This is a genomic window from Desulfobacter vibrioformis DSM 8776, from assembly GCF_000745975.1.
GTDB lineage: Bacteria > Desulfobacterota > Desulfobacteria > Desulfobacterales > Desulfobacteraceae > Desulfobacter > Desulfobacter vibrioformis.
Genome location: NZ_JQKJ01000009.1, coordinates 1 through 165397, shown reverse-complemented (window position 1 = coordinate 165397; position 165397 = coordinate 1). Strand labels below are relative to the sequence as shown.

144 protein-coding genes, 3 tRNA genes and 1 pseudogene are annotated in these 165397 nt (G+C 48.0%); 56 read left to right on the top strand and 92 right to left on the bottom strand.

Going from position 1 to position 165397, the window contains the following annotated elements; translation table 11 throughout:
• From Q366_RS07450 to hemL, 9 genes are all read right to left on the bottom strand, one after another.
• A partial coding sequence (locus Q366_RS07450; RefSeq protein WP_051957885.1) for a transposase occupies positions 1-247 on the bottom strand: 247 nt, incomplete at its 3' end.
• A 202-nt stretch (positions 248-449) separates the two neighbouring features.
• Entirely contained in the window at positions 450-1283 is an 834-nt protein-coding gene (gene ccsB, locus Q366_RS07445; RefSeq protein WP_035237711.1) for a c-type cytochrome biogenesis protein CcsB, read from the bottom strand.
• The gene (gene resB, locus Q366_RS07440; RefSeq protein WP_035237709.1) at positions 1280-2650 is read right to left on the bottom strand and encodes a cytochrome c biogenesis protein ResB; all 1371 of its coding nucleotides are present in this window, start codon (positions 2648-2650) and stop codon (positions 1280-1282) included. The genes ccsB and resB overlap by 4 nt, the downstream gene beginning before the upstream one ends.
• 144 nt (positions 2651-2794) lie before the next feature.
• The gene (recD, locus tag Q366_RS07435; protein WP_035237707.1) at positions 2795-4540 is read right to left on the bottom strand and encodes an exodeoxyribonuclease V subunit alpha; all 1746 of its coding nucleotides are present in this window, start codon (positions 4538-4540) and stop codon (positions 2795-2797) included.
• A gap of 97 nt (positions 4541-4637) precedes the next feature.
• Positions 4638-4919, bottom strand: a complete 282-nt coding sequence (locus tag Q366_RS07430) for a hypothetical protein (RefSeq protein WP_035237705.1) — start codon at positions 4917-4919, stop codon at positions 4638-4640.
• Positions 4920-5117: 198 nt separating this feature from the next.
• A complete protein-coding gene (locus Q366_RS07425) occupies positions 5118-5549 on the bottom strand; it encodes a bacteriohemerythrin (protein ID WP_035237703.1) in 432 nt (143 codons plus the stop codon).
• Positions 5550-5552: 3 nt separating this feature from the next.
• Positions 5553-5753, bottom strand: a complete 201-nt coding sequence (locus tag Q366_RS07420) for a hypothetical protein (RefSeq protein ID WP_035237701.1) — start codon at positions 5751-5753, stop codon at positions 5553-5555.
• Complete coding sequence (gene mpl / locus Q366_RS07415) at positions 5750-7183, bottom strand: UDP-N-acetylmuramate:L-alanyl-gamma-D-glutamyl-meso-diaminopimelate ligase (protein WP_035237699.1); 1434 nt, start codon at positions 7181-7183, stop codon at positions 5750-5752. The genes Q366_RS07420 and mpl overlap by 4 nt, the downstream gene beginning before the upstream one ends.
• Positions 7183-8469, bottom strand: coding sequence for a glutamate-1-semialdehyde 2,1-aminomutase (gene hemL, locus Q366_RS07410; RefSeq protein ID WP_035237697.1), 1287 nt, complete (start codon positions 8467-8469; stop codon positions 7183-7185). Before hemL ends, mpl begins: the two co-directional genes overlap by 1 nt.
• Positions 8470-8668: 199 nt before the next feature.
• Here hemL and tadA point away from each other — a divergent pair, with 199 nt between their 5' ends.
• From tadA to Q366_RS07395, 3 genes are all read left to right on the top strand, one after another.
• On the top strand, positions 8669-9160 hold the full coding sequence (tadA, locus tag Q366_RS07405) for a tRNA adenosine(34) deaminase TadA (protein ID WP_035237695.1): 492 nt from the start codon (positions 8669-8671) through the stop codon (positions 9158-9160).
• Positions 9123-10409 (top strand): adenylosuccinate synthase, encoded by a 1287-nt coding sequence (locus Q366_RS07400; RefSeq protein ID WP_035237692.1) that lies wholly within the window; start codon positions 9123-9125, stop codon positions 10407-10409. Before tadA ends, Q366_RS07400 begins: the two co-directional genes overlap by 38 nt.
• 45 nt (positions 10410-10454) lie before the next feature.
• Positions 10455-10531, top strand: a tRNA-Pro gene (locus Q366_RS07395).
• A gap of 128 nt (positions 10532-10659) precedes the next feature.
• Here the strand turns inward: Q366_RS07395 and Q366_RS07390 are convergent.
• Entirely contained in the window at positions 10660-11013 is a 354-nt protein-coding gene (locus Q366_RS07390; protein WP_211251874.1) for a type II toxin-antitoxin system HicB family antitoxin, read from the bottom strand.
• 368 nt (positions 11014-11381) lie between these two features.
• Here Q366_RS07390 and Q366_RS07385 point away from each other — a divergent pair, with 368 nt between their 5' ends.
• Entirely contained in the window at positions 11382-11810 is a 429-nt protein-coding gene (locus Q366_RS07385) for a hypothetical protein (protein WP_211251873.1), read from the top strand.
• Positions 11811-11923: 113 nt separating this feature from the next.
• Here Q366_RS07385 and Q366_RS07380 read toward each other — a convergent pair whose 3' ends face one another.
• The 9 genes from Q366_RS07380 to Q366_RS07340 are packed head-to-tail and all read right to left on the bottom strand — an operon-like array spanning position 11924 to position 21245.
• Complete coding sequence (locus Q366_RS07380; RefSeq protein WP_035237688.1) at positions 11924-13600, bottom strand: B12-binding domain-containing radical SAM protein; 1677 nt, start codon at positions 13598-13600, stop codon at positions 11924-11926.
• An 11-nt stretch (positions 13601-13611) separates the two neighbouring features.
• Positions 13612-14796, bottom strand: a complete 1185-nt coding sequence (locus tag Q366_RS07375; protein WP_035237686.1) for an MFS transporter — start codon at positions 14794-14796, stop codon at positions 13612-13614.
• A 58-nt stretch (positions 14797-14854) separates the two neighbouring features.
• Complete coding sequence (locus Q366_RS07370) at positions 14855-16225, bottom strand: PFL family protein (RefSeq protein WP_035237684.1); 1371 nt, start codon at positions 16223-16225, stop codon at positions 14855-14857.
• Positions 16226-16253: 28 nt separating this feature from the next.
• Positions 16254-16805, bottom strand: coding sequence for a glycine cleavage system transcriptional repressor (locus Q366_RS07365; RefSeq protein WP_035237682.1), 552 nt, complete (start codon positions 16803-16805; stop codon positions 16254-16256).
• Positions 16802-17467, bottom strand: a complete 666-nt coding sequence (rpe, locus tag Q366_RS07360; RefSeq protein WP_035237680.1) for a ribulose-phosphate 3-epimerase — start codon at positions 17465-17467, stop codon at positions 16802-16804. The genes Q366_RS07365 and rpe overlap by 4 nt, the downstream gene beginning before the upstream one ends.
• A gap of 9 nt (positions 17468-17476) precedes the next feature.
• Positions 17477-18844, bottom strand: coding sequence for a 16S rRNA (cytosine(967)-C(5))-methyltransferase RsmB (rsmB, locus tag Q366_RS07355; protein ID WP_035237677.1), 1368 nt, complete (start codon positions 18842-18844; stop codon positions 17477-17479).
• Entirely contained in the window at positions 18841-19788 is a 948-nt protein-coding gene (fmt, locus tag Q366_RS07350; protein WP_035237674.1) for a methionyl-tRNA formyltransferase, read from the bottom strand. The genes rsmB and fmt overlap by 4 nt, the downstream gene beginning before the upstream one ends.
• The gene (def, locus tag Q366_RS07345; RefSeq protein ID WP_035237672.1) at positions 19785-20315 is read right to left on the bottom strand and encodes a peptide deformylase; all 531 of its coding nucleotides are present in this window, start codon (positions 20313-20315) and stop codon (positions 19785-19787) included. The genes fmt and def overlap by 4 nt, the downstream gene beginning before the upstream one ends.
• Positions 20316-21245 (bottom strand): bifunctional riboflavin kinase/FAD synthetase, encoded by a 930-nt coding sequence (locus Q366_RS07340; RefSeq protein ID WP_035237669.1) that lies wholly within the window; start codon positions 21243-21245, stop codon positions 20316-20318.
• Between the two features lie 119 nt (positions 21246-21364).
• Between Q366_RS07340 and Q366_RS07335 the strand changes: the two genes are divergently transcribed.
• The 7 genes from Q366_RS07335 (at position 21365) to Q366_RS07305 (ending at position 28148) form a co-directional block, all read left to right on the top strand.
• Positions 21365-21451: transfer RNA gene (locus Q366_RS07335), tRNA-Leu, on the top strand.
• Between the two features lie 241 nt (positions 21452-21692).
• Complete coding sequence (locus Q366_RS07330) at positions 21693-22670, top strand: sigma-70 family RNA polymerase sigma factor (RefSeq protein ID WP_035237667.1); 978 nt, start codon at positions 21693-21695, stop codon at positions 22668-22670.
• Positions 22671-22708: 38 nt separating this feature from the next.
• On the top strand, positions 22709-24466 hold the full coding sequence (locus Q366_RS07325; protein WP_035237664.1) for a tetratricopeptide repeat protein: 1758 nt from the start codon (positions 22709-22711) through the stop codon (positions 24464-24466).
• A 62-nt stretch (positions 24467-24528) separates the two neighbouring features.
• Positions 24529-25266, top strand: coding sequence for a hypothetical protein (locus Q366_RS07320; protein WP_245619899.1), 738 nt, complete (start codon positions 24529-24531; stop codon positions 25264-25266).
• 62 nt (positions 25267-25328) lie between these two features.
• Positions 25329-26225 (top strand): Mrp/NBP35 family ATP-binding protein, encoded by an 897-nt coding sequence (locus Q366_RS07315; protein ID WP_035237661.1) that lies wholly within the window; start codon positions 25329-25331, stop codon positions 26223-26225.
• Between the two features lie 8 nt (positions 26226-26233).
• A complete protein-coding gene (locus Q366_RS07310; protein ID WP_035237658.1) occupies positions 26234-27400 on the top strand; it encodes a deoxyguanosinetriphosphate triphosphohydrolase family protein in 1167 nt (388 codons plus the stop codon).
• A 22-nt stretch (positions 27401-27422) separates the two neighbouring features.
• On the top strand, positions 27423-28148 hold the full coding sequence (locus tag Q366_RS07305; RefSeq protein ID WP_035237736.1) for a UPF0280 family protein: 726 nt from the start codon (positions 27423-27425) through the stop codon (positions 28146-28148).
• Between the two features lie 94 nt (positions 28149-28242).
• Here Q366_RS07305 and Q366_RS07300 read toward each other — a convergent pair whose 3' ends face one another.
• Genes Q366_RS07300 through Q366_RS07290 form a run of 3 tightly spaced genes read right to left on the bottom strand, consistent with a single transcriptional unit; the run spans position 28243 to position 30242 of the window.
• The gene (locus Q366_RS07300) at positions 28243-28977 is read right to left on the bottom strand and encodes an SDR family oxidoreductase (RefSeq protein ID WP_245619898.1); all 735 of its coding nucleotides are present in this window, start codon (positions 28975-28977) and stop codon (positions 28243-28245) included.
• Entirely contained in the window at positions 28956-29291 is a 336-nt protein-coding gene (locus tag Q366_RS07295) for a phage holin family protein (RefSeq protein ID WP_051957884.1), read from the bottom strand. The genes Q366_RS07300 and Q366_RS07295 overlap by 22 nt, the downstream gene beginning before the upstream one ends.
• A 60-nt stretch (positions 29292-29351) precedes the next feature.
• Positions 29352-30242, bottom strand: a complete 891-nt coding sequence (locus Q366_RS07290; RefSeq protein WP_035237734.1) for a M15 family metallopeptidase — start codon at positions 30240-30242, stop codon at positions 29352-29354.
• Positions 30243-30665: 423 nt separating this feature from the next.
• On the opposite strand from Q366_RS07290, the gene Q366_RS20780 reads away from it, so the two are divergent.
• Both Q366_RS20780 and Q366_RS07275 read left to right on the top strand, forming a co-directional pair.
• Positions 30666-31988, top strand: coding sequence for a (Fe-S)-binding protein (locus Q366_RS20780; RefSeq protein WP_084691744.1), 1323 nt, complete (start codon positions 30666-30668; stop codon positions 31986-31988).
• Between the two features lie 124 nt (positions 31989-32112).
• Positions 32113-33687: an SDR family oxidoreductase gene (locus tag Q366_RS07275; RefSeq protein ID WP_245619897.1), complete on the top strand. Its 1575-nt coding sequence runs from the start codon at positions 32113-32115 to the stop codon at positions 33685-33687.
• An 83-nt stretch (positions 33688-33770) separates the two neighbouring features.
• Here Q366_RS07275 and Q366_RS07270 read toward each other — a convergent pair whose 3' ends face one another.
• The gene (locus tag Q366_RS07270; protein ID WP_035237650.1) at positions 33771-35174 is read right to left on the bottom strand and encodes a sigma-54 interaction domain-containing protein; all 1404 of its coding nucleotides are present in this window, start codon (positions 35172-35174) and stop codon (positions 33771-33773) included.
• Between the two features lie 275 nt (positions 35175-35449).
• On the opposite strand from Q366_RS07270, the gene hybA reads away from it, so the two are divergent.
• Genes hybA through Q366_RS07255 form a run of 3 tightly spaced genes read left to right on the top strand, consistent with a single transcriptional unit; the run spans position 35450 to position 39613 of the window.
• Positions 35450-36379: a hydrogenase 2 operon protein HybA gene (hybA, locus tag Q366_RS07265; RefSeq protein ID WP_035237648.1), complete on the top strand. Its 930-nt coding sequence runs from the start codon at positions 35450-35452 to the stop codon at positions 36377-36379.
• Entirely contained in the window at positions 36372-37574 is a 1203-nt protein-coding gene (gene nrfD, locus Q366_RS07260; protein WP_035237646.1) for an NrfD/PsrC family molybdoenzyme membrane anchor subunit, read from the top strand. Before hybA ends, nrfD begins: the two co-directional genes overlap by 8 nt.
• Complete coding sequence (locus tag Q366_RS07255; protein ID WP_035237645.1) at positions 37571-39613, top strand: tetrathionate reductase family octaheme c-type cytochrome; 2043 nt, start codon at positions 37571-37573, stop codon at positions 39611-39613. The genes nrfD and Q366_RS07255 overlap by 4 nt, the downstream gene beginning before the upstream one ends.
• Positions 39614-39815: 202 nt before the next feature.
• Here Q366_RS07255 and Q366_RS07250 read toward each other — a convergent pair whose 3' ends face one another.
• The 7 genes from Q366_RS07250 to Q366_RS07220 form a co-directional block, all read right to left on the bottom strand.
• Entirely contained in the window at positions 39816-40481 is a 666-nt protein-coding gene (locus tag Q366_RS07250; RefSeq protein ID WP_035237643.1) for a hypothetical protein, read from the bottom strand.
• 12 nt (positions 40482-40493) lie between these two features.
• Positions 40494-43499: an HsdM family class I SAM-dependent methyltransferase gene (locus Q366_RS07245; protein WP_035237642.1), complete on the bottom strand. Its 3006-nt coding sequence runs from the start codon at positions 43497-43499 to the stop codon at positions 40494-40496.
• A 102-nt stretch (positions 43500-43601) separates the two neighbouring features.
• Positions 43602-44255, bottom strand: coding sequence for a LexA family transcriptional regulator (locus tag Q366_RS07240; protein WP_035237640.1), 654 nt, complete (start codon positions 44253-44255; stop codon positions 43602-43604).
• Between the two features lie 389 nt (positions 44256-44644).
• Positions 44645-48421 (bottom strand): hydantoinase B/oxoprolinase family protein, encoded by a 3777-nt coding sequence (locus Q366_RS07235; RefSeq protein WP_035237638.1) that lies wholly within the window; start codon positions 48419-48421, stop codon positions 44645-44647.
• 101 nt (positions 48422-48522) lie between these two features.
• Entirely contained in the window at positions 48523-51369 is a 2847-nt protein-coding gene (locus Q366_RS07230; RefSeq protein ID WP_035237636.1) for an Hsp70 family protein, read from the bottom strand.
• A 19-nt stretch (positions 51370-51388) separates the two neighbouring features.
• The gene (locus Q366_RS07225; RefSeq protein WP_035237635.1) at positions 51389-53212 is read right to left on the bottom strand and encodes an Hsp70 family protein; all 1824 of its coding nucleotides are present in this window, start codon (positions 53210-53212) and stop codon (positions 51389-51391) included.
• 31 nt (positions 53213-53243) lie between these two features.
• The gene (locus Q366_RS07220; protein ID WP_245619896.1) at positions 53244-53972 is read right to left on the bottom strand and encodes a DUF2760 domain-containing protein; all 729 of its coding nucleotides are present in this window, start codon (positions 53970-53972) and stop codon (positions 53244-53246) included.
• A gap of 321 nt (positions 53973-54293) precedes the next feature.
• On the opposite strand from Q366_RS07220, the gene Q366_RS07215 reads away from it, so the two are divergent.
• On the top strand, positions 54294-55688 hold the full coding sequence (locus tag Q366_RS07215) for a sigma-54-dependent transcriptional regulator (protein WP_035237631.1): 1395 nt from the start codon (positions 54294-54296) through the stop codon (positions 55686-55688).
• Between the two features lie 62 nt (positions 55689-55750).
• Here Q366_RS07215 and Q366_RS07210 read toward each other — a convergent pair whose 3' ends face one another.
• The 7 genes from Q366_RS07210 to Q366_RS07180 all read right to left on the bottom strand — a co-directional run bounded on the left by Q366_RS07210 (position 55751) and on the right by Q366_RS07180 (position 65690).
• Complete coding sequence (locus Q366_RS07210; protein WP_035237629.1) at positions 55751-56140, bottom strand: YccF domain-containing protein; 390 nt, start codon at positions 56138-56140, stop codon at positions 55751-55753.
• Positions 56141-56155: 15 nt separating this feature from the next.
• On the bottom strand, positions 56156-59785 hold the full coding sequence (gene recB, locus Q366_RS07205) for an exodeoxyribonuclease V subunit beta (RefSeq protein ID WP_035237627.1): 3630 nt from the start codon (positions 59783-59785) through the stop codon (positions 56156-56158).
• A complete protein-coding gene (recC, locus tag Q366_RS07200; protein ID WP_035237625.1) occupies positions 59782-63171 on the bottom strand; it encodes an exodeoxyribonuclease V subunit gamma in 3390 nt (1129 codons plus the stop codon). Before recC ends, recB begins: the two co-directional genes overlap by 4 nt.
• Before the next feature lie 25 nt (positions 63172-63196).
• The gene (locus tag Q366_RS07195; protein ID WP_035237623.1) at positions 63197-63670 is read right to left on the bottom strand and encodes a hypothetical protein; all 474 of its coding nucleotides are present in this window, start codon (positions 63668-63670) and stop codon (positions 63197-63199) included.
• A 38-nt stretch (positions 63671-63708) separates the two neighbouring features.
• The gene (locus Q366_RS07190; protein ID WP_035237621.1) at positions 63709-64230 is read right to left on the bottom strand and encodes an adenine phosphoribosyltransferase; all 522 of its coding nucleotides are present in this window, start codon (positions 64228-64230) and stop codon (positions 63709-63711) included.
• Positions 64231-64245: 15 nt separating this feature from the next.
• Entirely contained in the window at positions 64246-65007 is a 762-nt protein-coding gene (gene mtnP / locus Q366_RS07185; protein ID WP_035237619.1) for an S-methyl-5'-thioadenosine phosphorylase, read from the bottom strand.
• 128 nt (positions 65008-65135) lie between these two features.
• Positions 65136-65690, bottom strand: coding sequence for a thioredoxin family protein (locus Q366_RS07180; RefSeq protein ID WP_035237617.1), 555 nt, complete (start codon positions 65688-65690; stop codon positions 65136-65138).
• A gap of 677 nt (positions 65691-66367) precedes the next feature.
• On the opposite strand from Q366_RS07180, the gene Q366_RS20150 reads away from it, so the two are divergent.
• From Q366_RS20150 to rd, 5 genes are all read left to right on the top strand, one after another.
• Positions 66368-68266, top strand: coding sequence for a PocR ligand-binding domain-containing protein (locus Q366_RS20150; RefSeq protein ID WP_051957883.1), 1899 nt, complete (start codon positions 66368-66370; stop codon positions 68264-68266).
• A 36-nt stretch (positions 68267-68302) separates the two neighbouring features.
• A complete protein-coding gene (locus Q366_RS20145) occupies positions 68303-69001 on the top strand; it encodes a response regulator (RefSeq protein ID WP_051957882.1) in 699 nt (232 codons plus the stop codon).
• Positions 69002-69360: 359 nt separating this feature from the next.
• Positions 69361-70671 carry a cytochrome ubiquinol oxidase subunit I gene (locus tag Q366_RS07165; protein ID WP_035237615.1) on the top strand — a complete coding sequence of 437 codons (1311 nt, stop codon included), beginning with the start codon at positions 69361-69363 and terminating at the stop codon, positions 70669-70671.
• Between the two features lie 14 nt (positions 70672-70685).
• Complete coding sequence (gene cydB / locus Q366_RS07160) at positions 70686-71714, top strand: cytochrome d ubiquinol oxidase subunit II (protein ID WP_035237613.1); 1029 nt, start codon at positions 70686-70688, stop codon at positions 71712-71714.
• A 76-nt stretch (positions 71715-71790) separates the two neighbouring features.
• The gene (gene rd / locus Q366_RS20775) at positions 71791-71952 is read left to right on the top strand and encodes a rubredoxin (RefSeq protein WP_084691742.1); all 162 of its coding nucleotides are present in this window, start codon (positions 71791-71793) and stop codon (positions 71950-71952) included.
• Positions 71953-72075: 123 nt separating this feature from the next.
• Here rd and Q366_RS07155 read toward each other — a convergent pair whose 3' ends face one another.
• The 5 genes from Q366_RS07155 to Q366_RS07135 form a co-directional block, all read right to left on the bottom strand.
• Positions 72076-73068, bottom strand: a complete 993-nt coding sequence (locus Q366_RS07155; protein WP_035237612.1) for a DHH family phosphoesterase — start codon at positions 73066-73068, stop codon at positions 72076-72078.
• Positions 73058-74161, bottom strand: coding sequence for a hypothetical protein (locus Q366_RS07150; RefSeq protein WP_035237611.1), 1104 nt, complete (start codon positions 74159-74161; stop codon positions 73058-73060). The genes Q366_RS07155 and Q366_RS07150 overlap by 11 nt, the downstream gene beginning before the upstream one ends.
• Complete coding sequence (locus Q366_RS07145) at positions 74162-75565, bottom strand: TIGR01777 family oxidoreductase (RefSeq protein WP_035237610.1); 1404 nt, start codon at positions 75563-75565, stop codon at positions 74162-74164.
• 633 nt (positions 75566-76198) lie between these two features.
• Positions 76199-76579, bottom strand: coding sequence for a desulfoferrodoxin (locus tag Q366_RS07140; RefSeq protein WP_035237609.1), 381 nt, complete (start codon positions 76577-76579; stop codon positions 76199-76201).
• Positions 76580-76649: 70 nt separating this feature from the next.
• Positions 76650-76877: a hypothetical protein gene (locus Q366_RS07135; protein ID WP_035237608.1), complete on the bottom strand. Its 228-nt coding sequence runs from the start codon at positions 76875-76877 to the stop codon at positions 76650-76652.
• Between the two features lie 559 nt (positions 76878-77436).
• Here Q366_RS07135 and Q366_RS07125 point away from each other — a divergent pair.
• A complete protein-coding gene (locus Q366_RS07125; RefSeq protein WP_035237606.1) occupies positions 77437-77700 on the top strand; it encodes a glutaredoxin family protein in 264 nt (87 codons plus the stop codon).
• Positions 77697-78026 carry a ferredoxin-thioredoxin reductase catalytic domain-containing protein gene (locus Q366_RS07120; protein WP_035237605.1) on the top strand — a complete coding sequence of 110 codons (330 nt, stop codon included), beginning with the start codon at positions 77697-77699 and terminating at the stop codon, positions 78024-78026. The genes Q366_RS07125 and Q366_RS07120 overlap by 4 nt, the downstream gene beginning before the upstream one ends.
• 75 nt (positions 78027-78101) lie before the next feature.
• On the opposite strand, the gene Q366_RS07115 is transcribed toward Q366_RS07120, so the two are convergent.
• The 9 genes from Q366_RS07115 to Q366_RS07075 form a co-directional block, all read right to left on the bottom strand.
• On the bottom strand, positions 78102-78893 hold the full coding sequence (locus Q366_RS07115; RefSeq protein WP_035237604.1) for an exodeoxyribonuclease III: 792 nt from the start codon (positions 78891-78893) through the stop codon (positions 78102-78104).
• 36 nt (positions 78894-78929) lie between these two features.
• Positions 78930-79391, bottom strand: a complete 462-nt coding sequence (locus Q366_RS07110) for a ferritin family protein (RefSeq protein WP_035237603.1) — start codon at positions 79389-79391, stop codon at positions 78930-78932.
• A 70-nt stretch (positions 79392-79461) separates the two neighbouring features.
• Positions 79462-79749, bottom strand: a complete 288-nt coding sequence (locus Q366_RS07105) for a hypothetical protein (protein ID WP_035237602.1) — start codon at positions 79747-79749, stop codon at positions 79462-79464.
• 59 nt (positions 79750-79808) lie between these two features.
• Positions 79809-80666, bottom strand: coding sequence for a phosphate ABC transporter ATP-binding protein PstB (gene pstB / locus Q366_RS07100; protein ID WP_035237601.1), 858 nt, complete (start codon positions 80664-80666; stop codon positions 79809-79811).
• Between the two features lie 18 nt (positions 80667-80684).
• The gene (locus Q366_RS07095) at positions 80685-81749 is read right to left on the bottom strand and encodes a substrate-binding domain-containing protein (protein ID WP_035237600.1); all 1065 of its coding nucleotides are present in this window, start codon (positions 81747-81749) and stop codon (positions 80685-80687) included.
• A 53-nt stretch (positions 81750-81802) separates the two neighbouring features.
• A complete protein-coding gene (pstA, locus tag Q366_RS07090; protein WP_035237599.1) occupies positions 81803-83098 on the bottom strand; it encodes a phosphate ABC transporter permease PstA in 1296 nt (431 codons plus the stop codon).
• A complete protein-coding gene (pstC, locus tag Q366_RS07085; protein ID WP_035237598.1) occupies positions 83091-84479 on the bottom strand; it encodes a phosphate ABC transporter permease subunit PstC in 1389 nt (462 codons plus the stop codon). Before pstC ends, pstA begins: the two co-directional genes overlap by 8 nt.
• Before the next feature lie 518 nt (positions 84480-84997).
• The gene (locus Q366_RS07080; protein ID WP_035237597.1) at positions 84998-85627 is read right to left on the bottom strand and encodes an MlaC/ttg2D family ABC transporter substrate-binding protein; all 630 of its coding nucleotides are present in this window, start codon (positions 85625-85627) and stop codon (positions 84998-85000) included.
• Between the two features lie 13 nt (positions 85628-85640).
• On the bottom strand, positions 85641-86204 hold the full coding sequence (locus tag Q366_RS07075; protein WP_035237596.1) for a hypothetical protein: 564 nt from the start codon (positions 86202-86204) through the stop codon (positions 85641-85643).
• Between the two features lie 266 nt (positions 86205-86470).
• On the opposite strand from Q366_RS07075, the gene rnhA reads away from it, so the two are divergent.
• Positions 86471-87196 carry a ribonuclease HI gene (gene rnhA, locus Q366_RS07065; protein ID WP_035237594.1) on the top strand — a complete coding sequence of 242 codons (726 nt, stop codon included), beginning with the start codon at positions 86471-86473 and terminating at the stop codon, positions 87194-87196.
• On the opposite strand, the gene Q366_RS07060 is transcribed toward rnhA, so the two are convergent.
• From Q366_RS07060 to Q366_RS07045, 4 genes are read right to left on the bottom strand one after another with little or no spacing between them, the layout of a single operon-like run.
• The gene (locus Q366_RS07060) at positions 87165-89342 is read right to left on the bottom strand and encodes a flagellar assembly protein A (protein WP_035237593.1); all 2178 of its coding nucleotides are present in this window, start codon (positions 89340-89342) and stop codon (positions 87165-87167) included. The two genes, rnhA and Q366_RS07060, sit on opposite strands and share 32 nt — an antisense overlap.
• Positions 89343-89378: 36 nt before the next feature.
• Positions 89379-91085, bottom strand: a complete 1707-nt coding sequence (ispH, locus tag Q366_RS07055; protein ID WP_035237592.1) for a 4-hydroxy-3-methylbut-2-enyl diphosphate reductase — start codon at positions 91083-91085, stop codon at positions 89379-89381.
• The gene (locus Q366_RS07050; RefSeq protein ID WP_051957881.1) at positions 91082-91951 is read right to left on the bottom strand and encodes a ParB/RepB/Spo0J family partition protein; all 870 of its coding nucleotides are present in this window, start codon (positions 91949-91951) and stop codon (positions 91082-91084) included. Before Q366_RS07050 ends, ispH begins: the two co-directional genes overlap by 4 nt.
• Entirely contained in the window at positions 91948-92706 is a 759-nt protein-coding gene (locus Q366_RS07045; RefSeq protein ID WP_035237591.1) for a ParA family protein, read from the bottom strand. The genes Q366_RS07050 and Q366_RS07045 overlap by 4 nt, the downstream gene beginning before the upstream one ends.
• Positions 92707-92812: 106 nt before the next feature.
• Here Q366_RS07045 and hrpA point away from each other — a divergent pair, with 106 nt between their 5' ends.
• The 3 genes and pseudogenes from hrpA to Q366_RS20140 all read left to right on the top strand — a co-directional run bounded on the left by hrpA (position 92813) and on the right by Q366_RS20140 (position 100632).
• Entirely contained in the window at positions 92813-96838 is a 4026-nt protein-coding gene (gene hrpA / locus Q366_RS07040; RefSeq protein WP_035237729.1) for an ATP-dependent RNA helicase HrpA, read from the top strand.
• 50 nt (positions 96839-96888) lie between these two features.
• Positions 96889-97872 (top strand): annotated as a pseudogene (locus Q366_RS22330) (cache domain-containing protein); the annotation flags it as partial.
• Positions 97873-97989: 117 nt separating this feature from the next.
• On the top strand, positions 97990-100632 hold the full coding sequence (locus tag Q366_RS20140) for a PAS domain-containing protein (RefSeq protein WP_245619894.1): 2643 nt from the start codon (positions 97990-97992) through the stop codon (positions 100630-100632).
• A gap of 84 nt (positions 100633-100716) precedes the next feature.
• Here the strand turns inward: Q366_RS20140 and nhaA are convergent, their stop codons facing one another.
• The gene (nhaA, locus tag Q366_RS07030) at positions 100717-101913 is read right to left on the bottom strand and encodes a Na+/H+ antiporter NhaA (protein WP_035237590.1); all 1197 of its coding nucleotides are present in this window, start codon (positions 101911-101913) and stop codon (positions 100717-100719) included.
• A gap of 301 nt (positions 101914-102214) precedes the next feature.
• On the opposite strand from nhaA, the gene Q366_RS07025 reads away from it, so the two are divergent.
• A complete protein-coding gene (locus Q366_RS07025; RefSeq protein WP_035237589.1) occupies positions 102215-102913 on the top strand; it encodes a DUF2231 domain-containing protein in 699 nt (232 codons plus the stop codon).
• A 38-nt stretch (positions 102914-102951) separates the two neighbouring features.
• On the opposite strand, the gene Q366_RS07020 is transcribed toward Q366_RS07025, so the two are convergent.
• The 9 genes from Q366_RS07020 to Q366_RS06980 all read right to left on the bottom strand — a co-directional run bounded on the left by Q366_RS07020 (position 102952) and on the right by Q366_RS06980 (position 113580).
• On the bottom strand, positions 102952-103494 hold the full coding sequence (locus Q366_RS07020; RefSeq protein WP_035237588.1) for a VOC family protein: 543 nt from the start codon (positions 103492-103494) through the stop codon (positions 102952-102954).
• 14 nt (positions 103495-103508) lie between these two features.
• Entirely contained in the window at positions 103509-104408 is a 900-nt protein-coding gene (locus tag Q366_RS07015; protein WP_035237587.1) for a TIGR01777 family oxidoreductase, read from the bottom strand.
• An 88-nt stretch (positions 104409-104496) separates the two neighbouring features.
• Positions 104497-105885 (bottom strand): sigma-54-dependent transcriptional regulator, encoded by a 1389-nt coding sequence (locus Q366_RS07010; RefSeq protein WP_035237586.1) that lies wholly within the window; start codon positions 105883-105885, stop codon positions 104497-104499.
• Positions 105886-106136: 251 nt separating this feature from the next.
• Entirely contained in the window at positions 106137-107546 is a 1410-nt protein-coding gene (locus Q366_RS07005) for a gamma-aminobutyraldehyde dehydrogenase (protein ID WP_211251871.1), read from the bottom strand.
• Positions 107546-108937 (bottom strand): aminotransferase, encoded by a 1392-nt coding sequence (locus Q366_RS07000; RefSeq protein WP_051957879.1) that lies wholly within the window; start codon positions 108935-108937, stop codon positions 107546-107548. Before Q366_RS07000 ends, Q366_RS07005 begins: the two co-directional genes overlap by 1 nt.
• Positions 108938-108946: 9 nt before the next feature.
• Entirely contained in the window at positions 108947-110167 is a 1221-nt protein-coding gene (locus Q366_RS06995) for a type III PLP-dependent enzyme domain-containing protein (RefSeq protein WP_035237585.1), read from the bottom strand.
• Positions 110164-110640: an SET domain-containing protein-lysine N-methyltransferase gene (locus Q366_RS06990; protein ID WP_035237584.1), complete on the bottom strand. Its 477-nt coding sequence runs from the start codon at positions 110638-110640 to the stop codon at positions 110164-110166. The genes Q366_RS06995 and Q366_RS06990 overlap by 4 nt, the downstream gene beginning before the upstream one ends.
• A gap of 635 nt (positions 110641-111275) precedes the next feature.
• Positions 111276-112193 (bottom strand): DHH family phosphoesterase, encoded by a 918-nt coding sequence (locus Q366_RS06985; protein ID WP_035237583.1) that lies wholly within the window; start codon positions 112191-112193, stop codon positions 111276-111278.
• 52 nt (positions 112194-112245) lie between these two features.
• On the bottom strand, positions 112246-113580 hold the full coding sequence (locus Q366_RS06980) for a UDP-glucose dehydrogenase family protein (RefSeq protein WP_035237582.1): 1335 nt from the start codon (positions 113578-113580) through the stop codon (positions 112246-112248).
• 290 nt (positions 113581-113870) lie between these two features.
• Here Q366_RS06980 and elbB point away from each other — a divergent pair, with 290 nt between their 5' ends.
• From elbB to Q366_RS06960, 4 genes are all read left to right on the top strand, one after another.
• A complete protein-coding gene (gene elbB / locus Q366_RS06975; protein WP_035237581.1) occupies positions 113871-114527 on the top strand; it encodes an isoprenoid biosynthesis glyoxalase ElbB in 657 nt (218 codons plus the stop codon).
• A 61-nt stretch (positions 114528-114588) separates the two neighbouring features.
• Positions 114589-117195 (top strand): aminopeptidase N, encoded by a 2607-nt coding sequence (gene pepN, locus Q366_RS06970; protein ID WP_035237580.1) that lies wholly within the window; start codon positions 114589-114591, stop codon positions 117193-117195.
• 240 nt (positions 117196-117435) lie between these two features.
• Positions 117436-117711, top strand: a complete 276-nt coding sequence (locus Q366_RS06965) for a BrnT family toxin (RefSeq protein ID WP_035237579.1) — start codon at positions 117436-117438, stop codon at positions 117709-117711.
• Complete coding sequence (locus Q366_RS06960) at positions 117674-117976, top strand: BrnA antitoxin family protein (protein ID WP_035237578.1); 303 nt, start codon at positions 117674-117676, stop codon at positions 117974-117976. The genes Q366_RS06965 and Q366_RS06960 overlap by 38 nt, the downstream gene beginning before the upstream one ends.
• A 138-nt stretch (positions 117977-118114) precedes the next feature.
• Here Q366_RS06960 and Q366_RS06955 read toward each other — a convergent pair whose 3' ends face one another.
• Complete coding sequence (locus Q366_RS06955; RefSeq protein WP_035237577.1) at positions 118115-119119, bottom strand: NAD-dependent epimerase; 1005 nt, start codon at positions 119117-119119, stop codon at positions 118115-118117.
• A gap of 331 nt (positions 119120-119450) precedes the next feature.
• On the opposite strand from Q366_RS06955, the gene Q366_RS06950 reads away from it, so the two are divergent.
• Genes Q366_RS06950 through Q366_RS06935 form a run of 4 tightly spaced genes read left to right on the top strand, consistent with a single transcriptional unit; the run spans position 119451 to position 124615 of the window.
• Positions 119451-120896 (top strand): TolC family protein, encoded by a 1446-nt coding sequence (locus tag Q366_RS06950; protein WP_035237575.1) that lies wholly within the window; start codon positions 119451-119453, stop codon positions 120894-120896.
• The gene (locus Q366_RS06945) at positions 120881-122764 is read left to right on the top strand and encodes a PAS domain S-box protein (protein ID WP_035237573.1); all 1884 of its coding nucleotides are present in this window, start codon (positions 120881-120883) and stop codon (positions 122762-122764) included. Before Q366_RS06950 ends, Q366_RS06945 begins: the two co-directional genes overlap by 16 nt.
• Positions 122765-122772: 8 nt before the next feature.
• The gene (locus Q366_RS06940) at positions 122773-123441 is read left to right on the top strand and encodes an ABC transporter ATP-binding protein (RefSeq protein ID WP_035237571.1); all 669 of its coding nucleotides are present in this window, start codon (positions 122773-122775) and stop codon (positions 123439-123441) included.
• The gene (locus Q366_RS06935; RefSeq protein WP_035237569.1) at positions 123431-124615 is read left to right on the top strand and encodes an ABC transporter permease; all 1185 of its coding nucleotides are present in this window, start codon (positions 123431-123433) and stop codon (positions 124613-124615) included. The genes Q366_RS06940 and Q366_RS06935 overlap by 11 nt, the downstream gene beginning before the upstream one ends.
• A 47-nt stretch (positions 124616-124662) precedes the next feature.
• Here the strand turns inward: Q366_RS06935 and Q366_RS06930 are convergent, their stop codons facing one another.
• From Q366_RS06930 to Q366_RS06920, 3 genes are read right to left on the bottom strand one after another with little or no spacing between them, the layout of a single operon-like run.
• Complete coding sequence (locus Q366_RS06930; RefSeq protein WP_035237567.1) at positions 124663-125814, bottom strand: alpha-hydroxy-acid oxidizing protein; 1152 nt, start codon at positions 125812-125814, stop codon at positions 124663-124665.
• Positions 125815-125836: 22 nt separating this feature from the next.
• Positions 125837-126694 carry a 2-oxoacid:ferredoxin oxidoreductase subunit beta gene (locus Q366_RS06925; RefSeq protein WP_035237565.1) on the bottom strand — a complete coding sequence of 286 codons (858 nt, stop codon included), beginning with the start codon at positions 126692-126694 and terminating at the stop codon, positions 125837-125839.
• A complete protein-coding gene (locus Q366_RS06920) occupies positions 126694-128394 on the bottom strand; it encodes a 2-oxoacid:acceptor oxidoreductase subunit alpha (protein ID WP_035237563.1) in 1701 nt (566 codons plus the stop codon). Before Q366_RS06920 ends, Q366_RS06925 begins: the two co-directional genes overlap by 1 nt.
• Positions 128395-128429: 35 nt before the next feature.
• Here Q366_RS06920 and Q366_RS06915 point away from each other — a divergent pair, with 35 nt between their 5' ends.
• Positions 128430-128681, top strand: coding sequence for a hypothetical protein (locus Q366_RS06915; protein ID WP_035237562.1), 252 nt, complete (start codon positions 128430-128432; stop codon positions 128679-128681).
• The gene (locus Q366_RS06910) at positions 128678-129244 is read left to right on the top strand and encodes a flavodoxin family protein (protein ID WP_035237560.1); all 567 of its coding nucleotides are present in this window, start codon (positions 128678-128680) and stop codon (positions 129242-129244) included. The genes Q366_RS06915 and Q366_RS06910 overlap by 4 nt, the downstream gene beginning before the upstream one ends.
• A 15-nt stretch (positions 129245-129259) precedes the next feature.
• Here the strand turns inward: Q366_RS06910 and Q366_RS06905 are convergent, their stop codons facing one another.
• The 4 genes from Q366_RS06905 to Q366_RS06890 are packed head-to-tail and all read right to left on the bottom strand — an operon-like array spanning position 129260 to position 132214.
• A complete protein-coding gene (locus Q366_RS06905) occupies positions 129260-129727 on the bottom strand; it encodes a CYTH domain-containing protein (protein WP_035237558.1) in 468 nt (155 codons plus the stop codon).
• 14 nt (positions 129728-129741) lie between these two features.
• Complete coding sequence (locus Q366_RS06900; protein ID WP_035237556.1) at positions 129742-130476, bottom strand: ParA family protein; 735 nt, start codon at positions 130474-130476, stop codon at positions 129742-129744.
• Between the two features lie 14 nt (positions 130477-130490).
• Complete coding sequence (locus Q366_RS06895) at positions 130491-132056, bottom strand: CHAD domain-containing protein (RefSeq protein WP_035237554.1); 1566 nt, start codon at positions 132054-132056, stop codon at positions 130491-130493.
• Positions 132053-132214 (bottom strand): ribbon-helix-helix protein, CopG family, encoded by a 162-nt coding sequence (locus tag Q366_RS06890; RefSeq protein WP_035237552.1) that lies wholly within the window; start codon positions 132212-132214, stop codon positions 132053-132055. Before Q366_RS06890 ends, Q366_RS06895 begins: the two co-directional genes overlap by 4 nt.
• A gap of 70 nt (positions 132215-132284) precedes the next feature.
• On the opposite strand from Q366_RS06890, the gene Q366_RS06885 reads away from it, so the two are divergent.
• Entirely contained in the window at positions 132285-133241 is a 957-nt protein-coding gene (locus tag Q366_RS06885) for a Ppx/GppA phosphatase family protein (protein WP_051957886.1), read from the top strand.
• Between the two features lie 135 nt (positions 133242-133376).
• On the opposite strand, the gene Q366_RS06880 is transcribed toward Q366_RS06885, so the two are convergent.
• Positions 133377-133688 carry an IscA/HesB family protein gene (locus Q366_RS06880; RefSeq protein ID WP_035237548.1) on the bottom strand — a complete coding sequence of 104 codons (312 nt, stop codon included), beginning with the start codon at positions 133686-133688 and terminating at the stop codon, positions 133377-133379.
• 692 nt (positions 133689-134380) lie between these two features.
• On the opposite strand from Q366_RS06880, the gene Q366_RS06875 reads away from it, so the two are divergent.
• Complete coding sequence (locus Q366_RS06875) at positions 134381-134782, top strand: nucleoside 2-deoxyribosyltransferase (RefSeq protein WP_035237546.1); 402 nt, start codon at positions 134381-134383, stop codon at positions 134780-134782.
• A 175-nt stretch (positions 134783-134957) separates the two neighbouring features.
• Here Q366_RS06875 and Q366_RS21925 read toward each other — a convergent pair whose 3' ends face one another.
• Entirely contained in the window at positions 134958-135266 is a 309-nt protein-coding gene (locus tag Q366_RS21925; RefSeq protein WP_035237544.1) for a DUF6122 family protein, read from the bottom strand.
• A 30-nt stretch (positions 135267-135296) separates the two neighbouring features.
• Entirely contained in the window at positions 135297-135662 is a 366-nt protein-coding gene (locus Q366_RS06865; protein ID WP_035237542.1) for a SpoIIAA family protein, read from the bottom strand.
• A 299-nt stretch (positions 135663-135961) separates the two neighbouring features.
• Between Q366_RS06865 and Q366_RS20770 the strand changes: the two genes are divergently transcribed.
• From Q366_RS20770 to Q366_RS21255, 3 genes are all read left to right on the top strand, one after another.
• Positions 135962-136198 carry a hypothetical protein gene (locus tag Q366_RS20770; RefSeq protein WP_084691740.1) on the top strand — a complete coding sequence of 79 codons (237 nt, stop codon included), beginning with the start codon at positions 135962-135964 and terminating at the stop codon, positions 136196-136198.
• Positions 136199-136410: 212 nt separating this feature from the next.
• Positions 136411-136572: a hypothetical protein gene (locus Q366_RS06855; protein ID WP_245619893.1), complete on the top strand. Its 162-nt coding sequence runs from the start codon at positions 136411-136413 to the stop codon at positions 136570-136572.
• Between the two features lie 506 nt (positions 136573-137078).
• The gene (locus Q366_RS21255) at positions 137079-137222 is read left to right on the top strand and encodes a hypothetical protein (RefSeq protein ID WP_156968132.1); all 144 of its coding nucleotides are present in this window, start codon (positions 137079-137081) and stop codon (positions 137220-137222) included.
• Here the strand turns inward: Q366_RS21255 and Q366_RS06850 are convergent.
• The 3 genes from Q366_RS06850 to Q366_RS06830 all read right to left on the bottom strand — a co-directional run bounded on the left by Q366_RS06850 (position 137216) and on the right by Q366_RS06830 (position 140635).
• Entirely contained in the window at positions 137216-138088 is an 873-nt protein-coding gene (locus Q366_RS06850; protein ID WP_035237537.1) for a hypothetical protein, read from the bottom strand. The genes Q366_RS21255 and Q366_RS06850 overlap by 7 nt on opposite strands.
• Positions 138089-138627: 539 nt before the next feature.
• The gene (locus Q366_RS06840) at positions 138628-139749 is read right to left on the bottom strand and encodes a hemolysin family protein (RefSeq protein WP_051957877.1); all 1122 of its coding nucleotides are present in this window, start codon (positions 139747-139749) and stop codon (positions 138628-138630) included.
• Positions 139750-140425: 676 nt separating this feature from the next.
• On the bottom strand, positions 140426-140635 hold the full coding sequence (locus tag Q366_RS06830) for a hypothetical protein (RefSeq protein WP_035237531.1): 210 nt from the start codon (positions 140633-140635) through the stop codon (positions 140426-140428).
• A gap of 272 nt (positions 140636-140907) precedes the next feature.
• Between Q366_RS06830 and Q366_RS06825 the strand changes: the two genes are divergently transcribed.
• Positions 140908-141597: a site-specific integrase gene (locus Q366_RS06825; protein WP_245619900.1), complete on the top strand. Its 690-nt coding sequence runs from the start codon at positions 140908-140910 to the stop codon at positions 141595-141597.
• 23 nt (positions 141598-141620) lie between these two features.
• Here the strand turns inward: Q366_RS06825 and Q366_RS06820 are convergent.
• Positions 141621-141707: transfer RNA gene (locus Q366_RS06820), tRNA-Leu, on the bottom strand.
• 70 nt (positions 141708-141777) lie between these two features.
• Between Q366_RS06820 and Q366_RS21250 the strand changes: the two genes are divergently transcribed.
• The 5 genes from Q366_RS21250 (at position 141778) to Q366_RS21245 (ending at position 145430) form a co-directional block, all read left to right on the top strand.
• Positions 141778-141975 (top strand): hypothetical protein, encoded by a 198-nt coding sequence (locus Q366_RS21250; RefSeq protein WP_156968131.1) that lies wholly within the window; start codon positions 141778-141780, stop codon positions 141973-141975.
• Between the two features lie 162 nt (positions 141976-142137).
• Complete coding sequence (locus Q366_RS06815) at positions 142138-142578, top strand: FecR family protein (RefSeq protein ID WP_035237529.1); 441 nt, start codon at positions 142138-142140, stop codon at positions 142576-142578.
• Between the two features lie 13 nt (positions 142579-142591).
• The gene (locus Q366_RS06810) at positions 142592-143182 is read left to right on the top strand and encodes an OmpA family protein (RefSeq protein WP_035237527.1); all 591 of its coding nucleotides are present in this window, start codon (positions 142592-142594) and stop codon (positions 143180-143182) included.
• Positions 143183-143206: 24 nt separating this feature from the next.
• The gene (locus Q366_RS06805; protein WP_035237525.1) at positions 143207-145216 is read left to right on the top strand and encodes a CHASE2 domain-containing protein; all 2010 of its coding nucleotides are present in this window, start codon (positions 143207-143209) and stop codon (positions 145214-145216) included.
• A gap of 70 nt (positions 145217-145286) precedes the next feature.
• Complete coding sequence (locus tag Q366_RS21245; protein WP_156968130.1) at positions 145287-145430, top strand: hypothetical protein; 144 nt, start codon at positions 145287-145289, stop codon at positions 145428-145430.
• Positions 145431-145552: 122 nt separating this feature from the next.
• Here Q366_RS21245 and Q366_RS06795 read toward each other — a convergent pair whose 3' ends face one another.
• The 6 genes from Q366_RS06795 to Q366_RS06775 all read right to left on the bottom strand — a co-directional run bounded on the left by Q366_RS06795 (position 145553) and on the right by Q366_RS06775 (position 152004).
• On the bottom strand, positions 145553-145951 hold the full coding sequence (locus Q366_RS06795) for an ATP-binding protein (RefSeq protein WP_051957876.1): 399 nt from the start codon (positions 145949-145951) through the stop codon (positions 145553-145555).
• A 12-nt stretch (positions 145952-145963) separates the two neighbouring features.
• Positions 145964-146134, bottom strand: a complete 171-nt coding sequence (locus Q366_RS21240) for a hypothetical protein (protein WP_156968129.1) — start codon at positions 146132-146134, stop codon at positions 145964-145966.
• Between the two features lie 72 nt (positions 146135-146206).
• Complete coding sequence (locus Q366_RS06790) at positions 146207-147214, bottom strand: electron transfer flavoprotein subunit alpha/FixB family protein (protein ID WP_035237521.1); 1008 nt, start codon at positions 147212-147214, stop codon at positions 146207-146209.
• Between the two features lie 8 nt (positions 147215-147222).
• Positions 147223-148068: an electron transfer flavoprotein subunit beta/FixA family protein gene (locus tag Q366_RS06785; RefSeq protein WP_035237519.1), complete on the bottom strand. Its 846-nt coding sequence runs from the start codon at positions 148066-148068 to the stop codon at positions 147223-147225.
• A gap of 17 nt (positions 148069-148085) precedes the next feature.
• Positions 148086-149234: an acyl-CoA dehydrogenase family protein gene (locus Q366_RS06780; RefSeq protein ID WP_035237517.1), complete on the bottom strand. Its 1149-nt coding sequence runs from the start codon at positions 149232-149234 to the stop codon at positions 148086-148088.
• Between the two features lie 166 nt (positions 149235-149400).
• Positions 149401-152004: a phosphatidylglycerol lysyltransferase domain-containing protein gene (locus tag Q366_RS06775; protein WP_035237515.1), complete on the bottom strand. Its 2604-nt coding sequence runs from the start codon at positions 152002-152004 to the stop codon at positions 149401-149403.
• Positions 152005-152438: 434 nt separating this feature from the next.
• Here Q366_RS06775 and nhaB point away from each other — a divergent pair, with 434 nt between their 5' ends.
• The 3 genes from nhaB (at position 152439) to Q366_RS06755 (ending at position 156399) form a co-directional block, all read left to right on the top strand.
• Positions 152439-154049 carry a sodium/proton antiporter NhaB gene (gene nhaB / locus Q366_RS06770; RefSeq protein WP_035237513.1) on the top strand — a complete coding sequence of 537 codons (1611 nt, stop codon included), beginning with the start codon at positions 152439-152441 and terminating at the stop codon, positions 154047-154049.
• Positions 154050-154330: 281 nt separating this feature from the next.
• Positions 154331-154573: a hypothetical protein gene (locus Q366_RS06760; RefSeq protein WP_035237509.1), complete on the top strand. Its 243-nt coding sequence runs from the start codon at positions 154331-154333 to the stop codon at positions 154571-154573.
• Positions 154573-156399, top strand: a complete 1827-nt coding sequence (locus Q366_RS06755) for an ABC-F family ATP-binding cassette domain-containing protein (RefSeq protein WP_035237507.1) — start codon at positions 154573-154575, stop codon at positions 156397-156399. Before Q366_RS06760 ends, Q366_RS06755 begins: the two co-directional genes overlap by 1 nt.
• A 10-nt stretch (positions 156400-156409) precedes the next feature.
• On the opposite strand, the gene Q366_RS06750 is transcribed toward Q366_RS06755, so the two are convergent.
• Complete coding sequence (locus Q366_RS06750) at positions 156410-156919, bottom strand: AbrB family transcriptional regulator (protein WP_035237505.1); 510 nt, start codon at positions 156917-156919, stop codon at positions 156410-156412.
• Between the two features lie 269 nt (positions 156920-157188).
• Here Q366_RS06750 and Q366_RS06745 point away from each other — a divergent pair, with 269 nt between their 5' ends.
• The 3 genes from Q366_RS06745 to Q366_RS20130 are packed head-to-tail and all read left to right on the top strand — an operon-like array spanning position 157189 to position 160035.
• Positions 157189-157833 carry a histidine kinase dimerization/phospho-acceptor domain-containing protein gene (locus Q366_RS06745; protein WP_051957875.1) on the top strand — a complete coding sequence of 215 codons (645 nt, stop codon included), beginning with the start codon at positions 157189-157191 and terminating at the stop codon, positions 157831-157833.
• Positions 157826-158584 (top strand): PEP/pyruvate-binding domain-containing protein, encoded by a 759-nt coding sequence (locus tag Q366_RS20135; RefSeq protein WP_051957874.1) that lies wholly within the window; start codon positions 157826-157828, stop codon positions 158582-158584. The genes Q366_RS06745 and Q366_RS20135 overlap by 8 nt, the downstream gene beginning before the upstream one ends.
• A gap of 2 nt (positions 158585-158586) precedes the next feature.
• Complete coding sequence (locus tag Q366_RS20130) at positions 158587-160035, top strand: PEP-utilizing enzyme (RefSeq protein ID WP_169742940.1); 1449 nt, start codon at positions 158587-158589, stop codon at positions 160033-160035.
• Positions 160036-160265: 230 nt separating this feature from the next.
• Here Q366_RS20130 and Q366_RS06735 read toward each other — a convergent pair whose 3' ends face one another.
• From Q366_RS06735 to cyoA, 5 genes are all read right to left on the bottom strand, one after another.
• On the bottom strand, positions 160266-161141 hold the full coding sequence (locus Q366_RS06735; protein WP_035237503.1) for a UbiA family prenyltransferase: 876 nt from the start codon (positions 161139-161141) through the stop codon (positions 160266-160268).
• A 66-nt stretch (positions 161142-161207) separates the two neighbouring features.
• Positions 161208-161534 carry a cytochrome o ubiquinol oxidase subunit IV gene (cyoD, locus tag Q366_RS06730; protein WP_051957872.1) on the bottom strand — a complete coding sequence of 109 codons (327 nt, stop codon included), beginning with the start codon at positions 161532-161534 and terminating at the stop codon, positions 161208-161210.
• Positions 161535-161546: 12 nt separating this feature from the next.
• Positions 161547-162146, bottom strand: coding sequence for a cytochrome o ubiquinol oxidase subunit III (gene cyoC / locus Q366_RS06725; protein ID WP_035237502.1), 600 nt, complete (start codon positions 162144-162146; stop codon positions 161547-161549).
• Entirely contained in the window at positions 162143-164119 is a 1977-nt protein-coding gene (locus Q366_RS06720; protein ID WP_035237500.1) for a cbb3-type cytochrome c oxidase subunit I, read from the bottom strand. Before Q366_RS06720 ends, cyoC begins: the two co-directional genes overlap by 4 nt.
• Positions 164120-164121: 2 nt before the next feature.
• Positions 164122-165036, bottom strand: coding sequence for a ubiquinol oxidase subunit II (cyoA, locus tag Q366_RS06715; protein WP_084691736.1), 915 nt, complete (start codon positions 165034-165036; stop codon positions 164122-164124).
• Positions 165037-165397: the final 361 nt, after the last annotated feature.

Sequence of the window (165397 nt, the reverse complement as noted above, 5' to 3'; positions counted from 1 at the left end):
CAACGGTGAGCTGGCCGATCTGTTTGTATAAATCCTCTATCAGGTTTTGTGTGTTGTGACTTTCTTTTCTGTCCTTCTGGGCTGTCGAGAAGAGATTGGGAAGCCCCTCCAGTGCCTCCTTCTTCCACCTGGTCAACATGGACCGGTGGACTTCGTATTTAGATGCCAGCTCAGAAATCGTGTTCTGTTCTTTAATCACCTCAACCGCAACTTTTGCTTTGAACTTTCCGCTGTAATTCTTTCTCATGGACCTCCTTTGTCTGGTGAAAATCGAACCGGGCTTTTAGCACGTCAAGTGTCTCTTCGCAACCGGTTCAGATTTCGGGGTCCATTATAGTCGCGGTCGGGGAACGCTGGGGAAAGAAAAACCACCCATTTTGGGGATGATTCAACGATCTATGACATTCTCAACGAATGGGAACCTTCTTCAATCTGGATACTGGATACATTCAGGCGTAGCTGTGAAGCCCGGATAAAAGGAAATTCACGCCGAAATAAGTGAACATAACCCCTAAAAATCCGATGATGGAGACAATGGCAAGATTTTTTCCGTGCCACCCACGCATCAGTCGCAGATGAAGGAAAATGGCATAAATAAACCAGGTGATCAAAGACCAGGTTTCTTTAGGATCCCAGGACCAGTATTTGCCCCAGGCGGAATTGGCCCAGACAGCGCCTGTGATAATACCGATGGTCAGGAAAAGGAACCCGAAAACGATCATCTGATAGGTTAATTCATCAATAGTATCCCAATCCGGAAGTTTTGCAAACAGACGTCTTGCTTCTGGATCTTTGGGTTTGATGAAATACATGAAGCTGAACCCAAAGGCAAGGGCAAAGCCTGCATACCCCAGAAAGCAGGTGATTACATGGGCAATGAGCCAGTTGGACTTCAGTGCGGGGATCAAAGGCGTAATTTTTGACGTGATGGACGGATCAAAGCTGGCATAGGCAATACCCAGAAAGATCAAGGGAGAGACAAAGACGCCGATGATGCTTTCTGTGTATTTAATTTCCACAAACACATAAAGAGCCGCGACAGTCCATGAAAAAAAGACCAGGGACTCATACATATTGGAAAAGGGTGCATGGCCGTATCCCATGTGGTAGGACTCCACCCACCGCAGCAAAATCCCGCCGGTATTAGCCATAAGCCCGATGACAATCACCCAGAACCCAAGCCGGGCAAACGCCTGTTTTTTGAATGAAAAAGATCCAATATAGAATACCGATGCCAAAGCATAGATAAATGTTGCAGCCGATAGAAGCAGGGATGAATTCATTTGCCTGATACGTCCTTTAATTCCTTTACAAGTTTTTTTACGGTCAGATTGGTGCTCTGGGCGTTGCGGTTGGCCCGACCGGCCACCCACACCCGGGTACTGCCGGACCCGGTTTGTTCAAGACCGATACACACGGACTGATGGGAAACAAAGAAAGTAACCCAGCAGCCGATGATCATAAGCAGAAAGCCTGTGTACACAAAGGGAACGCCCGGGTCCTTTGTCACCTGAAGGCCGGTGTAATAGGCATGGTCCCAGGATTTGACTTCAACCGTGAATCTGCCCTTTCGCATTTTATCAAAGGTGGGAAACTTGGTGGGTAAAGCAATCTGGATATTCCGGCCAGGGGTCGTATCAAGGCGCCCGATAAACGCCTCACCAAGGTCATGACCATTGAAATCATAATGGGGCAAAAATCCTTCAAATGTAAACGTACCAGCACCAGCCGGCAGCTGCACGACACCGCCGTTTTTGATGGTCTGAGTTTCAATGGTTCCGGTTTCACTGTCCGTGATTTCAAACAGGGCCTCATCAGGCGTGCTCGCACCATAGGAAGCCTGGAAGATATTGATACCCTTGTATCTTAGCGGATGATTGACCAGAATATCTTCTGAAAAACTTTCCTGGTTGTTTTCAAGGATAGTCAGACTGGATTTAAATTCGTCCGGCGCCCCTGTATCGTAAAATTTGACCTGAAAATCATTGCACCGGACGGTGAACGGTAGTTTTATGGGCAGCCGTGTGTGGGTATCAAACACGGTATCTGCAGCCTGTCCCTCGTCCAGACGCAAGTTGGCCTTGAATCCCAATGCAGACCCGATCAGGGCACCGGCAAGCAGCATGAGAACACTTGAATGAACCACGTAAACCCCCAGGCGGGACCACCTGCCTTTTTCCGCATACAAAAGCAGACCTTTTTCATCTGTTTTTTCAACAACTTTTCCGGCCCGCCTGGCAATTACCTGCTTTGCCTTGGACGCAATGTGGTCCATGGGAAGCTGACACTCAAACTGCTGTCTGTTTTTAGTTTTTTCAAACCGCTGGGGATTAATCGAGAGTTTTTTGGGAAAAATAATTTTCCAGGTAACAGAAAGCCGGTCAATGGAGCAGACAACAATATTAACGCATAAAACCACCATGAGCAGCAGATACCACCAGGCCTGATACATCCTGTCCAGATCAAGCACCTGGATCATATTATACAACCCCGGGCCGTAAAGCCTGATATAGGCTTCGGGACTTGCGTTCTGCAAAACCACGGTGCCAATGATGGAGGTTAAGACTAAAAGCACCAGGGTATAAATAGTAAGTTTCACCGAGGCAAAAAACATCCAGATCTGATCGGTAAAGCTGTCTTTTTGTTTCAAAACAATTCTTTCACTAAAATTTGTATGAAAGCGCCAAGGTTAGTCAGACGGCTTTCACGTCATATTGCAGGCCATGCCCGGAAAGGTTACAAGGCTAGCCCGTGTCAGAGGTACTCAACATCCCCGCCCACCGGTGTTCGAGCCCTACTCCCTATCCAGAACCGCCTGCAGATTGGACCTGCGTTCAACCGAGGTCATTACGGCCTGCTGGATCATGGGCATACTCCCGAAGATAATCACTTTTTTCCGGGACCTTGTGATACCCGTATAAAGCAACTGCCGGGTAACCACCGGTGATATTTGCTCAGGGATGAGGATCAGCACAGTGTCAAATTCCGATCCCTGGCTTTTATGGACGGTCACAGCAAAGCCACGCTCACACTCAGGCAGATCAGACATCCTGAAATGCCTGATTTCTGATTGCCCCGAATCTGACTGTTCTGGGGAAAACCAGGCCGTTGCACCTTTATTTTCTTCAAGGACCACACAGGTATCACCGTTAAACAGCGACCTTTGGTAATCATTTCGCCGAACCATTAAAAGCGTTTTAAAAACAGGCCACTTTATACCATCTTTCCCCTTAGAGCGTAATATTTTTTCACATAGATGATTAATTTGTAATGTTCCGCTGTTCCCTGAATTGTGGGCACACAGCACACGAAACCCATCAACCGCCGCCATGGCCTGCTTAGGGGATCTAGCATCCCAAAGGGGCTTATACCCTTCCCGGATACAGGTTTCGAGGCGGGCCTGATATCCCCCATCCTTAACAGTATCCACAAATTCAAGATCAGGATAATCCGCTTTGAGGATGTCTGCCACGGTATCCGCATCACTTGCGTTAACGGCCTTTGCAAGGGTTTCAATGCCGGTTTTATCCCCGGACCTGAAATTAAAATCCAAAAACACCCGAAAACCGGCCAACACATCAGCATGGCACAGGTCGGAAAACACAGCCCCAGCCTGAACAGGAGAAAGTTGATTCATATCACCGAGCATGACAACGCGTGCATCAGGGCAGATGGCCTCGAAAAGCCTTGTCATAAGGGCCATGTCAATCATGGACGCCTCATCAATAATCACCAGGTCTGCGGCCAGGGGATTGGCTGCATTGTGACGGAACCCTGTTCCGTTTTTTACAGGTTTAAGCGCACTGTGGATAGTGGTCCCGTTTTTCAACCTGGAGGCAGCCTTGCCAGTGGGTGCCAGACACATCACCCGGGGAGGCGGAAGTTCATTTTCCCGGGTCCAGGTTGTCAAAAGTGTCTGTATCATATCGGTAATATAAGTTTTTCCGGTACCCGGCCCACCGGATATCATGGTAAAACCGGAACAAAGGGCTTTCTTAACAGCCTGCTGCTGTCCAAAGGTTCTGTGAGTATCTTTGCTGCCAAAAAACAAAGTCAGCCTGGAATTGACAAACGTATCATCAGGTCCGGGAACCTGCCTTTTAATCCGTGCCTTGATATTATCTGAAAGACGGCATTGAAAATCATAATACCTGGAAAGATAAAGATTGTTGTCACGGTCAAGGATCAAGGGGGATTTACCAATCCAGAAGCCCTTGTCATTTTCCGTTTTCACGCAATTTGAGGCTTCCATACCCACCATGGCAGAATTTTCAAGGGTATTGCACCAGGATGTAAGTTCGGGAAGCCGGATGAGTTCCCTTCCCTCGGAGGTTTTCAGAACAGTCCCGGCTGCGGCTGCAAGATCCAGACAGATGCAGCCTTTGGAAAGCGCCCGGCAGGTCAGGCCTGCGGAAAAAATTTCCAAGGGTCCGGCATATTTAAAGATATTGGCCATGGTTGTGCAAAAATAGTAGTCCAGATGGGAAAGTATTCCCGATTCATGGAGAATGCCAAGATCATCAAAGGAAAAGTCACTCATGCCCTTGTTTTACCAGCAGGGGATAAAAAAGAAAAGTATGTGAAAAAAATATAAAATCCGTCCCCTAGGAGACGGATTCATAAAACTTCAGACGCCATTATGCAATGATATCATAAACAGATTTTCCGGAATCGTTTGTGAGTATGGGCCTGCCTGATTTCTGAAAACGGCGGTCAGGGCTTTTCCTGCGATCTTTATTAAAGGATAATGTGACGATCACACCGTCTCTAATGCCTTTTCTTCGGTCATACGGTGCCTTGCGCCTGTCTTTTTTACGATTCGGAACATTAGACCGGTATCCTCCGCCCAAAAAGGATCTCCTGTCTGTAATCCCCATAATCTTTTTGGCCGCTGGTATTATTTTATTTTCTGCAACCATAGCAATCACCTATCTTTAATATTTTCAAAATTGTTTCCAACTCTTTAATTAAAGATATCGTCCATGATTACAGGATTCTTTAATATTTACAGAACAATGCGGTCTTAAACAATGCTGTCCTGCATCAAGACTAAAGCAAAGATAGAGCGATGAACTTTAAGGCCTGGTATCAACTGCAACGGCCTGCAATCAGTGTCCTTATTTCTTATTGTCACATTCCTCCACATACCTGTGAATTCTTAAAAACGGAATAAACAACGTGTCCACAGATTGAAAATGTGCAATTAAACAGTCCCGCAATTCCACAACATCCTCAATAGATAAATTATCAACGTCCTCAGCAATTTCACGGCGCAGGCCAATGGCCTTTTTTATAAACCGGCGATGGGCCTTTGAGTGGATTTCAAGATCCGGATATCCTTTCCGGCCCAGAATTTTTTCTTCTTTGGAAAAAAAGATTTTGCTGAAATCATTGATTTCGGTGACTAAATTGGCCACATCCTTAGCGTCGCCCTTATTCGTCTTCATTTCAATGAGGGTATTAAACATATCCATAAGCTGTTTCTGGCATTCATCAAGTTCAGGCACATCAACGCTGTATTTTTTGTCCCACGCAATAATATTGGTCATGGGTTAATCTCCTTTATTCTTTTTTTTGTTTTTCCCCACCCACAAGGTGGCCATTATACCGATGGATATCAGTATGGCAAGAATTACGGCAAAGGTAATCCCATGCTTTCCAAACCGCGGGTAAATGACAAAAGGAACCAGATAACCGTACAAAAATGAATGCAGCAATCCGATGCCAACGATTCTGATTGCGATTCTTGTCACCCCAGCCGCTCCAAAAGCCGCTGGTGTATATTTCCGAACCCGCCATTGGACATGATTAGAACGAGATCTTTGGGTCTAAGTTCCAAGGCAAGAAAATCAATCACCTGGCCAGGGTCATGGAAATGATAGGCAGCCTTGCCCCTTTTGCAAATATCTTCGGTGAGACGTTCGGGTGAAAACCGCTGGTCTTCAGGAATATTTTTTTTAACCCCGGGTGAACAGATGCACACCAGGTCTGCCAGGTCAAAGCACGCCGGATAGATCGTTTGAAAAATATTTCTCATGCTGGTATTGGTTCTTGGCTCAAACACTGCAACGATACGGCCCTGGGGATAAAACGGTTTAACTGCGGCAATGGTTTCCCTGACAGCGGTCGGATGATGGGCAAAATCATCCATCACCGTAATACCGCCAACCTGCCCCCTTATTTCCTGGCGTCTTTTAACACCGCTGAAGGTTGACAGCCCGCGGGCAATGTCAGCCTCCTTTATCCCTAAACTGCGGGCTGCGGCAATACAGGCGGTTGCATTGAGAAGGTTATGCTGCCCGGGAAGATCCGTTTGTATATTGAGGTCCGTACCAGGGCCTGTGATACGGGCAAGGGTGTGCAAGCGGCCCGTACCCGGATCGGGCTCACTGCCCAGGCGATGGTCATGCACCTGCCACATGGCGTTGGGGCCGTAAGTCTGAAGGTCAACAACACCAGCCTGTTCCAGAACCTGCATCAGATTGACGTTCTCCTTGCAGGCAATAATGCGGCTTTTATCTTTGATCTTTAAAACCAGGCCATCAAAGGCCCGGCAAATATGATTCAGGTCCGTAAAAATATCGGCATGATCAAATTCAATACCGGTCATAATGGTTATAAAGGGATCATAATGCATGAACTTGGGCCCTTTATCAAAAAAGGCCGTGTCATATTCATCCCCTTCTATCACCATGTATTCCCCGTCACCGATTTTAAATGAAGAGTTATAATCCTTTAAAATTCCCCCGATCATAAAAGAGGGGGAAAGACCGGCCGTTTCAAGCAAATGGGCCATGATGGAAGAGGTGGTTGTTTTGCCGTGGGTACCGGTGACAAGAATGATCTTCTTGTCATGGGCAATAAACCGGTTCACAGCCTGGGGCATGGACATATAGGCAAGCCCCCTTTCCATTACGGCAACCGCTTCCGGATTATCACGCGTCACGGCATTGCCGATAATAACAAGGTCCGGAACCTGGTTGGGATCGTCGCTGATATTGGCCGGGGTAAATCCGGAAAAAAGTGTAATCCCGTTATCTTCAAGAAAATCGCTCATGGGCGGATAAACATTCCGGTCTGATCCTGTGACAATATAACCCATTTTTTTAAGGATACAGGCCAAAGTGCCCATACCGGTACCACAGGCGGCAACCAGATGAATCCGCTTAATTGAATCAGCCATTAAATTTCTGCCATGACCTGCCGTGCGGCGTCCAGGGTGATTTCAATATCTTCATCCGTGTGGGCCGACGAAATAAAACAGGCCTCAAACTGAGATGGCGCAAGATAAATGCCTTTGGCCAGCATGCCCCGGTAGAATTTTGCAAACCGGTCCAGATCACAGGTTTTGGCATCATTGAAATTACACACCTTTTGTCCTGTGAAAAAGAACCCGGCCATGGAACCGAAATGCCCGGCACTGAAAGGAATACCTGCATCATCGGCTGCGGCCTGAAGGCCTTTGACCAGCATATCTGCCCGCCGGTCCATGTCAGCGTAAATCTGATCATCTTCAAGAACCTTTAACGTGGCGACCCCTGCGGCCATGGCCAGGGGATTGCCGGACAGGGTCCCGGCTTGGTAAACAGATCCCACAGGCGCAATCTGCGCCATTATTTCCCGTTTTCCGCCATATGCACCCACGGGCAGTCCGCCACCAATCACTTTACCAAAACAGGTCAAATCCGGATCAATATCAAAATAGCCCTGGGCGCACGCCCTGCCCCCGACCCGGAATCCGGTCATGACTTCATCAAAAATCAGCAGGGCGCCATAGGCGGCAGTCTCCCGGCGCAATGTTTTTAAAAACATCGGATCAGGAGCGACCATCCCCATATTCCCTGCCACAGGTTCAAGAATCACACAGGCAATTTCCTTGCCTTTTTCAGCCATGAGACGTTCAAAACTTTCAATGTCATTGTATGGCAGGGACAAGGTATTTCGGATCACATCAGCAGGGACCCCCGGGCTTCCGGGAATGCCTAGGGTGGCGACACCGGATCCGGCGGCTACAAGAAGGGTGTCTGCATGGCCATGGTAACATCCGTCAAACTTGACAATAAGGTCCCGGCCAGTAGTCCCCCTTGCCAGACGGATGGCACTCATGGTGGCCTCGGTGCCGGAGTTGACCATTCTGACCATATCCACGGAAGCCACGGAATCCACAACAAGCCGGGCCAGTTCATTTTCAAGCGCCGTGGGCGCACCAAAACTTGTGCCTGAATCCAGCACCTTTTTCAACGCGTCAACCACAGGCCCCGGGCAATGGCCAAGGATAAGCGGTCCCCAGGACAGGACATAATCAATGTAAGCGTTCCCGTCGGCATCGAAAAGCCTGGCACCTTTTCCTTTTTCAATGAAAACCGGTTCTCCGCCCACTGAACCGCAGGCCCTTACCGGAGAATTAACCCCGCCCGGTATCAAATTTCTGGCCGATGAAAATAAAGCGGCTGATTTAGTACGTTCCATATTTAATCCTTATTTATTTGCAGGTAGTCTCACAGTTAACATTAATGATTCGTGGAAAATGGAATATACCAAACTGAGTTGAAATGGGTCAACCGCTTTGATTTTTACCCGGCATTCAAAATAATGATTTTATTTTCAGCTCAATGCCCCATAACATTTGACCTGATGGGAAAAGGCTTATATAAGTCAGGGTTGGATTATGGATGATGAATATTACATGTTGCTTGCCTTGGATGAGGCAAAAAAAGCCGAGAAACAGGACGAGGTACCGGTTGGGGCCATCGTGGTGGACCAGGCCGGAAAGCTAATCGGACAGGGATATAACTGCCCGATATCCGACAGCGACCCGACAAGCCATGCTGAAATCAAGGCCATTCGTTCGGCCTGCAGGCTCATGAATAACTATCGCCTGCCCCAGACAACACTTTATGTAACCATAGAACCATGCATCATGTGCATGGGGGCAATTATCCATGCCAGAATCCAGCGCCTGGTATTCGGGGCACTGGATTCCAAATGGGGGGCTGCGGCCTCCCTTTACCAAATGGGGTCGGATTCACGATTGAACCATCAACCTGAAATTATTCAGGGAATATGTGAAGAACAAACAAGACAGATTATTAAAAGTTTTTTTGAGGAAAAAAGGAGAAACCGTGACAAACACAGTTGTTGTGGGAACCCAGTGGGGTGATGAAGGAAAAGGAAAAATTGTCGATCTGCTCAGCGAACATGCTGATTATGTAGTCAGGTTCCAGGGCGGGAACAATGCAGGGCATACCATGGTGGTCAACGGAAAAGAAATTATCAGCCACCTGATCCCCTCCGGGATACTTCAGCAGAAAAAATGTTTTATCGGCAATGGTGTGGTGGTTGATCCTTTTGTATTGCTGGATGAACTTGATTATCTGGCAGGCAATAACATTGATGTGTCTCCCAAAATGCTGGAAATCAGTAACCGTGCCCACATCATCATGCCTTATCACCAGGAGATCGACAAAGCCCGGGAGAAAAAAAAAGGAAAGGATAAAATCGGCACCACAGGGCGCGGGATCGGCCCCTGTTATGAAGATAAGGCAACCCGCGTGGGTATCCGATTTTGTGATCTTCTTGATTTTGATCTGTTCAAGGAAAAAGTTCTGACGGTCATGGCGGAAAAAAATTTTTACCTGAAAGAATATTTCAAAACAGATCCCATGGATCCGGCACTTGTTATTGATCAGTTTGAAACGATCCGTGCCCGGCTTCTTCCCTATATTTCAGATGTTTCTGTCTCCCTTGACCATGGCATCCGGGAAGGTATGCAGATTTTATTTGAAGGGGCCCAGGGCACACACCTTGACATTGAACATGGTACCTACCCCTTTGTCACCTCCTCTACAACCGTTTCAGCTAACGCGGCAAGCGGCAGCGGCGTGGGTCCAGGACTGCTGAATGAAATCATCGGCATTGTCAAGGCATACACCACCCGGGTGGGCGCAGGCCCCTTCCCAACGGAACTATTTGATGAAACCGGTGACAAGATCCAGAAAACCGGCGCTGAATTTGGTGCCACCACCGGACGCAAACGGCGCTGTGGATGGCTGGACATGGTGGTCTTAAAAAATGCCGCCCGCCTGAACAGCCTGACCGGACTTGCCATCACCAAACTTGATGTTCTGGATGACCTGGATGAGATTAAAATCTGCACAGGATATGAATATTCGGGCAAAATCATGGCAGATTTCCCGGCACAAATTGATGTTCTGGCACAGTGTTCGCCTGTTTATGAAACACATCCCGGCTGGAAAACATCTACATCAGATATGACCAACTTTGATGATCTGCCGGAAAAAGCCAAAGCCTATCTTGCACGGATAGAAGAATTGTCAGAAGTTAAAATTAAAATTGTATCCGTAGGACCGGGGCGCGAGGCCACAATTATCAAAGAAAACATTTTCTAAATTGACTTTTGATTAATTCTGGTATATTAAATAACGTCTTTGCGTCGGGATGTGGCTCAGCCTGGTAGAGCACCTCGTTCGGGACGAGGGGGTCGGAGGTTCAAATCCTCTCATCCCGACCAACTAATGACAAGGGGTTTCAGCTTTATTTAGAAGTTGACGCCCTTTTTTTATTCCCACATTCAATGTGGGAATTTCTATTTGATTCTTTTCTAAAATTTCGATCAAAAAATATTATTTCCGAAAATGTCTATTCTGTGGGAGCATTTTCTCTTTGAATGGTTTCTTCAAGCAGATCAATGACAAACTGATTTAAACTCTTTCCTTCTGATGCGGCCCTTAAAGCAATCTCAGCGTGAAGGTCTGGTGGCACCCTTAGATTAAATCTTCCGGAGTATTCTTTATATGGGTGTATTCCCTCTTCCCGGCATATATCAAGATAGGTTTTCAGGGAAATCCGCCCCTCTTTTTTTAACTCTTCAATGTTGCCGGCGTAAAAGTCGGCACCGCCGTTTAAATCAAGAAACTCCCCCCTGAAGCTGTCAATCTCAGGGTCATATTTGATAATGGCTTTGTGCCCGTCTATTTTTAGAATGTTCATCATGGCGTTACCCCGTTTCTTTCAAACCACTTTCGTATGTTTGTCACAGCTCCTTTATCTGTATGAGGTGAGGGGTGTGGCCTGTGCAATACCTGGACCTCCCCAAAAAGGACTACGCCTATTCTGGAGCCTTCACACTCACTGATGTTTGCTCCAAGCGCAATGAAAAGGGCTTCGATTGCGGACCATTTAATGCTCCCGCTAACCGGTCTGGCAAAGATCTGTTCAAGTGTTTTTTGATGTTTACGTTTCACGATTTAATGGTACTACTTTTTAATGCCAAGTCAATAAGAATATACCCGGTCTGAATTTCCCTTTAAAGTCAAACAGCCTGGTATAAGAATATTGGAATCATCCTTGATTGGTATCATTTGGAAAAGAAATGCAAAGAACAATTGAGCTTGGCATTGAAAGGAAGTATCATCCGCAACGAGACGCTTGATGAGCTTAAGCCGTTATTGTGGTATGGCCTGACCGATGGAGCTGTGGTCCATCTGGAATCAATTGGTAAAGATTCTATAAAGAAAATAGAGTCGTTGAATAAGCTGCTTGAATATTTGAAAAGGAAGAAATCGTACATTCCTTGCTATGCAGTAAGGAAAGAACAGAATTTATGTAATTCCAGTGCTATCGGTGAAAAAATGAATGATCTTGTAGTCTCAAGCCGTCAGAAGCATAATGGAATGAGTTGGTCAAAAAAGGGCTCTTTGGGCCTGGCAACAATCACAGCAATAAAACGTAACAAAGAAAATGATAAATGGTTTGAAACGAAGTGCTTGGATTTTAAATTAGTTGCTTGAGGCCACCCGCACAGGTCGCAATTTTTTCACAGATGACAGGGGCGCATATGAATGTCATATCTTTTTGAAAAGCAGAATAGTAGAAAAGGACCGTACCCGGGACAGGCTGAAATTCAGACACCTGCTGGAAGCAGATCAAGCCCTTCAAGCCCTTGAACGAACTTTTTACATAAATCAATACGGTGGGGATGATGGTAAACCCAGCCGTCATGATCCATTCCCCTGGGAATGGCGTCGGTTAAAAACATTCGGATTAAAAGGGTGCTGGCCTTGTATCTGTCCATCTTCCCATGGCAGCTGTTTTCAATTTCCAAGACATCGTTTGTACGCAGCGCCTTGGGCAAAACACCATTTTGATCCACACAGGATTTAAGAAAATTCAAGATTCTTGCCAGACGTAACAGTGTTACCGCTTCAAGCCTGGATGTGGTATCTGCCACGGGAAAAGCTGTGGAACGCATTAACATAAAATCATGGGGCAGCAACTGCTGTTGTTCACACAGGGCATAATCGGCACTGCCCGGGGCTGGATAGTAAATGGACAGGCCGGCAATGGTTCTTTGGGACGCAAGTATCAAAAGATCATTTAAGGTGGTGGCGGCTGTCTGACCGGGAGCGGCCCCAAGAAGATAAGAGACACAATCCATATCCAGATCTTTGGCCATGTCCAGGACCCTGTCATGGGCATCTCTGACATCAGGGCGTTTAAATCGCTTTAACTGGGTGGCACTGAAAGAGCCCACGGACAGGTTCAGGGTTTTGAAACCGGCGGCTTTCATGGCTGTCAGGACCTCTGCGTCAAGGGACGGGGGAAAAAGCCCGTTCATGGCCCGCAGTTCAATGTCCTGTCCCTTGAATATCTGCCGGATGCCGTCCAGCAGTTCCAGTACCCATGATTTTTTAAGGGTTAAATTTTCATCCTCAAAATCAATGAACCCAATCTGTTTAGCCCTTGCCTGCAATTTGATTTCATCAAGAACATCTTTAACCGGGCGCATCCGAAAATCCGCATAATTGCCGGATGCAGACACCGCGCAATAGGAACACCGAAAAGGACACCCCCTGGAAGCCACAACGGTGATGGCTACTTTTTGATTGCGCTGGTAAAAGTGCCAGTCGATTTTATCCACCGCCTCTTGGCTCAGCCCATGCGGCGAATCTGCCCAGAAAGGCGGATTAAGAACAATATCATTGCCCTGCCTGAACCCGATGCCGCTGATTTGTCTTAAATCCTCTGGTTCGGGCAATGCCGGTCGCCGACCGGGCGTTTGGCCCTTTAGCAGCCGTGCAAGCTGTACCATGGGTGCCTCGCCCTCGCCCTGGATTACAAAATCAATTTCTTTGTTTTCAAGGCAGGTTTCGGGAAACTGGGTGGCATGGTGCCCGCCCAGGACAATAAAAGCGTGGGGCCAGAACCGTTTCACTGCCTTTGCCGTGTCCAGGGCCTGGCCCCAATAGGGGGTGAACAAGGCGGATATGCCCACTAAAAAAGGTTTTTCCTGCCTGACCAGATTGGCAATATGCTCAAAACTATAGCCAAAGTGTCTGTAATGGTGGAACAAAGAGAAAAACGTAAGATCGGTTTTCCCGTAATGGGGAACCAGGTGACCAAATTCTTCCGGGTATTCAATGATCTTTGATTTATCCCTGGCAAGCGCATCAATGATGGTGCACGAAAATCCGGCCTGTTCAAGCTGTGTGGCAATGCAGGCAAGCCCGTAGGGAATGGTGCGCTTTTTTGTCAGGTAAAATTCCCGGATGGGCGGGGCAATTAAAACAACATCCGGCACGGCGCGTATGCCTACTCTATTTTGGGAAACAGGGCTATGGGGATAAGGCAGACCAGCGGAATAAATGCGGTGCATTTAAGGACAATAGTCAGTCCGAAAATATCTGCCAGCCAGCCGATTCCCGGGGCAACCACCCCGCCAAGCCCGTAGGCCAGTCCCATCATCAGGCTGGCTGCCATGGCCCTGGAGCCGGGCGCAAGTTTCTGGGCCATGACCACGCCCAGAGGCATGGGGGCAAGCACAAAAAAACCGGAAAGAAACGATCCTGCGTAGGCCCCCAATCCCGGCATGTATAAAAACATCAACAGGGTTGGCGGCATGAGCAGGTATGACAGAAAAAAAACCGGCTTGAACCCGAACCGGTCTGCGCAATAGCCTGCAGTCAGCCCGGACAGGGTCCCGGCAATGGTGAACAGCGCAATGGTCACACCCACAGAGGGCAGAGCATGGCCGTGAAGGGTCAGATAAATGGGCATGAAGGTCAGAAAGGTCTGGCCCACAACAGCCCGCAGCACCATGACCAGCCAGATTAAAAAAATGGTTTTATACACCTTTCCAAAGGTGTGTTTTAAACTGTTGATAAATCCTAATCCCGCCATATTCTCGGATACGGGTTTGGGCATATATTTCAGGCAGAAAATAAAGGAAACAAGGCCCAAAAGCATGGTCCAGGGCATGGCAGACAGGCCAAACCGGCTCACATACCAGGTGATGAACACAGGCCCCAAAGCAAAGGCCAGGGTTCCGCCGGTATTGAAAATAGACTGGGCAAAGCCTGCCCGGTTTCCGGCATACACGTTCACCATGCCCGAGGTGGACGGATGAAACATGGAGGACCCAAAGGACCCCAGACACAGAAGAGTAAGCAACATCCAGTAATTGGGGGCAATCCCGGAAAAGGGAATGACAAAAAAGACCAGAAACAGTCCGGTGAGCACAAACCAGCGGGTTTCGTACCGGTCAGCCATATACCCCACCACCGGCTGCACCACAAAGGATAAGAAGCGCACGGCGCCGGTAATCAGGCCCACCTGGGTCAGGGTAAGACACAGCTTGGCCTGGAATGCGGGCAGCAAAGGGGTGAAAAAGGCAGAATAGAAATCTCCGGTAAAATGAACCAGGCTTAGGACCAGGACGATTTTATAATCAATCCTATTTCCTTGGGGTGACCGGCCTGGTGCGTGGGTGGTGCTCATAAGCGATGTCCTAATCTGTGCAAGAACGACGGTGTTTGAATGAGGTTTGGTCCAAACACTAATTTTTCAGGCTGTGAATGGGTGCCGGAATATGCCCGCCGTACTCCACAAAAATATCTTCAAGGTAAAGGTGGGGCACATCCATGATGGTGGCCTTGCCAAGAAGCCCGCCAAACATGACGCTGTCCCCGGCTTTTTTACCGGGCACCGGGATAATGCGCGTGGCCGTGGTTTTGGCATTGATCATGCCGATGGCCATTTCATCGGCAATCATGCCGGCTAAAACCTGTTCTGTAATGTCGCCCGGCACCGGCACCATATCCAGCCCCACGGAACATACACAGGTCATGGCTTCCAGCTTTTCCACAGAGAGAAATCCCTTCCGGGCAGCTTCGGCAATGTGAAGGTCTTCGCTGACAGGAATAAAGGCACCGGACAGGCCGCCCACATGGGACGAGGCAAAGGCCCCGCCTTTTTTCACGGCATCATTGAGCATGGCCAAAGCCGCGGTGGAGCCGGGCACACCAATATGGGAAAGGCCCAGGGCCTGGAAGATTTCGCCCACACTGTCACCCACCGTGGGGGTGGGTGCAAGGGAAAGATCCACCACGCCGAACCGGATATCAAGGATGTCTGCCACCTCCCTGCCAATGAGTTCTCCCACCCGGGTAACCTTGCAGGCAGTGCGTTTGATGATTTCGGCAATGCGGCCAAGGCTCAATCGCTGCTGGGACAGATTTCTTTCAATGGCGCGTTTGACCACGCCAGGCCCGGACACCCCGACATTGATCACGGCATCTGCCTGGCCCACCCCGAGATAGGCGCCTGCCATAAACGGCATGTCCTGGGGAATATTTGAAAACACACACAGTTTGGCACAGGCCAGGCCGTCTTCATCCGCCGTAAGGGCTGCGGCTTTTTTAATGGCCCTGGACATGGAAAGCACGGCATCCATATTAATGCCGGCCTTGGTCGTGGCCACATTCACGGACGCGCAGATCCGCTGGGTGGTGGCCAAAGCTTGGGGGATGGCGTCAATCAAGGCCTGGTCTCCTCTGGCAATGCCTTTTTCCACCAGGGCTGAAAATCCGCCGATGAAATCCACGCCCACGGTTTTGGCAATGTCATTGAGTTCATGGGCAATTTCCACCATCTGCTCAGATGAAAAACATGCGCCCACCAGGGCAATGGGGGAGATGGAGATCCGCTTGTTGACCACCTTGATGCCGTACTTGTCACCCACCTGGTCACAGGTGTCCACAAGCTGTGCTGCATGGCCGATGATCTTTTTGCGTATATTTTTTTTGAATACATTCAGGTCGTGGGAAATACAGTCAAACAGGCTGATCCCCAGGGTAACCGCCCGCACGTCCAGTTTTTCATTTTTTACCATCTCTATGGTGGAAATTATTTCCTGATCTTCAAACACCGTAAAATATCCTTATATTTTAATCTCTTTAGATTTTGTTGGTCACGTCAAAAATATTTTTGTGCTGGATACGGATGTCCAGGTCCAGGTCCTTTGCTTTTTTCTTAAGGGCGGCAAACAGGGCCGGGGCATCAATCTCGTTTGTTATCGGAACCTGGTAGGACATGACATTGTCATTGGGATTGGAACCGCCCATGAACACGGCTTTCAGGTTGATAATATTGGCACCAAAACTTGAAATAATACCGGACAATTGCGCCACAAGCCCTTTCTGGTCAGGGCCGGAGGTGGTGATCAGAAAAATTTCCTTTTCCACCACAGGCGGTTCCAAGTCTTCCTCAAGGGATCTGACATGGATGGTCAGGCCATGTTCTTCCTCTTTCAAGGTCAGATCCTGTCTGATGGTGTCTGCGGCTACGCCTTCGGGGGCCTGGATAACAAAGAAACCGGCAAACTGGTTTTGCAGGATCATCTGGTTGACGTTTTCAAGATTGCACCCCAGATCACACAGATCTGACGTTACACTTGCGATAATGCCCGGCCGGTCTTTGGCCAGGACAGATATTATCATTTTGTTCATACGTTGCCTTTTTCAGAAAGCTTGCGAAGTTCGTCTATGGTTTTTTTATAGTCAGGCGTGTTAAAAATGGCAGAACCCGCCACAAAACAACAGGCACCTGCCCGGGTAACGGCTTCCATGGTATCTGTGTTTACGCCGCCGTCCACCTGGATGATCGCAGTGGAGCCTGCATCAGACAACATTTTGGACAAGGCAGTGATTTTATTTAAGCTGGAATTGATGAAGGTCTGGCCGCCGAAACCGGGATTGACACTCATGATCAGGACAAAATCCAGCAGATCAATGACATATTCAATGGATGACAGCGGCGTGGCCGGATTCAGGGCAACCCCGGCCTTAACGTCAAAACTTTTTATCAGCTGCAAACTCCGGTGCAGATGGGGGCATGCTTCGGCATGGACGCTGATGTAATCGGCCCCTGCTTTGGCAAAATCCGGAATCCTGGCATCCGGGGTCTCAATCATCAGGTGTACGTCCAGCACCATATCTGTGGCGCGTTTGCAGGCCTCAACAACAATGGGACCGTAGGAAATGTTGGGCACAAACTGTCCGTCCATGACATCAATGTGAATCCAGTCTGCGCCTGCGTGTTCAACCGCTTTGACCTCTTCTCCCAAACGGGTGAAATCAGCAGACAGGATGGAAGGGGCGATCAGTGTCATAATTAACTCCTATGTGTTGCGTCTCATCCTGGCCATGAAAAAGCCGTCCATTTCAAGAAGGTCAGGAAAGGTTGTTTTCTTAAATGTCTCACCCCCGGATTCGCAGAAAAACGGCAGGCATGCTTCAAACCCTGAAGGATCCGGGGTAAAATCTTTTCTTTTGTCCAGGAACCGCTCGATCACCTGGGTTGTCTCTTCGGGTTCGCAGGAACAGACCGCGTATACCAGCACACCACCGGGTTCCACCACATTGGCTGCGCCATTAAGGATTTTCTTCTGAAGCGCTGCCATGCGGGATATATCTTTTAAATTTCTCTTCCAACGGGTGTCCGGGTTTCTGGCAAGGACACCTAAACCGGAACATGGAGCATCCACAAGCACCCGGTCAAAATAGGATGAAAAATCATTGACCCCGGCCTTTGTCATGTCCACACAGGTGGTGCGAATAATATCAATGTTCAGGCGGAGGGCTTCACTGACAAGGCGGTCGGCTTTTCTTTCGCCGGTATCATTGGCAGTGATGTTACCTTTGTTTTCCATTTCAAGGGCCATGTGGCAGGTTTTGGTGCCCAGTCCGGCACAGGCGTCCAGAATTTTATCGCAGGGTTCAGGGCCTAAAAGTTGTACGGCAAGCTGGGCAGCTTCTCCCTGAATCTGGAACAGGCCGTCATTAAATCCGGGCAGGTCAGGTATGGCAATGCCGGATGTCCGGATCTGAAGACCCAGGGGACTGAACCGTGTTGGTTTTGCGTTGATTCCTTCGCGTTCAAAAGTTGCAATCAGGTCTTCCCGGCTGGCTTTGCGCGGATTAACCCTGAGTGTAAACGGAGGCAGCTCCATCAAAGCGCCGGCAAGTGCCAGTGTCTTTTCTTTACCATATCGGGCTGCCCAGCGTTTACCAAGCCAGGGGGGGATGGAAAAGGCAGCAGCAAGATGCCCTGGTAAATCATTATCGGAACAAGGCAGGGCAATATCTTTGTGCGACCTGGATATATTGCGCAAAACCGCATTGATGAACCCTGATGCCTTTTTGCCGCAGATCGGTTTTGCAAGTTCAATGCTGGTATTAATGGCTGCAAAATCCGGAACCCTGTCCAGGAAAACAATCTGGAATACCCCAAGCCGCAATATGGTTTTAACCTTGGGATCAATCCGGTCAAAGGCAAGTTTGGCGCATCGGCCAATCAATTGATCAATGCGTCCCCTGTGTCTGAACACCCCGAATACAATGGCATGGCAAAGCCCTTTATCCTTTTGGCTCAAGTGTTCAAGCGGCAACGCCGCATCTTCAATGGCACGGTCAAGGGGAAGGGTTGGCTTTTGCCCGGCTTGAATCAGGGTAAAGGCGATATGGCGTGGATCAGCTGTTCTGCTCATTTGAATTGGGCCGGCAGATCAATTTTATTCCCACAAAGAAATGAGGCTGCATCAAGACGTTTTCCTGAACTTCCCATCAGTTCCAGCACCTGGACAACCCCGTTTCCCGCAGCCACAAACAGACCCGTATCATCGCAGCAGACAATGGTGCCGGGCAAAGCGGATGGCGGAATGGATAAGGATGACGGAACCGCCTTAAAAATTTTAAGGCGTTTTCCGCAAAATTCTGTAAAGGCTCCGGGCCAGGGTGTCATGGCATTGATGTGGGCGCAGACAGCCTTGTTTGAACCTTGCCAGTCAATGCGGCCGTCCGACTTTTTAAGCATGGACACATAGGTGGCTTTGGAATGATCCTGGGGAACCGGGGTGATTTTTCCCTGTTCAATGCCCTGGATGGTTTTAATAATAAGCTGGGCCCCCATCTGCGATAACCTGTCATGGAGCATTGACGCAGTATCCTCGGGATCCACAGGCGTTGTTTCCATCAACAGCACATCCCCTGCATCCATTTTTTCAGCCATGACCATGGTGGTCACCCCGGTCTGTTCATCCATGTTTAGAACCGCCGCCTGGATGGGGGCCGCCCCCCTGTATTTGGGCAAAAGGGAGGCATGGATATTTATGGGATAGGTTTTGGGGATATCCAGCATCTGCCGTGAAAGGATCTGTCCAAAGGCAACCACGACAAAATAGTCCGGTTCAAGACCGGAAATCAGCGCGATCCCTTCCGGGGTGTTTATTTTTTCCGGCTGAAACACCTCAATGCCAAGGTCCAGTGCAGCCTGCTTGACTGCGGACGGGCTGAGTTTTTTTCCGCGGCCCTTGGGCCGGTCCGGCTGGGTCACTGCCAGTAACACGTCAAACCCCGGCTCTTTTGCCAGGGCCTCCAGGGCCGGGACAGAGAATTCCGGGGTTCCCATGAAAACGATGCGGGTATTTTTCATTTTTCGTTTTTCAATTGTTTTAACCGTTTTTTCGTATACATGGCCCGTTTCAATGCAGAAATCCTGTCAATAAACAGGATCCCGTCAAGATGATCAATTTCATGCTGCATGATAACGGACATAAGCCCGTGGGCGTCAAATTCAATGGTTTCGCCATCTATATTCATGGCCCGTACAGTGACACTTGTATGCCGCCTGACATCGGCCCTGTAGTCAATGACACTTAAGCATCCCTCGCTTTCAGAGATAAAGGTCTCTTTGGATTTGGACAGGATTTCAGGATTAATCAATGCGGTAAATATTTTGTCTTCAGGATCTTTTTGTTCCTCTCCTGCATGGGGATCATAAACGATAACCCGGCGGTTCATCCCGACCTGGGGGGCGGCAAGGCCTACGCCCGCATCATGGAACATGGTCTGGCCCATATCCTCAATAAAGGCTTTCAGCTCGTCATCAATGGTTTCAACCGGTGCTGATGCCTTTTTTAAGGAGGGTTCGGGAAACGTGACAATATCAAGAATAGCCATTTATTTTAAAATTTCCTTTACCTTTTCAATGTCCGTTCTGATCTGGTCGGACAATTGCGCAATACTTGAAAATTTAATCTCATCCCGAAGTCGTTCCACCATATTAACGCGTATCCGGGAGTCATAAATATTTTCCTTAAAATCAAGAATATGAACTTCAATGGTGAATATATGATCCCCGAAAGTCGGGGAAAAGCCAATATTGGCAACGCCCTTGAATTTGCCATGGATGGTTTCAACCGTTACCGCATAAACCCCGAACTTGGGGCATAGTTCATCATGAAGTTTTATATTGGCCGTGGGAAAACCAAGCTGACTGCCGCCGCGCTTGCGGCCCGTTATAACCTTTCCCCGGATCTGGTAAAACCGCCCAAGATAGTGCTTTGCACGGTCCACATGGCCGTCCATGACAAGTTGTCTGATTACTGTGCTGGAAATGCGCGCCTTGCCGGTTTCAACATCCCGTATCCAGTCGGGTACAATGGTCTCATATCCAAGTTCTTCACCCTTTGCCTTGAGCAGCTCAATATTGCCGACCCTGTTCTTTCCAAAGGTATAATCAGGACCAATAACAATGGTTTTCATACCGATCTTTTTGACAAGAATATCTTCAATGAATTCCTGGGCTGTGATCTGCGCAAAGGCTTTATCAAAGGGCAGACAGAGCAGCACGTCTATGCCCGAGGATTCTATCAGTTCGATTTTCTGGTCCCGCCTGGTGATTAAGGGGGGGCTGGAAAGCCCCAGGGCTCTTAACGGATGCGGTTCAAATGTCATGGCGATGCCGGTTCCGCCAATTTGTTTCCCCTTTTTAATCACCTGGTGCAACAGGGCCTGGTGACCTTTATGAACACCGTCAAAATTACCAATAGTAACAACGGCGTTGTTAAAGGGGGCTTTAATCTGATTTAAATCTTCAATTAATTCCATGTTGTCCTTTAAAATTCAAACAAAATACTATTGACAAATAAAAAAAACAAATATATATATCTCACCCATCGCGTTTAAGCAATCTTTAAATGGGTTGCCAACAAACCGATTCACAGTGTGCCGAAGTGGCGGAATTGGTAGACGCACTAGTTTCAGGGACTAGCGAGCGTACGCTTGTGGGAGTTCGAATCTCCCCTTCGGCACCAAAAAAATAAGAGCCCTTGTTAATCAAGGGCTTTTGTATTTTTAACCCCCTTTTTATCGGTACACGCCAATTTTGGCAGACCGCTCAAATGCCGTGCCGGAAGCGGTATCCCGCCGATGTATTTACGTATACTTTCCAAACGCAAGCGCAAGATAACCAAGTGGTAATATACAACTATATAGTTTTCAGGCAAAGTATGATAATACTTAGGTTCAATTTAATTCAGTATTAAAGGTTCCTAAATGGAAAATATTGTGGACCCAAAGAATCCTAGCGTTCCCGGAAAACCAGTTGCCAGAAAACTGACCAAGAAGGACTTTTTGGTACCTGCCGGAAAAAACAGGGTCAGCACCTCAAAAGCCCTGGTCAAATCCGATCCCATTCAAAGCTATCTTAATGAAATCAATCGATATAAACTTTTGACCCGGGAGCAGGAAGTAGAGTTGGGCCGGCGGATTCAGGAGGATAACGACCAGGAAGCCGCTTACATAATGACCACTTCCAACCTGCGGCTGGTGGTAAAAATTGCTTTGGAATTTCAACGCATCTGGATGCAGAACCTTCTTGATCTCATCCAGGAGGGAAATATCGGTCTTGTCCGGGCCGTGAAAAAATTTGACCCGTATAAAAATGTCAAATTTTCCTATTATGCATCATTTTGGATTAAGGCATATATTCTCAAATTCATCATGGACAACTGGAGAATGGTCAAAATCGGGACCACCCAGGGGCAGCGCAAGCTTTTTTTCAGATTAAAAAAAGAGAAACAGCTGCTTATTGAGCAGGGCTTTGATCCCAAACCCAAGCTGTTATCCGAACGCCTGGGCGTGTCTGAACAGGAGGTGGTGGATATGGACCAGCGCCTGGCCAACTGGGATCTTTCCCTGGACGAACCGCTTAAAGATGATTCCAATACCGAGCGCATTGAATTTATTAACGTTGATTCGGATTCCTCCGAAGACCGCCTTGCCAAAAAAGAGATTGAAGATATCCTGTACACCAAGGTGGATACGTTTAAAGGGATCCTTAACGAACGGGAACTGGATATTTTTGAACGCAGAATCTTTTCCGATTCTCCCGAAACCCTGCAGGAAATCGGTGAAGCCTACAACATCTCAAGGGAACGGGTCCGGCAGATTGAAAATAACATCATAAAAAAAATGAAGGCATATTTTAAAAAGGATATGCCGGATTTTGACATGTATGACCATTCCCAGTAATGGGTCGTATTCAAAGCGTTTAAAAAGGCATGCCGTAAATGAAATCCCTTATTATATGTACCCTGACCCTGGTGTCGGTCCTAGGTCTTTTTTCCGTTTCAGGCTGTATCAGGGAAACGGGAAAGCCCGGCCCAGGACAATCCAGCCGCCCAATTCCGGATCAGGACCTTAGTTTGAACCAGGGCAGTGATGCCCAGGCTTCGTACTACTATCTTATGGCCCGGCGCTACGATAGTAAAAATGAAGCCGATCAGGAACAAAAAGCCCTGGAAAAAGCCATTGCAAAGGATCCGGAATCTTGTTTTCTGCAGCGCGAATACATCATCTGCCTGCAGAAACAAAAAAAATCAGGTCAGGCCATGGCACTTGCCCAACATCTGGCTGAAAAATATCCGGATAATGTGGAAAATCTGCTCCTGCTTGCCCGGCTGAAAAAAGGGGATGAAAAGGACATGACCGTCCTTCTGGAACGGATACTGAAACTGGCCCTCGAGGATAAAGAGACCTTTTTACGGTTGGGTAAGGTGTATATGGATGAGGGCATGACCCTGAAAGCCCTGAACCTGTTTTCCCGGATGGCAAGCATATTTCCCGACTATTATGTTGCGCACTTCTACCTGGGAGAAACCCGGCGGATGACTGACCAGCCTGCAGCAGCCAGGGACGCTTACCTTAAAACCTTAGAACTTGAACCCGGTCTTCTGGAACCCCGATTCCGGCTGGTAGACGTGTATAAAACCATGGGGGAAGAAGAAAACAAGGCAGAAATCATAAAGAATCTTGAAGAGATTCTGGATTTTGACCCCAAAGAGGAACGGGCATTGATAGAGCTTGCTCTGTTATATTTTGACACCAGGGATTTTCAAAACGCGGATGACATGTTTTCCAAACTTAGCCGGGAAATCTGGAAAAATCCGGACCTGGTGGTAGATATTGCCCAGATTCTGATACCGGAGCGTAGATACCAGGATGCTGTTACGGTATTGTCCCAGATCCGGAGAGCTGTCCCCGGAAATGCCAACATCAATTTTTTTCTGGGCATGGCTTATGAAGGCTTAAAAAAACCGGACAAAGCCATTGAGTGTTATCTTAAAGTGACGCCCGATCACCCCCAGTATAAAAGAACAATTCTAAGTATTGCGTTTCTCTACAAGGACATGAACCGCACAGAAGAGGCAATCCGATTTCTGGAACAGCACCACAGGCAAAGTCCGGCAGACATTGATATTACCTCATACCTGGCCTCATTTTACCAGGAGGAAAACCGCCACGACATCGCCATCACCATGCTGCAGCAGGCATTGAAAGAGACCCCGAAAAATACGGCCCTGCTGTTCAAGCTTGGTGCTGTCCTGGATACGTCAGGACAGCGTCAGGAGAGCATTGAAACCATGAAAACCATTATCAGACTGGATCCCAAACATGCATCGGCCCTTAATTACCTGGGATATACCTATGCGGAAATGGGCATTCATCTGGATCAAGCTCTGGAACTGGTACAACGAGCCTTTAATATCCGGCCTGAAGACGGTTATATCACAGACAGTCTGGGATGGGTTTATTTTAAAAAACAGGACTATGACAAGGCTATTTTCTATCTTGAGAAAGCGGTTGAACTGTCTGAATATGAAACCGTTATTACCATCCATCTGGCAGATGCCTACCTTAAAACAGGACAGCAGATAAAAGCGGTTGACATGTATAAAAAAGCCCTTGAGAACGCCCGGCAGGATCAGGGAAAAGAGATCCGGGAAATTGAGGAAAAACTTAAAAGCTTAAAAACGCCCGGGCAATGACGGCAACATATCTGAATTCTCGACAACCCGCCCTCCCCTGCCTCTGGCATCCAGGCCGTTGCATGATTGCCGTACTCCTTTGCGCTGTCATGCTGACAGGACCGGGATGCGCCATGCTTGGGCTTCAATTCGGGAAACAGACAGACCGCCATGCCGAAGATATCATAAATCGCATTCAGACGTTCAATGCACAAATTTCCACATCCAGGGGAACAGGCGAGCTGACCCTGACCCGGGGATTTCGAAGGGAAACGTATAAAATCGCCTGGGCTGCCCAGTGGCCCAACCGGCTGCGCATGACCCTGCTCATGTCAGGTCATCCGGTTGAAACCATTGCCTCTACCGGCCAGTGGGTTACCTTTGTCTCCCATACCGGTGCCCACAAGCCCCATTCAGCCGTATCTGCAGACCCGGACCTTGATCCTTATATCAATATCCCGCTGCGCCTGTCTGAACTGGTCAGCCTTCTTCTTGGAAAGGTGCCGGAACGTCCTTTTACGCGGGCCTGGATTGTTCCTGAAAAACCGGATATCGTTTTTGCCTCACAGTCATTTTCTCCAAGAATCCAGGAATTTTTGACGGACAAAACCGGAATACCGATCAGGTATCGGGTACTCGATAAAAAAATGAATGTCATTTTCGGAATATGGTATTCCCAATTTTTCATCCGCGATAATTTCATTCTGCCCGGGATGATCACCATAAAAGACGCAGATCAAAGGACCATGGAGATCTCTTTAAAAAAACTTATGCCCAATATTCCTGTAAAAGAATCCATATTCCAGTTGACAGGCTCATGAAGATGAACATAATTTAGAAGGTTTTATTATTACCATACCTCATAAGGAGATAACTATAGATCATGATTCACAAAAGCGTTGACCAGGCCAAAAAATCAAGTAGCTGTTCCCAGCAGAGCTGCCCATCCCAGAAACCCCAGAATGACGCGGCAAAACAGCAGGTGGAAATGGAAGCAATGATCAAGTCCAATCTGGCCCAAATTAAAAACAAAATATTTGTTCTGTCCGGCAAAGGCGGCGTTGGCAAAAGCTCCGTATCAGCAAACCTTGCGACAAGCCTTGCAAAAAAAGGGTATAAAACAGGTCTTATGGATGTGGATGTCCATGGTCCTTCCATTGCCCAGATGTTCGGCATGAAAGATCTTTTAGATATTGATCCCGACACCAAACTGCTCTTACCCAAACAGATCAACGAAAATCTCAAAGTGGTCACTGTCCAGGCCTTGATGCAGGACAAGGACCAGGCCATCATATGGAGAGGGCCTGCCAAAACCGGCATCATCAAGCAGTTTGTGGGTTCGGTTTGCTGGGGAGAATTGGATTATCTGGTTATTGACGCCCCTCCGGGCACAGGCGATGAACCGCTCACTGTTATACAAACCATTCCGGACGCCAAGGGTATCATCGTGACCACCCCCCAGGAAGTCGCCCTTGCAGACATCCGCAAATCCATTTCCTTTTGTAAAACCGTTAAAATGGAAACCCTTGGTGTACTGGAAAACATGGCCGGATATACCTGCCCGCACTGCAATCAGTTTATTGATCTTTTCAAAAGCGGCGGCGGAGAAAAAACCGCCAAGGCACAGGGCTTAAATTTCCTGGGCTCCATCCCCTTTGACACCCGTGTCGTGGCATCAGGCGATGATGGTGTGCCCCTGATGACGTATGAGGCAGACGGCCCCTTTAAACAGGCATTTACAAAGGTGGTTGATAATATCCTCAAGCAGATTGAAGGATAATTCATTCATTGAATCCGGATAAAACACCCCGGGCACTGAAAGCCCGCCTTGAACAAAGGGAAGCCCAAATCCTTGGCGCCCGGGCCTGTTTTTCCAGAAATGCTGTCCGGCGGTATTCGGAAAAAAGATCTGACACCGAATACCGCCTTGCTTTTTCTGCAGACGCTGACCGCATCCTCAACTCCCTGGCCTACACGCGTTACAGTGATAAAACCCAGGTTTTTTCCCTGATCAACAATGACCATCTCACCCACCGGGTCCTGCATGTGCAGATGCTTTCCCGGGTGGCAAGAACCATTGGCCGGTACCTTGGACTGAACACCGATCTGATTGAAGCGGCAGCCATGGGCCATGATATCGGGCATACGCCCTTTGGCCATGACGGCGAGCGTTTTTTGTCCCGCCTTACCCAGTCAGCCGGGGCAGGACGTTTCCTTCACAACCTTCAAAGCATACAGTTTTTAGATGTCATTGAAAGAAAGGGCAAAGGCTGGAACCTGACCCTTCAGACCCTGGACGCCATTGTCTGCCACAACGGAGAAGCCCATGCAAGGGCGCTTACCCCGGCACCGCCACGGGATTTTGCGGATCTGGATGCAATCGTCCGGCAGATCCGGGCCGGCGCCATGGATGATGTGCTGCCCATGACCATGGAAGGGTGTGTGGTCCGCATGGCGGACACCGTATCATATATCGGAAGGGATTTGGAGGACGCTGTACGCCTGAATATTGTGTTCCGGAACCAGATCCCCGGCACCTGCCGCAGGCTTTTGGGGACCACCCAGGGCACCATTGTTTTTAACCTGGTCACGAACCTGATCAACACAAGCATAGACCAGGATTTTCTTGGATTTTCCCCTGAAATGGCTGATGCCCTAAAAGAATTAAAGCAGTTCAATTACCAATTTATTTACAAAAACCCCTCAATAAAACGACACCTGGCAGGCATTGAAGATATTTTCAAATGTTTGTTTGACAGATACATGAACGACCTGGCCAAAGTAAATGGATCTTCCGTCATTTATTCCCGGTTTCTCAACGGCATGGATGACACCTACCGTTTAAACCACAGCCATGCCGAGATCACCCGGGATTTCATTGCCGGGATGACTGACTCCTATTTTATCCGCCAGGCCCCGGACCATTTGCGTCCTGTTCCCATTGACTGGGTATAAAGGCAGGACACCGGAAATGCCCATGTTTGAAAACCGCAAAGTTTACCGTGTTTGCCACCAAAAACAGGGGCTGGTCTCCTTTAATGTGACTGTAAAGGAGACCAACCTCAATATCCAGGCCGATTCGGATCTCAGTGAACAGGCTGTGCGGTCCATCCTGACCCACCGCCAGTACATTGAAAATCACATTTCCCGGGTTCCCGGGTTTGCCGACAGCCTCACACCGTTACCAGATCCCGGATTAGCCCCTAAAATCATTTGTGAAATGACCATGGCGGCAAAAATCGCAGGTGTCGGCCCCATGGCAGCGGTGGCCGGCGCTGTGGCCCAGAGTGTGGGAAGAGATCTGCGTCAATGGTCCTCCAATGTCCTGGTGGAAAATGGTGGGGATATTTTCGTAAAATCAGATACCTCGACCACATTCACCATATATGCCGGGTCATCACCCTTGAGCATGAAAACCGGTATTAAAGTGGCCCGGCGCCTTGATTCGTTTGCCATGTGTACCTCCTCGGGCACCGTGGGGCATTCCAGAAGTTTTGGCAAGGCAGATGCCGTATCTGTGCTGGCGCAGAGCTGTGCCCTGGCCGATGCTGCGGCCACAGCCCTTTGCAATCAGGTCCAGACCCCCAAAGACATTGAAAATGCCATTGCCGCAGGCAGGCGCATGACCGGTGTCCAGGGTATTGTTATCATTTCAGGTAAACAGATTGGGTTGTGGGGTGCCCTGGAACTGGTCAGATTGTAAAACAGGAGCAAATCATGAAAAGGAAGAGTGTGGTCAGGTTCACCCATGAACCCTGCAGCAAATAATCTACCCAGTGCTAGTCAGGAAATTTATATCATATCAATCTAGCCCCGCCATCAATCACGACAGATATTCCAGTTGTATACGGGTTTGCCATCAAATAAACATATGCGTCCGCGACTTCTTCAGGTAAAGCAATTTTGCCGGAAGGAAATTGTTGGGCATATTTCTCGACCGCCTGGGATTTAGGCGCAACAAAACCGGGACTTACTATATTAACGCGTATTGGTGCCAATTCCATGGCCAATTGCCGGCACAATACCTCGGTGGCACTGTTGATAATAGCCATGGTTGAAAAATTCTTGAAAATCTTTTCACCGGCAATGCCTGTGGTCATAACAATGCTGCCATGTTGACTTATGTGCCCTTGGGCCTTCTGGATAAGCTGGTACTGGCCCCAGAATTTTGTTTCAAACGCCTGTTTTGCCTGTTTGAAGTCGGTTTCGACAAAAAGTGCCGGGGTTATCTCCGGCCTTGCGGTAATCACAAGGTGATCGATATTTCCGATTTTTTTTAATGCGGTTGCTGTTTCATTCTCGGATGTCATATCAAAAGAATATGTTTCAATATCATGACCAACCGCGGCGACTAAATCATTATGTTTTTCTGCCGCATTCCTGGAGGCTATAATCAGCTTTCCCCCTGCTGTGCATGCTTGTTTTGCAACAGCAAGCCCAATGCCGGAACTGCCTCCAACTATGAGTATTCTTTTATTTTGTAATATGTTGTTCATGGCTTTTTCAAGCATCACATGGATGACATGACCCATTTGATCCCGGAATCAACAAGGGTGATGCACAGGGCCGCGATAAACGTTGTAAAAAAATCTTTGATTTGAAAGTCATCAAGCATTTTATCGGTGAGCCAGAGCAGCACGGCATTGATCACCAGTTTGAACAGCCCGAATGTGATGAGCATAAAAGGAAGGGATAAAACAATCAGGAGCCAGCCAAAGAAAAAATTGACCAGGCTGTAAACAATGGCCACCATAATAGCCGTCCCGAAATGTTTAACCCGGATCCCGGGTAAAAAATTGGCCACCAGAAATACCGCAACACTTAAAATCAGAATATTGATCAACATTGACATTTTTTCCTTTTTTATAAATTATCGCCCTTTGGGCGGGTTGTTACGTTTTACGTTTTAGCCCCCAACCTCAACATGCCAGGGCTCATACCTGACGCCCAGATGATTTCCAGGACCGTACCTGAACTGGATATAACCCAGGCTGGACAGCTGGCTGTACACCCGGGTCCGGGTAAACTTTTCTGTAAAGTTATCCGGGCCGAACCCCTTTTCCCCCATATCAAAATCCCCGGTGGCGTGAAAGGAATAGCCCGGCGGGGCAAGGGATCTGGAGGCCATGGACAAATTCCCCCGGCTTTGCGCAGCCTTGTTTAAGAAGAGCAGAAACTGCTTGGACACGCCCCGGATGCCTGAGGTCAGCACCGCCTCGGTTCCGACTTTTCTCCGGATATCCTGGTACAATGCTTTGGACCCGCCCTTGTACAGATAGTTGCCCGTGCCCCGGATTTTTACTGTTTTTCCCGCCGGCACCTGCCAGGTCAGCCGGGGAATTGTTTTTTTTCCCATAAATCCGTAATCGCTGGCCGGCCGTTGAAATAATTTTTCAAGGAAATCAAGTTCCCGGCGGGGAAACGGTCCTATGGCGTCATAGGACCGGGAACAGGATAACGCATCATCAAAGCCTGCCAGGCAGAAGTTGCCGTGGCCGATCAGGTTCCGAATACGCTTAAAACGCATAAGGCTTGATAAAAGAAGGGGAATTTCATTGTCAGGCAGAAAAACATCATCTTTGAAATCACGATTAAAAAAACGAATTTTTAAAAGCTTTGGAGCCCTGGCGGATACCCCGGCTTCTGCAAGGGCGTCCTTGACACCATGATCACCAGCATATGCTTGGCCATGTGAATCATCCAGTGCCCATGCTGTTTTAAGCCCGCTGAACAACGGCAGGCAAGTTCCTGCAAAGGCTGCTGATCCTGCAAGTTTTAAAAATGTTCTCCGATCCACTGATGTGTATCCGTTTATAATTATGGGTCTGCTTTTGGCACGCAGCCCGTGGCAACAATAATATAAAGGCGGCAAAAAAACCTGTCCGGATTTTTTAAATCTCAAAAACCCGGGCATTGTACCCCATACATTCAGGCCATGGAAAGAATTTTTTATGGGTTTTCTTCGCTGCCGGCTTAAGCATAACAAAAATACAGAACCAAAGAATTCACCTGGGCCACCAATTTTTGATCATTCAATTGAATTCAGTATTAATATTTGCTATAGTTTTTCGCCTGCAGGAGAGGTTTTTTCTTTAGTAATGATTATATTAAATATAATCAAGATGTTATACAGACACCTCTCTTAAAGGAATTGGGAACCCACGACGACCATTAACATGCTGAGTGTTCACCTTTAACTGTATTTAAGAAAGGAAACGACATGGCAGAAACTGTCATCAAACTGGGCCGGAAGGAAAAGCCCTCAACTTTTATCGACAAGGTTAAGCAGATTCTGCCCGAGGGCGGAAATCTTAATGCCTGCCTGACATGTGGGGCCTGCTCATCAGGCTGCCCGGCCACCGGGCTGGCAGACATGGACCCCAGAAAATTTCTGCGCATGGCTGCCCTGGGCATGGATGAGGAAATTGCCGCATCAGACTGGCCCTGGATGTGTACCATGTGCATGCGCTGCATCTATGTATGCCCCATGAAAATTGATATTCCCCAGCTTGTTTTCAACGCCCGGACATTACGTCCCAGAGAAGAGCGCCCCAGGGGCATCCTAGGCTCCTGTGACATGGCATTGAAAAATGAAACCACCTCTGCCATGGGCACCAACGCAGAAGATTTTGAATTCGTTGTGGGAGACGTTCTGGAAGAATACCAGGAAAACCAGCCCGAATTCGCTGACATGGAAGCCCCCATTGACAAGGAAGGTGCGGAATTTTTCCTGAATCAGAACTCCAGGGAACCCAACACAGAACCCGACGAAATGGTGCCTTTGTGGAAAATCCTTCATCTTGTAGGTGCCAACTGGACTTATGGTTCCAAAGGCTGGGCCGGAGAAAACTACTGCATGTTCCTGGCTGATGACGAATCCTGGAAAAAAGTGACTAAAACCTCAGCCGACCAGGCCAACACACTGGGGGTTAAAACGTTTCTAAACACCGAGTGAGGGCACGTAACATTCTCAGTCCGGGCCGGACTGAAAAAATTCAACCTGGAACACAAGTTTGATGTAAAAAATATTTACGAATACTATGCCAAATGGATACGTGAAGGCAAACTCAAGGTGAACTCCGACTGGAACAAAGACCTGAAAATCAAATTTACGGTTCAGGATCCCTGCCAGATTGTAAGGAAAAGCTATGGCGATCCCATTGCCGACGACCTGAGGTTTGTGGTGAAATCCATTGTCGGTGAAGAAAACTTCATCGACATGCAACCCAACCGTTCCAACAACTATTGCTGCGGCGGCGGCGGCGGATTCCTTCAGTCCGGATTCAAGGATGAACGCCTGACTTACGGGAAGATCAAAGACGATCAGATCCAGGCCACCGGCGCAGATTACTGCATTGCCGGCTGTCACAACTGCCACGCCCAGATCCATGAGCTCAGCGAGCATTATGGCGGCAACTACGGCGTGGTTCACCTGTGGACCCTGATTTGCCTGTCTTTGGGCATTCTGGGGCCCAATGAAAGGGAGTATTTAGGTGAAGACCTTCAAGAAGTAAACGTCTTCCATCCTGAAACCGCCATGTAGTACGATCCTGTTTAAGCAGATATGGGGCCGGCAGCCACTGCCGGCCCTTTTTAAAAAGTTGACAAATTGGCTAATCAGCTATAATAATTGCCATTTTTTATGCTTATAAAAGGAAGCCGATATCGTGGAAACCCATTCCCTGGAGCAAACTGCCCCGGAACCGGAAGATGAAAAACAGATACTTGCAGACATTGACCGCTGCATCCGGGTGCTGGAAACCCTGGCAGACCAGTCTGAGCTTTTGGCAAAGATTTCCGAAGCAGACCGTATTGCCCTGATAACGGCGGCCGGCAAAATATCCCGGCCGGACAGGGCTGAAATAAAAAAGCGCAACAAGGATAAAAAGCGGCAGATGCGCCTTGCCATTGTGGCAAAAGAACGGCAAATGAGAGCGCAAACAGGGATCAGAAAGGCCAGGGAGGCATCTGTGTTCACGGTGCCGGCCAGGCTTGAAGGGCCCGCAGTTGAAAGCCCTCGGGCCGCGGAGTCCCTTGATTCCCCCCGCAACTGCTATGTGTGCAAGGCAGCGTTTACATTGCTTCACCATTTTTATGACAGCATGTGTCCTGAATGTGCGCAACTCAACTACCAAAAGCGGTTCCAGACCGCATCCCTTGAGGGGCAGCTTGCCGTGATCACAGGCTCCAGGCTTAAAATCGGGTACCAGGCCACGTTGATGATGCTCAAAGCCGGTGCCCGGGTAATTGCCACCACACGCTTTCCCAAGGATTCCGCTTCAAGATTTTCCAAAGAACCCGATTTTGACCAATGGGGACACAGGCTCCACATTTACGGACTGGATCTGCGTCACATCCCCAGCGTGGAGCTGTTCTGTGATCATGTCAAACAGACATACCAGCGTCTTGATATTTTAATCAATAATGCGGCCCAGACCGTTCGGCGTCCGCCCGGATTTTATGCGCATTTGATGGGTACCGAACAAAAAGATATCTCATCGTTGTCCCCAAAGGCGGCAATGCTTTTGGGCCATTACCGGGACTGCGTGGCCCAGCTTTCAACAGACCGGCCCCGTGATGTGGAGGGTGACGGTGTCTTGCCGGTCTCCTGGAACGGCACAACTCCCGGCATCGGGTTGCGGCAATCTGCCCGGCTCTCCCAGATTCCCTATTCCTACGACCATAGCATAGATGCGCCCCAGGTATTTCCGGAAAAGGCCCTGGACGCCGATCTCCAGCAGGTGGATCTTCGGAAAACCAACTCCTGGCGGCTGAAACTGGGAGAAATTGAAACCGCAGAGATGCTGGAAATTCAGCTGGTCAACAATGTGGCCCCCTTTGTTCTGTGCAACCGGCTGGCCCAGATGATGAAAGCAGATTTCACCGGTCAAAAACACATTGTCAATGTCTCGGCCATGGAGGGCAAATTTCTGCGCTTTAAAAAGGGCAGCCGCCATCCCCATACCAATATGGCCAAGGCCGCGTTGAACATGCTCACGCACACGGCTGCCGAGGATCTTGCAGGGTACGGCATTTACATGAATGCCGTGGATACCGGCTGGGTTACAGATGAAGATCCGGCACGTCTTGCCCAATTAAAACAGGATCGCCACGATTTTCAGCCCCCGTTGGATATTGTGGACGGGGCCGCCCGGATCTGCGATCCTTTTTTCCACGGTATTTTAACCGGAAAACATTGGTGTGGAAAATTTTTAAAGGATTATTTTCCCATAGACTGGTAGCATTTAAACGGGTCATTCAATGTCATGAACTTAGCGCGCTAATGCGCGGGCTTTTTAATATTGATGATCCCAGTAATTTTAAATCACTTGCATGTCAACGTTTTCTGCAAATCGATCTGATACTTCTTCATTCGGTTCCATACCGTGACACGGTTGATATTGAGAAGTTTTGCTGCACAGGTCTGGTTTCCGTTTGCCTTTCTCAAGGCATCAATTAGTTGCTGTTTTTCATCGGTTGTGTCATCTGGCCGCTCTGTATTTGATGGCCTGGTCGATATCGCGGCATCTGCACCAATGCGCTTGGGAATATGATTGAGCTGGATTATCGGGCCGTCAGCCGTCACAAATGCGTAATCCATGGCATTTTTGAGTTCACGGATATTGCCGGGCCATTGGTATGACATGAACAAGTCCATCACGTCCCGGCTGACGCCGGAGATGGTTTTGCCGGTGCTTTGATTGCACTGCCGAATAAAGGTGTTTACAAGCAACGGGATGTCTTCGGTGCGCTGCCTGAGCGGCGGCAGGTAAATGGGAATAACGTTGATTCGAAAAAACAGGTCCTGACGGAATTCATTTTTTTCAATCAGTGCTTCAAGATTTTTGTTAGTGGCTGTGATAATTCTGACATCCACCCGGACGGGGGTGATCTCGCCCACGCGTTCAAACTGCCCGGACTCAAGCACCCGCAACAGTTTGGTTTGCAGTGGCAGGGGCATGTCGCCGATTTCGTCCAAAAAGAAACTGCCCTGGTGTGCCGCCTCAAATCGGCCAACGCGGTTGCTGTGGGCCCCGGTGAATGCCCCTTTAACATGACCGAACATCTCGCTTTCCAGGACCGCCGGGTTTAAGGCCGCGCAATTGAGCCGGATAAACGGTCCTTGTTTTCTGGCACCATTCAGATGAATGGCATCGGCAACCAACTCCTTGCCGGCCCCGCTTTCTCCCAGAATTATGACAGGGGCATTGGAATCCGAAGCCTTTCGGATCATGTCAAACACGGTTTCCATTTGCTGTGATTTGCCTGTCATGCCAAAAAAATCATTGTCATGGCTGCGCTGTCTGGCAAGCATATTCACCTGTTTATCCAGGCGCTCAAGTTCCGAGATGTCGGTCAAGGTTTCAACCACCCCTACCACATTCTGGTGTTCATTTCTAAATGCCGCGGCATTTTTTAAAACCGGCAGATAGCTGCCGTCTCTGCGCTTGATCAGGCATCGGCACTTCTGCATTTCCGCCTCCCGGGGGGCAAACAGACGACACCAGACTGACTTATCTAAGGGAGTCAGGGTCTGCTCACAGGCGTCACATTCTAACATACGGCAGGACATACCCACAGCCTGGGCCGATGTATAGCCGGTCAGATTTTCAAAAGCCTTATTAACCATCTGAATGGTCCCGTCCGGCCCAATAAACATCAACCCATCGTTGATCGTGTTGACTATCTTTTCCCAGAATACATCCATTTCGTGTTCATGTATCTGCATATATCCCCTGCTATTCTATTTAAGCGTTAAACATGTGTTTAAGCTTTCCACTAAATCTTTTAACACATGTTTAAACAAATTTAACACCTTGGGCGCTTGTCTGCCAGTATAAATTTCAAAAAATATCGTAAAAATAGCAGGTTGTGATTTTCATAGGAATTCGGCATGACCGTTGCAATATTCCATCAAATTCGAAATAGGCAAAGAAAAGAAAAAACCAAGCGTTTGCATGACCCATTTATGCAGTATGACGCTTAAATTTTTGTGGAGGATCAATGCAGCTGAGCAGAAGGCATTTTTTTAAAATCATGGGCGTGGCTACGGCTACGGCAACCGTTGCGCCGGCAGCCGCCGACACCTGGCAGTCTAAATCCCCGCCGGATCCGTTCGGGTGTCTGGTGGACCTGACCCGGTGTGTGGGGTGCCGCAAATGCGAAGAGGCCTGCGCCGAAGTCAACCATTTGCCAACACCGGAACGGGCTGCCTGTCAATGTACTATTTTTGAAAAGAAGCGGCGTCCGGACGATAAGGCCTACACGGTGGTCAACCGATATTTTACCGGAACAGTGGATGAAAATGATACCCCGGTTCCCACCTTTGCCAAGGTCCAGTGCATGCACTGCCAGGATCCGGCCTGTGTGTCAGCCTGCATTGTGGGTGCGCTAACCAAGGACGAGACCGGTGCGGTGCGGTACAATGTGGACAAATGCATCGGCTGCCGCTACTGCATGGTGGCCTGTCCCTTTGAGATTCCGGCATACGAGTATTTTGATCCTGTCACCCCCCGGGTGATGAAATGCACGTTCTGCTACGACAGGATATCAAAGGATGGCGGACTGCCCGGATGCGCCACCATCTGTCCCACCGAGGCCCTGACATTCGGCAAACGCAACACCCTGTTAAACATGGCCCAAAAACGGCTGACCCAGAACCCGGGTAAGTATATTGACCACATCTACGGGGAGAAAGAGGCGGGGGGCACCTCCTGGCTTTATATCTCTGCGGTTCCCTTTGAAACGGTCAACCTGCCGGTTTTGCCGGATAAGCCCATGCCAAAGCTGTCGGAAAACATCCAGCACTCACTGTTCAGTTATCTGTGGTCGCCCATTGCACTTTTCAGCCTTTTAGGCGCGATTATGTTCGGCACACACAAAGCCCAAAAACCCAAAGAGACGCCTTCTCAGAAAGGAGGTCGTAATGCATAAACCCATGGCATTAAGAAAACCGTTCTGGACCCCCGGGGTTCTGGTGATGGTGGCCTTTATGGTTGCCGGTGCTGTCGCCATTCTTGCCCGGTTTACCGGGGGGATCGGATATGTGGCAAATTTAAGCACGGCCCGGCCCTGGGGGCTTTGGGTGGGTGTGGATGTAGCCACAGGCGTGGCCCTGGCTGCCGGCGGATTTACGACGGCGGCTGTGGCCCATATTTTTGGTCGACATGCCTATGAACCTGTCACCCGGCCAGCACTGCTCACCGCTGTTTTAGGGTACACCTTTGTGGTTCTTGGGCTGATTGTGGATATCGGCCGTTCCTGGGCGATCTGGAAACCCATGTTCAACTGGAATACCAACTCCGTATTGTTTGAAGTGGCCATGTGCGTCATGTGCTATCTCAATGTACTTTATCTGGAATTCTTTCCCATTGTGGCAGAGCAGTTTAAAGGAAATGTAAACCTGCCGGGTCCATTGGCCCTGCTTAACGGCCTGGTGGATGACATTTTACACATCGGGGACGCCATTATCGATAAGATCATGTGGGCTTTGATTATTCTGGGGGTGGTACTCTCGTGTATGCACCAGTCCAGTCTGGGATCGTTGATGCTCATTGCTCCCACCAAACTGCATCCGTTGTGGTATACGCCCATTCTGCCGCCGCTGTTGTTTTTAACATCAGCGTTTGCCGTGGGCTATCCCATGGTGGTATTTGAAACCACCATTGCCACCTCTTCGTTCAAGCTGGATTCGGAAATGAATATTCTGACGCCCTTAACCCGGATCACCATCTTTCTTCTGGGGTTCTATATGGTACTCAAAATCGGGGATATGGCGGTCCGGGGCACCTGGATCTATCTTCTGGACGGCACGGCCCAGAGCAATGCCTTTGTGGCGGAGCTGGTTTTGGGTGTGATCCTTCCCTGGCTTATGCTGCTTTCTTCCCAAATAAGGGCATCACGCAAAGGCCTTTTTATTGCGGCAACGCTTATTGTGGCTGGGGTGGTCCTGAACCGGATCAACGTATTTATTGTCGGATTTAAACCGCCGCTGAGTGATCCGGGGTATTTCCCTTCCATCGGGGAGATGATGGTGACCTTTGGATTGATTGCCACGCTTATGTTCATCTACAAGATCGCGGTTACCTATCTGCCGGTGCTCCAAGCCTCACAGGAGGTGTCCCGATGATAAAATTGATAAAAAGGATAAGAGTCTTTGTTGTTATGGCAGGTGTATTGTTCATTGCGACATCGCCCGGTCGGGCGGCCAACACGTGGACCGCACCGGACCAGGAGGCGGCAAAAGAGCGGGCAAAGGAGACGGTCCCGTTTGTCAGTGCGTACAAAAACGAAGGGCATACGGAACGTAAAATGCGGCTTTTGGATCAGGGATTGTCCCTGTCGGATATCCATGATGTCTATTTTCTTTTGGACAGCCCCATTATTAAAAACCGCGAAGACCATTACGGTCCGGTCAGGTTTGCCCATAAACGGCATGCCGCTTTGATCCAGGACTGCACCCGGTGCCACCACTATCGTCCCAAAGATGAGGCTGCGCTTGAAACCACCCGGTGTTCAGCCTGCCACCAGGATGCATTTAACAGTGAACACCCTGAACGGATCGGTCTGAAAGCCGCCTATCACCAACAATGCATGGAATGCCATAAGGCTGAAGCCAAGGGGCCGACGACCTGCACAGGGTGCCACCTGAAAAATGTGCCGGACCACACCCAACTGGTTAACCTGCCGGACAATGCCGATCCGTTCCAGGTAACCGCCGAGTGTCTAAGATGCCATGAAACCCAGGGTAAAGATATGATTAAAACCGCCCACTGGCTCTGGAAGGGGCCGTCCCCGTATACCACCGGCCACAGCAAAGAGATTCTGCACGGCAAGGCGGCTACGGCGTTGAATAACTATTGCATCAATGTCATCAGTAACGAGCCGCGCTGTACCAGTTGCCATGCAGGTTACGGCTGGAAAGATGCAAGTTTTGATTTTACGGACATGTCAAAAATTGACTGCCTGGTGTGCCATGATACCACGGGTACCTATAAAAAAGAGCCCACGGCGGCGGGTATGCCCGCTAAAGACGTTGATCTGAAGATGGTGGCCACAAAGGTCGGACATGCCAGCCGCGCCACCTGCGGTGCATGCCATTTCAACGGCGGGGGCGGCGATGCCATCAAACATGCCGATATGTCCAGGCAGTTGTTGACCCCGGAACGCAGTTGTGATGTCCACATGGGTGGATATGATTTTTCCTGTACCGAATGCCACAAAACCCGGAACCACCGGATTGCGGGTCGGAGCACCTCGGTTCCCGTGGCCGAGGGCAAGGTCTCCTGCCAGGACTGCCATGGAGAAAATCCCCATTACAGCGGCGGGCTTTTGGACCATCATCTGGATAATCACTGTAAAACCCTGGAGTGCAATGTGTGCCACTCTCCGGTATTTGCCAAGTGCAAACCCACTAAAACATACTGGGACTGGTCCCAGGCCGGGGATAAAGACCGAAAGCCCCAAATGGATAAGTACGGCAAGCCGGATTATAACTGGAAAAAAGGCTTTTTTAAGTGGGAAGAGTCGGCGATGCCCGATTACCGGTGGTATTCGGGATATATGCATCGGGTACTATTGGGAGACAAGGTGGATATCAATGCCGAAGTGATCAATTTGACCACGCCGGTGGGCTCCATCAAAGACCCTTCGTCAAAAATAACACCGTTTAAGATCATGAAGGGAATCCAGGCTGTGGATGCGGACCATGACATCGTTTTAGTGCCCCATCTGTTTCCCAGAGACAAGAAGGATAAGACCGCATTCTGGAAGAATCGGGACTGGAACAAGGCCTTTAAGGACGGCATGTCCGTGGCGGGCCTGCCCTATTCAGGATCATACAAATGGAAAAAGACCTGGATGTACTGGCGGCTTGAACATGAGGTGATGCCTGCGGATATGGCCCTTTCCTGTGCCCAGTGCCATGAAAGCCTGAAAGGGGAGACAACCTGCAACCGGTGTCACCAGGACAACCGCAATGTGGATTTCAAAAAAATCGCCCACAAGGGTACCGATTTTTCCTATATGAAATCCAGAGGCCGGGATGTTGAGCATTTAATCAACAAAACCGATTACATTAACTTTAAAGCCTTGGGGTATGAAGGAGATCCCATTATATATGGCGGCCGGTTCAAGCAGCTGCCCATGGGATACGGTAGCACGCCGTAAATCCGGAACGTTTCAACACAGGTCTTGGTCTCTTTCTTAATGTTCCGTCATAAAGCGGATCAAGGCCTGTAACGTTCGTACTCAATTGAGAGTGACCTGAGCACTGAAAAAAGAAGTGACGGACTTTACTAGCAAGCCTATCGGCGACACATGATAGACAAAGTCCGGATGTTCCGATTACTGTTTAACTGGGAAGTGATTATCATATCAAGTTTTTTGAAAAATCCAGCATCAGATGATACAGGCTAAATTTGTTATTTTTTAAATCCTTGTGAACTGAACAGTACTGGTATTTAAAATCTTGAATAAATAGTTGAGAACTTAATTTTTCTAAAGTGTTTGTTTGGAAGTATTTAGAATCAAGTAACCAATTGATATGCTGGATATTTTTATTTATATCCATAGTCTCAACAATAAATCCAATCATACCATTCAGCTTGCAGTATGTTGAATATTTTCCTTCAACAAATCGCATGATCCCATTTTTAATATATTTCGCATTAAGGCCTGTTCTACCACTTGGATTTCCATTATCCAATCTTTTGCATTCAATTATGTAATATGCAAATGTGTCCAAAAATGTATCAGGTGTCTGTATTTTTATATCCGTCCTTCCTTGAGTATTTGCCTCTGGAACTTCAGGGTCAAAGAGATAATCCGTTAATCCTAAACTATTTCTAATGCTGTTGTTATTTAAATAATCTCTATGCAAAACATCTCTGATTTCGTTTTCGTCATTATTCACCAGTATCCCATCAGACATCATTAATTTATAGCACTCAACTATCTTAGAAAGAATGTCTTGAAATTCAGCTAATTTAAAATTAGCCGATTCTATAAAAACTGAAGCATCAAGCGGTTGGTTCATTTTTTTACTATATTAGTCCTTTTTCAACATTGCATCAGCGAATTCAGTAACATCAAGGTGAGCTATAGCTTTATGCCATAATTTTTTTTCATTCGGCTTTACAATATAAAATCCGTTTTTTTCAAAGCCTCTTATATCTTTCTGAAGAAAAAGATTTTTTGTAAGTTTTTGGCAACCAAGAGAGTGAAGTTTTGAAATTATGCTATTTTCTGACGCTTGCTTCCAAATAACTTGCCTTATGAAATCTTTGGCATCAATAACTTTAAAAAACATTCCTACTAAATATTCATTGTAAAGTATTTGGAGCACAAATTTTTTATTGTGTTTTTCAAATGATTTTTTAAAACGATTAAAATAAACCTGAGAGTAATCTTTTAGAAATGGATCTTCTACCAACAAAGGACTTAAAGTGTTTTTTTCAAACTTCTTATGTTTCATAATTAGAGGAATGGTTATTTTGATAGCGTAATCAATTAATGCTAATTCCTGTTCATTTAAATCGAAACTTCTAAAAATTTCCTCGTCTAATTTTTCCAACAGTTTGTTTTTTTTTCTTTCTATTGATAGCACCTCAGTATCTAATAACTTATTCTTATTATTTACAAGTTGATCACATAATTCTTCAATTTTGCTTACATATTCTGACACTAATGGATTGTTCGTGTATGGAAAATCGAATTTTTCTTCATTGAATCCTTGTTCTCTTTCAACTCCTGTTGATGAGCCGGTCATAAGAATAAAATAGGAAAACATTGCTGATTGGAGAAGACCACAAAATGTTTTTAAGTCCTTAATATTGGAGTGCTCAAAGATTTTTATCGCTGTCAGTGAATCTTTGAAAATAGCTTTCTCTCTTATTATGGCAGAGGTTGATTTAAAATATGGGTTAAGTCCTTTTTTAATAATGAGCCTTTCACCTTCGAAAAGCTCTTTATTACGCGGCCTGTGTATATAAGATTTAGAGAAAATTTCTTTAGAATGTGGTTCAATAAAAAAAGGTTTCACTCGATTTACACTAATAATTGGCAATCCAATCAAGTGCTTTGAGTTTCTTTTGTCTTGGCCGTACTGAATCCCCGTGAGACATAAATATTTTTTTCTTTGTATTGATTTATGTATGCTTTCGTACTGAGTTTTAAGTCTTTTGATTAAATGGAAATCAAGATAACTACCATAAAGCAATATCTTCCATAACCAATCATTTTCAATTAAACGAGATTGCAAAACCTGTTTTATGTCATTCTTTTGCAGAACAAAAATTTTAAAAAGCGAAAAGAAACGATTGGGTTTCAAAGCTATATGATTAATTATATTTTTATCAGTTGATTGTCCATGTGCATAATTAAAGAAAAGAATAACTGCAGGTGCAACCGCAGGGTCATTTGATTTGTCAAACACTTCCTTTCGAACCGGAGACAAATCAAAAACTTTCGAAAGAAAATAATTTTTCAAAAAATATTCTCTAAACCCGTCTGCTTTGAGATTATATAATGTCTTGCTGGTTACAATTAAGGCACATTTCGTATTTTTAGAGCTGAAATCGCTTGTTCTGAGCAAAAAGGCTTGAGCTATTTCTTTGTTGCTGATTGACGGAATTACCGTGTTTGATATTTTGGATTCAAGTGTTCGTCTTCTATTAATATACTTTAAGAAAAGAGCGTTTTTATCACTGCCTCTCTTCCAGGGTGGATTACCAAGAATGAAGTCAAAATCAATTTTTTGAAACGCATTGTTAAATATATCATTTTCATTAAAAAAATCTTTAATGAAAAAATTCTTTTCTATTAATTTCGGAAATCTGAAATTTTCTATTTCTTTTGGTTCTTGATAATCAAGCAACGTAAGATAAACCGAAAAAATAGCAACATTAATTGCATTTTTATCTTGGTCTATACCAAAAATTGTTTCTTCGGTGATCTTTTTTAATACTTCTTTAAAGTTACGACTACTATGTGAAGTCTTATTGTTTGTTTCTTGATAGTGCTCTATCATTTTTCTCAATGATTCAACAAGAAAAATACCAGACCCGCAGGCTGGATCTAATATCTTACATTTATAGCTATCAGGATTGTCTTTAAGATACTTTGTAACGGTTTTAGAAATAATATAGTCAACTAAAAAAAGAGGAGTGTAATAGGCACCCTTTTTAGCTTGTTGCTTTCTTCCAATAAAGTATTCGTATACGTTGCTTATAAATTCAACAGGAATAATTGAGAAATCATAGATATCAAACAATGACATTTGGTTGCTTGTTATCTCTGTTCCCAACAATAATTTTTTTAAAATTTCAAAAGCGCTATCGGGGATGTCATATAGTAGCGCATCCTCTATTAGAAAGGCTTCCCCATTAAAATGTGCTTTTAAATAATTTAGAAATTTAATTGTTTTGGTTTTGTCTTCTAAAAGCTGACAAAACTCATCATTGCTCCAGGCTCTCAGAATTTTATCATCAAATTTTATTCTAACTTTTCGATCAATTAAGTATCTGATAAACAAGCATTTTCCAAGTAGAGCGTTTGCCAAATAATCATTGATATTTTCTTGGCTAATAAGAAGATCTCTCGCAGCTTTAATATTCTCAAGCAGCTTGTAATCAACTCTATTATTATACTTGAATCTATCTCCGAATTTCTGCCATACCCTTCCAGTCACAATCTCAAAATATGAAAACGCGTCAAGGTTAGATTCCTCGGCTAATTTCTCAAGTGTATTTTCCTTGTCAAGGAAAGAAAGCCCATTGAGGATTTCAATCCTATCTGGTTCGTTTATAATAACGACAGGAGATTCATTGAAGTTCCATATGGCTTTGAATAAATCACTCCTATTTGGGGGAGAATTATAAAAAAGCACAGTTGGTTTATTATCAATGCAAAAAAAAGCGGCTGGCTTTAATCTACTCTCAAAAAGTTTTTCAACCCTATGTGACAATACTCTTTCTTGCCTGAGTTCTGATGATATGAATAAACCGTTTTCTTGATTCATCCCTAAACGAGAGAATATTTTTTTTAATTCTTTCATAGGGCTATCTATGTATTATTCCGAATATGACTTTTAAAATTTTCATATTATTGTTTTTTCAAAAAACAGCGTTAGATTTAAATTGTTTTTGATAATCATTATTTAATTGATTTCTCGACAAATCCATATGACTTTCCCTAAAACTCTTACACGGTTGATATCATCTCCTGTTATGTATATTGGGGAATACTTTTCATTATCACTTATTAAAACAAGCTTGTCCGGAAGCTTTTCAACCCTTTTTATTAAAACAGTATCCTCAACACCAACTGCATATATTGCTCCCGCCAATATTTCATTTTTAGATCTGTCAACAAGAACTGTATCTCCATCTTTCAACTCAGGTTCCATACTATTGCCAGAGATATCCATTAAAACCATATCTTTGGGATTCCCTTTTTTTCTTAACCAAATTTTTTGAAATGAATAGTATTCGGAAATTTTTTGATCGACATCGAAAGATCCGTCTCCCGCAGATAAGCGAGCCTTCACTTTTGGGACGATCTCAAAAGTATGATTGTCATCGCAAATCTTATCAAAATATTTATCCCCGTTGCCTGTTTTAATCCATTTGGGGCTTAAATTCATTTTTTCGGAAATTTTTGATACCCATGCTTGTGGGATTACTTTTCGTCTCTTTGCCTGGGATATTGCAGAACCTTTGACATCCAACAATGAAGCTAATTCTTTTTGAGACGTAATAATACCTTCATTGATTAATCTTTGATAAAAAGAATGGAAACTAATGTTATTCATATTAAGGCAATAGATAAAAAGTTAACTTTTGTTCATACTATCTAATATATAGATTAACATATGTCAATTTTAATTAATAAAAAATTAACATGTGCCTGAACGGGTCCGGCTATCTCACCACATATCATGAAAACTGAAACTCTTTCATACCCGCTATCAGTATTTTAAAATGCGTAAAAGGATTCCAATACAGTTGTATAAAACCAATGAAATATAGTAAATACAAACCCCGCAATAATGGTATTATCTGTCAGGAGTCAAATTCGGTAAAATACCGAGTAATTACCCTTAGGTAACCCAATACTCAATACTTAAGTTTATAACATTGAACGGTCTGTATCATGCAAATCTGACTATTGACTATTCATTGGAGACAACGTTCCAAGGCCCTAATTCCTATCTTTATTGGCTGTTGGAGTGCCAAATCCCCCTCCGCCGGGGGTCATGATACGGAAACGCTCGCCGGGTTGAGCCAGGATTTCGTTCTTGGCGCCCATACAGATTGAGGCACCGTCTTTTCTGATGAAAAGGTTGACCCCTTTTTTTCCGGGTTCACCGCCTTCAAGCCCGTAGGGGGCAAAAACCCGGCGTTCGGAAAGGATGGCTACATTGAGGGGCTCTAAAAATTCCACCTCACGCACTAAACCGTCCCCACCGTTGAACCGGCCCCTGCCGCCGGACCCCCGGCGAATGGAAAACTCCCTGAGAATCAGAGGATATCGCCGCTCCAGGATCTCCGGATCAGTGATGCGGGTGTTGGTCATGTGGGTATGGACCCCGGTCTGGCCGTGCCAGCTAGGACCGGCCCCGGCCCCGCCGGCAATGGTTTCATAGTAACCAAACCGGTCATTGCCAAAGGTAAAGTTGTTCATGCAGCCCTGGGAGGCGGCGGCCACGCCGAACGCCTTGAGGACCACGTCGGTGATTCGCTGGGAGGTCAGCACGTTGCCGCCCACCACCGCGGCCCCGGCAGAGGGATCAAGCAGGGAGCCCTTGGGGATATTCACGGTGATGGGAATAAGGCAGCCGTGGTTCAGGGGCAGATCTTTTTCAATCAGGCACCGCAGGCAGTAGAGGATGGCCGACTTGGTGACAGCCTTGGGGGCATTGCAGTTTCCCCAAATTTGGGATCCGGTGCCTTGAAAATCAAACAGAGCGCTGCCGTCCTTCCGGTCGATGGTCAGGGACAGGGCAATGGGGCTGCCGTCATCCAGATAATCCCTGGCGCGGATCGTATCCCGTTCAGCCATCCCCTTGGATGCGGAAAGCGCCCGGAGCCGTCGGCGCACCGCCTCTTCAGCCGCATCCTGGACATGCTTCATATAGGCCTGGACCACATCAAGGCCGTAGTGATCCACCATCTCCAGCACCAGTTCGATCCCCTTCCGGTTGGCGGCAATCTGGGCCTTTAGATCGGAGATGTTGTCTGCCAGAAGCCGGGTGCCGGAGATGGCCGGGCGCCCCGGTGCCGGGGTCAACTTGCCCGGCGCAAGCAGCAGTTCTGAAATGCCCTTTTCCTGAAAAATACCGTCCTCCACCAGCTTGAACGAAGTAATGCAGGCCCCTTCCTCTTCAAGGGTGCGGGAGTTCGGGGGCATGGACCCCGGAGAGATGCCGCCGATGTCAGCGTGGTGGCCTCTGGATCCCACCCAGAAAATCACCTGGCCGTCCTTGAACACGGGGGTGATGACCGTAATGTCGGGCAGATGGCTGCCCCCTGCAGCCGGATGGTTGGAGACCAGCACATCCCCGGGCATAAGACCGCTTCCCTGGATTCGGATCTGCGCCTTTACCGCGTCGCTCATGCTCCCCAGATGAACCGGCAGATGGGGCGCGTTGGCCACCAATTCGCCATTGGGTCCAAACAGAGCGCAGGAAAAATCAAGGCGTTCCTTGATATTGGTGGAGATGGCGGTCTTTTGGAGCATCCGGCCCATCTGTTCGGCAATGGACATGAAAAGATTGCTGAAAATGGAGAGCTGGACCGGGTCCATTTTAGTGCCGATTTGCGCCCGCGTACCCGATCCCACCCTGATCTCCACATCGCCGTTCCGGGTAATGGCCGCAGTGCAGTTCGGTTCGATAAGGATGGTGGAGGTCTGGTGGATCAGAATGGCCGGGCCGGCAATGCAGTGGCCGGCGAAAAGTTTTTCCAGATCATAGATCGGGGTTTTCTGCCATCCGTCTTCAAAACAGCACTGGGCCGTGTCCACCACCGGCGGCGCCCCCTGGGCCTTTGGGATGCTGGCCTGGTGCAAACCCGCAATCCTGCCCCGGGCCCGGATCCGGATATCGTCGATGAGGATTTCCCTCCCCGGCAGATCGAACCCGAACTCCCTGCTGTAGACGGCCCTGAAAGCCTTGGCATAGTCATTGTCTTCAGGCCCGGGGATCATGATGGCCGTATCTGTCCCGTGGTACCGCAGGTTAAGAAACCGGGTGGCGTCAACGGCCTTTGGGGAGAATCCCTGATCCTGCAGTTCTTGGCGGGCCTCGTTTTCCAGCCGCTGGAAAACCGTTTCAGCCTCTTTCAAGGCCCGGAGGCATAAAACGGCGGCAAAGGGCTGCTGCCGCTCGGTGACCACATCGGCCAGTCCCATGCCGTAGGCGGACAAAATGCCGGAAAACCGGTGGATAAAAATGTTGGATATCCCCAGGGCCCGGGCAACAGCGCAGGCATGCTGGGGGCCGGCCCCCCCGAATGTGGCCAGCACGTGTTCCTTGATATCAAATCCCCGCATCACCGAAATCTCACGGATGGGCCTGACCATCACCTCGTTGGCCACCCGGATGAAGCCCAGGGCAGCCTCCTCCACTGTCATGGGCGGCTGCCCGCCAGCGGCGCCGTAAGCGTTGATTTCCTCGGTCAGGGCGGCCAGGGCCTGCCGGGCTGCTTCCACGTCCAGGGGCTGGTCCCCGGTGGACCCGAAAATATGGGGAAAGTGCCTGGGTTGAATGCGGCCAAGCACCAGATTGGCGTCCGTGACCGTCAGGTATCCGTCTTTCCGGTAGCAGACCGGCCCCGGGTGGGCCCCGGCAGATTCCGGCCCCACCAGGAACATGCCGTTGTCAAAGAAAAGGCGGCTACCCCCGCCGGCGGCCACGGTCCTGATGTGAAGCTGGGGGGCCTGGATGCGCACCCCCGCGGTCTGGGTTTCAAAGACCAGTTCGTATTCCCCGCCGAACCGGGAGACATCCGTGGATGTGCCCCCCATGTCGAATCCGATGACAGGCTGTTTTTTTTCAGAATCAAAGGTGGTCATGGCATATCCCACCACCCCGCCGGCAGGCCCGGACAGGATGGCCCGGCTGCCGGTGAAACCGTCGGCACCGGCCAGGCCGCCATCGGACTGCATGAAAAGAAGGCCTGTATGGACAAGTTTGTCCTTGAACCCGCATTTAAAGCTGTCAAGGTAGGTGCGAATATGCGGGTTGAGGTAGGCGTCCACCATGGTGGTATCGCCCCTGGCCACCAGCTTCACCCGGGGCATGACCCGGGAGGAGAGGGAGACCTGGGTGAACCCCATCTCCCGGGCCAGGCGGCCGATGGCCAGTTCATGATCCGGCCAGGCATAGGCGTGCATGAGCACGACGGCAAGGCTGCGGATGCCCCGGTCATAGACGGCCTTAAGATCGGATCTTATGGCCTCTGTATCCAGGGGGCGGATCACTGCCAGGCGGTCACCGTTAATCCCCTTCACGATCCTTGCTCTCCCTGCCGGGGCGTCCTCATCCGCCCGAAGGATTCTCAGGCGCTCGTCCGCTTCAATGACCTCCCGGTACAAAATCTCGGGCTTTTTGATCTCCAGGTCAAAAATATGGGGACGGTCCTGGTTCCCGATTTGAAGAATATCACGGAATCCCCGGGTCACCACCAGGGCGCTGGGCGCGCCTTTCCGTTCCAGCAGGGCGTTGGTGGCCAGGGTGGTCCCCATGCGAATCCACTCAATCTGGCCTTCGTCGAACAGCGCTTTGGAAACAGGTTTTCCAGTCACCTCTTCCAGGATGCGCCGGATTCCCTCCCGGGGCGCGTCAGGATAGTTCCGGGGGTCCTCGGACAAAAGCTTGATAACCCTGAACCCGGGTCTCCCTGGCACCTCGGCATAGACATCCGTGAAGGTGCCGCCGCGGTCAACGGAAAAACGAAATTTGGCGGGATCTGACATGGACACTCCTTCATATCTGGCTGGCATTCCCTTCCCTGCCAGCGCACGGGACAGGTGCATCATTGGACTGAATCAAAAATCCGCTGATGTTCAATGGCCTTCTAATCACCGAGTCTTGGGCGACTGCTGAGTATAAGGCCCTGGGGAAGGCTTTCCCCATAAATGGAAGCTTCATCGGCTGATTCAATGGGAATGACGGTCTGAATCATATTCAATGACTTTTGAGACGCCTGCATCTGCTCAAACCACGGAACCATTATTTGGATCACATCCTGGGAAACGTCCCGGGTTCGATCCCCTGTTTTCCTGAGAATCTGGGCCAATGCAGTGGAAATCGGATCCTTTGGATTCCAATTGATCTTCATCAATCTTTTTGTCCATCTTTCCACCTCTTTTGCCGGAACAACCCTGTCCACAGAACCATAAAGAAGTTCTCTGGCGCCAATTCTGGACAGGGCCCAAAACATCTGATGCGGCGTTTTGCCCGGTTTCAACTGGGGGATCAGCTTTTTTGACAAAGCAATTTTGTCTTTTATCAACAGGCGCTCCATATTTGCTGCGGCCATCCACATTTCGGTCATCTCCTGCACAGGCAGTTTTTTCCCGGTCCCGCTGTTTGCCAATAAATAGCCGGATATATCCTGAAAAAACTGCCGCTGTTGACCGGCAGTCAATCCCCCGGCAATTCGACGGCAAAAGATCCACCATTCAAGGGCATTTTGCTTGGCTTTAGGGAATACGCTTTTTTGTAAATAAACTTTCCATAATTTGGGCATACGCGCCTCATCAAATGCATCACCAAAGCCCGGCCTGATACAAAATCCAGTCAAGTTCAACCATCGAATTTCGTGCTCCGGGCTAGTGTGCCGCCATCCGGCATTTTCAAGCAGATGATCTGCCACGGCCCGAAGGAAGGACAAAGGCCATTTATTCCTCTTTGTCTCCACCAGCTTTTCCATGTTTTTTACAACGGAAGACAACCGGGCATTGTCGGCAGAGCCGCAAAAGGCGTCCGTCAACAGATTACGGACATTATTTACAGTATCATCATCATAGACTTCACTCTCGTTGGCTTCTCCGGCCTGGGGTTCGCGCAATTGAAACTGAAGTTTCCAACGATGGGATGACACGCTTGAGCGGCACCACATCCCAAGGGTTCCCATTTCGGTATATTCCACCTCCACCTTAACCGGAATCCGTTTTGATTCTCCTTTTTTCCCAAATTTAATAACGGTTTTAAGGGGGGGCAGCGATGTCAGGGAATCATCAACCTGAAGAATATCACCACTCTTATCACCGGATCTGAAACTGGAGCTGAACATTGAAAAAAGAACCGGCTGGTTGGTCACAACCTCAAATTCCATCTCCGGGAGCTGGATCAATGACCCCTCATCCAAACCACGCTCCACCACGCACAGTACGTTTTCACACGTTGGGCCACAGGTTTCATTTTGAGAGCGATGGGTATTCTGGACATTATCCGAAGCAATTCCGATATAATAACTTCTGGGGCTGCCGCTGCCCACACGCACCCCCATGCCTTGTTTGACAAGACCATAGTAAGAGGCCCCCAGGGCAACGGAAAGATCCGGATCACTATTGTCCAGCAATGACGGCAGGGCCTGGTCCTCACAGGAAAACCATTTTCGAATAGCTGACCTGATTTTGTTTTGAAACACGGAGGGTTTCAGTGAACCGCCATTAAACAAAATATGATCAGGTATGGGCTCTTTGCCCAGAATCGCTTTGACACTTTCACGATGGCGTTCTAAAAACCATCCGATATGACGGGTTATTGCCGGTTCCTGCTCATATGGGAGACCAAATTCGGCCATTGCCTTGCCTGATTTTTTAGGATGTGCAAGGCTGGGCTCAACCTCTGGAAAAAAGCCGTTGCACAGGATATCTTCCAGCTCATTTTTTTCCAGATCCGCTGACAAGGTATTGGCGATAAGAGAGCGGCCTTCACCTCTTAATACGATTCTAACCCGATTGTCATCACCGTTTTCAGCGCTGTCCAGAAGAAGCTTTTCTTTTGCGGCACGGCATTTATAACTCAGTGTTTTCCATTGATCCGGGGTCAGGTTTGCTTTTTGGGTAAATTTTGATGCGACATAACGCGCCAGCATAAGGTCTATATTGTCTCCGCCTAAAATGAGGTGGTCTCCAACAGCTACACGCTCAAACTGAGGACTGCCATGGGCCTCTTTCAAAGATATCAAGGTGAAGTCGGTTGTTCCCCCGCCCACATCGCAAACAAGGATCAGATCATCGGTCTTGACATGGGATTGCCAGTCATGCTCATGGCGTGTCACCCAGGCATAAAACGCGGCAAGGGGCTCTTCCAGCAGCGTTATATTTTTACCAAACCCAGCTTCTCTTGCGGCTTTCAGGGTATATTCACGAGCCGCTTCATCAAAAGATGCAGGAACGGTTATGACTGTAAATTGATTTTCAAGAAACAAATCCTCATCTTTAACAAAGTGATTCCACGCTTTTCGAATATGTCTCAGATATTCACTGGTCGCTTTGACCGGGGAAATCTTATCCACATTCTCTGATCCCCACGGCAGAATCGGCGCTTCACGGTCAGCACGGGAATGGCATAGCCAGCTTTTTGCAGATGAAACCAGCCGGGATGGAATTTGTGAACCATGGTCCCTTGCAAACACACCGGCAAACAGGTCATTTTCCTTTTTCCAAGGATGCTTCAGAGCATCCTTGGAAAGATCATACTCACCCGGAATATATAAAAAAGAGGGCAGCACGGAGACAGGCGAAAACTCGCCTGGCCCGGTTAATTGAGGCACCTTGAAGACTTTTATTCCATTGTCAATGCCGGCACCGTCTCCCTTGGTGTTCAGGCAAGTCAGATCAGCATATGATACCGCTGAATTGGTAGTCCCCAGATCAATCCCGACAACGTATCGTTTATCTTGAAAATCCACAATAATCTCCTGCCCGCCACTAGATCCTGGGCCTTACATTCAGCTCCAAACGCCATTTGCGATCATCATCCCGTGAGCAGGCCCAAAATTCGAGCGTGCCGATCTCGGTCACCTTGACTTCAAAAGTGACGGGTATAAATCCTTGATCCGTTCCCGTTCTTTCCAGCTCAGTTTCAATAGAGGTTAACCCCGTGATTCCTATATCCTCCCAATTATCTATCACATCTCCCAACTGGTCATCAGGGCGGTTTGGAGAACTCATGATATCAAAAGTGACTTTCTCGCCCACAACCAGATTAAACAGACGATCCTTACTTTCCGCCTGGCTGCCGTCTTCCATGCCAAAGGGAGCAATACAAAGGGCTCTGGTGGGCATGGCAAGCCCTGGAATGGCGGGCATGGCAGCTTCAATCGCCATATAGTAGGACATCCCCAGCCCACCGCGTATCTTGATTCCATCTCCCCGGGCCGCCTGGCCATAATAAGAGGCCCCCCAGGCCACTGAAAGATCATAATCAACCGTATTGATCTGCCGGATTTCTCCGCTCGCAGATGCACTGTGCCACTGCTTTAGTACATCCAGAAGCCTTTCTCTGATCAACGGGGACTTCATGACGCCACCGTTAAATACAACGGCAGTGGGCAGTCGTGGATTTCCTTGGGCATCTGTATGAGAAGATATAAACTGGGCCAAATGCCGTGTGATGGCAGGATCGGATTCATAGGAAAGACCAAACTCTTTCATGCCTGTTGCACTGCTTGCCGCAGGTTTGTCATCCAGGCTGCATGCCGGGAAAAAACCATCCAGCACGACCTGCTGTACATCCGCCAGTTTCAAACTCAGTTTGATCGTTCCTTTAATCAGGCCGGACCCTCGTCCCAAAACCGTTACAGGATATTCATCCGGGCCTTCGGATGAAAACAATTCCTCTTTTGCTTTTCTGCAGGAGTGAACAAGCCCCCTCATCTGCCAGGCATCCAGTTTCTGTTTTTTTTCTCCAAGCTTTGCCGCAAGAAAGTATGAGAGTGTTAAATCCAGATTATCTCCCCCAACAAGAAGATGATTGCCCACAGCCACGCGTTCAAGATTTAAAAGGCCATCCGCGCCCTCGTTCACCTCAATAAGACTGAAATCGCTGGTACCGCCGCCGATATCACAGACCAGGACAAGATCGCCTTTTTCCACTTGATCTCTCCAGTCATCACCTGCTTTGTCAATCCAGGCATAGAAGGCGGATTGCGGCTCTTCGATAAGGACAATGTCTTTTAAACCGGCCATTTGCGCAGACTTCACCGTCAGTTCTCTGGCCACCGCATCAAACGATGCCGGTACTGTCAGGTAGATCGCTTGATTTTCAAGACAAAGAGACGGATCATCAGCCGCCATTTCATGGTTCCAGGCATTTTTTATATGCCTGAGCAGCGCACATGAGGCCTGGACCGGAGACAACTTTTCAATGTCTTTTGCGGTATCCCAAGGCAAAATGGGCGTTTCCCGATCCACCGCCGAATTGCACAACCATGACTTGGCCGAAGAGATGAGTTTATGGGGAACTTCTGCACCGCGCTCCCGGGCAAATTCACCTGCAACAGTAACTGTCCCTTCTTCCTGCCATGGCAATAGCAAGGTGTTCGAAGCGTCTTCATGCCCTTCCTTGACATAAAGAAAAGAGGGAAGAGCGTCTCTTAATTCAACCACTCCGGGACCTGTGAGTTGCGGCACTCTGAAAAGGTTTATTTTTGCCATTTGCCTGGGGGCTCTTTCAACGTGCATATCTGAGTAGGCCACCACGCAATTTGTTGTCCCAAGATCTATTCCAACGATATATCGGCCCTCTTTCACGGCACACTCCTACAAATAAATAAAAAAATTTCTATTCAACTTCGACTTCTGCCGGCGCAATAATGGAGGAATCTTGTACATCTGATAATTTGGGTACCTCATTTTTTGCAGCCTTCCATCCCCGATGCCTCAACACCCCTCTAAAAGGCGGCTCACCGGAAACATTCCCCGTTAATTTTATGGCATTGGGGTCAAACCCCAAGTCAACGTCAACAACATCCCCTTCTTCTTTATCAATGACCGGCACCGGGGCCAGGTACTTGTTTACACTTTTCCTGCAGTCTTCCTGTATGCTTCTGACGGCAGCGCCAATCTGCTCATCATCATATACAGACAATTCTTCTGCAAAAAAATCCAGCAATCGTCCTTCTCGCTGTAACACCGATATAAAATGCAGAAAAAGTCTTTTTTGCCGCTCTTGTTCCAGTCGTTTCTCTACATAATCCTTTTTCTTTGCGCTTTCACCACGTTCACGGGCTTTTGGGTCAGCCGGCATGGAAACAGCAGTTCCAAACAATGACGCTGCGCTTAATTTTAAAATGCCCCAGAGAATAAGGCCTGAAACCAAAAAAACAAGGACTATACATACAACAATGCAGGCAATATATTGCGTCGTCACCATATCCAGAAAATGAGCCACATCAGCCAGACTTTGAATGGTAATTGTGGCATTAATTCCTGGAATAGTGACTATGCCGTCAGCTCCTGGTGCAAAGAGCAATGCCGTTTTCTTTAGTCCGAAATAGATTCCGGCACCCACGGCACCGCCAATGGCCACCATAAACAGCATAATAACTATAAATGATTTTGTCGCATATGCCTTTGTCATGTTCACGATGTGCGTTCTCCTTATTTTTTGTATCTAAAATATGCAAGTCTATCACAATCAACTTTATCTATAGATGATATGGCAAGACATTACTTGGTGGCCTAACATACTAAAAAAAGCAGGCGCATGAAACCTTTTTTCAGCTTCTGCCCAGGCCATGTTGACAGAAAACCGGGTTGCTGCTAAAAAAACACGCTGCCCGTTCCATCTATTTTTCAGCAGAGTGGTAAAAAATCTTTTTCGGGGTTTCAGATGAAAGATATGCTGGTTTTGACCAATGCGGAAGATGAGTACCGTTTGATTTCAAACGCCTTGTCTGATGCCCACAACATCCGCCAGGCCTCGGATATCAATACGGCACTGACATTGCACACCCAGACTCCGTTTGATCTGATCATGGCCGACATCGAACTGCTGTCGGCCGATCCGGGCATGTCGGCGTTCAGTTCGGTCAATCCATTTGTTCAGTTCATTGTACTGTGTACACGGTTCAACACCTGTAAAGCCATTGAAGCGGTAAAAGCCGGTGCTGTGGGATACCTGTTATCTCCGTTCAGAGAACGGGATATCCATCTGCTGCTTCCCGCCTTGAACCGGTCCCGTTCCAAGGATTTTGAACTGGACTACCTGCGGGACCGGTTCTGGAAAACCGAATGGCTGGATATCATCCGGTCCAAAAATGTGGGCATGAAAAAAATTTTTGCCAATATCCGGTCTGTTGCCCCCACCATTGCCACTGTCCTGCTGTTGGGAGAAACCGGTACGGGCAAAGGCACCCTGGCCCGACTGATCCACTGGCACAGCCAGCGTTCTGAAAAGCCTTTTATCTCCATCCACTGCGGGGCCATCCCGGACACCCTTATTGAAAGCGAGCTGTTCGGCCATGAAAAAGGCGCATTTACCGGTGCTGAACGGAAAAAGCCCGGCCGGTTTGAAATGGCAGATGGCGGCACCATTTTTCTGGATGAAATCGGCACCATCTCCCCATCCGCCCAGATTAAACTGCTCCAGGTGCTCCAGGATGGCACCTTCAGCCGGATCGGTGGCGAGTCCATTCTCAAGGCCAATGTACGGATCATCGCAGCGACCAACTCAAACCTGGAAGAGGCTGTCAGTAAAGGGACGTTTCGAAAAGACCTGTTTTACCGGCTCAACGTGTTTCCCATTGAAATTCCGACCCTCAGGGAACGGCTGGAAGACCTGGAATACCTGGTGGATCTCTTTTTAAAAAAACTGAACGTCAAGTACGGGAAAAATATTCATAGGGTTCATCCGTCTATTCTGGAAGGATTCCGCCACTATGAATGGCCCGGCAATATCCGGGAACTTGAAAATATCCTTGAACGGGCTCATATCCTCGAAATTTCCCCTGTGATGACCTCCGGCAATTTACCCATCGAAACCCAGATGGCTGTTGCCCAGGATATACCGGCACCCGGCACCGGCCTGACCCTGGCCCAGGCCCGCCAGCATGCGGTCAATGCCTGTGAAATCTCCTACCTGACCAGCCTGTTGAAACAAACAAACGGCCGGATAAAAGAGACGGCACAGAAAGCCGGCATTACCAGCCGGCAGTTAAACCGCCTGTTGACCCGGCACGGGCTGGATAAGAAGCAATTCAAACCCCCAAAGCCTCCTGATGTCTGAATGGATTATCGCCCTTCGGGCGGGGTGTTAGGTTTTAGGTTTTATGTGTTAGGTTTTAGGTTTTAGGAAATCAAAACCGTACGTTTTCCCAGGGGAGCAAAGCATACGGCGGCCAGCCGGAAATGGGCGAATCCGAAGGGGATGCCGATAATGGTCATGCAAAGGCCGATTCCGGCTGAGATGTGCGAGATGGCCAGCCATATCCCCGCAAGGATGACCCACAAAATATTGGCTATCATTGTACCGGTTATCACCTCTTCGCCCACGGTCCGGGCATCCACCAGGGTTTTGCCATAGGGAAAGGCGGCAAATCCTGCAATTCTGAATGCGGCCCAGCCAAAAGGAATGCCCACAATTGTCAGCATCAGAATACAGCCTGTCATAATCCATAAAAGGCCTGCGGCCCATCCCCCGCCAAGTACAAACCAGAGCAGATTCAACAAAAAGGTCATTGTTCCTCCTGATGTTTACGATAAAAGTATTCTCAACTGTTTCATCAATTCATTGCCGGGCCTGTGAAAATAGATCCCGGTATTTTTACCCCCGGCCATACCCCGGATAAACAGGTAAAAAACCCCGCCAAAATGTTCCGCATAATTATAATCTTTCAGGCGTAAACGCAAATACCTGTCCAGGGCCCCAAGGTACAGATAATATTGCAGGATATAATCGTGGCTGATCATGGCCGCCTCAATCGCCCCGGGATGATAATCACTGAAACAAGGCCCCAGGTAATTGGACTTGTAATCCATGATATACCATTGGTTTTCATGGCAGACCACAAGATCGATGAATCCTTTTAAAAACCCCTGGAACCCGGCTGTCTGCATGGATGAGATCCTGGCACCGTAACCAGCCGTTTTTTTATCGTTTTCGTCCTTTTCATTCTTTTCGATTTTTTCAAACAGTTTGCCAAGGGCTGCCGGGTTAAACCGGTCCAGGGTAATATAAAACTCCATCTCCACCAGCCGGTGGGTCAGCGCAATCTGATCCAGGGAAAAACAACCGCCCTGCCCTGTGTCAAGGGGGGCGGCTAAAATACCTTTAACCGCATCGCAGATACCGGGAACCGCCTTTGGCATGGCAAATCCAAACCGGTCAAGGTTGCTGACAACAGCCGGTTCAATGGTGGCAGGATCGCAAAAATCTATTTCTTCAAACACCTTGTGGAAAAAATCGCCTGCCCCCGGCCCTTTGGGAAAAGTGGACAGGGGCACGATATCCATGGCAGGTGCGGCATCTCTCAAAAAAAAATCCGGGGTTGGCTCCTGCCGCTCCTTTTGCCCGTCCTGTACGGGATCATGCTTGTGCCCTGCAGCCAGGGCTGAATAGCTTGACATTCGCCATGCAGGAGATACCTTCCGGGTCATGATTTTTGGGGAAAAATCGGTGTCCTGAACTGTTTGGGGATCAAATAGGCTTTCGGGCAGGGCATCGGGTTTAAGCATGACAGCGTCAATGCTTTTGCCTGAGGTTTCACACAATCGTCCAAGATCTGCAAGCAGGGTTTGGTCGTTTCCCAGGCCCCCGGGATGCAAAAGCCGTCCGAATGCCGAGTCTTCAATACCTGCAAAACCGCCCCAGTAGATCCTTACGCCCGAGGAAGCCCGGGTCAGGGCTACGTAGAGCAGACGCATATCTTCGGCAGCCGCTTCATCTTGGTTCAGCCGCATGGCCCGGTCCCTGTTTTCAGAGCCCAGGTCCAGCACCAGGGCATGATTGTCTTCCGGATCATGGAATAAAACAGGTGCATGGGTATCCTTAGCAGTGCCTGTCTGCCACAAAAAAGGCAGAAACACAAGGGGATATTCAAGCCCCTTGCTTTTGTGGATGGTGACAATGGCCACGGCCCGGGCATCGCTTTCCAGGCGCAGTTCATCGGCGGTTGCCTGCCGGGTCTGTTCAAACAGCTGTTTTCGAAACCATTCAATCAGCAGGGCAATTTTAGACGGTGTCTCTTTACCCAGATTCATGGCTGCCTGGGCCAAAAGCTCCTTTAAATGAAACACATTGGTCAGTCCCCGTTCATCCATATGAGCACAGGGACAAGGCAGGGCATCCTCCTGGTACAAAAGGGCTGTGATCATGGCGACAAAGCCCTTTTCCTCCCAGATCCGCCTGTAGTCCGCAAATCGGTCCTGCCAGGTACCTGCAAGGGTGTCATCGGTGTTCATGCGTTTTAAAAAGGCCTCATCCGCCTGGTACACCGAAGAGACCAAAGCGGCCCTGATCAGGCACATGTCTCCGGGGCTGGCAACTGCGCAAAGGATGTCATAAAGCTCCCGGGCCTGGACAGCGTCGAACACAGACCCGGTTCTGGATAAAAAGCAGGGGATACCCCGTTGAACAAGGGCCTGCTGCACCGCCTCGGCCTGGACATTGGTGCGCACCAGCACAGCCATATCCCCCGGCGTCACAGGGGTTGCCGCGTCTCTATCGTCCGGTGCGTCTTTGTCCAGCAGACAGATATCGGGATCCTTTAAAAGGGAAAGCATATCTCTTGCAAGGATATCGGGTATGATCCTCTGGGCATCGGACTTATTGACCAGGCCGTTTTTGTTACATGGCAACCCATCTTTATCCACAACCAGAAATGTTGCCGGCGGAACAGGAACACCGTTGCACACCAGCCGGTCAACGGCTGTGTCAGGTGTTTCCACAGGCTGAAAAGGAATAAGTTCGAATCCAAAGGGATTGTCTTTTAATGAGAAGATGGTATTCACGGCCTGCACCATGGCCGGTGCGGAACGGTAATTTTTTGTCAGGGTAAAGCTTTGGTTGCAGGCCTTTGACGCCGTCATATAAGTAAAAATATCACCGCCCCTGAAACCGTAGATGGCCTGCTTGGGATCGCCGATCATAAAAAAGGGCGTATCCGGATCCGTGAACAGGATGGAAAAAATTTTGTACTGGCCCGGGTCCGTGTCCTGGAACTCATCAATGAGGCAGGCATGGAAGCGTTTTCTCACAGCTGTTTTCAACGCATGGCCGCCCGGACCGTCCAGGGCTGTTGCCAGATCATTGATCAGGTCGTCAAAAAAACAGGCCCCCTGCCCCTGCTTCATGGCGGCCAGGGCCTTGGCATAATCATCAAGAAACAGATATCTTAAGGCAATGAGATTTGCCGCCATGGATCGGGACAGGTCAAGCAGGTGTTCGCAAAGGTCGAAAAAAACATGGGCCGGCGGGGTGTGGCCGGCCTTTGTCTTTTCTGCCAGCCGGGTCCGGGTAAATTTATACAGGGCATCGCCCTTTTCACTCATGTCAAACAGCAGATCCGTGCCAGGGCTGTTTTCAAATTTCTTCTGACAGGCATCCAGCCAGTTGGACAGATTTTTTTTATTGTAACTTCGTTTCTCTATCCCGGCATGGTCCTGGATCAGGTTCAGGATGCCTTCCAGTTCCCGGTTCAAAATTTCTGCTGCCGAATTGACGGTCTCTTTGTAATCATCCCAAATTTCCTGAAACGCAGGGGGGGCAGGAACCACCCGGATTTCCTGCCTTGATGCGGCCTGAACAAGCCCTTTGGCAAAGGTGTCCGGGGTGATATTATTTTGATCCAGAAAAGATAAAAACAATGAGTCCAGATGATTGATGCGGCCTGAAAAAAAGTCCCGGACCACCTGGTCAACAAAACCCCGGTTGTCTGCCATAAGTTCTATGTCAAAATGGGCATTGCTTTCAAAGGCATTTTCCCTGAGCACGGAAAAGCAGAAAGCGTGGATGGTCATAATGGCAGCCTGGTCAAAACAGGTCACAGCAAGACGGAGCAGGCGGCGGATTTGATCTGCATCGCTTTGTTTTTGCAGGAAACAGGTGAGATCGTCGGCGTTGTATTCGTCATTTTCCTGGCCGGACAAAACCATCAGACAGTGAACCAGACGTTTCCGGATTCTTAATTTCAACTCTGCGGCAGCAGCCTCGGTAAATGTCACCACCAGGATGGATTCCACCTTATAGCCCATGGCCACCAGCCGGACAAACAGGGTGGAAATGGTGTATGTCTTTCCGGTTCCTGCGCTGGCTTCGATCAGGCTGATCTTTTCAAGGTCCAGGGAAAAGGGATCAAGGGGCAGGGGCAAGGCAGTTCTGCTCATGATATAAAATACTCCAGCATGGGCCTGTACACGGCAAGACCTGCATCCAGCACCCCGGAACGCCCAAGGGACGTCGGATCTGCAAAGGGGGTGTCCTGCCCGAAAACAAGGGCCGTGTACCGGTTAAAACCCTCCCCGGTTGAATTAAAATTATTGCACCATAAACCAGCACATTTACCTAAGGCCTTTGCCAGGGATGGTGCTGACAGGTCATACTCCCGTGAGGACAGATCAACAACCAGATGAAAACAAAGATCGGCAAAAAAGGGAAAGACCCTTGCCTTTCCGTTCAGGTAATATCCGGCCAGATCCAGGATCAATGCCCGGGCCCGGGATTTTTCTTCAATAGCGGAAAATTCAAATCTCACCGCAGGCTTGCGTCCCTTGGGGTCCTGCCCTATCATCACAGTGGTTCCGGGGTGGTCTTCAATACACGAATACGCCAGGTGCATAATCCACTGGGTCAACAACCGGGACGGATTCAGCCGGCCAAAACCTGCCACAACCCGGCACGGGTCATACACATGGGTTACCTGGCCTGTGATGCAGCAGGCATCTGTTTGTAGAGACAACGCCAGGCTGCGTGGGGCTCGCCCAAGGCGTTCATTTTGGGCCAGATGCTTCACAGGTTCTGCCAGATCATTGATTCTGGCCCATTCCTGTTCGCCTTTTTTTCCAAAGGGCAGACAGCCTTGTGCCTTTACCATGGGGTAGAGATCAAAATCTTCATGGGTTTCAACGGCCAGGGAACCCAACTGGTAAAGGGGCAGCCCGGACAGTCTGAAGGGCTCGCGTTCATCGGGCACCTGCCCCGGTTCCTGGTAGATCAGTCCCAGGGTCTTGGTGACATAATATTGGACAGGGTGTCTGAAAAACGCAATGAGATCTGCAAGTGCAATCACGGGTATGTCTTTTGATACCTGGTGTTGCAGGGTATTGTCAACCTCCGGGTCCCGGAAGCAAAAACAAGGGGCTCCAGCGGTATCTCCATCTCCATTGTTCCGGGTACTCTGGCTGCTGCAGATCCGGCACTGGGCATTTGAATAGGAAAAAAATCCAGGCCCCAATCCAGGCCCATGGATGTCTGAAAAATAGACCGGACTGAACGGGTGCAACGGATGGACAAACTGCCATTGAAACCCCTGGGGAAAAACAAAGCTGTTTTCAACGGTATCGATCAGTTCCGCCACAGGTGAGGCAACGGGAACAGGCGTGTTGTCGCTGATGCGCATGCCGGTATAGGTAATGATAAGCCCACGGCGTGCGCACAGCAATGCCTCCAGAAAAATCTCACAATCCTCCTGGCGGTCCTGCTTGTCCCCGAGCCTGGGATTTTGGCGGATCAGGTCAAAGCCGGGGGAACTGCCTGTTCTGGGGAAACTTTGGGCATCCATCCCCATCAGGCAGACAAGTTTGAACGGGATGCTGCGCATGGGCATAATATTACAGAACGTGATGTCCCCGGAAAGGAACCTGCCCTGGGACACATGCACATCAAGCTTGGCAGTCAGGGCCAGGCGGACAGCAGGAAAAGAGATCGGTCTGTCAAACCCGGCCTGACCAGCCTGCTTTTCCATATCATCCAGTGCATTGAGCAGCACAGCCATATCCCCGTCATTGCCAAGATCCTTTGCCAGCATGTCTGAAATAATGGTCCTGAACCGGATGGCCCATTCCCGGACCGTGCCGGGGGACGCCATCAGGTCCAGGGCCTTGAACAAAGAGTGAATAAAATGGGCGCATTTTCCTAAAATCTCTCCTTCAAGCCCTTCAAACCCGTCGCAGGGAAGCACACCATTAACAAATACGGTACTTGCTTCGGGCAGGGCAAACCCTGCCATGAGCCGGTTCAGGCCAAAGGTCCAGGAATTGTGTTCATAAGGCCGGCCCAAAATTCTTTCGCGGTGGGCACCGTCCCTGCCCCACAAAATCCCGGCAGAATCAAACAGGGCAGAAACAAGGTCCTGGTCTCCCTGGGTCAGGCCGAATTTATCGGCAATGACAGGGCAGGACAAAAGCCCCAGAATCTTGGATTTCTCAAGGCGGGACTCTTTCATGTCAAGGATACTTAAAAAGGCGGAAAGGGTTAAGGATTCAGAGCGGCGGCGGCGGTCGGACACGGTAAACGGTAGCCCGGGCGACTGGGAAAACACAGCCTCCAGAAAAGGGGCATAGGCCTCAATATCAGGCATCATCACCACTACATCATGGGGGCAAAGACCGGGGTCCCGGTTGAACGCATCCAGGAGAAGATCTTTTAGCACCTGGGCCTCGCGCATGGGCGAATGGCAGGCATGAACGGCCAGGGAGTTATCCCCGGGGGAAACAGCAATGGGAGAATCCGCCCTGCCCTTGCCCCGCCAGATAAGGTTCAGGATATCGGACTGGATCACCCAGAGCATATCGGCAGGACCCGGGCCATCCGGATCTTTTTCATCTGTATCCTCTGGCATGACCGCCGGATCAACAAACAGGTCCCCCATGGGCTCGTCATAGTCAAAATTTTCCAGAATCCCCTGGGTTTCCCTGCTGCTCTGGCCCAAAGCACCAAGCAGGGGATTGCCCTCTTCGGGCAGCGCTGAAACGGCCTCGTCTTTTAATGCGGCCCTTTCCTGCTGACGTGCAGAAGGCAGATCAAAAAAAAACTGATAGGTTGGCGTGAGCAGAAACAGAAAAATATCCATATGCCGGCTCAACAGATTAAAAAGATTCAAAAAAACCGGAGGCATGGCAGAAATCCCGAAAAGGGATATGCGCCGGGGCAACGCGTGTGCATTGACAGTACCGGATTCAAATGAGGAAAGACAGGCCTGCATCTGGTCGGGCAGGGACATGCCTTTGTGTATCAGGGTTTGCCATAAAAAAGCCTGCCACAGGGCCTGGGGGTCCTCTGATTCCAGGTCTTCTCCCCTGCCCCAGGCTGCCAGCATGTCCGGACGATACACCTGATAATCATCCAGTACAGCGGCAATCCTGCGGCTTAACGCCATGGCCTTGGTTCCGGTGGTGTCATGTTCAAGGTATGTTCCGGGACCCAGGAAACGGCTGTCTGCCCGGGCCGGTTCCGCTGCCCTGGCCATCAGTGCATCCAGAACACCCCAGGCCATCATGTCCCGGTCCAGCAGACCTGGTCCTGAAAGGCCTGGCCCCTGGGTTTCGCAGCCCTGCTCCCGGATATATTCAAGCATCTGCCGGGGAAACATGAACCGCACATTGGCACACACCCCGAAGTGACGTGTAATCCCCTGGGAAAGCCATTGTTTCATACCCCGGGACTGGATACCGATGAATTCGGATGCAATTGGGTTGCCAGGGCCCTTGCCGATGACGGCGAAAAGGGCCTGGGCCAGATTCTCCATGCGGTTGCTTTTGATCAGATTGAGCATGGCAGATATTCCCAAGCCTTAATAATCAAAAAAAATAGAGCCTGGATTCAGGCCTGTAAGGGTTGAACACTTGAATCCTGTGATTGGCATCATCCACAATGACACCCGTGGAATAATAAAAAGAGAACCACACGCCTATGGTGTTGCCTGCCGGACCAGTAATGGCCCTGGCGTACATTCTGTCCTGGCCGGGTTCCAGATTACTTAAATGGTCGATCTTGCTGTAAAGGTCTGGCCCGAATTCAATGGGAAACCAGAATTTTGTTTCAAAGGTATAGGCCGGGTCAATGCCCACCACAGCATCGGGCAGATTTTCCCTGCCGCAGTAAAAATATGATAACTGTTCAGGGAGCAGCTTTTCCCGGTACTGTTCCATGAGTACGGGACTGTGCGTCATATGTCCGGCCTTGTTGAACCCGCATCCTGCCGGAATGAAAGAAACAAAAAGGGCCAGGGAGACTGTCACCTGTAACCCCAAACGAATACAGTTAATTCTCATGAATCTGCCCCCTTCCTTCTCTTTTTAGTAACAGGACATTACTCTCCTTCAAACTCAGTAACACTGAACACTGGACAGCCGGGGATCTGATCCCGGCCCTTGAGATCAGGCAGTTCTACAATAAAGGCGCATTCCAGCAGATCCGCCCCAAGCTGCTTTACCAGTTTGACCGTGGCCCCCACAGTGCCGCCGGTTGCAATGAGATCGTCCACGATGACCACTTTTTCGCCGGGGGTAACGGCATCTTCGTGCATCTCAAGGGTGCCTTCGCCATATTCAAGGCTGTAGCTTTGCTCAATGGTTTTGTGGGGCAGTTTTCCTTTTTTGCGCACCGGGATAAAACCGATACCAAGACGATAGGCCAGCACCGCACCAAAGACAAAGCCTCTGGCATCAATGCCCACGACCTTGTCAAGGCCCTTGTCCTTGTAGCGGTCGTAAAGGATATCGCAGGATTCTTTAAATGCTTCTGGATTCTGCATCAATGTGGTCAGGTCCCTGAAAATCACCCCTTTGATGGGCCAGTCCGGAATGCTTCTGATCGTCTGTTTTAAATCCATGGTCTCTTGTTTCTCCTATACGCATATATTAAAGGTTATTTGTGAAACCGCCTTGATGAGCAATTGTTTGACATTATCAGCGTTTTTATTGAACACCGAAAGAATCTGTTCCCAGGTGACCGGGGCTTCATCCTGTTTCCAGCAGTCATAGTCGGTGGACATGGCCACGGCTGCATAGGGGATGCCCGCCTCATTGGCCAGCATAGCCTCGGGTGCCGTGGACATATTGATGACATCCGCGCCCCACACCCTGAACATATTGGATTCCGCCACGGTTGAAAACCTGGGACCTTCAATGGTCACTACACATCCTTTGTCATGGGCGTTCAGCCCCAGATCCGCGGCAGATTTATACAGCACATTGCGCAGGCACGGATCAAAGGGATCGGCCATGGCCGTATGAACCGCGCCGTGTTCAAAAGAGTCGGCAAAGGTATTTTTACGAAACCGGGTAAAATCAATGAATTGATCCAGGATCACAAAGTGGCCCCGGCCGATTTCCGGTCTCAGGCTGCCGCAGGCGGTTGTGGCAAGGATATGGGTGGCACCGGCCTGTTTCAGGGCATATATATTTGCCCGGTTGTTCACCTGGGCCGGGCTGTACTGGTGCTTGCGGCCGTGTCTTGCCAGAATCAGCACCCGGGTGCCGTTGATCTGCCCGGCCATGATATCTGATGACGGCGGACCATAGGGGGTGTCTGCTTCAATGTTTTCACAATTTTCTAAAATATCAGGGTTATCCAGCCCTGACCCGCCAATAATGCCGACCCGTATCATATTCAATTCTCCTGAAATAAAAACCAATCAATACTTTTTTTGCGCTGTCCTTATCTTTGCGCTATCCGTTCTTTGCGCTACCATGGATCGCATCAGATATTCAAGCAGGAATTCTTCAGAAAATTGGATCAGGATTTTTTTTGTTGGACATATTCCTGGAAATTCATGGTGTTGTAACTTTGGGTGTGGATATATTGCAGAATCGTGAGCAGCTGATCCGCATCGACAAATCCGGGCAGATTATTGATTTTTGTTCCGTCCGCTTCCAGGAACCACAGGGTTGGAAGTCCCCGGACGCCCCATTGCCGGGCCAGCTTTTCACGTTTGTCCGTGTCCACGCCAATGCTGACAAAATGGTCGTTCAGGTAAGCTTTGACCCGGTCATCCGTGAAGGTTTCCTTTTTTAATTTAACACAGTATCCGCACCAGGACGCATGGAAATAAAGAAAAATGGGTTTACCCTCTTTCCCGGCCAGGGCCATGCCCGGGGTGTAATCATTCCATGAAATATCTTCAGGGGCTGCCATGGATAAATTTTGCGGGATTTTATTTTCTGTCGCAAGCGCTTCAATGTTTACGTTGGTTACCTGGGAACCCAAATCCGGCGCCGGCCGGTTGTATTGATATATTCCACCCAACGCCAGCACCACCAGTACCCCCACCAGAATATTTTCTTTTCTCATTTTCAGTCCTTTTCAACCAATCCGTTAAACGATCTGACCCAATGCAGTTATCTTTTGCAGTTATCTTTATTGTTTATAAGCCGGGGTTTAACCTGAAAAAAATAAAAAAGATGCCAGAATTTGCATTGCAAAACCAATGCATTCAGATCCACCCCAGTTAACTAAATTTAAGAAGATCAAAATAACACAAAATTAATGGATAATAAAGATAACAGGTTTTTACATCAGCAATTCCCAATATGAAAAGATCTTCAAATCAGGTTAAAGTTTGGGCCTTGATCATCGACCAAGGCCTATAAGAGTTGAAAAACCGTTTTCTGATTCAGGTAAAATTTGTTGGACTTTGGCGGGGTTGATTGATATGATTTCATATGCTGTGTTCTTTATCCTTAAGTATATGATTAGCCGTTATTATTGTTCCTGCTGATGGTTTTGCCCCACTTCCAAATGAATAGAATTTTTTGCCGACAGTTATTTTATGCTGTTTTGTATGGCCTATCGGCAGGGGCGTCGTAGAATATTCGAAATAGAATATCATTTCGTGTGGATGACCGAAGATTGGTAAAGGGTATCCCCCCATCAGGGTTCGAAAATCTGTCCGCCAAACATGTAAGAGATTTGAAATCCGCATTTTATGTGGCGTTGTGGGTACCAGTGAAATGGGGGGAGGAGAAAAAATGGAAATGGATTCAAGTGATCGTATGACTTTTTTAAAACAAGAGAACATCAAGTTTTTTCAAATCTTTGATTTTTTCCCGGATGCTGTTTTGTTGATGCGCAAAAGCGATAAAGTGGTGATGGATATCAATGGGGCCTGCGAAAAACTCATTGGATACAAGAGGGAAGAAATTATCGGCCAGACCGCTCTGAAAATGGTCTTTTTTCTCAATCCGGATTTATGGACCCAGGTGTTTGAACAGCTCGAAACGGAAAAATCAATTCGTAACATTGACACCCGAATTATGAGCAAAGAAAATACAGTAGTCAATGTAAATATTTCAATCAATCACATCGATCTTGGCGATAATCCACACTATTTAACCATTCTACGCCATATCAAAAAGCAGGAATCAATGAAAACAGACGAGGCAGAACCACCGCCACAGATCAATACCTCCATTGAATACCTGCTCGCCCAGGAAAGGGGGATCAGCAGAAAGGATATCAGGCAACTTATCGATTTTCCGGCTATCCAGGAGATGATGAATGCCTTTTATAGAACCACCCATATCGGTATTGCGATCACCGATCTCGAAGGCAATGTCCAAGTTGCCACAGGCTGGCAGGATATCTGCACAAAATTTCATCGCATTCATCCTGAAACCCTGGGGCATTGCAAAAAGAGTGATATTTATCTATCCCAAAATGTAAAAGAAGGTCAGTACAGCCTTTACAAATGCAAAAACAACATGTGGGATATTGCAACGCCTATTGTTGTCGGCGGCAGGCATATTGCCAACCTGTTTTTGGGCCAGTTCTTTTTTGACGATGAAGTTCTGGACTACGAACTGTTTACCAAACAGGCCAAAAAGTATGGTTTTGATGAAAAAGAGTATCTGGCCGCATTGGCCGATGTTCCCCGGTGGAGCCGCGAAACGGTTTATAATGTGATGGATTTTTATACAAAGCTGGCCGTCATGGTCTCCCGGCTCAGCATTGCCAATGTTCAGCTGGGAAAAAGTTTAAAAAAACAAAAACAGATTGAGGCTAAACTGAAAAAACACCGGGATCATCTTGCAGACTTGGTTAAAGAGACCCAAAAACGACTCATCCAGTCAGAAAAAATGGCCGGAATCGGCCAACTTGCCGCCGGTGTTGCCCATGAAATCAATAACCCCACGGGCTTTGTCATGTCTAATCTTCAAATATTGTCAGTCAATATTAATCAGCTTTTTTCCATAATAGATAATTTTGAAGAACTGCTACGGAATAATTCGCCACAAGATCCGGAAAAATCAGAAGCGTTGCAGGATTGTTTGCAAAAGCTAAAGGAAAATTATGATATCGATTATTTGAAGGAAGATCTACCGGAACTCATCAACGAATGTCTGGAGGGAACGAATCGGATAAAAAATATTGTTGCCAATCTGAAAAGTTTTACTCACCCGGGAATGGAATGCCATGTGCCCGTTAATTTGAATAATGAGATTGAGAAGGCGCTTAATCTGGTGCTTAATGAGGTCAAATATAACTGTGAGATTGTCAAAGAATATGGAGAGTTGCCAAAGATAAGCGGCAACCCTCAACAGATCGAACAGGTTATGATGAATATCCTTATCAATGCATCCCACGCGATTGAGGATAAAGGAACGATTCGTATTAAAACATATCATCAGGGAGAGCATGTTACAATTGAAGTTACTGACAGTGGAAAAGGCATGCACGAAGACATAATGGACAAAATTTTCGATCCGTTTTTCACCACAAAAGATGTTGGGAAAGGAACGGGGCTCGGGCTTTATATTGTCTATGGCATCATAGAGGAGCATAAAGGAAAAATTGATGTAGAAAGTAAAATCGGTGAGGGCACAAAAATAATCATTAAATTCCCTGTTGAAATTGCACGGCATCGTTGACGTATTATTAATTTTATCAAAAGGAAACATCGAAAAATGGAAAAAGAAACTTATGCCATCCTATGTATTGATGACGAAGAAAGTATTTTAAAAACACTTAATCGCTTATTACGCAGGGAGGGGTATAAAATATATACGGCCACAAGTGGCGAGGAAGGCCTTGAAATACTTGGCAAAGAAAAAATCGATTTGATCTTATGTGATCAAAGAATGCCGACAATGAATGGATTTGAGGTCTTGAGGATTGCCAGAAAAGAATATCCGGAAACCATGCGCATTATGCTGTCCGGATATAGTGATTTTGATAATTTAGTAAAAACCATAAACGAAGGAGAAATTTTCCGGTTCCTTTCAAAACCATGGGATATGGAAGAATTGAAAAATGTCATCAGATCCGCGTTGGAACAAAAAGAAATTATATGCGAAGTTAAAAATTTGTTTGGTAATATAAAGAGCATAGGACAATTAATTGAAAATATTTCTGTCGAACCTAACCAAGGCCAGACCGCTGTCACTGTAAAAATTGCCTCCAAAAAAAATCCTTATAATCCCGGCAATATCAATCAATTTTTGGAATATATATTTAAAGTTCTTGAATTAGACGGCACACAGCAATTTAAAATTATATCCAATAGTGTGATTAAGGAAAAAGATTTTTTAAAGTTTGAATTGATTCTTGGAAAAGGAATCAAACTTATTATCGAGATTGAAATGAAGGAATTAAACAAGGAATAGGAAGACGCGGTTGATTTTCACATCAGGGACATGATTGTATCAATCTGTCGATACAACTTCGTATCAATAAAAATACAGACACATTCGACATAAACACAGACATCAAAAAAATGATTGTGAAAAGCCCCTGCCGCCACTTGAAAACAGATTAACATTCCGGTATGCTATCAACAAAATTCAAAAGATCTTCGGTGCCATCCAATCCAGCTTAGAAACTGGCATGTTACTTGCTGAAAGCCTTTAAAGTAAAATTAATCCCGGCAACTTAAACGTTTAGGAGCAAGCCATGAAAAATAAAATTTTAAATGCAATAATCGGCATACCAACCTTTTTAATCAACTTCTAACCTGGAGGAATTTATGGACCCGGTTTTTCTGTCCAGACTGCAGTTTGCAGCTGCAACCATGTTCCATTTTCTTTTTGTCCCCCTTACCCTAGGTCTGTCAATTTTGATCGCATACATGGAGACCAGATATGCCTGGTCCGGCGACAAAAATTATTTGAGGATGACCAAATTCTGGGGAAAACTATTTCTGATTAACTTTGCCCTGGGCGTTGTCACCGGCATCACCCTGGAATTTCAGTTCGGCACCAACTGGTCCCGGTACAGCGAGTATGTCGGCGATGTATTTGGCTCCCTTCTGGCCATAGAGGCATCTGCCGCCTTTTTTCTTGAATCCACATTTATCGGGATCTGGATTTTTGGCTGGAAAAAAATTTCAGCCAAGGCCCATGCCGTTGTGATGTGGCTGGTGGCCTTGGCAGGAAATTTCAGTGCGGTGTGGATTCTCATTGCCAACGGATTTATGCAGCATCCCGTGGGCTATGATATCAGAAACGGCCGTGCGGAACTCACTGATTTTCTGGCTGTGGTCACCAACAAGCACGGGCTGTTGGAAATTGTCCATGTGGTGCCAGCGGCCCTGCTTTTGGGCGCATTTTTCATCATGGGAATCTCTGCCTACCATCTTTTAAGAAAGCAGCATACTGAAATCTTTTTGAAATCGTTCAGGATCGGCCTGGTTGTCGGCCTTGTCACCTCATTATTCACAGCGTTTACCGGTGATATGCACGGCATTAACGTATCCAAAACCCAGCCAGCCAAACTGGCAGCCATGGAATCCCACTGGGAAACCGGTGCCCAGGCCCCCATTGTCATGTTTGCCATACCCGATGAAACCCAGGAAAAAAACCGGATTGAAATCGGCTCTATTCCGGGGTTATTAAGTTTTTTAGGATTTCATGATTTCAATGCCGAGGTCATTGGTCTAAAAGACATTCCCAAACAGGACCGCCCGCCGGTATTTCCAACATTTATCGGATTCAGGACCATGGTGGGGCTTGGCACCCTGTTTATTCTTCTCATGATTTACGGCTGGGTCCGGCGCGACAAGTTGTTGGAAAGCCCCAATTTCTTAAAAATCATGTTGTGGTCCATTCCGTTACCCTATATCGCCATGGAAATGGGATGGGTGGTTTCTGAAGTGGGACGCCAGCCCTGGATTGTTTACAATCTGATGCGCACCTCAGATGCGGCTTCCCCCATTGCCGGCACCCAGGTTCTGATATCACTTGTGGCATTCATCCTGGTCTACGGCCTGCTTGGGGCTGTTGGGTTCTACCTGATGGCCAAATCCGTTAAAGAAGGCCCTGGGGCCGCTACCGCATAAGGAGGATAGAATAAATGGAACTTCAATCAATCTGGTTTTTTCTGTGGGGACTTCTCTGGGCGATTTTTTTCCTGACAGACGGGTTTGATTTCGGCATCGGCATCCTCTATCCGTTTGCCGGAAAAACAGACCGGGACAAACGGGTCATGCTCAATGCCAAAGGGCCGTTATGGGACGGCAATGAAGTGTGGCTGATCACGGCCGGCGGCGTTACCTTTGCAGCATTCCCCAAAGTCTACGCCACCATGTTTTCATCCCTTTACACCCCGCTGATGCTCATTTTATTTGCATTGATCTTCAGGGGTGTGGCCATGCACTTCAGGGGAAAAATCGAAAGCCCTGGATGGAAAAAAACATGGGATACCTTGATTTTTATAGGATCTTTTCTGCCCGCCCTTTTGTTCGGGGTGGCCTTTGCCAATATTTTTGCAGGTATTCCCTTTGACAACCAGGGACTGTACCACGGCAACACCTTAAAACTGCTTAACCCTTACGGGCTTTTAGGCGGGGTATTATTTGTCCTGCTGTTTATGTTACACGGGGCCAACTGGATGACCATCAAGGCCACAGGGGAACTGCAGGAACGCTTTGCCAAAATTGCTGCCCAGACATGGATGGTGCTTGTACCTGTGGCAGTGGCGTTTCTGATTGCCTCATTCTTTGCCACCCGCCTCTATGACAATTACATCAAGTCTCAGGGTCTGTTCCTGGTTATTGTCCTGGCCGTGGCCGCACTGTTTTTGACGCGGTATTTCAACGCAAAAGAGGCATGGTTCAAAGCCTGGTTTGCATCAGCCCTGACCATTGCGGGATGCACTTTTTTCGGGATTTTCGGCCTTTTTCCCGCCCTTTTTCCCTCAAGCATGAACCCGGCATGGAACCTGACGGCATTTAATGCATCCTCAAGCCCACTGACCCTTAAAATCATGCTGGTCGTGGTTGCAATTTTCATCCCCATTGTCATTGCATACCAGTCCTGGGCCTATCATTTATTCAAGGACCCTGTTTCTGACGAAGATCTGGATATGGACGAAGCGTATTAATCATAATCAACTTGCAGGTTTAATATTTGGATTAAGCTTGTACCTATAAACCAACAAAAAGAATAAGGAGAAAAATATGGACAAATATGTATGCGGCCCCTGTGGCTACGAGTATGACCCGGAAAAAGGCGATCCGGAAAACGGCATTGAGCCCGGCACTCCCTTTGAAGACCTTCCCGAAGACTGGACCTGTCCTGTGTGCGGGGCAGACAAAGACGAATTTGAAAAAGAAGAGTAATATCCCCTTGCCCCGGCCTGTTCAGGTCCAAGTCTGGGTCCGGGTCCGGGAATAGTGTAACCCACCCAACGCCGGTTGTTTTTTTTTGCCAACCGGCGTTGTTGTTCCTAGGGCTGGTACCGGTTATTCAATCTTTTTTCCGGCGGTTTGGGTGATCCGTTCAACCACCCACTGGGTCAATGCCTTCTGGTTTACCCGCCTGATCTCTTTGCGGATCAGGAAGATATCCAGTTCAGCCCTGGCCATGGTTTTATGTCCGCCGGCTGACCCGAATTTGCCAAATGCCTCCTGGGCAGTTTTTCCGGCACCTTTGCGCAGACCATCGTTGCGCAGGATCACGATCAGCTTTTTATCCACCACCCCTGACACCACGCTCCAGTTTACCCCGGCAATGGAGAGGAAAAAATCGGCAGCCACCACCAGTGCATCGGGTTTGGATATGGTTCCGGCATGATAAAAGGCCCGGTTGTCCTGGATTATCCGGTGTCTCATGGCATTGCCCATAAAATCCAGGTCAGATTCCGTCAGATAGGCCCGTTCCACCTTGGTGACAATATTCATGTTTGCATATTTGTACAGGAACTGAAAGGCCCGGATATCCCGGGAAGATGCCTGGCGGGTAAAATTGGCCGTATCTGTTTTGATCCCCAGCATCAGGGCGGACGCAAGTTTTGCCGACGGCTTTACCTTCAGGCTGCGCAGATATTCGGTGAACATGGTTGAACAGGCCCCGTAGTCCGGCCGGATATCCACAAACGCACCATCATTGCAGGATAAGGGATGGTGATCAATGATGGCGTCATATGTAATACCGGAAAAATTTTCATTATGGTCGGGCTGGGAATCCACCACTACAAATTTGTCAAACAGGGACTTGTCCACATCAGCCAGGGGAACCATTCCGGCTTCGGTATACTCGATCATGGCCAGGTTGTCCGGCCGGGTGATCCGGTTAAAATAGGTAATCACGACCTCACTGACCCGCCGCCATAAAATGCGCTTCACAGCCATGGCAGATGCAATGGCATCAGGGTCTGCATTAATGATTACAAGTACCTTGGAGGTCCCTGAAAAATGGGACAGAAGCTGCTTAATTTTTTCCCGGTTACTGGTCATAATTAATGTTTCCGTTTCCTGAAAAAAACAGGGTCAAAGTAATAAATGCATAGCCGGCAATGGCCAGTACCGCAAACCATCCCTGAAAAATACCCAGGGGCGCCAGCACCAGCGCCGTAAGCCAGTGTACCAGAATTACAGTTGCCGAGTGAAGCCTGATGGGAAAATCGTCAAACCGGCAGATCACGGCCAGGCCGCACAGATTCCAGCCGTAAAGGGATGCAAACACATGGACGTGAAGCAGCCATTTCGTCTTTAGGGGATCATATCCCTCCTGCATCTGAAAACAGATATAAGCAATGCCCGTCACTGCCGTGACAATGAGAAATCCAATGCCCGAGGTTAAAAACTTTTTCTGCTGCATGTTCTCCGCAAAGGTGTAATAGAGCATGAAAACCATGACAACGGCTGTGAACAATGCTGCGGTCACAAAAATCTGGGGCCAAAATCTTTCAAACAAAATAAAAATAAAAAATACAATCACCCCCACAGTGATGGTCCAGAAGCAGATTTCCATAATGGATTTGCTCCGGGGACCTTCAATCTTTTTAAGCATGCCGAAAACAAGGGACAAGGTAATTAAAGACAATGGAAATGAATACCCCAGAAAAAAAGTATCCAGGGTCAGTTTTTCCATGTGTACCCAATGGGTATATTCGTTATTGATGATCACCACAGACGCCATGGCAATGCCGATGGACAGGCACAATAAGGATGCCTGGTGAAATTTTTCAGACACTGGCACCCGTGGCAGAAAAAATTGATAGGGCACAATGCCAAATTTGCTGATGCGTATTTTTTCCACCAGGCCCCAGAGGACCACGGAGACGGCCAGGGTAACCGGATACCACTTGAGAAATGCACAAAAAGCATAGACCAGGGAGAGCAGGAAAAACAGCTTCACACGGCCGGATACGGCAGACTGCCGTTCAGTGTAATACAACAGAATCGTGCCGCCGGTACACAAATTGAATAAAAATATGTGCAGACGCTCAAAACTTAAACCATCCACAGGAAAATAGATATCAGCATATCCCAGCCCCAGGGCCGTAATCATTAAAAAGGAGAACAAAAGCTTTAATCGGGTTGTCATTTATATTGTTCCATCAACATGTTCTGCAGCACATCTGCCCAGCACATGGCCCAGGGCCATTTCCAGCCGGGGATGCACAAAGCGATAGCCGCTTTTAATTAATTTTTCAGGTATCACCCGGGCCGAGGCCAGCAGGGTTTCCTTTCCCATATCCCCCCAAAGGGCCAGCACCAGCGCCTTTGGCAGAACAAAGGGGGCCGGCCGGTCCAACACCCGTGCCAGGGTACGGGTAAATTCATCATTGGTCACAGGTTCAGGCGCCGTGAGATTTACCGGTCCACTGATTCCTTTGTTTTCAAGGATATGAAGAATGCTGCCCAGAACATCTTCCATACCGATCCAGCTCATGTACTGCCCACCATGGGACAACCGGGTGCCAAGCCCCATTAAAAAGGGCAGATACATGCGTTCAAGGGCCCCGCCGGCCGGGGTCAGTACCACCCCGATTCGCAGTTGCACCGGTCGGATACCTGCTGTCTGAGCGCCAAAGGAAATGTCTTCCCACTGGCGGCAGACCCGGGAGATAAAGCAATCCTCGGGCACACTTTCCTCTGTCAGTCTGCCGGGTCCGCCATCCCCATAAAACCCGATGGCAGAGGCAGAAATAAAGGTGGCCGGCGGATGGGTCATGCGTTTCATTTTTTCCACAAGCACCCGGGTGGAAACCACCCGCGAATCAACAATCAGGGCACGCTGACGCCTGTTCCATCTTCCCTTTGAAATATCCATCCCGTTTAAACTGATTATCGCATCAACAGGCCCGGCCGCATCCAGATCCAAAATATTTTTGTAAGGATCCCAGAAGAGCGCATCTTCTGACTGGTCGTCGGGATCGCGCACCAGACGAATCACCTCATGACCACAGGTTTTTAAAAAAGGGATCAGGGCCTTTCCAATGGTACCTGATCCGCCTGAAATCAGAATCCGCTGCTTGCGAATTTGTCCCACCCGGTTCTCCATATCATATTTAAGCACCTGATGCCGATAGAAAAAAATACGTTCAAGCTGCCTTTGGGCATATCCGTAGAAGGGAAGGATGAAAATACCAAAGGGAAGCCGGCACCTGACCTGATCCTCCATCACGGTTACGTTGGGTGATTTTTCGTGGAACAGATGACTGTGTTCCCAGTAGGCAAAGGGGCCTTTAACCTGGCAGTCCCGGAACATTGCGTTTTCTTTGTAATCAATATGCCGGGCCTTCCATATCATGGGAATCCCAAACAGTTTTATTTTGAATGTGACTTCAACGCCTTTGTCAATGCCCCTGCCCTTTCTTGCCACCAATGACAGAGGTGCCCATGGCGGCGTGAGCCGGTTGATGGCACCATCCCTGGCATGCCAGGCAAAGACAGCGGAAACCGGGGCATGGATTGTGGTTTTTCGAACAAATACTTTTTCAGTCATAAAATTCAAATCCTTATCTTTTTGTCACCGCCACAATGTCACCACAGCATCAAAAAGATCGGTAGGTTACCCGGGAGGCTGAAAATGATTTATTGATTTTACAGGTCTTATATTATAGGAATATCAGGCAAGTTAAAATCATTTTCTCAAAAGTCCCTGACAGTTTATATGAAAAAATTTAACCACGGAAATCACAGAAGACTCTGAAGATAAAATTCTGTGATTTCCGTGTGTTCTGTGGTTAAAATGTTTTTCATAGTTTGTTGTGTCCGCATACAGCAAACAAGAGGGCGAAGCGCCTGGACGCCTATTTTAGCCCCGTATTGTTGGTGTTTTTAGTTTCATTATTCGTTGTGGGCTTGCGGACCAGGTAGGTTATAAACGAAAAAATGGAAGATACCCATGAACAGATTTTTACCAACATGCAAAAAAATCTGACAGCTAACAAGGAAATGGGCCATCAAACTTTTAGCCGGGAAATTTGTTGAAGTTGACGTAAACGAAGCAAATAAAAAAACAGCCCGCGGTCTTCAGCACAAAGACAGCGGGCCTTTTATATTTTGAAAACCCGGCATATTCTATCCTTATAATTGTCGGGTTCTACAAAAAATAATGTTTGATTCTACATGAAGTTCAAGCTTTCCACAGACCGTGAAGATTGCAGTAGGCCATGGCCTCAACCTTATCCGCATCACATTTGAAAACCGCTTCGGGTGCCGAAGTCGGGGTCAGCATCAGACGCTGTACATACGCACCGTCACAGGATACAAGTTCAATCCATTCGATCCAGTGTTCTTTTGTCATGGGATGGGCAACGCTGCCCACAGACACCTTGTATCCGCCTTCTATTTTTTCTATCACGGGAACATGCTTTTCTTTGGCGGCATCAACCGTATTTGCCACCAGGCGGTCCATGGGTTTTCCGCAACAGGTTGCCGGCGGTTGTTCACCATGAAGAACCTGAACAATATTGCCGCATTTTAAACATTTATAAATTCCCATTTTTTCAGCCATTGATAACACTCCTTTTGTTTTAAAAGTTTATTAAACGCTGTTTTCGAAAGCCAGTTTTTTTGCCCTGGCATCAATATGGGGTGTAGACAGACTTTTCCACAGAGCGGTCTGCTGCTTTTTCCTTGAGCATCTGCTCAAGCATTTGCCCTGATAATTGTCTGCGGCCTTTGGTCGCCTCCCGGAATAAGGAGGCTATTTGAAAATAAAATTCATTTTCAGACTTAATCGCACCATAAAAAGGAGCCCGTTTTTCTTCTGACCGGCTTTCAGTTTTCTGATATGCAATTACTTTAGTCATCCTTTTGCCCTCCTTAATTTAACCGGGATTGACCCAAAACATCCAAACCCGATGATTTAATCTAATGCATAAATTTTGCAAAAACAATACCATCATTTATTTATTATTTATCTGCGACTTAGAATCAGTATATTACCCGTAATTATGTTTATCCGGGATAAGTCAGTTAGCACACTCTCATTAATATGAAAGCATTCAATACATATATGTTTCAACAAAACGTATCATTGACGATACATAAGACAACTGATGATAAAATAATTTTTCGCAGTTTGTTGTTATTTGGCAGTTTTTTATTATTTGATAATTAACGAATGAATTTTTATGAATATAACAAAGCACCAAGACAAAAAGCAAGAAAAAAAGATTGCTTTTTTTTATCTTGCAGATACCCTGTAAATCCGACATATTGCAAACAAGGATATGGATAGGCACAGTAATAATCCCAACATGGATCATTGACATTAAATTTTGTGCGGGCATAGAATATGCTGAAGTAAGATCATGCTCAGTTAAATAAATGGGTAAAAAATAGACATATTTAAGGAGAGAAATTTAAATGGGCAATTGTATCCCCACACTATACGGATTAAGCACCTGCAGCCATTGCAGAGCCACCAGAAAACTGTTTGATAAATACAATATCGACTATGATTACGTACAGGTTGACGATCTTGAAGGCGATGAGCGCATGGCGGTTCTCAAAAAGATCAAAGCATTGAACCCAAGGTGCTCTTTTCCCACGATTGAAATCAATAAAGAGACCGTGATTGTCGGAAATAAGGAAAATGATATTAAAAAAGCATTGGGAATAACCAAATGAACACAGAACAGCTTTATAATACACTGAAAATATCACAGGAAAAAAAAGGGGCTTATTTTAACAAGGATAAGGACCTGGTATTTGAATTGCTGGAAAGCCTGCTGCTCAACAAGCAAAGATACGGCTACATGGCCTGCCCCTGCCGTCTGGCCTGCGGAGACAGGGAACACGACAGGGACATTATCTGTCCCTGCGTGTACCGTAAGCCGGATATGGAGGAGTTTGGAGCCTGTTATTGCGGACTCTATGTATCGGAGCAGGTGAACAGCCTTGGGAGGGTACCTGAGTATGTCCCTGAAAGAAGACCTATAGAAAAAATAGTTTAAAAAAAGGCCCTGTCCGGCACACAATCAACTTGTGTCGGACAGGGCCTTTTAAAGTCAAGGGAACGGTTAAAGAGCCTACACTTCAACCACTAATCCCACCGGGCAGTGATCAGAACCAAGGACATCATTGTCAATAAATGCGTCTTTTATAATACCCTTTTCAATGAGATCACGGGTGACAAAAAAGTAGTCAATGCGCCACCCTGCATTGTTTTTTCTTGCATTAAAACGGTAGGACCACCACGAATATTTCACTGCTTCAGGGTAAAAATGCCGGAAGGTGTCCACATATCCCATATCCACCATTTTATCCAGCACATCCCGCTCGATTCGCAAAAATCCTGACCGTTTGGCGTTGGGTTCCGGATTTTTCAAATCAATTTCATTGTGAGCCGTGTTAAAGTCACCGGTGACGATGATTGATTTTCCCTTGTCCCTTAATTTTTGGGCATAATCAAGGAACCACTCATAAAACGCTAACTTATAGGAAAGTCGTTCATCGCTCATCTGGCCGTTGGGAAAATAGATGTTAAACAGAACAAAGGGTTCAAAATCCATTCTTATTATCCGGCCTTCACCATCATACTCTGGCTTTCCAAACTGTGTCGTCACAGCATTCGGAGCAATCCGCGTGTAGGAGACTACACCTGAGTATCCTTTTTTAACGGTTGAATAGTTCCAGAAACTTTCATAGTCGCCAAACCGGATCATCCGGTCACTGCGCTGATCCTCCTGGAGCTTTGTCTCCTGAAGCATGAGAATGTCCGGATCCATGCCGGTTACGGAATCAAAAAAATCCTTTTTCAAAACCGCACGGAGCCCGTTCACATTCCATGAAATCAATTTCATTTGTTTTTTTTCACCCATGGCGTCCTGTTCTTTGGTATGGATCAGGATCTGACGTTATCCGTCCATGTCGGCCAGATAATCATCATACATGGATTCCAGGCCAAGTTTATGCTTGGACTCTTCCTGCACAAGGATCTGAAACAGTTTTTTTGCATCGGCATTATCGGTCTGATTCGCCAGAAACTGATACAACTTGACTGATTTTTCCTCTCTTTTCATGGCCAGTTTCAACACATCTGGCATGGGCATTCCTTTTTCATAGGCGGTATCCACCATGTAGTCGCTTATTTTAAGGTCAGGAATTTTCTTGAACTGATAGCTGTCAATCTTAGCCTTGTTTCCGGAAATATCGGAGAGCAGAGCCACATGTTTTTCTTCCTCTTTGGAAAAATCAATAAAGGTCTGTCTCAATGCTTCGGAAGGAGCCTCCTGGGCAAAAGATGCATAAAATTTCACAGCTTCCTTTTCTCTGTCAATGGCAAATTCCAATATCTCATCCACGGAATTAAAATTCATTTGCTATTACCTCCTTTGGTAGTGTTATCCTTTAATTGAATATCCAGTAAACCATTTTCATGCCGAACGCCTACCCCAAATCAGCAAATTGCATACCACTCAATTTGGGAAGATCAAATACATTCGGCACCCTATCACATTTGATAATAATATCATAGAGTGCCGGATAAGCTGTATACAGAATTAGAGAAAAAATATGTTTCACACGATTCTGTCTCAGCCAAAGTTGTATCATGGGTTTGGGGCGGCGTATCCGGGGTAATTCCGGATAACCCACATGGGCCGCAAGCCCACAGCGAACAATGAAACTAAAAACGCCAACAATGCGGGCTGAAATGAGCGCCCCCAGGCGCTTCACCCTCTTGTTTCCTGTATCTTGTCTCTAGTTTCATTTAAAAAATGGGGTATGAACCGCCGCTATCCGAACCGCCCGGTGATATAATCCTCGGTGAGCTGGTGCAGCGGATTTAAAAATATCTGGTCCGTGGGCCCGATTTCAATGAGATCTCCCTGGTGAAAATAAGCTGTACGCTGGGAAATCCGGGATGCCTGCTGCATGGAGTGGGTCACAATGGCAATGGTGTAATCCTGTTTGAGTTCATCAATGAGTTCCTCGATAATGGCCGTGGCAATGGGATCCAGGGAGGAACAGGGTTCATCCATGAGAATCACCTCCGGGTTCACCGCGATGGCCCTTGCAATGCACAGACGCTGCTGCTGCCCGCCGGACAAGCTGGTCCCCGGCATCTCCAGCCGGTCCTTAACTTCGTTCCACAAACCTGCCCTTTTCAAAGAGCCCACAACCAGTTCATCGGTCTCGTCCCGGTTCTGGACAAGGCCGTGGATTCTTGCACCATAGGCAATGTTATCATAAATGGATTTAGGAAAAGGATTGGGTTTCTGGAAAACCATGCCCACCTGGGCCCTTAACGGCACCACATCCACGTCGCTGTCATATATATTTTTTCCGTCCATGAGGATCTGTCCGGTCACAAGACATCCTTCAATGGTATCATTCATCCGGTTCAGGCAGCGCAGAAAGGTGGATTTACCGCACCCCGAAGGCCCGATCATTGCGATGACTTCATTGCGGCCGATATCCAGACAAATATTGCTGATGGCTTTTTTGGAGTCGTAAAAAACACCCACATTCTGACAGCTCATCCTGGGGTTTTCAACCGCCGTCTGCCCCACGGTTTCCCGCTCTGTCCGCTCGACCAGCGGACGCCGCCCAGGCCTTCTTGGGAGATGACCGGTTGTTTGTTCCTGGTTCATTTTTGTTTTTATTTATCCTTAATTGAGATCTTCCAACGTTAAGGGGGTAAGTTCTTTCACAACGTTTCTATAATGCTGCCGTTCTTCTCCGGGCATGGGGATCAATCCTTTAGTCGTAAGGTACCCCTCATCACCCCAGGCAGCTTCACTGGTAAACTCGGCCAGATATTCCCTCATACCGGGGATCGTGTTGACATGGGCCTTTTTAATATAAAAATACAGGGGACGGGACACGGGATAGGAGCCGTCGGAAATAGCCTCAAATGTCGGTTGCACACCGTCAATAAAAGAACCCTGGATCTTATCGGTGTTCTGGTCCAGAAAAGAAAAGCCAAAAATACCTAAGGCTTCAGGAGATTTACTCAACTTGTCCACAATCAGGTTGTCATTTTCTCCAGCCTCAATAAAGGCCCCGTCTTCCCGGAGGGTATGACAGATCACCTTGTATCGTTTTTTATCCGTTTTTTTCAATTTTGCTATCCATGCAAACGCATTTGCCCCGCCTTCCATGGCCAGCTCCACAAAGGCATCCCGGGTGCCGGAGGTCGGTGGCGGCCCAAACACTTCAATTTTGGCATCAGGAAGTAATGGGTTTATTTGCTTCCAGGTTTTATATGGGTTTGGCTGTAAAGCGCCCTTATTTCCTGGCACAGGCACATGCTTTGCCAGGCCGAGAAACAGATCTTTTCTGGCCAGCCTGAACAGCATGGCCTGCCTGGAATTTGCCACAACAATACCGTCATAGCCGATTTTCACCTCAACAACCTCTTTTACACCATTTCTAAAATCTTTTTCCAGCTGGCTTTTTGTAATCCGGGCAGAAGAGTTGGTAATATCCGGGTGCTCTACACCAATGCCGGCACCAAAAAGCTTATGGCCGCCGCCGGATCCAGTGGATTCAATCTTCGGGGTTTTAAAGCGGGTTTTTTTTCCAAAATTTTCAGCAACAACTGTGGCAAAAGGATAAACCGTTGAGGATCCGACAATGGAGATATAATCCCTTGCTGTACCGGCACTGGTCTGGGAAATCCCAGAAATCAATAAATAAACCAGGGCAATCGAAGTGACAATCAGTTTTTTCATGGGTAAACTCCTGAAACATGAATTTTATAAAAAAAATGAATAAAATCTGAAGCTTAATGTCTTTTTTCAAATCTTTTTCTTAAAAAAATAGCCACACCATTCATGACCATCAAAAAAACCAGAAGCACCATGATCGCAGCTGATGTTTTTTCAAGAAACGCCCTTTCCGGACTGTCTGCCCACAGGTAAATCTGTACAGGCAGCACCGTGGAAGGATCTGTGAACCCGGAAGGAATATCCACAATAAAGGCCACCATGCCGATCATCAAAAGCGGCGCGGTTTCCCCAAGAGCCTGGGACATACCGATGATCGTGCCGGTGAGCATGCCCGGCAGGGCCTGGGGCAGGACATGATGCGCCACCATCTGGACTTTGGAAGCCCCGATACCAAGACCTGCCTCACGAATGGAAGACGGCACCGCTTTAAGCGCGGACCGGCTGGCAATAATAATGGTGGGCAGCGTCATCAGGGTCAAAACCAGCCCGCCCACAAGCGGAACAGACCTGGGCAGACCGAAAAAATTTAAAAATACGGCCAGGCCCAGCAGCCCGAACACAATGGATGGCACGGCAGCCAGGTTGTTGATGTTCACCTCAATGATATCTGTCCACCGGTTTTTAGGGGCAAACTCTTCCAGATACACGGCAGCCGCCCCGCCAATGGGAAAAGAGAGGACCAGGGTGACAATAAGGGTGTAAAAGGACCCGAAAAGTGCGCCACAGATCCCGGCAAGTTCAGGCTCCCTTGAATCCCCTGCAGTGAAAAAGGTCATATTAAACACTTTCTTGATCTGTCCCTGCCTGACCAGTTGATCCACCCAGGCAAGCTGCCGGTCATCAATCCGTCTTTGGGATTCGGGCGTGTCCCGGTCAATGTATCCTTTCATCAACATATCCACATCATCATCGGCCGGTACCCATATTTGAATGCGTGTTCCGATATCATGCCGGTTTTTGGCCACAAAAGTTCGGAGCCTGTAAGCGGCACTCGTGCTGACAAGCCCATACAATTTGCGTCGATCATTGTGTTTTGTCACATCAGGATAAACAGACAACAACGCCTCATGGATCAGTTTGGAATAATTGGCATCTGCCAGATTATCTTTGTCTATGACGCGGGTATCCAGAAATACATCCAGCCGGACCATGGTCTGCAGAAACGCAGTATATCCGTTGGAAATAATGGAAATAAAGAGCAGAGACAGAAAGCTCAGGCTGATAATAACAGCCGCACACCCGAAAATACGAAACCTGCGTTCTTTGCGGTAGCGTCTGTTCAGCCCCTTTTTGACAATATCTATGGTCCGGACTCTGCCCTGTGCATTGTTTAACTCTTTTAAATTATACATAATGCTCCCTGTACTTTCTGACCACCATCAGGGCCACCACGTTTAAAATCAACGTAATGACAAAGAGCAGAAGACCCAGGGCAAAAGCAGCCAGGGTCTTGGCACTGTCAAATTCCTGGTCCCCCACCAGCAGGGTGACAATCTGTACCGTAACCGTTGTAACAGCCTGGAAGGGATTGGCGGTCAGGTTTGCTGACAAGCCGGCCGCCATCACGACAATCATGGTCTCCCCAATGGCCCGGGATACGGCCAGCAGCACCCCGCCCACAATACCGGGCAGGGCTGCGGGCAGCACAACATGTATAATGGTTTCACTCCGGGTGGAACCCAGGCTCAGGGCACCGTCCCGCAGGGACTGGGGCACCGCATTGATGACATCATCAGATAAAGAGGACACAAAGGGAATGATCATAATTCCCATGACAAGTCCAGCGGCCAACGCACTTTCCGAGGATACGGAAAACCCCAGCATATCGCCGGTATTCCTGATGGCCGGGGCCACGACAAGGGCTGCAAAAAAACCGTAAACAACCGTGGGAATTCCAGCCAGGATCTCCAAAAGCGGCTTGGCAACATTTCGAAAATGTCTATTGGCATATTCAGACAGATAAATGGCCGCCATGAGCCCTAACGGTACTGCCACACACATGGCAATGCCGGCAATGAGCATGGTGCCAAGGATAACCGGAACCGCTCCGAATGCACCGGAAGATCCGATCTGCTCTGCATGAATAGCCATCTGGGGGCTCCATTCAAGTCCGAACAAAAATTTATGTACCGGCACAATTTTGAAAAACCGGATCGCCTCATAAAGTACGGAAAGTACAATACCGATGGTGGTAAAAACAGCCAGGGTGGAGCAGCCAAGGAGCAGAATCTCAATCACCTTTTCCACATGATTTCTGGCCCGGAGCGCTGGTGTGATTTTTAACCATACGCCTGCAACAGCAACCATGGCCATCACCGTTACGATAACGCTTAACGCGGCCTGTCCGGTCATCTCAAGGCTTTTGTAATGGTCGGCTGCAGCCTGGATGGCAGGACTGATATTACCGCCCACAATATTACCGGCCACAATATTTCTAAGATCATTGATAACAAGATTTAGGCGGGCTTCGGGCAGGGATCGGATCTGGTCAGGAAGATCGGCAACCACCAGATCCGTGATGATGGTAGACTGGAAAATCAGCCAGAACAAAAAAACGATCAAGGCCGGCACCGCACACCAAAGAGCGGTCAGTATCCCGTAATATATCGGTCTGGAATGAAGTGTGCTTGGACCACCCTGGGCGGAGCAAACAGCAATGGCCTTGCTGCGGCCTATAAAAAAGCCTGCCAGGGTCAGCGTCAAAAGGGTTAAAAGCAAATGAATCGTTGTCATCTGTGTTCCTTAAAAAGAGTGGAATGCGTTTATTTTCAGCATGTAATAAACACCTTGTTCAAATTTATTAGATTCACTTTAATATTATATTAGCCCAAAGTTAGGATTGTGTTTCGATACACAGTTTTTCTCTTTGGCCCCTTTCCATCGCGCATGCCCCCCCCCAAAAAAAATGGTTAGCCGCATACCCAATGGCAAAACACTAGGATTTTTAATGGTAATATATGAAAATTTAAATTGTATTAGAATTTGGTGGGAATTCGGCACAGGCCCAAAACGATTGACCGTCAGCAGAAAGAAAAAGGGATTTGAATATAAAATGCCGGCCCGTTGAACTGCGGACCGGCTTGGATTTGAAAGGTGAAAAGATCTTATGTTTTGTTGTGGATTACACCTTTATATGAAACAGCTTAACCACGGAAATCACAGAATACACTGAAAATGAAATTCTGTGATTTCCGTGCGTTCCGTGGTTAAAATATGTTTCATGATTTGTTGTGTCCGCCAGGTCATGGCCGTTATTCAGAACTGTTTTTTGCATCAATATCTTTGAGAAGCTCTGAAAACGATTTCTGGGCAAGGAATTCACCGAACTGAGAGCGGTAATTATTAACCAAACTCACCCCTTCAATGTTGATATCAAACACCATCCAGGGATTTGTACCCTGTCTGTACATCATATAGGCAATGGGGATTTCCGTACCATCCATCGTAATAACCTGGGTCTGAACCTTTGCATATTCCCGGTCTTTTTTCGTTTCGCGCTGCTCATCAAGGTAGACCACCTTTTCATTGGTATAGGTTTCAAGCTTGGATATATAGGTATTTTCAATCAGACGCCGGAACCGGACCGTAAAATCCTGCTTTTCTTCCGGGGTGCGTCCTCTCCAGTGTTTTCCAAGACTAGACTGGGCCATACGCCCGGAATCAAAGCTCTGCAGGACAATGTCACGGATTTTCTGCCTGCGAACCTCTTTTTTTTCATCCCCTTTAAATTCCGGTGTTTTAAGCACATCAAGGATCGCATCAATACTGGCCTTAAGGGCCTGTGTGGCTGATGAGGTGTCTGCGGCCAGGGCCTGTTGGGTAAAAACGGACATTGCGAAAAACATGAATGCAAATAAAACCCGTATTCTGATTGTTTTCATCCGTTTTAATCCTTTAAATATCGCCCGGGTTATTTAAAATGGCGTCAATGTCCTGAAAGGGAAAAGGCGCGGATAAATTTTTTGCGCCCTGATCTTTTGTACCTGCTTTAGGTTTATGTCCGGAACCGGTAAACGAAGCCATTTTACCGTCTTTAAACTCAATCTGGTAATTGGGCCGGATACCTTTGCCCGTAGTTCCGAAAAGAACTTTTGACCCGGGATCGCCCGCCATATTTTCCAGCACTTTTTCAAGAAAGACTTTTGATAATTGTGCCACCCGGTCAATGTCCCACTCAATATTGTTTTTCATCCGGGATCCCGAGCCTGATGATGCAGTTCCCTTGGTTTTTAACTTGGAAATCCTGTCTTCCATGCCCTTGAGTTTCATTGCCAGATTCTTGACCGAACGTTCCTGAATATCCCCTGATGCCTTAGGCCTCAACTCGTCCAGTTCACCGAATGCCTGGTCAAAGCAGACCCTTGACTCATCCACCTCTTTATCTTCTATGAGCTGATCCATTTGTTCACACAAACGGTTGATGGACAGTCTTGATTTACGGAATTTATTCGGTTCCATTTTACCTCCTTCATGGTTAATGCAAACTATTTAACCGCCTGTTTTGTCCGATACCCTGTTCTTTTTCAGGTTATGGGACATGAAACCGGGGGCAACAGGCTGCAATTGATCCGTTATTGTTTCAACAGTCTACACCGGTTGCATATTTATTTCAAGAAACAGCCCAATTTTGATACACTGATGTTTCTTTACTTGGTGCTGGCACGAATTGTGGCGTCCGGAAATATACGGTTTACATCCCGGTTCTTTGCATTTATAGTCTGCCCATGAAATTCTACGCAGTGGCCAGGGGCCGTAAAACAGGTATATTCACATCATGGCCCGAGGCCGAGCGCCAGGTCAAAGGATTTGCAGGGGCCCGGTTCAAAAGCTTTAAAACAGAACAGGACGCCTTGGCCTTTCTGGCGGATCCTTGCGACACAACGTATAGGTCTTCAACTAAAGATATTGATTGTACCCCAAAGAAAAAAAAGTCCGGTGGACACCAGCCAGCCAATTATGAATACCCGGAAAATGCCGTGATGGTGTATACGGACGGCGGGGCCATCGGCAACCCCGGTCCCGGGGGATATGGCGTGGTATTTGAAACAGGGGAAACTTTTTCCGGCGGGTTTAATCTGACCACCAACAACCGCATGGAACTTTTGGCTGTTATCGTGGCCCTTGAGGCCCTTGAAGGAGAGACCCGTCCCATCTGCCTGCATTCGGATTCCAGGTACGTTGTCAACGGGATCACCAAAAACTGGGCAAAGGCATGGAAATCCAGGGGCTGGAAAAAATCCGACGGCAAACCAGCCATGAATCCTGATCTGTGGCAGCGCCTTCTGGATCTGCTGCCAGGTCTTGATATCCGGTTCATCTGGGTAAAAGGCCATGCCGGCAACCCCTTGAACGAAGCCTGCGACCACCTTGCCAATTCAACCGCCCGTATGCCCGGCCTGCCGGACGACACCGGCTATCTTAAAAATTATCCACCTGCATCTGGTAAATAATTTCAGAATTTTCCCCTTCATCGGATTTAACGGGCCGTTCCGTGATCCGGACATGACAAAGTTCAATAACAGGTACAAATCTGCTGTGCAAACCCATGATGACCGTGCCGGGCATGATTTTCCCGTCCACGGCCACCCGGGCTTTTCCCGGGGTATGTTCCGACCAGCTGATCAGATTTTTTTTCTCATCAGCCAGGGCTTTTTTTGACGCCGCCGATTTCAGGCTCTGCCGGTCCATTTTTGCAGCCTGTCTTACAAGGTCCCTGGTTTTTGTTGCACACATTTGTCTTTTGGTTTCCGTAGCCTTGAGACTTTTCCTGAGTTCATCTAAACGCCTGTCCAGGGCGTCCCGGTCACCCAAAGGAAGTTCCGGCTGGGACTCAATTTCCCGGCACTGAACCTGGAGTTGTTCCCTGACCCGGGCCAGATCAGTCATCTGTTTTTTAAGATCGATCGCCTGTCTGCGAATCGTATTTTTTTTCCTACCAAGGTCCTGAATTTCCTTTTCCAACCGTGCCATCCCGGCGCTGTTCCGTTCCAGTTCCCGGGCAGCAAACACATCATGCCCGACCCTGATCCTGGAAGGGCCGGCTGTGCCTGAAGCGATACTGCGGGCCATCAGCCCCATTTTGGCGGTCACCTGGCTTGAAACCAGTTTACCGGTAATAATGGAACAACTCCCGGAGCATTCAATGCTTGAATCCATAATCTTTTTTTGAACAAACACATCCCCCATACAGACAATTTCGCTATGGGTAATGGATTGGGCATACACGTTTCCCCGGGCGTACACCCGGGCGTCATGGATGCCGCGGACAATGGTCAGGTCTCCGTTGGCTTCTACAATGCCGTTGTCCACTGCCTGTGCGGTAATATCAACACCACAGACACCGGATTTTATGCTCCCGGTTACACGGATATTACCGTCAAATTCAACAGGCCCTGTGTTATTATCAATATTCCCGTCAATGTCGGATTCTTCATGGACAACAATGAACCCGGCCAGGGTAATCCTGGGGCACCCCCGGACCGTGGCCAGCACTTTGCGACCATCCTCGGACAATACGGCACCTGTACCGACACGAAAGGGGTTATCTGTTCCGCCCAGGGCCTGAATGGTATTGCCGTAGACATCCTTGCCCGGCCGGGGCCTGGTCCCGGCAATTTTTTCAGCCAGCACCGTGCCTGGTTCGACCAAAGGCCCGGGGCCCCTGTATTTAAAATCAATATTGCCGGAATCATCCATGCCACCGGTTTTCAGGTAATCCGTATTAAAAAAAAACTCTATTTTGGTATTTCTGCCCGGGGACGGTTCCACACCCTGGGCCACATTGAAAAATGTGGAATCCGCGATGGGGGATCTGATGAATTCCTCTATCTGGTAATCAGGTGCCAGGCCGAAAACTACCCCTTTTTCCGCCAGGGCCGTACGAATAACCACGGCCGGGATATCCGGATCCATATCACAGGTTTTTGATAAAAATGCCGACAGATGATCGCAGGTAACCTGGAGTAAAAGGCTGCCGCATATCTGCGTTGCCTGTTCCATCCGGTCAAGAAGCAGACAATCATTGGATTCCGGGGTTGGCTCCGGGGTGTTGTCTGCAGAAGGGTTAAGCGCATCATGACCCGGGTCCGCCTGATTTTCACCATGGACGGCAACTGACGCATACTTCGCAGGGTCTGTTTTTGACAGCGGTTTGTTGGCCTGGCCAGGCGGCTTGCAAGACCGATTCTGAAGTTTAAGGATCTCATCGCGCTGTTTGAGTGTGATCAGACCTGCTTCCACCATCACGTCCCCGATGCGCCGAGGCTTTTTTCCCTGTTTAAGCTGCTCCTTTTGTTCCTCCAGGGCCAGATCCAGGACACTTTTATTGACAAGCCCCCTGGCCAGCGCGATGGCACCGAATCGGTGTTCCTTCTGGTGGATGGTAACGACCTTGGCGGCCATATCCAGCCGGTGGACATTCTGGGGTGAAATCAGGTTGTCTGAAAGAAAATATTTTTTGAGTGCCGCTCCTAAATTGCTGTCATCACTGCATTGGGCAAGGGCCTTTTGCAACTGTTCTTCACTGATGAAATGATGTTTAACAGCCAGGATTCCGATTAACGGAACAGCTTTATCTTGTTTTGACCTGGATGCCATATTTTTCCTAGCGTTGCCGTAAAATAAGGATAATTATCAGCCGACAGCAGCGATCACACCTGCAATCAGCAAGGGGAACTCAAACCAAAACTCATAAAGATTAGCGGAAATCTCCCTGTCGTTTTTATACTGTATGATCAATATAAGCATAAACGCCGGTATCAGGGCAAGGCCACATACCACAGGCGATACCCAGACAGGTAAAATCAAAGGAATGAGAATGGCGGCCACAAGGGTGTAACGAATAAGTTTGAGGGTTTTCTTTTTGCCCAAAAGAATGGGAAGCGTCTCCCTGCCTGCAATCCGGTCTCCCTGGACAGCCAGAATATCCATAAAGGCTGTGCGGGCAAACGCTATCCCCGTGGCAAAAATAAAGGCGATCAGGGTCAATCCGAAGTGTGCGTTAAGTCGAAGCCCGGGCAGCAGGCTTGTCACAATACCCCATGCCGCTGCAATAAGAATGGTTTTTGATCCGGGCATGTCTTTAATCCGGTAAATTTTACGCCCGGAGAACACGAAAGGGACAATGGTGCGGTTATATGACATGCCCAACAGCATCATGATGAGCAGCACCCCAAAATACCCCCATCCCCTTGTCCATGCCAGGTAAAGCCCGGCCGCACCGGACAGGAACGCCACAACCAGAAGCCATCCCTTGTTTTTCTTATAAAGGGCTGCCCGGGCCGGTTTGTTGTAGGTGTCAGACCCGGTGGTCATCATGTTGTTCATGATCTGCATGGACAGAATATAAAACATGGCAATGACCGCTGGTATACCCGGATTTTGTGCGCCGGAAATCATGGCTGTTCCCAGGGTCAGGCAGCCTGCGCCTGCGGCCAGAATAACGTTGGTTTTCATCAGCACATCGATCACGGCCATCATTTTTCTTCGTCCGGGCTGTTTTTCCCTGAACGCCTGTTCCACCCTGCTGCAGGTATCATTGATAATCCAGTTGGGCGTGGAGGCCCCTGCGGTAATGGCAATGGATTGTACATGGCTGATGGATGCATAGTCGATTTCCGATGCCTGTTCAATGTGCATGGACGGATTTCCGGTCTCCGCAGCCACCTGGGCAAGGCGCTTTGTATTTCCGGAAAATTTACCCCCCACAACAATGACGGCGTCATGGGTGCCGGCCATTTTCCTGACCTCATTCTGCCGTTTTTCCGTGGAATCGCAGATGGTGTTAAAAATTTCGTAATGGGGGGCATTGTTACGGCACCAGGCCTTGATATCCGCAAAAATCTTGGTATTCTGCGTGGTCTGTGCCACCACCACTGCCTTTTCAAATCTGGGAAGTTCCTTAAGCTGATCCAGGCTGGTGATGGTATGGCCCTTACCCCGGGCATATCCCAGAAGACCGATCACCTCGGGATGTTTTTCATCACCCAGAATAATGGTGTCATAGCCTTTTTTTGAATATTTGTCGATGATCACCTGGACCCTTACCACCCGGGGACAAGTGGCGTTCAGCACAGTGAATCCGGCATCAGCCAGGGCCTTTTCATCCTGGGGCGGCACCCCGTGGGCCCGGATGAGCACAATGCCTTTCCCGGATTCAGGAATCGTGTCCATCCGAAAAATCTGTTTGCTTTCCAGCATCTCCAGAACCTGGGGATTATGGATTAAAGGACCATACGTATAAATGGGTTCCTTGGCTTTATTGGAGGCATCCAGCACCATGTCCACAGCCCGGCGGACGCCCATACAAAACCCGGCTGTTTTAGCAATTGAAATTTTCATGAAATTTTACTCAGCAACTCCACAAGACGGTTGAATTCGGCCCCGGAGGAGAATTTGATCTCGATTTTTCCACGGCCCCCGCGTTTCTTTATGGAGACCGGAAAGTTCATCCGGGAGGATATCTGGGAGGAGGTCTCTTCCAGAAACTGTTTTTCGTCAGCACTGATTTTTGTTGCAATTTTCTGGGGTTGTTTTTTAGCCTGATTGACCAGACGTTCGGTTTCCCGCACCGACAGATGTTGTTCCATCACCTGGGCGAACAAATAGAGCTGATTTTCAACACAGCCTGCCCCCAGCAGTGCCCGGGCATGTCCCATGCTGATCTGCTCGGAAATCAGACTCTCCTTGATCTCTTCGGGAAGACTGCGCAGACGCAGCAGGTTGGCAATGGTGGACCGGTTCTTGCCGATTTTTTCGGCCACCTTTTCCTGGGTATATCCAAACTCGTCAATAAGCCGGAAATAGGCTTCGGCTTCTTCTAATACGTTAAGATTTTTCCTTTGGATATTTTCAATAATCGAAACTTCAAGCACCTGCTCGTTCGTGAGATCCAGAATAATCACAGGCACCTGGGAAAGTCCGGCCGCTTTTGCGGCCCGCAAGCGCCGCTCTCCGGCAATCAGCTCATAGGCACCAGCCATTTTCCTGGCCAAAAGGGGCTGGAGCACACCCTGCTGGGCAATGGACTGGGTAAGCCGTTCCTGGTCCTCTTCACTGAACCGGGTTCTTGGCTGGTAGCGGTTAGGGCTTAACTGATCAATCTGACAAAAGAAAAAATCCGAATTTGTTTCAGGTTCTTCCATATCGGGGATCAGCGCTGATATGCCCCGGCCCAGACCGGTGTTTTTCCGTTTCTTGTTCATCATCGTTTTAAAAGTTCCCTGGCAAAGGACATATAACTTTTAGCACCTGGCGATGTTTTGTCATACAGAAGAACCGGAAGACCATAGCTTGGGGCCTCTGCAAGCTTCACATTACGGGGAATTTTTGTCTTGAACACCAGGTCTTTGAAATACTGGCTGGCGTCATCCACCACATTCTGGGACAGATTGGTCCTGCGGTCGAACATTGTCACCAAAATACCTTTGATTATCAAACTCTTGTTAAATGCATTCTTGACTCGCTTAATTGTATCCAAAAGCTGTCCTAGTCCTTCCAGGGCAAAAAACTCACTTTGCAGGGGAATGACAACGGCATGGCTTGCGGAAAAAGCGTTCAGCGTTAAAAGACTTAACGCCGGCGGACAGTCGATAATAATGAAATCAAATTTGTCAGCCACGGGCAACAAAAATTCCTTGAGTCGGGCCTCCCGTTTTGGGTCAGCCATCATCTCCACCTCAAATCCGATGAGATCAACATTAGCCGGCACCAGGTTCAGACCCGGCAGCATGGTGGGTAAAAGCATAGCCTCAATGCCGGCGTCTCCGATCAAACCGTCATACAAAGACGCTTCCAAGGCGGGTTTGTCCACCCCCATTGCGGTTGTGGCATTGGCCTGGGAATCACAATCCACAAGCAGCACTTTTTTTTTAAGTGTAGCAAGGCAAGCAGCCAGATTGACTGCCGTGGTCGTTTTACCCACCCCACCTTTCTGATTGGCAATACTGATAATTTGAGTCATAATTTAAATTTTCTATCACAATTATGGTGTATAGGCAAACATATAGCCGGCCGTGTCAAAGGGTTTATTTGACATTTTCAAAACCTTGGCTACTATTTGCGGTATTATGTCAATTCCAGATCAAATCAACGCACTCATCCCCAAGGCCATGTGCCGGGATCGATATAGTTTGCTGCGCGCCTTGCGCAGCAGCCAAAAACCCGGTCAGAGACCAGGCAAAAATCTTTTAAACGATCTTCTGGCAAAAGCGCAGACATCGGCAGATATCAGGCAGCAGCGCATGGACAACCTGCCCCGAAACATCCGCTTTGACCCGAATCTGCCCATCAATGCCGGAAAAGAGAAGATCATTAAGGCCATACAGAATCATTCTGTGGTGATCATTTCAGGTGAAACCGGGTCCGGTAAAACCACCCAGATTCCTAAATTATGCCTGGAAGCGGGCCGGGGTATTTCCGGCATGATCGGCTGCACCCAGCCCCGGCGTATTGCCGCCATGACCGTGGCCAAACGCATTGCCTTTGAGCTCAACGAATCTTTGGGCAGATCCGTGGGATATAAAATCCGGTTTGATGACCACACCCCTGACAACGCCTATATCAAGCTGATGACCGACGGCATTCTGCTGGCTGAAACCCAGCAGGATCGCTTTTTAAACCAGTACGACACCCTGATTGTGGATGAGGCCCATGAGCGCAGCCTTAATATTGATTTTGTCCTAGGCATCCTGCGCGGCCTTGTCAAAAAGCGCCGTGATCTCAAACTGATCATCACCAGTGCCACCATTGACACCGAGAAATTTTCCAAAGCCTTTGACAATGCCCCGGTGATTGAGGTCTCGGGCCGGATGTACCCGGTGGAACTGATCTATGCGCCCATTGAAGACGACAATAATAATGGTGACAGCACAGGCTCCCCGGATGACCAGGGTTATGTGGAGGCAGCAGCCAGGCAGACCGCGGATCTGTTAATGCGCACCCGCACCGGCGATATACTGATATTCATGCCCACGGAACAGGATATCGGGGAGACCATGGAAATACTTAAAGGAAAAAACCTGGTCGGGGTCACCATCCTGCCGTTGTTTGCACGGCTGTCAGCCGGAGAGCAATCAAAGGTCTTTCTTCCCGGACCCGGCAGAAAAGTGGTGGTCTCCACCAATGTGGCGGAAACATCTTTAACCATTCCCGGTATCAAGTATGTGGTGGACACAGGCCTTGCCCGGATTCCCTCCTATTCGCCAAGAACCCGGACCACGGCCTTGCCGGTCAGCCCCGTTTCCCAGTCCAGCGCCAACCAGCGCATGGGCCGCTGCGGCCGTGTGGAAAACGGGGTGTGCATCCGGCTATATGATGAAAATGATTTCAATGGCCGCCCGTTTTTTACAACGCCTGAAATTTTGCGCTCCAACCTGGCTGAAGTTATTTTACGCATGATTGCCTTGGGGCTTGGAGATGTATCCGTCTTTCCCTTTATTGATCCGCCTGCCGCAAAAAGCATCAAGGACGGGTTCGACACGCTTTTGGAACTGAACGCCATTGAGGCCGACAGGCCCGGGGAAAAAACAGGGGCCAATAAAAACAGGGCAGGCAAAAAATACCGGCTCACCCCGTCAGGACGCTTAATGGCCAGACTGCCCATGGATCCGAAACTGTCCCGGATTCTGCTCAATGCAGGTGATACAGGGGTACTGCAGGAAGCAGCCGTCATCACCACGGCCCTGACCGTGTCCGACATCCGGCAGCGGCCGGCAGACAAAATCCAGGCCGCAGCCCAGAAACATGCCCAGTTCAAGGACCCGGCATCAGACTTTATCACCCTGCTCAACATCTGGAATGCCTGTAAAGACGCCCAAAACCGGCTGAAATCACGTTCGGCCCTTAGAAAATGGTGCATTGAAAATTTTCTGTCCTTCAAACGGCTGCGGGAGTGGCAGGATATCCATGGCCAGATCATCCGGATGATCAAAGAACACGGCATTGAGCAGACTGCGCCGTCAGCAGCGGTCCAAAACACAGTTGATTCCAAGGCCAGTCAGTTTGAGCAGGGCGGTCCCTTGTATGCCGCCATTCACAAGGCCATTCTCCAAGGGTATCTGGCTGGTATTGCCCAGAAAAAGGAAAAAAATCTTTTCACGGCTGCCAAGGGAAGACAGGCCGTGATCTTCCCCGGTTCCGGCCTGTTCAACAAAGCCGGAAACTGGATTGTGGCGGCCGAATACGTCAAGACCAGCCAGCTTTTTGCCCGGTGTGTGGGTAATATTGATCCGGCCTGGATTGAAGAGATCGGCCAAAACCTTTGCACACGCACCTACAGCGATCCCCACTGGGAAAAGAAACGCGGGGAGGTGGTGGCATCCGAACAGGTATCTTTGTTCGGCCTTATCCTTGCAAGCGGCAGATCCGTTGCCTATGGAAAAATCAATCCCCAAGAGTCCGGTGAGTTGTTCATCCGCCATGCCCTGGTCCAGGGGGAAATCTTCCAGGAATTCGGGTTCATGGCCCACAACAAAAATCTCATTGAAGAGATCGCAACCCTGGAGGACAAAACCCGGCAGCGGGATATCCTGGCTTCGGAGGATGAGATTTATATGTTCTACCAGTCCCGGCTGCCCAAACCCTTTTACAACATCCGCACCTTTGCCAAATTCATAAAAACCCTTGAAAGTGACACATTTCTGCGCATGGCCCGTGAGGATCTGCAGAAAACCGATGTGGACGAAGCGTTTCTATCCCGGTTCCCCGACACCCTTGCCACGGACCAGGGGGAATTTGTTCTGGATTACGAATTTAACCCCGGGGCAAAGACAGACGGAGTGACCCTTAAAGTGTCAAGCCAGGATGCGGCGCTTATCTCCCCCCACCAGGTGGACACCCTGGTACCGGGGTTGCTCAGGGAAAAGATCGCCGCATTGATCAAGGCACTGCCCAAAACCCACCGGGTAAAGCTGATGCCCATCCAGCAGCGGGCTGATTTTATTGCAGACCACCTGCCCGACTCGGATACGCCTTTATATTCAAAGCTGTCCCATGTCATCCAAAAACATTTCAACCTTGTGATTCCGGCCTCGGCCTGGTCAGATGCGGATCTTGCGGATCACTTGAAAATGCGGATATCCATCCGGGACCACAACGACAGGGAGATCAAATCCCTGAGGGACTTATCAAAACTGGGGACGTTTGCCCCCCAGGGCCCTGCCCTGCAACCCAATGCCTTTGAACAGGCAAAAAAGGCCTTTGAAAAAACAGGGATCCGGGAATGGAATTTTTCCGATCTTGAACAGGAAATCCAGTTGGACCAGGGCAATGGAGCCCAGCGTAAAGCCTTTCCCGGTCTTTGCTGCGGGCAAGACAGCGATGGGGTTACCTTAACCTTGTTCAAAACAAGACAAGAGGCCCTGGAGAGCCACGTCCAAGGGGTGTGCCGCCTGTTTGAAATCATGTTTCCAGATGATATCAAGGCAGTGAAAAAAGATATAAACAGGACCGAAGGCCTAGGCCGGTTCGCGCCCTACTTCAACGACCGGCCCACCTTTGCCCGGATGGCCTACAATGCCATGGCAAAGGCCTTTTTTCAAAAAGAGATCTTTACACAAAAAGCGTTTGATACCCATGTACAGACCCTCCGTCCCAAGCTGTACACCCTTGGCCAACAGGCCATGGAAGACATTCTGACCGTGGCCCGGGAATACGCTGCCTGTTTTGATCTGCTGCAGCGCTTAAGCCTTGCATCCAAAGATCGACCGGTTATTTTCGAGGCCCTGACAGCCATATTCAATGAGCTGAAAAACCTGTGCCCGGCCAATTTTCTGGAACTTTATGATTTAAAGCGGATTGCGCTGCTGCCCAAAAACCTGGAATGCCTGTCCATCCGTGCCAGGCGCTGGGTGGATAACCCGGTCAAAGAGGCCCATAAAAAACAGCTTGTTGCACCCTATGAGCGAAAACTTGCCCACCTGGTTTCAAGTCTTGATCCGGGTTCTTCAAAGGAGAAATCCAGGGCGGTGGAAGCATTTTTCTGGATGCTGGAGGAGTATAAAATCTCTGTATATGCCCAGGAGCTGAAAACCCGGTTCAAAATTTCGGCAAAACGCCTGGATAAAGCCATTATTGAAGCCTCCACAATGATCTGATATGAATCCTGAGTCGCAGTGAAGAATAGAAAAATTAAAAAGATATTGCCATGAATGGAAAAAAAATTTCAAAACCAACGATAACACATGCCCTGATAACAAAAGTAATGTTGATTGCCATTGGATCAATCAGCCTTATCGGCATTATTTGGATATGGAGTGAATTTGCAGGGCTTCAGGTTGAATTGAAATCCATGCGTGAGACACTTCTCCTTGCACAAAAAGAGTTCATAAAAAATGAAGTGGATAAGGTTATCTCTTATATTCAATTTGAAAAGAGCCAAGCGGATAAACAGCTTAAGTATTTTATTAAAGAACATGTTTATGAGGCACATGCTATTGCTTCAAATATATTTGAACAATTTAAGGGAATCAGGCCATCATCGGAGATTGAGGAAATTATCAAACAGGCCCTACGCCCCATACGATTCAATCATGGCCGGGGCTATTATTTTGCATTCAACCTTGAAGGGATTGAAGAATTGTTTGCCGGCAGGCCTGACATGGAAGGGCGGAACCTGTTGGATTTTCAGAATATTGATGGCCAGTATGTCATCAGAGACATGATAGATATTGTTCGAAAAAAGGGGGAAGATTTTTATTCATATACATGGACAAAGCCTGACGCCCACGGAAATTTTTCTAAACTATCCTTTGTTAAACTTTTCAAGCCCCTGAATTGGGTCATTGGTGCCGGCGAATATACAGACGATGTGGAACGGGATCTTCAAAACGCAGTTATTGAATATATAGAACAAATTTCATATAAAAACGATGGCTATGTGTTCGCTTCAAGGTGGGATGGGGTCTCCTTAACCCCCCCCGGCAAAGATCAAAACAACATAAATATGATCGATATCAATGGGGTAAAAATTGTACAGGAATTAATTCGTATCGCAAAAACAGGGTCTGGCTATGTAGAATATGTCATGCCGAAAATAGCCGGAAAAAAATCTGCCCCGAAATTGACTTATGTTGTCGGCATTCCGGAATGGAACTGGTACATAGGAACAGGGATATACATAGATGAGATTGAACGTGCCATTGGACAGAAAAGGACTGTGGTTGAAAAACAAATTTTTCAGCATATCATAAAAATTATTTTTATATTGGTTGTGCTTGTTCTTTTTTTAAGTTTTTTTGCGTTTGAGGTGGCTAAAAAATCCAAAGCCAATATTGATTTAATAACAAAATTTTTTAAAAAAGCCGCGACTGAATCCGTATCTATTAATCCTGATCTGATTGATTTCGCAGAGTTGGAAACGCTTGCACATTCAGCCAATGAGATGACAGGCGCAAGGCACAAAGCAGAGGAGGAGCTGAGGAAAAGTGAGGAAAGATTAAACCTGGCATTGGGTGCTGTGAATGATGCTGTCTGGGACTGGAATGCCATCACCGGAGATGTTTATTTCAGCTCACGCTGGTATACGATGCTGGGCTATGAGCCCAACGAATTTCCCCAGGCGTTTGAGACCTGGAGAAAATTGGTTCATCCCGATGATTTGCCGAAGGCAGAGCAAACCATATTGAAACATCTCGAATCCGGTGAACTGTTTCAGACTGAATTCCGCATGCAGACAAAAGAGGGCAAGTGGCGATGGATATTGGGCCGAGGTAAAACCGTTGAGAGAGATGACCAGGGGAATGCATCCCGAACGGTTGGCACACATATCGACATTACCGAACGCATCAATTACCAGAAGGAACAGGAGATTACGATCAATCTCCTGAACGCGTTACACAAAAAAACCACTTTACATGGCCTCATTCGTGAAGTCACCGGCTTACTTCAAAACTGGTCAGACTTTGAATCTGTGGGTATCTGCCTTCAAGAAGGAGATGACTACACTTACTCTGAAACAAGGGGGGAGGCTTCTCAATTTGTGGAATCCGAACACCATCTGTGTGGTGTGAATAAACAAGGAGGGCTGATTCGAGACAGTTTTGGAAATCCGATACTTGAGTACATGTGCGGGAATGTTGTAAAAGGCCGGTTTAATCCGGATTTGCCCTTCTTTACAAAGGAGGGAAGTTTTTGGACGAACAGCGCCACAGACCTCTTGGCATCCACAGCAGGCACAGGCCGCCATGCAAGTACGCGGAATCACTGCCATGGTGACGGGTATGAATCAGTGGCATTGATCCCCTTGACCCTTGGCAATCAAAGGATCGGTTTGCTTCAATTCAATGATCGGAAACGGGATCAATTGGATAATAACAAAATCGCCTTGTTTGAACGTCTGGCGTCAAGCCTGGCCATCGGTATTGCACAACGAAAAATCGCGTTAGCACTGAAAGAAAGCGAAGGAAAATACCGCTCAATGATGGAATCCATGACGGATTCGGCCTATATATGCTCCCACGATTTCATCATAGAATATATGAATCCGTCCATGATCAAACGGGTAGGCCGTGACGCCACAGGTGAATTTTGCTATAAGAGAATTCATGGGTTTGATGAAAAATGCCCCTGGTGTGTCCATGAAAAGGTCAGCATGGGCGGTTCTATCACCGAAGAAGTCCTGAGTCCTTTAGACAACAAAACTTACCTTGTTTCGAACTCACCCATCTTTCATACAGATGGATCAATTTCAAAATTGACTGTTTTCCGCGATATTACCAAAATCAAAAAAATGGAAGCACATGTTCAGCAATCCCAGAAGATGGAATCCATCGGAACGCTTGCTGGTGGTATCGCTCACGACTTCAATAATATTCTTTTCTCAATTATTGGTCATACAGAAATGCTCCTGGACGATACTCCGGAGGAAAACAGTTCAATCAGAAACAGCCTGAATGAAATTTATACGGGGTCCTTGCGCGCCAGAGATCTTGTTCACCAAATTCTTACCTTTTCACGCCAGGGAACCAATGATCTGAAATTGATGAAGCTGCAGCCGATTATCAAAGAAGCCTTAAAGCTTATCCGAGCGACAATTCCCACAACCATTTCTATCCATCAGAATCTGCAACCGAACTGCGGTACTGTGAATGCAGACCCTACACAGATCCATCAAATTGTCATGAACCTTGCGACCAATGCCTATCATGCCATGGAAGAACATGGCGGAGAACTCAAAGTAAGTCTCAAAGAAATTCAATTGGGCGAGCATGAGTTAATCACTCCTGGTATGATGCCAGGTTCGTACGCATGTTTGACTGTTGTCGATACTGGTACGGGTATGGATAAGGAAACAATTGATAAAATTTTTGAACCGTTTTTTACCACCAAGGAAAAGGGAAAAGGAACCGGAATGGGACTGTCGGTTGTCCACGGTATCGTTAAAAGCATGAACGGGGTGATCCAGATTCATAGTGAGCCTGGCAAGGGGAGTGCGTTCCATATTTTTCTGCCGATCGTAAAAAGTGATTTTGAAGAACAAAAAACCCAGACAAATGAACCCATACTCGGTGGTACTGAAAGCGTCCTTTTGGTGGATGATGAAAAGAGTATCATTGCTTTGGAAAGACAGACTCTGAATCGTTTAGGGTATCAGGTTACTTCGTGTACAAGCAGTACTGACGCTCTCGAAGCATTCAGGGCCAATCCGGATAAATTTGATTTGATTATCACAGATATGACCATGCCAAAGATGCTTGGAGATAAACTTGCCGCTGAATTGATCAAAATACGTGCTGATATCCCTGTGCTGCTTTGTACTGGTTTTAGCGAGCCAATGACAGATGACAAGATAAAATCTCTCGGAATTAAGGGTTTTTTAATGAAGCCGATTGGAATAAACGATCTTGCAAAAAAGATTCGGGACGTTTTGGATGAGACCAAAGATAAATGAAATTAAGCTGTTCTCATAAATTAACAATCTTGTCTATCACGGAAAATCTCGGAGAGCCATAAAAAAGCAATCAAACCTGGGAATTTATTTTTTGGGGCGTTCCCTATTCCCTAAACTCACCCTGAGCACCAGAAATCCCAGCAGACCTGAAAGCAGTGAACCCAATATGATACCGAGTCTTTCATCAAACAAAAGATTAACACCCGTTTCTTCAAAGGCGAGTGAACCAATAAATAAACTCATCGTAAAACCTATCCCACAAAGCGCAGAGATTCCATATAAACTGAGCCAATTCATGTTATCAGGCAACCTGGCGAGGTTGCATTTGATAAATAACCAACAAAATCCAAAAATGCCAATTTGTTTACCCAAAAACAAGCCCAACACAATCCCGACGGGTACGCCATGAAATATTTGGTTTGCCGTTACACCACTAAAATTGATTCCCGCATTTGCAAAGGCGAACACAGGCAAAACAAAGAACGCGACAATTGAATGCAAATCATTTTCCAGGCTGTTAAGGGGCGAATGGTCTGGGTCCTTTTTTGAACGCATAGGAATGAACATTGCCAGCAGCACACCAGCTAAGGTCGCGTGTATACCAGATTTTAACGTAGCTGCCCACATAATTGTACCAATGAGAATATAAGGACTGTTCGATATGATATTGCGTTTATTCATAAAAAAAAGAATTAACAAGCAGAGAAAGACAACGCCCAAGGCGAGAAGGGAAATTTTTGACGTATAGAAAAAGGCAATGATAAGTATCGCGCCAATATCATCAAAAATGGCCAAAGAGGTCAGGAAAATTTTCATGGAAGAAGGGACGCGAGAATTAAGTAATGTTAACACACCCAACGCGAATGCAATATCCGTTGCTGAAGGGATTGCCCAACCCTTAACCGCAACAGGATCATCAGCATTAAAAAACAGATATATTAATGCTGGAATTACCATACCTCCGACAGCACCGATTCCGGGTAATATTATTTTTCTTTTTTCTGAAAGCTCACCCTCGAGTAACTCACGTTTTAGTTCAAGACCAACCAAAAAAAAGAATATTGCCATCAATCCGTCATTGATCCAAAGCAGTAAGGGCTTTGCAATTTCCAGTGGGCCGATTCTTATTTCTACAGGTGTCGAAATAAAAAGTTTGTAATATGGCTCAAGAAATGAATTTGAGATCACTATGGCAAGCACTGCTGAGCAAAAAAGCAGTATCCCTCCAGTGGATTCTAACTTTAAAAAAGAAATAATTATTGATTCTCGATTATTCTGCATATGCATGCCTTATAAAAATATCCAACTCGCTATAATATTAATAGAATATCAATGGAAAAACATTTACCACTATTCAAAATGATTCGCAAATGTTTCCATTTAAACTTTGGGTTGGATCATTCTTAAAATTCAAATCAACATATTGTGTTTTCATCGTCTGAAGTCAGCTTGCAAAATCCGGTCAAACCCAATTTGTACATCAATTTAAGCTTGCTATACCGGCATGGAATATGCGAAATTGCAACACAGGTATGCTGAAATGTAATGATGCCCAGAAAGAATAATACAAAGGATCGAATCTATGAAACAATGGCAATGCACTGTATGTAAATACATTCATACAGGAGACGAACCCCCTGAAAAATGTCCGGTGTGCGGTGTTTCCGGAAGCAAGTTTGTACTTCTTGAAGATGAGACAGTTAGTGAAGCACCCGCTGCTGAAGCCCCAGAGGTAGACGAGAAAAAAACAACAGCCCCGGAAAAAGAGGCTGCCGCTGAAAACAAGGCCGCAAACGATACTGAGACGCCCGGGGCGCCACCCTTGAAAAAAGAGGGCCGCGTGGCGGTCTACATGGAAAAAGCGGCTGAGTTGTCGGTCAAACATCATGCTCATCCGATGACGGTACACATGCCCAACGGGGTCATTCCTGTGGCCGCAATCCTGTTTATACTCTCGTGGATTTCCGGATCGCCTATACTGGCAAAGGCCGGGTTTATCAACCAGGTGTTCGTTCTCATTTCTCTGCCCGTGGTTGCAATGACAGGTGTCCTGGAATGGAAAAAAAAATATAACCAGGCCCTGACAACCATTTTTAAAGTAAAAATCGGTGCGGCCGCCGTAACCACAACCTGCTGCATCGCCTCAATGATCTGGTACCTGGTTGATCCCGGTGTACTGGAATCATCCGGGGCCTGGGTATTTGTTGTGATCAATATTCTGATGCTTGCTGCAGCCGGTGTGGCTGGCCACATTGGCGGGAAGCTGGTTTTTAAGGATTGAACGGCCTGTTAAAAACAGAAGAATTGTGTAAAAGAGGGCTAGCCCGTGGGTTGCCCTCTTTTAGGCTTCCCGGGTTGGGGGGCCGGCCTTTTCCCTGGTTGCGGCCCATGACCTTCCCGGGCAATATCACTTATATTGCGGTCACTCATACGAGGGATCTCCCTTAGGCTGCGTCCTTTGACCTCCGTGGTAAATTCAATGGGTATGTTGTTCGGGTCAAAGGAGTAGATGGAATGAATAAACCCGTGGTCTACCACAGGAGAGACCCAGAACCCAGCAGATTCCAGCAGGTTTTTCATTTCTTTAAGCGCCTCATCATTCTCCACACCGATGGCTACATGATCAAAAGCCAGAGGCTTTTTTGTCGGCTCGCCATGAAGCTTTTCATCGGGATTCATGGCTTCGGGCCATTCAAAAAAGGACACGATAGCATTTTCGCAAATTTCAAAATAATATTGCCTGTTCCGGCCGTCACCTGTGGCTGCCAGCATCCTCATTTCCAGAAGATCTCTCCAGAAACGAATGGTTTTGTCCATGTCATCGGTGATCAGAGCAATATGATGGATTCCTTTGTAAATCACGTTGCAGCCTCCTGTTATCGAACAAGATCACCGATAGCCGAATCAATATCCGCATAGGTAAACTTAAATCCCAACCGTTCGAGTTCACCGGACGCCATGCGCTGACTGCCCAGCAGGACATCACCCAGCTCCCCCATGATCAGACGGAGTATGAATCCCGGCGCATGAAAAAATGCCGGACGCCCCAAGGCCCGTGAAACAGCTTTGGTAAAATTTTTGTTTTGAACGGCATGGGGCGCAGAGAAGTTAATGATTCCCGATGCCTGATCATGATTGATCAAAAAAAGGACCGCCTCAACAAGATCGTGAATATGCATCCAGGCCATCCAGTGCTGACCGCTGCCCAGGTTTCCGCCCAATCCGAGTTTGAACGGCGTTTTCATCATTTTAAAAGCCCCCCCGTCTTTTCCCAGAATCATACCGAAACGCATAAGCACGGTGCGCACATCAAACTGCCGGGCCTTTAACGCTTCAGTTTCCCAGGCGTCACAGACATCGGATAAAAACCCCTCACCCTTAGACGTTGATTCCGTGAGAATCTCGTTGCCCCGGTCACCGTAATATCCCGAGGCCGAAGTGCTTAAAAATACTTTAACGGCGCCGTCTTTCATACCTTCAACAAGGTTCTGGGTTGTAAGAACCCGGCTTTCTAAAATATCCTTTTTCTTCTCTTTATTCCAAAGCGTGAAGATATTTTTCCCGGCAAGGTTGATAATCACATCCATATGGGAAACTTCAGACTGCCAGTCTCCTTTAACCGTGGTATCACAGACAAGCTGAGTAAACCCTTTTTTACCTGAATAGATGCTGTTTTGAGACCTCCCGGTGATGGTCACATCCCAACCTGAATCAAGCAAAGTCTTGGTCAAATGTGTTCCTACAAATCCGGTTCCACCTGTTATCATTGCTTTCATAAACTTGCCTCCTGATGGATAAATAATAATTTTTAACCCGAATAATTCAGTTCGTTACCCTCAATATAACATGAATGACATTGCAGTGTTATATTTTTGGAAATTTCATGCTCAGCCCGTAACGGTCCATTTTATTATACAAAGACCGCCGGGAAATGCCCAGGATCTCGCTGGTCCGGGACCGGTTTCCTCCGGTGTGGTCCAGGGTCCGGATAATCAATTCTTTTTCTACCTGGGCCAGCGTCATCCCCACACGGATGGTCATCCGGGTCTCCCGGTCCTGGTTCTGGCTGACCCGGCCGGGCAGGTTGCCGGTCCTGAGAACATCTTCTGTGGCAGAGATAACCGCACTCTGGATGGCGTTTTTCAGTTCCCTGACGTTGCCCGGCCAGGGATAGGCCTCAACGCAGTTGATAAAATCCGAAGACATGCCCCGGATATTTTTCTTGAAACCGTCGCAGGCCTGTTTGATAAAGTGGCTCACCAGCAGGGGGATGTCGCCGTTGCGTTCCCGCAGAGGCGGCATTTCAATGCTCAGGACATCCAGTCTGTAATACAGATCCTGTCTGAAGTTGCCCAGCCGGACCTCATCTTCAAGGTTTGAATTGGTGGCGGCAATCACCCGGGCATTGGCTTTCCGGCTCTCCTGACTGCCGATCCTGGAAAATTCACTGGTCTCTAAAAGCCTGAGCAGGCTGACCTGCATCCTCTGATCAATGGTACCGATCTCGTCCAGAAATACGGTTCCTCCCTCTGCTTGTTCAAAACACCCTTTCCTCAGCCTGGAGGCCCCGGTAAAGGCGCCGGCTACATGTCCGAACAGCTCGCTGGCCACCAGATCCTGGGGAAGGGAAGCAATATGGACCGGAATGCAAGGGGCCTGGGCCCTGGTGCTCAGTTCATGAATTGCCTGGGCCACCAATTCTTTGCCCGTACCGGTTTCGCCTGAAATCAGGACGGGAATATCTGTGGCTGCGGCCTGACGGATCTGCCGGTAGGTCTTCTGCATCACCGAGGATCTGCCGACCATGCTTTCAAAGGTTGTTTTCTCTGCCTCGGACTTTAAAAGCATATTGGGCCCCAATTGGGGTTGGGCCTGAATGGCGGACCCCATGAGCAACTTGAGTTCCTCGTTGCTGATGGGCAGGGTGGAATAGTGATAGGCCCCGGCCCGCAGCCCAAGATTGGCAAACTTCAGGGCGCCTGGTGGCATGAACAGCAAAATCTGGGTCTGGGGACATTTGGCTGAGATCAGTTCCAGGATATCCAAGGCGTCTGACTGCTGATTCCTGGCCATGGATCCGGAAAAGAGCATCAGATCAAACCGCTCTTTTTCAAACCGGTCCACAACAGTTTCAAGACTTCTTTCAAAGTCGATGGTGACCTGGTCTTCATTAAATACTTCCTTGACCTGGTCTGCGAGCAGTTTACCCTTATCCACACACAGAACGCGGATGGGGTCGTCTGGGTTATCCATTGGATTCCAGCACTTTTGTCAAGGTTGCCCAGCGGGTAAAAAACCAACAGATTGTAAAAGATATGCACAAAATTGAACTCGTTTCCTAAGAATGTTCCGACAAATTTCTTATGAACTACCATTAATTAATCGAGATTTCAAGGGGATAAAAAACAAGGCATGTGCATAAACTGCACACACCTTTGAAAAGCATAAAAGCAGATGAATAACCGCATATATCCATCTGTTTTTATCTTTTAAAATGGGGGGTTTTACATTTTCACCATAATATGCCGGACAACCGTGTAATCTTCCAGTCCGTACATTGAAAGATCCTTGCCGTATCCGGACATTTTAAATCCACCATGGGGCATCTCGGATGCATACATAAAATATGTATTAATCCATGTCACACCAAACTGAAGCATGGATGATACCCTGTGCGCTTTTTCGATATCCCTGGTCCAGATTGAGGATGCCAGGCCATATTTGCAATCATTGGCCCATTCAATGGCCTGATCAGCATCGTTGAACCGGGTGACGGAAACCACCGGCCCGAAAATCTCCTCCTGAACCACTTCGTCATCCTGACGGGCATCAATGATCAGGGTGGGTTCATAGAAATATCCGCGGTCAATTTTATTGCCGCCGGCAACAATTTTCAAATGCGGAACCTTTTTGGCACGCTCAACAAAGCTGCTGACAATCTCCCGTTGTTCTGCAGAAATTAACGGCCCGATATCATTGACGTCAATGCTTTTAACGGCTGCAGTCAGCTTTTCAACCACTTCCGGGTAGATCTTGTCCTGAACATACAAGCGACAGGCTGCAGTACAATCCTGCCCTGCATTGTAATATCCCCACAATGTCATATTTTCCACCAGATCATCGATATCACAATCATCAAATGCAATGACCGGGGCCTTACCCCCTAGCTCCAAATGGGTGCGCTTTACATTGGATGTGGCAGAGGCCAGCACCTGTTTACCGGTATTGACGGAACCGGTCACTGAAACCATCTGGATTTTTTCATGCCCGGCAATGTGTTTTCCGATAACACTGCCTTTACCCGTTACAATATTAAGTACACCGGCAGGAAACAGCTCCTTGATATCTTCCACCAACCCAAGCATGGTCAGGGGTGTGCATTCGGACGGCTTGAATACCACCGTATTTCCGGCGGCCAGGGCCGGGGCAATTTTCCAGGCCGCCATCATCAAAGGATAGTTCCAGGGGGCGATCTGGCCCACCACGCCCACCGGATCCCTGCGGATCATGCTGGTGAAGCCTTCAAGATATTCACCTGCGGCACTGCCGGACATGCAGCGGCAGGCGCCTGCAAAAAACCTGAAATGATCGGAAATGGCCGGCATTTCATCTTCCAGCATTCGCTGAAAGGGTTTACCGCAGTTCAGAGATTCAAGTTTTGCCAAAAGTTGTGCTTTTTCATCAATGCGATCGGCAAATTTATATAAAACCGTGGCCCTGTCAGCAAATGATTTTCTTTTCCAAGCCGGAAACGCTGCATTGGCGGCATCCACCGCCAGATCGACCTGGGCTGTGGTCGCACATGGCACATCAACTATAAATTCGTTATTTTCCGGACTGAAAAGAGATGTTTTTTCCGCTTCCCCATCCACGATATTTCCATTTATTAAAAGATGGGTCTCTATTTTTTCCATCACCTGGCCTCCTTGTTTATTTCATCCATTGTCGCGATAATACTGTCCCTTAAAATATCCACAATCTGATCAATGCCGGATTTATCGATAATTAACGGCGGAGATAATATGCATAAATTTTCATAGGGCCGGACAATGAGCCCTTTTTCCTGGCAAAATTCATCCACGCGTTGCGCAACAGCGATGTTTTCGTCCTCATCGTCTGACACCACACATTCCACACACGCCATTAAACAAAGGCCTCTGACATCGCCGACAATGGGAAACGACTTGAGTTCCGCCAGGCGTTGCATGAAATAGGGGCCAACTTCCCGGACATGTTCATTGATGTTGTCCCGGTCCATGATTTCAAGATATTTCAGGGCCGCAGCGCAGGCCACCGGATGCCCGGAATAGGTAAATCCGTTTGTGTAATATGAATTCTGCCTTGCCGATGCTCCGCTGATACGATTCATCAGCTTTTCGGATATGATGGCAGCCCCCAAAGGCTGATACCCCGAAGAGATCCCCTTGGCCACGGTAATGATATCCGGAACAATATCGAAAACATCTTCAGAGGCGAAATGGTGCCCCAGACGCCCGAATGCTGTGACCACTTCGTCTGAGATATACAGCACGTCATATTTTCTGCAGATATCCAAGGTTCTTTTATGATACCCTGGCGGCGGAACAATCACGCCGCCTGACCCCATGACGGGTTCGGCAATAAAACATGCGGCTTTGTCCGGCCCGAGCGCTAAAATCTTTTCTTCAAGTTCACGGACCCGAAGATCGCAGAAATCTTCAACACTCATGCCTGGCTCTCTTTTATACGGATTGGGATCAGGGATGGCGTGGACAATATCGGTGATGTAATGAAAGTAGCTTCGGTCGCATTTTTTGCCGTTCAGCGAGGCACTTAAATAGGTACTGCCGTGATAGGCATTTTCACGATAAATAATATGTTTTTTTTCGGGCTGGTCCAGGCAGTTAAAATAGTAATGAACAAACCGGATTGCGGATTCAACCGCCGTTGACCCGCTGGTTGTAAATTGAAAATGATTAAGATCCCCAGGGGTTAACTGGCTCAGTTGATGTGCAAGTTCGATGGACGGCGGGCTTGCCATGGCCCCGAAGGGGGTATAATAAACCAGGCGAATACACTGGTCGGCAATAGCTTCTGCCATCTCTTCATTTGCGTACCCCAGATTCACACACCACATGCCTGAGATCGAATCAATATATTGGTTGCCTTCATTGTCAAACACATGAATCCCTTTACCGGATTCAATGATCATGGACCGGGCATCACTGCCTAAATCCGACCACGGATGGATAATGTGTTTTTTATCTATTTCAGCAAGCGTCGCCTCTTTAGCCGCACAATGTATACGTTTTGCTTTCAAATTCATAATCGCCTTTTATACCAGTAAATTTTCCGATACCTGTCCCCGCATACAATGATCGGACATCATGGATGAGGCATATCCACCGGCATTGATAAAAACAAGCGGATCTTTCTCTTTAATCTGATCCGGCATGGAAAAATTGTTTTTCCATACATCCAGGGCCTCGTTGATATTGCCTACAATCGTCACAGGTTTCATTTTGTCCGTTTTTTGCGTCAGTACAACAGGCTCGCAGGGCAGCCCATAAAACGCCGGTTCAATGGCCAGGTTAAATCCACCGTTCACACTGACAAAATCAGTGTTGCGCTTTTTCTCGACAGTGTTCACCTCTAAAACCAGAATGCCACTGTCTTTGGCAATATAATCCCCGGGTTCAACACAGACAGTGATGCCTTTGCCGCCGAAATGGGAATTGATAACCGATGCCCAGGCATCCAGATCCAATTGCGCGTCATCCATATCATGGGGAACACCCAGGCCCCCGCCAAGATTAACGAAAGCCAGATCTTTCACCTGATCTAAAAACCAGTGTGTTGCATGTAAGATCTCATTGAACAAGGATAACTGATTGTTCAAATATCCGCATCCGGTATGGAAATGAATGGTATCCACGATAAAATTGTTTTTTTCAGCAAGCTGTAATGCATCGTCAAACTGTTCCTTGTAAATGCCGAACTTGGTGGTTTTATCGCCGCTGTATTTCAGGGTTTCATTATCTTTATAGCCAATCCCCATGGCCGGGTTGACACGGATGCCGATTTTCCGGTGGGAACAGAACCTGGCCAATCGCCGGATCGTGCTCAAGGAGTCGCAGTTTAAAGCCACATCCGGATTGTCGGCCAACAGCTTGAGTTCATCATCTGTCATGGCGTGGGCTGTATATGAAATGTCATTGCAATTGAAACCGCAGGAAAAAGCATGTAACAATTCGCAGGGAGAACAGACATCCACGCCGCATTTTGCCCCGTTTTTAATGTATGTCAGCACAGGGGCAAACCGGTTGGCTTTTATGGCATAAAAAATTTTATGGGCGCCCGGTTGGTCTAACGCATGATCTAATGCCTTATGCAGCCGACCGATATTTTGCAACATCCGCCTTCCATTGTAAAAGAAAGCCGGCGTGCCGGTTGTGCGGATTAAATCAGTCACTGGTTTTCCGGCAAAGAACAACACCCCGTCCTGGTAACACAAATCCTGTCTTTCCCACCACAAACGCTTGTTTTGTGGCTTCATCCACACTTCCTTTCCAGCTCGAGAAGGTATTGCCGGCCTGCTTCATTGATCGATTCTTTTCGGCCGGTCACCCACTTGCGGCAGTTGATCGCACCACATGAACAGGGAAACTGTTTAAATAATTTGTCCTCTGTCTGGGCATAATCCATTGTCAGGGCCTCACCTTTCTGAATATCCTGCAATGCCCATATTTCAAGCGTATTCATATCCAGGGAGACAAGCGGATCACACGAGTGCAGCAAAAGCCCTGTAAAGTGTGGGTCATAAAGATGGAGAAAGGGGCTGATCTGAAGGGTGTGCTGAAGAATATACGGCACGGTGATCCCGGCCATCCTTGCCACCATCTCCCCTTTTTTAAAATTTCGTTTTACATAAATGCCGCAGCCTTTTGTTTCACAATGGTTAACCGTAAAATCTTTGTTGCGCGGATAATTTCTGCCCGCTTCAAGCTCATATTCATTGGGGTAAATCATAAACGCCTCTCTTTTAAATTATTAATATAGGAACAACCGCCAACGACACGGCATAAACACACATGTTGTGTTGTACGTTCTTTATACTCCCTTTTTAATTTCTTCCTTGAACTGGTATATCAACTCAACACCGGTGCAGTTGGATTATGAACCACACGATTTGAAATACGAAATCAATAACTATGCGAACTATGCGATATTCATGCCAGAAAGTCATTTTAATATTTAATCAACTGATTTTATAATTCAATAAATTTTTTTTATGAAACTGTTATGATTCTGTCTAAAAAAGATAATGTGTGCATTGCCATATGACATCTCACAAATGTATGTTTTTTACACAGTTTGCCATGAATGGTGCCGTTAATTGTAAAATATCAACACATACGCTTTTTGTTTTTATAGATATTACAAAAGAATGTTTTGTAAAAAAACAATATAATATTAAGTAGTTAAGGAAAAATAAACATCAAACGAACGACACAAATGCAAATTTTACATTGTATATTTTTTATACATTTTCATTTTAGAATAAACGGCTGTAACTGGCGGTTGAAATTACATGATGTGAAAAATTTAAGGCCCTGCCTGAAATCAGGCCGGGCCCTAAGGGTCTTGCTATAAGTGTGATCAGCTTACCTCATATTCAGTTCTTCAAAAATTTCCTTGATAATATCGTCTGCCCTATCAATGGGCACCTGGCAGGTTCCCACACGCCTGTGGCCGCCGCCGCCATGTTTAAGCATCAAAGATCCCACATCGGCTGTGGCGGTGTTGTTGAGAATGCTGTAACCACAGGTGATGACAATATTCTGGCGCTGGAAGCCCCACATAATCTGCATGGAGATATTTGCCTCGGGAAACAGGCTGTATAAAAGGAACCGGTTGCCTGTGTAGATTTCATCCTGTTCCCGTAAGTCAAGGACCACGACATTGCCTTTCATGCGGCTTTTGTCAAGGAGCATCTTACGGAATAGTTTGTCCTGTTCAAAATACCGCACGGTACGTTCCTTGATATCCGGAAGCCCAAGGATCTCCTGAGCCGTCTTGGTGCGGCAGTAATCAATCATATCCATCATCAAAGCGTAGTTGCTGATGCGATAATCCTTGTAACGCCCGAGGCCGGTGCGGGGATCCATGATAAAAGACAAAAGGACCCAGCCCTCGGGATTGAGAATTTCCTCTTTTGTAAACTGGGCAGAATCTGCTTTATCAACGGCATGAATCAGGTCATCAAGGTGCTTGTTCTTAAAATTTTCCAGCCCGCCATAGTACTCGTAAACAACCCGGGCGGCACTTGGTGCCAAAGGATCGCACTCCCCTTCAAAGTTGCCGAATGCCTTGCGTTCCTGTTCGCTTGTGTGGTGATCAAACCAGATACCGCAACCGGGCACGAAAGGAATGTTTGACAGAATATCGTCGCAAGTTACTTCAATTTTACCGTCCTGAATATCTTTGGGATGGACAAATTTAATGTCATCAATAATTCCTTTTTCTTTGAGAATGGCTGCACAGCCAAGGCCGTCAAAGTCGGATCGGGTCACCAGTCGCATGAATATCTCCTTTTGCTGTGAATTTTTATTAAGATAAGGCTATTTGATGGCACTATCCCAGTTCCCGTCCTATACCGTGATACTCAAACCCGGCTTCTTTTATTTCGCCAGGATCATACTGGTTTCTGCCGTCAAAGATTATCGGTTCTTTCATCAGAGATGCCATTTTTTTAAAATCCGGCTGCCTGAAAGCCTTCCACTCTGTAACCAGAATACAGGCATCTGCACTGTCCAGGGCCGAATACTGGTCTTGGGCAAAACTGATCTTTTCCTGCTCCTGGGCCGGAATCTCCTTTCTGGCCTGGTTCATGGCCACAGGGTCATATACATTAATCCGGGCGCCTGCGTCCACAAGGGTTTTAATCAATACCCGGGAAGACGCTTCGCGCATATCATCGGTGCCGGGCTTAAAGGCCAGGCCCCAGATGCCGAATGTCCTGCCGGTCAAATCCTGTCCGAACCTGCGGATCACCTTGTCTCCAAGCACCTGTTTCTGCAGGTTGTTCCTTGCCTCCACCGATTCCAGAAGAGAAGGCGCGAAACCTGCATCCTTACCGGTTTTCACAAGGGCCTTGACATCCTTGGGAAAACACGACCCGCCGTATCCGCAACCGGGATAGATAAATGAATACCCGATGCGGGAGTCTGAACCAATCCCCTTGCGCACGTTCTCCACATCCACGCCCAACCGCTCGCACATATTGGATATCTCATTCATGAATGAAATCTTTGTGGCCAGCATGGCGTTGGCCGCATATTTTGTCATTTCAGCATCTTTGACATTCATGAATAACATTTTGTCCCGGTTTCTTGAAAAAGGCGCATACAGCCTGCGCATCAACTTTGCAGCCCGGTCGGAATCCGCGCCCACAATAATCCGGTCCGGCTTGAGAAAATCAATAACAGCCGCCCCTTCTTTAAGAAATTCGGGATTTGATACCACATCGAATTCAATGGCTGCGCCCCGGGCTTCAAGTGCTTTGCTGATCTGCGCCTTGACCTTGTCAGCTGTTCCCACGGGCACCGTAGATTTATCCACAATCACGGCGTAATCTTCAATAACGGAACCGATCTGCCGGGCCACTTCCATCACATAGCGCAGATCAGCAGAGCCGTCCGGCCCCGGCGGGGTGCCCACGGCAATGAAAAACACATTGCAATCCTTTGCGGCCTGGGCCAGGCTGGTGGTGAATTCAAGGGTACCTTCTTTAAAATTGTTAAGGACTATGGATTCAAGGCCTGGTTCGTAAATGGGAAGAATCCCTTTTTTCAAATTATCTATTTTTTCCCGGTCAATGTCCACACACGTCACATGACTTCCCATTTCAGAAAAACATGCACCCGTGACAAGGCCCACATATCCGGTTCCGATAATCGTTAATTTCATTTAGTTCGTGCTACCTTTCATTTATTGCCAAGCCGAAGCTAATCGTTTGCGGCCCTGGACAAGCTGATTAACTCAATAATCCGTATGTTATCCCATTAGAAAAGTTCATAACCTCTTCATAAATTGCTTGTCAACTCAATTTCTTTCTGATAGGGAAAATCAGAAGTGATATTTTCGGCGTTATGTAGAAAATAACTACATAATACTTGTTCGCATTTGTTTCCGGATGACATCGTAATTTTTAACAGAATTAATCAAAAAGACTACAATTTAAATTGGGGGGATATGTTATGAGCAAAAAAGTAGGCGTATTATTAGCAGGGTGTGGCGTATACGATGGTTCTGAAGTTCATGAAGCTGTATTAACAATGCTGTTTTTGGATCAAGCCAATGCAGAAATTATTTGTATGGCACCGAACATGGAACAATATCATGTAATTGACCATTTATCCGGGACAGAAACTTCCGAGAAAAGAAATGTACTGGTAGAATCTGCACGGATTGCCCGGGGGGAGATTAAGGACTTAAAAGATGTTCAGGCAAGCGATATGGATGCCATCATCATACCCGGTGGTTTTGGTGCAGCCAAAAATTTAAGTGATTTTGCGATTAATAATATCCAGGCCCAGGTTCACCCGGAGGTTCAGCGGATAATAACTGACATGATTAACAGCCAAAAGCCTGTTGGTGCCATTTGTATTGCGCCGGCGACATTGACCAAGGCAATTGCGGATAAACATCCTGAAGTCACCATTGGAAATGACCAGGAAACCGCAGATTTGATCGAAAAAATGGGCGGCAAACATGTGACATGCGCTGTTGATCAGATACATATAGACCGGGATAAAAAAATTGTGTCAACGCCGGCATATATGCTTGGACCCAATATTAAAGATGTCGCAATCGGAATTGAAAAATTAGTAACTGAGGTATTGGCCCTGATATAACCAGTATATTAACAGGCCTTAATTGACAAGGCTGCGGGCCGGTTGTATTTTAATTGTCATTATGAATGAACACAAAAAAATATATTTAAAAGACTACCGGCCCTTTGAATTCATTGTCGACCATGTTGACCTGATCTTTGACATCCGGGATGACCACACCCGGGTGATATCCAAACTTAAAATGAGAAAAGATCCGGCCAGGGCAGATGAAACAACGCCTCTGGTATTGAACAAGGGAATTTTTGACATTGTTTCCGTGGTTGCCGGTGACATGGTGCTTTTGCCCGGTGAATACCAAAGCGATGATGAAACATTTACCCTTGCAGCCACCCCGGATGTTTTTGAGCTTGAAATCACAAACATTCTTAAACCGGATGAAAATACCGCGTTAGAAGGATTATACCGTTCGGGCAGCATTTTATGCACCCAGTGTGAGGCCCAGGGATTCCGCAATATCACGCCCTACCCTGACCGGCCCGACGTGATGGCGCCTTTTTCCTGCACCATTGTGGCGGACAAAACCCGGTATCCTGTGCTGTTATCCAACGGCAACCCTGTAAAATCCGGTGACCTTGACAACAACCGCCACTTTGTTGTCTGGGAAGATCCTTTTAAAAAGCCCTGCTATCTCTTTGCCCTGGTGGCAGGAGATCTTGCCGTATTAGAGGACCAGTTCACAACCGCATCAGGCAGGCATGTGACCTTAAACATCTATTCTGAAAAAGAGAATATCGCCCTTTGCAGCCATGCCATGACCTCCCTGAAACAGGCCATGGCATGGGATGAAAACCGGTTTGGCCGGGAATATGATCTGGACCTGTACCAGATCGTGGCCATCAATGATTTTAATGCCGGGGCCATGGAAAATAAAGGGCTGAACATATTTAACGCCAAATATGTGCTGGCAGACCCGCAAACAGCTACGGACGATGATTTCATGGGCATCCAGGGCGTTATTGCCCACGAATACTTCCACAACTGGACCGGCAACCGGATCACCCTGAAAAACTGGTTCCAGCTCAGCCTCAAGGAAGGACTCACCGTTTTCCGGGACCAGGAATTTTCATCGGACATGAATTCACGCCCGGTAAAGCGCATCAGTGATGTAAAAAACCTTATGGCGGCACAGTTTCCCGAAGACAGCGGCCCCATGACCCACCCGGTACGGCCGGACTCATATATCAAAATGGATAACTTTTACACCATGACCGTGTATGAAAAAGGTGCAGAAGTGATCCGCATGATCTATCAGCTTCTAGGACAGGACCTGTTCAGAAAGGGTATGGATCTGTATTTTGAAAAATTTGACGGCATGGCCGTCACCCTTGAGGATTTTGTTGATGTCATGGAAAAGGTATCCGGCCGCAGCCTGGACCAGTTTTTCCTGTGGTACACCCAGTCCGGTACACCGGAAGTATCCATGACCCGTCAATATGATGAAACTACCGGCACCCTGTCCTTGACCTTTACCCAGGCCACATCCCCGGACAGGAATCAATCCGAGAAAAAACCCTTTCACATCCCCGTTCGGATCTCTTTGATCAACAGGACCGGGGAAACGGTCAAACAAGACCTTCTGTATGAGCTGACAAAGGAAATCCACACCTTTAGATTTGAAAATATATCCGCTGACATCTACCCTTCCGTATTCAGGGAATTTACTGCACCCGTCCGTCTGACCACGGATTTTTCAGATCAGGACCTTGCCTTTCTCATGGCCCGGGATACCGATCCCTTTAACCAGTGGCGTGCGGCCCAGACCCTGTTCATCAATGAGATAAAAAATCTGGTGACTGCCGTCCGGACCGGCGGCCCCATGACGGTATCAGCCGGGCTTGTACAGGCCTTTTCTCTGGCCCTGGAAGACAAGGAAAAAGACAGGGCGTTTCTTTCCAAGACCCTTGCCCTGCCCCTGGAAACGGAAATAAAGGATCATTTTGAAATCATTGATGTTGAGGCCATTCACCAGGCAAGGACCTTTTTGAAACAAACCCTGGCGGAAAAACTGGCATCACAATTTAAAACCGTATATGACATCTGCCGGTCCGCCCCCCCCGCTGATATTTCAGGTGCGGCCATGGCGGACAGGAGCCTTAAAAACCTTTGCCTTTCCTATCTTGGCTGCCTGTCTGATAAAGATATCCAGGATCTTGTGCAAAAACAGTTTGAAAGCGCCGGCAACATGACAGATGAATTTGCCGCCTTCAAAATCCTGAGCCACAAAAATCCTGAAATGCGTGAGAAGGCATGTCACGCTTTTTATGACAAATGGAAGGCCCGGACCCTGGTTATCGATAAATGGTTTTCTGTCCAGGCCCAGTCCAGTCTTAATGACACCTTGGACCAGGTAAAAAAACTGACAGTACATAAAGATTTTACCATGGCCAACCCCAACAAGGTCCGGGCGCTCATATTCGCCTTTGCCATGAATAATCCCATGAATTTTCACAGGGCTGACGGCCAGGGCTATGCATTTGTGGCTGAACGGATTCTGGCGTTGGATAAAATCAACCACCAGACAGCCGCACGGCTTTGCGCATGCTTCAATTTATGGAAACGTTATGATCAGAGCAGGCAAGTTATGATGAAAAAGCAACTTGAAACCATGGCGGGACAAAAAGAGTTATCCAGGAATCTATATGAAATCGTATCCCGGGCGTTAGAGTAATCCGGCGGTCTTAAAAAAGTAGCCCCGCAGTCAAAACTACGGGGCTACCCTTTCAGGATCGAGAGAGACAACAAAAGCAGCTCAGGCAAAAGCAAAATATCAAGAAAGTTTTTACAGCAGTAAGTCAGAGATCCCCGGCTCAGGTAAACCAAGCATTCAGAATATTTCGGGCGTTGTGGAATTATGCAGTGACTGAATAAGGGATTTGTATATGCATAAATATATGTATATAATTAAATCATGAAAATCATTTGGGACGAAAATAAACGGCAAAGCAACATAGCTAAACACGCTGGCCTTGATTTCGCCCAAGCCCACATAGTTTTTGCCGGGGCCACCTTCACCTTTGAAGACACCCGAATGGATTATGGTGAACAACGGTTTGTAACCATCGGTTTATTGGACAGCGTTGTGGTGATCGTCCATACTGAAAACACCGATGAAATAAGAATTATATCCATGAGAAAGGCGACCCAAAATGAACAAAAACTCTATTTTTCAAACCTCTATGGATGAATACCCGGAAGTTACCCAGGCTGATTTTGACAGGGCTGTTTTTCGTCAGGGTTTTAAGCCTGTTGAGAAAAAGCAGCGGATTACCATTATGCTGGATGCTGGGGTAATTGGTTATTTCAAATCAAAAGCCGGGAAAAAGGGATACCAGACCCTTATCAATGAGAGTTTGAAAAAGATTATTGCTGAAGATCAAACGGATCAACCGAGCCTTGAGAGTATGTTACGGAAGGTTATCCGGGAAGAGTTAGGTAAAACACCTGTATGATTAGCCCCCCCCCCAGACTGGCAGACCCATGACTGTATCAGCAGGGCTTGTACAGGCCTTTTCCCTGAATCTATATGAAATCGTAATCCGGCGGTCTTAAGAAAAGTAGCCCCGCAGTCAAAACTACGGGGCACCCTTTCAGGCATAGTATTCCTTATACCAGTCCACAAAATTCTGTATCCCCTGTTTTACAGACGTTTCAGGCTTAAACCCGGTGGCGGCAACAAGATCATCAACATCAGCCCAGGTGGCGGGCACATCGCCTGCCTGCATAGGCTGATAGTCAATTTTTGCTTTTTTGCCCAAGGCCTCTTCAATGGCATGGACAAAATCCATCAACGGCACAGGTTCGTTATTACCTATATTGTAAATCCTGTACGGCACACAGGAGCTTGAAGGAAGCGGACTTTTGCCGCTCCATGCAGGATCAGGCCCAGGGATATTGTTTATCACCCGCACAACCCCTTCCACAATATCATCAATATAGGTAAAATCCCGTTGCATCTCTCCATTGTTAAACACCTTTATGGGCTCGTCAGCTAAAATGGCTTTGGTGAAAAGAAACAATGCCATGTCAGGTCTGCCCCAAGGCCCGTATACCGTAAAAAACCGCAACCCTGTTACCGGCAGATGATACAGGTAGCTGTAAGAATGGGCCATGAGCTCATTGGCTTTTTTGGAAGCCGCATACAGGCTGACCGGGTGATCCACATTATGGCGGACCGAAAAAGGCATGTGGGTATTCAAGCCATACACCGAGCTTGAGGACGCAAACACAAGATGCTTGACCCCGCCATGGCGGCAGCCTTCAAGAATATTGCCAAACCCCACTAGATTGGATTCCACATAGGAGGCCGGATTTTCAAGGCTGTACCGCACCCCTGCCTGGGCCGCCAGGTTCACCACGCAGTCAAAGGCATTTTCCTCGAATAGTTTGACCATGTTGGGCCGGTCCGCTATGTCCAAAAAAATAAATTTGAAATCCGGATACCCGGACAAACGTGCCAGCCGGTCTTTTTTCAGGTTCACATCATAATAATCATTAAGATTATCAATTCCCCATACACGGTGACCGTCATTCAACAACCGTAAAGAAAGCGATGCCCCTATAAACCCGGCAGCACCGGTGATTAATATGTTCATGTTCAATCCTTTAAAATAAAGATATGGGATCAGGAAAACTGAACTTTGCGTTTTTCCATATTCTGCGCCCGGTTACCCCGGATCAAAGTTCCAAGCCAATTCACTTGCACAGGCTATGTGTTGTATCATGATAAAACATAGATGACAAATCCAGGCCGTATGACTTTTAAACCTTCGATAGTTTTCTTGACACAAAGCGTATTACTATCTTAATTAAAGGACTTTACTGAGAAGTATATAGGGAGTCCATAAAAATAACTGGGGGTTGGGAACAAGGACTTAAGACTTACAGATGCTAGGAAAAAGAAACTTTTTCAAAGGAATCCGTGTCATGATTAGGTTGGGGCTGCGGGGGTGGCTGGGCCAACGAATTTCGTGCTTGCTGCTCTCGGGGATTCTGGTCCTTTTTTTTTGCCCGGCCCAGGGTATGGCAGGCGGGAAACCAAATAAAACCGAAGCAGATGCCATGGAGATGAATATCGCCGAGGCCATTGCCGTGGCCCTCCGGTCCAACCGGGACGTGAAGCGTGCCTATATCACCCGGGTTCTGGATAAATTCAGCCTCAGGGTGGCTGAAGCCGAGTTTGATCCTGATTTCAATCTGACCTCAGGTCCTTCCGCCTCGGGGAGCAGAACCAGAACCGAGGGAGAACAGGGAAGTGCCGACAGCATTTCTTACAGCCATAGTTCAGGTATTCATATGGACAAAAACTTTGAATACGGCGGAAACATGCGCTTTTCCTGGAACCGGACAGACAACCTGGGCAACACCAGCGGCGGCAAGGAGACCTACAGCGGGTCCAATACCTGGACGGCAAGCTTTACCCAGCCCCTGCTCAAGGGATTCGGCAAAGAAGTGGCAACTTATTCGCTGGTTTCAGCAAGGCTGGCAGAGCAGGAAAATTTTCTGGCCCTGAGAGATAATATCGCCGCTGTGGTGAATTCCACGATTTCAGCGTTTAGATCCTATGCCCAGGCTATCAGGCAGGTGGAGATCTCTAAGGCATCTGTGGCGCGTTCCAGGGCCAACCTTGAGACCAATAAACTGTTGATTGCCATGGGGCGTCTGGCAGCCAATGAACTGATCCAGAACGAATCTGACCTGGCCAACCAGGAACTCTCCTATGAAAATACCTTGAACAGCCTGGACAGTTACCGGATCGCCCTGCTCAAGGTCCTGAACCTGGACCGGGACACCCGGATAAAAGTGATTGAAGAGACGGATTTTTCCCCTGTCCATCCGGATATGGAAACCTGCCTTGAAATTGCGTTCCGGAACCGCCTGGATTACCTCAGTGCCAGGCATGACGTCCGGCTGGCAGAGATCGGCCTGGCCGTGGCCGAGAACAATATGCAATGGCAGCTGGATTTTACCGGGGATTACACCTTCACCGATACCAACAACCGGGATGCGGCCAATACCGACGACGGCACCTGGTCAGCCGGGCTTGCCTTGAACGTCCCCATCCACGGCACGTCAAGGCTCAGTCTTGAACAGGCCCTGCTCTCGGCCAGAGCCACCCTGACCAGGGCCAGGCTATCCCTGGCAGATACGGAGCGGGATATCCGGCTGGATCTCAAGGATGCGGTCCGGGAGGTGGAGACGCGCCTGAAACAGGTGGGCATGGCAGTCCGGGCCAGGGAGTTGTCCGAACAGCAGCTGGCCAAAGTGGACTATCTTAATGCCTTAACCAGCCTGGACAACTTTCTGGCCACCACCACAGACACCTGGAAAGTGGATTACAATAAGGAAAATGATCAATGGCCGGGAAAATAATCTTTTACCAGCGCATTATCGAAAGTATGAACGAGGGGGTCATGGCCCTCAGCCCCAAGGGCACAGTCACCATGTTCAACGACCTGGCCGGGGATATCCTGGGACTGAGTCCTGAAGAGGTCAGGGACAAGCCCTTTGGCCAGGTCTTCATGATGGAGATGGAGGAAAACGACCAGTTCTGCCAGGTCATCCTGGATGCGGTTTACGACACGGCGGTGGGCCGGACCGAAACCACAGCCTTTAAGCGGCCCGACGGACAGGAGCGGATTCTTTCGCTGTCCACCTCCTATCTCCGGCCGGAAAAAGAGGGGGAAAGCGAAAGCGCCGGCGTGGTGGTGGTGATCAATGATATCACGGAAATCACCCAAAGCCGGGAAAAGGAGAAAGAACTTAACCTCAAGCTCAGGGACGCTTTTATTGACGCGGAAGAGACCAATAAGAAACTCAAGTCGGCCCTGAAAAAGGTTCAGGTGATCCGGCTTTTTGTTACCCTGGCCGTGGTTTTGGGATTTGGCGGCATGGGATATTACCTCTGGCAGCAGAACCTTATGCCCACGGCCTATTTTTCAGGGGAAAAAACAGGGCCCGGAACTGTGGATCAGGTCATGAACAGGGTTCCGGTAAGGGTGCAGCCCCTGAACGCCTCCATATCCCTGTCAGGCCATGTGGCCCCGCTGGAGGAGATAAATGTGGTGGCCCCCTATGACGGGAAGATAAAGCAACGGTTTTTTGTTTATGACCAGAAGGTGGAAAAAGGGGCCAGACTCTTTTCCATGGATACCGCCCAGCTGGAGAAATCCTTCAGGGATGCAAAATCCGCCTATATCAAGGCCATGCAGAACTTTCGGCAGCTCCAGCAATGGGACAGGAGCTCAGAGGTCTCTTCATCCAGGCGCTCTTTTACCAAGGCCAAGAACAGCCTGGATGCGGCCCAACGTAAATTGGAGGAGAGCCGGCTGCTCTTTGAAAAGGGAATCATTTCAAGATCGGAATTTGAATCGGCCGAGTCTGATTACGAAAATCAGCAAATGGATCTCACTGCTGCCAGGGAGTCTCTGGACGCGGTCATGGAAAAGGCCAGTCCCGAGAACAAGAACATTTCCAGAATGGAGCTGGCCAATGCCAGGACCAGTCTGGATGAAGTCGAACAAAAATTAAAAAACACCGTGGTTTACGCACCAGTGTCCGGTATCATCATCATGCCCACAGGCGGGAATGACGGCGGTATGGAGGGCGGCAGCGGAAAAAAACGGGTGGAGGCCGGTGTTTCAGTTAACCAGGGAGATATTCTGGTCAGCATCGGGAACCTGGACGGCCTGTCGGTCAAAGCCCGGGTGGACGAGATCGATATCGGGAAAATTGATTTCGGCATGAAGGTCAATGTGACCGGAGATGCCTTTTCAGATATCCCCATGACCGGCCGGGTGCGGCAGATTTCATCCAATGCCGTGTCCCAGGGAATGGAAGGCCCCATGTTTGATGTGGGCATCGCCATTGACCGCCTGACCGGGGACCAGAAAAAAAGAATCCGCCTGGGCATGTCCGCCAATCTTTCCATCATTGTCTATGAAAATCCCAAAGCCCTGATGGTGCCCCTGGACGGGGTAATGATCCGGAAAAATGAAAAGTTCGTTCAGGTGATCCGGCAGGGAAGTCAAATCCCTGAAAAGGTGCAGGTTACCACCGGCATGACCACCCTGGATTCAGTGGAGATCCTGAGCGGACTGGAACCGGGAGATCAGATCGTGCTTGGAGGGCCCAGCCTTCCTGAATCTGTGATGCCTGCTGATGAAGGCCGTAAGAACTCTTCATCGGGCCATAGTCCCGGCCCCGCCGGCGGCGGCAGTGGTCCGCCGCCTGTCATGTGAGGCAAGTCATGATTCAGCTTGAAAATATCCATAAGTCTTTTCAGATGGGGCCGGTCACGGTGGAGGTACTCAAAGGGGCCAGCCTGACCATCGGCCAGGGCCAGCTCATGGCCATCGTCGGCCAGTCCGGCTGCGGCAAATCCACCCTCATGAACATCATCGGGCTTTTGGACCAGCCCACCTCAGGGACCTATACCCTGAACGGCAAAGCTGTGGCCGCCATGAATGACAAGGATCTGTCCGAGATCCGGAACCGTCAGATCGGATTTGTGTTTCAGCAGTTCAACCTGTTGACCAAGCTGACCGCCCTCCAGAATGTCGCCCTGCCCCTGGTTTACCGGGGGGTGGGGGAAAAAGAGCGGCACCAGGCTGCCAGGGCGGTCCTTGAAAAGGTGGGGATGCTGGAGCGGGAACACCACCGGCCCACGGAACTTTCCGGGGGCCAGCAGCAGCGGGTGGCCATTGCCCGGGCCCTGGTGGGAAACCCTGCCATCATCCTGGCTGACGAGCCCACAGGCGCCCTGGACACCAGGGTCGGGCAGGAAATCATGGATCTATTTATCCGCCTGAACAGGGAAGAAGGAATTACTATTTTTGTCATTACCCATGACATGGCCATTGCCAGGCAGTGCAGCAGCTTTGTCAGAATGCACGACGGAGTGATCCATGATCATTAAACCCAATATCATTGAAGCGGTCAACAGCCTGGTCTCGGCCAAGCAGCGGTCCATCCTGGCATTGATCGGCATTGTGGTGGGGATCGGATCTGTCATTGCCATGGTTTCCGTGGGCTCCATCGTCCAGAAGGAGGCCCTGCGGCAGTTCATGGAGATGGGCACAGATGTGATCACCATTTCAGAGGAGTTTTCCGCCGACAATTCAAAAAAAAACAAAAAACTGAATATTCAAACGGCCATGGCCATCCCTGGCCATTGCCCATCCATCAGGGTTGCTTCACCCTATGCGTCTACCTATGCCCAGTTTAAATTCAAGGGGAAAAAGGATAATATCCCAGCCCTGGGCGTGACGCCCTCCTTTTTAACCATCAACAAGCTGAATATTGATTCGGGCCGATTTATCCATGAACTGGACCGGCACATGTTTTACTGCGTCATCGGACAGAAGGTCGCGGATAAACTGGCTGCCCAGGGGGTGTATGATCCTGTGGGGACCCGGATTTTTTTTAAAGAAAAGCAGATGACCATCATCGGAAAAATCAGGGAAGCGCCCATGGGCGGAATGCGTCCCTATGAAATTAACGAGGGGATCATGCTTCCCCTTTCCACCCTGCAGCGCCTGGACAGGGAAGCTGCCATCCGAAATATCATTGCCCGGTCCAGGGACAATGCGGCCCGGGATCAGATCGAATCCGAGGTGAACGCCTATCTGTCCCAGCAGAACTTGAATGGCATGAAAGTGAGAACCGCCGAGGAACTGATCGCCCAGATGCAGAAGCAGATGAAGCTGTTCACCCTGCTTCTGGGGACCATCGGGTCCATCTCCCTTGTGGTCGGCGGCATCGGGGTCATGAACGTCATGCTGGTCTCGGTGGCAGAGCGGACCAAGGAGATCGGCATCCGCCGGGCACTGGGTGCCAGGGAAGGGGATATCCTCTTCCAGTTCCTGGTGGAGTCTGTCCTGCTCTGCATCGTTGGGGGCTTCATGGGGATCGCCATCGGCGTTGGGGCCTCGTGGATCATCTCCTACTATGCCAAATGGCAGTTTGCCGTGTCCTACAACTCCATTGGCCTGGGGGTTGCCGTGGCCGTGGCCGTAGGCGTCTTTTTCGGCATTTATCCGGCCAGGCAGGCAGCCAGGCTCAGCCCCATCCTGGCCCTTCGTTCGGATTAATTAATACGATTACCGTCCAAAGGGCCTGAAATAAATGGTAATTTTGATCAGTACAGTATGGATGAATCAATATCGGAGATGGTGCTGACCCCGGTCATGAACATGGCTTTTTTCAATATTTTTTGAATATGTTCCATGTGTATTCTGACGCCCAGGGAACCTGCACCCACGGCCGCCCGGATCACATCCCTGCCAAGAAGAACAAAGTCCGCACCCAGTGCCAGCATCTTGAGCACGTCATAGCCGGTCCTGACCCCACCGTCTGCAGTGATGATGATCCGGCCTTTCAGGTGTTTGGCAATATCCGGCAGCACTTCTGCCGTCCCGGGCGTTGCATCAAGGACCCGGCCGCCGTGATTTGAGACACTGACCACCTTGACCCCGGCATCCGCACAGCTCAGGGCATCCTCCACCGTCATAATTCCTTTGGCAATAAAGGGTAAAGAAGTGGCCTGGACCAGCTCTTTGATATCCTTTACGCTTTTGCGGAATACCGGCTGGTTATGCAGGGCCATAATGGTGGACCCGCATCCGTCAAGATCCACACCAACCGCAGGACATCCCAGCTCTTCGGCCGTGTGGATGAGCTGTTTGAGCACATCCTGGGACCTGGGTTTAAAGATGGGAACGGCTGGCACACCTTCTTTTTTTATGGCCCGAAGCGCCGGGTTATCATCGGGGGTATAAAAAAACGTATCTCCCCGCCAGCCCATGGTGCCGGCCTCTTTACAGCCCCGGATCACGGCCCTGCAGAAATCTTCTTCTTTTATGGCATTGCCGTAGCGCTCGGCACCTGCCGTGGAAGCACCCATGACCGGAAAATCAAGTTTTGTGCCTAAAAATGAGCAGGCGGTATCAGGTTCGGTATGTTCTCCCACCACCCGCAATTTCAGGCGCACAGCCTCAAGGGCCGCAACATTTGCCCGGAAGGAAAAGCCTGCACCGGCACCTCCGAATCCAATGGGTTTGCCATAGGCCTCTTTCTGGCAGATTTTATCAAAGTTGCCGTCACAGGCGGGGTAGGCCGCACAAAATCCTTTGAGGTTTTTCCTTGCCCTGTCCCGGACCGCTTCAAGGGTTTGGGGAACTATTTCCTGATCAAGAATAACGCGATTGTCAGCCCCGCAAAAGCTGCACTGCCCAGGCAGTTCTTCCTGGTCCATGGTCGTAGAACACATGGTGCATTGCCAGATAGTCATATAAATGATGTCTCCTGTTTTACTATAGGTTTTGTAAAAGCACGTCTGTTAAAAGTTTGCTGTCATAATTATGTGAGGCAAGGGCGTTGGCCTTAAGATTGGGAACCCGTTCGTGGAATGGTGTGCCGGCCGCCTCATACAACACGCCTAAAGGAAGGCTTTTTTCCCACTCCTGGGCCAGATTAAACGCCTTTGCAAGATCCCGGGGGTCATGATCCGTATCTGCCAGTTTGTAAGCCCGCTCCTTATACCAGCTTAAGGTGTTTATTTTATTAAAGGACACACAGGGCTGTAAAATGTCCACCAAAGCAAAGCCTTTGTAGTTCATGGCTTTGACGATCAGTTCCGTTAAATGCCCGGACTCTGCCGACAGCCCCCGTGCCACAAATCCGGCCCCGGCAGCCAGCGCAATGACCAGGGCGGAAAATTGAGATGAGGGGGTACCGCTGTTCTGCAGTTTTGTGACCATCCCCAGGCTTGACGTGGGAGATGCCTGGCCCTTGGTCAGCCCGTAAATCTGGTTATTGTGCACCAGAAGCGTCATATCGATATTTCGCCTGATTGCCGCAAGAAAGTGATTGCCGCCTTCGCCATAGCAGTCGCCATCCCCGCAGTTTACGACAACCGTAAGATCGTTATTGGCAATCTTTGTCCCGGTTGCAAGGGGAAGCGCTCTGCCGTGAAGCCCATGGAACATATTGCATTTGAGAAAATGCGGTGTTTTTCCGGCCTGGCCGATACCTGAAATCAGTGTGAGCTTTTCAGGCGGAATCTGCTGTTGGGCAAAGGCATTTTTCATAGCGGCAAGGATCTGGAAATTACCGCATCCCGGGCACCATTTATTTTCATAATTGCAGTTAAACTCTTTTGAGGTAATCATTATTTCACAAGCTCCTTTGCCTTTTGAACAATATAATCCGGGAAAAAAGGTCTGCCGTCATATTTGAGGATGGTGTCAAAAGAGACGATGCCGGCTTCCTGGGCAAGCAGGCGTCCCAACTGGCTGGATTCATTTTGCTCCACCATGATCAGCTGCTTATTATCCAGCACCTTCCCAATCGCTTTACGGTCCATGGGCCACAGGTCTTTGAACAGGACAGCCCCGATCTCCATGCTTTGGTCCCCCAGCCGCTCAACAGCTTCCAGAATATTTCCCCGTGTTGATCCCCATCCCACGAGCAACACCCGGGCCGTTGGGTTCACCAGAAGCGGCGGGTCCATCTCTTTGATCATGGCAGGCAGCTTTGCAGCCCGCTTTTGGGTCATGGCAATTTTGTTTGCGGCATTTTCACTGATGTGTCCTTCGGGGTCATGTTCATTACCTGTGACCCGGACAAGTCCCGGGCCCGAACAGGGCAGTCTTTGTGGAGAGACACCGTCTTGTGCCAGGGCATACCGCAAATAGGGGGTGTCGTCATTTCCAGAGTTGTTTTGTTCATAAAAGCGTTCAATGTCAGGTGCCACCGTGAGACTGTTTTTTTCCGTCACCCTGGAGTTGGCCAGAAACTGGTCAAGAAGCACAATGGCCGGGACCTGGTACTTTTCTGCCAGGTGAAAGGCCCGCTTCATGGTCTCATAGGTCTCAACAGGGGTTCCCGGTGCAAAAACAAACCGGGGGAATTCATCCTGGGAGGCATGGATAGAAAAAAGCAGATCTGCCTGGCCGGTCCTGGTGGGCAGCCCTGTGGCAGGCCCCGGACGCTGGGCATTGACGATCACCAGCGGCGTTTCCGTCATCGCTGCAAGCCCTAACCCTTCTGTCATGAGACAAAAGCCGCCGCCCGAGGTTGCGGTCATGGCGCGGACACCGGCAAAGGAGGCGCCAATGGCCATCATAACAGCGGCAATCTCATCTTCTGCCTGTTCAACAACAACGCAAAGTTTTTCAGTATAGGGAATCACATTGGAGATCACACCTGTGGCCGGGCTCATGGGGTAAAAAGGGAAAAACCGGCAGTCTGCGGCCAGTGCGCCTAAGGCTGCGGCCTGGGCCCCGCTGAGAACAATATTGTGGCTCTTTTTCGCCTCCCATGTAAACCCGGTGTTCCGGCTTAAGTCTTTGGCTGCATCAAAGCCTTTTTTTGCCGCTGCTACATTCAGGGTCGCGATTTTCTCGCCCTTGGCGGCAAACCGATTTTTTAAAACATCGGCCAGCAGAGTGAAGGGTGTGCCGAGAATGGCCAGCACCGCACCGGCGGCCACTGTATTGGCTGTAATTTTATTGCCGGCCTCTTCTGCCAATTTTTTCAAAGGGATTTCAAAGCGTGTCTTATTTCTTGTCCCGGGTTTCTCTGCGTTGACAATGGCAATGCCGCCGGATCGCAACTCTTCTTTATGCAAATCATAGGCGTTCTCGTTAATGCAGACAAGGATATCAAGCCTGTTGCCGGGAGCGGCAAGTTCCTTGTCGCTGATCCGCAGCAGGTTAAAATTGTGCCCCCCCCTGACCCTTGATTCAAAATCATCCACAGAGAAGATAAACAAACCGCTTTGGTGACACACTTCGGAGAGCAGGTCTCCAATGGTTTGAATGCCCTGCCCTGCCGCGCCTGCAATTTTTAATGTTACATCAGTTTTCATGGACGCCCCTTGTGTTATCTGTATGGCATAATAAAATGATGAACGATGACTTAATTTTCGGTATGTTGGAAGCCTTTTTACTCCTTGGTGATTTTCCCTGTACAGGAATGAGAAGGGAAAGGCTAAAAAACAATATTGCTGATTATAATAATTCTTTTAGACCTATTTTTCAAATCCTTTGTCCTGCCAAATTTTTAAGATTGGAATTGACAAGTTCTGTTATTGATCTAATTTGTGATACGAAAACAATACCGAATGTCCGTCCACAAATAAGGAGATACAAATGAAAATACTGCTGCTGCAGGGAGGCGCCAAAAAAAATGGCAACACGGCAAAGGTGCTGGAATGGGTAAAAGAGGAACTCATCCGTCTTGGCCATGATCTGGAAACCGTTTACCTGCATTCAAAAAATCTTAAAGGGTGTATGGGCTGTGCAAAATGCAAACAGACAATGGATGCCCCTGGGTGTATCCAAACGGATGATATGCCTGAAATCATGGAAAAAATGATTAAGTCCCAGGCTGTTGTCTTTTCCTCCCCCTTATATTTCTGGGGCGTGAACGCCCAGCTTAAATCCGTGATCGACCGCACTTACAGTCTGTATGCCACTGCACCTGAACATATCTCTCTTGTGGAAGGCCAGCGCCAGGGGCTTTTGATGACAGGTGCCGGGCCTTTTGACAATAATGCTGCAGAAGCATTCACCGCATTCGGCAGGATGCAGAAATACCATAAATCGGTCAATGCCGCAGAACTGTTTGTGGGGGGATGTTCAACCCCGGATCAGATGGATGATTCCGTAAAAAACCAGGCGTGTGAATTTGCCCGTAAACTCACGGGGCAAATTTAGGTTTAGCTTTGGGGCTTAATTTTCGGGAATCCCGTTTTCGGCAAGGCTTTTATTTTTATACCGGCTGTCTTCAGTCACATCCGCCCCAAACCATTGGGGCGGAACAAACGCCCTGGCCTGGGCTGGGTCACAAAATTCCACCTCGCACAGAAAAAGACCTGCCAGCGCGCCTGAAAATGCATCAATCTCGACGATAAGGCCGTTTTCAAGGGTGGCTTGGGACCGTTGTTTTTCCACCTGACGCCCCTGGGTCCACGGCCACAGATAATTAAAATCCGCTTCATTAATCCTGATTTCCGCTTCATCCCGCACAAGGCCCTGGCCCCGTTTAAAGGTCATGAGAAATGCATCGCCTTTCTGGCGAAGCCTGATCTCAACGGAATCCCGGGATTTGGAAATATAGCCCTGCCGGATACAGGTGGTGGACTGCAAGGCGATTTCCGGCATCTTTGTCAGCAGGAACTTTCGTTCTATTTCTTTCATTGTACGCTGTTTCCTTAATTTTGAACTTCCTGCCACAATTGTGAATAGGCGGCCACTGCCGCCTCTTTTTCGGCATAGGCCAGGGCCGGTGCCCTGTGGACCCCCATGCGCTCAATATGGGTGGAAAAGGGAATCCAGGTCTCCATTACCTGTTTATTCCCTGCCCGTATCTCCTCCATGATTTGAAGGTGCAGGGATTTGCTCTGCTGGACCATGGAAAAAAACGGGAAGATCTTGGATGATTTATAGCCCTGTTTTTTGAAAAAATCATACAGTTGTTCAAGGGTCCTCTGGGACAATGTGGTGGGGATCACAGGCACCACAATACGGTCTGCCACCTTGAACACATTTTCCGAAAGCAGGGAGATATTGGGGGGGCAGTCCAGAAGAACAATGTCATATTCGCCATCAACCGGCTTCAGCGCCTTGTTCAGCCGGGAGCGGCTTTTTTTCATCCGGGACAGAAAAATATCAAAATCCCTGAAACTTATGTTGGCGGGCAAAAGATCCAGATTGTGAAAATCACTTTCTCTGATGGAATCAGTGAACTTTTTGGTATCTTCAAAAAAGGTTGTATTTTTCAGTTTTTCGGACGGCTTCACACGGAAATAAAACCCTGAGGCCCCCTGGGGATCAAGGTCGCACAAAAGTGTCCGGTTGCCGCTTAATGCACTGGCATATGCCAGGTTGACCGAGGCAGCGGTTTTTCCCACACCGCCTTTGTTGGAATAACAGGCAATAAGTTTCATCAATCAATATCTCCCTATGAGTCAACCTGGGTTTTGTCTTGTTCATCGGTTTCAGGTTTCGGGTTTGCCGCAATGTGTTTTAAATCAAACAGGGCATTAAACGCACCCTGTGTATCCGGGCTGTAAAACCGGGACAGGTTTTCAATAATCATCCGGCGCTCTTCCAGCTGTTTGCGGTAAAGCATGGCTGTCAACGCCCCGATGCTTTCGGCCAGGGCCTTGGCATCGGGTCCGGTGCCCGGATAACGGTCAAGACACTCGGCCAGGGTGGCCTGCTGGACAGACTGGTCATTGAAACTTCCCAGATGCTCCTGCAGCCCTTTAAGGGTTTTCAGCAGGCTTTTGACCTGGTTGTCGTCAAATAAGGGCTGGGCCGATTCAATCAGGTAGCGCAGCTTTTTGCACTGGATGCGCAGTTCATGGATGGTCTCATCCGGGGTTTTATCGGTGATATTTCCGGCAAGCCTGCACACCTTTTTATATCGTTTCAAAACAAGGTTCGCGGCAAAAATTTTTGACGGGGCATCGGCCTGGGGGCCTTTGGGCAAGGCCTTGGGATTCTCAAATAACTTCTGAATGGATTTTATTTGTTGTTTGTAGGCCTTGGACTTAAGCATGGCCTTAACCTTTTCAAAGGCCTCATCCCGGTCCCGTTGCAGCAGTTCAAAAAGGATCCCAAGGCCCGGATGAGCCTTGGGGGGAACCAGGGCGAAATAATCGTCCCTGGATAAAAAATAAACATCCCTGTCCCGCATCAGGTTGGTATCCTGCATAATATCCCTGAAGTCCTGTTTCAACTGGTCAAGGGTTTCGGTGGCCACCACGCCTTTGAACAGGGTAAGCACGGAACGCACCTTGCGCAGGCTGACCCGCCAGTGGTGAAGAAACTCGGTGTCAATATCGTCAATCAGTCCGGGTTCGTTGCGGCGTGTTACCTGTAAAAAGGTCTGAACAATGGTACAAAGGCTTGTCCTGGCAGGGGCGTTTTCAGACAGGTGAATATCCGGTTTGGATGTGTAATCCGAAATCCTGAGCTTAAGCACTTCTGCCGGAAGCCCTGGTTTTTCCACTTTTTTCAAAATACCGCAGATCAGCGTATGGCTGTCGCTGTAACCGCGCATGGGACGGGTCCGAAGCCAGGACCAGATATTTTTTCCACGGCTCAAAGTGACCGATTCAATGCGGCAGCAGGTTTTTTGCTCATCATCCAGAAGACTTAATATATCCCGGATAATGGTCACCCTCCCTGCCGGCGTAAACGCCCGTAAAGAAGACAGATCCAGAAGCTGGTCCCTGACAGGGCCCCGGGGAAGATCCCGGGCAAATTGCCATTCAGATTCCGGTGCAGCCTGGGACGTTACCTCACCTGACCAGCAGAGCCTGAGCAGATCGGATTCAGTCTGGATTAAAAGGGCACCTGAATTGTAAACCGCCGCATCAAAGGTATCCAGAACAGTTCCCTCTTCGGGCTCACATGCATTGCCTGCCAGGGTCATATTGGCATCTTTGAGTGTGGCATTTATCTTTTTGACATGGATACCGGCCGGCAGCATAAACGTTTGCGGGGATGGAAGATTCATTGTTCTGATTTTTCCTTGTTCTTTTCAATATATTCATGGATCAATTTTTCAATAATGGCCTGAACGCTGGTCTCTTTTTCAATGGCCAGGATTTTAAGCTCCTTGAGCACTTTTTTATCAAGCCGCAGAGACGTATTCACCTTTTTGGTTTTTACCATGTTAGATCCTTGTTAATCTTTGTTTCATGCCTTGATATAATGACGTCATCAAATTAAGATGTCAACCATTATGGATTCAATGACAAAATACGCCGCCATCGACATCGGCTCCAATGCTGTCCGCCTGCTTTTAGCCATGGTATCGGAAGAAGAGTTCGGACTCCGGGTGAAAAAAATTTCCTGGATGCGCATGCCCATCCGCTTGGGTGAAGACGCCTTTTTACGAGGCATGATCTCGGATGAACGGGCCTGCAAACTGACAAAAACCATGGAGGGGTTTGCCAAGCTCATTGATGCATACCAGCCCGTGGCGGTCAAGGCCTGTGCCACTTCAGCCATGAGGTCCGCCGGAAACGGCCGGCAGGTATGCCGCAGAATCAGGGAACAGGCCGGTATAGACATCGAAATTATCAACGGCAGGCAGGAGGCCCGGTATCTTTTCCAGAACCGTCACAAAATAATGACCTCATCGGAAAAAGCAGCTTTATTTGTGGATGTGGGTGGCGGCAGTACGGAAATCACGTTGTTCTGTGACGGCAGGGTCCAGGCCAGCCGTTCCTTTAACCTGGGCACCATTCGTTTGCTCAACAACCGGGCCCGGCAGCAGGACTGGGATCTGATGAAATCCTGGTTGAAAAAAATTACCCGGGGACGCGAGCCTGTGGAGGCCATTGGCAGCGGCGGAAATATCAACAAGCTGTTTAAGCTGGCCAAGGGCCGTCCCGGGACATGGGTGAGCCGGAAAAAAATAAAAAAAATCCGGGATGAACTGGCTGATTATGCGCTGGAAGAACGGATGAAACGCTTTAATTTAAAACCTGACCGGGCAGACGTTATTATCCCGGGAGCACGGATCTATATTAAAGCCATGATCTGGGGACGATGCGAAAAAATCCATGTCCCCATGCAGGGGCTTGCCGACGGCATGATCCGGGTCTTGCATGACCAGAGGGTGAAGTCCATGGACGGGCAAATACATGCGTCTGCAATTGAAGCGGCACAGTATAAGGCCATAAGCCATATATGAACCGGATTACAGCTTAGGCCCGCAAATTTTATAAATTAAACGAAATGACTTGCCCTTTGGCACAATTTCTGCTCGGTTTATTTGGTCTGCGGTCCTAAGCCTCTAAGCCTGAAAAAAAAATCAAACTTTCAAACACTAACTACAGCATGTCCCGCCGCCGCATCCCGTACATCCGGCTGGCGGTTCCAGGCTGGATTCAAGGCGGAAACCCGTACCTTCAAAATCAACATCCACGGGACCTGCTTTTTCCAGCAGATCCTTATCCATGATGTATTCCACATCATCAAAGGTAAACACGGCATCTGTCTCTTTTTTCTCGTCCAAAGCCATAGCAAGGCTTGGGCCGCCGCATCCGGCGCTATTGAGAAAAATTCTGATGGGCGTAATTTCTTTGCCGTCAAAGTAAAGTTTGACCTGTTCCTGGGCCGGCTTGGTCACATTTATCATTTAAGTCTCTCCTATTTATATTTCGTTGAGAGTTGAGCCCTAATTCTGATAATCCAGGCCAACTCATAACTGTTAGAATAAACTTAATCATAAATATGCACAAAAACAATGTCATTAACCTATTTTTTTTTATGATACCCATCGACAGGAAGCATTTTACCATCTCCCCGTTTGTTGAAACCATAAAGGCAGATTACAAAATACCAGAGTGGTTAGAGTTTTTTGTAATTTTCTGGGGTGCTAATTGATTCGAAACACTCCATAAATTGGGTAATGATCTGACACTTTTTTGGGCTCACAATCCAGTTCATGGATTTCATCGAATCGGAAAACGCCAGCGTCACCTGTGAAATGAGCATTCTTTGAGTTCGTGATGATCATTCGATCGTAGGCGCAACTATCACCTGCCACGTTGGTATCCATTTTATTGATGTACTTCTCGGTGGGAGGAAAATTAAATCCTCAAGTTCATTAAAAAGAGGAGGAGACTGCCAAGTGAAAAAAATTTATTTAGCGGGACCCTTATTCAGCTGGTGCTCACCCGCTAATACTTTGATTTAGAATTAACTTATTATTTCAGGTGGTTGGAATAGATAAGTCCGTTGCTTTCACCCTCTGTTTTTCATGGAAATTCAGAGAATTCGAATGACCAAAATCATAATCAAAGTATTAGCGGGTGAGCACCATTCAGCTTGGCTGAGAGGGAATTTAACATTCTATTTGCTCAAACGATTGAGTCCAGAATGAAAGACGTTAAAGTGATCTTGCCACAAGAAAGAGCCGCCAAATTCCTGTCTTTGGAGAACGGCATGAAATTGATTTCTGAAGATTGTCTTAAGATGGTGGATGAGGCGGATATAGTGGTGGCCGTTTTAGATGGCCCCGATGCAGATTCAGGCACCAGTGTTGAACTGGGTTATGCATATGCGATAAAGACCCCGATTATTGGGGTTCGTACAGATTTCAGAATTTCAGAAGATAAAGGGTTAAACCTTATGCTGTCGAATATATGCAGTACCCTTATTATAGATACCTCTTCTGATATGGCCGGTTTGGTTGATTCAGTTATAAAGGCGATCGATGAAAATTTATAGCCGGAAATTCCCTCTATAAAAAAGCGTCGACTCAACCCGTTAATTGCCACTGATCTGCCCTAATCAGTTCTTTCCTGCAGGGCCACATCAACACTATTCTTCAACCGATTCTTGTACTCTTCTCGCAAATCAAGTAACTAAGCATTTAAATTGTAAACCTCATCCAAAGACAATCTTAATAATCCGTGAACATATGAAAAAGCAACCCAATCGACGATATTTTGATCGTTTTTGTCCTGGAAAAGAAAAAGAGCAAAAAATAAACAGAAATTGCATAGTAAGAATGTAAAGGATGGAACCCTATACCACATCTTGTCGGATCAAATATCGGGTCAGCTATTAAATGGTCTAAATCTACAAGCATCGTTGCAAGCATTATTAACCATGCCTTTTTCCAATCTTCTCTAAAAAATACCCAGGCAATCAGTCCTGGAAAAACCAAATGTAGGCTGTAGTGGGTTATCTGTTGTAAAGCACACAGCATTTTGCTGTTACCCTGCTTGTTTAATGGATTTTAACCGTTTTTCAAAAACTCAATCGCGTGGTCCTTGTCTTCTTTTGGAAACCCTCTCATTTCTACGCTTTTAAAAAGTTTACCCTCCAGATCCACAAGTTTATGAATCCATTTTTTATGCGTGACAACGGCAATCCTGCTAAAATGGGAAAGTCCAAATGCGAGAAAGAACTTAAATTTTTCTATCATTGCATCGAACTCTGCTCCACCGATACTTATCACTTCCTGATAAATTATCAGTTTTTCATTCTTCTTGATTTTTTTTCTGAAAATAGCAAGAATCGTTTTCATTTCTTCTTCTGTGATTTTGCCTTCTATTCGATAAGCAATGGCATCGTCCATGCCAATATCTATCATTTCTATCATATCGATAATCCTATTTTTAATGTTTTTTGATTGGTATTAACCTACTTTTATCATACACGATATCTGCTAAAAGCAAACACAATATTGTGTATGAAAAATCAGATTTCCAAAACCAATTCTAAAATATTCCCCCTATATTTCAGGGTTTGTTTCGGTGTGGTCATTGAAAGTTCTTCCCAGATCCTTATTTTAATAATTAGGGTTTCCCGGAATAAAAGGAAACACAATGCAAACAACAAGGGTAGCAGCTGTTTATCTTTCAAGCCTTCCTTAAGCAGCGGTGCCCGAAGGAGATAAATATGGAATTCAGCCCAGATAAAAAATATATCGTAGATTTGAATATTCTCAACACCTACAACGCAAAAGGGTGTGAAGCATGCCATCAGAAATTCAATTTAGGAGATACTGTAGTCCTGGCTTGTGGTCCGTGGACCGATGGGTGTTCCAGGCTTATCCATGAGAGGGATGCTATACTTGATCCTAAAACAGGGACCTATTTTGAACGGAAGTATTTCAGTGGGTTAGGATCAAGTTGATCTGGACATTCGCTGGTATCTTTTTTACAATTATGTTTCTGGAGACTGGTTTCCATATAACGGCCACGGGCCGTCCTTGGTCTTTGACCGTGGTTCGGCCCACAACGAAAGTTGAAAGATCTGTGCATGTTAGACAGACTTTCATATAACAACCACATTAAAAATGTATTATGAACATTAATGAGACAAATATAGGCGCATCAATCTATGCTATGAACAAAGCGATAGAGGTGCCCAATCTCATGCTCAATCTCGTTCAGCAAATCCCCAATACCGAAAGCCAGTCTCTTAGCACCGAAAACCCTGCAGTTAAGCAGGCACCGGATCTTTCAACCTTCACAGGTAAAGGTACGATTGTTGATATCATAGCCTAATTTTTATTTACAATTAACCCTGACTTAAATACAGCTTTATCGGGGCTCAGTCTTTTCGATGGCTGGGCCTTGTTACTTTTTCAAGTGCTCCCAGAGGTAGCCTTATCTGCGTCAGGAATTTCTGTGAACTGTTTCATCAATGAAACAGTTTTATAAAAGTCATCGTCCAGCACCGTCTAAATTAAATCTTTTTTTGAGTCACAGGGCAAAAAAAATCAATATTTAAAATCAGTTAAAGTAATATCATACCCATATCCGTCTCAAAAATGACCACAATATATCGGCCTAAAAAGGGGCTTAAATGAAGGATTTGGACGATGGGCGGTGGAAAAATATTATCATAGGTCCCAGGCTGATGCTGATTCTCAAAAAAAGGTTTATGTTCTATTAAATGTAATTTGCGACTGAGATGGTCACCCATATATATTGTGTTTTGAGAATTCAGGCCAGAGGTGACCAATAATAGACAAAGTAAACGCCTAAAAGCCTGCGTAGAAAAAATATCCATGTTTACTCAACCACACCACTTTGCTTCGGTTGAACTCGGCAGACAGATTTATGAAGGCGCTGTCCAAGATACGTTAGAGGCGTATCAGGCCTTTATTGGCTCATGGCTGGCGGATGTGGACAGGAGGACAATCCGCTATTGAATCGGTAACCGCCAGCGGGCCACCTCCTTGGGATTATACCCTTTTAAGAGGTGAAACTGGATGTCAAGGGTGTGATCCGGAAACATATACACCTCTTCAAATTCTCCTTCAGTCCCCGGTAAGAGTTTGTATTTCCCGGTCGAATGCAGTTTGACTCCCGTGGTTCTTCTATACCCCTCTCTTATACCGTTCTTAGGATTCCGCCACTGAAGATCGGAATAGATACGGGCAGAGGTCTCCTCATTGCCCGTATTTTTGACCCTGAACCGGAGAACGGCATAAAAGTGCCCCTTGTCCGGCCCGTTGATATAGTCATCTGTCCGTTTCAGGCTGAGCAGGGCCACCTCAAGGACGCCATACATAACAGACTGGCCCGGCGTTAAATAGTCGTCCTCGCGCCTCTCTGTTACAACCGGCTCAATCTTGGGCAATGTTTGTTTAGGCTCAGCCGACTTTTTTGCAGGTTCCGGAGGAACTGCCGATGGAGAGATCGCATGTATTCTCTGTTTTAAAGGAATAACAGACCGGGTCTTTTCACCATTCCATTTTTTTGTAAGAGCGGCGTCATTGTAGCCCCACTTACCGGTGAATGAGGAAAAATCCGGGGTAAAGGCAAATTCCAGACCTCCTTTTGCATGGGAATGTATCCATGTGCCGATCAGGGTGTTGCCCTGAAGAACACCATTGATCTTTCCGTTCTTGTAGGTGAAGGATCCGATCACCCGGTCTTTCTCCATCTGCAAAATCATCTGGTTGAAGGTGGTCATATAAACGCCTTCAACCCCGGCATTTACCGAATAAATCACTGTCCCGTACGACAGCAGTACAACCATACAGATAACGAGCAGATGTTTGATCAATTTCATATCCCTCCTGTGATTCCGCTTAGGCTGTGTTCATTTCATGTTCAACTTTTGATTCAAAATTGCCGGTCTGTTGCGAACCCGTACGCTCAAACACTTGGTGATCTCCTGAAAAGGAATGCTCATCTGCGTCTGGACATTTTTAGTAAAATTAAATGTATTGCTAAATTCAATATCCTTAAATCCGGATTTAATCAACCCAAATACATGGCAGATGCCTCGTTGGTATATCTTTATTTCGTATAGCGTTTGCCAAAAGAATTTCCGATTGAACTGTTCAAGGTTGCATATACAAAGAGAAAGCAATCATGGTATCTATCCTCGCTCAGGATCATTTCAAAACAACATTCAATAGCGCTTATCCACAATTTTGCTCCATGCAACCCAAAAACGATAAAAAATCACGATGGATTGAAAAGTCCGGCAGAGTGGCTAAACAAATCCAGCTATCATGAAAACTGGCTCCAAAACTTGCTGACATCGGCATCATTGGGAGGTTACAGGCACGTACCCCCAAATCCGTTATGGCCAGAACAATTTAATCAGCGGCCCGGCCCTTTTGGGTCCGCTGAATTTGCATGTTCGGCAACTCTTTGTTCAAAGATATCATATACAAGGCCCATGGTTTTGGCCCGTTCCATCCATTGCTTCCGTGCCAGAGCCCGCATGTCTTCAACATTGTCTGTTTCATCCATGATTTCCATACCCATAAGAGTTTCAATTAAATCTTCTAAAGTCACAAGTCCGTCCGTCCCCCCATGTTCATTAACGACTATGGCAATATGCTTACGGTCCTTAAGAAAACGTTCCAATAAAGAGGTCAACGATACCGATTCCGGAACCGGAAGTATTTCACGTTTCAGTGTCTTTAATTGACCATCTCCTCGCTTCTGAGCAGTCAGGATTAAAACATCATCTTTAAGAACAAAACCTGTTATATCGTCGATATTCGTCTTGTAAACGGGGAGGCGCGAGAAGGGCGCTTGAACCACTTGCTTCAATGAATCGATTATTTTCATGTCCTCGGGGAGCGCAGAAATTACAGTGCGCGGCGTCATGATATCGGCTACTTTTAGTGACTCGAATCGAAGTAGGTTTTGAATAATCTTTGATTCCTTGCTGCCAATTTCTCCGGTCTTTACACCGACTGATGCCATGGCGATAAATTCATCTTTGGTGAAAATGTTCAGGTCCTTTCCACGCGAAATAGACCTGGTTGTTCTTTCCGAAATCCATACAATTGGATAAAGAACCACAATCAGAGTGCTTACAAAAATTGAAATTGGTCCTGCGAGTTTGGACCAGTAGACGGCTCCTATGGTTTTAGGAACGATTTCAGAAAGAAAAAGGATCAAAAGCGTCATGACAGCCGAAAATAGGCCAAACCATGCGCTGCCAAATACGACTGTCGCTTTGGCCCCAGCGCCGATCGCGCCAACCGTATGCGCTATCGTGTTTAGCGTCAAAATGGCCGCAAGTGATCGGTCCACATTATCTTGTCTCAGCCGTTTCAAAAGCGCCGCATGCTTAGGCCGCTTTTCTTTCTGCACTTCGATATATGAAGGCGTAATGCTTAAGAGTACCGATTCCGCCACTGAACAGAGAAACGAAAAGACCAATGCCAGCAGAACATAGATAATCAACAGCAGACCATCAGCGCTCATATATTCAAAGCTTCTTTCCTGTGAGCCTTCTACGCCAAGGGCATGAGCCGAGCTAGCCAACGCCAGTAACAATACGGGGGCTGAAGTCCAGCTCAACCATTTTAATGACAATCTCATAGGAATTGTGAGTTTCCATATTGCGTGACCGAACGGGGAGCTGAGGGGCCAGGCTTTTAAACCCAAAAACTCCCCAAAAGTTTAAATTTTCCTGAACCAGGCACTTCCGAAAGGCCGCGCAGTAAGCCTGGTCCCTTTCCAGCGTTTTGTGGTGTGCCGGGCACGGCACATGTTGTTAAACATGTGCGTCAAATGTATAGAATTTCAATACATTTGGCAAGTCTTAGACCCAGCCAGATGGAGGAGAAGGGTGTGGTGGTAGTGCAACGGAGTACCGGTGACGGTGCTTCGAGAGGAAGCCGCTTTGTTGAGGCAAGGTACCACGAAAGTACGGAATGACGTACAGGAATCGGGTATAAGGCGTGCATACCGGGACGAACCTGCCACACAAGGCAAAGTCCTCTATCCATTACAGGGTATGTCCGTAAACCCGGAATTCACGTACCGAAAGACATGTGTTTACCCCAGGAGATCTCCCATGTGTGAATCTGGGGACATCATACATAATTCGGGAAATTAAGTAAGGTGTCCCCAGATTGCCAAGGACAAAGTCCGGGAATTAACCAGCCGCACGCGGGGTTACGATCATGAATTGCCATTTGTTTTTGCGGCAAATCTCTGCCACAGGCCCCTTTGCATAAAGCCCATCCAAAAGCACCATGATTTTTAGAGCTGGAAATGCCTTCTTCAAACGAGGGGCCAACCGGTAAAACGCCTTGAGTTCGCAATCCTGTTTATCATTACCGGTATCTCCCTTGGTGTAGCTCAATATTTCACTCATCAGCGGAATGGTCGGTGCTCACCCGCTAATACTTTGATTTAGAATTAACTTATTATTTCAGATGGTTGGAATAGATAAGTCCGTTGCTTTCACCCTCTGTTTTTCATGGAAATTCAGAGAATTCGAATGACCAAAATCATAATCAAAGTATTAGCGGGTGAGCACCCACAACCCCGAGAATCAATAAATTCATTGAATACCGTCTTGATGAAGGCGCATCAAACGCAACGGTCAATCGGGAATTGGCAGCCTTGAAACGCATGTTGAATCTGGGAGCACAACAGACACCACCGATTGTTGACAAGGTTCCGCATATATCAATGCTGGAAGAAAACAATGTTCGGAAGGGTTTCTTTGAGCACGATGAGTTTCTGGCACTTAAATCCTGCCTGCCTGAATATCTGAAAGGGTTTGTAACTTTTGGATATAAATCCGGCTGGAGGGTTTCTGAAATCACCGGGCTGAAATGGTCTAATGTAGATTTGGAAAAAAGGGTAGTGTGCCTGGAAATAGGCACAACTAAAAACAAAGAAGGCCGCACTATTTACCTGGATGATGAGCTTATGGGAATTTTTAATGCCCAGCGGCAACTCCAAAAGGGGGAAGAGAAGATTATCCCAAACGTTTTTCCGAATAGACCAGGGACCGGTCCGATAAAAGATTTTCGGAAGGCCTGGAAAACTGCTTGTGAAGCAGCTGGTGTCCCTGGTCGCATTTTCCATGATCTTCGAAGAACCGCTGTCAGAAACATGGTCAGATCAGGCATCCCGGAAAGAGTAGCCATGATGATTTCAGGTCATAAAACCAGAGCTGTTTTTGAGCGTTACAACATTGTCAGTGAAGATGATCTGATGGTAGCGGCCAAAAAACAGGAAGATTATCTGAAAAACCAGTTGGGCACAGTTTCGGGCACAGTGACCCAAATCCAAAATAAAAAGGCTTCCAGCTGAAACGCTGAAAGCCTTGATATTCGTGGTACCGGAGGCGAGACTTGAACTCGCAAGGGCTTGCGCCCGGAGGATTTTGAGTCCTCTGCGTCTACCAATTCCACCACTCCGGCTTAGAGTCCTTTTTCTAATGGAATTATTCCTGCTTGTCAATCCCCAAATCCACTGCCAGAAATTATAAATTTGACCAGCATACAATTGTGCGGTGCCCAGCATATCCTCCGACGATGGGCACAAAAAGTGTGCCCACCCTACCGGCTGAACTTTATTTTTACCATGAATGAACAGACCCTGGTCGTTGCCAATAACTATTTTTCCAAATCCGTAGCCGGACACCGTCAACAAAATCAGGGCTGCAAAAAAGCTGACACTCTGTCCTGAGGACGGAATCTGGCTACCCATATTCATGATTCGATAATCAAAATTGGCCCAAAGGATTATCAAGGCCTACATTTCATTAAATCTGAATTTAAAAATTGCATTTTGAAAATAACAACTGTAAAAATATTAATCAATTTTGAATTAAATCTGTATGGGGAGTTCATGAAAAATCTTATAAAGATTGCTCTGGTTGTTATGGTTGGATTTTATGCAACTGCGTTTGCTCAAGATGGAAAGGTTGCTTTTTTCAAAAAGGTTTCCGGCGATGTTTCGATCAAACGGGGAGAAACGGTCATTGCTGCTGCTGAAGGGGACTCGATTCTTAAATCAGACGTCTTAATGACAAAAGCTGACAGTTCAGCTGGAATTATATTTACGGACGGTACAACTATGGCCGTAGACCAGAATACGGAATGTAACGTTAAGGATTATATATTTGAACCTGAAGCTAATGAATATGCCTTTGACTTTTATCTTAAAAAGGGAAAAGCAATATATAATTCAGGCAGAATTGGAAAACTTGCCCCGGATAAAGTCTCTTTAGCGACACCAAATGCGATTGTCGGTACCAGGGGAACGCATTTTATCATTCAGGTAGATTAAAAAGGAAAATGAAATGATTCGCTACATTCTTTTTTTTGCAGGAACTCTTTTTCTTCTTTCCTGTGGTGCGAAAACTACTGTAATCCTTTTGCCGGATCAGGATAATAAAAACAGCGCTGTAATCGTTAAAAATAATACGTATTCCATAACCCTGGAAAAACCGTATAGCTGTGCAAAGGTCAGCAGTGCAGAATCAAGGATTGATTCAAAAACAATGGAAAAGAGCAAAGTTCAGGATGAATACAAAACGCTTTTTCAGGCGGAGCCCTTAAAACCTGTATCTATTCTTCTTTATTTTGAATTTGGCTCGGATCGGCTGCGTCCTGAGTCTGCCGCATTGATTGATGATGTACTTAAGTTGGCTGAAGAGCGGGAACCCTCTGAGGTCAGTATTATTGGTCATTCTGATTCCAAGGGTGATGCCGATTATAACTATAACCTGGCTTTGGACCGGGCCAAAGTCGTTGAAAAAATTATAAAAGATGCAAATATCAATTTGAAAAATATTTCTGTTACCTCCCACGGTGAAAATGATCCGCTAGTGATTACGGGTGACAATGTATCAGAAGAAAAAAATCGAAGAGTTGAAATAATGGTCAAGTAGACGCGGAGACGCGGAGTTCTATTTTTGAAAGCAGAAGACTTTGAAAGCTCTTTGCGAAACAGTACATCAAAATGGTGGCAATTTACGGTTGTTTTATTCATAACACTGGTGCTGTGTTTTGGATCGTATACCCAGAGCCCCATATTTAAACAGGCTGATAATTTATTTTATGACCGTTTGATCCAGGGAACCGCAACGGGAAATGCATCAAGCCAGGTCACCATTGTCGATATTGATGAAATCAGCTTATCAGCAGTCGGACAGTGGCCATGGCCCAGATATTTAATAGCTAAGCTTGTAAAAGAATTGTCCGACAATCAACCTGCCGCTATGGGGCTTGATATACTGTTTCCTGAACCGGACCGGAGTTCACTTAAAAATATTCAATTGCAATTCCGGAAGGATTTCGCTCTTAACCTTGGATTTACAGGGGTTCCGCCTGAAATGCAGGATAACGATTTATACCTGGCGCATATTCTCAGACAGGCTGATATCGTGGGTGCCAATTATTTTTATTTTGATCATTTCAACAAAAAACCGTCCCCTTTACGTGTACCCTTTGATATTGTTGATAAATCAGGGCGATTAAACGTCAATCAGGCTGAAGGAGTCCTGACCAACACCCCTCAAATTGAAAATTCGCTCAAGCATACCGGATTCCTGAACAGTCAATCTGATATGGATGGTCTGTTAAGATCTACGCCTCTTTTGATCTCATTTAAAGACCAGACGTTTACGAATTTATCCATTTCGACCTTTTTAAGCGCCCACAATATTAAGGAGGTGGAAATATTAAAAAATTTTTTCGGGCTTTATATAAAAGCAGATCAATACAGAATCCCAATAACCCGGGACGGATATATCCACATAAAATTCAACGGTCCGGGCAGAGCCCATAAATTTATCTCTGCCGCTGATATTCTAAACCAGCATTATTCCCCGGCCGATATTCAGGGTAAAATTATTTTTATAGGGTCTTCTGCTACCGGTTTAAATGACATCCATCATACTGTTTTTGACTCAAGCTATTCAGGGTTAGAAATACATGCAGCCATATTAAGCAGTATTTATGAAAAGAGTCAGGTGATTATACCCATCTGGTCCAATGCTTTTGTTTCCGGGGTCTGTATTTTCACCGGCATTCTCATGATGCTTTTGCTTTTTTTTTCATCCTCGCCCTTGGTTCTTTTAACAGGAACCTTGGCCTGGGGCAGCATTTTGCTGATATCAAGTTTGTTCTGTTTTATTAAAATATCCGTGTTTATTTCTCCTATACTGCCTCTCATTTTAACGATTTTTACATTTGTTTATACCTCTTTTATGCGTTTTACAGGTGCCAGAAAAGCATCTTTTGTCTGGTTTAAAAAATTGGCCCAAGCCCAGCAAATTACCATAAAAACCATTGTCAGCCTTGTTGAAACACGCGACCCGGAAACCGCGCAGCATGTGGTGCGAACCCAAAATTATACAAGGGCATTGGCGGTTCATTTAAAACAGTCCGGATTATTTCCAGATATTTTGACGGATGATTATATTGAGACGCTTTACCACGCTTCACCGCTCCATGATATCGGCAAAATCGGCATCCCGGACAGGATATTATTAAAGCCCGGCAAACTGACCGATGAAGAATTTGAAATTATGAAAACCCATTCTTCTCTTGGAAGAGATACGCTTCAAAAAACCAGGCGGGATAACCAGGATAATTATTTTTTAATCATGGGGGCGCAGATTGCCGGCTCGCACCATGAGAGATGGGACGGCAGGGGTTACCCGGACGGTCTTTGTGGCGAAAAGATTCCGCTTTGCGGCAGAATCATGGCCATTTGTGATGTTTATGATGCTCTGATTAGTGAACGATGCTATAAACGGGCCTTTTCCCATGACAAAGCCATGAACATTATCCTTGAGGGCAGAGAAACCATGTTTGATCCCAGATTGGTAGATGGATTTTTTGCCATAGAAAATACAATCAAATCCATCGCAGCCAGGTATAAAGATTCAATACCGGTAGATACAAAACCTTCCTCGTAAAGAGGTATTAAGCTGCCGGAGCAAAGTTAAGATTCAGTTTCATTGTTTGTTCTTAGGATTACGCAATGCCATGAAACGATTTTTGATATATGCAAAAAGCCGTCTCCAGTCCTGGAGGCACAAGGCACAAAATGCTCCCACCGTACCTGCCGATGCCATACCCACAGGGCATCCCTGCTGCCCGCAGAAAGGACAGACCGAAAAAGCTGCATAAAGGCCGGTAAATCCAAACCATGAGGCAAAAAATCGGAACAGCCGGCCAAACGGCGACAGTTTTAATTTTTTGTTGCCATCATCAACGGGTTGGATTTTAAATGTATTGTTTTTCATTTAGAATTATAAAATCAGGCGAAGCACATTATTGCCTGCCTCTCTTGCGTAGGTGACATCCTTGCACAGACTTTTGACAAAAAATATCCCAAGTCCCCCCACTTCCCGTTCTTCAATCGGGGCTTTTAGATCTGGTTCCTCTGATAAAAGCGGATCAAAGGCAGCACCGTTGTCCCGGATTTCCACTTCCAAACTTCCGTTTTTTTCCTCTATGCCAACTGTGATAGTGCCGTTATCTTCATCGCGAAAGGCATAATTGATAATATTGATAACCACCTCTTCTATCACAAGTTCAACCCGACTAACTGTATCACGGTTCCGAAAATTTTGTGGCAGATGGGAGGATACATATTCCTGAATGGCATGAACCGCTTCAATACTGGGTAAGAATGTTTTCTGTTTCATGTTATGTTATGCTCAATCCTCATAAAAATTGGCTGTGGTCCGGCCAAAGGCCTCATATATTGTTGGCAGAGTCAGACGCCTTCTGTCAAGAGCTGATTTTCGTATGGAAACCACGTACTGACCGGTGATCTGGATGGGAATTGTACCAGCTCGGACATCCTGCTCAATAATCTTTTGTGCCATTTTTGCTGCGATCTTGCCCTGTTCAAGAGGCAGGTTTTGTCAGCTCACTCCCCATATCTGCCTGTGAAGGCATCAGTCCCTTATCTTCTCTTTCAGTGCCCGGATAATCCCGGAGCAAACCTGGTTGGCATCGGCGACAATGGCGACATCCGCAAGTTTCATCATGGTGGCATTGGGATTTTTGTTCACAGCCACAATGAAATCAGCATCCATAAGCGCAGCCGTGTGCTGGATGGCCCCGGAGATGCCAAAGGAGAACAGTACTTTGGGCCGGATATGCTTGCCGGCCTGGCCCACCAGGGCTTCGTGGCCCACCCACCCGGCATGGACAACAGGTCGGGTAGCCCCGACCTCGGCATTGAGCAGACCTGCCAGGTCAAACAATTTTTTAAATTTGCCCTTGGAGCCCATCCCCCTGCCGCCGGTGATCACAATATCCGCCTTTTCAATGCCCAGGGCTTTGGCAGGCCGGTATTCCGAATGGGTACAGCGGACCCGCTCGGACGGCAGATCTTCGGGCAGATCCAGGGTGACCACCTCACCCTGGGCCGTATTATCATGGGGCAGTTCATGGAAGGTGCCGGGCCGCACCGTGGCCATCTGAGGCCGGGCTTTTGGCGTGAGTATCCGGGCAATGAGGTTCCCCCCAAAGGAGGGTGCAATCTGGACAAGCAGTCCTTTGTCGTCTATATCAAGATCAATGCAGTCGGCGGTCAGCCCGGTGTTCAGCTGTTTTGCCACCCGGGGTGCCACTTCCTGGCCGAACCGGGTGGCCCCGATCAGAATGATATCCGGTTTCATATCCCGGGCCAGCCGGGTCAAAAGGTTGGTAAAGGTTTCAAGGCCATAGGATTTAAGCCTTGGATGATCAATCACATAAACCCGGTCCGCACCATGGGCGATATATTCTCTGGCATACTCATCCACATCATGGCCAAAAACCACGCCGCAGACCTGACCACCCGTCTGCGCCGCAAGGGCCCTGGCCCTTGCCAGAATCTGAAGCGTGACCCGGTTTTTAAAATAGTTGCGATAATCCCCAAGCACCCAGATATCCTTGCCGGTTGAATTTTTTGACATTTGCGCACTCACTTCTTTTTTAAATCCTTGCCCATGGCTGAACTGATAATTTTTCCATAATCTGCAAACAACTGGTCCACAACGGTTTTAGCCGCCCCTTTGAGTACCCGGCTCTCCTTTTGGGTGGCCGGCGAAAACACATCCAGAATACGGGTGGGCGAATCCTCAAGGGCATTGAAATTCCTGTCCAGTTCCAGGTCATCGGCATCCACAACGTCAATTTTGGGCGAGGCAAAGGCCTGGGCCACGCCGGCAAGTCCTGCATAACGGGGAACAAATGCGCCCAGATCTATGGTGACAAGACCCGGTAGATCCATCTCCAGTGTTTCCATAAAATCATCCACCAGCCGGGTGACGACCAGTGCGTTTTGGGTCAGCCGGATATCCGATGCCCAGCCAATGGCCGGAAAATCCAATTCACAGGCCAACTGGGGACCGACCTGGGCCGTCTCACTGTCACTGGTCTGGGCCCCGCACAGCACAAGACCGGTATCAGGCTTAAACATCCTTATATACCGGCCAAGGATAAAAGAGGTCAGATTGGTGTCGGCCCCGGCCATTTTCCGGTCCGTGAGCAGGATCCCGTGGTCTGCACCCAGGGACACGGCCTGGTGAAGCACCTCCTCGGCCATGGGCGGTCCCATGGTCAGTGCGGTCACCCGGATCCGGCGATCCTGGGACTGCCCTGCCCTTTGCAGGCGAAGCCCGGCTTCAAGGGCAAGGCGTGAGGCCGGATCCATCATGCCCTGGGCAAGCTCCCGTTTCAGGGTGCCGGTTTTGGAATTCCAGGGCAGTTCGGACACCATGGGCACCTGTTTGATGCATACAATGATATCAAGTGTGTTGTTTTCCATATCTTTTGTTTTGTTCCTTAACTGGGCCGGGTAATCAGATGCCTTGCGATGACCATCTTCTGCACTTCACTGGTGCCTTCGTAGATCTGGGTGACCTTGGCTTCCCTGAAATAGCGTTCCACATCATATTCCCTGGAGTATCCGTATCCGCCGTGGATCTGGACGGCCAGATCCGTTACCGTGCGTGCTGTGGCACTGCAGGAAAGTTTGGCCATGGCGGCCTGGGCCCCGAAATCACCGCCCTTGTCCTTAGCGGCAGCGGCCCGGTACAGAAGCATGCGCGACGATTCAATGGACGTGGCCATATCTGCCAGATAGTTCTGGATGGTTTGAAATTTTGTCAACGGACTATTGAACTGCTGGCGCTCCTTGGCATAACTCAATGCCGCTTCAAATGCGGCCTGGGCAATACCTAAAGCCTGGGCCGCAATACCGATGCGGCCGGTATCCAGGGCAGTCAAACCGATTTTCAGGCCCTGACCCGGTTTGCCCAGAAGATTGGTTTCAGGGATCCGGCAGTCCTCAAAAAACAGGGACGAGACCGGATTGGCCCGCATGCCGCATAAATCCTCTATTTCACCCACACTGAATCCGGGACACGTCTTTTCCACAATAAAGACATTGGGCCGGGACTGTTCCTTGCCGCCCGCATCCACGGCAAATACCAGAACCACATCACAGACCCCGCCGTTGGTGACAAAAATCTTGGTGCCGTTAATGGTGTATCCTTCTTCGGTCTTTGCTGCCGTGGTTTCCACGCCGCCGGCATCGGAACCGGCATTGGCTTCGGTCAGGCAGAATGCACCGATATGTTTTCCTGCGGCCATGTCCGGGACAAAACGGGCAATTTGTTCATCCGTACCAAACCTTAAAATGGGATACAGGCCCACGCTGTTGTGAACAGACACGCAAAGCCCGAGAGCCGCGCACACCCTGGATAATTCCTCAATCACAATGGCATAGGAAATGGTGTCAAGACCGGCACCGCCTAAAGACGGCGGCACCTGGAGGCCAAAGTAATTCAAAGGCCCCATCTTTTCAATAATTTCAGTTGGGAAGCGCCCTTCCCTGTCCAGGCTTGCGGCATGGGGGCCAATCTCGTTTTCAGCAAACTCCCGCACCGTTTTCCTGACCACCTGGTGTTTCATACAGGGGTTAAAATCCATAAAACCACGCCTTTTATTTTCTTAAGGGGAAATAACCCGTAAAATTAATATCATTCATAGGTAGGACAGGACTATAACCCATCTGGGCACATTTTCAAATTATTAAAATGGCGAAACCCAATTTACAGATGCCCGCTTTCCCGGGGATAGAACCGAACTGCGCGTCCTAACTTGTTCCCCCCATCCGCGCAGCAGCGATGCGGCGGCGCGCGTCCCGCTCCCCGGCCTGAACCAGTCGAAGGTTTACGGCCAGGGCCGATGCCCAGTCCCAGGGTTTGGGGTAGGCCAGGTAACGCGGCTTCCACTGGGGATGAAATTTATTTTTGTACTGCAAAAGGCCCTGGAAGTTGAACCTGTTTTCAGCCCGTTTTGAAATCAGGTGCATGGCCCGTTCAGTGACCCGGGCCTGGGGTCTGGCCCCCACATCACTCATGGGTGCGCCGCCCAGGCTGAATGAAACAATTTTGCGCCGGGCCAGCTCCTGCATCGTGTTGACGATAACAAAGTCCATGACATTGTTTGCAGTACCTGGAATATACCGCATGAAATCCAGGGCAGCCGGTCCTCCGGTGCGCGTGGAAAGCACATTGACAAAAGCGATAATCCGCCCTGAAGTTTCCCGGGCCACGGCCACGGGGTTGCGCAGGATGTATTCCGGAGAAAAATAGCAGGGGCTGAACTGCATCTCCTGGCCGCCTTTGGACCTAAGCCAGGCATCGCTCACCGTACGCAACTGGTCCATGGTGCCCCCTGGAAAAGGCGGTGCCATAAACTCAAATGAAATGCCTGCCTTTTGCATGTCCCGGAGGGTACGCCTGAAGCCTGCGTTTTTCCCGCCTTCCAAGGAAAAATCAGTGAGCGGTACAATGGCCTCTTCGGTCACCTTGATAAAATGGTAACCAAAATCATGCAGGTGTTCCATCCAGGGACCTGTGACCATGGAGAAAATCACGCCCATGTCCTGGTCCCGGGCAAAGGCCATGAAATCATCCAGCAGCCGGGCCGGATCGCTTTGGGATGTCAGCACAGGATACTTGTGTACCACCAGTTTGTCTGCGAAACACTGGTAAAGCACCACCCCGGATATCTCTGGGGCCTGGGGCTCCCAGAACCAGACAGCCTTGTCTCCGCCGCCGATTTGCAGAGCATCGGCGGACTCCGCATGCAGACGGCAGAAAGCTTCTGCCCGGTCGATATCAGCCGGATCCGGGGTGATCCATTCCGAAACCGGGAGCAGGGCCTGCCGGATCACCACCACAATGGCCACCACACAAAGGAGCGCAGCAGCCCGTAAAAACCGGTGGGACTGTGCGTGGAAGGCAAAGGTTGTCCAGACATCGTTGCCAAAGGAAATCCGGTCAAAGGCAGTAAGACCTGCCACCAGATAAATGGCCAGAACCGCGACTCCCACGGCCAGGGCCGGCTCCCACGCCAGAGGCACCCGTCCCCGCCGGGTAAATGCCTTACGGGCCCCGAACAGCATCGCCATGAGTACCAGGGCAATTACCGCCTCCCCGTAATTGCTGCCCTTGAGCGGATGGGCCAGGGCAGAGGCGGCGAACAACGCCATGCTCAGGACATAGGCCGTACGGTAGCCCCGCCACAGACCCCGGACCAGGAACATCATCAGCGCCGCCGACACCGTTGCCAGCAGATGCGACGCCTCAACAATCCCCAGAGGCGCCATCTTTTCCAGTACCGCCAGCCTGGGGGGTATTTCAGGCAAGGCAGCGCCCAGCAGCAGAAGCCCGGCATTCACCAGCACGGCCCCGGCAACAATCCGCCGCTGCCAGATGCGCAGGGGATTTGAGTGCGCCAGGGTCACCCCGTACATGACAGATAGGGCGGCAAGCCACGGAATAAAATAAAAACCTGAACGAAATACCACAATAGCGGCGGCGGCCGCACCCGGCATCACCCCCAGCAGATCAAACCCCTTAAGCCATATGGCATCGGCACTGCCCAGTCCTCCGGGAACCATACTGATCACCCCGGCCAGCTGCCCGGTAAACAGGGTCCGGGCTGCCGCTGCTGCGGGGATGTCCACCCCCACGGCGTGGATGAACTGCCAAAAGGCCGCCAGCATCAGCCCCCAGTCGAAAAAGGATACAATACCAAGGCCGGACAGAGGTACAGGCACGGCGAGGTGTCTGTGTAAGAAACGATTCAGCCCCCCTGCGGCAATCCGGCCCGCCACATGGGTAAAAACCACGGAACCCACTGCTGCCAGGGCGATGCGAACAGCAAAACAGTCTGCTTTTCCCGGCAGAGCCACCCAGACCGCAAGCATCCATCCTGCCATCCCACCGTTCATGCCGATGTAATGTGCAATCAGGCTGTTGGTAATCTGGGAACCCTTTAATCCAAACCGTCTATATACCAGCAGGCGCAGGGCCGGACCGCCAATGGGACCGATGGAGACAAAATTTGTCCAGGCAAAAAGCAGGGACCCCATGCCCCATCGTTTTTTAAATGTCAGCCTGCCCTCGTCTCCGGCGGGGAATGCCAGGGCATCATAAAGCCCCATGACGCACAGAGCCAGGAATGCCAAGAAAAAACCTAGGGCAATGGAAACGGGATCTGATTTTTCCAGGGCCTGTTGCACCATGTGAATGTTGAGTTTTTTTATTTCATGGTAGACCAGCAGCAGTACCAGAAAGACGATAAAAATCTGCAGATAGATCCGAGTCCTGTTCCAGAACTGTGCCCAGCGGTCCAGCCAGGGATGTTTTTCAATGGATAAAAGCGGTTCGGCAGTTTGATCGGACATAAATCACCGTGATTTAAAATTGGTTCAGCCGGAATACTGATCCCATCCTTTTTACGCTTATTGATTTCAGGAGTCAATCGCTTAAGTTTATTCCATAATTTTTAATAATTGGGGTATTATCCTCGTCTTTGCTGTCTAAAATATTTTCAGGTGAATCATTGTTTTGGTATTCCGGACCAAAATTTCTTGAACCCCTCGAACCGACGTGAAATCATCTCAGCCGGTAGAGTGGGAACCGCACAATTGTGTGCGGGTCAAATTTATAATTGCTGAGATCATCTGTGAATAATCGACTGATCTTAAATTCATGCGTCAGCACTGAATAATATGTTGAATTTTTACAATTGAGATGTTAAAAGACAATTTCTGTAACATCTGTAAAATTTAGTAAAACTTATAACCTGTTTTTTCCTAATAATTGTGAGGATCGGATTATGCTCAACGCCTTTATAAAAAATTTTTTGGGGAATGCCCCCACATGGTATAAATATGCCATTATAACGTTTCTGATTATCAACCCCATTCTTCTTGTTATTTCCGGCCCTTTTATCACAGGCTGGGTGCTTATCGGCGAATTTATTTTTACCCTGGCCATGGCTCTGAAATGCTACCCCTTACCTTCCGGCGGACTTTTAGCCATTGAAGCCATTATCCTGGGCATGGCCAAACCGGAAACCGTTTACCACGAAGCACTGGCCAACTTTGAGGTGATCCTTCTTTTGATGTTTATGGTTGCAGGCATCTTTTTCATGAAGGAATTTCTGCAGTTCACCTTTACCCGAATACTTGTGCGTGTGCAGTCTAAAGTGATTATTTCTTTGCTTTTCTGCTTTGCCGGCGCTTTTTTGTCTGCTTTCCTTGATGCGTTGACTGTCACGGCGGTCATCATCGCTGTTGCCTTTGGTTTTTACAATATTTACCACCGTTATGTATCCGGAAAGGACGGTGCCGGAGCCCATGACCTCACCAACGATCAGGCTGTCAAAGATGCAGAACGAAAAGACCTGGTTCAATTCCGGGCCTTCCTGCGTAACCTGATGATGCATGGTGCGGTAGGTACCGCTTTAGGCGGTGTCTGTACCCTGGTAGGTGAACCCCAGAACCTGCTTATCGGCCACCAGATGGGCTGGCATTTTGTTGAGTTCTTTCTGGAAGTTGCACCGGTCTCCATCCCCGTCCTTATCGTTGGGCTTTTGACCTGTTATACACTGGAGAAAAAGCACTGGTTCGGCTATGGCGTTGAAATGCCCGGCAACATCCGTTCCCACCTGCTGGAAACCGAAGTCAAAATGGAAGAAAAACGTGGGGATTCAGGCAAAGCCAGACTTATTATGCAGGCCGGGGCAGGTATATGGCTGATCCTTGCGCTTGCCTTCCATCTTGCCGCCGTGGGTCTGATCGGATTATCAGTCATTATACTTCTCACCTCTTTTAACGGAATTACCGAAGAACATCATTTTGGTGAAGCGTTTAAAGAGGCCTTGCCGTTTACGGCACTGCTGGTCGTCTTTTTCTCTATTGTTGCGGTTATTCACGAACAACACCTTTTCCACCCCATCATGCATTTTGTACTCAGTCTTCATGGTCATCTCCAGCTTGGGGCATACTATATCGCCAATGGGGTATTATCCGCGATTTCTGACAACGTGTTTGTTGCCACCGTATATATTACGGAAACAAAGATGCATTTTGTCCAGATTCTCGGACAGATTCCCGATATTGGAATGACTGGACAGCAGTTGATGGACAAGCTGACTGATCCGGCACTTGTCCGGGCTGACGTACTGGCTTCGCTGCCAGGGGAGGCCGCTGCCAAAGCAGGTGAAGTTATCCGGCATTTTGACCACCTGGCCGTCGCGATTAATACCGGAACAAACATTCCAAGTGTGGCAACGCCAAATGGGCAGGCCGCCTTCCTGTTTTTGCTGACTTCAGCGCTGGCACCCATCATCAGACTCTCCTATGGCCGGATGGTTTACCTTGCCTTGCCGTACACCATCACCATGTCAATCACAGGTCTTGTTTCTTGTTACCTGTTCTTATAATGCGTGTTGAATAAAAACAAAAAGGTGTGCCCATGCAGTATTTTTGCATTCCGGCACACCTTTTTTTATGAAATCCCTTCCCCGTTGCCTTTAATTTCATTGCATGGCCGGTCCTTTGATCTGGTTCAGCAAGGCCGTCCATGTCACCTGTCCTGTCATCAGCCGTTTCATCATTTTCAGGTAAATTTACCAGCAGAAAATCACAAGAACCTGTATGTTTACATAACCTTTGATTTTGGACAGTATAAAAGTAAAACAAATTTGATTTGTAAGGAGATCAAATGAAATATTTCTGGTGGGCCGTTCAGGTATTATGCCTTTTAATCTCCCTTTTTTTCTTTGTTTTCGGTATTGACCTTATCCGGGGAGCGTATGGCTTAGATGACCCTTTCAGCTTTATCATGACTTTTTTTGCCGCAAGTTTCATTATTCTGATCAGCCTGACCCTGGCCCTGGTAGCCATGATTAAAATGATACGGGTATACCGCCTCAGGCCATCCCAGACCAAGGGAGACAACTCCTGATGACTGTCTTGGTGTCGATAAGAGAACTTTGCAAGGCATATGGTGATGATACCTTATTCACAGGTTTAAGTTTGGATGTAAAACCCGGAGAAAAGCTCGGTCTGATCGGGATGAATGGTTCGGGCAAGTCCACCCTTTTAAAAATCATCTGTGGCTTTAGCACCCCGGACGAAGGTGAGATAAGTGTTCAGGCTGGCCTTTCCCTGGTCTATCTTGCCCAGGAAGATGAATTTGATACAGACCTTTCCATTGAGCAGGTCTTGTTTAACAGTCTGTCATCCCTGGATCTGCAGGAAAAAGAGCGCCACCGGAGAGTGAACCGGGCCTTAGGCTCAGGTGGTTTTACCAATGCCGCCATAAAGACAAAAGAGCTGTCAGGGGGCTGGCGCAAGCGGCTGGCCATCACCCGGGCCTTTTGCCTGGAACCGGACCTGCTTTTGCTGGATGAGCCCACCAACCATCTGGATATTGCCGGCATTTTATGGCTTGAGCAACTGCTCTTAACCGCCCGGTTTTCTTTTGTGGCCGTGTCCCATGACCGGGCATTCCTTGAAAATGTCTGTTCCCACACCATGGAAATTGCCCGATACTACCAGGGCGGGGTTTTCAAGATACAAGGCAATTACCTCAAATTTGAACAGGAGCGGGACAAATACCTGGAGGCCCAGGAGAAAAAACAGTCCTCCCTGGCATCTAAAATGCGCAGGGAAGACCAGTGGCTGCGCCAGGGAGCCAAGGCCAGAACCACCAAGGCCAAATACAGGATAGACCAGGCAGAGGAACTGCGCAAAGAACTGTCCGAAGTCAAGGCCCGAAACCGGCAGACCACCCGGATGGACATTGATTTTTCCGGCACAGGACGCCAGACCAGAAAGCTGCTCAGGGTGCATAACCTGACCAAAAGCTTTGGCGGCAGAATGCTGTTTTCAAACATTACCTTTGAACTGGGGCCAGGGTTTTGTCTTGGCATTGTCGGGGACAACGGATCCGGCAAATCCACTTTTTTGTCCCTGATCGAACAACGCATGGAACCGGACCAGGGAACTGTAAAATGGGCGGAAAACCTAAAAACAGCCGTCTACCACCAGGAACGGACCCAGCTGGACCCGGGAATGACCCTGCGGGATGCGCTGAATCCGGCCGGCGGAGATAGTATAAATTACAAGGGCCGCCCCATTCATGTGGTCTCCTGGGCCAAACGGTTTCTTTTCATGCCTGACCAGCTGGACATGCCGGTAGGACGGCTTTCCGGCGGGGAAAAGGCAAGAATCGTTCTGGCTGAAATTATGCGGCAGCCCTGTGATCTGCTGCTTCTGGACGAACCGACCAATGATCTTGACATCCTCTCCCTTGAAGTATTGGAAACCTCCATCAAAGAGTTTGAGGGCGCAGTGATCATTGTTTCCCATGACCGGTATCTCATGGACCGGGTCTGCCACCGCATGCTCTATCTGGATAACAGTGAAACGCCACAGTTTTACAGGGATTTCAGGCAGATTATCAAGGCCCGGACTGCCCGGGACAAGACTGACCGGTCCGGGGCGGAAAAAGGCAAAAAGGAGATGCCCAAACCCACTCCAGCCAAAAAGCTGTTGTTTTCCTTTAAAGACAAATATGAACTGGCGCATATAGAAGAAAAAATTCTGGATGCTGAACAAAATGTTGAAGATCTGTCTGAACATGTCCAGCGCCCTGAAGTCATCCAGGACCCCGCCCGTCTGGCAGACACCTGTAAAAAACTGGAGCAGGCCCAGGCCCTGGTCCAATCGCTTTATTCACGCTGGGAAGAATTAGAAGAAAAAAAAGCGGCAACTGATAAAAATTAACCGCTGATGATTAAAGATACCCCTTGTGCTGTAAATACATGACCACCTTTACGAGCAGCGGAATAACCAGAAAAAGGGTGAATATTCTCACCAGATGAAAAAATGCCACAAAAGAACCGTTATGATTTTCAGATTGGGCTAAAATAGCCATGCCCGTCATTCCCCCCGGAGAAAAGCCGAACAGGGCCGTACCAAAATCCACCAGCCCAAGTTTGCTGGCCAGAAACGCCATGCACACAGCCACCGCCAAAAGAATGATGGTGCTTAATATTGCCAGGGGGAAGATCTTGACCCCCAGAGTCAGAAGTGAGCGGTCAACGGTGACCCCAAGGGTGATGCCCAAAATGATTTGTATGCCAGTACCCACAGATGACGGCAGAACAATCCCCTTGGGTAAAAACAGAACCGTAATCCCCGAGAACAACATGGCCCCGACAACGGCTCCACCGGGAATATGACAGCGTTGTGCCAAAAGCCCCCCGACAGTCCCCGCCACAACAACCAGCAAATATCTTTCCATAACCATTCATCCCGTTAAAATAAAATAACCATATTTGAGATTTTCCCATACCTATATCATGCGTGGCGCTAAATCAAGTAACGGATCATAAATGTGTATTCTTGCTTTTTTACCACGACGAACACGATGTTCACGAAGATATCAGCGTACAAAACGTCATCTCCTTCGTGGTGAACGAATGGTATGATTTATGCTTTGTCTATGCTTTGTAAATTAGCCGGTTCCACCAATTTTTAACAGGGGCCACGCTATTTAAAAAGGAAATTTATATGCCCTTTACCATCCGAACCAAAATTATTTTAGGATTTATCGCCAGCCTTATTTTTGTCAGCATCTTTACTGTTTGTATTGCCATTGTGTTCCTGTTTGAAGCCAAAAGTATGCTCAAGCGCCTGAATCAGGTGACCCTTGCCACCCGGAGCATTCCCAAAGGCAAGTTTAAAACCATCATGGAGAATGCCTCCAAACACGATGAGATTTCACAGCTTATTGCCGGTTTCAACCAGATGGTCCGGGAACTGGATGAAAAACAGGATCAGCTGGTCCAGTCCAGGAAACTTGCCTCCATCGGCACCTTTACATCGGGTATTGCCCATGAGATCAACAATCCGCTGAACAATATTTCCCTGACCGCCGACAGCCTGCTTGAAGCGTTTGATGATCTCTCCGGCACCGAGGTCCGGGAGATGATCCAGGACATCATTACCCAGACCTCCCGGGCCAGCAATGTGGTGAAAAACCTGCTGGATTTTTCGCGCAGTGATCAAACGCGTCTGTCACGGATTACCATTCCCGACGTCATTTCCGGCACCCTGGGGCTGGTGAGAAACCAGCTCATGGTCAACAAAATCCGTCTGACCACCGATATCCCGGATACCCTTCCGGCCATTAACCGGGATACAGGAGGTGCTTGAAGGCAAATCCAGCCTGCGGCCGGACCAGCACTGCACCATTGCCCACGCCTTTGTCACTGCCGATCTTGAGGAGCAGGTGGGGGCCAAAAACGCCAACCTGGCCCAGCTTAAAAATGTGCTGGACCTCAATGTGCCGGATGGATTTGCCGTCACCTCCTCGGCTTTTCACAGGTTTCTGAGTTACAACGGCTTAGACCGGGAAATTGAATCCACTACGGCCCAGTGGAAAGAAAAGCAAATCACGGCAAAAGAGGCGTCCGGGATAATCAGGAGGCGCATTGACGGTGCCACTGTACCGCCGGGGATGAAAAAAGAGATCCACAAGGCATTGAAAAAACTGGCAGGCTGGGGCTCGAAAAGAAAACTGCGCCTGGCAGTGCGAAGCAGTGCCGTGGGTGAGGACGGAAAAAACAGTTTTGCCGGCCAGTACACCAGTTGCATCAACACCAGTGCCGATCTTTTTTATAACAGCTACAAGACCGTGGCGAGCAGTGCCTACAGCCGGGAAGCTATGGCCTACCGGGATGCCAACGGATTTGAAGAGCATGAAATGGCCATGGCTGTGGCCTGCATGGAGATGGTCTTGCCAAAGGTGTCCGGCGTCCTTTATACCCTGGACCCGGCCCACCCTGAAAAAAGCCGCATGAAGATCAATGCCACCTGGGGACTGGGCGCCCCCCTTGTTTCCGGACAGGCCATATTTGACAACTATGATGTGGCGCGCGAAGCCCCCACAAAATTGTTCACATGACCGTGGGCGATAAAAAACAGTGCCTGATGCCGCTTCCCCATTGCGGGGTGGACCAGGAAGATGTGCCCGAAACCCTTCAGTCCGCACCCTGCCTCACCCAAGAACAGGCCGCCCGCCTGGCCGAGATCGGCATCATGGTGGAACGCTATTTCAGGACGCCCCAGGATAAGGAAAAGTACGATATCGTATTTTCAGGCGAAGGCATGGTGGCCCAGAACGGCATTGCCATCGGAAAGGTGTTTCTGTATGAAGACGGCCAGGACCTTGATGATTTCCCGCCCGGGGCCATCCTGGTCACCCGGCATGCGTCTCCCAAGTTTGCCATGATCGCCAAATATGCCGCCGGTATCATCACGGACATCGGGTCTCCTGCGGGGCACATGGCCACCATTGCAAGGGAGTTCCGGGTGCCGACCCTTGTGGACACAGGCATTGCCACAAGCCTGCTGCACCAGGGCCAGGAGATCACCCTGGATACCGAGGGCAAAGTCGTGTACGACGGTTCTGCCCAGGCGCTTTGTTACTACGTCTTCACCGATGACAACTTTGCCGATACCTATGAGTACCGTCTGTTGAAGCGGGTATTGAAAAAGATATCGCCGTTGACCTTTGTGGACCCCGAGGACAAACGGTTTTCTCCACGCTTCTGCCGGACCTTCCACGACATTACCCGGTTTGTGCATGAAAAGGCTGTGGAGGAGCTGATCAACCTGAATTATTACGACCTGAAACATGAGCGGTCAAGGGCCCAGAAGCTCAAGCTGGATATCCCGCTGGATCTCATGCTCATTAACATCGGTGAAGGGCTTGCGCCCGGTGCCGGCACCCGGGCCGTGCTGCCCCGGCAGATTACCTCTGTGCCCCTGAACGCATTTCTGAAAGGGTTGACCCGGGAAGGGATGTGGAACAGCGAACCCATGAGCGTTGATTTTAAAAGTTTCATGTCCAGCTTGACAAGGACCCATCCTCCCCACCAGACAAAGCCCGGCTCCATCGGCCAGAATTTGGTGGTCATGTCAAAGGAGTATATGAACATCAGTCTGCGCCTGGGCTATCACTTCAACATGATTGATGCCTATATGGGCCCCAATCCCAATGATAACTATATCTATTTCCGGTTTTTCGGCGGGGTGACGGATGCGGGACGGCGCACCCGGCGGGTGAGCTTTCTGGCCCAGGTGCTGGAAAAAGCCCATTTCAGAATGAAACAGGATAATGATCTGCTGGTGGCCAAAACAAAGAAAATGAGTTGGGAGCGCATGGAAGAAAGCCTTTTTCTTGTGGGGGAGCTGGTAGCTTTCACCCGGCAGCTGGATGTCAAAATGCTCAATGTGAGTGCGGGCTGCCACTTGAGGTGCTTATCTGGCATCCTGAAGATACAGACACCCTTGAATTTTCCATGGATCGAGGGAACAACAATGCATTTTTCACCCAGGTGGAAGAGAACCTGAAAACCGCCAACTGCCCCATGACCTCCTTAAAGAGGTCAAAGGGCCTGCAGCACTTCTGGCGGAAAAACTTGGCTGTTCCCGGGGACAAACCCGTTGAGGATTCAATATGAAACACGATGTTATTTCAAAATGAACTAAAAAAAAAGAGTGAGAACCCAGGGCAAGATCATTTGCCTGCGGCTGAACGCCGATAAGGCTTTTTGTCCTTCTTCGATTTTCGGTGAAAATTTTCAAAGGACACATTTATCTCCAATACCCGCAGCCATAAAAAGAAACATGGATAAATTTATCGCAGCAAAGGCATGTATTGTTTTTTGTTTTTGGAAGAGTATTACGGTCAGAACAGCGAATACAGCCACGGCATTGATACCGGTAAAAACTGACAACGCCGGACTATTGAAAGGGCCTGTCATGAGAAACAGGATAATGGCAAGGCTGTAAAGACTTGTCCATATTAATACCTGAAGCCTGATTTCAGGGGGTGAAAACTGATTGGTAAAACAGGGGTATCTTTTTTTATCTGATGCGCCCTGAATATTATGTTGCGTCTTCAAAAGGATAATAAAAAAATGGGGGATTTGCCATAAACCGAAAATACCCATGATCAGAAGAATTTCTTTAAACATCCAGCCGTTCCCTGCCCCGACCCAGCCGATCAGCGGTGGCAGCATCCCGGTGAGACTTCCGGGAATGATGGCGGACAGAGAATATTTTTTTAAAGGCGTATACAGACCATTATAAGAAAATACTGCTAAACTTCCGAAAAAAAATGCCAGAAAATTATAAAAGAATGCCAGCCCGGTCAGTCCGAAAACGATCAACAGTATGGATAAACAGACCGCATGAGAAATTGGTAGTTTCTTCCGCGGCAGGCTGCGGCAGGCTGTTCTGATAAAATTTGAGTCATATTCCCGATCCTGGATATTGTTCAGGACCGCACTGCCGCAGGCCAGAATAAATACCAGGCCCCCCAGGCCGGCAGAAGCTCCGGATATCTTCTGATCTGCTGTTACCTGGCCGAGAACAGCAGACAAACCGATAAAAAAACAAAGTCCCGGTTTCAGCAGCTCCACATAATCGGTCAGCCTGGTTTTCCGGCCTTTCATCTTCCCGATTCCCAGAAAAAAATAGTTGTCATAAAAAAAATAGGGATTCCTGACATAGGCGACCGGCTACATCATTCGCGAATTCAAAGTCGCCATGACCCATATTGACCCGCCGACAAAGATAAATATCAACAGGATTGAAAAAGCCAGGGTAACAAGATTCCAGCGCTGTTTTGAAGAGCTGTCCAAATGCAGGAAAAAGTGGAGATGCACCAGCATTTGCAGAATTGCTGCGATAAACAGGCCAGGCAGCGCATACGATGTTGCCCCCTGAAAGGATGCCAGTCCAAAGGAAACAATAGTTAATATTACAGCCAGGACAAATCCGACAATGTATTTTGCCGTGCTCAGATGCCCCAGGCCCAATGCGTCATTTATTTTATTCCGATCCATTTTATCCTCTCTCTAAACCACACCGGCAAGGTATACAACGGTAAACACCCCGACCCATACAATATCAAGGAAGTGCCAGAAGAGGCTGAGCTGCATCAAGCGTGAGCAGACGCCCAATGTAAGCCCTCTGGTTTTTACCTGATACATCATGATCAACATCCATAAAAGGCCGAAACTGACGTGTGCTCCGTGTGTTCCCACGATGGTGAAAAATGCGGAAAGAAAACCACTTTGCCGGGGCGTATGACCGGCCGCAATCAGGTCATAGAACTCATAAATCTCCATGAGCACAAAACCGGCTCCCAGCAGAAATGTAATGCCCAGCGCTTTTAAAACCGTTTTGCTTTTATTGTCCTGCAGCGCCACCATGCCTGTTCCGTATACAACCGAACTGATGAGAAGCAGCAGGGTTTCAACAAAAAGATAGGGAAGACTGAACAGCTCTCCGGGCCCGGCACTGCCGGCGTAATTATGGCCCAGAACCACAAACGTGGTAAAAAGGATCGAGAAGATAACCAGGTCACTCATCAGATAAATCCAGAATCCCAGCGCGTTGATCTCAACCTTCTTGAGGTGTTCGGGGCTATGGGTGCTTACTGCTTCGTGTTTCATACGCTTGCCTTTATCAATTTTTCAAAATATTTTTCTTCTGTTTCCTGGACTTCTTCAGCAGGAATAATAAATTCAATATGTTCGCTGAAGCTGATGCTGATAACGGCAACAATGATGCCAATGAGGCTCACAACAGCCAGCCACCACATATACCAGATCATGGCAAAACCAAACGTTGTGGCCAGCATCCCGATGACAAAACCGTGGGGCCTGTTTGCCGGCATCGCAATGGAGGAATACTTGAAGTCTTCAGGAGAGACCGTCCGGTTTTTTTTCATTTCCCAGAAAGCATCCAGACCTGTAACTTCAGGGATGACAGCGAAATTATACTCCGCCGGGGGGGAAGACGTCATCCATTCCAGTGTCCGTCCGTCCCAGGGATCTCCGGTTTCGTCCCTGAGTTTCTCGCGATTGATGATGCTGACGACAAATTGAATGATCATGGAAAAGATGCCAAGCCCGATAAGGGCCATCCCGATCCAGGCCAGGATCAGCCAGGGCTGCCAGTGGGGATTGGTGTAGTGGGAGATACGCCTGGGCATACCCATAAATCCAAAGACATAAAGCGGACCGAAAGCCAGGACAAAACCGACCGTCCATCCCCAGAAAGACCGTCTGCCCCATTTTTCGTCCAGCTTAAAGCCAAAGGCTTTGGGAAACCAGTAGTTAATGCCGGCGAAATAGCCAAAGATCGCTCCGGGGATAAGTACATTATGAAAATGGGCTACCAGGAAAAGGCTGTTATGCACGACAAAATCTGCCGGAGGGACAGCCATCAGCACACCGGTCATGCCGCCCAATACAAAAAGGATAAAAAATCCAATGGTCCAGTACATGGGAACACTCAAAGTGATACGCCCCTTGTACATGGTCATCAGCCAGTCAAAAACCTTTACCCCGGTGGGGATAGCGATCATCATCGTTGTGATGCCAAAAAAGATATTGACGCTGGGCGCGTTTCCCATTGTAAAAAAATGGTGCAGCCAGACAATAAAGGACAGAAACATAATGACGGCGGTGGCATAGACAAGAGAAGTATAGCCGAAAAGGCCTTTGCGTGAAAAAGTGGCAACCACTTCGGAATAGATGCCAAAGGCGGGTAAAACCAGAATATACACTTCCGGGTGTCCCCACATCCAGAAAACATTGGTCCACAACATCATGTTGCCGCCAAGGTCATTGGTGAAAAAATGCATCCCCAGATACCGATCCATCGTCAGCAGAAAGAGTCCGCCGGTGAGGACGGGAAAAGCCAGGACAATCAGAACGCTGGTGGTCAAAGCCGTCCAGGTGAAAAGCGGCATCCGCATCAGGGTCATGCCGGGCGCCCGCATTTTGAGGATGGTGGCAATAAAATTAATCCCTGTCAGCGTTGTGCCGATTCCTCCCAGTTGTATCGCCCACATCCAGTAATCCACGCCGGAATCGGGCGTATAGGTCTTTTCAAAAAGCGGGGCCAGTCCTGTCCAGCCGCTAATGGAAAAATCTCCGATACCCAGTGAAATCATGATCAGGCTGACAGCGGTAAATGTCAGCCATAAACTGATGGAGTTAAGTAGTGGAAAAGCCACGTCACGGGCGCCAATCTGAAGGGGAATGATAATGTTCATCATCCCGACGAAAATTGGCATCAGAACAAAAAGCAGCATCATTGTTCCATGAGCGCTGAAAAACTGGGCAAAATGGTCCGGTGTCAAAAAACCGTGGTTCTGACCAAGAGCGATGGCCTGCTGCGTACGCATGAACATGCCGTCTGCAAAGCCCCGAAGAAGCATGACCAGCCCCATGATGGTATACATGATGCCAATTTTTTTATGATCAACACTGGTCAGCCATTCCTTCCACAACCAGGCCCATTTCTTGAAATATGTGATCATGCAAAAAAGAACAACGCCTCCGAAAAGCGTACCGTAAACCGCGCTCATCTGCAATGCATCATGGTAAAAGGCTTCAGCGGTTAATCTTCCAAACATACTTAATTTCCCTTTTTCATGGTGTCCATGTCATCCATGTCCATCTGTTTCTTGTCCTGATGCTCCCCCATCCAGCCCATGAAAGATTGCATGACATGATTAAAAAGTTCAGGCGCCACCGGAGAAAAAACAGTGACAGGGTAGTTGGTGCTGGGCCGGCTTAATTTCGAGTAGGTTTCCAGATCCAGCGGATCGCGATCCTCACTTGCCCGGGCAGCCCATTCCTCAAAATCCGGAATAGTCTTGGTAATCACTTTGAAGTGCATGGTGTCATATCCTTTTCCGCTGAACTCGATATTACGGCCTTCGTAGGTCCCTGTCTCGCTGGCCATCAAATGCAGCCGGGTCCTCATTCCCGCCATCGCATACATCTGACTTCCCAGCTGGGGGATGAAGAAAGATGTCATGACAGTTGCCGACGTCAGGCTGAAGCTTAAGGGAACTTTTTCCGGGATCACCAGTTCATTCACCATTGCAATATTATGATCAGGGTAAATAAACAGCCAGTTCCAATCCAGAGAAACAACCTGTATATTCAATGGGTTGTTATCAGAGGCAATGGGTTTATATGGATCTAGTTCATATGTTTTAACCCACACCAGATAGGAAAGAAAAGCGACAATCATTACCGGAACCAGCCATATGACCATCTCAACCTTTATGGAGTGTACCCAGTCGGGCTGGTAGTCGGCCTTTTTTGAATTCCGGTACCGTTTGACAAACAGATAGGTCATGATAAAGACCGGAACAATTACAATTAACATGGCACCAATGGACATATAGATTAAAGCAGCTTCCTCCTGTCCGATGGGGCCTTTTGAATTGAGCACAATCAACTTGCTGCAGCCGGTCGTCAAGAGCGTGAAAATAAAAAAAAGAAAGACTTTGAGACGGTAAAAGAACTTGTTAGATACCATTGCGATCTCCGATAATGCATTTCTGTCTGGCAGAAGGCCGGTAATATAATATTCACGAAACTTATCAGTTTAGAGATAAGAAAAAAAGCTTTTTTTGCCAGAAGGCGTCGTATTCAAGCAGAAAAGGGGAAATAATTTTGAAAATTTTTGCATTGCAGGACAAATTGACCAGGCTAAAAAATCGTTGCCGTTTTTTCCATTGCACAGGGGACCATGCTTGAATTTTTTAAGTCATGCATTATTGTATTATATAGGTAAGCGCTCTATAAACCCCATCTTCCAGAGAGGTGTTTTTCATGAAATAGTGGGCCATCTTTTAACGAATAGATAAAAAGGATGCTTGCTCCAGTATGAAAAAAAA

Bases quoted from the DNA above. Each gene is read 5' to 3' on its own strand.
- Q366_RS07140 (WP_035237609.1), bottom strand. From the start codon at position 76,579: ATGGCTGAAAAAATGGGAATTTATAAATGTTTAAAATGCGGCAATATT.
- cydB (WP_035237613.1), top strand. From the start codon at position 70,686: ATGGAACTTCAATCAATCTGGTTTTTTCTGTGGGGACTTCTCTGGGCG.
- Q366_RS07340 (WP_035237669.1), bottom strand. From the start codon at position 21,245: ATGGAATTAATTGAAGATTTAAATCAGATTAAAGCCCCCTTTAACAAC.
- Q366_RS07000 (WP_051957879.1), bottom strand. From the start codon at position 108,937: ATGAATTTGAAAGCAAAACGTATACATTGTGCGGCTAAAGAGGCGACG.
- Q366_RS07015 (WP_035237587.1), bottom strand. From the start codon at position 104,408: ATGAAAGCAATGATAACAGGTGGAACCGGATTTGTAGGAACACATTTG.
- cyoC (WP_035237502.1), bottom strand. From the start codon at position 162,146: ATGAAACACGAAGCAGTAAGCACCCATAGCCCCGAACACCTCAAGAAG.
- Q366_RS07215 (WP_035237631.1), top strand. From the start codon at position 54,294: ATGAAAGATATGCTGGTTTTGACCAATGCGGAAGATGAGTACCGTTTG.
- pepN (WP_035237580.1), top strand. From the start codon at position 114,589: ATGAATGAACACAAAAAAATATATTTAAAAGACTACCGGCCCTTTGAA.
- Q366_RS07210 (WP_035237629.1), bottom strand. From the start codon at position 56,140: ATGACCTTTTTGTTGAATCTGCTCTGGTTTGTACTTGGCGGGGGATGG.
- Q366_RS06900 (WP_035237556.1), bottom strand. From the start codon at position 130,476: ATGAAACTTATTGCCTGTTATTCCAACAAAGGCGGTGTGGGAAAAACC.
- Q366_RS06720 (WP_035237500.1), bottom strand. From the start codon at position 164,119: ATGTTTGGAAGATTAACCGCTGAAGCCTTTTACCATGATGCATTGCAG.
- Q366_RS07150 (WP_035237611.1), bottom strand. From the start codon at position 74,161: ATGACAACCCGATTAAAGCTTTTGTTCTCCTTTTTAATGATTACGGCC.
- Q366_RS07050 (WP_051957881.1), bottom strand. From the start codon at position 91,951: ATGATGAACAAGAAACGGAAAAACACCGGTCTGGGCCGGGGCATATCA.
- elbB (WP_035237581.1), top strand. From the start codon at position 113,871: ATGAGCAAAAAAGTAGGCGTATTATTAGCAGGGTGTGGCGTATACGAT.
- pstA (WP_035237599.1), bottom strand. From the start codon at position 83,098: ATGTATAATTTAAAAGAGTTAAACAATGCACAGGGCAGAGTCCGGACC.
- Q366_RS07075 (WP_035237596.1), bottom strand. From the start codon at position 86,204: ATGGAACCGAATAAATTCCGTAAATCAAGACTGTCCATCAACCGTTTG.
- Q366_RS07165 (WP_035237615.1), top strand. From the start codon at position 69,361: ATGGACCCGGTTTTTCTGTCCAGACTGCAGTTTGCAGCTGCAACCATG.
- Q366_RS06960 (WP_035237578.1), top strand. From the start codon at position 117,674: ATGAACAAAAACTCTATTTTTCAAACCTCTATGGATGAATACCCGGAA.
- Q366_RS07125 (WP_035237606.1), top strand. From the start codon at position 77,437: ATGGGCAATTGTATCCCCACACTATACGGATTAAGCACCTGCAGCCAT.
- Q366_RS06920 (WP_035237563.1), bottom strand. From the start codon at position 128,394: ATGAAAACTGATGTAACATTAAAAATTGCAGGCGCGGCAGGGCAGGGC.
- Q366_RS06735 (WP_035237503.1), bottom strand. From the start codon at position 161,141: ATGAAAGGCCGGAAAACCAGGCTGACCGATTATGTGGAGCTGCTGAAA.
- Q366_RS06785 (WP_035237519.1), bottom strand. From the start codon at position 148,068: ATGGAAAACAACACACTTGATATCATTGTATGCATCAAACAGGTGCCC.
- Q366_RS07235 (WP_035237638.1), bottom strand. From the start codon at position 48,421: ATGTCAGATCCCGCCAAATTTCGTTTTTCCGTTGACCGCGGCGGCACC.
- Q366_RS20150 (WP_051957883.1), top strand. From the start codon at position 66,368: ATGGAAATGGATTCAAGTGATCGTATGACTTTTTTAAAACAAGAGAAC.
- Q366_RS07325 (WP_035237664.1), top strand. From the start codon at position 22,709: ATGAAATCCCTTATTATATGTACCCTGACCCTGGTGTCGGTCCTAGGT.
- Q366_RS06780 (WP_035237517.1), bottom strand. From the start codon at position 149,234: ATGGATTTTAACCCCTGTATGAAACACCAGGTGGTCAGGAAAACGGTG.
- Q366_RS06865 (WP_035237542.1), bottom strand. From the start codon at position 135,662: ATGATAGAAATGATAGATATTGGCATGGACGATGCCATTGCTTATCGA.
- Q366_RS06775 (WP_035237515.1), bottom strand. From the start codon at position 152,004: ATGTCCGATCAAACTGCCGAACCGCTTTTATCCATTGAAAAACATCCC.
- hrpA (WP_035237729.1), top strand. From the start codon at position 92,813: ATGTCAATTCCAGATCAAATCAACGCACTCATCCCCAAGGCCATGTGC.
- pstC (WP_035237598.1), bottom strand. From the start codon at position 84,479: ATGACAACGATTCATTTGCTTTTAACCCTTTTGACGCTGACCCTGGCA.
- Q366_RS06995 (WP_035237585.1), bottom strand. From the start codon at position 110,167: ATGAAGCCACAAAACAAGCGTTTGTGGTGGGAAAGACAGGATTTGTGT.
- Q366_RS06965 (WP_035237579.1), top strand. From the start codon at position 117,436: ATGAAAATCATTTGGGACGAAAATAAACGGCAAAGCAACATAGCTAAA.
- Q366_RS06895 (WP_035237554.1), bottom strand. From the start codon at position 132,056: ATGAATCTTCCATCCCCGCAAACGTTTATGCTGCCGGCCGGTATCCAT.
- Q366_RS06885 (WP_051957886.1), top strand. From the start codon at position 132,285: ATGGATTCAATGACAAAATACGCCGCCATCGACATCGGCTCCAATGCT.
- Q366_RS06985 (WP_035237583.1), bottom strand. From the start codon at position 112,193: ATGCGACTGGTGACCCGATCCGACTTTGACGGCCTTGGCTGTGCAGCC.
- Q366_RS07320 (WP_245619899.1), top strand. From the start codon at position 24,529: ATGATTGCCGTACTCCTTTGCGCTGTCATGCTGACAGGACCGGGATGC.
- nhaB (WP_035237513.1), top strand. From the start codon at position 152,439: ATGCTCAACGCCTTTATAAAAAATTTTTTGGGGAATGCCCCCACATGG.
- Q366_RS07190 (WP_035237621.1), bottom strand. From the start codon at position 64,230: ATGGATTTAAAACAGACGATCAGAAGCATTCCGGACTGGCCCATCAAA.
- Q366_RS06955 (WP_035237577.1), bottom strand. From the start codon at position 119,119: ATGAACATATTAATCACCGGTGCTGCCGGGTTTATAGGGGCATCGCTT.
- Q366_RS20145 (WP_051957882.1), top strand. From the start codon at position 68,303: ATGGAAAAAGAAACTTATGCCATCCTATGTATTGATGACGAAGAAAGT.
- Q366_RS07330 (WP_035237667.1), top strand. From the start codon at position 21,693: ATGGAAAATATTGTGGACCCAAAGAATCCTAGCGTTCCCGGAAAACCA.
- Q366_RS07135 (WP_035237608.1), bottom strand. From the start codon at position 76,877: ATGACTAAAGTAATTGCATATCAGAAAACTGAAAGCCGGTCAGAAGAA.
- Q366_RS07010 (WP_035237586.1), bottom strand. From the start codon at position 105,885: ATGGATAACCCAGACGACCCCATCCGCGTTCTGTGTGTGGATAAGGGT.
- cyoD (WP_051957872.1), bottom strand. From the start codon at position 161,534: ATGGATCGGAATAAAATAAATGACGCATTGGGCCTGGGGCATCTGAGC.
- Q366_RS07245 (WP_035237642.1), bottom strand. From the start codon at position 43,499: ATGAAAGAATTAAAAAAAATATTCTCTCGTTTAGGGATGAATCAAGAA.
- recC (WP_035237625.1), bottom strand. From the start codon at position 63,171: ATGCTCAATCTGATCAAAAGCAACCGCATGGAGAATCTGGCCCAGGCC.
- Q366_RS07005 (WP_211251871.1), bottom strand. From the start codon at position 107,546: ATGGAAAAAATAGAGACCCATCTTTTAATAAATGGAAATATCGTGGAT.
- Q366_RS07195 (WP_035237623.1), bottom strand. From the start codon at position 63,670: ATGAGAATTAACTGTATTCGTTTGGGGTTACAGGTGACAGTCTCCCTG.
- Q366_RS07025 (WP_035237589.1), top strand. From the start codon at position 102,215: ATGAAACAATGGCAATGCACTGTATGTAAATACATTCATACAGGAGAC.
- Q366_RS07315 (WP_035237661.1), top strand. From the start codon at position 25,329: ATGATTCACAAAAGCGTTGACCAGGCCAAAAAATCAAGTAGCTGTTCC.
- ispH (WP_035237592.1), bottom strand. From the start codon at position 91,085: ATGAAAATTTCAATTGCTAAAACAGCCGGGTTTTGTATGGGCGTCCGC.
- Q366_RS06855 (WP_245619893.1), top strand. From the start codon at position 136,411: ATGAACAAAGCGATAGAGGTGCCCAATCTCATGCTCAATCTCGTTCAG.
- recD (WP_035237707.1), bottom strand. From the start codon at position 4,540: ATGAGTGACTTTTCCTTTGATGATCTTGGCATTCTCCATGAATCGGGA.
- Q366_RS06890 (WP_035237552.1), bottom strand. From the start codon at position 132,214: ATGGTAAAAACCAAAAAGGTGAATACGTCTCTGCGGCTTGATAAAAAA.
- def (WP_035237672.1), bottom strand. From the start codon at position 20,315: ATGGCTATTCTTGATATTGTCACGTTTCCCGAACCCTCCTTAAAAAAG.
- nrfD (WP_035237646.1), top strand. From the start codon at position 36,372: ATGCATAAACCCATGGCATTAAGAAAACCGTTCTGGACCCCCGGGGTT.
- Q366_RS06755 (WP_035237507.1), top strand. From the start codon at position 154,573: ATGACTGTCTTGGTGTCGATAAGAGAACTTTGCAAGGCATATGGTGAT.
- Q366_RS06745 (WP_051957875.1), top strand. From the start codon at position 157,189: ATGCCCTTTACCATCCGAACCAAAATTATTTTAGGATTTATCGCCAGC.
- Q366_RS07305 (WP_035237736.1), top strand. From the start codon at position 27,423: ATGTTTGAAAACCGCAAAGTTTACCGTGTTTGCCACCAAAAACAGGGG.
- Q366_RS07270 (WP_035237650.1), bottom strand. From the start codon at position 35,174: ATGCAGATACATGAACACGAAATGGATGTATTCTGGGAAAAGATAGTC.
- Q366_RS07080 (WP_035237597.1), bottom strand. From the start codon at position 85,627: ATGAAAACAATCAGAATACGGGTTTTATTTGCATTCATGTTTTTCGCA.
- Q366_RS06935 (WP_035237569.1), top strand. From the start codon at position 123,431: ATGATCATTAAACCCAATATCATTGAAGCGGTCAACAGCCTGGTCTCG.
- Q366_RS06940 (WP_035237571.1), top strand. From the start codon at position 122,773: ATGATTCAGCTTGAAAATATCCATAAGTCTTTTCAGATGGGGCCGGTC.
- Q366_RS07115 (WP_035237604.1), bottom strand. From the start codon at position 78,893: ATGGGTGAAAAAAAACAAATGAAATTGATTTCATGGAATGTGAACGGG.
- Q366_RS06850 (WP_035237537.1), bottom strand. From the start codon at position 138,088: ATGAAATTGATCAAACATCTGCTCGTTATCTGTATGGTTGTACTGCTG.
- Q366_RS07045 (WP_035237591.1), bottom strand. From the start codon at position 92,706: ATGACTCAAATTATCAGTATTGCCAATCAGAAAGGTGGGGTGGGTAAA.
- Q366_RS07110 (WP_035237603.1), bottom strand. From the start codon at position 79,391: ATGAATTTTAATTCCGTGGATGAGATATTGGAATTTGCCATTGACAGA.
- Q366_RS21255 (WP_156968132.1), top strand. From the start codon at position 137,079: ATGTTTACTCAACCACACCACTTTGCTTCGGTTGAACTCGGCAGACAG.
- mpl (WP_035237699.1), bottom strand. From the start codon at position 7,183: ATGGCTGATTCAATTAAGCGGATTCATCTGGTTGCCGCCTGTGGTACC.
- Q366_RS07295 (WP_051957884.1), bottom strand. From the start codon at position 29,291: ATGTTGATCAATATTCTGATTTTAAGTGTTGCGGTATTTCTGGTGGCC.
- ccsB (WP_035237711.1), bottom strand. From the start codon at position 1,283: ATGAATTCATCCCTGCTTCTATCGGCTGCAACATTTATCTATGCTTTG.
- Q366_RS07375 (WP_035237686.1), bottom strand. From the start codon at position 14,796: ATGAGCACCACCCACGCACCAGGCCGGTCACCCCAAGGAAATAGGATT.
- Q366_RS06945 (WP_035237573.1), top strand. From the start codon at position 120,881: ATGGCCGGGAAAATAATCTTTTACCAGCGCATTATCGAAAGTATGAAC.
- Q366_RS06905 (WP_035237558.1), bottom strand. From the start codon at position 129,727: ATGAAAGAAATAGAACGAAAGTTCCTGCTGACAAAGATGCCGGAAATC.
- Q366_RS07095 (WP_035237600.1), bottom strand. From the start codon at position 81,749: ATGAAAAAACTGATTGTCACTTCGATTGCCCTGGTTTATTTATTGATT.
- Q366_RS07365 (WP_035237682.1), bottom strand. From the start codon at position 16,805: ATGAACAAAATGATAATATCTGTCCTGGCCAAAGACCGGCCGGGCATT.
- Q366_RS07250 (WP_035237643.1), bottom strand. From the start codon at position 40,481: ATGAACCAACCGCTTGATGCTTCAGTTTTTATAGAATCGGCTAATTTT.
- Q366_RS06810 (WP_035237527.1), top strand. From the start codon at position 142,592: ATGATTCGCTACATTCTTTTTTTTGCAGGAACTCTTTTTCTTCTTTCC.
- Q366_RS07240 (WP_035237640.1), bottom strand. From the start codon at position 44,255: ATGAATAACATTAGTTTCCATTCTTTTTATCAAAGATTAATCAATGAA.
- cyoA (WP_084691736.1), bottom strand. From the start codon at position 165,036: ATGGTATCTAACAAGTTCTTTTACCGTCTCAAAGTCTTTCTTTTTTTT.
- rd (WP_084691742.1), top strand. From the start codon at position 71,791: ATGGACAAATATGTATGCGGCCCCTGTGGCTACGAGTATGACCCGGAA.
- Q366_RS07180 (WP_035237617.1), bottom strand. From the start codon at position 65,690: ATGAGAAAAGAAAATATTCTGGTGGGGGTACTGGTGGTGCTGGCGTTG.
- Q366_RS07155 (WP_035237612.1), bottom strand. From the start codon at position 73,068: ATGACCAGTAACCGGGAAAAAATTAAGCAGCTTCTGTCCCATTTTTCA.
- rpe (WP_035237680.1), bottom strand. From the start codon at position 17,467: ATGACACTGATCGCCCCTTCCATCCTGTCTGCTGATTTCACCCGTTTG.
- Q366_RS07430 (WP_035237705.1), bottom strand. From the start codon at position 4,919: ATGGTTGCAGAAAATAAAATAATACCAGCGGCCAAAAAGATTATGGGG.
- nhaA (WP_035237590.1), bottom strand. From the start codon at position 101,913: ATGCAGAATAATCGAGAATCAATAATTATTTCTTTTTTAAAGTTAGAA.
- Q366_RS06790 (WP_035237521.1), bottom strand. From the start codon at position 147,214: ATGTCAAAAAATTCAACCGGCAAGGATATCTGGGTGCTTGGGGATTAT.
- Q366_RS06825 (WP_245619900.1), top strand. From the start codon at position 140,908: ATGTTGAATCTGGGAGCACAACAGACACCACCGATTGTTGACAAGGTT.
- mtnP (WP_035237619.1), bottom strand. From the start codon at position 65,007: ATGATACGGGTCGGCATTATTGGCGGGTCAGGGCTGGATAACCCTGAT.
- fmt (WP_035237674.1), bottom strand. From the start codon at position 19,788: ATGAAAAATACCCGCATCGTTTTCATGGGAACCCCGGAATTCTCTGTC.
- tadA (WP_035237695.1), top strand. From the start codon at position 8,669: ATGGATGATGAATATTACATGTTGCTTGCCTTGGATGAGGCAAAAAAA.
- recB (WP_035237627.1), bottom strand. From the start codon at position 59,785: ATGAGCAGAACTGCCTTGCCCCTGCCCCTTGATCCCTTTTCCCTGGAC.
- rnhA (WP_035237594.1), top strand. From the start codon at position 86,471: ATGAAATTCTACGCAGTGGCCAGGGGCCGTAAAACAGGTATATTCACA.
- Q366_RS06910 (WP_035237560.1), top strand. From the start codon at position 128,678: ATGAAAATACTGCTGCTGCAGGGAGGCGCCAAAAAAAATGGCAACACG.
- Q366_RS21245 (WP_156968130.1), top strand. From the start codon at position 145,287: ATGAAACGATTTTTGATATATGCAAAAAGCCGTCTCCAGTCCTGGAGG.
- Q366_RS06880 (WP_035237548.1), bottom strand. From the start codon at position 133,688: ATGATAAATGTGACCAAGCCGGCCCAGGAACAGGTCAAACTTTACTTT.
- Q366_RS06750 (WP_035237505.1), bottom strand. From the start codon at position 156,919: ATGGAAAGATATTTGCTGGTTGTTGTGGCGGGGACTGTCGGGGGGCTT.
- Q366_RS07300 (WP_245619898.1), bottom strand. From the start codon at position 28,977: ATGGGTCATGTCATCCATGTGATGCTTGAAAAAGCCATGAACAACATA.
- Q366_RS06815 (WP_035237529.1), top strand. From the start codon at position 142,138: ATGAAAAATCTTATAAAGATTGCTCTGGTTGTTATGGTTGGATTTTAT.
- Q366_RS21240 (WP_156968129.1), bottom strand. From the start codon at position 146,134: ATGGCACAAAAGATTATTGAGCAGGATGTCCGAGCTGGTACAATTCCC.
- Q366_RS06840 (WP_051957877.1), bottom strand. From the start codon at position 139,749: ATGAGCGCTGATGGTCTGCTGTTGATTATCTATGTTCTGCTGGCATTG.
- Q366_RS21925 (WP_035237544.1), bottom strand. From the start codon at position 135,266: ATGCTGTGTGCTTTACAACAGATAACCCACTACAGCCTACATTTGGTT.
- Q366_RS07060 (WP_035237593.1), bottom strand. From the start codon at position 89,342: ATGGCATCCAGGTCAAAACAAGATAAAGCTGTTCCGTTAATCGGAATC.
- Q366_RS06795 (WP_051957876.1), bottom strand. From the start codon at position 145,951: ATGAAACAGAAAACATTCTTACCCAGTATTGAAGCGGTTCATGCCATT.
- Q366_RS06980 (WP_035237582.1), bottom strand. From the start codon at position 113,580: ATGAAATTAACGATTATCGGAACCGGATATGTGGGCCTTGTCACGGGT.
- Q366_RS06950 (WP_035237575.1), top strand. From the start codon at position 119,451: ATGATTAGGTTGGGGCTGCGGGGGTGGCTGGGCCAACGAATTTCGTGC.
- Q366_RS06915 (WP_035237562.1), top strand. From the start codon at position 128,430: ATGATGAACGATGACTTAATTTTCGGTATGTTGGAAGCCTTTTTACTC.
- Q366_RS07255 (WP_035237645.1), top strand. From the start codon at position 37,571: ATGATAAAATTGATAAAAAGGATAAGAGTCTTTGTTGTTATGGCAGGT.
- Q366_RS07425 (WP_035237703.1), bottom strand. From the start codon at position 5,549: ATGACCAATATTATTGCGTGGGACAAAAAATACAGCGTTGATGTGCCT.
- Q366_RS06990 (WP_035237584.1), bottom strand. From the start codon at position 110,640: ATGATTTACCCCAATGAATATGAGCTTGAAGCGGGCAGAAATTATCCG.
- rsmB (WP_035237677.1), bottom strand. From the start codon at position 18,844: ATGAGCAGAACAGCTGATCCACGCCATATCGCCTTTACCCTGATTCAA.
- pstB (WP_035237601.1), bottom strand. From the start codon at position 80,666: ATGAACCAGGAACAAACAACCGGTCATCTCCCAAGAAGGCCTGGGCGG.
- Q366_RS20770 (WP_084691740.1), top strand. From the start codon at position 135,962: ATGGAATTCAGCCCAGATAAAAAATATATCGTAGATTTGAATATTCTC.
- hemL (WP_035237697.1), bottom strand. From the start codon at position 8,469: ATGGAACGTACTAAATCAGCCGCTTTATTTTCATCGGCCAGAAATTTG.
- Q366_RS06930 (WP_035237567.1), bottom strand. From the start codon at position 125,814: ATGACTATCTGGCAATGCACCATGTGTTCTACGACCATGGACCAGGAA.
- Q366_RS07145 (WP_035237610.1), bottom strand. From the start codon at position 75,565: ATGACTGAAAAAGTATTTGTTCGAAAAACCACAATCCATGCCCCGGTT.
- Q366_RS07120 (WP_035237605.1), top strand. From the start codon at position 77,697: ATGAACACAGAACAGCTTTATAATACACTGAAAATATCACAGGAAAAA.
- Q366_RS07390 (WP_211251874.1), bottom strand. From the start codon at position 11,013: ATGATGAACATTCTAAAAATAGACGGGCACAAAGCCATTATCAAATAT.
- hybA (WP_035237648.1), top strand. From the start codon at position 35,450: ATGCAGCTGAGCAGAAGGCATTTTTTTAAAATCATGGGCGTGGCTACG.
- Q366_RS06760 (WP_035237509.1), top strand. From the start codon at position 154,331: ATGAAATATTTCTGGTGGGCCGTTCAGGTATTATGCCTTTTAATCTCC.
- Q366_RS06925 (WP_035237565.1), bottom strand. From the start codon at position 126,694: ATGATTACCTCAAAAGAGTTTAACTGCAATTATGAAAATAAATGGTGC.